We start from the raw sequence: 180706 nt of genomic DNA, 5'->3' as shown, positions 1-180706 counted from the left end.
GTTCGTTTTCTTTTAAGATCTTGATGATCTGACTTTCGGTAAATCTACTTTTTTTCATCTGACAGTTTATTGGTTTAAAATTAATAATTTCGAATTTTAAACTGTCTTATTTTTAGGGAAGGTTACACCCGGAAATTACGTTGATAGACTCTACCCCAAATACCGAAGTAGACTTGGTTTTGTTGTCCTCAGAGCCCTTTCCGTTTTCGGAAAAGCATATAAGCGAGGTGCAAAAGTATTTCCCCAATGCTAACGTACTTTTGGTAGATGGCGAAATGTTTTCGTGGTATGGCTCTAGGCTAAAAGAGGCTTTTGGTTATTTTAAAAAGCTGCATAGAAATCTTTAGAGAAGAATTTAATAACAAGGTTAGCAGGAAGGTGGCGTTTTTTTTGTTAAACGCAGGGCTTTTTGAATATCGTTAGCACGAATGGGTTTAACTAAATATCCCTTTATATCTTCGATCGATTTGGCTTTCTTTCGGTCTTTGGAATCAACCGAAGAGGTAATTATAAATACTGGAGGATGGTAATTGTGGTTTTTATTTAGGTTTTGTAGCAGTTGTAAAAAACTCCAACCATCAACAATGGGCATGTTCAGGTCTAGAAAAATGGTTTCAGGGAGTTGTTCTGAATCATTTATGTTTTCAAAAATGTAGTCATAAGCCTGTTTACCATTTTCGAACATTAAAATATCATTGACATGGTAACCCACATTTTGAAGCAGTTTGTTGGTGACTTTCCTAAATAATAAATTATCGTCAATAATCGCTATTTTACTCATTTTTCAGTTTAATTCTAACTATGGTTCCTTTGTTCACTTTGCTGAATAAATCTACTTGTCCGTTAAGCCTCGAAACGTACAACTTTAAATAATAAAGCCCATATCCGCTGGACGATTTGCTGGCTTTATGGAAGCGTTTTCCTTTTTTAAAAATTTCGTCTTTATGTAAAGAGGCGTCAAACCCAATGCCATTGTCTTTATATAGAATATAAAAATTGTTTCGAGCTCTATAGGTCGAAATATTTATTTTTAGCTCGTCGGTCGTTTTTTTGAATTTGAATGAATTGGTAATAAGGTTGTTGAAAATATTGTTGATATAGCTTTTGGGCAATTCTATATCGGCTTCAATTTTTGAATGGAAAATCGTGTTATCTGGTTTTAAATATTCCAGCTCTTGGTAGATATTCTCCAGACTTTTAGAAAGTGTTATTTTGTTCGGGAATTGGTTGTCAATATCCCGAATAAATTTGTGGTAATTAATCAATGCGTTTAATCCATAATTGAGATTTTCAACATTGGTTACATACATACTCTCCAATTCAGGTACATTTAAGTCGTTGTTTCTCACAGAATCTTTGTAATAAGAATAAAGCTCTTTCAGGGCAATTATGGGCTCTCTTAAATTGTGTGAGGTAATCGAGGCAAAATCTTCCAAATACAGGTTTTTTTCATTCAATTCTTCAACAAGCAATCTCAGCCTTTTATTGGTTTCTTCAATCTTTTTTGATTTTAGGGAAATGTCTTTGTAGTAATCAATAAACTTAAACGAATAAAGAAACATGCTAATGAATATCGAAAAGTTTAAGAATAGGAATATAAAGTATTCGCCAGCAGTGATGTCTATGAAATTTAAAAATGTCAGGACAGATACGGTTGTGGTCACTATTATCGGTCCCAAGAAGAATAACGGAAAGTAATAAAATGGGTGTGATTGGTTAAATGGAAGGTGTTTAAGTTGTAAACGGCTTATTTTTTTAACCAGCAGTAATTCAAAAATAGAAATTGAGTTTATAAAGAATAAGATTGAAGTGTTCCAGCTTAAAGTCCTAAAGCCTAAAATGTTTTTAAAGATATCTCCTTTGTTGAATAAATAGTAAAAAATGGCGAAGGAAGAAATGATGTAGGTTATGGAGTTTAAGGATAAAAAAACACTATTTCTATCTTTAAACTTTACTAAATAAAGTGAAGTATATATCAAAATAAACATAACAATAGTTATGAGAGACGATGGAGCCAAAATTTCAACTTCAGAAATATCAAAAAAGGTGTAGCCAAGCTGGATGGCTTGTAAAGATAGTCCGGATACAAATAAAACTTTAAAGGAGCCTTCTTTGTTAATTAGATATAGCGCAGCCAATATAATGAAGCTTATACTGGTAACCACTTTCATGGTAGCGTCCGGGTTTATGCTGTGACCAGTAAAAAAGTTCTCGGTTTGATGGGTGAACCATGAGTACACGTTGATTGCAGCAGTTATTACCGTAATAAGTACTGTAAACTTATAAGACAGAAGCGTGTTGGGCTCTATATATTTTTTAAGTGTTTTCAACATTTATTATCGTAATTTACTTGAAAAATTACGATAATATAGTAGAGTAAACAAGAAAATTCTTTAATTAAATTGATTTTGAAAGCTTATTCTTTCTTATGTGAGATGTTGACGATAGATTTTGTTAGTGACAGATTGTTGCTTGGTTAACAAATAGGCTAAAGCTAAGAAAGCTGACCAGCTTCATTAAATTCAACCTTGCTAACATCGTCAACAAAATGAGCAATTCTTCGTTCTAAATCTTTTAAACTAACCAACTTGTTGAGATTGGGTTTAATCTTTCCTACTTTGCAAAAATGTGTATTCATAACGTTCCTTTTTATATGTAAAATACGTATAAACGTCTTATTTAGACGTGATTGGAATGTTAAGGAATTGATAAAAGTTAAATTGTAACTTTTTGAGGATCTCGATAGAGGTATTTCAGCTTATTTAATTTATTAAGAAGCTTAATGGCCTTGTACTCAGAAATGTCGCTAAGCGCCGAATCGGTTTGCCTAAAATTATAGGCTTGCTCAACTAAATTCTTGTACTGTTGGTTTAATTTGTCTTGGCGGGTTTTTATTGGGTCTGTATAATCCATGATTATCTGAATAACAATAACTTAAATATACATTTTTTTGTTGAAATCCAAAAAGCCGCCCTTTTCTTTTTTCAATCCATCAGGCGGAATCCTCCTTTAAACTGGGAAAGTTCCTTGAAAAAAAAGTTATTAACATAAAAAAAACCGAACGCAAAAGCCTCCGGTTTTCAGTTTAATTTATCTAGTATTTTTAGTCCTGCAAAGCAAAAACCTTTCGTAATAAATCGGTAGTTCTGGAAGATACTTTGGTTCTAATTTCTTTTTCTTCGATGGCAATCATGGTATAAACGCCCTCAAGCGCTTCTCCGGTTACGTAATCGGTTAAATCTGGATTAACATTGTTGGTAAAAGGAATGTTGTTGTACCTGGTAATAAGATTGTTCCAAATTTTGTCGGCACCTACTTTGCTAAACGAGTTTTTAATAACAGGATTAAACTTGTTGTAAAGGGCGGTTTCCGTTTTATTGGTTAAGTAGAGTGTTGCCGCATTGTCACTACCTAGTAGAATGTTTTTGGCATCGGCGAAGGTAATGTCTTTTACAGCGTCAACAAATATCGGGGCTGCCTCTTTTACGGCATCTTCAGCAGCGCGGTTTAGCACTTTTAGGCCTTCATCGGCTAAGTTGCCCAGCCCAATATCGCGAAGGGTTTTATCTACTTTTTGCAGTTCTTCGGGGAGTAAAATCTTAACCAATTCGTTTTTGTAAAATCCATCGGTTTGCATCAGTTTGGTCACTTGTTTGTCTATGCCAAAATTCAACGCTTGTCGCAGTCCGGAAGCAATTTGGTCGTTGCCAATGGTTCCGCCTTGGGGTAATTGGCTTACCACTTGTTGGAGTTCGGCGCAGGCCGAAAGGTTAAAAATAAGTACAAGGGCAAAAAGTTTACGAATCATGATTGTAGGTTTTAAATTTTTAGGAATAGGTGTTTTTTAACTATGAAAAGATAACCGTTTTGTTGTTATACACCATAACCTTTCTGTTGGAATGCAGTTTAACGGCATTGGCCAAAACGATTTTTTCGAGGTCACGGCCTTTGGTTATTAAATCGGAAATGGAATGGGCATGTGTAACCCGTGTTACATCCTGTTCAATAATGGGGCCTGCATCCAATTCTTCGGTAACATAATGGCTGGTAGCACCAATGATTTTTACACCGCGTTTGTATGCCGAATGGTATGGCTTGGCGCCCACAAAAGCGGGTAGGAACGAGTGGTGGATGTTAATAATCTTATTTGGGTATTTGTCAATAAGCTTGCTGGAAACAATCTGCATGTACCTTGCCAAAACAATAAAATCTATTTGGTGTTTTTCCAATAGTTCCAGTTGTTTATTTTCGGCAGCCTCTTTGGTGTCTTTGGTTACCGGTATGTGGTGAAACGGAATATTGAAACTATCTGCTATGGGTTTCAAAGTATCGTGATTACTGATAATGAAAGGGATTTCAAGGTTAAGCTCACCAGAGTTGTAACGCCCTAAAAGGTCGTATAAACAATGGTCGTACTTAGAAATAAAAAGCGCCATTTTGGGCTTTCTTTCAGAGGAATAGATGCGCCATTTCATTTTAAAGCGCTCGGCGATATTGGCTTTAAATTCAGCCTTAAAAACTTCGGTATTAAATGAATCTGATTCAAATTCACTTTCCAAACGCATAAAAAAGATGTTCTGTTCTCTATCTACATGCTGATCGATATAAACAATATTTCCTTGATTCCCAGCAATAAAGTTAGTGACCGAAGCAATAATGTATGGGCGGTCTTTACAGTGTATTAAAATGGTGATTTTATTCATGAAATTCCTATACTTTATGGGCTAAAAATAAGGCAAAAATAAGTGAGGAATGGTTTTAGAACATGGTTTTAGAAAATTTTTTGAATACCGATGGTTTTTTTGAATATTTCGTAAATTGCAATAGTAATAATTAATGTTTTTTACGAATGAAACAACAAGAGCCCTATAAACCGAAACATCATGTAAGAATAGTAACAGCCGCTTCCCTTTTTGATGGGCACGACGCCTCTATAAATATTATGCGCCGAATTATACAAGCTACTGGGGTGGAAGTTATTCATTTGGGGCACGACCGAAGCGTTGAAGAAGTGGTTAATACGGCTATTCAGGAAGATGTTCAAGCTATTTGTTTAACTTCTTATCAGGGTGGGCACACCGAATATTTTAAATACATGCACGATCTTTTAAAAGAAAAAGGGGCTGGACACATTAAAATTTTTGGTGGCGGTGGTGGTGTTATTTTGCCTTCAGAAATAAAAGAATTGATGGAGTACGGTATAGCTCGCATTTATTCTCCAGATGATGGTCGGGAAATGGGCTTGCAGGGCATGATCAATGATTTGGTTGAAAGAGCTTCCCCCAACCCATCCGAAGGAGGGGAGCATATAGTGCCCCACAATTATGATGCTTCTAATTTTCTGAATCTTGCTCCTGAAAAAATACTGGATAAATTAAAAAATAAAGACAATAATACTATTGCTAGATTAATTTCTTTAGCTGAAAATAATCACAAAGATTTCAAGGCGTTGTTTTCAAGCTTGAGTAAGGGTTCCCCTCCTTTGGAGGGGTTAGGGGAGGCTTCTCCCGTTCTAGGCATAACCGGCACCGGTGGTGCAGGGAAATCCAGTTTGGTTGATGAGTTGGTGCGTCGGTTTTTAAAGGATTTTCCCAAAAAAACAGTGGGAATCATTTCTGTTGATCCTTCAAAACGAAAAACCGGTGGAGCGCTTTTGGGCGACCGCATCCGGATGAATGCCATAAACAACCCGCGGGTTTACATGCGCAGTTTGGCCACGAGGCAATCTAATTTGGCATTGTCTAAACATGTAAGCGAGGCCATTCAGGTTTTAAAGGCTGCGGCATTCGATTTAATTATTCTGGAAACCTCGGGCATTGGGCAATCCGATACCGAAATTACCGAACACTCTAATGTGTCACTTTACGTGATGACCCCCGAATTTGGAGCAGCCACCCAATTGGAAAAAATTGATATGCTGGATTTTGCCGATTTGGTAGCCATTAATAAATTTGATAAAAGAGGGGCGCAAGATGCCCTTCGCGATGTAAAAAAGCAATATATGCGAAATCATAACCTTTGGGACGTTTCGCAAGACGATTTGCCCGTTTTTGGGACTATTGCCTCACAGTTTAACGATCCGGGGATGAACCATCTTTATCAAGCTATTATTTTAAAACTGAATGAAAAAACGAATGCCAATTTAAAATCCTCATTTTCAATTTCACCAGAAAACAGTGAAAAGCTTTATATCATTCCGCCGTCAAGGGTACGTTATCTCTCTGAAATTGCTGAAAATAACCGCACTTACGATCAACAAGCTAATGAGCAAGTTGAAGTTGCCCAAAAGCTGTATGGTATTTATAAAACGATAGAATCTGTATCCAACATTATTTCGAGTGAAACGAAGCCATCTTTCCTTAATAAGCATGGGTTAAATAGTGATGAGATTTTTCGGCAAGCCCAGAATGACAAAAATACTGTTGATTCGAGCACAGTCGAGAACAAGGAGTTTTTAAAGTTGCTTTTCAAAGAATTCGACCGAATAAAACAACAACTGAAACCCAAACATTGGGAAATGATTTTGGAATGGGAAGATAAACTGAATCGCTACAAAAACCCTGTGTACAGCTTTAAAGTTCGCGATAAGGAAATCAACATAGAGACCCACATCAAATCGTTGTCGCACACCCAAATCCCGAAAGTGGCTTTGCCTAAATACCAAGCTTGGGGCGATATTTTGCGCTGGTGTCTGCAAGAAAATGTTCCGGGAGAGTTTCCGTTTACAGCAGGGCTTTATCCTTTTAAAAGAACTGGTGAAGATCCTACCCGAATGTTTGCTGGCGAGGGTGGACCCGAACGTACCAATAGGCGGTTCCATTACGTGAGTGCAGGGTTGCCTGCCAAGCGTTTGTCAACCGCTTTCGATAGTGTGACACTTTATGGTAACGATCCCGATTATCGCCCAGATATTTACGGAAAAATAGGCAATGCCGGAGTGTCCATTTGTTGTCTCGACGATGCCAAAAAACTGTATTCTGGTTTTAATTTAGCCGATGCCATGACTTCGGTGAGTATGACCATTAATGGGCCAGCCCCAATGTTATTGGGCTTTTTTATGAATGCCGCTATCGATCAGCAATGCGAAATTTATATCAAGGAGAATGGATTGGAAGATGAGGTTGAAACACAAATAGCCAAAATCTATAAAGGTAAGGAACGCCCCAAATACAACGGAGCTTTGCCCGAAGGTAACAACGGATTGGGATTGATGTTGTTGGGCGTAACGGGTGACCAAGTATTGCCAGCTGAAGTTTACAACAAAATTAAAAAAGCAACCTTGTCGCAGGTACGCGGTACGGTACAGGCCGATATTTTAAAAGAAGACCAAGCACAAAATACCTGCATTTTTTCAACCGAGTTTGCGCTGCGTTTAATGGGCGATGTGCAGGAATATTTTATTCAAAACCAAGTGCGTAATTTTTACTCGGTGTCCATTTCGGGTTATCATATTGCTGAGGCGGGAGCCAACCCCATTACGCAATTGGCGCTTACTTTATCCAACGGGTTCACTTACGTGGAATACTACCTAAGCCGAGGTATGGACATCAACAAATTTGGTCCCAACCTGTCCTTCTTTTTTTCCAACGGCATCGATCCTGAATATGCCGTTATTGGGCGTGTGGCAAGAAAAATATGGGCCAAAGCCATGAAATATAAGTACGGTGCCAATGCCCGGGCGCAAATGCTGAAGTATCATATTCAGACTTCCGGCAGAAGTTTGCACGCCCAGGAAATCGATTTTAACGACATCCGTACCACATTGCAAGCACTATATGCGATTTATGATAATTGTAACTCGCTGCACACCAATGCGTATGATGAAGCGATTACCACGCCAACTGAAGAGTCGGTGCGCCGCGCTATGGCCATTCAGCTGATCATTAATAAAGAATTAGGCTTGGCCAAAAATGAAAACCCCATTCAAGGCGCGTTTATTATTGAAGAGTTAACCGATTTGGTGGAAGAAGCCGTTTTATTGGAATTCGATAGGATTACTGAAAGGGGAGGTGTTCTCGGTGCAATGGAAACCATGTACCAGCGTAGTAAAATTCAGGAAGAAAGTCTGCATTACGAAACCCTCAAGCACAGTGGTGATTATCCCATTATTGGTGTTAATACCTTTTTAAGCAGTAAAGGTTCGCCAACCGTTTTGCCCATGGAGGTGATAAGGGCGACAGATGAAGAAAAGAAATTTCAAATAGAAACGCTTCAAAATCTTCATAAGCACCAGCAGTCGGAAAACTTGTTAAAATCGCTTCAGAAACAAGCCATAAACAATGAAAATATTTTTGAATCACTAATGGAAGTTTGTAAGGTCTGTTCGCTGGGGCAAATTACCCAAGCGTTGTTCGAAGTCGGTGGGCAGTATCGACGAAATATGTAAGCACGATTTCAATTTAGTGGAGCTAAGTGAAGGCTGAATTGTGAATATCGCTTACCCTGAGCGCAGCCGAAGTATCTCAGAGAACCCATTTTTCTTTTTTAGGAAAAATTGAACATCGACTACTTCGAAATTTTTCATAAAACATGCATCTTTTTTGGAATATCTCCGTCTATTATATGAACCATAAAAGTAAATATTATGAAAAATAAAGAATGTACTTGCAATTGCGACCCATGTAAAGCCGGAAAGTGCAGCCAATGTATTTGTGATAATTGTACCTGCACCAACTGTAATTGTTAAGATTGTTTAAAAACCAAAGATAATAGCATTCGTATTTGTAACTTTAGTATGGATGCTATTTCTATGTAAGCCATGAAAACAAAAGACATTTGGAAAACTTATTCCAACGATATAAAATATTTTATTTTAAGTAGGGTTAAAGACCCCGTAGTAACTGATGATTTGCTGCAAGATACTTTCATTAAAGTGCACACAAACCTTGGATCGTTGAAAGATAAAACCAAATTAAAATCGTGGCTATTTTCAATCGCCCGTTATGCGGTTATGGATTATTTTAGGGGCAATAACATTGAGGCCCCAGTATGGGAAGCCGATACAGAGTTTGAGTCGCAAGATTTGGCCCATTCCAAAGCAGATTGTTTGCACGGTATTCTCAAAAACTTGCCAAAAAAATACAGAGAGCCACTTTTTTTATCCGATATAAAGGGACTTAAACAAACTGAAGTAGCTGATTGGTTGCAACGCCCGTTGCCAACCGTAAAATCTCAAATTCAACGAGGAAGAAAACTCGTTGCCCAAGGTTTTATGGATTGTTGCGATTTTAAGTTAAATGATGATGGTTTTCTAGTGGGCGAACTCAAAGCCAAGGAAGATTGTAAGGTTTGTCATTAAAGCTCAATAAATTTAGTGCCCGTTTCGTAAAACGAAATTTTTTTCAGTATTATCATATTGAGAATTTATATAATGTTTTATTGTCAGAAATTTAATGTAAAAAATAAGGTGTTTTAGTATATTTGTTTAGAAAGCAAGTTGCTAGTTTACATGCAAATATTAAACGATATTTTACGAGCCTACCAAAAATGGTATATCAATTACAGTGGCCTATTTGATGAAGAAAGGGAAGACGACTTGCCTTTTTTTAGAGACAAACTGTTTTTATCCATTTTATCCTTATCCATTGTATTAGGGGCTATAGCGTATATACCCAGCGTTATTTTTGCCCTGCTTAATGGCGATTATTACATATTTATTGTAGATACTCTTGGCATATTGCTACTTTACTTTATAGCCTTCAATAAGTCTGTGGCGCTCCATGTTAAAAAGAATATTTTTGCTGGGATATTTTATTTTATAGCATTCACTTTATTGGTTTTTATAGGGCTTCAGGGTAATGGGGCTATTGTAGTTTTTACCCCCAATATTTTAGTTACACTTTACAGCGGAAGGAGGTCTGGACTATATTCCGTTGGCCTAACGGCATTAATTTACTGTGTCTTTCTGGTTTGTTCTTATTTTCAATTGGTGGATTTGCCCATTTTCAGTCATAACGATTTTAATTTGATGTTTATCGTTTTTGTAAACAACATCATCTTTACCCTGTTTATTGTCTTTTCAATTTCCTATTTAATAGATATGTTGTATGCATCATTACTGAAGCAAAACAAGCTTAGGGAAGAGCTCAATGAAGAACACAAAAATCTATTGGTGGCCAAAGAAAAAGCTGATGAATCCGATAGGCTAAAAACCGCATTTTTGGCCAATATGAGCCATGAAATAAAAACGCCCATGTACGGTATATTGGGCAGTGTTGATATACTAAAAAACTACAATACTGAGGACGCCGAATATCAAGAATACCTAAAGGCGATAGAAACCACAAGTTTGCGGTTGGCCGATGTGATTTCAGATGTAGTAAACGTATCAAAGATTGAAACTGGTTTGATGACCATAAATACGCAAACCTTCAATATACAAGACGCCATAAACGAGGTGTTAAAGCCTTTTGTGTTTGTTTCAGAACGAAAAAATATTGAAATAAAAAAAAATATAACTACGAGCTATAATGCAAGTTTAGCGTATACCGATAGAGACAAATTAGAAACGATACTACGGCATATTTTGCAAAACGCATTTAAGTTTACCAATAAAGGTTTTGTTGAAATAGGTTGTTCTAAACCCGATAAAACGTTTTTTGAGTTTTATGTTAAGGATTCCGGTATTGGCATTGCAATGGAAGATATTCAAACCGTATTCCAACCTTTTTTTCAGGTAGATGCAGAGCATAAAAAAGCGTTGCACGGATCGGGCTTAGGGTTAAGCTTGGCCAAATCGTATGTGGAAATGCTGGGTGGCGAAATTAATATTGAAAGCAAAGAAAACGGAGGGACCACGGTGTGGTTTACGGTTTACTCTGATTTTGAGAGTATTAAATAAAGAGGTGGTAAATGGTTAGGTGAAATATGCCTCAAAAAAAGTCCTACCGAAGCAGGACTAAAGATTTTCATCTACGGCATATAGCCTTATTGTGATAAGATTAAAAGATTAGAAATATTAATCTAATACAAATATAGTAGAAATATCTGGTTAAAAAAATACGTGTTTGTACGTATTTTTTTGTTTTTGTAATCTATGTATATTTATAGTTTTTTAAGAAAATTATGGCAAAAATATTAGGATTGGATTTAGGCACCAATAGTATTGGTTGGGCCATTAGGAATACCGAAAAAGAAGGCAACCAAATTATAGATACCAATGTTTTGGTATTTCCGCAAGGTGTTGGAGAAGAAAAAGGCGTGGAATTTTCATTGGCATCGGAACGCACCAAACATAGAGCTTCCAGAAAACTTTACAGACGACGCAAACAAAGAAAAACAGACTTGCTCAAATTGTTGATAGAAAATGGATATTGCCCATTGTCCATTACAGAGCTTGAAATTTGGTCCAATTATAAAAAAGATAGGGAAATGAAATACCCTACTGAAAATGAAGCGTTTTCAGAGTGGTTAAAAATCAATCCCTATGAGGTTAGGGCTAAAGCAGTACACGCTACTGTTTCCAAACAAGAGTTAGGAAGAGCCTTGTACCATATCTGCCAGCGTAGAGGGTTTAAAAGCGGAAGAAAAGATGCTGATGTAGGGAAAGATTTAGAACAATTTAAAAAGGAACAAGAATTATTAAAGCAAAATGGCTTCAAAACTTTAGGTGAATATTATTTTGATTTGCTAAATCAAGACAGAAAAGTTAGAAAAACAAAATTCAGTGCCGATGACCAAGAAGTAAATTCCTCAAGGATAAGTTATGTGCAGGAATTTAACGAATTGATGAAAAGCCAAGGTGTTGGCAAAGAGTTGGCTGATAAATTCTTTAATGCCATTTTTTATCAAAGACCTTTAAAATCGCAAAAGGGAACTGTTGGTAAATGCACTTTAGAAAAAACCAAACCGCGTTGTGCCGTGAGCCATCCTATGTTTGAAGAGTTTAGGATGTACCAGTATCTAAACTCTATAAAAGTTAGGGAACGCAATAGCGATAATTTTGTGTTTCTTTCAGAATATCCGGAATACTACAAAATAGCTTTAGATAAATTTTATAGGGTTAGTGCCAAAAATTTCAAGTTTTTGGATATTTCCAAGAGCATTAACAAGGAAGCGAAAAAGAACAATTTGTTTTTCATTTTCAATTACAAAGACAAATATCCAATTGTGGGAAGCCCAACTATTAGTAGATTGATTGAAGTTTTTGATGCCGAAGATTGGGACGATTGTAAACAAAAAATAAAAGTGTCCTACAAAAAGAAAGACAACAAAAGTGAAGAAGAATTGGTAGATGAGCTTTGGCACACCTTGTTTTTTGCAGGCGATTTTGTTAACGACATCACTTCAGAAAAAGTAAAAAGTTTTATTAGAGAGTGTTATGCGCTTACCGAAGATAAAATTGAATACTACGAAAAAATCAATCTAAAACCAGGCTATTCCTCGTTGAGCAAAAAGGCAATCGGTAAGATTTTGCCGTTTCTAAAAGAAAAAATCATTTATCCTTATGCCGTGTTTTTTGCCAATATTGATGCAATAATAGGTGCAGTAAAATGGAATGACAACAAAACGTTTATCCAAGACACCATAATAGATATTATTTCAAATTATAAAGATGACACCTTAAAAATTGATATTGTAAACGGTTTGGTAGACGATTTTGTTAAAGAATACGACAATTCCAACTATGATTATGTGCTTGATGACACCGACAAAAAAAACGTTACTGAAAAAATAATAGCTTTTTATGGAAATGAAGCATGGGAAACAAAGACTGATGCCGAAAAAGATGCGCTTCAAACTGAAATAGAAATCACTTTCCAGAAGCAATTACAAAAACGTAGAGTTGGAGGTTATTTCCTCTCAAAACCACGAGTTGATGAAATTATCAAGGACTTTTTGGTTCAAGAATATAAAGTTTCAAAAGAAGAAGCCGATACATTGTATCATCCGTCGGCAATGGATGCCTATCCACAAAGTCAAGATGGCTTTTTGGATTTACCGTTTACCAATTCGGTAAAAAACCCAATGGCAATGCGTACGCTGTTTTATCTTCGGAAATTGGTAAACACCTTGTTGAAAGAAAACAAAATAGCGCCAGATACCGAAATTATTGTTGAATTGGCGAGAGAGCTTAACGACAAGAACAAACGTTTAGCTATTGAAAGGTGGCAGCGCGAACGTGAAAATGAAAACAAAAAGTTTAAAGACAAACTAGAAGAATTTGCCAAGGACACCAATTCGGTAGTAACAGAAACCGATATTGTTAAATATAGATTGTGCCAAGAGCAAAATGGTGTTTGTTTGTACACAAGCAAAACCATTAATTGCGAAAAACTTTTGGGTTCAAATCCCGAATTTGAAATAGAGCATACTTTTCCAAGAAGCAAATCTTTTGATAATTCGCTTGCCAATAAAACACTGGCAGATAAAAGCATTAACCAGATAAAAGGCAACAGGATTCCGCAAGAACTGGAAGATGAATACAAACAGCACTTTTTAATGAACACCAAACATTGGGAAGAAAGAATTGAGGATTTACGGGAAAAAATAGAACAACAAAAATATTTTTCAAAAGTTGCCAGTACTGTTGAACAAAAAAACAGAGCTATACAGCAACGCCATTACCTCAAACTAGAACAAAACTACTGGAAACAAAAACTGTACAGGTTTACGGCAACCGAAATAAAGCCCAATTTTAAAAATAGCCAGTTGGTAGATACAGGCATTATCACAAAATATTCAGTTTTGTTTTTAAAATCACTTTTTCCAAAAGTGTTTCCAGCAAAAGGAACTATGGTTGCCGATGTTAGAAAATCTTGGGGATTAGACGAAAAAGACCGCAATTATCACTACCACCACGCTATAGATGCTATGGTGTTAAGCTGTATGGATAAAAGCATTCGTGATAGTTTGGCTCAAGCTTTTAAAGAATCGGAAGAGAACAGGTATAGTAACAAATTTAAGGTGAAAAAACCTTGGGGTACTTTTACCGAAAACATCAATGACCTTAAAGATTCCATTATTGTGGTACACAAGCACAAGGACAATATAGGAGTACAGACCAAACGAAAATGGCGCAAACGCAACAAAATTCAGTATAACAATTCTGGTCAAGTTATTTTTGAAAAAGGGCAAGGTGTAAGAGGTTCATTGCATAAAGATACTTTTTATGGAGCCATAGAACGCGAAAATGAAAATAATGAAAAAGAAATATGGTTTGTAGTTAGAAAACCAGTTAACAGTTCTTTTTCTGAAAGCGATGTGAAAAGTATAGTTGATGAAGGCATTAAAGCCAGAATAGAAAAACACGGACTCAAAAACATACGAACCGAAGAAGGTTTCATTTTACTGCCAAGTGAAACAGATGAAAAAGGCAATGCAACACAAGAAATGCTCATTAAGCGCGTTCGGGTAAAAACCAGAAATACCGATTTGCCAAAAATTAAAGCACAAAGTCACGTTTCACAAAAACGCAGAAAGCCCTATAAAGAAAGCTATTACGCAACACTTGAAAACATTTTTGCAATGGCAATTTATGAAACGGTAAATAACAAAGGCAAAAAAACATTAGCGTTTAAAACTATTTCAGCTTTTGATTTTGCGCAGCATAACCAAGGTAGTCCCAAAATGGAAATACCTATAGAAGATAATCTGCTTAAAAACAAGGGCAAGAAAAGTGAACTGTTATTGCCGTTTTCCAAACTTTTAAAAGTTAACCAAATGGCTCTTTTTTATGAGAATAATCAGGAAGAGCTGAAAACACTTTCAAATAAAGAGTTGAGTAAACGCTTGTTTAAAATTACCCAATTTGAAAGCGATGGTAGAATTCAGTTTCGCCATCATGCACAAGGAGGAGCAGATAAGGATTTGAAAAAAGAATCTTCATTGGATTTTGAAAAATCAGCCCAAAAATTAAGAATCAGTTTAAGCAATATAAACGCAGTGTATGAAGAAAGGGATTTTAAACTGCACGCATCAGGGAAAATAGATTTTCTATCTTAGTCTTTTTGGTGTATATTTACACCACTAAATCTGTTAATTATGGCAAGACAAAGTATTACTCTGGCAAAACAAAATGACGAATGGTTAAAAGACCAAGTTTCAAAAGCAGAATTCAATAGCAAAAGTGAGGCTGTAAATTATTTGATTCAACAAGCAAGAAAGCAGGAACAATACTACGAATTTGTGAGGATGAAAATTGAATTAGGAGAAAAAAGTGGTTTGGCCAAAAAGCAAACTAAAGAGCAAATGCTTGCGGAGTTTAAGGAGAGATTAAATGTATAATTATGATTTAAGCGAACAAGCTAAAATAGATTTGTTGCGTATTTATGAATATGGTATTAATCGGTTTGGTATAGAACAAGCTGATAGATATTTTGATATGATGCACGATTGTTTTAGTAAAATTGCTAGAAACCCTTATTTATTTCCATCTGTATCAAATATTAAGTCAAATTATCACAAATGTGTTTGTGGCGTAGACGCTATCTATTATAAAATTGTTAAAAATGGAATAGTGATTACCACGATTATAGGTAGACAGGACTTTGAAATACAAAATTTAGTTCATTGACATAAAAGTTTTAGCATTAATGCCCAAAAAAAAACGACGCGAGCGAAGCGAGCGTTGTGGTTTGATTAAAGATTAGAAAACACGATATTTGGCAGTAGTACAAAATACCTTAATCGGTAGTTGTGGTTTGATTAAAGATTAGAAAACACGATATTGCATACAGGCCAAAGCGCTTCACGTAAGTAGTTGTGGTTTGATTAAAGATTAGAAAACACGATATTTCCTTTTTAATCAACCCTTATTAAACATAGGTTGTGGTTTGATTAAAGATTAGAAAACACGATATTTCAGGCGGTTTAATAAACAACCCCTTTTTTGTTGTGGTTTGATTAAAGATTAGAAAACACGATATTTTCGCTACTTATATCGGTGAAACAATAGTTGTTGTGGTTTGATTAAAGATTAGAAAACACGATATTTTTAACTGGAAAAAACCTACCGCCTACCCCGTTGTGGTTTGATTAAAGATTAGAAAACACGATATTTTTGGTATTCCAACGGGTAACCAATTTGGTGTTGTGGTTTGATTAAAGATTAGAAAACACGATATTACCATATTGCAATCCAGAGGAAAGCACAAGTTGTGGTTTGATTAAAGATTAGAAAACACGATATTCTATTGGTTATAATAGTAGCACCAGCAGATGTTGTGGTTTGATTAAAGATTAGAAAACACGATATTACGTGTCTGGAGTCCTCGGCGTCTACTATGTTGTGGTTTGATTAAAGATTAGAAAACACGATATTGCGTTTATGGTTGGTATGCGTTGGGTGAAGGTTGTGGTTTGATTAAAGATTAGAAAACACGATATTGTTATGCGCACTTACCGTAATATACATGGTGTTGTGGTTTGATTAAAGATTAGAAAACACGATATTCAATACGAACGAACTTCATACTATTTTACTGTTGTGGTTTGATTAAAGATTAGAAAACACGATATTATTTGGCTTGTTGTCTTTTGATATTCAGAAAAATACGTGTAAATATCGTTTTCAAAAATGCCCGTTTTTTGCAGTGATAAGGCAAGATTGGGGCATTTTTTGGTTTTAAAACAACTCTAATTGGGTGGGAGGCGGTTCTTTGGGCACTTCGGCGCGTCCCCAAAAATTCATGATGTTGCCGTATTGTTTGTCGGTTATCCGCAGTACGCTAACCTTGCCCAACGGAGGTAAAAGGCGCTTTATGCGCTTTTCATGTACATCGGCACTTTCGCTGCTGGCACAATGCCGCATATAAACCGAGTATTGCATCATGGCAAAACCATCTTTCAAAAGGTTTTTTCTAAATTTGGCCGCATTTTTTCGGTCTTTGGCCGTATCGGTAGGTAAATCAAAAAATACAAATAACCACATAATCCTATATCCGTTTAGTTCCATAAATCGGGATATTTTATGGTTTTCCGTTTCCCCGAAAAACATTGCTGTAGCGAGCTGGCCGTTTTTTGTAAGGCGACCATCAACGGACTTTTTTCATCCTTAAAATAAACGGTTCTGGTGAGCACTTGCAGCAGTATTGATTTTATTTCGGTGTTGAGCTCTTGTTCGTCATAATGTGCTATAATAGTAAATACGGCCTCATCAACCAGTGGCCTAAAGGGTTCCATAATGTCGTCGGCCAAAGCAAAGGCATTGTACTTGTTTTTGTGGTGAATGCCCAAGGTGTTCAATAATCCACTGCCCGAAAGGGCACGTGCGGTGGCCGCCCTAAGAATGGCGTACCCATAGTTTAAAAAATTGTTGGGATATTGGCCAAAACGTTCACGCTTAAAATCTTGTTCAAAAACAGATTTCCAATAAAAATTGGCGGCAACGCCTTCCATATTGCTGGTATCTCCACTTAATACTTTCGAGCTTAAGTATTCGAAGGTATTGGGTTTGCCCGTTACCATTTCCAAAAGTAAGCCTTGGTTGGTTATTTTTTGTTTTACCGTTTGCTGCCATAATTGTTTTTTTAACGGAACACTGGCATTGATTTGGTTTTTAAATAATTCTTGCTGGATGTGGTGGCTGTTCAGGTTAAGAAAGAGCCCGTTGGGCAAATGTGTTTTTCCGCAAATGATAACGGCACTGTTGTTTTCTATCAGCAAGTTTAGGGCGGTTATGCTTATGTAAACTTCGGGATTGTCTATTACAATAAAACCAATGTCTTCAATGGGGATGTTCGAAATACGGGCGTCTGTTTTAATTTGTAACTGAAGGTTTTTGGTAGTGATTTTGCTTTTGTTTTCAATTAGAAGTGTTTTTTTCAACATGACTTATAGATTTACTTTGTAAGTTAAATATTATGTATCGAAATAATAATTTAACACGTTGTAGTTCATATTTTATCTACAAAAAAACTAAAAGCCGTTTTTAAGAACTTTAAAAATGGGAAATTATATAAGAAGCTATATCCAAGTCACGCTAAATGGAAGTAAGTCAGTAAATAAAATGGGGCTTTTTCATTTCCAATGGTTTGGGGTTTAGTTTTATGTAAGTCAGTGTGTTAAAAGCACCTGGCAACCCAAACATTAAAATCTTTACCTATGGAAACAACATTAAAATACACGTTTAAGAGACGTTCGGAAAACCATTTGGATTAGTTAATTAACATTGTAAAATCTGAAAAGCACTATCAATTGGAAGCTAGTATTGTTAACCTAAAAGCAGGAATGTATAATACATAAAAACCTAGTGATTATAAATACTAAGCCCCTAATTTTTTTTAAATTTCTGGGTTTTTGTTTGTTTTTACGCAACCCATTTCAGTTTTTGTCATCTTAATAAAAACTTAACCCAAAGAAATGAACCGTTTTATCTATGTTATTTTGGTGCTAATTTTATGTGGTTGTTCTTCCAACGATAACCATAAACCCAAAGAAAATGAAACTTTGTTGGGCAAATGGAAACTCATTGAGCAATTAATGGATCCAGGCGATGGCAGTGGCACGTTCCAACCTGTAAGCAGCAATCGGGTTTTTGAGTTTTTTAGTGATGGCTCGGTAACGGTTAATGGAGATATGTGCTATATCACCACCGAAATTGGCGATGAAACCACGGGTACTTATATCGAAACTAATGAAAGCGATTGGCATGACGGTAAAATAACCCCACCAGATTGTAGCTTTGAGGGGGCTAAAATATATTACCAAATAGAGGGCGAAAACTTAATTTTGTGGTACCAATGTATTGAAGGCTGCGGACAAAAATTCATTAAAATTTAAGCCCTCGGAATATTTAAAGACTAAGTATCCACGAACGTTGAAGCTTTTTGAATTTTTTCAACTCGCTGCGTAAAATGGGTAAAAAATCTTTTCCGTTGCTGTTGGAGCGTTCCAATCTATAGGAGTTTTTATAAAGCTTATTGGTCAACTTTCTCAACGAAGCCAAATGTTTGTGCTTTTTGTCGGAATAACGCTGCAATTCGGCATTCAAAATCTCGGGAGCCAACGACACCGATTGCTGCACAATATCGCCCGAAAAGTAGATGTTTTGGTCTTCAGAACCATCTGTTTTTAAAAGCGATAGGTCGTTATTTAGGTAGTTTGAAATGTTTTGCGACAGTGCAAAAATCTCTAAGGCTTTTTTATAAACCGGTAAATCCGATAGGTTTGATGGGGTATTGTGTAACATAATCTATTCCAAAAAGCAATTTTATCAAAATTACTCACAAGACAGGAGATTCTTCTTTAGATTTTAAAGTAAAATTGTATTTTTGGTTTAATATTTAAGTTTTTCATATTAATTTTCTTTTAAATGAGTGTCGATTCGATTAACAGCAAGATTTTAAGGTGTTTGCAGCAAAATGCACGGATGAGCAATGCCGAAATTGGGCGTCAAGTGGGCATTAGTTCTCCGGCCGTTTCAGAACGGATAAAACGTATGGAAGACTTGGGCATCATTGAAGGCTATAAAGCGATTGTTTCGCCGTTTGAAATTGGCTATCAGTTAAAAGCGATTATCACTTTACGGGCTTTTATGGGGAAATTAAAACCGTTTTTGGAAAAAGTGAAAACCTACGAAGAGGTGATAAATTGTTACCGCATTACGGGCGACGAAAATATAGTAATGGAGGTGGTTTTAAAGAACAACAAACATTTGGAATCTTTTATTGACCAACTGATTACTTACGGCGAATCGAAAACCCAAATTGTGCTATCGCGCGTGGTGAAGCAAAAGGAAGTGATTCCAATAAAATAGACGGTTTCTAATCAATACGCCATGGCGGATTTTTTCTGTTCTTACCAGCGTAGTACAAAATAATGTGGTTGCCATCGGGATCTTGTAGAAGCGCTTCACGCCACAGCCAAGGCTGGTCGGTTGGCAAAACATCGAATTTGAACCCTTTTTCCTGAAGTTTTTTTACCCATTCGTCCAAATGTTCTTCTTCAAAATAGATAGTGATGCCGTTACCTTTGGGTGATTTATCAACATGGTGGATGGAAAACGTAGCCTCGCCATCGGGGCATTCAAAACGGACATACCGTGGCATGGACTCCACAATAAGCCGCAAACCCAAAGCCGTATAAAAGGCTACCGATTTTTCGAGGTTTTTAGATGGTATGGTTACTTGGTTTAAGTTCATTGGGCCATTTTCGTTTCAATATGTTCCGTAATTTGTTTGGCATGGATTCTGGAGTTTTCAATAAACCATTTATGGGTTTCCTTTCCGCCACAAATTACCCCGGCCAAATACAGGTTTTCCACATTGGTTTCCATGGTATCGCTGTTGTAAGTGGGGATGCGCTTTCCATCATCCGAAACCGTTATACCGCTATCGGCCAACAAATCGAAATTAGGTAGGTAGCCCGTAAGCGCCACCACAAAATCGTTGGGGATGGCCATTGTACCGTTTTGGGTTTTTATAATCACCTTTTCAGGTTTTATTTCAGCAATTTCAGAATTAAAATAGGCCTTTATGCTACCTTCTTCAATGCGGTTGATGATATCGGGGCGCACCCAATATTTTACCCGTTCGCCAATGGTATCACCACGAACCACCATGGTAACGCGCCCACCTTTGCGCCAAATTTCCAACGCGGCATCAACGGCCGAATTACTTGCGCCCACCACAATAACGTCCTGCATACTGTAATTGTGTGCCTCTTTGTAATAGTGGGTGACTTTGGGCAAACTTTCACCGGGAACATTCAGTAGTTTTGGGATGTCGTAAAACCCCGTACAGATGATGACATGTTTGGCTGAATAATGGTTTTTACTCGTTGTAATTTTAAAGGATTCGGAAGTTTTTTCAACTGAAACTACGTTTTCATAAAGATTGATATGCAATTGATTGGAAGTGGTTACCCTACGGTAATATTCCAAAGCTTCGTCGCGGTTGGGTTTGGGGTTGTTGCTTATAAACGGAATGGCGTCAATTTCCAATTTTTCAGAAGTCGAAAAGAACGTCATGTTTTTTGGATAATTGAAAAGGGAGTTGGTTAGCGCTCCCTTTTCAATAATCAAATAATCCCATTCACGTTTTTTGCATTCCAACGCGCAAGCAATGCCTATGGGGCCTCCGCCGATAATGATAATGTCTCTTTTTATAATGTCACTCATGTTCAATTAAAGTATTTTCAATCAAAGGTTCTACTGATTTTTGCCGCTGTGCTTTTTTCATATTCAAATAACGACTCAAGCCAAAAAGCAAAAATACACAAAACGCAGCCAGTAGGGTAACGATGTACCAAGTGTTGTCGTAGCCCAGCTTGTCAACCAAGCGCATGCCAGCGTTGTGCCCAAAAATATGGGCGATGGAAAAGGCAATGGAATACAATGCCATATACTCGCCTTGATTGCCTTTTTTGGCGCGATCTAAAGCAAAAGCATTGGAATAAGGAAAGGTTATCATTTCGCCAACGGTCATCAGCAGCATGCCCAAAACCAAAACGCCACTCCACGGGGTGAAATTCAGAATTAAAAAGCTACTGCCTGTTAAAATGGCACCAAAAAGCATCAATCCCGTTTTGGTGAATCGGGTGTTTTCCAACCACTTTATCAAAGGCATTTCTAATAAAAAAATTAAGAATCCGTTAGTGCCCAATAAAATTCCGATTTCCAATTCGGTTAGTAAATGCGCTTCTTTGTAATACAGTGGCATGGTTGAAAAATACTGTAAAAACACAATGCCGAACAGTACCATAGCTACCAAGAACATCAAAAATGCTTTGTCATCGTAGGCCGATTTGGGGTTGTTGACCACAACTTCGTCCAACACTTTGGCTTTTTTAGGGTTTAAAACCATCACTAAAACCAGTGTGGCGATAATGCAGGTAATCCCGTCAACCCAAAACAATCCGCCATAGCTCAATGTGGTAATTATGAGTCCGCCAATGGCCGGGCCTGCCGAAAACCCTAAATTTATTGCCAATCGTATTAAGGTAACCGAACGCGTTTTGTTTTCGGGTTTACTATATGCGCTCAATGCCACGAACATGGCCGGGCGGAACATATCGGCTACCAGCATCACCAAAAAAATGCCGAAACAAAGACTTTCGAAAGTATGCAAAAACTGAAGGGCAATAAACAGAAATCCTGTGGCCAATAAGCTAAAAGCCATTACTTTGTAGTATCCTACTTTGTCGGTCATTCGGCCGCCCAACCACGACCCGATTACCGACCCCAAACCAAAGGCACTCATAATCCATCCCACATCGCTAAGCGAAAAGTTTAAACTTTCGGTGAGGTAAAGCGACAAAAACGGAATAACCATTGTGCCCGCCCGGTTTATTAGCGTAATGAGTGCCAACCACCATACCTCTTGCGATAAGCCTTTAAATGTGTTTAAGTAATTGTTGAGTAGCCTTTTCATGAGTTATAATTGTTCTGTTTTTATTTCACATATTTTTTTGATTAGATCCTGATATACATCAGGATTAGTTCAACTAAGTCAATTTAATCCGCTAGCTTTTAAATTGCTGGTTTCACTAAAATAAAAAGTCCGACGCTGAGGTCGGACTTTTACATATTGCATTAATTTATAATAACATCATCACAATATATAACAAGTCCAACAGCTTCCCTTATAAGAAGCGGTCCATTGTTTTCTGAGAATTGTGACGTTACTGCGCATGTTTATTTTTATAATTGAACTACAAACTTATATAAAATATTTTGAAATTGTATTTTTGAAATTAAAATGTTTAAAAATGAAGAAAATTGGCATCCTTTTTTTAATGCTCATCTGTCTATCGGGCTGTGCGCAAAAAAAACGCCCGGTATTGGGTGAAACCGAATTTCAAAAAGAATTGAATGCCGATTTTAAGGATGCTTCAAAATCGCCATTAAAGGATAAAGACCGAAAGCATTTTGAAGGATTGGACTTTTTTAAGTTCGATTCTGCCTATGTGGTAAATGCCCGCTTGGAGCGAACACCTAACTCCAAATGGTTTAGTATGAAAACAACTACAGATAGAGTTTCGCAAGAACGGATTTATGGTGTGTTGCATTTTGAACTCAACGGCGAAAAATATAAACTCAATGCATATCAAGGGAAAGATTTAATGAAAGAGGAAGGCTATGAGGGTTACCTCTTTTTACCGTTTTTAGATGAAACCAATGGACTGGAAAGTTATGGTGGCGGCCGCTATATCGATGCCCGAATTCCAGATGGCGACACCATGGTCATTGATTTCAATAAAGCCTACAACCCGTATTGCGCCTACAACGAAAAATATTCCTGCCCCATAGTGCCCCGCGAAAATTATTTAAAAACAAGAGTAGAGGCTGGGGTAAAAGCTTTTAGGAAGAATTGATGGTTTTTGCATAAAAAATTGAGGTTACAAGCCAGAAAGTATGGCATAATGAGTTGTTAAAATTTTTTAACCAATTGATTGTTTTTAAGCCTACTTTAGTACTAAAGTTAACTATAGAGTACTACATTTTGTTTATAATAATTGCATGTTTGATTTTATTGAAATTATTAAAACTTGTATTACATGTTTGACCGTTTTGTACTTTCTATATATTTGTTTTATACTAATTATAACTCTATGCAACGTGTTTTTTGTCTCATAGTTTTTTTGGGTCTGTTTTACTGTGGTGTTGCGCAAAAGAAAGTTTATCAATTTACACACTTGTCTACAGCTGAAGGGTTGTCGCAAAGTTCGGCCATAGCTATAGAACAAGACGATTTAGGTCAGATTTGGATAGGTACCCGAGATGGATTGAATAGATATGACGGCAGTAAATTTAAGATTTACCGTAATGATTTTGATGACGAAAGTTCGCTAAGCAATAACGATATTCTTGCTATCAAGCAGGATTCTAAAGGTTTCATTTGGATAGGAACTTACAATGGTTTGAACAAATATAACCCTAGGTCTGATACATTTACCCGATACTTTCACGAACAAAACAAGGGGTCTTTAAGCAATAATACCGTATGGACTATTGAAGAAATGTCCAATGGAGAAATGTGGATTGGTACCTCAAACGGTCTCTCGGTTTATAACCAAGATTCTAATACCTTTAAAACGTATGTAAAAAGTAGTTCAGAAGAAAGTCTTTTAGGTAACCATATACTGTCAATTTTAGAAACACGAGAAGGAACAATCTATATTGGAACCACGTCGGGGTTAAGTGAAGCTATAAAAGACAATAATGGTAATTACAAGTTTAAAGCGATACCCAAAACAACATCGGTTTATATTCAAGATGTTATAGAATCAGAGAACGGTGAAATATTAATGGCAACACAATCTCGTGGCGTTCTTTCATATAATATTGTTAGCAAAAAAGTAAAAACATTTCCTATTGTTGGAGAGAAAAACGACGCTGGTAAAAACGTAAGGAGGCTATTGTATGACGTTAAAGGCTTATTGTGGATTGGGACCTACAATGGCTTAACAGTGGTTAAGAACAATAAAGTTGTAGCGTCCTTGATGTCTGACTTAAACAATCCTAAAAGTTTGAGTAAGAATTCCATAAAGTGTTTGTTCAAAGACAAAAAAGGATCGATATGGATAGGTACTTATTATGGAGGGGTAAATATTTGGGATGAATCTAATGTGAATTTTATAAACTATGCCCATAAATTAGGGAATAGAGGTTTAAATTACAATGTAGTGAGCTCAATAGCGCATTATGACAATCTTGTATTTTTTGGAACCGAAGGTGGAGGTATAAACATATACGATAAAACGCTACAGTCGTTTAGTTATATTGAACAACGTTCCACAAACCAACTTCCTGACAATAACATAAAGGCTTTGAGTATTATTGACAAGGACAAAATTTGGATAGGTACATTTAATAGAGGACTTGCAATTTATAACTTGTCTACTAAAACCTTTGAAACAAATACTTTACCCAGTCAACTGAAAAGTTTTTTAAGTGATGTTGGTATTTATAGTATTCAAAAAGATAAATATCAAAATGTATGGATAGGCACCTTTGGTAAGGGTATTGTAAAATATAACCAAGCATTACAAACATATAATGTAATTGGTGCTAGTGATGATATTTCAAAATCATTATCCAGTAATTTGATTAGAGCCTTAATGATTGATGACCAACAAAATGTTTGGGCTGGGACAGAAAAGGGATTAAACAAGATTGATAACAACGGGATAGTTACGCCTTATTTTTATGATTTTAATAGGCAATACGGTGATGATATTTTATGTGTATTTCAAGATAGTAATCGTAATATTTGGGTGGGAACAAAAGCAAAAGGCTTGTTTAAACTAGAAAGAACAACCTTTGTGCCAATACCTTTAAAGGAAAACAACATCAAATTATCATCAATAAACAGTATTTTAGAAGACAAACCGCATACACTATGGTTAAGCACAAATCAAGGCTTAGTAAAATACAACATAAATTCAGGGCAACTAGAGCTTTTTAATCAGCGTGATGGGCTTGTGGGGAATGAGTTCAATAATAATGCGGCTTTAAAGGTTGGCAGATCTGATTTTTACTTTGGAGGGCCCACGGGAGTGTCTTTTTTTAATTCAAACCTTTTAAACAAAAACACATATGCGCCACAGGTTATTTTAACAGATTTTACCATTAAAAATGAGCCCGTAGCCTTAAACGATGAAAATGAAGTTTTACATGAAGCACTTCCGTTTACCAAGTCCATACGGTTGTCTCACGACCAAGGTAACTTTAGTATTACGTTTTCCATACCTAATTTTATAAACTCAAATAACAACAGTTACCAATATAGGCTTGCGGGTTTAGAGGAAGAGTGGAATTTTTCATCAAATAATACGGCATCATATACCATTCAAAACCCAGGAAACTATGTGTTTGAAGTTAGAGGTGTTAATAGTGATGGTGTTTTTAATAAGGACGTTACAAGCCTTGATATAGAAGTAAGACCAGCCCCTTGGAGAAGTTGGTGGGCATTTATGCTTTACGGTTTGTTTATAGTTACGGCACTGTATTTCTTAATAGATGTGTTAAAGTCAAAAACCAAACTGCGGCATCAGTTGGAGATGGAGCACCTTGAGGCTGAGCGAACAAAGGAAATCAACAAAACAAAACTAGAATTTTTTACCAATATTTCACATGAATTTAGAACCCCACTAGCACTAATTTTAGGGCCGCTTCATCAGATTATTGAGGACTATAGGGGCAGTAATAAAATATACAAAAAGCTTCTGGTTGTTGAAAATAGCGCCAATCATTTATTGCAGCTTATCAATAGGTTGATGGATTTTAGAAAGCTTGAAAATAATCTTTATAAATTAGAAACGGCAGAAGGTAATATTGTTAAGTTTTTAAAAGAGATCTATTTGTCATTTTCAGAATTTGCCAAAGATGGGAGTTATAACTATAATTTTATAGCCCCTCAAGACCTTATCTTAGTGTATTATGACCGCAATAAATTAGAACGTGTATTTTATAATTTGATTTCAAATGCCTTTAGATATACACCAAAAGGAGGACAAATTAATGTGAAGATTGAAAGACTAAACCATAGCGTGTTGATAAAAATTGAAGACACCGGTGTAGGCATCGCTGAAGAATACCAAGACAAAATATTTGAGCGTTTTTTTGAGGTAGCTGTAAATAACAGGCCAGATAACGACTATAACAAGGGGACTGGCATAGGGTTGTCAATAGCAAAAAATATTGTGGATTTGCATAAGGGCAGTATCAAGTTGGAAGCTAACAATGGCGGCCAAGGCTCTGTGTTTTGTGTGGAATTATTATTAGGTAGTGATCATTTGTCTGATGACGAAATTATTGAAGATTTTAAGTTTAGTGATGATGTGTCTCAATATGTTGATCAATTAGAACCCCAAACACTAGGCCTTGACGATGCTCTTGATACACTGCCAATAGCTGGGAAACAAACAATTCTTTTGGTTGAAGACAATAAACCTTTGCGCAAGTTCATGAAAAGTATCTTAAAGGATGTTTACAATATTCTTGAGGCAGAAAACGGAAAAGTAGCTTTTAACCTTGCCATAAAAGAAACTCCAGATCTTATTATAAGCGATGTTGTAATGCCTGTAATGCCAGGTACCGAACTCTGCGCAGCGGTAAAGAATGATATTAAAACAAGTCATATTCCCTTGATATTATTGACTTCAAGGACTTCTTTGGTCTATAAATTGGAAGGCTTAGAGCGTGGGGCGGATGACTACATAAGTAAGCCATTCAACGTAAAAGAGTTTAAGGTGCGTATCAAAAATATTCTAGATGCTAATGCACGATTAAAACAAAAGTTTACCGAGAGTACCCTTTTACAACCCAATGAAGTAACGGTAACCTCCATCGATGAAAAACTCTATAAAAAAGCCGTTCAGATAGTAGAGAGCAATATTGGTAATGATGGATTTGATGTGCCCTTTTTCTGTTCGGAATTAGGGGTTAGCAGAACCATGCTTTTTACAAAAATCAAAGCTTGGTCTGGGTTTACTCCTAATGAATTTGTACAGCATTTTAGAATGACTAGAGCCGCTCAATTGCTAGAGCAAGGTAAAATCAATATTTCTGAAATAAGTTATAGGGTTGGGTTTAAAAATCCTAAGTATTTTAGCAAGTGCTTCCAAAAGAAATTTGGAAAAACACCAACCCAATACGCAAATAAGTTTAGAGAAGTTTAAATTTTATTTAACTTAAACTATTGAAAAATAGTTGATTGTACTTTTTTACCCCCTTTTTTGTACTTCAAGTTCGGTTCTTTGTTCTAGTTTTAGAATATGAAAAACCAAAGGCGAAATTGGTATTATGTTGAGATAGTCCTTATCACAATCATTGTGCTATTTAGTCTTATTATTATCTATTTAAGCTAAATTAACTAAAATTTAAACTAATGAGAAAAACCAAACGATTAAAGAATGTATTCTTTGTATTACTAGGTTTTTGTTTAGCGCTATCTGCTAGTGCTCAGCAAAAAACAGTGAAAGGTACTGTAACATCTTCTACAGATGGCATGTCTCTGCCAGGAGTAAATGTTATTGTTAAAGGAGGTAATAGCGGAACTTCAACCGACTTTGATGGCAATTATTCCATTGAAGCCCAAAAGGGAGCTGTGCTTGTATTTAGTTATTTGGGATTTGTTTCCCAAGAATTGACCATTGGTAGTTCAACTACAATCAACGTCATTTTAGAAGAAGACGTTAGTGCCCTTGATGAGGTAGTTGTAGTAGGTTATGGAGCAGCCAAACGTAGTGATATAACAGGCTCCGTGTCCTCTGTGAAATCAGAAGAGGTTACGGCATTTCCTGTGCTAGATGCTCAGCAGGCACTGCAAGGTCGTGCCGCAGGTGTGGCCGTTCAGTCTAACAATGGTGGCGAACCAGGAACTCCAATTAATGTAACCATAAGAGGTAACACTTCTATAAATGCAAGTAGTGCTGCTCTTGTAGTCGTTGATGGATTTGTGGGTGCAACCTACCCACAACCAGGAGATATTGAATCTGTAGAAGTTTTAAAAGATGCTTCTGCTACAGCTATTTATGGGTCTCGAGGGGCTAACGGTGTTATTTTGGTAACTACTAAAAAGGGTAGAAAGGGTAAGATGACTGTAGAATTGAACAGTAATTACGCAATTCAAACTACTTCTAATAGGCTTGATTTACTGAATGCTAGTCAATTTGCAGATTATACCAGTGCAATCAATCCTTCTTATACACAAGGGTCTGCTAATACAGATTGGCAAGACCTTATTTACACTACAGGCCATACTACCAATCATCAATTATCATTTTCTGGAGGATCAGACAACATGAATTATTATGTGTCTGGTAACTATTTCGATCAGGATGGTGTAGTAATCAACTCTGGTTTTGAGCGTTTTTCATTTTTAAGTAACATTGATGCTCAAATTAGTGATAAACTAAAGTTAGGCTTTAATACCTTTGGCACTAGAAGTACCAAAGATGGTGTTTCTACCCAGGCTAACAGTGGTGGTAGGGGAAGTGGTGATGTTATTTCAATAGCTTACAGGTTTGCTCCAGATTTAGATGTATTAGACGAAAACGGAAATAACACATTCAATTCTGTTGGAGATGATATTGATAACCCCTTTGCTGTGGCTACCGAGAGAGTTGACGAAACTATAGAAGACATATATCGAGCAAACTTTTATGGTGAATATGAAATAATTGAAGGGTTGACTTTTAAATCTACCTTTGGGTTTAGCTCTAGAAACCAAACCCGTGGACAGTTTACGCCTTCAACCTTAATAACTTCTGCTGGAGATCAAGGTGGTATAGCGGGAATAGCCAATTTAAAGAATACCAATTTATTAAGTGAAAATTATTTTACTTATACCAGAGAAATTGGAAAAGGAAATTTAACATTATTGGCAGGATACTCTTACCAGAAAGATAAAACTGTAACGAATTCAGCTGGGGCTGAGGGTTTTGTAAGTAATAGCGTTTCTTATTTAAGATTGGATAGCGGTGCAACGCAACTGTTTCCAGCATCTTTCTTAAGTGAGTTTGAGATTCAATCACAGTATGGTCGTATCAATTATGATTATGATGATAAGTATTTAATCACTTTTACAGCACGTCGTGATGGGGCTTCAAACTTCGCTAAAAATAATAAATATGCCTTTTTCCCTTCTGGTGCATTAGGATGGAAAGTCTCAAACGAGAATTTCTTAAAGGATAACGAAACGATATCTAACCTAAAGCTCCGAGCCAGTTATGGTGTTACAGGAAATCCGTCTATTGCACCATACCAATCTCTTGCTACCTTACAGTCTATTTACGCTGTAACTGGAGACCAAACAGTAAATGCTGTGGTATCTGGTAGACCCGCAAACCCTAATTTAAAATGGGAATCATCTTATCAAACCAACTTTGGTATAGATTTAGGACTTTGGCAAAATAAAGCCTCATTAAGTGTTGATGTCTATAATATAGACACAAAAGATTTAATAGTAGGTAATAGTAATACACCAGAGTATACAGGCTTTTTAAATCCTAATTTCTTAGATAATATTGGTGAGATAAACAATAAAGGTGTTGAAATAACACTTTCAACACGAAATATTAGAAACGATAATTTCTCATGGTCAACAGATATAAACTGGTCTAAAAACAAAAATACGGTAGAAAAACTATTTGGTAGTGATGTAGATTTCTTTTTACCGTCTGCAGCTCCAGGGCATTTTTTACAAGATGAAACACATATTCTTAGAGAAGGAGAAGCGCTTGGTCAGTTTTTTGGTTATGAATACAGAGGTGTTTATCAAGGTGGAGCTTTACCTGAGGGAACCGCAACATTTAGTGGAGCTGTAGCAGGAGATGAATTATTTACCGATGTTGATGGTAGCGGAGAGATAAGTTCTTCTGATAGAAAAATTATAGGAGACCCCAACCAAGATTGGACCTTTGGATTTAACAATACATTTAAATATAAAAATTTTGATTTAGGTATATTCTTCCAAGGTGCAGTAGGAGGTGATATTTATAGTTTTACCTTGTCTGAGCTTGCATCTGGAGGCTCTAATGCTACAACAGAAGCTTTAAAAGCATGGACGCCTAGTAATACCGATACAGATGTACCCTCTCCTAATACTAGAGAGAAACGTATGAATTCTAGATTTGTTTTTGATGGCACTTATGTTCGCTTAAAGAATTTAGTGTTTGGTTATAATTTACCAGAAAATATTACAGAAAAATTAGGAATGAATAAAGTTAGGTTTTCACTTAGTGGCCAAAATTTATTAACCATTACTGATTATCCAGGTACCGATCCTGAAGTGAGTTATAAAGCTTCTGGCTCTCAAAATGCCAATGTAAATCAAGGTTTCGATTATGGGAATTATCCTAATATAGAATCCATAACTTTTAGTATAAATCTTAAGTTTTAAAATAAAAAATATAAAAAATGAAAAATTTAAAATATATATTCCTTTTAATGGTATTGCCTATTTTAGGATGTTCAGATTTAGAGGAAGAGCCAGTGTCTGTTCTTTCGCCAGATGGGTTTTTTAATTCCATACAAGATGTACAAACAGCAATTAATGGTGCTTACGGAAACTTGTCTGAAGAAGCATTTTGGGGCCGAAAATTTTCTTTACCATTAATGCTAAGAAGCGATATGGTAGGTATTGGAGATCAAGGTACAGCAGGAAGACGTAAAGACCATGATAATTTTACAGTAGCAGATGACAATGGTATGATTACTGCGTTTTGGCCAAGAGCCTATCAAATCATTGCAGGAGCAAATGAGGCTATAGCTGGTGGAAATGGACTAGGTCTAGCCGAAGGAACCTTAAATCCAGTTGTTGCTCAAGCCTATTTTGTGAGAGCCTATACTTACTTTCATTTAGTACGACTTTTTGGAGATATTCCTTACCTAGATGCACCAGTACAGGAAATTGCTGCAGCGTCTCAGATATCGAAAACACCTGCAGCTGAGGTTTATGCTAATATTATTGCAGATTTAGAATTTGCTAAACAGTGGTTGCCAGATAGTTATTTGCCATCTAATTCTGCCTTGCCAACCAAGGCTTCTGCTGCCGGCTATTTAGCATTGGTGCATTTAACGATGAAAAGTTTCCCAGAGGCTTACAATGAAGCAAAATTTGTAATAGATAATGAAGGAAGATTTGGTCTAGAATTAGCAGCAGATTTTCAAGATTTATTTAATCCTGCCAAACAAGGAAGTTTAAAAGAGGCCTTGTTTACTATAGATTATAATGGCTTTAGAGATGGTAATTACGGGCAAGATTATACAGCAGCTTTAACAGGTATAAGAGCTAATGAAGATGGTAACGGCGGTGGTTGGTCTGTTGCCGTGCCAAGTATAGAAGTGTATAACAGATGGGATGGTAGAGATTATAGAAAAGCGGTTAGTTTGGATACTACAGGTGTTTTTAATGGTGTTGTAGATACTTTTATGAATTTTCCAAATTATGACGCCAGAAACATTCCAAGTGCCTACATCGCTAAATATGCTAGATTTACTGGGCAAACTTCAAATGGTAACGGTAGAGGCTCAGAGCATAATTACGCACAATTACGCTATGCTGAAGTATTGTTAATTGCGGCTGAGGCTCTGAATGAAGTGACTCCGGGTACTACGGAAGCAGATGGTTATGTAAATAGAGTTAGGGCTCGAGCAAGAAATGGTAACGGTTCTGGCTTCCCAGCAGATGTTACTCCTGGAATGTCTCAGGCAGATTTTAGAAATATGGTATTAGAGGAGCGTAGATGGGAATTGGCCTTTGAGTTTAAACGCTGGTACGATATTAAGAGACGTGATATAGGAACCACAGCATTTGGTACCGGAGGCTTTGAGGAACGACCAAATTTTAATCCATCAAGGGATTATTTATTGCCACTTCCTAATGATGAATTACAACGTAACCCTAATTTAGAACCTAATAATCCAGGTTACTAATCCACCATTATGCACAAAATTAGTTTGATTATTTTTATTCTTGGGTTTGCGTGTTTATCGGCATGCAAATCCAAGGGTGAAAATAAAAAATCTCATGGTAATGAGATGGAAATAGATTCATTATTGCAAAAAAGGTTCACTCGATTATTAGACTACAATATAGATTCTTTAGCCTTTCCCAGAAGCTATTCTTATAAAACAGGTGAGATAAAAAAAGTATCTTCTAGAGACTGGACAAGCGGTTTTTTTGTAGGTAACCTTTGGCAAATATACGCGATTACTGGAGATGAAGCTTATAAAGAGCGAGCTGAGCAATGGACGCCTTTAATAGAGCGTGAGAAAGATAACGGAAAAACACATGACATGGGTTTTAAGGTATTTTCTAGTTTTGGGAATGGGTTAAAGTTTAATGGCAGTCCTTACTATGAAGAAGTACTCATTCAAAGTGCCAAGACTTTATCTACAAGGTTTAACGATAAAATAGGGAGCATTCGTTCCTGGGATTTTAATAAAGATATTTGGCAGTTTCCAGTCATTATTGACAATATGATGAATTTAGAACTGTTGTTTGAGGCAACAAAACTTTCAGGAGATAGTTTATACCATGAAATAGCAGTAAAACATGCAGAAACTACTATGAAAAACCATTTTAGATCAGATGGAAGTACATGGCATGTTTTAGATTATGATACCATTTCTGGACAAGTACGTATGAAGGTAACACACCAAGGTATACATGATAATTCTGCTTGGGCAAGAGGTCAAGGCTGGGCTATATATGGATACACTATGGCATACCGTTATACTAAAGATCAACGTTTTTTGAACAGGGCAAAAGCTACCGCCGATTTTTTTATTAACCATAAAAAATTACCTGAAGATGGTATTCCCTATTGGGATTTTGACGATCCCAATATACCAAATGTTTCACGCGATGTTTCGGCAGGCGCTATAGTGGCCTCGGCATGTGTTGAACTTTATGGGTATACAAGAAATGAGGCCTATATTAACTATAGCAAAAAAGTAGTACATAGTTTAAAATCAATAAAGTATATTTTACCTCCAGAGAATACTATTCCGTTTATACTTGATCATAGTTTTGGCGATTGGTCTAAAAAATCCGAAATGGATGAACCTATAGTTTATGGAGATTATTATTTTCTGCAAACGCTACTTCGGCTAAGAGTTGAAAAATAAAGTTTGGTAGCAGGGCAAGTTCAAGGGCATGATGCCGCACTACTTTTCTACAATGTTTGCTATACAATCAAGCGCTTTCAAATTATTTAATCATTCTATAAAATGTATATAAAAAGCTTTTTTACAAAGGTGTTAGCTCTTTGTGCACTATCCTGTTTGGCGGTCTCATGGAATGTCGTTCCGCAAAGTCATCTTATAAGGGAGAAAATAAATATAAACACGAATTGGTTTTATCTTGAAAATAATACAGAAATTTTATCTGAAGCCATGAAACAAAATGCTTGGAAAAATATTGAGATACCACATTCATGGAATGCTTTAGATGCTACAGATATTGTTCCGGGCTATCGAAGAAGTGCAAGTTGGTATAAAAAAGAGCTTAACATTCATAATGTGGTTAAAGGTCACAATTATCACCTTTATTTTGAGGGTGCAAATATAACAAGTGAAGTTTATGTAAATGGTAAAAAAGTAGGAGGCCATATTGGAGGGTACATTGGCTTTGAAGTTGATATAACCAAGGTCGTCAAGTCTGGGTCAAATATGGTATTTGTAAGAGTTGATAATGGATTTAATCCAGAAATTATTCCATCTCAAAAAAGCGATTTTTTCATTTTCGGAGGCATTACTAGAGATGTTTGGCTAAAAACTACACCAAGAGAAAACCTAGCACACTTAAAAATTTTGACACCAAAAGTATCAAAACATAATGCAGTCTTAAAGGCTTCTGTTGTAATAAACGGCTATAACAAACAATCCGGTTTAACAACAAGAGCAGTTTTGTATGACGCTGCAGGAAAAAAGAAAGCGTCAGAAAAAGGGAATATTGTAGGAAATAAATCGAAATTTTCATTTAAAAGCATACAAAATCCTGAATTATGGCATGTAGACAGGCCATATTTGTACACGCTGAAAGTAGAACTTCTGTCCAATGGAAAGGTAATTGATATTGTGTCAGATAGAGTAGGTTTTAGGTGGTTTGAGTTTAAAGATTACGGTGCATTTTATCTAAACGGAAAACGATTATTGTTAAGGGGTACGCACAGACACGAAGAACATGCGGGTGTTGGTGCTGCCATGACTAATGCTCAACACAGAGCAGATATGGCTTTAATAAAGGATATGGGTGCTAATTTTGTGCGTTTAGCACATTACCCGCAAGATCCAGAAGTTTACAAAGCTTGTGATGAATTGGGGCTTTTGGTTTGGGATGAATTGCCTTGGTGTAGAGGAGGAGTAGGTAACGATGCTTGGAAAGCAAACACGAAAACCATGTTGAAAGAAATAATCACTCAAAACTATAACCATCCTAGTATTATTTTGTGGTCATTAGGAAACGAAATTTATTGGTTGCCTGATTTTGAAGGTGGTGACGAAACAGCCAAGATAAATGCCTATTTAAGTGAATTGAATGCATTTGCTCATGATTTAGACCCATCAAGAAAAACCGCAATAAGAAAGTATTACGAGGGCGCTGATATTGTTGATGTGTTTTCCCCTTCAATCTGGTCTGGTTGGTATTCAGGAAGTTATAAAAGCTATCAAAAGGCTATAGATACTTATAAGAATGAGTATCCTCACTTTTTGCATGCTGAGTATGGAGGGTCAAGTCATGTAGGTCGCCATACAGAAACACCAATTACCGGTGAAGGTGAAATTGAATCCGACGGATGGGAAGAAGCCATTGTGCAAACCGATGTAGCCAATATTGCCCAAATAGGTGATTGGAGTGAAAATTACATTGTTGATCTGTTTGATTGGCATTTAAGAATTTCTGAAAATGATTCCACATTTGTAGGAAATGTGCAATGGGCGTTTAAAGATTTTGGTACACCATTACGTCCAGAAAATGCTATGCCGTATATAAATCAAAAAGGCTTGGTGGATAGAAATGGAAGACCAAAAGATGCTTTTTACGTATTTAAAAGCTATTGGAGTAAAACGCCTTTTGCCTATATAGAATCGCATACGTGGACTGAGCGTCAAGGGCCAAAAGGTAAGGTCAGGACAATAAGTGTATATAGTAATTGTAGTGAAGTGGAATTGTTTTTAAACGGAAAAAGTTTAGGAGTAAAAAAAAGAGATGTTAAAGTTTTTCCTGCTGCCGGTTTAAATTGGGAACTAGAATTTGTTGAAGGTGCAAATGAACTTGTTGCTATAGGAAAAACAGAAACAAGCAATCCGGTAAAAGATATTTTGAAGGTTAATTATAGGTATGAAAAAAACGGAAAAGCAAAAGCGCTAAAATTAACCTATAACTTATTGGAGAATGGAAACTATCTTGTTACGGCCACTGCCATAGATAATAACGGATTACAATGCCTAGATTATGATGAACGAGTATATTTTCAGTGCTTAAATGGAGGAGAACTTATTAAAAGTTTAGGGACACCGACTGGAAGTGAAATTATTGAAATGGCCAATGGTAAAGCCTCCATAGAGGTAGTAAGGTATTCCAAAGAAAAGGCGCTTGAAGTTATGGTTTTAAATCAAAGTTTCAAAGGTACGTATTTAACAGTTGATTAGTAGTTTTCTAATTTGAGTCATTTAAAATGTCGCCCATCCTAAAAACAGTTTAAGCTAATGAATTTTTGTAGGTGTATTTAAATCTGTTTATAGCGCCTAAAACGAAAAATATTCCTGCCGCCCCATAGTGCGGCCCGCAAAATTATTTAAAAACAATATCTATAACGTGTTTGTGTATGATTAGTAGCGTGTTAAACGCATCTAATTTAGCAAATAAAAACCAAATAGAAAATCCGCGAGGATTTTCCGAGTAGGCAAGAACCAAGCAATTATTTTTACACGGTGTTGGCAATAGTTTTTTTATTTCCATTTCCAGTTAGTTTCGTCAATTACTGGAATGTTCATATTCTCAAATTGGCTTTTAGTTTCCATAGAATTTTTGATTCTCGCTTTTGGTATGATTAAAGAAAGTCCAGTAGAAATTTTTATAAAAAAATGATTTTGAGTTCCTGAAACGTTTTCTATTTCCGAAATATTAATTTTTCCTTCTCCAGTCTTGTCTTTTGCAAAAATAAAGTCAGGATAAATTTCTAAACTTTCTAATTGTCCAAAACGTTTAGCATAGTTTTCCGTAACGAATTTTGTATAATGCTTTTTTAGCTTCCATTTATAGTATTTGCCATAAAATAAAAGAGAAATAATCGACACAACGCCAAAGTATATTGCTAAAGTCGTATTTTCACTATTGTAAAAATTAACCCCTAAAAAAATGAATAGCACGAGCAATATAATCCAACTTTTATTTTTTTTAATTCTTTAGGATTTAGAAGCAGTGAATAGTTGAAAGTCAATAAAGTCTTCCTTTTCTATATTATAATCTATTTTCATTCTGTTTTGTAATAATTATTGCCAACAATTGAATAAACACAATTGCGATTATCCATATTGTATCTACGCGATAAATATAGCTAATTGAAGTTGTTTTTGGTTGAAAAATTTATAAAAAAAAGTTTTTTACTTCACCAAAAATATCCCTAAAAACACAGCTAAAAAGCCTACAACAAAACTAGCAATGGTATAAAACGCAAAACTGGTAAAGTCGCCTGCTTTTAAGAATTCATGATTTTCGTAAGCGAAGGTGCTAAAGGTGGTAAAGCCGCCACAGAATCCGGTGGCCAAAAGCAAGGTTTGGTTTTGCGAAAGGGTATTGTTTTTGGCGGCTAAGCCCAAAATGATGCCAATGAGTAAACTGCCTAAAATATTGGCTGCAAAAGTGCCGTAAGGGATGTCCGTTTGTGGATTGTTAAAATATTTGCCAATCAAAAAACGCAGCACACTACCAAAACCACCACCAACAAAAACCAGTAAAATCTGTTTCATTTATAAAAGAAATTTACGGTTGCTAAGTACACCCGACTTCATTCGGCTATGTTGGATAAAAATGCTAAGAATAACAAAGATCCATTTTTTGCTGTTAGTTTACGGCTATATAGATTTCGGTTTTCCAATCGGCTGGATTGGGTGTGTTCATAGGGTCGGTTAAATAAACCTCAAGCATGGGGCCATCCTCTGTAAACTCCATGTCGCTATCGGTTATGTGTTTCATGGTGGTTTCCCAAGCTTCCTTTAAATTGCTGTAATTACCTTTTAATGTCGTTTTTATCGCCTTAAAAGGTTCTATCTGTCCTGTTAAAATATCACTTTCAGATGATATAACCCTATCGGTGGTAGGCACACAGCATGAAAACATAACGGCGTTGTTTTTTTCGTCCCATTTATGGTAATAAGTAAATGGCGCTCCAGCCATTTGAATATTGTTTTTTATAGCATAATTACTGATCTTGGGCATCATTTCCTGCATTTTGGCTTCTAGATCCGGTATTTTGCAGGAGGTTGTATTATAAATATAATAACCGCCGCCATGTTCGGTAAGGCCATCGACAGTAACGGTATATTTTTCCATATCAGCCACCACAACGCTATCTAATTTAAAGAGTCCGCGTTCAAAATCGGGACCGGTCATATCTTCAATCGAACCGGCAAAAGTGGTGTACATTTTGGTCGTAAAATCCTGTTTTCCGGCCATTTCCCAAGTTACTTTGGTGCCTTCATCTGTGGGTTCGAATGTCCAATTAATATCCGATTCCGATTCAAACGGTTTTATAAATTGAATATGTTGGTCTATGCTTTCATTTTCATTTACACTTAAGGTCGTCATTTGCCCTTCGCCCAAAATCTCACCACTCCAGGCATAGCTGCCATCAACCCCGGCCGTTTTGTCCCCATAGGTTAAATTGGCCGTTGGCTCTTGTTCTATCCACGGTGAAAAGCTGGGCCAATTTTTATAATCATTCACCTTATTGTAAACGACTGAAGCTGGAGCTTTAATAATCGTACTGCGAGAAAAACGGAATTCGTTGGGCTGCACAGCAATAAAAATGGCGAGGCCAATAACAAATATGAGCAATAAAAAAAGGATGTACTTAAGAGCTTTCATTAATTAGTGTTTTGGAAGATTAGTAAATCAAATATAATCATTTTTAGTTTTCGATTAATAAATTACTACATTATTACATTTGTTGCTGTAAAAATTGATATCTTCCACTTTAAATAGTGTTTTTTAGGTTTTTCAATAATGAGCTGTGGAGTGAGTAATAACTTTTTAAGAATAATTAAATAAAAAATAATAGCCGATGAAACTTAAATTAATCATGAGCGCGATGGTGCTCGGCACTGTTTTATGGCCGTGCGGAAATGAAAAATCCAACCAAGCTGCAATGGATGCTGAACAAAGTGAAATTAACGACTTTAAATTTAATATAGATCAATTTGCCGATGTTAAAATTTTGAGATACCAAGTGCTAGGTTGGGAAAAACTTTCATTGAAAGAGCAAAAATGGGTGTGCTATTTAACACAGGCTGGTTTGGCGGGGCGCGATATTATGTGGGGCCAAAATTACCGGCACAATTAAAAAATTAGAGCGGCGCTCGAAAATATTTACACCAAATATTCGGGTGATAAATCGGCTACTGATTGGCAGACTTTTGAAACCTATTTAAATCGGCTTTGGTTCAGTAATGGTATTTGCCATCATTATTCCAATGGCAAATTGAAACCAACATAGCCAGCAGTCAAGTTTTAGCAAAATTAATAGATGTTTTCTAATTAAAATAGCACATGAGAGTAATGCAAAAAAAACTATTCGTATTAATAATTACAACTCTTTATTTAAGTTGTAAAACTTCAGAAAAAACTATTTCAGAAGAAAAACCCCTAAACATCCTTTTCATTTTAACAGACGACCAAGGTGCGCATTTATCTGCTGTAGGAACAAAAGGAATTTCAACACCAAATATAGATGCGCTTGCTAAAAACGGTGTGTTGTTTACAAAATCCTTTGCTGTGGTGCCATCATGTTCGCCAAGCAGAAGTTCTATCATGACAGGAATGTATCCGCATGCCAACGGCCATTGGAGAAACACCATTACCCCGCGTTTAGACGAGCCAGTTAGTGAGTTTGGAAGGCAATCAAAAACAGTGGATAAAGTAGGTATTCACGAGTACTTAAAAACGCTTCCGGAATTACTCCAAGAACATGGCTATTTTACCGGAATTACCCAAAAGTTCCACATGAGTCCGCCTTGGAAATTTCCTTATTCCGATAGAAACCCAGTAAACAATGATCCTGACCAGTTTAAAAATGTAATTTCCCAATACATTGCCAGTGCGGGTGATAAACCTTTTTTTATCCAAGCCAATATAGCCCCTCCACACAGAAATTTTGATCATCACATGGACAAATTTTCAGAATTCCTTCCTAACCCTGAAGATATTGAAGTTCCTGAATATTTAGCAGATACTCCTGAAATGCGCAAAGACTTAGCAAAATATTATGGGTCTGTACAGCTTGCCGACGCATGTGCAGGCAGTATTATTTCGGCTTTAAAAGAAAAGAATCTTTTAGAAAGTACCATTATAATTTATACTAGTGACCAAGGCGAACCTTATCACAGAGCCAAAGCATCGGCATATTATGCGGGTTTACATGTTCCTTTTGTAGCAAGTGGCCCCAGTATTGTAAAAAACAAAATATCTGATGCACTTATTTCCCATATCGACATTATGCCAACCATTTTAGATTATGCAAATATTGATATTCCTTCGAGTGTTCAGGGTAAATCTTTAAAATCCTTGCTTAATGGCAAGCAAGAAAAATTAAGTAATCGCGATTATATATTTGGAGAGCATAACTCCCATGGTCCGATAAGAGCAGAACATTACCCAAGTAGAGCGGTGTTTGACGGGAGATATTATTATATCAAAAACCTTATGCACAGTAAAACCTATGAATTGCCTGCTGATTTAAAGGTTGAAAAAGGTTGGGGTAACCATAGCTACCAAGCAACTTTAAAGGCAAAAGAATCACATCCCGTTCAATATAGCTTATTAAAACAATTAGAATCTGGCCGCCCAAAAGAAGAACTTTATGACATGAAGAATGATTTTGGTCAAATTAATAATCTTGTAAATAACCCAGAGTATAAAGAAAAACTTAAAGAATTAAGGGAAGCTATTAATGCCTGGAGAAAAGAAACCGGCGATTTAGAAAATGACCCATTAAATATAAAAACAAGACAACTAAACAAATAATGTTACGGTATCTTAGCTAGTACACACTAAACTGAAAATCCGCGAGGATTTTTTCAGAAGTAGGCGGGAACCAGTAATTACTTATGGCCATTGTTGTAAAACATACTTTTTTATAGGTAGTATCTCACTAAGTGTGTAAAGTTTAAATATCGAGGGTTAACAGCTCTCGATATTTTTTTTGTTTAATTTTAAATTTTATACACTTATGAAGAAAGAAGATTTTCTAAACGATGATTTTTTAAAACAGTTCAAAACAGGCGACGAACTGACCTCCTTTCTAAAATCCATCCAAAAGCGGGGCATCGAAAAGATGTTGGAAGGAGAACTTGATGCGCACCTGGATTATGATAGGCACCAACAATCCGGTAACAGCAATACCCGTAACGGTTACGCTTCCAAAAAGATAAAAACGGCATTGGGAGAGACCGACATCAAAGTCCCCAGGGACCGGGAAGCCTCTTTTAACCCTATGCTGGTCCCTAAACGCACTAACATGGTCGATGGCATAGAAAACGTCATTATCAGCCTTTATGCCAAGGGCATGAGCAATTCCGATATCGAAGAACAGATCCGTGAAGTCTACGGTTTTGATGTATCCACATCCACCATATCCCGCATCACGGATAAAGTGACCAACGATATTGTGGCTTGGCAGAACAGGCCTCTGGAGCCCGTATATTTAATTACTTGGATGGATGGTATTGTATTTAAGGTTCGGGAGAACTCCAAGGTCATCAACAAAACCATGTACATCGCCGTGGGACTGCGCAGGGACGGCAAAAAGGAAGTGTTGGGACTCTGGCTTGGCAAGAATGAATCGGCAGCCTTCTGGATGAGCGTGCTGACCGATATAAAGGCCAGAGGCGTTCAGGACCTGCTTATAACCGCCACAGACAATCTAAACGGTTTTACCGATACCATTAAAAACGTTTTTCCTGAATCCAAGACCCAAATCTGTGTGGTGCACCAAATCAGGAATGCTTGTCGCTATGTGGTTTGGAAGGACAAAAAGGAGTTTACAAAGGATATGAAAAGCATCTACGATGCACCCACCAAGAGCGCAGCAAAAGCCGCTCTGGAAGACTTTGCTAAGAAATGGGAGCACAAGTACTCTTACGCCATTAAAAGCTGGAGAGATAACTGGGAAGACCTTACCGCTTTTTATGAGTTCCCTGTTGAAATCAGAAAAATCATTTACACCACAAACCTTATTGAGAACCTTAACGGAAAAATCAGGAAATACACCAAGAACAAGCTCTCATTCCCAACAGATGAAGCTGTTATGAAGTCCACTTTTTTAGCTTTACGAGAGGCTACCAAAAAATGGTCGATGCCCATTAGGAACTGGGGCATTATTTTAAACCAGTTTTTGACTATATTTGAAAAAAGGGTCCGGCTTTAAATAAGCCAAACCCTCGATTTTTAACTTACACACTTTTTTTATCAATGAAAAAGTTAAATCATATTACATCTCAACTTTTTCATGTGTAGTATTAGCCCATCTTATTTGTGCTCTACCTCCTTTGACTCTATAAGCACCATATCTAATTTTTGATTGCGTTCCTCTTTCAGGGGAAGGAATATCCCAATTAAATGCTTCGTCACCAATTATCGCATTACAATAGTGTATCTTTTTAGCAGAATCGCTAGGGTCCACTTTAAAACCAACCTCTAACTCAAAAGAAGTTATTTCGTTTTTATTAACCCTTTTTAATAGAACAACCTCTCTACCATTGCCTTCTCCACCACGTTCCAAGATACGTTCTGCATATATATCGAATGCTATTTGCTTGTCTGCATTTTCACCAGTGCCATAAATGGGTTTAGCTAAATATAAGCAAATTGCTGGGTCTGCAGAACCGCCACCACCAGTATGCTGACCTTTGGCTTGTGCAATGTATGTGCCGTCTTGACTAAAAGAGCCTGCATCACCCACTTCAAGAATTCTAAAGTCTCCTGTAAATTTAACAAATGACCCTACGTTAGAGTTAGCAATGGGTAATGAGCGTTCCATTCGAGGTTGTAAAGTGGTATCAAATTTGTTTGAACCGTCAGTTATATTGTATATTCCCCATGTAACACCATCAATAACAGTTTCTTTATAATTCGCATAACAAGTCCTGTCGTCAATAGTTCCTACATTAACAGGGTTTGGTAAATCGTTTGATGTTCTTGTAGCATTTTCACCGTCCGGGTTACATATCGTGAAAGAACCTGTATCTTCATCAATAGCAACAACTGAATCTGAATCTGAATCTGAATCTGTACTGTCATCAAATACTAATATGTCTTCAGAGAGCCCAAGCCCATCTTTTGTACAAGAAAATACGGATACAAAAACAACTAATGCTACAATCGATAATGGTCTGTAAATAAGATATACTTTTTTCATAAAAAAATGTTTTTTCACAAAAATATATTATTAAGTTTAACGTGCTGTCCTGTTTTATCCTGATTGGAAGATTTTCAAATTATTTAGGGCCCTGTGATTGCTATACGGTTACAAAAAGCGAAATTGAACTTTGGTGTTTTTTGGAGACTTCTTATTGTCAATGTACGAATATCTAAAATTATAATGAGTTGACAGTTTCAGTATGATATAGTAGGATGTTTATAATGCATATGTGCTAGTCAGCATGTCAATTATCCCTTAGTTTTCGATCGTTGATTTTTTTTACCTATGGTTGAGTTTTCGAAGAGTGAAAGCAAGATGCGGTAAGAGTCATAATAAAAAGTAAGTATGGCGATATATACTATTTCATCTTAAAAAAATATATTTCAAGTTTAATTACACTAATGACAGTATTTCTTGAAAATTAAGGGTTTAGATTTAATTTATTGCCTCTTGTTTTGTATTGTTTGAGTTTATCATGACAATACAGGACAGGCTATCAATTTTTAGTTTGTACTTTAGAAATTTCAAATTTAAACTAAACAATATGATATTAAGAACTACCTTGAAAATTGTGTGTGGAAGAGCCATGCTCAATATGCAATGACCAAAGCTTAACTGTCCTGAAAATAATTTTGTGGTTAAGTTCTGAAAAATAAAATTTCAAGACTATCTTAATTCCAACAAAATAAAAAGCTAGGATTTTTTGACTAATAATTTTCTTAACAGATGTAAGGGGGCAAACTTTATAATTTTTGATCATCAATGATATTTTACTGCAAGTTACCTGGAAAAAGTCGATAATTTCAGAGTTTTATAGGATATTCACTTAATCTTTAAATGCTTAATAGAGTTATAGAGTATTTAAGTATACTAAATATGTTTGCATTGAAATCCTTTGCTTTAGTATAATCAACAGAAATCGGGACTTTTAAACCACTTTTGCGTACAGATGCACCCCTTAGGTTGCTTAATTTTGAGGAGTAAAAAAGTGCTCAGGGATTGCGTATTGTAAAAAGCCCGTACAACACAGGACAGATTTAAGATATTTTAACAATTACATTTGTAAAACTAATTTATGAACTAAATTTATGAAATTAAAAATGAAACAAAAGCTAACGCCAGACATTAGGCGAATTTTAATTGCAGCTGGTTTGATAATATGCTGTATGGCTATGACAAATGCCCAGACGGTTGAAGGGACTGTGAGTGCTGACGGATTTCCATTGCCAGGGGCTACAGTTATAGTAAAGGGTACTACTAAGGGGGCAGTCACTGATTTTGACGGTAAATACAGCATCGAAGCTGGAGGAGCAAGTGTTTTGCAGTTTTCATATGTTGGTTATCAAGCTAAAGAAGTTCCTGTTAATGGGAGAACAACCATAAATGTTGTTCTAGAGGAAGACATAGCAAGTCTAGATGAAGTAATAGTAGTCGGTTACGGTACTCAGAAAAAAGAGAGTGTAGTTGCGGCAATTGTTCAAGTAAAAGGAGAGGATTTGATGGAAAGAGCGGCTGGTATTTCTAATATTGAAGAGGCATTGCAGGGTAATTTACCTGGGGTTACTGCCATACAGGGTAGTGGTACTCCTGGGGCGTCTAATACGAGAATTACTATCCGAGGAAATAGTTCAATTAATGGTGATGGAGGCCCTCTAATACTTGTAGATGGGGTTAAGAGACAAATGTCAGACATTGATATGAACGACGTTGAAAACCTATCTGTATTAAAGGATGCTTCTGCAACAGCGGTTTTTGGTGTTGAGGGAGCCAATGGTGTAATTTTAATTACAACCAAAAGAGGGCAAACTGGTAAAGCGGAGTTATCGTTAAATGTGAATTCAACAATTAAATTTGTTTCTCAATTACCTACAAAGCTAGATTCCTATGATGCAATACAGCAAGTTAATAGTGCTATTCTAAGAGGGGTAGCTGTGGCTCCAGCTTCATGGAATAATTATACCCCGGGGGCCATTCTAGAAAGATACCGCAATCCATCAAGTTTAGAGGAGAGTTTTGCTTATCCTAATGTAGATTGGGAGGATGAACTCTTAAAAGATTATGCGCAAGATTATAGGATTAATTTATCGGTACGAGGTGGTAATAAAACGGCCAAATATTTTGGTAGTTTAGCATATCAAACTGTCGAAGATATTTTTGACGGAGGCAAATATGACAACGGAAGAGGATATGTAGGTGAATTCAGTTATGAGCGATTTAACTACAGAAGTAATATTGATTTTAATATTACAAAAACCACAGAGTTGTCTGTAAATCTTTCCGGTTACTTAGGGATCAGAGAAGAACCAGCCAGAATAGGTAATGTAACAAATGGAATTTACTTTATTCCACCAAACCTTTTCCAACCTATATATCCAGATGGTTATTATGGTGATGATCAAAATGTTGATATTTTTAGGAACTCACTTCGAAGTTTGTCGGCTACAGGTTATGATACCTATACAAACTTTCAAGTGAATACAGATTTTATATTGAAACAAAATTTAGATTTTATAACAGATGGTTTGTCGTTTAAAGGACGATTTTCTCTTGATAATAATATGAGGAGTGAGCAGTCTTTAAACGATGGAGGTTCTCTTATAAAACGATACACTATTGATGGTGAAGAGGTTTTAGATGGTAATCCAACTGGAGTGAATCAATTTGATTATGTTCAAGGACCATGGACTTTAACGCCTTCACAAGTAGAAGATACCAGTACTAGTACTGGTAGAGCACGACAGTTGGTTTATGATTTTTCTTTAAATTATAATAGAACATTTGCCGACAAGCATAACTTTACAGCACTGTTTCTAGTAAGAAGACAGGAAAGTGCTACAGGTAGCCAGTTCCCGAGAAGACGTGAGGATTGGGTAGGAAGGGTTACGTATGACTACGATTCACGATACTTTTTAGATATAAACGGTGCTTACAATGGGTCCGAAAAATTTGGCCCAGGTTATCGTTTCGATCTTTTTCCTTCAGCGGCCTTAGGATGGACGCCTTCTAATGAAGCTTTTTTGGAAGATGTTGATTGGTTGAATAAATTGAAGTTAAGAGGGTCTTACGGGCTTGTTGGAGATGACAATTCAGGTGGGAGATTCAAGTATTTAAGCCAATGGGCTAGTGGTAATTCTTCATATTTAGTGCCAAACAATTTCACTGGGGGAAAATCTCCTTATACTTGGTATAGAGAGTCGATTGTTGGGAATCCCGATCTTCAATGGGAAACTGCTGTTAAATATAATATAGGTGCAGAATTCTCTATATTTAATGGTTTGTTATCAGGTGAAATGGATTATTTTGCAGAAAACCGCGACGATATTGTTATTCTTGGTAGAAACCGTAATGTGCCTGATTGGTTTGGGCAAACACCTCCCGATTTTAATAGAGGAAAAACAGAGGTAAAAGGTTTCGAGGTCGTTCTTGCATCTACATACACCTTCGATAATGGTTTAAATGTTTTTGGTAATTTCAACTTTACACAGTCAAAAGGTTTAGTTGTATTAGAAGACGACCCATTATTCTTACAAGAACATTTGCGTAAGGCCGGGTATGCAATAAATCAACAAAGAACTCCCATTCCAGCAGGAATATTAACGAGTTGGGATGATGTCTATATGTCAACACCACAAACTTTGAATCAGAGCCTAACTCGAGTAGGGTATTATGATGTAGTTGATTTTGACGGTGATGGTATTTTTAACGGTGATTTTGATAGAGCACCTTTTGGCTATCCAGAGAGTCCTTTAAGAACTTGGGCGGCTACATTAGGGGCGAGTTACAAAGGTTGGACTGTTTCAGCACAATTGTATGGAACGCAAAATGCGAACAGACGTTTTGCAAACAATACGTTTGCACAAGGAACACCTTTAATTTTTACGCAAGATTTAGATTATTGGACTGTAGATACGCCTGGCAACACAGATACTCAACCAGCAGTGGGTGTCGCAGGTGATACCAACCCTAGAGATGCTTGGTTAGACGGCTCATTAACAAGATTGAAAGCCGTAAGCCTATCTTATGACGTGCCAAGTAAAACATGCGAAAAGCTAGGTCTTAAGAAATTGAACCTTTTTGTGAATGGTAATAACTTGTTTTTATGGTCTAACTTACCAGATGATCGAGAGTTTAATAATGATAGTAGTGCTGAATCCAGAGGAGATTATCCTACCTTAAAAAGAATCAACTTTGGTTTTAATATGAATTTTTAAAAAAAAAATAATGAAAAACTATAAAATAATATTAGGAGTATTTTTGGGGCTGATGTTCTTCTTTTCCTGCGAAGACTACTTGGATATAGCTCCAGAATCAGTATTGGATGAAGAAGAAGTTTTTTCAACTTTTAAGAACGCACAAGGTTTTGTCGAAGAAATGTACACCTTGGTGGTAGCTTATGAAAGAGGATCGCACACCTTTCAAGATTTCTTGTATGGAGACGATACGTTTACAAGTAGATCTTTTAAAGCAGGTTGGAAAATTGATGAAGGAAGCTTAAATAACCTAGGGAGCTATAGTTACTTATATAATTGGCAAAATAATAGTTTTGATAGTCCGGCAATTAATATTAATAACCAATTTGCCAGTAGAAGACCAGGTGTGTGGGATGGTAGTTTGCGAGGCATTCGTAAAGCTAATATTGTAATTGATAATGTTGAAAATAAAGGCTTAATGGTAAATGCCACTCAAGACGAAAGAGATGTTATATTAGGGCAAGCTTATTTTTTCAGAGCATTTTTCCATAATGAGATAATGAAATTTTGGGGGCGTTTTCCTCATATAACGGAAGTGTATGCTGGAGAAATATCCATACCACGGCCAGAAACTTATAAAGAATGTGCTTTAGCAGTCAATGAAGATTATAAGAAAGCCATCGAGTTATTGCCAGTAAATTGGGACGACGAGCCTTATGGGCAACGAACATTAGGAGAGAATAAAATGAGGGTTACTAAGGGTGCAGCCTATGCTTTTCAAGGTAAAAACCTGCTTTTGGCAGCAAGCCCGTTAATGCATTTTAACAATCAACCGGGTATAAACACTTATGAGTATGATACCGAATTATGTGATATGGCTGTTGATGCTTTTGCAGGGATTCTTAAATTAGCCGACCAAGGACGCTATCGTTTAGCAACTACATTGGAAGAATTAGAAGAAGTGTTTTGGAAATCACCAGCACCAAGAACTTTGCCGGGGGGTACAGAGTTTATATTTTCAGCTACTGGAAGTAATAATAGAGATATCCTAGCTTTTACTTTGGCAGGAGTCCCCAGATCTGTACATAATGCGCTTTCAGAAACTGTTGACCCTACGCATAATTTTATTCATAATAATTTTGGAATGGCTAATGGTCTTTCAACAGAACACCCAAATAGTGGTTATGATCCATCAAACCCTTTTGACAATCGTGACCCACGTTTTTACAAATGGCATATTATTGATGGACAAGTGTTATCTCCAAGTGCTACTGGATCTAATAAAGCAAGGCACGAATTTGCTCAACTTTGGTATGTTAGTCAGGCCGATAAAGGCTTTCATAGAGACAATACCATTGATACCAGAGAAAGTGCTCTAAACAATAAAACGGGGTATATGCAAGCAAAATTTTATCCGATAATCAATGGAGAGTTTGCTAGTCAATGGAATGGGCCTCTTAATACATATGTTGGTGCGCTATTGCACATGAGACTAACGGATGTTTACTTAATGTACGCAGAGGCACTACATGCTTCTAAAGGAGCTACCTCAGCGCCAGCTTCTTACCCGTCGTTAACGGCTGAGGGTGCCATTAATAAATTTCGTGACAGAGCTGGTGTGCCTCATGTTCTCCCAAGTATTGTATCTAATAGAAATAGTTTTATGGATGAACTTAGAAGAGAAAGAGCTGTAGAATTAAGCTATGAAGCACATAGATGGGTTGATATTCGCCGTTGGGGAGTAGCACATTTAGATAGGTATAAAATAAAATATGGTTTAAATTTTCCTGAAGATCATTCTAGTTTTACTCCAGTAATTCTTAAAGAAAGAGTATGCGAATACCCTAAACATTATTGGGTGCCATTTGAGCCTTCTCAAACACAAATTTACGAGGGCTTCCCTCAGAACCCTGGATGGTAATTTTGTACAAATTCGTTTTAATTAATATAAAGAAAAAAATGAAGATAAATAAATTATATAGGTTGTTTACTCTAGCTTGTTTAATGTTGTTTTGCTTAAGCAATGTAGCAACAGCACAAACTAAAGGTAAAAAGGTATCAGCAACCGTGGTCGATGAACAAGGGAATCCATTAAGTGACGTTAAAGTTTTTGGATCTAAAGGAGTTCGAGCGTCAACAGATATTACTGGAAAATTTCTAATAGCCATAGATAATGATGAGTCTTTGGTAATACAAAAAAAGGGATATGAATCGGAACTCATTAACGAGGTTGATTTCACTAAAAACATTACTTTAGTAAAATCTCCATTCTTGGCGACTGAAGATGACGAAATTAAGATGGGGGTTACTACCAAAGATCGCCGTGATATGGTAGGAGCAGTTTCAACAATAAATACACGAGACCGTTTAACCTATGATAATACCCAATGGGTAAGAAATTACATTAGCGGCCTAACCTTAGGGGTAAGAGGCTCCGATAATGTTAGAGGTTTAGGGAGTGCCGTTTTTGTTATTGATGGTGTGATTGGCCGTGACCCAAATATTTTGAATATGGAAGAGGTTGAGCAGATAACGGTTCTTAAAGACGCTAATGCGGTTGCATTATATGGTAGTCAAGGTAGAAATGGTGTTATTGTGATTAACACCAAGCGCGGAAAAATAAATAAAAAAGAAATTAACGTTAATGTACGTACTGGAATTAGTGTGCCAATAGCCTTACCTAACTATTTGAGTTCAGCGGCATATATGCAACTTTTTAATGAAGCAAGAAATAATGATGGATTAGATAATTTTTATGATCCAGCACTTATTCAAAATTTTAGGTCAGGTTCAAACAAATATAAATATCCTGATGTAGATTTATATTCAAGTGAATATGTGCAACCTTTTATTAATACTACAAGTATTATATCTGAGTTTTCGGGTGGAAATGATAAAAATCAGTACTACGTTAATGTTGGATGGAATCGTAACGAAGACTGGGTAAATATAAATGATGATATCAATGCAGGCACGAACCGTTTTAATTTAAGGGGTAATATAGATTTTAAAATAAACGATTGGATTACAAGTAGTCTTGATGGTATTGCAGTTATTAGCTCAAATAAGGGCTCAAGGGCTAATTTGTTAAGTGCGGGTACAACTTTAAAGCCTAATGCTTATTCACCATTCTTACCTGCAAATTTAGTAGATACAAGTGATGAAACAGTTGCAGGTCAATTACAGGCAGCTAGCTTATTTAATGGAATGCTTTTGGGAACTTCGCAAGAATTGCAACTAGACGCACCTATTGCCTTGGCAATAGCGGGAGGGTATCGAAATACTGTGTTTCGTTCTACACAGTTTAATAACTCACTTAATTTTGATTTAAGCAAAATAACAAAAGGCTTATCTGCTAAAACTTATTTAAGTTTTGATTTTTATGATTCTTATAATTTATCAATAAATAATCAATTTAAAACCTATGCACCAGAATGGAATGGAGATAGAATAGCAAATTTTGGTAGAGTTGATCATGATAATGATCCTTTAACACCTGATATAACAGATGATTCTCGAATTTATGGAGAGGACTTGAAAGATCTAACAGAAAATGTTAGTACTAATGGATTTGTATCCCGATTTGGTTTCTATGGATTGGTAAATTATCAGAAAAACATTGATAAGAACAACTCTATAAACACGACCTTTTTAGGATATTATAATTCGGAAAAGAGTAACAATGTAATCCAAACTAATATAGATTCCCACTTAGGGTTGCAAATGACTTATGATTTCAAGAAAAAAGTGTTTGTTGATTTTACTGCTGCCTATACACATTCTATTAAGTTACCTGAAGGTAATAGAAACGGTTTAGCACCAACATTTGGTTTAGCATATATTTTAAGTGAAGAGCCGTTTTTAAAAGATAGCAAATTTATAAACTACTTGAAGTTAAAAGCTACGGGAGGCATTATAAAATCAGATCAGGGCATTACAGCTCTTAATGATAATGGGACTGTTGATAATGGTGCTAGCAATTACTATTTATATGATGAAAACTATTCCCGAGGAGGTAATTTTGTTTGGGCAGATGGGTCTAGTAACTCTAGACAAGTCCTATCACAAGGTGCAAATCCTAACCTAGGCTTTGAAGAACGAATAGATTTCAATATAGGTTTTGAAACTTATTTAATGAATTCACTTTGGATAGAAGCTAATTATTTTAGAACAGAACTTGACAAACAATTAACATTCTTGCAAGATCAATATCCTTCTTTTTATAACGCGTTTAGGCCATATGATAATTTCAATAACAATTTATATACTGGTTTTGAATTGGGGATAAATTTCAATAAAACCATTAACGATTTTAAAGTTGGTATAGGAGCCAATATTTTGTACAGTCAAACAGAAGCATTAAAACGCTCTGAAACAAACGAGTTTGATTACCAAAATAGAGTAGGAAAAGAGCTTTCTACAATTTTTGGATTGGTTGATGGAGGCTTTTATTCTGAGGCTGATTTTGATGCAAGCGGTAATTTAAATGCTGGTTTGCCGGTACCTCAATTTGGCGAGGTGCAACCTGGTGATATAAAATACCTAGATCAAAACGGTGATGATATTATTGATAATGATGACAATGTAGCTATAGGACAGGCTAGTAGCCCTTTTACTTATGGTGTAAACCTAAACTTAAAGTATAAGGCATTTAATCTGTTTATACTTGGAACGGGACAAACAGGGGGCGAAGCTAACAAATTAAGTAGTAGTTTTAACAATTATTATGAAGCTAACGGAAACAACAAATACTCTGAAGTAGCTATAGGACGTTGGACACCAGCAACGGCCAGTACAGCAACATACCCAAGATTATCTTCACAGAGTAATCAAAACAACTTTAAAACATCCACCTTTTGGTTGTACAACAACAATTTCTTTGAGATTAGCCGTGCTCAGTTAACTTATGAATTTACTGATGATTTATGTAATAAACTAGGTTTGGATGATTTTAGTTTAAATATTCAAGGAACTAATCTTTTTGAAGTCTCTAAGAACAGAGATATTCGTCAATTAACCATTGGCGGTACGCCTCAAGCTAGAGCTTACACCCTTGGTTTAAGAATGTCATTTTAATACAATAAAAATATAGAGAAATAAAATGAAAAATTTAATAAAATATATATTAATTGTGTTGGTATTCACAGGCATGATTGCTTGCGATACCTTTGAGCCTATCGATGAGAATAGACCAGACTTTGATTTTGTAAATTCAAATCCTGCAGCTGCAGAAGGCATTTTGTTAAATGCATATACAGGTTTGGTAGATCAGTATTCCTTTTCTGAAGCTGCCACTGATGATGCTGTTAATAATCAATTGACTAACGGTTATAAAAGAATCGCGAAAGGTGAGTTAACAGCTCAATTTAACCCAGCTGCCCGATGGAATAATTATGAACAGGTACTTTGGGTAAATAAATTCTTGCAAATTGTTGACGCAGGAGACATAGTTTGGAGTATAGAACCGGTGACAAACGAATTGTTTAATGACCGTTTGAAGGGTGAAGCACTAGCACTAAGAGCATTGCATCATTTTTATGTGCTTCAGGCACATGCAGGAAAAAATGCTTCTGGAGAGTTGTTAGGAATTCCGTATTTCACTGAGTTTATTGAAGCTGATGGTAATTTTAATGTACCCCGTTTGTCATTTGAGGCTACTGTTCAAGCCATTATGAAAGACTTTGACGATGCATTAGAGTTGTTGCCAACAGACTATAGTGAGAGTCCAAGTGATGACAAATATGACGGTATAGATATTAATGTTTACAGAAGGGTAAATGGTGCTCAAAATAATTTACGTATATCAGGTAGAATTGTAAGAGCCTTAAAAGCGCGTTTAGCTCTTTTCGCGGCAAGTCCGTCATTTTTAAATGGTCAAGGAAATTACTATGAAACTGCAGCAGAAAACGCAGCTTCTGTTTTAGAAACTATAGGAGGAGTTTCTGGTTTAGATCCAAATGGTATTGAGTTTTATACATCAGATGATAACATAAAGAGTATAGAATCCCTTTGGCGCGGTTCTATTGGTGGTAATAGCTCAACTTATGAAGAAAGAATGTTTCCACCTTCTGTAAATGGTAGAGGGGAAATTAATCCAACACATAATTTTGTAATGGCATTCCCAATGATGGACGGAACTCCTGCCATTCAAGCTAATGGCTTTGATCCACAAAATCCGTATGCTAATAGAGACCCGAGGCTGGATAAATATGTAGTTCTTAATGGATCTTCTTTTGGTGGCGGAACTATCAATACTGGTCTTGGCGGAGGAATAAATAGGTTAGATTCTATTCCTGAACGATCTACAACTACTGGATATTACCTTAAAAAATTATTACAACCAGATGTTAGAATCAATAGTGACGGAACTAAAAGTGGAAAACCACATGCTGATGTGTACTTTAGATACACAGAATTATTTTTAATTTTAGCAGAAGCCGCTAATGAAATTGGAGGGCCTGACCATCAGGTTAAGGGAATGTCTGCGCGTAGTATTATAACAGCAATTCGTGAAAGAGCCGGTATTTCGCCAGATAACTACATAGGGTCTATTACTACTAAAGAAGCTATGAGAGAACTTATTAGAAATGAACGACGTATAGAGCTAAGTTTTGAAGGACACAGGTTCTGGGACCTTAGAAGATGGGGAGTGTCACTAAATGAAACAGCAAAAGGTTATTTTTATGATGGAAGTAATTATGTGGAGTTACCATCCATTGAAAAAAGAGACTTTAAATCTATTTATATGCCAATTCCAAATGCTGAGACTTTAAAGTTTCCTGAACTTGAGCAAAATAATGGCTGGTAGGGTAATTGTGTAAATTAAAAGAATAAAAAAATATTAAACATGAAAATAAAATATTTAATAATATGCGCAATAGCCTTTAGTTTAATGGCTTGCGAAAATCAGGAAAATGAGTTTGACGATTTTGGCTCAACTTCAGTGTATTTCCCATTTCAAACCCCTGTAAGAACATTAATTCAAGGGAAGTATGATTTAGGTTTTAATGAGAATGATAATAAAGGACGATTTGAAATAGGTGTTATCATGTCAGGTGTTTACAATAATGATATAGACCGAAGAGTACATTTTGAGTTGGCTCCCGACCTAATAGATGCGTCTGATTTAGGCTTAGATACTGTAAATGTTAAGATTTTACCTGCATCTTATTATACCATTGAACAAGAAAGCCCCGTAACCATACCTTCTGGTTCTACAAAGGGGCGTATTCCGGTGCAGCTTTCAGATGCCTTTTTTGATGACCCACAATCATTTGCGGATTTTGGTGAAGTACATTATGTAATCCCTTTAAGAATTACAGATTATGAAGAGTTAGATTCGCTTTTATCAGGTGTACCCGCTGAAGGCATTACAAATCCTATAAAGATTAAAGCAGATGATTGGCAAGTACAACCTAAAGACTATACACTTTATGGTATTAAGTTTATTAATAAATATGATGGTATATATTTAAGACGCGGTGAGGATAAGATTGTAGGGCAAAGTATAAATGAGTCGCTTCAAGCTGTCGGAGGAGTATCCACAGGAGTAGTATTAGAATCTGAAATTGTTAATATTGATACAACTTCAGTTTACAGAGCAGATTTTGTTGTGCGAGATGAGACTACTAAATTGAAAACAACTGGGAGGAATAGTGCTTTATATACTAATAAAGTTAGAAGAGCGGGTCTTCCTAGTGAGGATAATATTTCTATTATATTGACTTTTGATGAGAATAATGACATTACGATAACAGATGTCGAAGGTGATAATTTTATTGTAACTGGATCAGGAAAATTTGTTGAAGATGGTGATGAGTGGGGAGGAGAACCTCGAGGCGTTATTTATTTACAATACCAGTATAGTGATGTTAACACAGCAGAACAAGTTGTTGCTTTTGGAACAAAGATAGAGAGATCTGTGCTAGATTTAACACATACTGTTAATGATACATTAGTGGTAAGAGACAGAGATGTTAAGTTCGAGGAGTTTACACTAGAACTTACAAAATAACACTTGGTTAGTAGTGAGTTGAATTTTAAATTATAAAAAGAGGCTGTCTGAAAAGTCAAGACAGCCTTTTTTTTATTTATTTGGTTCTCTAAATTTTCCCGGGGAAAGTCCTGTTTTGGTTTTAAATAGACGGTTAAAATAATAGTCAGATTCAAAACCCAGTTCAAACGCAATCTCTTTTTGCGATTTATCGCTGTTTAAAAGCAGTTCTTTAGATTTTTCAATTTTCAGTAATAAAAAATATTGCAGAGGGGAAATGCCGGTTTGTTTTTTAAAGTCTACTCTGAATTTTGAATAGCTAATTCCTAAGTGGCTTGCTATATCGTGTAATTGAATGGTTTTGTTGATGTTCTTGTACATAATGCTTTTTGCTCTGGAAATCATAGAGTTGAGGTGTTCTATGTTGTTGCCGCCCGATTTGATATTGTAAAGTTCAGCCATAAGTTGCAAGCAAATACCAGAAGCCAATCTTTGGTAACCATAAGGCTCTTCGTCAAATAATTTGAATAAGGCATTGAAATGATTTAATACGGAAGATTTATTGCATTTTGAAATTATAGGTTCGCTAGCACTAAAAAAACCATTGGATAGAAATTGAGAAGCTATTTTTCCAGAGAACCCTACCCAACGTTCGGTCCAGCCTATGCTTTTTTTAGGCTTATATCGGTGCCAAACGCCTGGAAATAATAAAAAAATGTCACCGTCAGAAACATTTATTTTTCCAGTAGTTTCACTTTCAAATACACCTTTTCCTTTTGTAATAAAAACAAGATGAAATTCATTTAAAACACGCCCCTTTTCCCAAGTAAAAACATACTGGTCAGGGTGGTCTCTAGATGGATATTCAGAGTGTTTTTCTATAACATTTCGTCCAATATTGTTTATGTAAACCCCCCATAATTTATCAATATCTGTTGTAATTAGGTATTTCCGAAACTTATTCTTCATATCATTTTGTGCAACTAATATATCAATTTGTCAATTGTTTTTAACAAGAAAATAAAAGAAATTTACATCATCTAGATTAGAATAATCGTAGGCATACAGGTTTCAGCATGATGCATTTGTAAAAGTGTTTTTCTAATTTATCGATCATACTAACTAAACTTTCTAAAAAATGAAAATTACACCTATCACCACTAGGTTTTCATCACTCGTCATAATTATTACATTTTTTTCATTGGTGGCGTGCAAACCTTCTTCAATTACTATTGAAGAATTGAAGTGCGAATACCGAACTAATCCTTTAGGCATTGACAATACAGCCCCAAGATTTAGTTGGATTATGGTGGACGCTGAGAAATCCCGTGGTCAAAAACAAACCGCTTACCAAGTTTTAGTCGCTAGTAGTTTAGAACAATTAAATGCTGATACAGGAGATCTATGGGATTCTGGAAAAATAACATCCAATCAATCAGTTAATGTGAAGTTTGATGGAAATACTTTAGAATCTGGAAAGCACTATTTCTGGAAGGTGAAGATTTGGGATGCGAATGGTTTAGAGTCTAATTGGAGCGAGATAACTCATTTTTCAATGGGATTATTGAACCCAGAAGATTGGAAAGGCAAATGGATTTATAAAAAAAATCAAAATAAAAAAGACCACAATTGGTATAGAAAAAATGTGTCTTTTAATAAAGTACCTCAATCTGCATTCATGCATGTAGCCTCTTTTGGGTATCACGAATTGTACGTGAATGGAAAGAAAGTAGGTGATGAGGTGATGAATCCTGTCAACTCGTTCCTTAAAAAACGCTTGCCTTACCTCACCTATGATATTAAAGATTATTTAAAGGAAGGAGATAATGTTATTGGTATTTGGCATGCCGCAGGTTGGGCAAGATGGGGACGTGTAAAAGATTATTTCGATCCGCCTTTTGTATTTAAAGCTCAGGCTAATATTGATATGGGGGAAGACACTATTACTTTGGTTTCTGATGCTTCATGGAAATGTAAAAAAAGCTACAGTTCTTACAATAGTTCTTGGGATATATTGGATTTTGGTGGAGAGATTATTGATGAACGTTTACGCGAAGACGATTGGAATACCGCTGAATATGATGATAGCAATTGGGATAATGCTGAAGTTTTTAATAACAATGAAGCTGAAGAAGTTGGTATTGCTAATGTAAACCTTGGCCCTAAAGGAGCAGTAAGAGCACCTAGTACAGATGCTAATCCACCAACTAGTAAGATTACGGCGACCTTAAGTGCGCAAATGGTAGAACCTCAAGTAAAGTTTAAGGAGGTAAAACCCATAGGTGTTGAAAAGAAGGAAGATGGTACTTATGTTATTGATATGGGCGAAAACTACACTGGTTATTTCGAAATGAACATGTATAATGGTAAAGTGGGCGATACTGTTACTTTTGAAATTGCCGACCATAAAGAGGTGTCCACATCTTGGGAACAGCGCAGTAAATACATTTATGATGAAACTGGAAAGGGACATTTTAGCAACCGATTCAATTTGGCAGGAGGACGTTTTGTAACGGTTTATGGTATTAATTATAAACCCGAATTAAAAGATATTAAAGGCTATGTTATTACCAATAATCGCAAACAAATAAGTCAGTTTGAAAGCTCAAGCGCATTGTTAAATAAGATTTACCAAGTGAATCTGAATACCTACCTCGCTAATACAATAGATGGTATTTTGGTTGACTGTCCACATCGCGAACGTCGTGGTTGGGGAGAAGTTACCGTGGCCGCTATGTACGGAGATGCACTACCTAATTTTGAAAGTGGCGCCTACATGATGCAATATGCGCAATTTATGCAAGACGCTCAGGCAGATGATGGAAAAATGCGAGCAGTAATTAATGGCGACGATTTTGAGTTTTTAATGTGGATGGCCAACAGCCCAATAACCATTTGGGAAACTTACCGAATGTTGGGTGACAAACAATTGTTAGAAAACCATTATCCAACATTAAAAAAATGGATGCATTGGTTGTATGAACACTCCAACTATGAAACTCAAGATGCTTTAAGAATTGGTGAACGAGGTACTTTAGAATTTCCTGGTTTGGGCGATTGGTGTACACCTAGAGGTAATTTTTGGACCTCGAGCAACTCGCCAGAATCAGAGCATTTTAATAATTGTGTATATGCTTTTATGTTAGAATCGGCTTTAGAAATTGCAAAAACCCTCAATAAAAAGGATGATGTAAAACTATTTTCAGACCGTTTAGATGTACAACGAAAGGCAACACATCAAAAGATATATGATGAGCAAACTGGAAAATACGGAGAAGGGCATCAAGTAAATCAGGCTTTTGCTCTGCTTTCTGGAGTTACTCCAGAGTCAGAACAACAAAAGGTTTACGATAATTTGGTGGACCAAGTTTTATATAAATTTCCCTATTACGATACGGGAAGTTCGGGTCAGGCCCTTTATACCCGCTATTTTATAGAGCATGGGGAGCGCATGGATTTAATTTATGAACTGTTAAAAGACAAACGACACCCTAGTTACGGCTACTTTTTGGAGCAAGGTAAAACCGTGTGGCCAGAACGTTGGTCGGCTATTGGAAACAGTCAAATTCATACTTGTTACACGGGTATTGGTGGTTATTTTATCAAAGGTTTTGCGGGAATCAGACCAGACCCAGAGCAACCAGGAATGCAACAATTTATCGTGAAACCTGCTCCTGTTGGTGATTTAACTTTTGTAAATGCAAGTTACCAATCGCCTTACGGTGCCATTGTTTCAAATTGGAAAATTACTGATGATACCGCAACATTTCATATTGAAATCCCGGTAAATACTTCAGCCAAAATTTATATCCCAGCAAATGAAAAAGATTCTGTTTTTGAAGGAGGGACCAACGCTAAAAAGTTTGAAGGTATTGAATACATCGGTTCTGAGAAAAGCGATGCAGTTGGTAATTATGTGATTTTTGAAGTGGCTTCTGGTGTGTACGATTTTGAAGTATCTGAATTACCAAAAATAACTTACCCTGAGCCTTTAAATAAACCTGAAAATTTAGCACTAATTGGTCGTATGAATGCCTCTTCAATGACTATCGATTCTGAAAAACTACCTCTTTATGAAGCGTTTAGAGCAAATGATGAAAATCTAGAAACACATTGGAAAGCTGGTTCTAAAACCAACGAATGGTTGGAAGTTGAATGGTTTAAACCACAGACCTTTAACAAAATTGTAATTCATGAAATAGGGGGTCATATTTCCAACTATAAAATTCAATATTTTGAAGATGAACAATGGATGAATTTAGCCGAAGATAAAGCTTGTGGTTCTGATAAAAAGCATCAGTTTCAACAGATAACGGCTTCAAAATGTAGAATACTCATACAAGCTTCTAATGCTATTCCTCAAATTTCTGAAATCGAAATATATCATTCAAACTAAAATTTTAAAATTGAAATGACTATTATGAGACTTTTTAAAAAATATATATATTTAATAGCTTGTTTTGGAACACTATACTTTCTGTTTAGCAGTTGTTCGCAATCAAACAAAAAGGAATCAGAGATTGCATTACATGTAAATGTATTCACTTCCATAAACTGGGACAGTGCCAAATGGATTGGCTACACCAAAGACCAACGCCCAGAAAAATGGGCAGCGAGAGATTTGGTGCGTAACCAACCACCCATGAATATTAATACCTGGGAGCCCACGGAAGAGGACCTAAAAGTAACCAGACGTAAAACCCATCCTTCTGTGCTTCTAAGAAAATCATTTTCAATAACTAAAGAAGTAACATCAGCAGAAGTAGCTATTTGTGGGCTAGGGCTTTATGAACTGTATTTAAACGGTAAAAAAGTGGGCGATCGTGTACTCGACCCTGCTCAAACCTCATACGATAAGCGGGCTTTTTATGTACGTCATGATATTACCGAAGCGATTAGTAAAAATAACAGTGTAGGGGTAATGTTGGGAAATGGGTTTTATGGTCAAAATATGGCGTTTTGGCCAGGGCTAGCTTATGGAAACCCCAGAGCAATTTTGGTGTTAAATATTCTGTATAAAGATGGGACTAAAGAACAAATTGTTACTGATGAAAGCTGGAAGGCACATAGTAGCCCTATTCTTTTTGATAATATTTATTTAGGTGAAACTTACGATGCACGAGCGGAGTTGAGCGATTGGAGTACCTTTAAGTTTGATGATACCTCATGGGAAACCCCAGAAATTATGAAAGCACCAACACAAAATTTATTGGAGCAGGATTTAGAACCCATGAGAAAGATTAGAACAGTTACACCTATAGCAACTTGGAAAGCAGAAAAGGGGTGGATTTTAGACATGGGGCAAAACATGACAGGTTGGTTAGCCATTTCTGTAAAAGAAAAAGAAGGTACTGTTGTAAAAATGCGTTTTGCCGAACATCTTATGCCCGATAAGCAAAATATAGACCCAGCATCTACTGGAATTCACGTAACTGGAAATACGCAAACCGATGTGTATATCTGTAAAGGCGATGGCATTGAAACTTGGGAACCCCGCTTTACCTATCATGCCTTTCGGTATGTTCAAATTGAAGGATTAAGTAAAACACCAGATTTAAGTCAATTTACGGGTTGGCTGGTACGCACAGATGCAGAACGTATAGGAACTTTTAAATGTTCAGACCCATTAATAAACAAGTTTTACGACGTGTCCATGTGGACTATCGAAGATAATATTCAAGGGTTGTTGAGTGATTGTCCGCACCGAGAACGTTGTGCTTGGATGGGAGATGCTTATGTGGTGGCTGAGGCAGCAAGTTTTAATTTTGATTTAAAGCACTTGTGGCAAAAAACATCCTCAGATATGGAAACAGTTTTGGGGGTGTCTAAGGCACATTTTAAAGATCCTTTTCCTTATGATTCGCGAGCGCCGTCTAATATTTCCGTTGGAAAACGGCTCTGTTTACAAGCGCGACCAGATTGGGGAGCAGCCACTATTATGGTGCCATGGTTTTCGTATGTGTATTATGGCGATACAGCTATTATTGAAGGCGCTTGGGATATGATGGAAGGCTGGATGGCTTATCTAGATGAAAAGGTACAAGAAGATGGTATTATTAATGGCGGATTTGGCGATTGGTGCCCTCCTGGAGGTAATCCAGAAATGGATACACCACCCGCATTGACATCAACAGCTTTATATTATCAGTCCTTAACGTCCATGGAAAAAATGGCATTGGTTTTAGATAAAAAGGAAGTTGCGAGTAAATATGCCGAAAAAGCGAAATTTGTTAAGACCGCTTTTAATAAAACCTTTTTTAATGTAGAAACTAAATCATATGGTTCCCAAACGGGTAATGCATTTGCATTGTATTCCGGTTTGGTTCCTGAAGGCTTAGAGCAGCTGGTTGCCGATAATTTAGCAAACCTAATCATGAAAGATAAAAATGGGCATTACAGTACAGGTATTTTTGGGCATCGTCCGCTATACACCGTATTAAATGATTACGGACATGATGCAGTGACAAAGCACTTGTGGAGTATTACCGATTATCCGAGTTTAGGTTTTATGACCGAGGAACACGATTTAACCGTATGGCCAGAGGGTGTTAGCAATTGGGATAAAAAGGAGCGGTATTATCGACATTCATTTAACCACCCCATGCAAAGTGGTTTTGCTGCTAGTTTTCACGAAAGTTTAGGAGGGATACGACCAGATGAAGATTTTCCAGGATTTGAGCGATTTATTTTAAGGCCAACTTTTTTATCAGGCTTGCAATGGTGCGAAGCCACTCATAAATCACCCAGAGGTGAAATTGAAAGTTCTTGGAAAAAAGAAGGTTCACAAATTATTTGGTCAATTTCAGTACCTGATAATTCCGAAGCTATTATTCAGCTGCCACATTATCAAAAAGAACAAATCACATTAAACAATACAGTAACAAATGCTAACGTATTTAATGTGCCTTCAGGTGAACATACTATACGGATATCAAATTCAAAATAAAAAAAGTAGTGTTATAGTGAAGCATCTAAGAAATTTTGGAACATATCTAATCATTGCATTGGTTCTTAATACGTTAAGCAGTTGTAATACTAAACCATTAGAAGTAAAGGTTACGGAACTGAAATGTGAATATAAATCGAACCCTTTAGGAATTGATAATACGGCACCAAGGTTAAGTTGGAAATTGCTAGAGGATTTGCAAACAAGAGGGCAAAAACAAACTGCTTATCAAATTTTAGTGTCCAGTACCTTAGAAAATTTAGAAAGCAATAATGGCGATGTTTGGGATTCTGATAAAATTGAAACCAACCAATCTGTAAATATCAATTATCAAGGAAAAGCATTAGAATCGGCAAAACAATATTACTGGAAAGTAAAAATTTGGGATAAAGATGAAGTCGCTTCAAACTGGAGTACACCAGCCAATTTTTCAATGGGCTTATTAAACCAATCTGATTGGAAAGGCGATTGGATTTTAAGACCAGACCAGAAAAAGACAGACCATAATTGGTACAGAAAGAATTTCGAATTAAAAGATAATCCTTCCTCAGCATTTGTATTTGTAGGCTCTTTCGGTTATCACGAATTGTACGTAAATGGTGAAAAAATTACGGATAATGTGTTGAATCCGGTGTCTTCATACATGAAGAAACGGATTCCTTACCTCACTTATGATGTATCGGATAAATTGAAGGAAGGCGATAATGTAATTGCCATTTGGCATGCCGCAGGTTGGTCCCGTTGGGAAAGAATAAGAGAATATCGCAATATCCCTTTTGTCTTTAAAGCACAGGCAGAAATTGTTGTTGGCGATGAGCATACCACTTTAAAAACCGATACCTCTTGGAAAACCAAAAAAAGCCATTCCGAATATTATGGCGATTGGGATATTTTGCGTTTTGGTGGTGAAACCATTGATGACAGAAAAAAGGAAAACGATTGGTGTAATGCCGATTATGACGATAGCGATTGGATAAACGCCACTGTTTATAATCATGAAGTATTAAACACCAAAATACCTGAAGGGAATAATATCAGTATAGCACTAAATAGTAATAAAGACAGAGAACTTCGGGCTTTATACGGTCCTATAAAGGCAGAGCTAAGTGCGCAAATGGTGGAGCCTCAAGTAAAATTTGAAGAATTAAGAGCTAAGGCTATTCGAAACAATAGAAATGGTACATTTCGCATTGATATGGGACGCAATTATACGGGCTTCTTCGAAATGAAATTACAAAATGGAGTGGAAGGCGATTCTATACTTTTTGAAATAAGCGACCAAAAAGAAGTAGTTATGAATTGGAAGCAAAAAAGCAAATATATTTTCGGGAAATCTGGAAAAGGTACATTTACTAACCGTTTTAATGTTGCTGGAGGCCGTTATGTTACAGTTTATGGTTTAAAATATGAACCAAAGGTAAACGATGTAAAAGGTTATGTGGTAACCAATGATAGAAAACAAATTAGCCAATTTAGATCTTCCGATTCATTGTTGAACAGGATTTACGAAGTAAATCTTGATACCTATCTCGCAAATACTATGGATGGTATTTTGGTAGATTGTCCGCATCGCGAACGCCGAGGTTGGGGAGAGGTTACGGTGGCCGCCATGTACGGTGATGCGCTTCCAAATTTCGAAAGTGGCGCTTATATGGACCAATATTTACAATATACCAGAGATGCGCAACTTTCCGATGGACAGATACGTGCCGTAATTAACGAGGAAGACCGTCCATTTTTAATGTGGAAGGCAAATAGTCCTTTAACCGTTTGGGAAACCTACCGCATGTTGGGTGATAAAAAGGTGCTGGAAGATAATTATGAATCTATGCAGAAATGGATGAATTGGTTGTACAACAATTCCAATTTTAGTCAAGGAGGTGCTTTAAAAATTGGTGAGCGTGGTAAACGAGAAATGCCTGGATTAGGGGATTGGTGTACACCACGTGGTAATTTTTGGGATAGCAGTAATTCTCCGGGAGCAGCCCACTTCAATAATTGCTTATATGCTTATATGTTAGGATGTGCCAAGGGGATAGCTAAGGCTTTGGGTAAAACTGAAGATGAAAAGGAATATGCGAAGCGATTGGAAGTGCAACAAAAGGCAACACATGCTTTATCATATGATGCAGATACTGGAAAGTATTCAGATGGCATACAGGTGAATCAAGCTTTTGCATTGTTAACAGGTGTAACTCCAGAAGAGGAAACCGAAAAAGTAACCTCACAATTGGAAAACAATGTGCTATATGATTTCCCATATTACGATACAGGGAGTTCCGGACAAGCGCTTTACACACGTTATTTTATTGAATCTGGAGAGCGTATGGATTTGGTTTACGAGTTGTTAAAAGACAAGCATCACCCTAGTTACGGCTACTTTTTAGAGCAGGGGCATACCACGTGGCCAGAGCGTTGGTCTGCCGTTGGTAATAGTCAAATTCACACCTGTTATACCGGTATTGGTGGCTATTTTATAAAAGGTTTTGGTGGTATTCGTCCCAATCCGGAACAACCGGGTATGCAAGAGATGTTGATTAAACCTGCGGTTGTGGGCGATTTAAAATTCGCCAATACCGAATACAAATCCATGTATGGTAACGTGGTTGTGAATTGGGAAAAACAGGATGGGGGTACTTCGTTTCATATTGAAATCCCAGCAAATACTTCGGCAATGGTATATTTGCCCGCCAATGATAAAAATGATGTTTATGAAAGTGGGCAATTAGCTGAAACATCTGAAGGAGTTGAATATGTGGGTTCAGAACAAAATAAAGCGGTTGGCAATTACATCATATACAATGTAGCGTCGGGTATTTATGATTTTAAAGTGAATGCCTTACCAAAAACAGAGTTTCCAGACCCAATACATGCACCAAGCAACTTAGCATCAATTGGAAGAATGAATGCGTCATCCATGTTTATAGAAACTGAAAAACTACCCGGATTTGAAGCCTTTAAAGCTAACGATGACAATGAAGAAACTAGATGGCTTGCCAATGGTAACACGAATCAGTATTTAGAGGTAGAATGGGTAAAGCCTCAAACATTTAATAAAGTAGTTATTGATGAATACGGACAGAATATTTCAAAATATACCATTGAATATTTTCAAAATGATGAATGGGTTATTTTGGCTAAGGGCTCTAAATGTGGAGCAAATAAAGAACACGTTTTTGATGCGGTAACTTCTAATAAGTGTAGGGTATTTATTGAAGAAGCAGATAAAGCCCCCTCAATTAAGGAAATTAAAATTTTTAAATAAATAGTAGCAGATGAAAGTAGGATTATTTGGTATTGGTTTAGATACGTATTGGCCCCAGTTTGAAGGTTTGTTAGAACGATTAGAAGGCTATCAGCAGCAAATAGCCAATAAAATGGAAAGTTTTGGTGCCGAAGTTGTAAATGTAGGTTTGGTAGATTCGCCTGTGGTAGCCCGTGAGAAAGCACAAGTTTTAAAAACCGAAGATGTGGATATATTATTTTTATACGTGTCTACTTATGCATTATCTTCAACTGTGTTGCCAGTAGTTCAAAAATTAAAATGTCCAACCATTATTTTGAATATTCAACCTGTGGCTGCGATTGATTATAAGAGTTTTAATAAACTTGGAGACCGAGGTGCCATGACTGGCGAATGGCTAGCGCATTGTCAAGCATGTTCGGTTCCAGAGTTGGCCAATGTGTTTAACCGTTCGGGAATAGATTATGAATTTGTAACGGGTTATCTTGACGAGCAAGCTGTTTGGGACGATATTCAAGATTGGATTGATGCCGCCAAAGTTGCTAAAGTTATGGCGAATAATCGCTTGGGTGTTTTAGGTCATTATTACTGCGGAATGTTAGATGTGTATGCAGACCTAACAAAACAATCTGCAGCCTTCGGTACACACATTGAAATTGTAGAAATGTGCGAGGTGAAAAAATACCGAGATGCCGCAACCGAGACAGAGGTAGAAGCAAAAATAGCTGAATTTAGAAGCGCCTTTGACGTGATTGATGCCTGTGAACAATCAGAATTAGTACGGGCCGCAAAAACCTCTATAGCTTTAGATAAATTGGTTGAAAACCATAATTTAGGCTCTATGGCTTATTATTATGAAGGTGAAACTGCCAACGATTATGAAAATATAGTTACTTCTGTAATTGCAGGTAACACGCTTCTAACAGGAAAAAATGTTCCTGTAGCTGGTGAGTATGAAGTGAAGAATGCACAAGCTATGAAAATCATGGATGCTTTTGGTGTTGGCGGTTCATTTTCAGAATTTTATGCTATGGATTTTAATGATGACATCGTCATCTTAGGGCATGATGGTCCAGCGCATTTTGCAATAGCGGAAGGAAAGGTACAACTCGTACCGCTACCTGTTTATCATGGTAAACCCGGAAAAGGTTTATCCATTCAAATGACGGTACAACACGGTCCGGTAACCTTATTGTCTGTTGTAGAAGGGAAAGACGACGTGTTTTTATTAGTAGCAGAAGGCGAATCGGTGCAAGGGCCAGTATTGCATATTGGTAACACTAATAGCCGTTACCGTTTTTCAATCGGGGCACGCGCTTTTATGAACGAATGGTCTAAACAAGGGCCATCCCATCATTGTGCCATAGGTGTGGGGCATATTGCTAATAAGATTGAGAAGTTAGGGAATTTATTGAACCTAAGAGTGGTTAGAATTTGTTGAAAATTTAGTTTAAACCATGATATTACAGGATAATTAAAAGCTAATCTTTGGTTAATTTTCCATTCTAAAAAAAAAAATCAAAAGTTTTTAATCCTAAATTAGTAATGTCAATACTACTTAAAACAATACAATTTCTAAAACACTCAATTGTATTTTTGTTAGTAATACTTTGCACATCAGCTTTTAATAATACTTCAAATTGGGGTAGTGCACAATGGATTTGGCAAGAAGAAGCTGGACCTGCCAATACTTGGGTGGCCTTTAGAAAGGAATTCAACCTTAAGGACATTCCTGAAAACGCATTGGCAAATATTGCTGTAGATACCAAATACTGGCTTTGGGTTAATGGGGAAATGGTTCTGTTTGAAGGCGGTTTAGCACGAGGAGCTGCACCGGATTCCAATTATTATGATGAGGTCAATTTAAAATCATACCTAAAGGAAGGAAAAAACACCATTGCTATTTTAGTGTGGTATTGGGGCAGAACCCGAAAAGTACATGATGATAGTGGTAAAGGTGGTTTATTGTTTTATGCGGATTTAGGACAGCAAGTTTTAGAATCTGATACAACTTGGAAAATCAAAGTTCACCCTGCTTACGACCCCAAAAGTGGCGGGGGAGGAGGTAGTGCCAATCGGGTTAATGCTTACAATGTGAAATTTGATGCCCAAAAAAGTTTAGGTGATTGGACAGATAATGCTTGGTACACGAACAATTATGATGATAGAAACTGGGATAAACCCATTGTAAAAGGTGTTGCCAATGGCCAACCTTGGGGGACTTTAGTAAAACGTGCGATTCCACAATGGAATGATAGAGGTTTAGTAGATTATGACTCATTATCCTTAGGGAAAACTAAGGAAAAAATTATAAAATTACCTTTTACAAACACAACAGATTCTGTCGTTGTGATACATGCTAAATTACCTTTCAATCAGCAAATAACGCCCTATTTAAAAGTGAATAGTAAAGCTGGTAGAACCATTGTAGCAGAAATGGACAATCCCTTTAACATGCTTAAGGGAACTTACATTACTAAAGATGGTGTTCAGGAATTTGAAAGTTATTCCTGGATTAATGGTCATTTTGTGAAATATTCAATTCCTCCAGGGTTAGAAGTGCTAGAACTCAAATACAGATGGACTGGAGTGGGTGAAATGACTGGCCATTTTGAATGTAGTGACCCTTATTTTTCTAGACTCTGGTGGATGGCTAGAAATACATTATATGTATGTGCAAGAGATGGTTATATGGATTGCCCCGACAGAGAACGGGGGTTATGGATTGGTGATGTAGCAGACCAGACAGGAGCAGTTTTTTATACTTTGGATGAACCTGGGCGTTTGTTACTAAAAAAAGGAATCGATAATACCATTGCGTATCGAAGTGGTGATACCATTCAGGGGTTAGCACCTGGATTTGGAGCATATAGAGGAAAAAGTAGTGAGTTAACAGGGCAGAGTTTGCAATATATAGATCAAGGTATTTGGCAATACTACTACAATACAGGAGACAAAGCCACACTTGAAAATGCATATCCAGCTGTTGTAAGTTATTTAAAACTATGGTCTATGCAACCTAATGGATTGCCACAACATAGAAAAGGTTATGCCAATTGGGTAGATTGGGGTATAGATACAGACCCTGTCGCAACAAATGTAGTTCTTTATTATATAGCATTAAAGTCAGCCAAAAAAATGGCAATGGCTTTAGGAGAAACCAAAGATATTGCTTGGTACGATTCACGTATCAACAGTATTAAAAATAATTTCGAAAAGGAATATTGGCAAGGAAATCGTTATGGTTCTAAAAATAAATTAATTGAAGAACGTGTAAGTGCATTGGCTATTCTTAGTGGTTTAGCTAAAGAGGAACACCATACTATTTTAGTTGATAGCGTTTTAGTTCCTGTAAAAAAGTCAAGTCCACACATGGAATGGATAGCAGAAGAAGCGATTATGATTACTGGTCAATATGATAAAGGTTTGCAACGTATGAAAGACCGTTATCAAGAACAAGTAAACATGAAGTGGTTGACAACACTTTATGAAAAATACCAACCAAAATTAAGAGGTACGTATAATCACGCTTGGAATGCGCCTAATTACGTGTTGTCTAGATATATTGCAGGTATAAAGGCAACTGATGTGGCTTGGTCTTCATACGAAGTAAAACCAAATTTAGCTCACATGACTTCTGTAAAACAGATTGTACCTTCGGTACAAGGAGATATTACTGTAGAAGTTAATAAAACAGCAAGCAACTATCAACTAGATTTAATTTCTCCAGAAAAAACTACAGCCACAGTTTACATTCCTAAAGAAGAGAAAGAAATTGCAAAAATTTTGGTAAATGGTAAAAATGTTTGGAGAAAAAATAAGTTGAAAAAGCAAATAGAAGGATTTGATTTTAAAAGTGAAGATGATGAATTTTTAGTTTTTCAGATTAAACCTGGTACATGGCAGTTGACAGCTTCTTATAAATAACTGACAAAAAAACTTTCTTATGAATACAAAAAAACAGCTTATCTTTTTATTTAGCGCAGTGCTACTATCAATTACTGCAATAGCACAAAACAATCAAAATAATAAAAAACAGCTACTAAATACAGATAAAGAACCAAAACTAAAAAGTAAAAAATTCAAGTCACTTTTCGACGGCAAAACATTAAACGGTTGGTCAACCCAACAAGGTACTATGAAGTTTGAGGTCATCAATGGAGAAATTGTTGGGACCTGTAGTGCAGGACCAAGTACTTTTTTATGTACCGATAAAGAGTATAAAGATTTCATTTTTACTTGTGAAATGAAATGGGAAGTTGATGGTAATACAGGTGTTCAAATCCGCTCTAGAATCCGAAAAGACCCGAATAGAAATACTGTAATTGGTCCACAAGCCGAAATGGAAGATTTGGCTAAAAATGGCCGTGGTTGGTCAGGCGGTATCTACGGTCAAAATTGTGGTGGCTGGTTCTATCCTTTAAAAGCACCTGAACATAAACCGTTAAAAGATGCTATTGATAGAAGTGGCTGGAACAGACTTACCATTAAAGTGGAAGGGAATGTTTTTAAAACATGGGTAAACGGTATTCCGGCCGCATATTGGGTTGATGAAAAGAATGAATTTCCTAAAGGGTTTATCGGACTTCAGGTGCACGGCGGAAAACAAGGCATTATTCATTGGAGAAATTTAAAAATTAGAGAACTTTAAAATGAATCTAAGTTGTTCTACAGGAAATAAACAAATGTTTTTAGATGAAAAGACTAAAGCTAGATCAATGAATATATCATTGATTTTGTTGTTTTTAATATTTTTTTCGATTCATTACTCTACATCAGCACAACGGGATTTTTTAGCAGCATCTTGTATTCAAGAAGAGTTGCGGGAAATGTTAGTGATGGATCAAAAATGGGTTAATTATCCAGATTATAGCAATCGAGAAGCGTGGAACAATTTATTGGGAAATCATAAAGTGAGTTTGATTGAAAAGGGAGAAGAATACCTAGATTACAAATGGCAAGTGGTTAGAGCAACCGATTATCTCGATTATTCCAGAACGGGTAATCGCAATACCATGCAAGATCCCTATTTTGATAATCAAGATGCGCTTAGTGCATTACTTCTAGCGGAATTGGCCGAAGGAAAAGGACGGTTTTTAGATCAGATCATTGATGGTGTATTTGTGAGTTGCGAGATGACCTCTTGGGTACTATCCGCACATTTCAAAATTTCGGCAAAAAAAATAAAAAATCACTTTCCTGATGTTAACGAAAACTTGATTGGCTTGTATTCTTCGCAAACCGGAGCTATGTTGTCATGGGCATATTATTTCTTGAATAAGGAGTTTGATAAAGTGAATCCACTTATTGCAGAGCGTATTCAGTTTGAAGTGAAAAAGCGTATTCTAGAACCTTATATGAATATGAATTATTGGTGGACAGCACTTCCGCCTTATGCCAAAAACAAACCAAAAGTAAACAACTGGAATCCGTGGTGTAATGCCAATGTATTGCAATGTTTTATGTTGATGGAAAACGATAAAGAGAAATTGGCTGAAGCTGTGTATCGTTCCATGCAATCTGTAGACATGTTTATTAATGAAGATAAAGATGGTGCCTGCGACGAAGGTCCAGGTTATTGGGGAGTTGCAGCAGGAAAAATGTTCGATTATTTAGACTTGTTGGAAAAATTGACCTCAGGAAAGGTTTCCATTTTTGACAAACCCGAAATAAAAGCGATGGCAGAATATGTTTACCGGGCCAATATAGGCAATGGATGGGTAGTTAATTTTGCCGATGCTTCAGCCAAGAGCAGTGGGAATCCTTATTTTATTTATGCCTTTGGAAAAGCAGTTACAAGTCAAGATATGATGAATTTTGCAGCTTATTTGAAAGAGGAAAACCCAGAAACTACAGTTGCTTATAAAAGAGATATTGATAGAACTTTAAGAAATGCAACCATATCAAAGGAACTCGAGCATACTGAGCCCGTTTTTAAAGTTCCTTCCTTTTCCTGGTATCCTAAGACCGAATATTGCTTTATGAGTAATCCTCAAGGGCTTTTTGTGGCAGCAAAGGGCGGTTATAACCTAGAAAATCATAATCACAATGACGTAGGGTCGTTTATGTTTTATGTTAATGCAACGCCTATATTTATCGATACAGGAGTGGGGTCTTACACGGCCAAAACATTTGGCCCTGATCGTTACAGTCTTTGGACCATGCAAAGCAACTATCACAATGTGCCGCTTATTAATGGCGTTGCACAAAGTCCAGGGGCAAAATTCAAAGCAACTAATTCAAGTTTTAATAAAAATAAAAAAACTTTTACTACAGATATCTCCAAGGCCTATCCAGAGCAAGCTGGGGTAAAATCATGGACGCGTAGCTATCAATTAAAGAAAGATGGATTGAGCATCAAGGAGAAGTTTTCGCTAACAAAAACAATAGAACCCAATCAGCTTAATTTTATGACTTGGGGAGAGGTGAATTTGGGAAAACCAGGTGAAATTCTGGTAACTGCCAGAAACGAAATTGTTAAGCTCCTTTACGACGAAAACCAGTTTGAAGCTACTACAGAACCAATAGCGCTTACAGAAAAGAAATTGTCAAAAGTCTGGGGAAATACCATTTATAGGCTCACGCTAAAAGCTAAATCTATGGATATGGTTGGAAAGTATGAATTTGTAATACTAAAAGTCTAAAAAAGAACAACTTGATTATGAAAAAAAGAATGCGTGTAGTCGTTTTATTGAGTATGAATTTATTGATATGTTTTACAACTCATGCTCAAAAGCACACTGTTAACGTAAAAGGAAGAGGTTTGAATCCAATGCCTGTATTAGATAATTGGGGTGGAAAAAGAGCTGGTGGCGCCCGTGTTTATGCCAATAATTATCATATTATGGAGGGAGGGAAACCTTTGGCAATAACCATGGGAGAATTCCATCCACAGCGTTACCCTCAAGAGGAATGGGAAAACGCACTGCTTGAAATAAAAGCTGGCGGTATTAATACGATCTCTTTTTACGTATTCTGGTCACTTATAGAAGCCTATCCAGGACAATTTAATTTTTCTGGGAATAACAATATTCGATATTTTATTGAATTATGTCAAAAACATGGTTTAAAGGCTATTCCTCGAATTGGACCTTACAATAATTCCGAATTTCTGATAGGAGGACTTCCACCTTGGATTTATGGAATGCCTTATAGAGAAAGAAGCAATGATCCAGGTTATTTGGCAGCTGTAAAAAATTATTATAGTGAATTATCCAAACAAATGAAAGGGTTGTACTGGCAACAAGGTGGACCAATTTATTATGTTCAACTTGAAAATGAATTAGGTCATGCTCCTGTTTCTTGGGAAACGTATTATAAAACTACTGCAAGTGATGAACATAGAGGTCCTAAAGATGGAGAAGAGTGGACCAAGCACTACTACAATTTGAGGGACATTGCTCAAGAAGTGGGTATAAATCCGTTGTATTTTTCAGCTACAGCATGGGGTAAACATCCTGGAGATTTTCCTGAAGGGTTTCTTCCTTTTTTTGGTGGTTATATGTATTTATTTCCTCCAGGTAAAAATAATAGTCGTATCACATCCTTTCGAACTTTTAAGCATGTTGGAAAAGTACCTGTAGGATTTTGTGAATTGGGAGCAGCAGGAACACCAACTCGATTAAATTTTTCCATTTTTCCACCAGCCATAAGTGCAGTTACCACTGCTACAACAGCTCTTGGAAGTATTGAGACACTTACATTAGGATATTACTTGTATCATGGAGGTAGTAATCCTGTAAGCGAGCGTTTTGGCTTTATGGGTAAAACGAACAATATGGCAATGATTTCTTATGATTTTAGAGCACCCATAAGTGAATTTGGACAACCTCGTCCTGCTTATTACATGCTTCGTCCAATTCACCAGTTTTTACTGAATTATTCAGAAGAATTAGCGAATACACAATTGGTACAGCAAGATATAGAAGAGAAAAACCTAGACCATGCTTGGATGAGATTAAGAGCCCGTGCAAATAATAATAGTGGTTTTTTAATTACCTCTTATTATGGAAACGTGAATCCCTTTAACGATACAGAAGTTAAAATGGAAGTAACTACGGATGATGGTAGTATTCATATTCCAAGTTCAGGCAAAATTTCCATTAAAAATGGTTATAACTGTATCTTTCCTTTTAACTTAACTCTTAAGAATGGTGTCAAACTTATTTCGGCAACAGCACAACCAACATCAATTTTAGAAACAAAAGGTGAATATTATCAGTTTTTTATTTCGCCTCACGATCAGTCAGCGGAGTTTGTTATTGCAACAAAAGAAGCTAAGCGTATTTCTTACAATGAGCAAAAGTTTAATGTGAATAAACCAAAGGCAACTATTAAAATAAGTCCTGATAAGAATAAAAAAATAAAAATTGTTTCAAAAAGTGGCAAAATTACCAATCTTGTCTTGCTGTCTAATGATGATGCAGAACATTCTATAGAAACAAATTTCAATGGGCAAAAGTATTTGCTCATTTCCAATCAAGATATCATTAGTACAAACTCTTCTATTTCGTTATCAAAGTGTAAAACAAATGACTTTTCTTTTTTATCATTTCCACAGATAAAAGGTGTTTCTATAAATGGGAAATCGCTTAAACCTAAAAAGAATGGCCTTTTTACGGAGTATAATACTTCGTTACCTAAAAAAGAAGTGGCTCTAGATATTGTTAAAATTAATGATGTGAAAACTTCTCTTTTCTTAAAGCCTGAAGTTTTTGAAGAATTAAATGATGTGTATATAAGTTTTAATTTTAGCGGAGATATCTGCCGACTTTTTGATTTGAAAGATGGTACTATGATTGGAGATGAATTTGGTGGTTTTTGGAGAATAGGTTTAAAACGTTTCAAAAATCAGTTGGCTAATGATGGGCTCATGTTACGAACAACTGCAGGTGCTAAAGTTAAAAATGTTGCAACAGATGATAATATGTTGCTTGATGAAGAAGTTACTGCAAAAAAGGATATAGTAAGTATTGGAGAAATATCTATAGAACCAGAATATAAAGTAACCTTTGAAATTAAAAACTAATTAAGTATTTATAATGAAAAAACGAATCACTCTTTTACTATTTAGTCTGTTGTTTATTGCAGTAAAAGCACAAAATACAAACAACAAGAAAATGAATATCGTGTTTATTCTGGCCGACGATTTGGGCTGGGCAGACGTAACACTTTATGGAAAAACCAAACTATACGAAACACCAAATTTAGAACGATTGGCTGCTCGTGGCGTAACTTTTACTCGGGCTTATGCTGCAAGTCCATTATGCTCGCCAACAAGAGCAAGTATTTTAACCGGGCAAACACCTGCACGTACAGGAATTACCTCACCAGATGCACATCAATCTAAAGTACAATTAAAAGCGTCGGTACCTCCAAAAGCCGCTCCAGATTCTAAAACAGTTGCTTGTAAACCTGCTACAAGATTAGATACTATTATTCCAACTTTAGGAAAATTATTAAAAGCAGATGGTTACAACACAGCACATTTTGGAAAGTGGCATTTAGGCAGAGAACCCTACACACCCATTCAACATGGATTTGATGTAGATATTCCGCATTGGGCTGGACCAGGACCAGCAGGTAGTTTTGTTGCACCTTGGAAATATTCAAATTTTAAAGCCAACTATAAAAACGAACATATTGAAGATAGAATGGCAGAGGAAGCTGTAAATTGGTTACGCTCACAAGATTTAAGTAAGCCTTTTTATATGAATTATTGGCAATTCTCGGTGCATGCTCCTTTTGATGCTAAAGAAAGTTTGATAAAGTATTACCAATCTAAAATCGATTTTACAGATTTACAACATTCGCCAACATACGCTGCTATGGTTCATTCCTTAGACCAAGCAGTTGGACGTTTGCTAGATGAAATAGATAGACTAGGAATTAGTGATAACACTGCCATTATTTTCTTTAGTGATAATGGGGGAAATATGTATAATGGAATTCGTGAAACAACACCATCTGGAGAAGAATTTATTACAGAACCCACAAGCAATCGTCCTTTACGAGGAGGTAAAGCCACCATTTACGAAGGTGGTACAAGAGTACCTTGTATTGTGGCATGGCCAAAAATTACACAAGCAGGAACAACATCAGATGTGATGATTCAATCAACAGATTTTTACCCAACAATATTGAATCAATTAGGAATCAAATTACCTAAAAAACACAAAATTGATGGTGTAGATATTACAAAAGCATTACAGGGCGAAAACCAAGATAGAGGACCAATCATTACCTATTTCCCTCATCAACCAAAAATACCAGATTGGTTGCCACCTTCGGTTTCTGTTCATGAGGGTGATTGGAAACTCATTAGAGTATTTTATAACGGAAAAGATTTTGCACACCAATATTTCTTATACAACTTAAAGCAAGATATTGGAGAAGTACATAATCTTGCAGGAAAATATCCAGAAAAAGTAAAACATTTAGATGCCATAATTGAAGCTCACCTTCAAGATACTAATGCGGTTTTACCAATTGCAAATCCTGCATTCGACCCAGAAAAATATCACCCAGAAGAAATAGGTATTCAAAAGGGAGGTTTGCGTGTGGCAAAAAGAATTGATAGGACTAAAAAATAGAAAATGCGTTCACTATTTTGTTTTCAGATAATTATGTTTTTTGGTTTAGGTATGCCACAGTCGCATGCCCAATCCAATCGCGATACCATTTACCCTATTTTTCAATTTCCAAAACACAAAATGCCGCGAATAGATGGCGACTTTTCCGATTGGAACTTGGTTCCAGAAACGTATGCCATAGGTTTAGACCAAATGAAAGAATCTATTAATGGTATTGGCTTTAATCTTGATGCAAACGATTTGGATATCAGTGTTAAAGTGGGATGGGTAAAAGACCTGAACCGATTATATTTTTACGTTGAGGTTTTTGATGATTTCTGGGAATTTGAACAACTCGATATTAAACAAGATATTTTTGAATTGGTAGTTGATGCCGATGTTTCTGGTGGTAATTTCATAAAAAAATGGAACGCAAACAAAAAACATATTCCTATTGAAGAATTACATTTTAGAGGTCATGGGGCGCATGCACAGAACTATCACGTTTTTATGCCTGCCGTAAATAAGGACTGGGCCATGGTTTGGGGTAATACGCCTTGGATTAAAGACTTCCCTTATGCCAATGCGGCCTATCAATATAATTTAGAACAAGGAAAATCCGGAACACTTAAAATGGAATTTTGGATTACGCCATTCGATTATGCCGCTATTGAAGGTATCGACCGTTCTGCCGTTTCAAAACTAAAAGAAAATGAAATTATTGCTTTATCATGGTGTGTTTTGGATTATGATGACGAAAATAAGGAAAGAAAGGATTTTATAAACCTAGCGCATAATATTAAAATGATTCATGATGGCGATTTTTTGAATGCTTTTAGGTTGATGCCATTGATTAGGGAATTAGCTCAAGAACTTCAAGCCAATTGGTCTTTTGTTGAGGTAGATAGAGATAGACGAGTTTTCGCTTTTAAAGATGAATCGGTGGGCAACGTTGAAAAGTGGACATGGGATTTTGGGGATGGAACTACATCTAGTGAACAAAATCCGGTGCATCAATACAATATAGGAGACCATTGGACGGTGGTGCTTACTGTTGAAAATAAAGATGGCAAATCCATACGCTCTAAAGTTTGGGATGTGGTTACAAAATAGTTGGAATTACTTTTATGACGATTAATTTAAGAGTATACCTTGTGTTTCTATCGCTTGTGGCATTTGTCACATCTAATTTGGCTCAAAACAATACCGCTCGAATAGATGCGCATATTCATTTGTATGATACCAATCGAGATAGTAGTTATGCCTTTTTAAATAAACAAAATAAAGATACCAACCCAGAGTTGTTTCGTCCGCATTTACAGGAGGCATTTTTAAATGTGGCTACTGCATCTGGATTTAATTATGCTTATGTGGTTGAGGCAAGTACGAGAAGAGAAGATAACTTTTGGTTGTCTAAAATAGCAGATACATCAAAGCACATACTTGGTTTTACAGTAAATTTGAATCCTTTAGATGCCAATTTTGAAAAAGACTTGGATGCCTTAAAAAAAAATTCGAAGTTTCGAGGGGTTCGTCCGCGAATAAAAGGATTGAACTTGTCTGAACCTGAAGTTATAAGGAAACTAATAGCCATAGATAAACGCAATCTAGTTCTCGAGGTGAATAGCCTAAAAGATGTAAATACTATAGCCACGGAATACCCAAATATGTATATTGTAGTCAATCATTTTGGTGGCGGTAAATTAAAGGAAGGTGTATTAGTAAATGAAGAGAATTATAAACAATCACTTCAAGAAATTGCTGCTCATCCAAATGTATATATAAAGATTTCAGCACTGCATACGCTTTCAGGAAAAAAAAATTGCACCTAGAACATTAAAGTATTACAAACCATTACTAGATGCCGCAGTTGATGCTTTTGGTTCAGATAGAGTAATTTTTGGTAGTAACTGGCCTTTATCTGGTTTGCGAGGAACCTACAATAATGCAGTTCAAATTCTAGAAGACTATTGTAAAACTCTAAATGATTTGAGCGAAGAGCAACTATTTTTCAAAAATTTTTACAACATAAATCAATAAAAACGGAATAAAAAATAAAATTTATAATAATCATTGAATACAAATAAAATGAAGAAACTAATTATTTTGTTAATGGTTTTAGTAGGATTGAGCTCCTGTAAAAATCAAGATTTTGATATCGATGCAACCTTAGAAAAAGCAGAAAAACAATTTTCGGTGCTATTAGATTCATCCTATGCCGAAAATAAAATACCAAGAAGTTTAGATGAACACGGAAATATAGATTGGGCAAAACGAAAAATGGATTGGACGCAAGGATTTTTTCCTGGTTCTTGTTGGAAATTATACGAGCATACACAAGATGCAAAATGGAAAGAAGGCGCACACCATTTTCAAAACCTCTTCATCGATGCTAAAGATATTAACACAACCCACGATTTGGGCTTTATGTTTTACTGTTCTTTTGGTGAAGGTTATGAGTTAACCAAAAATGAAGACTATAAACAAGTAGTTATTGATGCTTCAGAATCGTTAATTTCTCGCTATGATTCTATAGTGGGTTGTATTAAAAGTTGGGATTTTGGTAAAGATAGATGGACGTTTCCTGTAATTATAGACAACATGTTGAATTTAGAAATGCTGTTTGAAGCTTCTATTCTAACAGGAGATGATAAGTATAAAAACATAGCAATAAACCATGCGAATACAACACTAAAAAATCATTTTAGAGCGGATTACAGTACTTGGCACGTTGTAGATTACAATCCAGAAGACGGGTCTGTATTTAAAAAATTAACACATCAAGGTTTACATAATGAAAGTAGTTGGGCAAGAGGGCAGTCTTGGGCATTGTATGGTTATACCATGTGCTATCGCTACACAAAAGACCCTAAATATTTAGAGCAAGCCAACAATATTGCTGCATTCATTAAAGCAAATTTACCAGAAGATTTTGTGCCAATTTGGGATTTTGATGTAAAAGACAAACCCATTATGCACAAAGACGCCTCTGCTGCAGCGGTTTATGCTTCTGCATATTTAGAACTGTACACCTATACCAAAAACACAGTTTATAAAGAGTTGGCAGAAAATATTTTAAAGTCTTTAAGCTCTGATAAATACTTTTCTGAATTTGGTAAAAATGGCGGATTTATATTAGAGCATAGCGTTGGTAATTTTCCTAGAAATGGTGAGATTGATGTACCTATCAATTATGCAGATTACTATTATTTGGAAGCACTTTTGCGTTTAAAACATATTAATGAAGAATAAAATTGAAGGTATTAAAGTATTAAAGAACTATCAATTTTTAAATATGGTAGTACATCAAATCTATGAGAATTAACATCATATGCATAATACTTTTGCAATGTCTGCTGTTGGGCTGTAATGAAATATCCAAAAATACAGTTCAAGTTCCAGAGCAGTTGCGAGTTTCTGAGGGATTCCAAAATCCTTTAGGTTTTTATGATGCTACACCTTCATTTTCTTGGAAATTATCACAAACTGTTAAAAAACAGACAGCATACACAATTGTTGTAGCTTCAAATCCTGATTTGTTACCAAATCAACTAGATATTTGGAATTCAGGTAAGGTTACCTCAAATCAATCTACTTTTGTAAAATATGAGGGAAAACCATTAAAATCAAGACAAAATGTTTTTTGGCAAGTTCAATATTGGGATGAGAATAATACCCCATCAAATTGGAGTGAAACAGCCCAAATTGAAATGGGGTTACTGTCCAATTCTGAATGGAAAGCCAAATGGATAAAAATTCCAGACCCAAAACAATGGGAAACTACTCAATATGGTACACGATTATTTAGACCACAATATCTAAGAAACGATTTTAAATCAGATACAGATGTAAAAAAAGCACGATTGTATATTACTTCAAAAGGTGTGTTTCAAGCATACATTAATGGGCGAAAAATTGGAAATGATGTGTTAACTCCAGGTTGGACACCTTACCATAAACGCATTGAAACACTAACCTATGATGTTACTGAAAATTTACAGAACGATAAAAACACCATAGGGATTATCCTCGCTGAAGGATGGCATTCAGGGAGATTTGGACCTAGAAGACGATGGGATACTGTAGTTGCACCACCTCAAGTGATTTGCCAGTTAGAAATTGAGGATATCAAAGGCAAGGTAAAGACCATTATTTCTGATGATAATTGGAAAGCCACTAGAAAAGGCCCAATTAGAACATCAGGATTGTATGATGGCGAAGTATATGATGCGAATTTTGAAATGCCAAATTGGAGTCAACCTAATTTTGATGATAGTACCTGGGAAACTGTTGAAACCGAAGACATCAATCCGAAAACCCAACTATTTCCTAAAAAGCACGCTACTTTAAAAAATAAAATGACGTTACAACCTATTGAATTGATTCAAACAGAAGACAATTCAGTTTTATTCGATTTTGGACAAAATATGGTAGGCGTAGTTCGTTTAAATCTTCCAGTTAAAAAAGGAGATACTATCAAACTTCGGCATGGTGAAATGTTGGATTCAAAAGGTGCATTATTTACTAAGAACTTAGGTTCTGCAAAATCTATAGACTATTACATCGCAAAAGAAAATAAAGTAGTTACTTGGCAACCAACATTTACATTTCACGGATTTCGTTATGTAGAGTTAAGTGGATTTAATTCAGCTTTCAAACCAGAAAAATCTTGGGTAAAAGGATTGGTTCAGTATTCAGATTTTGAAATGCAAGGTGAATTCAACTCTTCACACCCTAAACTCAATCAACTGCATAGCAACATCCAGTGGGGATTACGAGGCAATTTTTTTGATGTGCCTTTAGACTGCCCACAACGTAGTGAACGTTTGGGTTGGACAGGTGATGCTCAAGTGTTTATACCAACTTCACTTTATTTATCAGACACACATGCGTTTTGGGCAGCTTGGTTAACAAGTATGCGAGAAGAGCAATTTTCCAATGGAGGTATTCCTGTTGTTGTTCCAAATTTTACAGGGAATTTTGCACAAGCAGGTTGGTCTGATGCCTGTACCATTGTGCCTTGGGAATTGTATTTTAGAACAGGCGATGCTGGTGTTTTGGAAGACAATTATACTATGATGAAACGTTGGTGTGCCTATCATACTTCCGAAGCAACAAATCACATCAGCCATATGTCTACTGTAGGCGACTGGTTGCAACCCTATTCCCAACAAAAAGATGACAGAAGAGGCGATACTCCAAACACACTAATTTCTACGGCATTTTACGCGCAGTCAGTTAAATTGACAATGAAAGCTGCTGAGATTCTTGGTTTCAAAGAAGATAAAAAGTATTATGAGCAACTTTTAGACTCAATTTCAAAAGCTTTTGAAAACGAATATTTCAATGATGAAGGTCAAATAAAACAACCTTATACACCAACACAAACAGGTTACTTACTCGCTCTAGGGTTTGATATTTTATCACAAGAAACAACAGATAAGGCTATTCATTATTTGCTTAAAGAATTTGAAAATACCGATAATCATCTAAGAACAGGATTTATTGGCACTCCATTACTGGCACCAGTTTTAGATAAAACTGGTCATGCCGATAAATTGTTTGAAATTTTATTCAAGGAAACCTATCCTTCGTGGTTTTATAGCATCAATCAGGGAGCCACCACCATGTGGGAACGTTGGGATGGTTACACGCACGATAAAGGTTTTGCAGATAGGGCATTATCGTTTAATCATTACGCTTATGGAGCAATTGGACAATGGATGTACGAGCGCATTGCAGGAATTGCACCTTTAGAAGCAGGCTATCAGAAGATTTTATTTGCGCCTATGCCTCACTTAAAATTGAATGAGGCTTCAGGGAGTTATGAATCTCAATATGGAAGAATTACGGCGTCGTGGAAATTTATGGATAATGATTTTATCTACAATATTAGTATTCCGCCCAACACGTCAGCAAAGGTTGTACTTCCGTTTTTTAGTGATACAGCAAATTTGACTGTAAATGGTCAAGCTCCTGCATTGACTAAAGAAAAAAATACTGTAGTTATCGATGATTTAATCAATGGAGACTATAAAATTATATATAAAAACACGAGATAGATATGAAATATAAACTGAATTTAGTTTTAATAATATGCTGGTTTGTTTTTGGTGTAACACTTTCGTTTGCACAGGAAAATAAACTTAATGATTTAGAACAAAACTTTAAAAATCCACCAGCTTCGGTTAAACCACGTACTTGGATGCATGCCATTGATGGTAATATGAGTAAAGAAGGATTGACCAAAGACTTAGAGGCGATGCAACGTGTGGGTATTGGAGGTGTTTTATTATTCAATATCGACCAAAAAATTCCAGATGGAAAAATAAAATATGGCTCACCTGAACATCACGAAATGTTAAAACATGCAGCAGCAGAATGTGAGCGTTTGGGCCTAAGTTTTGGAGTGCATAATTGCGATGGTTGGTCTTCCAGTGGTGGTCCATGGATTACTCCAGAACAAAGTATGAAAATGCTGGTTTGGAGTGAACTTCAAGTACAAGGAGGTCAGTTAAACGTAAAATTACCACAACCCACAAAAAGGGAAGACTATTACAAAGATGTAGCTGTTTTAGCTTATCCTTCACTACCTTCAGAATTAGATGATGCTTCCAACAAGCCTATCATTACCTCATCAGAATTAAATGTAAAAACAGATGGTTTAGTTGATAAATTACTTGATGGTAGGTTAGTATTTCCTAAAAAGAAGAATGCACTTCCTTGGTTACAGTATGAGTACCCTGAAGAAAAGACGATACAGTCTATCTTAATTGTTTGTAATCAACGCGACCCAATTGCTACACTGCAAGTATCTAATGATGGGATTAACTTTACAGCGGTTCGAGAACTTTATACAGTACGAACGGGAAAAAGGGAGTGGACTATTAATGATAGCTTTGAGGCTGTAACGTCAAAGTACTTTAGAATAACGTTTGACCAAACAATGTCTTTGCAAGAAGCACGTTTATCCAATACGCAAAGCATTCATAATGTCATGGGACGTATTAGTATGGGGCGCACAGAAGACTCGAATTTGACACCCATTGGACAACCAGAAAAGTCTATGGTTATTGATAAAGGCAGTATCATAAACTTAACGTCACACCTAAAACCTGATGGTTCATTGCAAGCAAAATTACCAAAAGGTGACTGGACGATAATGCGTTTTGGTTATACATCTACAGGAGCGTTTAACAATCCTGCCTCAGATGTTGGTAGAGGTTTAGAATGTGATAAATTTAGCAAACCCGCTTTTAAAACTCATTACGATGCTTTTGTTAAAAAAGTAATTGAGAACACCAAAAAAATAGCACCGAATGCGATGCAATATGCAGAGATAGACAGCTATGAAATGGGAGGACAAAATTGGACCGATAATTATGAGAACTTGTTTCAGAAAAAATATGGGTATAATTTAATAGATGTATTGCCACTTTATGCAGGACGTTTTGTGGAAAGTCATGAGGTTTCTGATGCTATACTTTGGGATGTGCGTCAATTTAACTGTCATTTAATGGCAGAGAATTACTTTGGTTATTTTGCGGAGTTGTGTAAACAAGATGGTATTAAAAGTTATATAGAACCTTATGGTTTTGGACCACTCAATGATTTAGATGTTGGTGCCAAAGCCGATATTAATATGGGCGAATTTTGGATGGGTCGTGAAATGACCATGGTTCAATCTGCGGTATCTGCATCGCATATTTATGGTAAAAATGTGACCTCAGCAGAATCCTTTACATCAAATCCCCAAATTAACTGGAAAGGGCATCCTGCACTAGCAAAAACTTCGGGTGATTTAGCCTGGGTATATGGTATCAACGAATTTATGTTTCATCGTTTTACACATCAAGCCAATCCAAATGTTGCTCCTGGAATGACTATGGGTAGATGGGGTTTTCATTTTGACCGAGTTCAGCCTTGGTGGGATAATGCAGGACAAGCTTGGTTTACTTACATGATGCGTGGTCAGTACTTGTTACGTCAAGGAGTTCCTGTATCCGACTTTTTAGTGTTTATTGGCGATGGTTCTCCAAATTCGGTGTATTTACGTAAAGATTTTGAACCAGCAATTCCAGTAGGCACAAACTTTGATTGTACCAATGGAGACGTGCTTTTCAATCGTATAAAGATTAAAAACAAAACCTTAGTACTTCCAGAAGGGACAACCTATAAATCGTTGGTACTCAAAAATTCTAAAAAATTAAGTCTGTCGAGTTTAAAACGGATTTATGAAATCGCAAAAGCAGGAGTTCCTGTAATTGGCGAGTTACCTGAGCAAGTAGCAGGCTACTTGAACACAACTGAAGAAAAAGCTGAGTTTTCAAAAACTGTAGCAGCTTTAAAAGCCTTACCAAATGTATATGAGGGTTTTGCGTGGAAAAAAATGATGAATAAAGAAAAGATTGTCAGTGATTTTACTGTTGAAGGTCGAGATGATATACCATTTATTCATCGAAAAGAAGAGAAGATGGATATGTACTTTTTCTTCAACCCAGATGACTCTAGGCAACTGTTTGAATGTAACTTTAATGTTGATGGAAAAATTCCAGAGCTATGGAATCTGATGAATGGTGAAATTATAAAAACGGCTCAGTTTAAACATCAAGACGGTAAAACCAAAGTTTGGGTTCATTTGGAGGCTGAAGAATCTGTCTTTGTGGTATTTAAAGAGGCATCAGTAGGTGTACCTACAATTACAGATATTGATAAAATTTCTTCGGCATCTTATGTTTTAACTTCCACTAATGCATTGCAAGAAGAAAAATCAGCAGAAACCATCGACCTAACTTTTAAAGATGAATGGAATGTTACTTTTCCTAACTTAAATTCCGAAGTAAAAAGTTTTAAATTCCCAGAATTGATAGATTTATCAAAACATGATGTTGAAGACATAAAATATTACTCTGGAACTGCTGTTTATGAAAATGAATTTATAATTAGTAGAAAACAACGGATAAAAAACACAATGTATATCTTAGATTTAGGTGAAGTAGCTATAGCAGGAAAAGTTACTGTAAATGGTACTGACTTAGGAGTAGTTTGGAAAGCACCTTTTGAAATAGATATTACTTCGGTATTGAAAAAAGGTATCAATACCATAAAAGTAGAAGTGAGCAACCAGTGGACAAATCGTCTTATTGGTGATGAGCAATACCCAAACGAAACTGGATTTGACCGAAAAGCTGAGGTGATGCCAGAGTGGTTTTTAAACAACGAGCCAGCGCCTTTAGAAAAGCGTTCTACGTTTACAATTACAAATTTTTACGGACGTGATAAAACCTTACTATCAGCAGGTTTAATCGGACCAATCGCAATAAAAACAACCAAGAAAACAATCATAAAATAGTTTTAACTAAACCTATTGAAACAGACACTATAAAACTAACTTTACTCATGAAAAAAATGGCAACTTATAAACCAAAATTATTGCTGCTTCTAGTATTTGTTCTACTATGTTCATGTAATGAATCAAAGAGTCAACAAATTTCAGAACAGAAATTCGAAGTCATCAAATCGGATTTTGTTACACCTTCTGAAGACAACACCATTTGGTGTTATTGGTACTGGATTAACGATGATATCTCAAAAGATGGAATTACCAAGGATTTGTTGGCGATGAAAAAAGCAGGAATTGGTGGTGCTTTAATCGGTAATATCAATCCAGCTCGTAAAGATGGAAAAGTGCCAATGTTGAGTGAAGAATGGTGGAGCCATATGGTACACGCTGTTGTAGAGGGCAAACGTATTGGTGTAGATATTGGTATTTTCAATTGTCCTGGTTGGAGTCAAAGTGGTGGGCCTTGGGTAGATTATACCAAGGCGATGCGTTATTTAACCTTTAGCGAAACCAAGGTTGAAGGTGGTAAAACACTAAGCTTACATTTGAAAAAGCCAAAAGAAAAGTTTCAAGATACGCATACTTTCGCTTTCAAATCTTCAGATGTTGAAAAACGAAGCACACAATTTATTCCTACAAAAATTACTGCTAACTGGAATGATGTTGATGTAAGCGTTTTGTCTGATGGCAACAAGGAAGCAAATACCAGCTTTAAACCAAAAAAGGGAAAACCTTTAGAAATTAGTTTTGACCTTGCTGAATCGATTACAGCACATTCTATAACTATCATCCCAAGTAGGGCCTTTAAGTGTAATATGAGTTTGTTTGCAGTGGTAAATGGTCAGGAAGAACTTATCAAAGAATTTCAGTTCGACCGTTTTCGTATTACACCAAATGTAGCATCTATAGAAACAGGGGATTTCGCAACGGTTTTACCAGGAACAAAAACCGATAAATTCATTCTAAAATGCACCAATTTTAGAGATAGGAGAGGTGGATATGGCTTTGCTGAAATCAACATCTCTGAAGCTCCTGTATTGGATAAATACATAGAGAAGCAACTGGGTAAAATGCATTCCACACCAAAACCTGATTGGGATACCTATATTTTTGGAAGACAAGAAGAATTAAAAGACAAGAGTTTTACAGTTAACCCAGATGAGGTTATCGATTTGAGTGACAAATTAGATGAAAATGGCGTTCTTAATTGGGATGCACCAGAGGGTAATTGGACGATTATGCGAATGGGAATGACACCTACAGGCACAAAAAATGCACCAGCTGCTCCTCAGGGTGTAGGTTATGAAATTGATAAAATGAATAGTGGTTTGGCACAATATCATTTCGACAACTTTGTAGGTGAATTTTTAAAACGTATTCCCGAAGAAAGCAAATCTGCATTTAAATATGTTGTAGCAGATAGTTACGAGCAAGGTTCTCAAAACTGGACAGATGGTTATGAAGTGAAGTTCAAAGAAAAATACGGATACGACCCTGTCCCTTTTTTACCAGTGCTTTCTGGTAGAATTGTTGGAAGTGTAGAATTATCCGAACGCTTTCTCTGGGATTTACGACGTTCTATTGCAGATGATGTAGCCTACGAATATGTAGGAGGTTTGAAGAAAGCAAGTAACAAACATAATTTAAAAACTTGGTTAGAAAATTATGGACATTGGGGTTTTCCTAGTGAATTTATGATGTATGGTGGCCAGTCGGATTTAATTGCTGGCGAGTTTTGGAATGAAGGAACATTGGGTAATATCGAATGTAAAGCATCCTCATCTACAGCACATACATATGGTAAACCCATTACTTCTGCGGAAGCATTTACTTCATCAAGAAGAGCCTATTTAAGACATCCTGCAATGCTTAAAAAACGTGGTGATTGGGCATTAACTGAGGGTATCAATCATTTTGTATTGCATTTGTATATTCAACAACCAGATGATAATAGAAAACCGGGAATGAATGCTTGGTTTGGAACAGAATTCAATCGTCACAACACTTGGTTTAGTCAAGCAGATAGCTATTTTGATTATTTACGTCGTTGTCAACATCTCTTGCAACAAGGTAAATACGTGGCTGATGTTTGTTATTTTATTGGGGAAGATGCGCCTATTATGACAGGAGGTAGAATCCCAGAAATTCCAAAAGGGTATTCTTATGATTATATCAACGCAGAAGTAATTGTAGACAGACTTTCTGTTAAAGATGGTCGATTTGTATTGCCAGATGGTATGTCTTATAAAGTAATGGTATTGCCACCTTTTAAAACGATGCGTCCAGAACTATTGACCAAATTGGAACAATTAGTTGCACAAGGAGGAACAATTCTAGGGCCAAAACCAGAGAAATCACCAAGTTTAGAAAATTTTCCAGCTTGCGATACTCAAGTGAAAGATTTGGCAAATAAAATGTGGAATGCAACTTATGTTAACGGCAAAATGAAAGCAATCTATGGAAAAGGGAAGATTTGGGATGGTTACGAATTATCAGAAGTTTTTGATGAAATAAACCTAGCAAAAGACATTAATGTTGATGCAGAAGCACCTATTTTATGGACGCATCGTAAATCAGCAGAAATGGATATTTATTTCATATCAAATCAAAGTGATAAAAAGCTAAACATAGCTCCAGTTTTTAGAACCGATAAAAGTTTAAAACCACAATTGTGGAATGCCTTAACTGGAGAAATTAGAGATTTACCAGAATATGAAATAACTCCAACAGGAATTAAAGTGCCACTGCAATTTGAAGGCGCACAAAGCTGGTTTATTATTTTTAATAAAGAAGCCAAAACTGATAACGCAACTAATTTTCCAGAATACAAGCCGCTAGTAACTTTAGATAAAGATTTTAAAGTCGATTTTCAAAATAAAGAGATTGGACCAAAAGAAACACTTGTGTTTAACAAACTACAAGACTGGTCAACTTCAGAAAATGAACAAATAAAATTCTATTCGGGTACAGCAACATATAGCAAAACCTTTACAATTGACGAACTTCCTGAGCATCAAGAAATGTATATTGACTTAGGAAACGTATCAGTAATGGCGAGAGTAAAATTAAATGGAAAAGACGTTGGAGGTGTTTGGATAGCTCCTTACCGATTAAACATTTCAGAAGCTATCAAAAAAGGGGAAAACATACTAGAAATAGAAGTAGTAGACTTATGGCGTAATCAATTGATAAGAGATAAATCTCGTGCTGAAGATGAAAAATACACTTGGATAGTTATCGATAAAATCACACCAAAATCGCCTTTACAACAATCAGGGTTAATTGGGCCAGTTAAAATAAAAGTTGCAGAGTATTAATTCAAATTAAAAGTAATCAATGAAAATTAAAATTATAAATCAAATTACGCTTTGTCTGGCATTAATGTTTATGATACTAGGCTGTAAGACAAAGCAAGTAGATAAAAATCAAAAACAACAAGCACAAGAAGTAGTTAAAAAACCAAACATCATTTTTATTTTGGCAGACGATTTAGGATATGGCGATGTGGGCTTTAATGGACAGGATAAAATTAAAACTCCTAATATTGATAAGCTAGCTGCAAACGGAATGGTTTTCACCAATCACTACACAGGGTCTTCAGTTTGTGGGCCTTCACGTGCAGTGCTAATGACAGGAAAGCATACAGGACACAGTACAGTAAGAGGTAACCCAAGATGGACAGCTAGTGGTACCCCTGTAGATATCAATGCAGAGGATGTTACTGTGGCAGAAGAATTGAAACGCGCAGGGTATACCACAGGAATTGTGGGAAAATGGGGCTTGGCAGAAAATTTAACCGATGGTGTACCAAATAAACAAGGATTTGATTATTTCTACGGATTCAATCAGCATTCACCAGCTCATCATTATTATCCGAAAACTATCTTTGAAAATGAGACGCGATTACCTTTAAAAGGAAACGATCCTAAAACCAAGAAAGGGCAGCACATTCATTATTTAATCACTGAAAAAGCAACAGACTTTATCGATAAAAATCATAAAGAACCTTTCTTTTTGTATTTGTCTTATACCATTCCTCATTTTGAATTAACCATCCTTGAAAAAGAAAAAGAGCAATACAAGAATTTAGGTTGGCCAAAACGAAAAATGAAACCAGGGCATTATCGTCATGATGAAGATGGACATATTACCTATGCAGCAATGGTTTCTACCATGGATAGAGATATTGGAAATCTTGTAGAACAGTTGGAAAATCTGGGTGTCGCAGACAATACTTTAATCGTTTTTACTAGTGACAATGGACACGAATACGACGATTTAAAAAATGAATTTTTCAACAGTAATGGTGATTTTCAAGGACACAAACGCGATTTATACGAAGGTGGAATTCATACCCCTTTTGTAGCCTATTGGCCTAATAAAATTAAAGCAGGTTCAACAACCAATCATATCTCTGCTTTTTGGGACTTTTTACCTACAGCATGCGAGTTGGCGGGTATACAACCTTCGGATAAAATTGATGGTGTTTCGTATGCACCAACACTTTTAGGAAATGAACATCAGCAAAAAAATCACGAATATTTGTATTGGGAATTTAATGAGAGAAGAGGCCCAATTCAAGCCGTTAGAAAAGACAATTGGAAAGCAGTGAAATTTGACAAAAAACCTGTTGAGCTTTACGATTTAAATAAAGACATAAGCGAGCAAAATAATATTGCAGAACAGCATCCTGAAAAAGCTAAAGAACTATTATATTTAATCAATAATTCTAGAACAGAACATCTAGAGTTTCCTTTGATAAAAAAGACGCTTAAAAAATAATCATTTGCATCACCTAAATATGAGAATACATCTAATACTATTCACTCTTTTGAGTACCTTGATTAGCTCTTGTAATAGCAAATCAAATCGAAAGCAAAATACCAAACCCAATATCGTTATCATTAATGTAGATGATATGGGTTGGCGAGATGTAGGTTTTATGGGAAGTGAGTATTACGAAACACCAAATATTGATGCGCTTTCTGCTCAAGGTATGGTATTTACAAATGGCTATGCGGCATCAGCAAATTGTGCCCCAAGTAGAGCCTGTTTAATGACGGGGTTATGGACGCCACGTCATGGAATTTACACGGTTAATTCTTCTGAGAGAGGACAATCAAAAGACAGAAAACTTATTCCAACACCAAATACAACCATATTAGCACCAACTCATGCAATCATTCCTAAGGTTTTAAAAAAGAATGGTTATAAAACCTGTCATGCAGGGAAATGGCACTTGAGTCACGACCCCTTAGAATATGGGTTTGATGTGAATATTGGAGGAAGTCATGCAGGAGCTCCAAGAAGCTATAATCCTCCCTACAAAAATGTAAAACTGGAGAAAGGAAAAAGTGAATATCTAACCGATTTGGTAATGGAAAACGCTATAAAATTTGTGGATACTATTTCGTCTCCATTCTTTTTGTACTATTCACCTTATGCAGTCCACACCCCCATAATGCCAGTAGATAGTTTATTACCTAAATACAAAAAAAAGACACCTTGGAATGGTCAAGGAAATGTCCCATATGCCACTATGGTCGATAATTTAGATAGAAATATTGGGTTGCTCATTAAAACATTAAAGAACAAAAATCTTTTTGATAATACGTTAATTGTTTTTACCTCAGATAATGGTGGTTTGTATGGTATCACCAAACAAAAACCGTTACGAGCTGGAAAGGGGAGCTACTACGAAGGTGGTATTAGAGAGCCGTTTTTCTTTGTGTTAAACGATAGAATTAAACCAAATGTTAAGAGTGAAGTGCCCATATCTAACATAGATATATTTCCAACAATTTTGAAATATGCTGGAGTGAAAAATTCTAGTTTAGCTTTAGATGGTAATAATCTATCTTCAATTTTAGAAGGAAATGAAGACAAATTAGAACGTTCCTTATTTTGGCATTTTCCCATTTACTTGCAAGCCTATAACAAAAATGAGAATGAGAACAGAGATCCATTGTTTCGAACGCGTCCTGGTTCTGTAATACGAAAAGGCGATTGGAAATTACATTATTATTTTGAAGACGATGGTATAGAATTGTACAACTTAGCTGAAGATATTGGAGAATTAAATAATTTGGCATCTGCAAAACCAACTAAAAAAGAAGAATTATTAAGCGATTTAAAAAGCTGGTGGAAAACAACCAATGCTCCAATACCTATTGAATTAAATCCAGAGTATATCAACGAAAAATAACCCTATTTAAAATTTAACTGAAAAATGAAGTTTTTATCAAACTATAACACACGTATTTTATCAATTATTTTGATGATATTACCATCAATAATTACCGCACAAAAATTAACCTATAAAGACGCTTCTCTACCAATTGAAGAAAGAGTAAGTGATTTATTGAGTAGAATGACCGTTGAAGAAAAAGTTGGTCAAATGTTAATGTTTGGAGCTCATAGGATTACAAAAAAAGGTGCAGATGGAGCCTTGGTTATAACCCAATGGGGTAAACCACATTTATCAAACAGTTTAGGTGGTATAAAATTTCCTTTTCAAGAAGAATCTCCTGAAGAATCTGCAAGACTAAATAATGAACTTCAAAAAAAGATTATAGAATCAAATCGATTTGGAATTCCTACGTTATTTGTTGGAGAAGCCTATAATGGTGTAGATGCTAAAGGATGTACTGTTTTTGGTCGCCCACTTAATTTAGCAACTTCTTGGAATTTAGAACTTACGCATGATGTTTGGAGTGTTATTGGGCGCGAATCTCGTTTAAGAGGTTGGCATATGGTACATTCACCAGTTGGAGATATTGCCAGAGACCCTCGTTTTGGAAGAATGAGTGAAGGTTATGGAGAAGATACTTATTTAACTACAGAAATGTTAGTCGCAGCAGTAAAAGGTGTGCAGGGTAGTTATGATAAAAGCGCTCCTAATACGACACATATTGGCGCCGTTGTGAAGCATTTTGCTGGGTATAGCCAAGTGGTTGGTGGTCGTAATTTTGCTGCTGTAGAGGTTTCTCCTCGTGTTTTACGAGATGAATTATTACCTCCTTTTAAAGCGGCAGTTCAAAGAGGGCATGCTTTAGCCATAATGCCATCTCATGGAGATATTAATGGAGTAGCAAGTCATGGAAATCCATGGTTATTAACAGAATTGTTACGTAATCAGTGGGGTTTTAATGGTTATGTGGTATCTGATGCTTATGATGTTGGACGTTTAAATTTTTTAATGAAAGTAGCAGAAAATAAGGAAGAAGCTGTAAAACTTGGTTTAAAAGCTGGAGTGGATTTAGATTTATATAGTGAAGACGTTTATGTACTTCTTCCAGAAATGGTAAAAAAGGATCCAAGTTTACTGCCTTACATTGATAGAGCAGCAGCAAGCATGTTACGCACAAAATTTATTTTAGGACTTTTTGAAAATCCATATATAGATGCTAATGAAACAAAGAAAGAAGTGCGTTCTAAAGCTAACCTTTCGCTAGCAAAAAAGATGGATGAAGAGTCTTTAATTTTATTAAAAAATGAGAATGATATATTACCTCTAAGTAAAAAAACACCTCGTAAAATAGCTTTAATTGGTCCTCTTTTAGGTGAAGAAACAGTAAATACTTTTAATAAAATAGCCGGTAAAAAAGTTTCTTTTGTTGCAGAAAAAGGATATGAATTAACAAACAGAAATACGAAACATCCTGAGTTAACACCAAGAAATGACAAAGCTCTTGATAAAATGGTAAATCTTGCTAAAGATGCTGATCTTTCCATACTTTTTGTTGGAGGAGATCGTTTTACAGCCCAAGAAGCAACCTTTTTTAAATGGGTTATTGGAGATCGTGCCACAATTGAACCTGTTGGGGAACAAAATGAGTTAATTCAAAGAGTAAAAGCTTTAGGCAAACCTGTTATTGTGGTGTTAAAACACCGAAGAACGTTGGCATTTAACATTATAAATGAAAATGCTGATGCTGTTTTAGATTGTTGGGAAATGACAGAATTTGGCGATGAGTTAATCGCAAAAGCATTGTTTGGAGAGTTTTCTCCTTCAGGGAAATTACCTGTAACGGTGCCACGTACAATTGGTCAAATTCCTTACCATTATAGTATGAAAGAAATTAGTTTCTTTAAAGATTATTTATTTTTAGAATCTGGACCATTATATCCTTTTGGTTTTGGATTGAGTTATACCAAGTTCGCATATTCGGAGCCTAAATTATCAAGCGATGTTTTAGAAAGAGATGGAATCATAAAAGTAAGTGTAAATGTTACCAATACCGGAAAAGTTACGGCTAAAGAAGTGGTGCAAATGTATATTAAAGATATGTTTGGTTCGGTATTGAGACCTGATAAAGAGCTAAAAGGTTTTGAAAAAATTGAATTAAAACCAAATGAAACAAAAACGGTTGAGTTTACAATTAGACCAGAAATGTTAGTTTTTACAGGAATAGAAATGAAACCTGTTTTAGAGGCTGGAGATTATGAAGTTATGATTGGTACGTCTTCTCAAGAATATAAGAAAACATCATTTCGATTAAAATAACAGCATTCAAAATAGAATTAGGATTTAGAATTAAAAAAAGATGCAAGCAATATTAGGAGTATTATTTCATTCGTTAGGAGGTATAGCAGCAGGTAGCTTTTACATGCCTTACAACAAAGTAAAAGGATGGTCTTGGGAAACCTATTGGATGGTAGGAGGCGTAATGTCTTGGCTCATTGTGCCGCCAATAGCTGCTTATTTAACAGTTCCCGGCTTTTTAGAAATTATTAGTGCTAGTTCTAGTACAATTATTGGCTTTACTTTTTTAATGGGACTGCTATGGGGTGTAGGAGGATTGTCTTATGGTTTGGGGGTGCGTTATTTGGGCATGTCTTTAGGGAACTCTGTTGTACTTGGTTTTTGCTCAGTTTTTGGAGCATTAGTGCCTTCAATATATTATAATTTTAATCCTGAAGCAGGTAAAACCACGTTTACAGAGATGTTAGCTTCATCAGGTGGAAGAGTAGTTTTATTAGGTGTTTTGATTTGTTTACTAGGTATTATTCTTTCTGGTAAAGCAGGCATGATGAAAGAAGGAGAACTTTCTGAGGAGGAAAAAAAGAAAAGTGTTCTAGAATTTAATTTAGTAAAAGGGCTGATTGTGGCTACACTTTCAGGAATACTAAGTGCATTTTTTAGCTTTGGGATTGAGGCAGGAAAACCACTAGCAGATGCAGCAGTTGCCGCAGGTTATGACCATTTGTATGCAAACAATGTTACTTTTGTAGTAATTCTTTGGGGCGGTTTGGTGACAAATTTAATCTGGACAACTTATTTAAGTATTAAAAATAAGGCCTATAAAGACTTTGCAAACAAGCAAACACCAATTTCTAAAAATTTACTGTTTTCTGCTTTAGCAGGCACTATCTGGTTTTTGCAATTCTTCTTTTATGGTATGGGAGAGAGTAAACTCGGTAACGGTGCTAGTTCTTGGATTCTTCATATGTCTACCATTATCTTAACGGCGAACCTTTGGGGCATTTATAGAAAAGAATGGAAAGGTGTTGCCAAAAAGACCAAATTAACCATTATAGTTGGTATTGCAGTGATTTTGCTATCTGTAGTTCTTGTTGCTGTTGGTAATGCTATGTAGTGTGTGTTAAACTATTGAACGGTACAGAACAGGACAATAAATTTCTTGATGGTTTATACCTTTCAAAATGGTTAATAACAAAATGTAGAGTCATAATGGTCAGAATAACAAAACACTATCTTTTACTTTTTATAATTTTAATCGCTTTTTCTTGTAAGCAAAAATCTTCAGAGACGAAGGTTGTGGAGGAAAAACCTAATCTTCTCTTCATCTTTGCAGATCAATACAGGCAAGCATCACTAGGATTTTTAAACGAAGACCCTGTGTATACACCCAACATAGACCAATTGGCAAAAGAAGGTGTTTTTTTTAGTGAGGCTGTAGCAAACAACCCGCTGTGTAGCCCATATAGGGCCATGTTAATGACGGGGCGTTATTCACTTTCAACCGGTGTAGTAGAAAATTGTAATTCCCAAAGAACAGAATTTGGTAACTATTTAAAGAAAGATGAGGTTTGTATTTCAGATGTTTTAGTAGCGAATGGATACAGTGCAGGTTACGTAGGGAAATGGCATTTAGATGGCCCGGAACCTACGCCTCCCGATGTAAAACGGGTTTGGGATACTTGGTGCCCTCCAGATAGAAGGCATGGGTTCTCCTTTTGGTATGCGTATGGCACGCATAATAGGCATAATGCACCTTATTATTGGACTACAAATGCTAAAGAAGATGAAAAAACATACATCAAAAAATGGTCTGCAGAGCATGAGGCTGATGTTATTATCGATTATTTAGACAATACTGATAATCAACGAAAAAGTAGAGAACCATTTGCTTTGTTTTGGTCCATCAATCCACCACATACTCCGTTTAAACAAGTGCCAGAACGGTACCAAAAACGTTATGAAGGGCTAGATTATAAGGAGGTTTTAAATCGTCCCAATGTCCAATTTACAGATAATTATGATTTAAAAAGAGGAGACCACGGTGTAGAAAAGCGTTTAGACCAAGCTAAAGATTATTTTGCGTCGGTTAATGGTGTAGACGACCAAATTGGGCGTGTTATTAAAAAATTAAAGGACGAAGGTTTATATGAAAATACCATAATTGTGTTTTCTTCAGATCACGGTGAAATGTTGGGAAGTCAAGGCTTAATGCATAAAAATGTTTGGTTTAAAGAGGCTTTCGATATTCCTTTAATTGTTCATTATCCGAAAAAAATAAAACCAAAAACTGAAGATTTGTTGATTTCTGTTCCAGATTATATGCCAACACTTTTGGGGTTAATGGATTTAAAGACTGAAATCCCTAAAGCGGTTGAAGGTATTGATTATTCTAATCTGTTTTTCGAGAAAGAAGTGATACGCCCAGAAAAACAGTTGTATTTTGCTGGTAAAAGTTTTGCGTCAAAAGGTGATGCCAGAGGCTTCAGGACTAAAGACTATACCTATGCTGTGGTAAAACATGAAAATGGCGATAAGTTTCATTATCTCTATCATGATGCTGAAGACCCCTATCAAATGACCAATATTTGGGGTAAAAACCCTGAGCTAGACCAAAAAATGGAAACAGAATTAGCTGAATTACTAACCTCGATGAATGACCCTTGGTAAACTAAATTAGTACAAATGAAAACAAACCGTCGAAATTTTATAAAAGGTATCTCTAGTGTTGGATTATTCAGTTTATCCTATCCATTATTATCATCTTGTATTAGTGATAAAAACGTATTGACTGAGAAAATCACAAAAATTGAATTTTACCAATACAACATCAATATTCCACGTTATTTTTCTTTTGGTACGTGGCTGAATCGTCAGCATATATTTATGAAAATTAGTGCAGGCGATTACTATGGCTGGTCCGAAATTCCTGCTTCCAGAAATACTCCTGATGTCGATTTGAGTCCTTGGGTACAATATGTAAAACAATTCAAAGGTTTAAGTATTCTGGAAGCGCAAAAATTGTTACAATCTCAACAAGTAAAAGGCTCCAAAATATCTTTTAAATATTTAGAGTTGATGGATATGGGTTTGCTAGATTTGGCGGGTCGTTTGCAAAATAAACCTTCAATTGAATTATTAAGTCTACATCAAAAAGAAGCTGTTCCAGGTTTGTATTGCATTCTGCATAAAGATGAAGATAAAGTACGTGAAGAGGCTGAAAAAAGTCTAAAGCAAAATCTTGGGCACCACATGAAATTTAAAATGTATGGCGATGTTGAGGTTGATTTAAAATTACTTCAGATTATTCGCGAGGTTTTAGGAGAAGATGCAATTGTGATTTCAGATGTCAATAAAGGGTATAAAAAATGGAAATCGCTAGAAGAATTGGCTGAGATTTTGAATACTTTTAAAGAAAAAGGACTTAATGCCATAGAAGACCCTGCTCCATTAACCACAGACCAATGGATTGCGCTTCAAAACATGACTGGAAATTTAGATTTAATTCCAGATGCACCCATGCGCCCCGCTTGGGAGGGTTTAGAAAAACTACAAAAAGGCATGGGGAGAATAATCAATCTTCACCCTTCTACTATGGGGAGTTTTAGCCATACAGCCTTGTTGGCAAAAGAGGTGCAAGCTATTGGTGCAAAAGTGATGATTGGAGATGATAGTTTGGTGGGGCCTGCATGTACCGCGTGGCAACAAATAGCTATTGGAGCTGGAGCCACTTGGGTTGAGGCGATAGAAAAGGAAGAAGACTCCAAACTTTACTTAGAATGCGTTCAATCTTCGGCCACAAAAAAGCGTAATAATGGCTATTATGAGCTTAACCCAAAACCAGGTTTTGGATTGGAATTAGACGAAAAAAGACTAAAAACAGTTTGTAGTTCTTATATAGTGGTATAAAAGGAAAATATGTTCTTCCTTAAACAATGCTGAATCTTTATCAATTTAGATAACCTTTTTTAAGTACTTGGTTTTTTTGTTAGAAATTAACTGAAATGGATTCACAGTAAATGATATTTATTGAAATGAAAATACCTATACTACTAAAATGTACTTTATTAGTCTTTATAAACATTAACATATGTGGAGCTCAGGTTAAGTTGTTTACTGATTTTACTAATGATAAATCAAGGGAATTGCCTGTTCATGATATATGGAGTGTTGCCAATAGAATTAGTCCAACAGCGGGTTCAAATGTTCGTGAAGGATTAAAAATGAACATCGTAAGGATGATTGGTGGTATTAAAAAAGACGTTAACGGAGTTCCTCAAAAAGATTTGGATTTCGACCCATGTTTATATGATTCAATCAATAACGTTTATGTTTACAGGTGGGAGCCTCTTATAGAAAGATTAGATAAGCTCATAAATTCGCATACAGAAATTTTTCAAATTGCTTTAGATCAGCCACCATGGGCTTTTCAGCATGGTTATACATTTATTCCAAATGAAGAAAGAGATAGTATTAACTTTCGCGAACATGAAAAAATGTCAAAATATGGTAACTCGCTTCCTCCAGCTAATAAACAGGCCTACCATGATTTTATAAAGGCATTAATGATTAAATTGGTTGAAACCTATGGAAAAGAGAAGGTTCTGTCATGGCGTTTTAGAGTAGGCTCAGAAATAGAAACTCCAGAACATTGGTACGGTACCAAACAGGATTTTATTGAGCATTTTGCAAATACTGAAAGTGCCGTAAGATCTGTTTTGCCAGAGGCAGTAATAGGTTTACATACCAGAGAGCCTGGGTTTTTAAAAAAAGGGAAAAGGTTAAATTATAAGGGAGAACCTTTTGCTTCTTTTATAGAAGATTTAATAGATTATAATTACGCTAATAACATTAAGTGTGGCTTTTGGGGGCTTTCAAACTATATAACAATTGATGACACTGAAGATAGAGATATGCGAACTAAGTACTCCGAGATTTTCGCACCTCTTGTTAATAATCCGAAATGGAACCCAGAGACTACAATAGACCTCATGGAATATAGTACGGTAACAACAATGAATGGAGCTGATGGTAGGGGTGTGTTGGTTACCTGTGAAACCTCACATAGAGACATTTTAGAGTTGGCTTACTCCAATATGTTTTACAAGAATGGAAACAAAGGTTTAAGGTTTATTTACAGGTGGTCCAATGGAATTGGAAGTGAAGATCCTACGGGCATTAAAGAGTTGAAAAATATGTTAGGTTTGATTCGTTATGAAACTAGTGTAATTGGAAACCCAAATACTTCTACCAACGAATTGGATGCTATTTTTGCAAGAAATGCCACGAAAAATGAGTACGATGTTTTAGTTTACAATTACAATAGAAATTCACTCGACTATAGAAAAAGCGAACCAATAGTTGTTTCCTTTATTACAGATTTACCAGTAGGGACGAAGCTGTATTACAGAAGTAAAGTCTACGGCAAAGCGAACAACAAGCTTCAAAATTTTTTAGTTAGTAACTCAAATTATGTGAAAAGTGATTTTGACAATAAAGGAGCTCCGCATCGTACTTTAACGCGTGAAGGCTATAGAGCCTATAAAAAATATAAAAATCCAAACCCTAGTGTGTTTACAGAATGGGAAAGTGTAATTACTACAGCAAGAAAAGATGGTAAAGCTGGATCTGAAGTTAGCGTGAAAACAGAAATAAGGTCTTTTGCTTTCGAGAAATTGGAGTTTAGGCCCAAAATGTTGTAATGTATTCTACAACGCTGGTATTTGAATGGTATTGGGAATTATATATATCAATATTTGGTGAGTGTCGATTCCTAAAACTCATTTGCTTTCATAGTAACCTCCAATGTTTAGTCTATTTACAGAAAAGAAAGTCAGTGATGAGTCTGAATTGACCATTTACACCTGGCATTGCAGTCATCCTATTGTCTGTGGTTTTAGTGGGAATTGGTAATTTATCTAGCCGATAAAACAGGACAAGCGTTTAAAAACATAGCTGTAACTTTCAAGTATTATTTTACCCTTAACACTAAATTTATCCTAAATGAGATTAATTAAATTTTCGTTTAAACTTTTTGTATGCCTGTTGTTTGTAGCATGTAAGCAAGAACCGCAATTGGCAGAATCGTTTTTAAAATTTGAATCGCTAACATGTAATTCAAAAACGAACCCTTCAACCATTGAAAGTGAGCAGCCTTTATTTTCTTGGGTGGTTAATGCCGAAGGATATAACAAATCACAGTCGGCTTACCATATTTTAGTCGCATCTTCTGAAGATAAGTTAAACAAAAATGAGGCTGATATTTGGGACTCCTCAAAGATTGAAAGTGATAAATCCACCTTTGTTAAATTTCAAGGAAATCCCTTAGAGCCTTTAAAAACCTATTATTGGCAGGTTAAGGTTTGGGACGAAAGAGGAAAGGCTTCCAATTGGTCCGAAGTACAAACTTTTCAAATGGGATTAATGAATGAAACCAATTGGGGCGAATCAAAATGGATTACCTTAAATAACGACACCAGAACATCTCCAAATCGTTTTAGGGATTACAAAACCGGAGGAATGGATAAAGCCCAAGCGGTAGAAGGCTTTGCTGCAAGTTATTTTAGAAAGGAGTTAGAATTCGATAAAACCATAAAAAATGCACAAGCTTACATTTGCGGATTAGGCTATTATGAACTTTACTTAAATGGAAAAAAAGTGGGCGACCACGTGTTGGATCCCGCGCCATCCAATTACGATAAGCAGGCTTATTATGTGCATTACGACATCACAGAAACCCTTCAGGCCGGAAAAAATGCCTTCGGAATAATTTTGGGCAATGGTTTTTACGGTCAAAATATTTCTTGGAAACGCGACCCAGAGTCTGAAAGGGATTTGGCCTATGGCCCCCCTACGGTAAAATTGTTGGTAAAAGTAACCTATGAAGATGGTACCGAAACCGATTTTTGTACTGATGGTTCTTGGAAGGAATCCACTGGCCCCATTGTGTTTAACAATATATACGGAGGCGATACTTACGATGCCCGTTTCGAAATTAATGGTTGGAATACTTTAGGCTATAACGATAGCGAATGGGGCAACGCGAAAGAAGCTTCTCCAAAAATTACGAACATTAGCGCACAGCAAATTCCGCCAATTAAAAAGCTACAAGAATTTGAGCCAAAAAGAGTTTTTAAAGGTGCTGATGGCGAGTGGATTGTAGATTTTGGTCAAAATATAGCGGGTTGGGTTAAGTTAAATGTAAAAGAAAAAGAAGGTCAGTTTATTGAAATTATAACTACCGAAGCCTTGCTCACCAACGGAAAGGATATTTATCAAGGTTCTACTGGAGGCGGTGCCAACGGTATGCCACAAATTTATGAGTACATCTGTAAAGGAGAAGGTTTAGAATCTTGGGAACCCAAGTTTAGTTACCACGGGTTTCGTTATGCCAAAATAAAAGGGGTGTCTAGAAAGCCTGATGCCGATATGATTAAAGCCGTTTTGGTGGCCACCGATATCCAGGAAACAGGTAGTTTTGAATGTTCTGATGAATTGTTCAATAAAATGCACAGTATCAGTAAATGGACAATTGTTGATAATATTCACGGTATTCCAGAAGATTGTCCGCATCGCGAAAAATGCGGTTGGTTGGGCGATGCCCATGCCTTTTGTGAGTATGCCTTGTACAATTACGATATGTACGATTTCTATAAAAAATATATGGAAGATATCCGTACCCAAATGCGACCTACAAAAGGCCACAATAATCCAGAAATAAAATATCAGGTGCCTACTATGATTGCTCCTGGAAAACGCACGTCTACCTATGCGAAAATAGATTGGGGAGTGGCCACAATGTATTTACCATGGTACAATTACAAGTTTTATGGCGATGAGGCTATAGTAAAAGAGTATTACCCAGAAATGAAGGAATTGACCAACTTTTACCTCAATTTTAAAGGTGAAAATGGCATTATGCAAGATGGTATGGGCGATTGGTGTCCGCCACGATGGGATCGAAGAAAAAACCCAAGTGCGATGGAATGCGACCCTATTATTTCTGCCAATGCTTATTTTTACGACGTGTTGGGTATTATGGAGCACTTTGCGAAAATGAACGATGATGCTGATTTTGAAGTAAAAATGAAACAAGAAAAAGAAGCTCTAAAGGAAGCGTTTAACAGAGAATTCTTGGTTGAAGTTTCAGGTACAAAACACAAATGGTATCAAAGTCAAACCGCTACGGTACAAGCCTTGCAATTCGGTATGGTTCCGGATGATGAAATTGAAGCTGTGGTTAATGGTTTAGCTTACGATATTGTTGAGGTTAAAGGCGGGCATCATTCAACGGGTATTCATGGTAACCGATACATTTACACGGTATTGTCTAAATACGGAAAGGCAGATTTAGCATACAATATTTTAACCACTCCAGATTTTCCTAGCCAAACGTATGTGATGAATTCTGGCTTCACTACATGGCCAGAACGTCAGTTCGAATGGGAAAAGATGGAAGGTCCTAGCAATTCATTGAACCACCCTATGCACAGTGGTTTTGCTGCTTACTTTTTTGAGTCTTTAGGCGGAATAAAATCTGCTGAAAAAGAGGTGGGCTATAAGCAGATTATTGTTGACCCTGAGTTTCCTTCTTCAATTACCCACACAAAAGTAAGTGTGCTTTCTCCATATGGAACGATTAAAAACGACTGGTCAATACATGAAGGAACATTAACCATGAACCTTGAAGTGCCCTTTAATACCAAAGCTAGATTGGTTTTAAGTCAGGATGAATTGACATCCCTTAAAGTCAATGGAAAATCTTTTGATGATTTTCAAAAAGAAGGTCGTTCTGAAATTGTAGGGAGTACAAATGTACTTTTGGGCTCAGGAGATTATAATATTGAATATAAAAAGTTATAAAGTGAACGATTTATACCTTTTAACCTGAAACAAGAGTAACTAACTAATTTAGAGATAAACAACATTAAAATTATTTCTGAACAATAAAAAAAACGGATGAAAAGCTTAAAGAAATCATTATATGGTTTTATAGCCTTGGCTTTCTTGGCTTGTAAAAACAAACCCTCGGATGCAACTTCCTCTCAAAAAAAGCCTAATATATTATTCATTTTGGTAGATGATTTAGGCTACCATGATTTGGGAGTAACGGGAAGTAAATTTTACGAAACCCCCAATGTAGATAAGTTGGCCAACGAGGGTGTTATATTTACCAATGGCTATGCAGCAAGCAGGGTTTGCAGTCCTTCAAGAGCGAGTATCATGACCGGTAAATTCACAGCACGGCATGGCATAACAGATTGGATAGGAGCCAAAACAGGAGAAGACTGGCGCAGCCGACAAAGGCATGATAAATTATTGCCAGCTGATTATGTACATGAGCTACCTCACAAAGACATAACCATAGCCGAAGCGTTCAGGTCGAACGGCTATAAAACGTTTTTTGCAGGAAAATGGCATTTGGGCGGCCAAGGCTCTTTACCTGAAGACCATGGGTTCGATATCAATATAGGAGGAATTGAAGCAGGAAGTCCGAGAGGTGGTTTTTTTTCACCATGGAACAATCCTAAGCTAAAAAATAAGCATAAGGGAGAAAACTTAACCATGCGATTGGCAGAGGAAACAGCTCATTTTATTTCCAAACATAAAGATTCTGCATTTTTCGCTTTTCTGTCGTTCTATGCCGTACATGCTCCAATACAAACTACTGAGGATAAATGGCGAAAATACCGTGATAAGGCCGATAGTTTAGGAATAGCCAAAAAGGGTTACGACATGGAGCGTGTATTGCCAATAAGAACAGTTCAGGACAACCCTGTTTATGGTGGTTTGATTGAAACTATGGACGACGCAGTTGGTGTGGTTTTAAGGGCTTTAAAAGACAGCGGCATAGATGATAATACTATTGTCGTTTTTACTTCCGACAATGGAGGGGTGGCTTCTGGTGACAATTACGCAACAAGTAACCTGCCCCTAAGAGGCGGAAAAGGTTACCAATGGGAAGGAGGCATTAAAGAACCGTTTTTTATAAAAGCACCGGGATTAAAGAATAGTATAAAAACAACAGAAGCACCTGTGATAAGTACCGATTTATATCCTACACTATTAGATTTGGCTAATCTTCCTTTGAGAAAAGAACAGCATTTAGATGGGGTGAGTTTAAAACCGTTGCTTGAAGGAAAAAGTATTGATATAGATAGACCATTATATTGGCACTATCCACATTATGGCAATCAAGGCGGGGAGCCTTCTTCCATTATTCAAAAAAATGGTTGGAAACTTATTCATTATTGGGAAGACGGGCGAGAAGAACTATTTAAGCTGCCTTCAGAAGAAAAAGATAGTCAAAACGTAATAGAGCAACACCAAAATATCGCTACAAATTTAAGTGAAGAACTAATGTCGTGGCTTAAAGAGGTTAATGCTTTATATCCAGAAGTTGATAATGAGTTTAATGCTAAAAAACGTAAACAACGCTTACAGAATTTGGTTGACCAAAAGCTACCAAATTTAGAAAAGCAAAGGTTAGAGTTGTTATCGCCAAGTTTTAAACCAAATGAAAACTGGTGGGGGAGTCAAGCCACAATAGATTAAGTTTTATGTATAGTTCAGAAAAAAATCCAAACCTTTTGTTTTTTCTAATGGCATTGGTGGTGTGCTCTTGCGCAGCCAAAAAGCAAGGAGGCACTAACTTTGGTAATGAGGAGTATGTTTCGATTTTTAATGGTAAAGATTTAAAGGGTTGGCGTGGAGACCCAACATATTGGCGGGTTGAAAATGGAATGTTAATAGGCGAAGTAACTCCCGAAACAATCTTGAAGCGTAATTCGTTTATAATTTATGAAAACCAACAACCAGAAAATTTTGAACTAAAACTGGAATATAGAATAACCGAATCAGGAAACAGCGGTATAAACTATAGAAGTGAAATTGTTAATGGTGAACCCTTTGCGTTAAGGGGCTATCAATGTGATGTTGATGGAAAAAACAGATATACCGGGCAGAATTATGAAGAGCGAAAACGAACAACACTAGCGTATAATGGAGAAATAGTAATCATTCCTAAAATGCCTGATAGTATACCCACGGATAACTTGCGGAAAAATGTAAAGAAAAACTGTTGGCAAACAAGGACCATTACAGAAACCAAAGAAAAATCACAATTAATATCTAGAGTTGAGTCCAACGATTGGAACAGTATTCACCTCATAATAAAAGGTAGCAAAATGCAACATTATGTGAATGGCGAGCTATTTAGCGAGGTAAACGATTTAGATACCGTAAACAGGTCGTTAAGGGGGTTTATTGGTGTGCAGGTGCATGTTGGGCCTCCAATGAAAGTAGAATACAGGAATATTAAATTGAAACATCTTTAATTTCCGCATTTCAGGAAAGATAATATTAAAAGGAGCTATAGTTTCACTATGCTTTAAAGTTGAATTGAAAAAAATACGTTGCATGCCCCGATATTCTTGACGTACTATGCTTGGATATTGGGGCAATGTCTACGGTTAATTTTAGTGCATCCCCTATAATACAGGACAGAAAAGCGCAGGGGTGTACCTAATTTAGTGAACAACTAAATTAATAATTATGACATTGAAAAGGGAAAACAGGCTTCTAGTGGCTTTGCTTTTAGTGTTTGTGCTGCAAATATCGTGCTCTAAATCGCCAGACGTTGAAGAAGAAACCATTGAGCAACCCAATCCAGAAGAACCTACCGAACCAGAAGAGCCTACCGAACCGGGAAGTATAGATGAAAGTGATGTGCCGCCTAACCAACTTGTGGCAATCAATACAGGGGCTGTAGTAGCGCCGTTCCATAATTTTTGGTCTACGCGCCCCATGATTAATCAAACGCGTTTTAATAGTTCAGGTTTTAGAAATTCAATAGCTCCTTTAAAAGATTATGTGAAAAGCTATAATCTGGTAAGAACCATGGGAGGTAGAACCGATAACCTTAATATGTTTTATAAAGGTGTTGATGCCTCCGGAAATATTATTACAGATTTTAGCGGTTTACTATCGAGTATGAGGAATTTTATGAGCACCGGCTTTAAGCCAAGAATAGTGTTAAGTAAAGTGCCTTGGGAGATGGTTGAAGACAAGGTAGTGAACACCTATGGTAACACCAGTCCTCCTGATAATTACGACCATTGGCGGCAATATGTTAATGCTTTTATAACCACTTTGGTTAACGAGTTTGGCATGAATGAAGTAAAAACTTGGCGTTTTAGGGTTAGCACAGAACCTAACTATACACCAAACCATTGGAATGCTAGCATGGAAGCATATTTTAAACACTACGATATAACAGTAGATGAGGTGCTAAAGGTTATCCCAGATGCTATTATTGGTCCGGGTAATATGCTCACAGAGTCTAATATTGCAACTTATACAACAGAGTTAATAGATCATTGCGCTAATGGTACAAACTATGCCACTGGAGCCACTGGAACTAAAATGGATTTTTTCTCAATTTCATATTATGAAAAAATCGACCAAAATACAGTGGCTTTGCCCGAAAAAATTCAGCAGTATAGAAATAAATTAAATAGCATTCCTAAGTTTTCAAATACCCCCTTAGATATTCAAGAGTTTGGAATCCTGAGAGATGAAAACCGTACAAGAGGACTGAGTTTATGCGACGCTACTGAACTGGGAGCAAGCTGGTACGCAACCGTGGCCGATATGGTTTACGAGTTTGGTATTCATGAAATTTACGATTGGGGTATGGAAATTGAGTCCAGCAATTTACCGCAAGCCAGAAAAAATGTAATGCGCATGTTGCAAAAAATGGAAAACGGTAACAGGCTAGCTGCGGCTGATAATTTTAGCGGTTATGCTGGAGTTATTCCTGTAACAAAAGGAGACATAATGTATTTATTGGTTTATAATCACAATCCTTCACGAACCAGTAATGTAAGTCGTACTATATACCCGAAGCTGGAAGGTGGTTTAATTACGGCTGGAACCACTTGGAAAATGAATGAGTGGACGGTAGATAAAAATCATGGTGTCATGATGCATGAACTTTATAAAGATATTAGAAATGCTGGTGTTGGCGAAAAGACCAATGGACGCATTTATGGTAACCGCCCTTCTGATAGGTTTGAAGATGGGTGGAAAGATGTGCTAAACGCCAATTTACCTAAGTACACCGATTTGGCAAAATTGCCCAAAACCATAACAGATTCCCTTGTTGGTAAACGGAATGAGAGTTTAATACTTAAAGTAGATTTAGAACCTCATGCAGTGAAGTTGATAGAACTTATTCCCGAATAGTTTTACTATTAATATAAACGATAAACGAGTCCGTTCATTATTTTGGATGGCTTTTTTGTAGCCTTTGTAAGGTTTTATTTTTGGTAATTGTTAAAAACAATGCGAGTTAGACTTTTTTTTCAAAAAGCATGACAAAGCAGGATAGTGAAGTATCTAGGTCGCTATACATTTAGGATTATAAATCAACAAACTAAATATTTATGAATTTAAAAACTAAACTAGAACCACTTTCAGGTTACATGAAAACTTGGATGTGTGCGGTTTTGATTATGTCGTGTATAGCCATGGCCAAAGCACAAACCGTATCGGGCACAGTTGTTGCTGATGGGCAGCCATTGCCGGGAGCAGCTGTAATTATTAAAGGAACTTCTAAGGGTACAACAACTGATTTTGACGGTAACTTTACCATTGAAGCAGGGCCGCAGGCTGTGTTGTCCATTTCCTATGTAGGGTATTCTACTAAAGAGGTTACTGTGGGTAACCAAACACAAATTAATGTCACCTTGTTAGAAGACAATAAACTTGATGAAGTAGTTGTAATTGGATACGGTACGCAACGAAAATCAGATTTAACAGGATCGGTGTCTTCAGTGAGTTCAGAAGATTTAACCGCTGTTCCCGTATCTCGGGTAGACCAAGCCTTGCAAGGCCGTGCCTCTGGGGTACAGGTTACTCAAACTAGTGGTGCGCCAGGAGCCGGAACGGTGATTCGGGTTAGAGGAGGAAATTCCATTACCGGAAGTAACGAACCACTTTGGGTAATTGATGGTATTGTGGTTGGAACCAATTTCAACTTAAACAACATCAACAGTAACGATATTAAGTCTATCGAAATTTTGAAAGATGCGTCTTCTATTGCTATTTACGGGTCTAGAGGTGCAAATGGTGTTGTTTTGGTAACTACTAAAAATGGTTCAGGGGCTGGCGCCGGAAAACCAGAGGTTAGTGTAAACTTATATTCAAGTATGCAGTTAGTGCCAGAATTACCAGATATGCTGTCTCAGGAAGAGCAAATTGCATTTACAAATGAAAGTGCTGAGTTTAGATCGGCAGCAATACCGTTCACTAACGATCCATCAACTTATCCAGACAACGATTGGTTCGATTTGTTATTAGGTACAGCTCCAATTTTTAACACCGATGTGTCTATTTCTGGGGCAACAGATAATGTTAATTATTACACTTCGTTAAATTACTTTAATCAAGAAGGTATTGTAAAGAGTACAGGTATTGAAAAATATATATTTAGAAGTAATTTAGATATTAAATTAAGCGATAAGTTAAAAACAGGTTTTAGAATTAACTATTCTAGAATAGAACAGGATAATGGAAATGCTAGTTTTGGAAACGCTTTTGCTACTTTAAGAACACAGCCTATTTATAATGACGATGGTACTTTTAACGGATATGATGAGGTAGTAAGCGCTCCTTGGTCTAATCCCATAGCAAATATAGCTTTAAATACCAATGAAACGTTTTCAAATAACTTGTTGGGGTCAATGTATTTAGAATACAAGCCATCTTCTAAGTGGGTGGTGCGCTCAACGTTTAGCCCCGAATTTAACAATACAAAGCGAAATCAATTTACATCGAGCCAAAGCCCAGATTTGTTGTATCTTGGAGAGGGCGGTAATGCCAGTGTAAGAACAGTTGCTAGCAGCGGATGGAACAATGAAAATACAATTCAATATCAGTCAGATTTTGGAGAAAACCACACGCTAACTGCTTTGGCTGGTGCTTCTTTCCAAAAGGTTTCTACTGAAATTACAGAAGCCGAAGCGTTTGGAATTACCAGTGATGCTGCTGGGTTTAATAACTTAGGTTTTTCTGATCCTATTAGGTCTAAAGTAAGCAGTGATTACAATAGTTTTCAAATAGTTTCGTTTTTTGGACGCCTTAATTATTCTTATAAAGATAAGTACCTGTTAACTTTAGTGGGTAGAACTGATGGAAGTTCTGTTTTTGCCCCAGGAAACCAATATGAGTTTTATCCGTCTATAGCAGGAGCTTGGAAAGTAACTGAAGAACCCTTTATGCGGGACCAATCAGTTTTTCAAGATTTAAAATTAAGGGCTAGTTACGGTAAATCAGGTAACCAAGCGATAGAGCCTTACAGAACAAAAGGAATTTTGGTAGAAGCTAATACCACTCTTAATGGGGTAGAACAACCAGGTTTAACGTTAGGAAGGCCTTCAAACCCTAACCTGCAATGGGAAACAACTAATTCTTTAGATATAGCTTTAGAAGCATCTCTTTTTGGAGGTAAAGTGTTTACAGAATTAAACTATTATTACAAAAAAACTAACGACTTACTTTTAGATGTTACCATTCCAAGACAAACAGGCTTTGATACGCAATTACAAAACGTAGGTGCATTAGAAAACAAAGGTTGGGAGTTTATGTTGAACACAACTAATGTTAGTAACACAAACTTTAATTGGAACTCGACCTTAACCTTATCATCCAACCAAAATAAAATTTTAGACCTTGGAGGTGTTGATTTTATTGATGTAACCGTTGATGCCATTTTGGGATCCGGTAACACTAGGCTTATTGTAGGCGAATCGGTGCCGGTTTATACCGGAGTACCGTTTTTAGGGACTTGGAAAAGTCAACAAGAAATAGCAGCTTCAGGTTTAACTGAAGAGGAACAAAATAAACAGGTTATTGGTGGCTCTAGGTATGAAGATGTAAATGGAGATGGTATTATTTCTGTTGAAGATGCCGTGGTACTAGGAAGTCCTTTGCCCGATTTAATCTTTGGGTTCGAAAACTCATTTTCATACAAAAACTGGGATTTTTCGTTTTATTTTCAAGGAACAATAGGGAACGAAGTGTATAATTTAAGAACCCGTAATCATTATTTCAATAGGGGAGAGACCACTAAGTTTGCAGATATTGCAAATCGTTGGACTCCAGATAACCCAGACTCTAATATCCCTAGAGCTGGTGCCGATTCTGTAACTGGCACCCCTCCAAATTCAGAGTATGTTGAAGATGGTTCTCATTTACGCCTTAAAACAGCAAGAATAGCTTATAATTTACCAGTTGACAAAATGGGGCTTAACAGTTTAAAAAATGCTACTATCTACTTCTCAGGAAGTAATTTACTCTTAATTTCTGATTTTAGATTAATAGACCCAGAATCAAGTAGATTTGGGCGTAGTGGCATAGGTAATATAGCTCAAGGTTATAATGATGGCTCGTACCCTAACCCAAGAGTGTTGACCCTTGGTCTAAACGTAACTTTTTAAAAATATACACAGATGAAAACAAAATATATAATAATATACCTCTTTGTGGTTTTCTCAACATTTAGTTGTGAGAGTTTCCTAGAAGAAGAACCACGATCGCTTATTGCACCAGAAACCTTTTTTGCTTCTGAAAATGATGCTCGCCAAGCTTTAAACGGTGTTTATGGTATCTTAAAAAATAATTCCATTTATGGTCAAGTTGGTCTTGATGTTTTTTATGATAATGGAGCAGATATTATAGAGCCCAACCGTTCAGCTAATATTTTTGAACCCATAGGAAATTACTCTGTAAACGAAGCTATTGCTGATGTTTCAGTACAAAGAATGAGTGTTTCTGATAGTTGGAAAGACCTATATAGAGTAATAAACAATGCAAACATTATAATTTCCAGAGTAACGGATAATGATGCGATAACAGCGGATGCCCAAACCGATATCATAGCTGAAAGCCGCTTCTTACGAGCGTTGTGTTATTGGCATATAACTAACCTTTGGGGCGATGCGCCATATTACACCGAGGCTCTTGAAATTGATGAGATTAAAGTTTTGGCGAGAACCGATGAGAATTTAATTATTGAGGGGGTCTTAGACGATTTACAATTTGCGCAACAGCATTTAGCACCTGTATACACAGATGATCAGCGCGGAAGAGCCTCAAAATGGGCAGCCGCTGTTATTGAAGCAAAGATTTACATGCAACAACAACAATGGCAACAAGGGCTTGATAAGTGTTTAGAAATTATAAATCAATCACCGCATAGTTTATTGTCAAATTATGCAGACGTTTTTGATCCCGATAATGAGTATAACTCCGAAATTATATGGTCTTTAGATTTTGCTAAAGACATAAGAGGGCAGTTTGAAGAGGGTACGCTAAGGCCAGATGGCAGTTTTCCTAGTATTTTTGGTAACGGGAATTGGAGACCAAGTATGTTTGCACCTCGTTTAAGGGATGAACCAAAAAATTCAGGCGAGAGAGACGCTTTAGCAGATGCACTTGAGGCACGAGGTGAAGCTTTCAACGGTACTGGTTTACAGGTCGCTTCTAAAGATTTTGCTGAAAAATTCCCAACAAATGATCTTAGACGGTCTATAAATATCGTAGATAACTACTTGGGGTACGATTTAAACTTTCCGTACATGGCTAAGTTCTGGAATTTGAGCACTACAGATTCACCGCGTTTCAATCATAAAGATAACCGATTGGTATTCCGTTTGGCCGATGTACATTTAATGGCTGCAGAATGTGAAAACGAACGACCTGGAGGTGATCCCAATACAGCGTTTGAGTATATACGTGAAATTAGGGAGCGAGCCTATGAGACCCAAGCCGAGGCTGAAGCCATTCTTGGTCTATCTCAACAGGAATTTAGAGAAGCTATATACGACGAACGCAAATGGGAGTTGGCAGGAGAATGTATGAGACGTTACGATTTAATTCGTTGGGGCGTCTTGCTGGATGTGGTTCAAAATTTGGAATACCGTTTTTGGAATCCAGCATCAAATATTAGGGCCTATCACGTTAAACTGCCTATTCCATTGCAGGAATTGCAGACCAATCCTAATTTATTGGAATCAGACCCAACAAACAATGGTTATAGGCAGTAGTATTTATTTGAGTTAGTTACTTGCATTAAGGTCGAGATATTTTTTATTTCGGCCTTAATGCTTATTCATATAATAAAGTTTTCACCTGTTAAATGATTCAAAAGAAACAAGTTATAAAGATTGTGATTTTCGCTTTTATGTTGCCGTTGGCCCTAAAAGCCCAAATTAAGCATGGTTTAAGAGATGCGCAAGGTAGGCATGTTATACCTCGAGGCTTTGTGGTTAATACTAACGACCATAAAGGTGAAGTGTTTTTTAATAGCGACGACTATGCCCGTATGGTTAGAATGGGGGCGAACTATCAAGTTATACGTTTAGAACTTGGTAAACTCAGTGAATTTCCAGGAGGAAAGCTAGAGCCCAATTATTTAAAAAAACTAGATACCCTTGTTGCTTTAGGGATAAACCATGATATAAAAACGGTTTTTAAAATGACGGTTTATGGTGTCAAAAAATTTGTATGGGAAGAATTTTGGTTGAATAAAAATAACGAGTATGATACCTATATTGATGCTTGGAAAGTCATTTGGAAGCGCTATGCAAATAATAATGCAGTGGTAGGATATGATGTGGTGAACGAACCGCGAAAACTTACTATGGATATTTCATATAATAAACTTACCGAAAAATATCTGATTCCGTTGTATCAAAAAATTATTGATGAAAGCCAAAAGATTGATGCGAATAAAAAAATACTCATCCAATCTATATTTATGAATAAAGGCGAAGCCATTGATAATAACCAGTATGCCGAAATTACTGCTCCTATAAAACGTGAAAATGTGATTTTTGCTCCCCATATATATCAAGATAACATAGATTTAGTAAAACCTGTAATGTATCGATTCGATAAAGAGTCTGATTTGTTAAATGCTCCAATACTTATAGGCGAATGGGGCTTTCCTACCTTTGCAAAAACAGATACTATAATTAGTGGTAGGTTGGGACAATTAAAATACAGAGAACTCTACATTAAAACCGCAGAGGTTTTCGACCAAATGGGCGTAGGGTCAATAAAGGCATGGTTTTTGGGAAATCGCAGTATGCAAAACTTCCTCCCGGGCGGTCCTTCTACTTGGGCTATTTTTAGTGATAGTACTGATGCTGGAACGGTAGAACGTAAGTATATAACCGATGTTATTGCTAGACCATACCCGCAGGTTATAGCCGGAACCATTCAAGATTTTATGTTCAATCATGCCACTCGAACACTAAATTTGAATGTTGAAACCGATAATAGCAAAGGAGCGTCTACTATTTTCGTGGGAGCCAACAGGCATTATCCGGATGGCTTTTCGGTTATTGTAAACGATGATTTGGTGTTGTACTATAACCCATTGAAAAATGTAGGTTTAGAAACCTATAAATGTCCTGAAAACGGAAGTCCAACAGATTTTATTTGGGATGCTCACTCACAAAAATTAACAGTTTTAAAGTGGCCTCGGGATAAGGCCAACTTACAAGTAAAAATAGTTCCTGGAATTCGAAATTTTGAATAATTAATATATAAAGTCCAATGAAGAAATTATGGTTAGCCGGTTTGATGTTTGCTGCATTGATAAATGTTTATGCACAAACAGATAGCAAACAATTAAAAACAAAAAAAGAGGCAGAGATAGAAAAAAAGGTAGCTGCATTATTAAGCCAAATGACCTTAGAGGAGAAAATTGCCGAAATGACGCAAGATGCTCCTGCCAATGAGCGCTTGGGTATTCCTGAGATGAAATACGGAGAAGCATTACACGGCTTATGGCTTGTCCTCGATTATTACGGTAATACAACAGTTTATCCGCAAGCGGTAGCTTGTGCCTCAACTTGGGAGCCTGAGCTCATAAAAAAGATGGCGTCTCAAACAGCAAAAGAGGCGCGTGCTTTGGGAGTTACACATTGTTACTCTCCTAATTTAGATGTTTACGCTGGCGATGCGCGCTATGGTAGAGTAGAAGAATCGTATGGTGAAGACCCTTACTTGGTGTCGCGAATGGGGGTAGCATTTATTGAAGGTTTGCAAGGTACGGGTGAGGAGCAATTTGATGAAAATCATGTTATTGCAACGGCCAAACATTTTGTGGGATACCCGGAAAACCGTCGTGGTATAAATGGCGGGTTCAGCGATATGTCTGAGCGCCGTTTACGCGAGGTTTATCTCCCGCCATTCGAGGCCGCAGTAAAAGAAGCAGAAGTAGGCTGTGTGATGCCAGGGCATCAAGATTTTAACGGCGCGCCTTGTCATATGAATACCTGGTTGTTGAAGGATATTTTAAGAGACGAGCTAGGTTTTGACGGTTTTATAGTTTCTGATAATAACGATGTTGGCAGACTGGAAACCATGCATTTTATAGCTGAAAACAGAACTGAAGCTGCTATCTTAGGATTAAAAGCAGGCGTTGACATGGACTTAGTAATTGGGAAAAACGTTGATCTAGCAACGTATCATACTAATGTTTTAAAGGATACCGTAATGCAAGCCCCTTCATTGGTAAAATACATAGACAAAGCCGTATCTCGCATTTTAACAGCAAAATATAAATTGGGCTTATTTGATACAAAGCCTAAAGAGATTGACACGGAAACTGTAGAAGCTGGTAACGATGAACATCGTGAGTTTGCATTGGAAATTGCAGAGAAATCTATTATCATGTTGAAGAACGATAATAACCTCTTACCGCTTGATGTATCAAAAATAAAATCTTTGGCCGTTATTGGGCCCAACGCCCACGAAGAAAGACCGAAAAAAGGAACCTATAAACTATTAGGAGGTTATTCTGGGTTGCCACCATATTATGTTTCGGTATTAGATGGATTAAAGAAAAAAGTGGGCGATAACGTAAAGATAAACTACGCCAAAGGCTGTGATATCGATAGTTTTTCAAAAGAAGGATTTCCCGAAGCTATATCTGCAGCAAAAAAATCGGATGCTGTTGTTTTAGTCGTGGGTAGTTCTCATAAAACTTGTGGAGAAGGTGGCGACCGTGCCGATCTTGATTTATACGGTGTCCAAAATGAGTTGGTGGAAGCCATTCATAAAACAGGAAAACCTGTAATTGTGGTTTTAATTAATGGTCGCCCATTGAGTATAAATTATATCGCTGAAAAGATACCATCTGTACTCGAAACGTGGTATGGAGGCATGAGAGCTGGCGATGCGGTTGCCAATGTCCTTTTTGGCGATGTAAATCCAGGTGGTAAACTAACCATGTCTTTTCCTCGCGATGTAGGCCAAGTGCCTGTAACATATTTGGAGCGTCCAGACTTTATTGGGTCTGGAAAAGGGCAATACCGATTTAGCGATAAATCTCCATTATTTCCATTTGGATATGGTTTAAGTTATACCACTTTTGAATATGGAGCACCAAAGCTTGAAAATGAATCGATTTCAGTAGATGGTTCCACAACTATTTCTGTAGAAGTCACCAATACGGGAGATAGAGAGGGCGATGAGGTTGTACAAATGTACGTACGCGACGATTTTGCTTCAGTAGGCCGCTATCTCAAACTGTTAAAAGGCTTTGAACGTATTACATTAAAGCCCGGTGAAACTAAAACAGTTAGGTTTAAATTAGGTTTTGATGAGCTAAATATCTTGAATCAAGATATGAAGAAGGTCGTTGAACCTGGAACTTTTACAATATCGGTTGGGGCGTCTTCTAAAGCAGAGGATTTAAAAACAGTTTCGTTAACTGTAAAATAAAACCTCATGCAACAAAGGAAAGGTATTGCTTTACTATTGTTGTTACCATGGGTAGGTTTAATGTTGAATGCTCAAACATTTAATTTAAACCTACCCATAGTTTCCAAAAGTCTTGTTTTTGAAGAAAAAAATGGACTTGTAGCTGTTGAAGCAGAGTATTTTCACCACCAAACCCATGCCGAAATTAGGCAATGGTACCGAACAACAAAAGACAGTATGGCTGTTGGGGGGCGGGACGAAGATGCGAACCACTATCTAAATGCCAGTAACAGCAGCTATATAGAAATACTGCCAGATACCCGGGTAGCGCATTCCGATAAGTTAGTTCGGGGAGAAAATTTTTCCAATGAACCCGGTCAAATGGCAGTAGTGAGCTATAAGATTAAATTCAACTCTCCGGGCCGTTATTATGTATGGGTACGTGCCATGAGCACGGGGAGTGAAGATAATGGTATTCACGTTGGCCTTAACGGGCTTTGGCCAGAACATGGACAACGCATGCAGTGGTGCAAGGGAAAAAAATACTGGATGTGGGAAAGTAAGCAACGTACCAAAGAGGAGCACTGTGGTGTGCCACATGCCATCTATTTAGATGTTCCTGAGCCTGGTATTCACGATGTGCAATTTAGCATGCGGGAAGATGGATTTGAGTTCGATAAGTTTGTATTAACAACAAATGTTAATTATGTTCCTATTGATAAAGGACCAAATATGGCATTGGCTGAAGGCAGCTTACCTAGTTCGTATAATTCCAAAACGGAACTATCATATTTTAATACCATTGCCCGAAAACTTCCGGAAAACAAATTTATAGCCTCACAGGAGTTTCCTGTGGAGGGCACCAATTTTTATAAAAATGGTAAAAATTGGATGGCCATAAATCCAGAGAAATATAAACAGGCCCGAACATCAAAAATGTTTGATTTTGAAAGCGGCAGATATGATGTCATTTTTGTTGGTGTTGGTGAAAACGATGGGCGTTCAACGTTTCGCATTTTAATTAATAACAAAGAATTAGGAACTTATCAGCCGCCCTTAACCCATATGCTTTGGGAAGAAGGAAAAGCATTCAATGGTTTTTGGAACAATGTGAAGCTTAAAACGGGCGATAAAATTACCGTTGAAGTCCATGTGGCTACAGATGGTAATGAATGGACCCGTGGGCGTTGGGCAGGTTTTGTTTTTGCACCTGTTGGCCATGGGGAAGATTTACAAGAGGCGCCATCAACATACATTTTCGAGAAATAGAAATAAATAATTAAGAAATGAATAAATTAGCCTTACTATTACTTGCTACCTTAACAACTACTTTGGTAACAGCCCAAGCAGTTATTAAACCACCCAAAGGACGTATAGCCATCGTTGCAGATGGCAACTCTCCCGATCCAGATGATTTGGGCGGTACAGCTGTTTCTATAGCACTGCTTCGAGCCGCCGGATTAGAAGATAGACTGGTGCATTATTCGCATAGTTGTGATTTGGTTCGTGTAAATCGAATATCGGAAGCAGCCGAATACGAAAGACATGCCATGATGCAAACGGCCTGTGATGGTACGGCAAGACGTTGGGGCGGTTTCGAAAACCTAACTTTTTTTGATGCCAAATGGCAGCTTGATGAAACGATTAAGGATTTAAGCGAAGCCATAAACGCTTCTTCAGAAAACAATCCGCTTTGGGTCATTGAGGCGGGCGAGCCCGATATTATTGGTTTTGCCCTAGATGCTACGCCAAAAGAAAAACATCAATTTATAAAAGTTGTAACCCACCATCCGGCAAATGATGATGCTGGCGATTTTTATACTTGGCAGGATATTTTGGATTTTGGCGTAGAAGAAGTGCGTATACCCGACCAAAACATTAATTTAAAGGTTGACGAAGCAGAATGGGACTGGGCAAAAATACACCCAGACCATCGTATGCAATTTGTATGGCTAATGGGTAAAATGGCAGAGATTGATGATGTGGTAAAATTTCAAAAAGGAAAATGGGATTGCTCAGATGCAGGAATGGTACTTTACTGGATAACCGGAGCTACAAATGGAGGTTTAAAGCAAGGCTCAGTAGAACAGGTAAAAGCTATTATGGAAAAGTACATAGCTAATAACCCTTAAAGTTTGAAGAGAGGTTTGCTAGCGATTCTAAGCTTAGAATGTAATCGAGATGATGGTTAAACTAAATTTTATATTGAAATAACTGGCGGTAATAGATTCAATGTTTACCCCGACAAAACAGGACAGAAACATTTTTGTAATGAATTAAGTTTATGAAATCTAACTTGATAACAGTTTAGATTAAATAATTATTAACTAATTAAAACTATTTTATTTATGAAAAAAATTACTTTAAAAATTAGTGTATTCTTACTATTTTTTATGTTTGCACTTCAAGTACAAGCTCAACCATGTCCTGAGCTATATCAAGAAGCTGGTGTTTATAAGATTGCTACTTGTGGGTTGACTCCAGAACTTTACATGACCATTAATGGTACAGGTCAGTTAGAATGGGCTGCCGAAATAACATCCTCACCTGCTGATGTAACACAACTTTGGACTATACAAGGACATAGAGAGCCATCTTCAGGTGGGTATGTAGAAATTACAGCAGATTTATCTGCTCTTGGTGTAGGTCCCTATACCATGGTTGTAGATCAAGCAAGTTTTAATGGGGGGACTCCGGCAGATGATCAAATTAGAATTACTGCTAGACCTGGTCTTCCAATAAGTGATACAGGTGATGCAAACTACGGTTATGACCAGTTTCAAAGAAGAAAAGCGACAGGTTGGTCAGGTGCTGGAAATAATGCGTTGTTCGCGAAACCACCAGGACAAGGAGACTTAAGATATGGTTTAGTTCCTACTGCAGCAGGTGATGATGTGATTTTTTGGGATGGTAAAGAACCGCGAAATGCTCCACTTGCAATTAACGCACTTCGATTAATCTTTGTTTCTACATTAAGTACTACAGACTTTGATACAAGTTCAATTTTTGTTTCTAATCCAGTTAACAATGAATTGAGTGTTAAAGGACTTGCAGCGAATATAAACCACCTTTCTGTGTTTTCTTTGCTCGGTAAGGAAGTTTTAAGTAGAGATATCAACTCAGAATCAGTAAATATTGATGTTAGTTCTTTAACTAGTGGAATGTATTTAGTTAAACTGAGTAGCGATAAAGGTTCTTTCACTAAAAAGTTTGTGAAGCAATAAGAGCTGCTTCTGCGCGAAAAATATTTTTTTTAAACATTCTGTCTTGAATAAAGATGGAATGTTTTTTTTTAACTAATAATTAAACTATTATACATGCAAAGATTAGCATTTAAAATGAAATTAAATAAAGGTCAAAAGGAGGTCTATAAAAAAAGGCATGACGAATTATGGCCAGAATTAAAAAAACTACTTAAAGAAAATGGTGTAAGCGAGTATTCCATCTTTTTTGACGAAGAAACCGATACGCTTTTTGCGTTTCAAAAAGTATCTGGTGAAGGAGGCTCCCAAGATTTGGCCAATAATAAAATAGTAAAAAAATGGTGGGGTTTTATGGCAGATATCATGGAGGTAAACCCAGATAATTCACCTGTATCGATACCTCTAGAAGAAGTGTTTTACTTAGAGTGACAGTGCGATATTATACTAAAATGGGGTTTGACTCCTACAAAGTAGTATAGAGATGTTATGGTATTCCTTTACTTTTATAAGTCAACTAAAAAACATTAAACTGCTTAATGATGAAAAAGAATTACATTAGTGGTATTATTGGAGGGTATAAATTACTTCAATTATACCTTTTATTTCTATGTGCGTTTGGTTCACAAGCGCAAGTCGTTCTCGAAAATGAAATAAAGATTACCGACTTTGGTTTGCATTTCGATGGAAGCAAGGTAAATGGAGGTGCATCAAATACAGGAGACAATGCACCCTACGATTACTTTTTTGGTCGCAATATTTCTGCTCATGGCGATGCTGTAAAGTCTTTTGGGAATTACGTGTTTTTGACTTGGTATCGTGGTGGGAAGGCAGACCGCCATTTAATGCTTTCACGCTATAATAAAGTAACAAGTGTTGTTGCAACTATTGAATTTCCACATAGGCACACCGGGTATCAAAACCAGTATTGGATTGGCGAATCACATAATACATGCGCCGTTGGTATAAGTCCTAAAGATGGGACCATCCATATGTTATACGATATGCATGCCTATAGTGCATCTAGGCCATCTAATGGAAGTTTAGCCAATGATTATTTTAGATATTCCTATTCGGTTCCAAATGCTGCAACCGTGCCCGATAATGAGTTTAAATTGGACCTATTTGTTAAGGATAATGGAGTGGATGGAGATTACAAACATTTGCGCACACCAGGAAGCGTGGCGCAATCTGAATTTGTAGCATTGACCTATCCTAGCTTTTTTCTGAACGACCAAGGAGATCTTCTGTTTTTTATGCGAGAAGGCGGAAATAACAATGGCATGTATAAATTTAGTAAGTATGATGCAACGTCTGGAACTTGGGGGGATTTTATCGATTTTAATAGATTAAATACTAAAAGCCAACCAGGTATAACATACAACTGGGGGTTATATGGTGATATTAAATATGTAAATGGAAAAATACGTATAGGTTTTCAACGTAGATCATCCAATAATGATGATAAATATCAATATCAAAACGGTATTTATTATGCCTACTCAGATGATCCAAGTGGTGCAACTGGTTGGAAAAATTATAAAGGAGAGTCTTTTGCACTACCTCTAAATGATGCGGATTTTATAAAAGTTATGGAACCCGGAGATTATGTGGCAACAACGCAAACAAGCAAAGTGCATATAGTTGGTGATTTTGATTGGACGGTAACCACCAATGGAGATGTACATTTTATAAGTAGAGTTAAAGATAATGAAAACAATGTAACGAAGTATTTGCACACGTATCAACCGTCAGGAGAGGGAGATTTTATTACCTCAGAAGATTTTTCTGGAGGTTCAGCGTTGTACACATCTGGTAATGATGTATATATGATAGGCCTGCAGAATGGAAGGGTTTTTGTGGAAAAAACCGAAGGAGGCACTAATAACTTTACAAGAATATACGAAGCAACATCGGGCAAAACATTTGACCATGGCGTGGTACATATTGATGATGGTAAGGTTTACTATTATTTAATGGAAAACAAATCAGGCAATGCCCAACCTCTATACTTGCAAATTATTGATTTAGGTATTGAGCCCACAGACCCAACATTACCTAATAATTTTACCATTGAAGCTATTGGAGAAACCTGCACGGGGATGGACAATGGTAAATTGGTTATAAACGGTGCGGCGTTCCATGAATATGTAGCCACAATTGATGGTGTGGATTATGAATTTACAAAAAGCAAAACCATAGAAAGTTTAGCTCCAGGTATTTATGGTTTTTGTATTGATGTTGTCGGGAAAGATTTTCAGCATTGTTATCAAGTAGAAATCGTTGAAGCCGAGTCACTCAGCGCTAAAATCAGTGTAAAAAGCAAACAATCGGTAGAAATAAATGTAGCTTCCGGAACGGCTCCCTACACAGTTATTAAGAATGGAGAAGCGGTTTTACAAACCAATCAAACTACCTTTTCTGTAGATGTTCGAGATGGTGATCTAATTCAAATAAAGAGTAATGAAGCCTGCCAAGGAGAAATGTCAAAAACGATAAACCTATTTGATAGTGTTCGGGCCTATCCAAACCCGTCCAGTGGTATATTTGAACTAAATATACCTAGTGGCATAGATCAAGTAGATTTAGCGGTATATAATATTCATTCTCAGATGATAAGTGCAAGCACGTTTAAGGTGAACGCTGGAAAAGTGAAATTGGATATAGCGGACAAACCCAACGGCATATACTTTGTAAAAATAAACTCAAAAAAGCCAAAATTTATTAAACTAATTAAAAAATAGCATGAAATGAGCCATAACAATTAAGTTGATACCAACCGAAATGTTTAATGGCAAATTGCATCTGACCAATTAAAAACAAATAAAATAAACAGATGAAAAAGTCATATTTATATTTAACTGCGATTTTGTTTACCAGTATTATTTTATCCTGCAGCAGCGGCGGTAACGATGATGATTCGGGTTCAGGTAACGAGACCGAAAACACAGCGCCCACTGTACCAGTGCAGGTTTACCCATTGAGCAATACGTTGTGCATTGACAACAACGTGGTCTTCGAATGGGATACATCAACAGATAAAGAGGGCGATGCGGTAAGCTATCAGGTAGAGGTATCTGAAAAGAGCGATTTTTCAACACTGGCGCACGATGTTTCCAGTTCATCGACTTCACGGGTGCTCACTCTAGAAAAAGGGAGATCTTATTATTGGAGGCTCAAAGCGAAAGATACTAAAGGGGATGAGAGTGCTTACTCTTCTGTGAGTCAATTTTTAACCGAAGGAGACGGGGTTTCCAACCATTTGCCTTTTGCACCAGAATTAGTGTCTCCTGCATTACATTCAGAAATAGATGGTACGAGTGCCATATTAAGTTGGACGGCTAGTGATGTGGATGGCGATACCCTAAGCTATGATGTGTATTTAGATACTAACAGTGATTTAACAACAAAATTATCAGAAGATCAATCAGGAACAACCTATGAAGCTACAGGACTAACCCCGGCATCTACCTATTATTTCAAGATAGTAGCTAAAGATGGTAACGGAGGCGTTACCCTTGGACAGGTTTGGAGTTTTACTACGAAATAATAAATAGATGTTATTTACACTAAATACTAGTAGTGGTATTAAATTCATACTAATAAAGGTTTCTTTTTTGAAAAAATGCTTAGGCGTTTTTATTTTACTAGGTGTTTTTGTTAATGCTCAAAACACAGAAGCTCCTTCATGGGTTGACTTTGCAGAGAAAAAGTTAAATGGGAATCTATCTGAAGCAACCTTAAATGATTTCTCTTATACAGGATACCATTTTTCAGAAAAAGAATTGCCGGATGTGTCTGGTTGGAATACGATAAGCGTAACCGATTATGGAGCAATTCCAGATGATACCGGTTATGACGATGCAGGAATTCAGGCGGCTATTGATGCCGCTGAGGCTAGTAATCAACCAACCGTTGTTTTTTTTCCGGCAGGCAGGTACATCGTTTCCAGTGAAACCACAAAAACACAACCTATTACAATTAGTGGGAGCAATATTGTTTTAAAAGGAGCAGGAAAGGGAACTGGAGGAACAGAGATATATGCCGACAAGTTCAACGAAAATAAGTTCGGTAGTGGTGCTGCCCATTATCGGTTTATGTTCATACCTTCTAATACGGAGTCCAGCGATATTACTCAAGTTACTTCAGAAATAAAGAAAGGTGATTTTGAAATTCAGGTGGCAAGTACAGCTAATTTAGTGGTTGGGCAATATGTAGATTTGTACCAAAGAACTACGGCTAATTTAGAGGCAAATATGATGGGGTTAACACCGAATGTTAATTGGGGTGCTATTAAAAACAATGGTATTCGGCCTTATGAGAAGCATCTTATCACCAAAATTTCTGGCAATAAAGTAACATTCAAAAATCCGGTGCAATTAAATATGCCCGTGTCCTCAACCACAGTTTTAAGAACATATAACACGATAACTGAAGTGGGTGTGGAGGATATTTTATTTACTAGTGGATGGAAAGACTATCCAGAAAATTTTGTGCACCACGCCAACGAGATTATCGATTATGCATGGCAATCTGTTTATTTCGGAAACGTGGTAAACGGATGGATTAGAGATTGCGATTTTAAGGATTGGAACGAATGTTTATTCATAGAAAGAAGTTTGGGTTTTACGGCAAAGGACATTCATATATACGGAAAAAGAGGGCATACTAGTTACTACTCTAAATACAGTTATGGTGTGCTTTTTGAAAATTGTTTAGATACTTGCAGTGAAGGTCTTACCGACGGTAGAAAGGGTATGTTGCATGGCCCAGGTATGCGCTGGAGTACCACAAGCACTGTATTTCTTAATTGTGAGATGCAAAAAGATCAATCTACGGATTGTCATGGGTATCATCCTTACTCCAATTTATTGGATAACATTCAAGGAGGAAAGCTTTTGGGAAATGGTGGTGCAGAAAATGCGTATCCTAATAGTGGTCCATATTTAACATTTTGGAATTTTAAGCATGATGCTAATTTTACTACTAGGCTTTATGATTTTTGGTTTGTTTCCAATACAACAGAAAGAAGAACCCATACGTTTGCAAACCCTATTTTTGTTGGTTTTCAAACTAAACCAGGTGATAATATAATGTTTAAAAATGAAGGTTTGGATGAGTTGCGTGGCCAGCAAGTTTACCCAAATTCTTTATTCGATGCACAGTTGCAATTACGCTTATATGGAGGTTATATGTCGGCATCCTCATCAAAAGATAATTTTGAAGCGAAATTAGCAAATGACGGTGACGGTAACACCTTTTGGGAGTCGGAAATTGCAGGTTCAGGACAATGGCTCATGTTAGATTTGGGCACAAATAAAACCATAAGCGAAATTAGCATAAAAGAACCAGCCTCAAAAATAAAGGATTGGAGGCTCGAATATTGGGAAGCATCAGGGTGGAAGGAGCTAGTAGCTGGAACAGAAATAGGTGCCGAAAAGAAAATATCGGCGGCTATTAGTGCTCGTAAAATTCGTTTCAATGTATTAAATATGCTTCCTGGTCAAGAGCTTTCGGCGGCTGCCATTTCAGAATTTAAGCTAACCACATCAACACAACTGGCATCTAACAATTTCACAATAGAAGTAACCGGAGAAACCTGCAAAGATAAAGGAAACGGCAAGGTGTTTATAAGTGCAGCAGCTACACATAATTATAAGGCAAGTATAGATGGCCTTGATTACGAGTTTACAGATAGTAAAACCATTGAAAATTTGGCTCCTGGGACTTATGATTTGTGTATTGATTTGGTTGGAGATTCGCACAAGCAATGTTATGAGATTACCATAGATGGCGGAGCGAGCTTGTCGGGAAAAATCAAAATAGAAAAGAAATCTGCACAGATTTCTGTACAGTCTGGAGCAGGCCCTTATACAGTTTTTAAAAACGGCAAACAGTTGTTGGAAACAATTCAATCGGATTTTTCGGTACAAGTAGAACATGGCGATAAGTTGCAGGTTAAAGGAAAAGACGCATGTCAGGGAGAACTGTCGAAAAACATTAATCTATTAGAAGAGGTTAAGGCCTACCCCAACCCTTCCAGTGGCGAATTTGAATTGTATTTACCAACTAGCTTAGAGTTTGTAAACGTTCAGGTTTATAATTTACAATCACAGTTGGTATCTTCAAAGGATTATAAATTAAGCTCAGGTCGCCTCATTTTAAGTCTGCTAGATAAACCCAACGGTATTTACTTTGCAAAAGTGAATGTTCCTGAGTCTGTTTTTGTGAAACTTATTAAGCGCTAGTCTTTTTTTAAAAAAACTTTAAAAATAAAAGGATAAATGGAACGGCGGTCGTTTATTAACGTCTCCATACTGGGAGGTATGGGGTTGTTGCTTCCTGCATATGCTTGTGGGAAAGGTAAAAGTGTCAACAAAACCATAAACTTAGATAACTTAACAGCATTCCAAAAACAATGTTTTAATTTATTAAAAACATGGTGTGATGCTATGATTCGTGAACAGGTAAACAATGAAAATGACCCGGTGATGCACGGCACGCTATATTGTCGTGCCTGTGAGACTGTTCATGGTCGTGCCCATGACGCCGTTTATCCTTTAATGTGCATGGCAGATATAACTGGAGACAAAAAATATTTAGACGCTGCTTTTAAACTTTTAGACTGGTCTGTAAATGTAGATGGCCCTGATGGCAGTTGGACTAACGATGTTGGAAATCCAGATTCTTGGAAAGGGATTACCGTTTTTGGATCAATAGCCTTAGGGGAAGCACTGCACTATCATGGACATCTGTTTTCAAAAGAAGATAAACTAAAGTGGGAGGCTAGGCTTAAAAAAGCTATTCATTATGTGTATGAAACGTTTCATATGGATTATAGTCATGTAAATTACAGATTTACTGCGGCCTACGGTCTTTGTTTTTTGGGAGAATATTTTAGCGAAGACAAATACATAAAACGTGGTGAAGAGTTTGCTGCCACAGTTTATGAATATTTAACCGAACCAAACAAATTGATGTTTGGAGAGGATAAACCGAATAAGAGTAAAAGCAAAAAAGGCCTGTATGGTATAGACTTAGGTTATAATGTAGAAGAAAGCCTGAACGGAATAGTACAATATGCCATTTTGAAGAAAGATGAAAAGATGTTAGATGTGCTAACCGAGTCTATGAACGGCCATTTGGAATTTATGCTACCCGATGGCGCTTGGGACAACAGTTTTGGGACACGCCAAAATAAATGGACTTACTGGGGCAGCAGGACAGCAGATGGTTGCCAGCCTGCATTTACTTTAATGGCAGATAGAAACCCTGCTTTTGGGACAGCAGCTGCGTTAAGTACTGAGTTATTGGAGCGTTGTACGGTAAGCGGACTTTTAGCAGGAGGTTTGCATTATAAGTCGCACGGCGTTGAGCCCTGCATACATCACACTTTTGCCCATGCCAAAAGTTTGGCCTTTGTGTTGGATAATTTAAAGGCCACAAAGGGTGTCAACAAAAAAACGCCCATACCCAGAAGTGTTCGTGATGGGGTTGAGCATTTTCCTGAATTGGATGTTTGGTTGGGGGCTAGAGGCCCTTGGAGAAGTACGGTATCTACATACGATAAAGTTTGGAAGAAAAAGTATTCGGTGGCAGGAATGGGTGGGGCATTAAACGTGCTTTGGCACGAAAAAGTGGGGCCTTTGTTTACGGCTAGTATGGCGGAGTACATTCTTGTTGAACCTAACAACCAGCAAGAGCAGCCAGAAATTGATTTTTGCCTCACACCAAGGGTAGAGCGTTTTATTGATGGAGTATGGTACACTAACATTCACGATTTAAATGCGAAAGTGAGTTACACCGATAATAACAATACCATTGATTTTTTGGCAGAAGTGAAATTGACCAACAGGGAAAAGGAAGTTGTGGGTTCCGATGCTGAATTCAAGCTCAACTATTTGTTTGATAAGAATCAAGCCACTATAAAAGCCCGAAGAACATCAACCAGTTTTAATGGAGATACATTGGTGTTGCCGTTAATATCACCTACGGGAGAACAGTTTGTTCAAGTTTCAAACCATAGTATTGAAATCCATAAAAAAGAAGCTGTGGTCACGATAAACTCCAATGTGCCTATTAATATTAAGGAGCTTCAAGAAGAACGTGTTTTTAATCAAGTTCCCGGTATGGAGGTTTTGCCTATAATGGTTGTTTTTCCGCAATCGGTTACAGAGGTTGTTTGCACCATTACCGTGTCTTAACAAAAACAATTTTAAAGACAGAGCAGGATAGAGATGTAGTAAAAAAATAGCAAATTGATCTTTTAATTTGTTTAATATTTCATTTAGCCCATAAACACGGCTTTAAAGCGTTTTTGTATACTATTTAATTTAAATGAAAAAGTTTAGATTCCTTTTTGCAGCTTATTTTGTTTTAAGTTTTTTTTTGTACTCATGCCATGAACAAACGGTAGGGGCTCCAGTTTCTTTAACACTTTCTGAGGGCTTCAAAAATCCTGTAGGTTTTTACAATGCTAAACCAACCTTTTCGTGGCAACTCCCAATTAGTGATGATGTAAAATCGCAATTGGCTTACCAAATCGTAGTGGCGTCTTCTAAAGAGTTATTACCGAACCATCCAGATTTGTGGGATTCTAAAAAACAAGAAAGTTCACAATCCACTTTTGTTAATTATGAAGGCGCACATTTAAAATCTAGACAAAAAGTTTATTGGCAGGTTAAATTTTGGAATCAAGAGGGGACGGCTTCACAATGGAGTGAGATAAATACTTTTGAATTAGGTTTACTAAATAATACCGATTGGAAAGCAAAATGGACGGGCTTAGATACCGCTAAAGATAGTATTAAAGGCGTACACAACTTTTTAATGCACATACCACAATATTTACGAAAACGATTTAAGCTGAATTCAGAAGTTGAATCTGCTAGATTATACATAACGGCAAAAGGCGTTTTTGATGTACATATAAATGGAAAAGACGTTAGTGAAGATGTTATGCCTCCGGGTTGGACACCCTATAATCATCGTATAGAAACATTAACTTACAATGTTACCGATGTATTACAATCTAACCAGAATGTTCTAGCTGTAGAGTTGGCATCGGGTTGGCATTCGGGAAGAATTAGTCGAGGTACAGCACTTTATGAAAATTTCGCCTCCCCAAAAATATTATGTCAGTTAGAGATTACTTTGGAAGATGGTTCTAAGCAAACTATTATTTCTGATGACACGTGGAAAGGTACTACCAATGGCCCCATTCGGTTAGCCGGAATTTATGATGGTGAAACCTACGATGCCAATTTAGAAATGCCCAATTGGACCAATCCAGAGTTTGATGATAGCTCATGGCAACCCGTTGAAGTTGAAGCTATTGATGACGGTGTGAAATTAGAGCCTAAAAGACATTACACCGTAAAAACTAAAACGGTGTTAGACGATGTAAAATTAGTATCGGTAGAAGGGAATGCCGCTATTTTCAACATTCAGCAAAATATAGTGGGGGTGCCAAAAGTAAAAGTACCCATGAAAAAGGGTGATACTTTAAAAATTAGGTTTTCAGAAATGTTGTTGAAAGATGGGACGTTTTATACTAAAAATTACCGTTCGGCACACTCCACCGATTATTATATTGCTTCAAAAGATGGCCTAATTGAATATATGCCTAAGTTTACATTCCACGGCTTTCAATTTGTAGAATTAAGTGGTTTTGATGAAAATGCCACACCCGAGCCGAATTGGGTACAAGGCTTGGCGCAACATTCTAATTTTGAGCAAAAAGGAAGCTTTACTTCCTCGCATGATAAGCTTAATCAATTACAAAGCAATATTACATGGGGCTTGCGCGATAACTTTTTTGATATACCAACCGATTGCCCACAACGCGACGAACGTTTAGGTTGGACAGGAGATGCCCAAGTTATAGCCCCCACAGCATTGTTTAATTACGGTACTCATGCCTTTTGGACGGCATGGTTGCAAAGTTTAAGAGAAAACCAGTCCGAACATGAGAACGGTGCTGTGCCTTTTATAGTGCCCGACGTACTTCAAAATAAGAACGCAAGTCCCGGTTGGGGAGATGCCTGTACTATTATTCCTTGGGATGTTTATAATATAACAGGAGATACTACTATACTTGAAGAGAGTTATGAATCCGCAAAAAAGTGGGTTGATTTTTATAAATCAAAAGTTAAAAATATTCCATATGTGCCGAGTATGTTTGCTTTTGGAGATTGGTTACAACCGTTTCCCAAAAAAGATGGTAAAATGGGAAATCGAGGCGATACACCTAATGAATTAATTAGTACCGCTTATTTTGCGCATTCGGTAAATTTAGTTTCGAAAATTGCAGGTGTACTTGGGCATAACGAAGATGAAAAAAAATATAAATCTTTATATGAAAATATTGCTCATGCTTTCGATAAGACGTTTTTTGATGAAAACGGTAAATATTCAGGCAAAGTGCAAACCCAAACAAGCTATTTATTGGCCATTTATTTTGATTTACTACCTTCAGAAAAAAAGAAAAAGGCGCAACAATTTTTGCTAAAGGAGATTGAAAAGGCCGATAATCATTTAAGGACAGGATTTTTAGGAACACCTATTTTACCAAAGGTTTTAGATGCTATGGGTGAAATTGATTTAATGTACAATATTTTATTTAAAGAAACTTATCCGTCATGGTTTTATTCCATCAACCAAGGGGCGACAACCATGTGGGAGCGTTGGAACAGTTATAGTATACAAGACGGGTATAACACCCAACCAATGAACAGCCTAAACCATTATGCCTACGGTGCCATTGGGCAATGGATGTACGAGCGTATTGCTGGAATTGCCGCTTTGGAACCTGGTTATAAAAAAATAAGAATTGCACCGGTACCGAATATCAATTTTTTAAATGCTGCGTCAGCAAGTGTTAACACGCCTTACGGTAAAGCATCATCGTCTTGGAAAATAGAACACGATAGTTTTTACTTAGATATTATAATTCCTCCTAATACAACGGCATTGGTAAGTATTCCAACTACAAATAGTAATGACGTGGATATTAATGGTGAGAAAATAAGCAAGAATGAAATAAAGAACCAGAAAGAAGATCTATTAATAATAGAAGTTTCTGCTGGAAAGTACAATATCAACTCTAATTTTAAATCCAAAAAATGAAACTTGTAATTCTAATAACTCTTTGTTCAATTAGTTTAAGAGGATGTTTGCCTACAAAAATAGAAGAAAAACAAAAAAATCCAATTAAGCCCAACTTGTTAATTGTATTATCAGACCAACATTCTTATGATTTGGTAGGTGCTTACGGCAATGAACAAGTTATAACACCAAATCTTGACAAATTTGCACAAGAAGGGATGCTGTTAAAAAACAGTTTTTCAAATCAACCCGTTTGTACGCCTTTTCGAGGCATGCTAATGAGTGGTATGCACCCACTTAAAAATGGAGCGTTTACTAATGATTGTCCGCTACTACCAAATAAAAGTGTTTTAATGGCACAAAAGTTGAAAAAAGAAGGTTATCAAACAGCATATATAGGTAAATGGCATCTTCTTGGAGGCGATAGAGATAGAGGTATACCGGAGGGCGATTTACGTTATGGATTTGATAAGGTAATCACTAATAATTGTCACTCAGATTTTAGAGCTCATAAATCCTATTTTTGGAATGAAAAAGGAGAAAAAGAGTTTTTTGATGAGTGGGAAGTTTATGGACAAACAAAACAAGCGCTAACCTATTTAGATACCATAGATAAAAGCAAACCTTTTGCCCTTATTGTCTCTTGGCATCCACCGCATGATTGGGGGAAAAAGATAGGTAAAGATGGGAAATTACATTACAGGTATGATACGCTAGATGAGTTCATGTCTATGTATAATCCCGATTCTATCAAAGTAAGACCAGGTATAGAGCCAACACCAGATTTAATAGATATGTACCACGGACACATGTCTATGGTGAGTGGTGTGGATAAAGCATTTGGTATGCTCATGGATAAGCTAAAAGAAACTAATTTAGAAAATAATACACTAACTGTTTTTACAGCAGATCATGGCGATATGCTAGAGTCTTACGGTGCTATATTACCCAAGCAATATCCACATGACTACTCAAATCATACACCATTTCTTATTAAGTATCCCAAAAAAATTAAACCAAATAGCCAATCAGATGTACTTTTTGGAACTTTAGATATTATGCCAACCATTTTAGGCTTTATGGATATACCAATTGAACAAAAATACGATGGAAAAGACCTTTCAGGTGCCTTAGTTACAAATGACCTAACGGCAGCCGATTTTATTCCTATTTTTAATTTTGAAAGAGGAACCGTAAAAAATCACAGTTGGAGAGGTGTAATAACCAAAGCATATACATTTACAATGAACGGAGGAGATAATCCACTTGAAATGAATAATGTTTTATTTGATAGGAAAAATGACCCAAATCAACTGAATAATTTGTTTTACAACTCAGATTATAAAAATATAAGGCTTGAATTAGAAAAGTTGACATATGAGTCAATGGCTTCATTTAATGATGGATTCTATGTTGAAAAGGATTTTAAAAGTGTAGAGCCAGAAGAAACTTGGGAGTACAATTATTCTAAAAGTCCTTTAGAGTTATTTCAAAATAAAATAAAATTAAATCAAACTAAACAATGAATTTAAAACTATCGTTTTATACGCTAATATTTGTAGTTGCATTATGCACATCTATTTCTTGCAAAGAAAAGACCACCATAGAAAAAGCAAATGATTTAACGGTTTCCGAAGGGTTTAAAAACCCGTTAGGGTTTTATGATTCCAGTCCATCATTTTCTTGGAAACTGCCAGTTGCAGAAGATGTAAAACATCAGTCAGCTTATCATATTGTAGTCGCATCTAGTGAAGATTTATTGCCCGATAATGCCGATTTATGGGACTCGGGTAAGCAAATGACAGACCAATCTATTTGGGTAAAATATGAAGGTAAACCCTTAGAATCGCGCCAAAAAGTATATTGGCAGGTAAAGTACTGGAATCAAGATGAAGATGCTTCAGTGTGGAGTGCTATAAATCATTTTGAATTAGGATTACTGAATAACAGTGATTGGAAAGCACAATGGGTAGGTTTAGATACGAAGGCCGAGGGTATTTTGGGAAGTCAGGAAAACATTATCCACAGACCACAATATTTAAGAAAAGGGTTTGAACTTTCTGGCGATGTAGCTTCAGCAAGATTATACATTACAGCAAAAGGGGTTTTTGATGTAGCCATTAATGGCCAAGATGTAAGTGATGATGTGATGCCTCCCGGTTATACACCTTATAAAGAACGCATAGAAACCATTACTTATGATGTTACCAGTGTTATAGAATCTGGTCAAAACACCATTGGTGTGGAACTGGCTTCTGGGTGGCATTCCAGTAGATTAGGGTGGAAAAAAGCATTGTGGGTTGATACAGAAACGCCTAAAGTCTTATGTCAGTTAGAATTAACTATGAAAGATGGCACTAAAGAAATAATTGTTTCTGATGATAGTTGGAAGGGCACGACCAATGGCCCCATTCGTCTTTCAGAAATTTATGATGGTGAAACTTATGATGCCAATTTAGAAATGGAAGGATGGACAACCAATAATTTTAGCGATAAAGATTGGAGTTCAGTAAACAGCTTTCCTATTACAAACAATATTCGTTTAGAGCCTAAGCGCCACACTACAGTTAAGTCTAAAATTGAATTAGCCACACAAGAGATTATTCAAAAAGATGGCACTGTAATTTTTGATTTAAAACAGAACATGGTAGGTGTTCCGCTTTTGAAAGTACCCATGAAAAAAGGGGAAACCTTAAAAGTGCGCTTTGCAGAAATGCTATCTCCAGATGGTACGTTTTATACCAAAAATTACCGAAGTGCGCTATCAACAAATTATTATACTGCCTCAAAAGATGGTGTGATAGATTGGATGCCTAAATTCACATTTCATGGCTTTAGATATATAGAGTTGAGTGGGTTTGATACAACTATAGAACCTACAAAGGACTGGGTGACAGGTATGGTGCAATATTCAGATTTTGATGAAAATGGCACCTTTACCTCGTCTCACGAAAAATTAAATCAATTACAAAGCAATATTGTTTGGGGTATGAGAGGCAACTTTTTTGATATCCCCACCGATTGTCCGCAACGCGATGAGCGTATGGGTTGGACAGGAGATGCACAGGTGTTTGGACCAACATCCATGTTTAATGCAGATGTGTATAAATTCTGGGCCAGCTGGCTACAAAGTGTGCGCGAATCTCAGTTTGAAAATGGGGCTATTCCTTGGGTAGTGCCCGATGTTTTGTTTGATGGTAAAGTAAGTGCAGGTTGGGGCGATGTCTGCACCATTATACCTTATAAAATTTACCAAAGAACTGGAGATGTAAAAATTTTAGAAGATAATTTTGAAATGATGAAAGCTTGGGTGGCTTACCATCAAGAAAGTTCTGAGAATTTAATTTCTAAAATGGGCTTTTTTGCAGATTGGCTACAACCTTATCCAGAAAATGGTGATAATAAAGGCGATACTAAGTTAAATGTAATAGGTACCGCATTTTTTGCGCAATCGGCCCATATAACCGCCAAAACCGCAAAAATTTTAGGGAATAATGATGATTATAATACATACTATAAGCTGTATAAAAGTGTTTCGGAGCAGTTTAGTAATCAGTTTTTTAATACCGATGGTACTATAAAAAATGCTACAGAAACGCAAACCTCCTATTTGTTGGCTTTAGCATTCAAATTATTACCAGAGGAAAAACATGAAGGTGCAAAACAAAATTTACTAAAAAAGATTGCAGAAGCCGACAATCATTTAAGAACAGGTTTTTTGGGAACGCCATTATTGTCCCAAGTTTTAGATGAAACCGGTGAAATAGATTTAATGTACAAATTACTGTTTAATGAAACGTATCCATCATGGTTTTACTCTATTAATCAAGGTGCAAGCACCATTTGGGAACGTTGGAACAGTTACAGTAAAGCCGAGGGTTTCAACCCTCAAAACATGAATAGTTTAAATCATTATGCGTATGGTGCCATAGGTGAGTGGATGTACGAGCGCATTGCGGGTATCGCACCATTAGAAGCGGGTTATAAAGTCATTCGTATTGCTCCAGAACCTAAAAGTCCATTAACCTCAGCGTCTGCAGAATTAAATACGCCGTATGGGAAAGTGGCTTCTTCATGGGAAATTAATGAAGGCACTTTTACTTTAAATGTCACCATTCCACCTAATACAACAGCAAAAGTTATATTACCTGAGACTTTAGAATCGATTGAAGATACAAACGATATAAAAACGATAAGCTCAGAAACTGACGATACTGAATTATTGGTACAACCAGGAACCTACACGTTTAAGTCTAAATTATAATGAAACAAGGATTTCGAATATTTGCAGTTGTTTTGATAATTGGTTTATCAATTGTAAGCTGTAAAAATGAAGTAAAACAAAATGCGGGAGCCTCTTCAGAATTAGAAGAAAAAAAGCCAAACATCGTTTATATACTTACCGACCAATGGCGAGGTTCAGCTTTAGGTTATGCCGGTAATCCCGATGTCAAGACGCCTAATTTAGACGCTTTTGCTAAAGAAGCTATTAATTTTACAAATGCCGTTTCGGTTTTGCCGGTATGTACACCGCATAGAGCATCATTACTTACTGGAAAGTTTCCAACTACAACGGGAATGTTTCTAAACGATTTGTATTTACCGAGTGAAGAATTGTGTATGGCAGAAATTTTTAAGAAAGCTGGTTATAATACTGCGTATTGGGGTAAGTGGCATTTAGATGGACATGGCAGGTCAACTTTCATTCCGAAAGAAAGGCGTCAAGGATTTGACTATTGGAAAGCGTTGGAGTGCTCACATAATTACACTAAAATGCCTTACTACGATAACGAGGACACTAATATCAAAACTTGGGATGAGTATTCACCATTTGCCATTGTAAAAGATGCCAATGCTTACATAACTGAACATGCTAACGATGAACAACCATTTTTAGCATTTATATCTATTGCAACACCTCATTATCCGCATAACTCTGCACCTAAGAAATACAAGGACTTGTATCCGTCAGAAAGCTTAACAATTAATGCAAATATACCTGCAAAGCTTGAAGAACGTTGCCGTAAAGAATTACAAGGGTATTACGCACATGCTACTGCTACCGATGAAGCCATTGGAAGAGTTTTAAAAAAACTTAAAGAACTGGACTTAATGGATAATACCATTGTAGTGTTTTCATCAGACCACGGAGAAATGATGGGAGCCCATGGGGTTAAACCCTTTGTAAAACAATTGGCTTGGGACGAAGCTATTCGTGTACCGTTTTTAGTTAGTTATCCATCAATCGGTGATAACAAAGGTGCTGTGGTTAATGCGCCGCTTACAACACCGGATGTTTTACCGTCATTATTAGGTTTAACGGGAATTGAGATTCCAGAAGGGGTTGAAGGTGAAAACTTAATGGAGCTTATTCAAAACCCAGACCCCAATGCAGATAGAGTGGCTTTAGTGATGAATCCAGCACCCTTTGGAGCGAATTTTAAAGATGAACCTTATCGGGCTATTAGAACCAAACAGTATACATACGCCATAACTCCAAACGGACCAAGCATGTTTTATGATAATGTTGCCGATCCGCTTCAACAAAATAATTTGTTGGGAAAACTTGAAATGGAAGCTATGCAGAAAGATTTAGATGCCAAATTACATGAAGCACTTCAAAAAATAGGCGATTCAATTAAACCTAGGGCTTACTATATGGATAAGTGGAATTACACTTTTGATGAAAAGAAACGCGCCATAGATTGGTGGAGTCACGATAAAGGAGAGGGTGTGGTACAATCGCCAAAACAGTTTTAATTATAATGTTTAAAATGAAAAAATTACTATTAGTATTTTGTGTCGCAATTTGTGTTTCGAGTTCTGTATGCTCCCAGAATGAAAAACCGAACATTTTAGTGTTTTACATTGATGATTTGCGAGCAGAATTAGGTTGCTATGGCAGTGAAACAGCTATAACACCCAATATTGACAAACTAGCCTCGGAGGGCGTAATGTTCAATAAGGCCTACACCCAGGAAGCCATTTGCGCGCCCTCCAGAATGAGTACACTAACGGGCTTAAGGCCTGAAACACTGGGCATCTATAGCATTTTTACACCCTTAAGGAAAATTCATAAAGATGTGGTTACGCTTCCACAGCTATTCAAGCAAAATGGGTACAAAACCATTAGTACAGGTAAAGTATATCATCATTTTGTAGATGATAAAGACAACTGGACCGAACTTGTAAAAAGACCATCTAATATATACTTAAAGGAAGAAAGTCTTAATGCGATTCATCAATTGGAAGCGGCTGGAAGAAATAGAGTTAAAGGACCTGCTTATGAGGACGCCGATGTAGCAGATGATGGGTATAAAGATGGAATCGTTGCAAACGATGCTATTAAAATGTTACATCAATATAAAGATGACAAGTTTTTAATGTTTGTAGGTTTCATGAAACCACACCTTCCTTTTAATGCGCCAAAAAAATATTGGGACTTATATGATAAGAGCAAGTTTGAAATCCCATCAAAGGATAAGCCAGTCGATATGTACAACTTGGCACTAAGTAAATGGGGAGAATTAAAAGGATATCACGGTATACCTAAAGAAGACCCTTTAAACGATGACATTACAAGAACTCTAATTCACGGTTATCATGCCTGCGTTAGTTATATGGATGCCCAAGTGGGTAAAGTCATGCAAACGCTTGAAGAATTGGATTTGAAAAAAAATACGATGATAGTTTTTATGAGCGACCACGGTTATAAAATTGGTGAGTACGGTGCGTGGTGCAAACACTCAAACGTAGAGATTGATGTTCGTGTGCCTTTAATTATCAGTAGGGAAACCAATGATAAAAAACGACAATCAGGAGTCGTTTCAAATGCCTTGGTGGAAAATGTCGATATCTTTTCAACACTTACAGATATTTGTGGTTTTGAAGACCCAAAATCCGACGGGAAAAGTTTAGTGCCCGTTATTGATAATCCTGAAGCATCTTGGGATGAGGTGGCTACAAGCGTTTTTCCTAGAGGAAAAAATATTATGGGGTGTACCGCAACCGACGGGGAGTGGCGATATACCGAATGGCGAGATTCGGTCACCCACGAAATACTAGGTTCAGAGTTATACGAGCATAAAAATAGCTTACTGTCTTTTGAAAACTTATCAGGGCATGAAAAATACCAAGCAGTAGAAAAACGCATGAAGGCACTGTTGGAATCGCAATTTCCCAGAGATGGAGTGCCTTTTCCACAAAACGATATACCCAGAAAATAATAAACAATTTTAAAAATGTATAAAATGTCAATAAAACATCAACTACAAACTATTTGCAGTATCTTCTTTATAATGGTTTCGGCAACTTGCTTTTCCCAGCGAACGGTGTCAAACTTTAACAACGATTGGCGATTTATTCTAGATGTAGATAGAGCAGAGTTTTCACAAGAATCGATGGACGATAGTGCATGGCAACAATTAGATGTACCCCACGATTGGTCTTTCGAAAAAGGTGTTAGAAAGGGAGGCGACCAAGGGCAAGGCGGAGGTTATCATGATGGAGGTATAGGCTGGTACCGTAAATACTTTCAAGTTTCAAAAGAAAGCCTTTCAAAAGTAACTTACATCAATTTTGATGGTGTTTACATGAACAGTGAGGTTTGGGTAAATGGTAACCGATTGGGCAAAAGGCCTTATGGGTACATAAGTTTTAGGTATGATATTTCGAAATATTTAAAAGCAGGCAAAAATACCATTGCTGTTCGTGTCGATAACAGTTTAGAGCCTTCTGCACGTTGGTACCATCCTTGTGGTATTTATGCGGCAGTTTCTTTAATAGAAGTGAACCCAACGCACATTGAACTCAATAGCATTTTTATTACGACGCCTAGTATAGCAGAAGACAAAGCTTCTGTAAACGCGAAGCTTAATGTTGTCAATACCTCTGATAATTTAGAAACTAAAATTACAATTCTAGCGTCGGATGGTACGGTTTTAACATCTGCAAAAAGTGGCGTTGAAGCATCAAAATCAGAAATAAATTTAGAGGTTGAAACTCCTAAGTTGTGGAGTCCAGAATCACCAAACTTGTACAAAGCAGTCACTCAAATTCTTGATGGTGAAGAAATCTTAGATGAAAAAACTACTGTTTTCGGTTTTAAAACCGTGGAGTGGAAAACCGAAACGGGCTTTTGGTTAAATGGTGAAAATGTGAAACTAAAAGGGGTTTGTGAACACTGGGAAGGCGGACCTGTTGGTGGCGCTTGGACCAAGCCCATGTTACGTTGGAAGCTGGAACTACTAAAGGGTATGGGCATAAACGCCATTCGACCGTCACACAATCCAGCACCTCCTATGTTTTATGATATTTGCGATGAAATTGGATTGTTGGTCATGGATGAAATTTTTGATGGTTGGCATAAAAAAGCCCCGCAAGATTACGGAAAACAAGCCTTTGATGAATGGTGGCAAGCAGATGTAAAAGAGTGGATTACAAGAGACCGAAACCACCCCAGTATCTTTGTATGGAGCTTAGGTAACGAAACGCATAGTGATGTGGCCCCAGAATTGGTAGCACTCGGAAAAAGCTTAGATCCAACCCGATTATTTACTTCTGGTGCTGGAAACCCGGAAGATATGGATATTCAGGGCGTTAATGGAGGTTCTGAAACCAAATCGTTTATAGACAGACAAAACGAAAATGAACTAGAAAAACCATTCATTTCTACAGAAGCCCCTCACACTTGGCAAACTAGAGGTTATTATAGAACGCATACTTGGTGGAGAGATAACGAATTGCCAGGTACCTATGAATTGCCAAACTTAACAGAAAAAGAAATTTTCTTCTACGAAGGTTTAAACCCAAAAGACTGGAAGAACAGAAAACAACGTTTTAATTCCTCATACGATAATGCCACAGTGCGTGTTTCGGCAAGAAAATATTGGGAAGTGATGCGCGATACACCATGGCATAGTGGGCATTTTCGTTGGACAGGTTTCGATTATTACGGAGAAGCCGGTTTAGTACACGGCGGTTTACCATTTAACTTGTTTATGGGAGGCGCAATAGATGTAGCTGGTTTTGAAAAAGATTTATATTATTTCTATCAGAGTCAATGGACAGAGGACCCCATGATTCACATGTTACCGCATTGGACGCACCCGAGAATGGAAAAAGGTACCGAAATTCCAGTTTGGGTGTATTCTAATACCGATGAGGTTGAGCTGTTTTTAAACGGAAAATCATTAGGTAAAGATAAACCTGGAACCATTTGGAACGAAATGCAATGCGAGTGGTTGGTGCCGTACGAAGAGGGTACCATAGAAGCAGTTGGTTACATTGATGGAAAAGAGGTAAACAGAACGTCGTTTTCAACAGCCAAACAACCTATTACCTTAAAAAACACGATAACAAAATTAGAGGCAGAAGACGATTTTAGGGCTAGTTATATATTAACTTCAGAAGGATTTGATAAAGAGGATAACTTATTTCCGTATGCGGAAAACAGAGTGTATTACAGCATAGTTGGTGATGTTGAAAAAGTTTCTATGGAAAATGGTAATCCCATAGATCCTACAAGCCGAACTAAAGCCGATTACAGAAGCATGTTTTTCGGAAAAACCAGATTGTTTTTAGAAGAAGCTCAAAATGCCGAAAAAGCATCTGTAGTTGTAGGTTCAATTTTGGGTGATAAGGCATTATATATTTCAAACGAAATTACTATTGATGTACAGAACGTTGCATTAATTGGAACCGATGAATCAGCCGATTTTAAAGTGCTATATACTACCAATGGCGATAATCCTGAAACCCACGGAAAACTTTATAATGCTCCTTTTAAAGTGAAAGATGGCACAACTGTAAAAGCTATTGTAAAACAAAATGGTAAAACGCTTTTTTCTATGGAAGAAACTTTCGGTAAAAATGAAGGATTGTTTTGGGGCGATGAACATTCAGCCGATATGTGGATAGGTAGAGGGGTGAATATTTCTGCCGAAGACGGTATTTTAATAGGAACTGCCAAACCAAGTAGAGAAGCGCACCGTTTTAAAGGAAGTGGTTTTGTCGATTTCAAAGGAGGTGAAGGCTCTATCACTTGGTATCAAGAAAACGACGGCGAACCGGGCGACTACAGTATCCGTTTCAGATATATGCATAACAATGAGGGGAAACTACACCCAATGAAACTCTTTGTAAACGACGAATACGTAAGAACCATAGAGTTTCCGGCAACTGGTGGCTGGGAAAAGGAATGGAAGTTTGTGCCTACCATAATTGTACTTCAATCTGGAGCTAATAATATCAAATTAGAAACTACAGGAGAGAGCGGTCCTTTTATAGATGAGTTGTTTATAGATTAATCTTAAATAATAGATATGGGGTTTGTATATGTAATTGCAGTTTTATTGGTATTGAATATTTTGTTATTTAGGTTTAGTTGTAATAGAAATAGTAAATAAATGAAAGTTGATTTCAATTTTAGCATAAAACAGATTGTATTATTATTCTGTTTGATTTCAATTTTAACTTCTTGCCAAAATCAGAAAGTTAATAGTGTTTTAGAAAAAGACGTCAATCTTGAAGCAGGATTTAAAAACCCACCACAAGAAACTAAACCAAGAACCTGGTATCATATCAATAGTGGTAATGCTTCCAAGGCAGGCTTTACCAAAGATTTACAAGCTATAAAAGATGCTGGTATTGGAGGGATTCTGGTATTTAATGTATCTATGGGTTTGCCAGAAGGCGATGTAAAATACAATTCGCAAAAACATCGCGATATATTAACCCATGCCGCTAAAGAATGTGAGAAATTAGGGCTGAGTTTTGGCGTGCATAATTGTGATGGTTGGACATCTAGTGGAGGCCCTTGGGTAACCCCAGAGCACGCGATGAAAGTCGTGGTAAATAGCCAAGTGATTGCAAAAGGAGGAAAAGCAATTAATATAAAATTACCCCAGCCTCCAGCAAGACATAATTATTACAAAGATATTGCTGTTGTGGCATATCCATCATTGGAAAGTGAATTGATAGACGACACTGTAAATCCAATAATAACATCTTCAGATAAAGCATTTAAAGTAGAATTAGCAACTGACAAACAAACCAATACACATGCAGATTTAAAAGCAAACCAATGGGTGCAATACGATTACGGAAAAGCACACACCATTCAATCTATAAACGTTTTTATTAATAAACGTAAAGGGCGATTAACTTTATTAAAATCAGATGATGGTGTTCATTTTACAGTTGCTCACAAACCTAGAGAAGAACGTATTGGGAAAGACGAATGCTATTTCTACGAAAGTTTTAAACCAGTTACAGCACGTTATTTTAGGATAGAAACCCAAATGGATGCAGGATTTTATGAAATGCAACTTTCTGCAAGTCCTGTTTTAGGAAATATTATGGAGTATACGTCTTACAGAAAAAATAGACGTCCAATTAGAAATTCTGCTACAGAAGCATTTATTAAAAAAGAAGACATTCTTATTTTAAGTGATAAAATGGATGCCAATGGTGTTTTAAAAACAACATTACCAGATGGAAATTGGACCATCATGCGTTTTGGATTTACAGCCTCTGGAGCCACTAACGAACCTTCTTCAGAAGAGGGGAAAGGTCTTGAAGTAGATAAGTTTAGCAAAAAAGCATTAAAAGTACATTACGATGCTTTTGTTGGGAAACTAGTAGAGCAAGCAAAAATTGATGCACCAAACGCCTTGCAATATGTAGAAATTGATAGTTACGAAGTGGGACCACAAAACTGGACTAACAATATGGAGCAGTTATTCAAAGAACGTTTTGGTTACGATTTTACTCCGTTTTTATTGATGTACGCAGGTAAAAGCATAGAAAATAATGAAACTGTTGAAGCTGTTTTTTGGGATATGAAACAATTGGTAAGTGATTTAATGGTGACTAATTATTTCGATTATTTCACAGAATTATGTCATCAAGATGGTTTGATATCCTACATAGAACCTTACGGATTTGTGGGGCCTTTTAACAGTTTGGATGCTGGTAGAAGTGCGGATATTCCTATGGGTGAATTTTGGTTAGGAAAACCAAACAAACACAAACGCGCTGCAGTATCTGCTGGTCATATTTATGGTAAAAATGTAATTTCTGCGGAAGCATTTACAAGTACCAAATTAAACTGGGGTTTTCATCCAGCGTTAGCCAAACAAAAAGGCGATTACGAGTGGACAAACGGAATTAACGAATATATGTTTCATCGTTTTGCGCATCAATCCAATACCCACGTAAAACCAGGAATGAGTATGAGTTTTGTGGGTTCTCATATTGATCGCACACAAACGTGGTGGGACAATGCAGGTCCAGAATGGTTCAATTATTTGGCAAGAGGTTCTTATATGTTGCGCCAAGGGAATCCTGTGTTAGATGTATTGGTTTTTGTGGGTGATAGAGCACCAAGTCATGTGATACACGCCAACCAAATGCAACCAAAACTTCCAGCAGCTTACAAATACGATTGTGTAAATTCAGATGTAATTATCAATCGCTTAAAAGTAGAAAATGGCAAGCTAAAATTACCTAATGGCATTACGTATAATGCTTTGGCTTTGCAGCGACATGATATCATCAACCTAGAAACTTTGAGAGGAATTCATAAACTATCACAACAAGGCGCTTTAATTGTTGGTAAGAAACCCAAAAAATTAGGTGGGTATAACATTTCCAAAGAAATGGAAGCTGAATTTGATGCTTTAGTAAAAGATATTTGGTCTAACGAAAGAACTTATAGTAATGTAGATTGGGAGGAAATTTTTAAAGCAAACAACATTCACAAAGATTTAATTGTAGAAGGGCAACCCGATTTTAATTTTTACCACAGACGTACTGATAATGAAGATATTTATTTTGTTTACAATCATAATTTAACAGAAGCTGATACACTAAATTGTAGCTTTTTAGTAGAAGGAAAAGTACCCGAACTTTGGAATGCAGAAACTGGAGAAATTACAAGGTTAGTAGAGTACACCAATAAAAATGGAAGAACTGATATTTTCATTCCATTACACCCTCAAGAATCGGTTTTTGTTGTTTTTAAAGACCCGAAAGAAAAACAACCTAAAGTTACTTATACAGAATCTAATGATTTGCCAAAACCTACGTTCAGTTTAGACAGTGACAATAATTTACAGGCTGAAGTTTATGCCAATGGAAACTACAATGCAAAAGTAAATGATTCAGAAAACTGGAATATTAATGTAAGCGATATTCCTAGTCAAGTTGAAATAAAAGGCAATTGGCAAATCGATTTTAGAAAACAAGATTTTTATGAAGCAACAATAACAACAGATAAATTGTTCGATTGGACTACCCATTCTAAAGAGGAAATAAAACACTATTCAGGAACTGCAATTTATACAACTACATTCAACATAGAAAAGGGCATGTTGCAATCGGGTAGACAATTTCAACTCAATTTAGGCGAGGTAAATGTGATTGCAAAAGTATTGGTAAACGGAAACGATATTGGTGTAAGTTGGATAGCTCCTCATTCCTTAAATGTAACGAATGCTTTAAAAGAGGGCGAGAATTCACTAGAAGTTCAAGTCACTAACCAATGGACGAATCGTTTAATTGGCGATGAAAAATTACCCAACCAAACAGAGTATGATGTAAGAAGAACTAAAAAAGGTTTTGGATCTGAAGATTATAGAGGCAAGTTTAAAAAAATGCCAGATTGGTATAGAAATAATCAACCACTCCCAGAAGGACCTCGTAAAACATTTAGTGCCTATTCATTCCAGAAAGCAACGGACGACTTATTGCCTTCAGGTTTATTAGGACCTGTTACCATATCGACATCTAAAATTATAAACAGAAAATAAAGAATGAAAAAACTAGCTATTTTAGGTATACTAATGTTATGTTTTGGTTGTAATAATCAGTCTTTAGAAAAAGAGCAACAAACCGTAACCTTAGAAGAAGGCTTTAAAAATCCACCCAATCAAGCCAAAGCTAGAACTTGGTGGCATTGGATCAGTGGTAACGTATCTAAATCGGGAATCACAAAAGATTTGGAAGCTATGAAATCTGTTGGTATTCAAGAAGCGCAATTGTTTAATGTGCATTTAGGATTTCCAAAAGGTCCAGTAAAATATTTAAGCGAAGAATGGCTTGATTTATTCAAATTTTCGGCAGAAGAAGCACAACGTTTGGGGTTAGAATTAGCGTTTCATAATAGTGCAGGTTGGTCGTCTTCTGGTGGTCCTTGGGTTACCGAAGAAAATGCCATGCAAACCGTTGTTTTTAGTGAACTTGCAATAGAAGGCGGAAAAACAATAACCCAAAAATTACCACGACCAGAAACCAAATTCGATTACTATAAAGACATTGCAGTATTAGCCTTTCCAAAACCTAAGCAAACGCTAAAAATTGATGGTATAGATTATAAAATGCTTTCCGAACGTATTCGCAATCATTTATTGCCAGACACTAAAAGCATCTCAAAAGAGGCTGTTATCCAAAAAGAAGCTATTATCAATGTTACTTCAAACATGTCTGAAGATGATGTTTTAACTTGGGATGCACCCAAAGGCGATTGGGTTATTTTACGTTTAGGGCATACACCAATAGGAACAACAAATAGACCAGCACCACCAGAAGCCAAAGGTTTAGAAGTTGATAAAATGAGTAAAACTGCAGTTGATGCCTATTGGCAAGGTGGGGTACAGCCTATTATTGATAAGTTAGGAGATTTAATCGGAACTACAGTAAATAACTGCTTGATTGATAGTTATGAGGTAGAAACTACCAATTGGACTACTGGTTTCGACGCACAGTTTAAAAATTTAAGAGGCTACGATTTAACATCGTACTTACCAACTTTGGCAGGTTATTACATAGAAAGCGGTGAAATTTCAGAACGTTTTCTTTGGGATTTTAGAAGAACTATTGGCGATTTAATTGCCAAAAACTACTACGCACATTTTAGAGAATTATGCCATAAAAACAAATTGAAATTTTCTGTAGAACCGTATTGGGGACCTTTTGATAACATGCAAGTGGGTGCCACAGGAGATATTGTGATGTGTGAGTTTTGGAGTGGTGGCTACCCGTTTTTTGATTCTGCAAAATTTGTGTCTTCTATTGCACATTTAAACGGAAGTGCTATTGTTGGTGCAGAAGCATTTACAGGAATTGGTGGTTGGGACAAACACCCAGCAGACATAAAATCAATTGGAGATCAAGCTTGGGCACAAGGCATTACACGTTTTATTTTCCATTCTTATGTACATCAACCTTGGGATGTGGCACCTGGTTTGGCATTAAGTTATCACGGTTTTGATTTTAACCGTTTAAACACGTGGTGGAAACAAAGTAAGGGTTATATGGATTACCTGGCACGATCTCAATTTTTATTACAACAAGGAAAAAACGTAGCTGATGTTTTGGTGTTTACTGGAGAATCATCACCAAATACGGCTTTTCTAAAACCCAAAATTAAAGCAATGGGTTTTGATTACGATTTGATTGGTGCCAATAAATTAAAAGACCTAACCGTTAAAAACGGAACAATATATTCATCCGTAGGCAATACATATAAGCTTTTAGTCTTGCCCGAATCAGACTTTATCAAACCAGAAACTTTACAAAAAGTAAAAGAATTGGTAGATGGTGGCGCAAAAGTAATTGGTAAAAAACCGTTGCAATCTCCGAGTTTAACTAATTATCCTAACTGTGATGTAGAGGTTAAAACTTATGTTGACGAATTATGGACAAAAGGATTGGTAAAAGAGATTTCCATTGAAGAAGCTTTAAGTGCTACAACACCCGATTTTAAAATAGAAAGTAGCGATAAAACAGACCTGAGTTTTATTCATCGCAAAACAGTTGATGCCGATATTTATTTTATTGCCAATGCTAGAAAAGAAGCTAGAGATATTGTAGCGCGTTTTCGAGTTTCAGGTAAACAACCTGAACTGTGGAATTCAGAAAAAGGTACGATAAAAGATGTGATTGTTTTTAATGAAAATGAAGATGGCACAACAACAGTACCGTTATCCTTGGGTATGGAAGAATCTGTGTTCATTGTTTTTAAAAAGCCTGTAAATCCCTATCATTTAGTTGATGTTGCTATACAAGTAGAGCAACCAAAATCAGAACCACTTTCAAACTTAGAAATTGTAAAAGCAGAATACGGTACCTTTTTGCAAGAAGGATTAATTGATATTACAGATAATGTTGCTAATGCCGTTGAGGGCAACAAGCTCGTCTTTACAATGAATAGAGCCTTTTGCGATTGTGATCCTGCCATGGGTTATAAAAAGGAGTTTCGAATGGAATATCAAATTGGAGACACTAAAAAACAATTGTACGCCGAAGAACGGGAACATATAAAAATAGATGCAGGTAATAAAAAGCTTAAAGTACTAAAAGCTGTATTCGGTAAATTTAAAGCTGAAACTATTGGTATTCCTGAGAATTACAAAACCTTTGATGTTACCGATAAAATAAAAAAGAAAATAAGTTCAGGGATTTATGATATTTTGGTGTCTAATCAATTTATTGATAATAAAACTCCAGAAGGCGATAAAATTGTTTTAAAAATTACGTATAAAACTGATGGAGAAGAACGTACTCAATTTATTCCGAAAGGACAACTTTTAAAATTATCTAAAGATAGACCAAAACCAAAATTGGAATTTGAAGATGGTCAAATAAACTGGACAACACCTTATTCAGGAAAAGTTAATTATACTTTCGCGTCAGGAGAAACAAAAACTGTAGAAGTAAAATCTGTGCCAAAGGCTATAGAATTATCAGGTGCTTGGGAGGTTTCTTTTCCGACAGGTTCGGAAACCAAAAAAAAAGAAACGTTCAACGATTTGGTATCTTGGACGGATGCTAAAGATGATGCCATTCAGCATTTTTCAGGAACAGCTTCTTACAAAAAAGATTTTTCATTGTCCGAAGAAAATTTGCAATCGAATAAAAGTTTGACTTTAGATTTAGGAAGTGTATCCGTTATTGCTGAGGTAATCATCAATGGAAAAAATGCAGGGGGGGTATGGAAAGCACCTTTTAGAATACCTATTGATGAATTTGTAAAAACAGGAAAGAATACCTTAAAAGTTAAGGTAACCAATTTATGGCCAAATCGATTAATTGGAGATGAAAAATTAGAATTGGACTATCCAAGACAAGGTAAACGCGCAAAACCACTTCCAGACTGGTTATTAAATAATACAGAACGACCATCTAAAAGAACAACATTTGCCAGTTGGAATCATTACAATAAAAATGATGATTTATCAACTTCTGGATTGTTAGGGCCTGTGAAACTTATATTTTTTGAAACCGTAAAACTAGACTAATGACCAAATATGTTTATATAACCTTTTTTATTTGTTTTTGTTTGTTAGGTTGTGCAAATAAACCCAAAGAGCATAAAACGATTGAAGCAGGTAGCGAAATGGTAGATTACTTTGCCGATAATGGTTTTGGTAATGCAGTAGCTATTGTGCAACATCCATCAGGAGTATATCACAAAGGGGTTACTTATGTAGCTTATCAAGGATCGCTCGAAGACCCTTATGTAGCGTCTTATAATCATACGACTAAAGAATGGAAAGGCCCTTTTAAAGTAGGCGTTAGTGAAATGGGGAAAGACCCAAACCGTAAAAAGAAAATAGACAATCATGGGAAACCAGCTATTCTTATTGATGATGCTGACTATATTCATATTGCTTTTGGAGGTCATGGAGGAACCCGAGAAGATGGAGACAATCCATTAGGAAATCATCACTACGGAAAAAATTTGCACGCCGTTTCTAAAAAGCCATTAGATATTTCTGAGTGGGAAACATTAGATAATATTTCATTGTTTGGAACCTACAGTCAGTTTATAAAAATGGACAATGGAGATATCTACTTGTTTTATCGTCATGGCGCACATAGAAGCAATTGGGTATATCAAAAATCAACCGATAATGGAAAAACATTTGAAGAGCCAGTTTCCTTTTTAAAACATAAACGCCAACCCATTATTGAAGGCGAAGATTCTTGGTATCCATGGGTTAGTAAAGGAAATAATGACGATATTATTGTGGCTTTTGATTACCACGTTTGTAGAGATAACAATAACACTCAAGACGAGCGAGGGCATATACCTGAAAGACATAATTTGTATTATATGGTTTTTGGTACCAAAACTGGTCTCTGGAAAAATGTTAAAAATGAACCTTTAGATATGCCTTTGACCAAAGAAATGGCAGACGAAAAAGCGTTGGTTCAAGAAATACCTGATGATTGGACTTTTCAAGGAGTAGTAGACGTAGATCCAAATGGTAATCCATATGTTGGTGTTATGGTAGGGCCAGATGTTGGTGCAAAAAGAAGTGGACCAAAACGCATACAAATTTTTAGATGGAATGGAAACGAATGGTTACAAGGCAATACTGCTAATTTACCTAAAGGTGATGCTGATATTGAAGTGAAATTTGCTGCTGATGTAAGTTTATATTTAGAAGGTCAAACTCAAAGCGAAGTTGGAGAAATAAGCAGATGGGATAGTTTTGATGGTGGAAAAACTTTTAAAAAGAACAAAGTATTTTTGCAAAGAGAAAATTCAGGATTTGTCATATCTTCAATCATTGATAATCCGCATCCAGATGCTAGAATTATTGTAGGCGAAAAAGAAGAAGGTACAGATTTTAGAAAAATGTATTTGTTGGGAGATAATGGTCCAATTCAACGAAATAAAGAAGAAACCATACTTCAAAAACCTGTTATAAATCAAACCAAAAAATAAAAAATCGAACTTAAAATGAAAATCATTAAAAAATTATCTTTAGTAATATTTGCAATAAGCATTTTAGTTTCCTGCGGAAAAGAAACTAAAAAAGATACAGCATCTGATACAGAAAAAACTCAAAATCAGCCAAACATCGTGTTCATTTTGTCAGACGACCAATCTTGGACAGATTATAGTTTTATGGGTCATGAGCATATTGATACACCTCGTTTAGACCAATTCGCTTCAGAAAGCTTAACCTTTACTAGAGGCTATGTGCCAACACCTCTTTGTTCGCCTTCTTTGGCAACCATTATTACAGGTTTGTACCCAAAAGATCATGGTATTTTAGGAAATGATAAAGTGTATGAGCGTGTAAAAGGAGATCGTAAAACCAGTCAAAAGAATAGAACTGAAGCTTATAAACCTATAATCACTGCTTTTGAAAAACAAACCACACTGCCTGATATGTTGAAAGAAAAAGGTTATTTATCGTTTCAAACCGGTAAATGGTGGCATGGAAACCATAAAGTGGGTGGTTTTGACTATGGAATGACACATGGAGACCCTAAAAGAGGAGGGAGACATGGTGATTTTGGGTTAACGATAGCAAGAAAAGGTTTGGATACTATCAATAGTTATGTGGATTTAGCCTTAAAAGAAAAGAAACCGTTCTTTTTATGGTATGCACCTTACTTACCTCATAGACCACATACACCACCGCAAAATTTATTGGATAAATATCTGAAAAAAACAGAATCGGAGCCATTAGCTAAATATTGGGCAATGTGTGAGTGGTTTGATGAAACTTGCGGGCAATTGTTCGATATGTTTGAAGAAAAAGGCTTGACAGAAAACACGTTATTCGTATATGTTTGTGATAATGGTTGGGCACAAAACCCAGAAAAAGATGGGTATTTAAAACATTCTAAACGTGCGCCTTACGATATGGGTATTCGTACACCAATCATGTACAAATGGAAAGGGAAAATTACACCTAAAATGGATAATTCAACCATTTCGAGTAGTATAGATATGGTGCCAACAGTATTAGATATTTTAGGCATTGAAAAACCAGAAAATTTACCTGGAGTAAGCGTTTTAGATGAAGAAGCATTGGCTGAGCGTAAAGGTATTTTTGGAGAGGTATATGCGCACGATTTTGATACTATAGAAAACAGTATGTATTACAATATGGCCATTTTTCCTCCTTACAAAATTATCATTCCAGACCCTGAGAGAAAGAAGGACGAAGTGGTACAATTATTTAATATTGAAGAAGACCCATTTGAGAAAAACAATATTGCTGAAAGCAATCCTGAAATAGTTGAAAAATTAACGGAAAAAATTAAAGCTTTTAGAGCAGAATAATAAAGAGAATTATGAAAAGAATACAATTGGTATTATTAGTTGCATTAGCCTTCATTTTTTCATGTAACAATAAAAAAAAGAAAGAAGCAAATGTTGAAGAATCTAAACCCAATATTTTATTTATAGCTGTTGATGATTTAAACAATATGATTGGGCCAATCGATAACTTTTCAAATGTAAAAACACCAAATTTTGATAGGTTGGCAAATATGGGGGTTACCTTTACCAATGCTCATGTTCAAGCGCCACTTTGTGGACCATCAAGAGCATCGATTATGACGGGGTTGCGCCCATCAACCACAGGTATTTACGGTATGGCTCCTGATAATGAAGTGCGTCGAGAGGGAAATCCGGCAACCAAGGGTATTACCTTTTTACCAGAGTATTTTGGACAAAACGGTTACCACACCATGGGTATTGGGAAGTTGTTTCACATTCATGCACCCGATAGCGTATTTCATGAATCTGGTGGTCGTGTTGCAGGTTTTGGGCCATTGCCTAAAAAACGATTTGTTTGGGATGGTTTTGGTAAAGGGATTAAAGGTGTACATGGAAAAACAAGTACAGATTGGGGTGCCTTTCCTGAAACTGATAGTTTGATGCCCGACCATGCTTCAGCAAATTGGGCTATTGAGCGTTTACAAAAAGATTATGACCAACCTTTCTTTTTAGGGGTTGGATTTTTACGCGTTCACGTTCCATTATATGTACCTCAAAAGTGGTTCGATTTATATCCTTTAGAAGCTATTGAAACACCGCCTTATAAAGCTGATGATTTGGCAGATATTCCTAATGTTGGTTTACAAATTAACGATTTACCCATGATGCCTACCACAAATTGGGCGATTGAAAGTGGTGAGTGGAAAAAAATTGTACAAGCCTATTTGGCCTGTATCAGTTTTGTAGATAACCAATTAGGGCGTGTTTTAGATGCTTTAGAAAATAGCAAATATGCAGATAACACCGTAATTGTCTTATGGTCAGACCACGGATATCGCTTAGGCGAAAAAGAAACCTTTGCCAAACATGGATTATGGGAAACCGCTACCAAAGCGCCATTAATGTTCGCGGCACCTAATTTGCCTAAAGGAAAAAAAATTGATGCGCCCGTTGAAATGTTATCTATTTATCCAACATTGTTGGAGTTAAGTGGGTTGCCTGCTTATAATAGAAATGAAGCTAAAAGCTTAGTGTCAATGATGACTAAGGATGAAGGTGTTGAAGACGCTCATGCATTAACAACTTATGGAATGAACAACCATGCGGTGAGAACCAATCAGTTTAGATACATTCAATATGAGGATGGTACTCAAGAATTATATGACCACAGTAACGACCCTAACGAGTGGACGAATGTTGCAGGAAACGAGAAGTACAGTGAAAAAATTGAGGAATTAAAGCAATTATTACCTGCTACAAATGTAAAATGGGATGAGAAATCTAAATATACATTTCAACCTTATTTTGTGGAGCAAAAGGCAAGAACTAGTGGTGAGTAATAAGATTGGAGTAGTTTAGTCAGCTCTAAATTTTAAAATTATAAATTGTAAAAAATAAACATGATAACATGTTTAAAATAAGTAGATATACTTTCATTTTACTTTTTGTATTGGTGTCCTGTAAAAATGAAAAGAAGCATACTAGAATTGCTACATTAGACTGGACAAAAAGTTGAGAGACTTTGTTTGCTAGTGGTTAATTTATCAATTATGAAAAAACGAGCCAGACACTACACACTAGAGTTTAAACAAAAAGCAGTGTAATTGAGTTATGCCAAAGATAATGTGGGGCAGGTCTGCAAAGACCTAGACATTTACCCCTCCGTTCTTTACCGCTGGCGCAGCGAGCTAAAGGTTACGATGGTTTGGTTAAACAATCCATGAGCCGCAAAGGCAATTGTTGGGACAATGCCGTGGCGGAATCGTTCTTTAAATCATTAAAGGTGGAATGGGGTTATGGGCACTACTACAAGCCAAGATCCGAAGCAGAAATTTAATGATTATAATTTAGTAAGCAACAAAGAAAGAAGGGCGATTGAATTATTTGGGGTATTTTAGCAGGTAATACCATTTATTATGTACTTTTGTAATTTACGAGTAAGTAAAAAAAGAGAGTATTATCATGATGTTTTTTTGGGAATGATGTAATGGAGTGGTGTTTAGTAGATAGCCATTTTTGGTAGTCGCCTAATATTTAAAATATGAATTAAGTTGTAATCTACATATAGTGATTTATAAAATAAAGTTAAAATTCAATGAGTAAAGTAGTAGTATTAACAGGAGCTGGAGGTGTTTTGTGCAGTACAATGGCCAAAGCTTTTGCCCAACAAGGACATAAAATAGCGGTCTTGGACTTGAAAAAAGAATCTGCTGACAAAGTAGCGAATGACATTGTTTCCGAAGGCGGAACAGCTATAGGTATAGCATCCAATGTTTTAGAGGTAGAGTCCTTAAAATTGGCAAAACAAGAGATTAATGAAAAGTTAGGTCTATGCGATATTTTAATTAACGGTGCAGGAGGGAACCACCCTTTAGGGACTACCACAAATCCACACTTGCTTGAAGAGGATATGGATAATAAAATAGAAGGGTTTAAAACCTTTTTTGATTTGGATCCTGCGGGCATAAAATTTGTTTTCGACTTGAATTTTATTGGTACATTATTGCCAACACAAGTCTTTGCAAAAGATATGGTTGGGCGCACAGGGTGCTCTGTATTAAATATTTCTTCAATGAACGCCTATACGCCTTTAACAAAAATACCAGCTTATAGTGCGGCTAAAGCGGCAGTTTCTAATTTCACCCAATGGTTGGCTGTTCATTTATCTAAAGTAGGAGTGCGGGTTAATGCTTTGGCTCCAGGCTTTTTCTTGACCGAACAAAATAGGGCGCTATTAACTAACCCAGACGGAAGCTTAACGCAAAGAGGACAACAAATTATAGATCAAACCCCAATGGGACGCTATGGAAAACCTGAAGATTTAGTAAGTACAACACTGTTTCTTTGCGACGATAATTCCTCGTTTGTTACCGGTGTGGTAATACCGATTGACGGAGGATTTTCTGCGTATAGTGGAGTGTAATTGAATTAATAGTATTATAAATGGAACAAACATGGAGATGGTACGGGCCAAAAGACCCCGTTTCCTTAAGCGATATAAAACAGGCCGGAGCAACAGGTATTGTTTCTGCTTTACATCATGTGCCAAATGGAGAGATTTGGACAATTGATGAAATTCAGAAAAGAAAAAAAACAATAGAAGCACATGGGCTTAGATGGAGTGTGGTGGAAAGTATACCTGTACATGAAAACATTAAAACACGCACAGGTCAATATGAATTCTTTATAGAGAACTATAAAAAAAGTATCGAAAATTTAGCTAGCTGTGGAATTGGAGTGGTATGTTACAATTTTATGCCGGTATTAGATTGGACACGTACAGATTTAGAATTCGAGGTAGAGGATGGTTCTAAAGCATTACGCTTTGATGTTATTGCATTTGCCGCTTTTGAATTGTATTTGCTAAAACGTCCGGGTGCTCAAGATTCCTATTCAGGAGATCAAAAAGCCCAAGCAAAAGCTTATTTAGAAAAGTGCTCTGAAGAAGAAAAGCGAAAATTAATCAATAACATAATAGCAGGACTTCCTGGAGCAGAAGAGGGGTATACTTTAGAGCAATTTCAAGGTATTTTGGATACCTACAAAGACATCGATGCCCAGAAATTGCGCGAAAATCTAGTAGACTTTTTAAAAGAAATCATTCCGGTCGCTACAAAAAACAATGTGCTGATGTGCATCCACCCAGATGATCCACCATATCCTATTTTAGGCTTGCCTAGGGTTGTAAGCACAGAAGAAGATTATGCTTATTTGTTTTCTCAGGTTCCTGATAGGTCTAATGGTATTACGTACTGTACTGGTTCGTTAGGGGTAAGAGCCGATAACGAATTGGTTAATATTTTTAAAAGGTTTGCTGATAGAGTTCATTTTTTACATCTAAGGAGTACCAAACGAGACGCTAATGGTAATTTTTATGAGGCCAATCATTTGGAAGGGGATGTTGATATGTTTAGCGTTGTAAAAGTAGTACTTCAGGAGGAGGCCAAGCGTACCGCAGCAGGAGCAAAAGACGCTAAAATACCAATGCGACCAGACCATGGTCATCAAATGTTGGATGATTTATCTAAAAAGACAAATCCAGGTTATTCTGGTATTGGAAGGTTAAGAGGATTGGCGGAATTAAGAGGGCTTGAAATGGGAATAGCGAAATTGTTGATCGATAGTAAATAAACATATTTTATTTAAGTCTAAAAGACCATCGTCTTTGATGGTAATTGTGTTTTAAAGGCTCTGACGTTTTTTAGGTTTACCATCTAAAACTTTTTAAGATGAGTAAATATAGAAAATTAATATATGTGTTATAAAGTGTGACTATCATATCGAATTCACGCCCAAATGTGTTTCCGAGTCCAAGAGACCATGGTAAAATCGCTCGGAAAATATAATTTACAAGTAAGCAGCACTTGAAAGGATGTCATTATTCAAGAAATGAACGTAAAAAAAGTCCATGTCCATTTAAATGAAAATCAAAGCCTCCGTTTTGAACGGAGGTTTTTTACTTAGGACAGGACCCTTGCCAGTAGAGGAATCGAGGAGAAAATGGAGTTGATCCTTTCGGTTTGAATTCTTCCATTCAGCTTTATCGTAACCTATTTCGGAAAGAAAAAACAGATTGTGGATTTTGTTTAGCAAAATAAAAGTCGAAATTTAAAAGTTGCATTTTCGGTTATGTTGTCCCGACAAAAGAGATAATAAAGCAAAAAAACTTGATATCTAAAACAAAAAAAACAGTAATTTTTTTGCTGTTTTTTTTGTGTCCATTTTTTGTTGCAAGCACAGATTAAACAGAAATTTGTTACTAAAACTTTATGCTTTAAAGATTTAAATCATTTTTTGTTAAAAATATTTGAATTAGTTACTCAAGTTTGAGCAAAAAAAATATTAGAGGGCTGGAAACAAGCCAGCTCTTTTTATTAAAAGTATCTTAAATAGAATGGTGCAGAATTTTAAATATTTATTTTTATACGTTAAACAATTAGAATCAGTGATGATGATTTAAGCAAAATAAGAACCAACTTTTTAAAGGAGCACGAACAGGCTAAAGATAAAAATGGATTCGATATGCAATTGTTGACGAATTATTTTAGGTTTAACGAAAATATAAACGCCCTTAAGCATTTTGAAGATATAGTAAAAAATGACCCCAAAAAACATTCAAAATATAGCAGAGAAAGTCCTCACCGATGGAACATCTTATGAAATGGAGTTTAAACCTAAACAATAATATATAAACCTACCAAATATGAAGAAGACAGTTGTGTTTTTTATGCTTTTAATGGCCTTAGTGGGCAAAGCCCAAATATTGGAGCCAGTAAAATGGGAAACATCAGTTGAGAAACTATCGGATTCAGAATTCAACTTAATAACAAAAGCACGAATTCCATCTGGTTTTCACCTGTATTCTCAGAATATATCAGATGGAGGGCCCATACCAACCTCGTTTATTTATGATGACAGTCAAGGTAATTTTAAAATTATTGGAAAGACCCAAGAGGAAGAAGGGCAAACGGTAAACGACCCAGTGTTTGAAATGGAAATTAAGTATTTTGAGAATACGGCCATTTTTAAGCAAAAAATAGAAATTATAGGAGAGGTTCCAAAAATTCAAGCGTTTGTAGAGTACATGATTTGTGATGATACCAGGTGCTCACCTCCCACTGAAGACGAGTTAGTTTTTCGTATTAGTGGTAGCTTATCAACAGATACGGGAACTTCTGAAAGTACAGAACCCGTAGATAATTCGGTAGCTAATAAAATGCTTTACGGAATAACCGCTGATGATATAAACAGGGCGGAAGCCAATTGTGCAGGAGAAAATGTAATGGTTCCGGAAGCCGATAGTAAAACAAAGTCATTATTGAGTATTTTTGGTTTAGGTTTTTTAGGGGGGCTGCTGGCTTTGTTAACTCCTTGTGTGTTTCCAATGATACCACTTACAGTTAGTTTTTTCACAAAAAAGAGTGGCAAGGGTAAATCGGCCGGAATTTCAAAAGCATTGCTTTATGGCTTTTTTATTTTTGCGGTGTACATACTTTTAAGTGTGCCTTTTCATTTATTGGATTCTGTAAATCCAGATATTTTAAATGAAGTATCCACCAACGTTTGGCTTAACATTGTTTTCTTTACCATATTCGTTTTTTTTGCTTTTTCGTTTTTCGGATATTACGAATTAACCTTACCGGCCAGTTGGATAAATAAAACTTCTAGAGGAGAGGATGCAGGTGGTTTAATAGGCATATTTTTCATGGCATTAACCTTGGCCATTGTATCGTTTTCGTGTACAGGCCCTATATTAGGGTCGCTACTGGCTGGTTCGTTAACTGCAGATGGAGGGGCTTGGCAGCTCACCGCAGGTATGGCTGGTTTTGGAGTGTCTTTGGGCTTGCCTTTCGCTTTATTTGCTATGTTTCCCAATATGATGAACGCGTTACCAAAATCAGGCGGATGGCTTAATACCACAAAAGTTATTTTAGGTTTTTTAGAGCTTGCATTGGCGTTTAAGTTTTTATCAAATGCCGATTTGGTTCAGCACTGGAGTTTGTTAAAAATAGAACCCTTTTTAATTATATGGATTGTTATTTTTGCCGGGTTGGCATTGTATCTCTTCGGAAAAATAAGGTTTCCGCACGATACGCCCATTAAAAAAATGTCTTTGGTAAGATTGGCAGGAGGGGTATTGGTGGCATCTTTTGTTATTTATCTGGCTTCTGGCTTTAGGTTTAATAAAGAAACGAACACCTTTACCTCGTTAACTTTGTTAAGTGGTTTGGCGCCGCCAGTTACTTATAGTTTTATTTATCCTCAAGATTGCCCCAATAATTTAGAGTGCTTTAAGGATTTAAAAACCGGTATCGCTTATGCACAAAAAGTAAATAAACCCATTATGTTGGATTTTACGGGATATGCTTGCGTTAATTGCAGAAAGATGGAAGAACACGTCTGGTCTGAAAAGCGCATCGATAATTATTTGCGGAATGATTATGTGCTAATTTCATTATATGTTGATGATAAAAAAGAGTTGCCTCAAGAGCAGCAAATATTGGTAAACCGAATTAATGGAGGGAAAAGAAAATTGGAAAACTACGGACATAAATGGGCCAATTTTCAAACCCAATATTTTCAGACCAACTCACAGCCTTACTATGTGCTTTTAAACCCCGATGGCACTAAAATATTAAATGAACCTGTAGGGTATATGCCTAACGAAAACGATTATGCTAAATTCTTGGAATGTGGACTCGAGGTTTTTGAAGCACTTTAGAATCAATAAGACTTTAAAATAGCTAGTTGATTTTCATAATGAAAAATAAACTGTCGTTATTAAAAATCAATTTCCAAGCAGTGCAGCTTATCAATAAAAAAGTACTTATCTGTAATATCGGTAATTTCTGTTGACGATTTGGTGCCGCGTAATAAAATCGATTTAATTGGCGAGTTTTGTAATTGCGCAATTTGCGATGTGGATATGCGTCCCTTAAAAGAAAAATTCCCGCATTCAACACCCCAAGAATGATAAAAGGAAACGGTTTGGTTGTTTTCCAACCTAACCTTTACACTCGAACGGTTGTGCGACATGTAGCTGGCACACCCTAAGCTTTCGGATAGATTAAAAAAGACGTTCAATTTTCTGCCATGCCTGTATAATTCTATATTTAAGTTTTTACTAAGCGAATAAGGCTCGGTTTGTATGTTTTTTATTTTGTAAAAGTCGTCGTATTCGTTAATCAAGTAATTGCACGAAGTACTTCGGGTAGCTTCTTTGGGCGCAGGTTTACTGGTTTCTTTTGGTTCGACAGTAACTGCGGTTTTTTGTTCTTCTTCAATTTTTAACTGCGTTTCGTGCTCTGCCTTGGCTTTGGAGAGGTATTCCTGACTTTTTAATTTCTGAAGTTTTTTTCTTTCCGCTTCAACCTTCGCAACGGAATCCAGTCGTTGTTTTTCCAATAATGCCAAACGTTTTTGTTCTTCGGCCTTGGCGATGGAATCTCTTTTTCTTTGAGCCGCAATAGCCTTGCGAACAATTTCTTCAATTTTAGCAATGGAATCGGCTTTTTTCTGTGCCAAGATTTTCAGCCTCTCGGTTTCATTGATTTTCGCTAATGAATCCTTTTTCCGTTGGGCAATCAATGCTAATCGCTTTTGCTCTTCAACTTTGGCGATGGAGTCCAATCGCTGCTTTTCGAGAAGCACCAATCGCTGTTGTTCTTTGATTTCTTCAATTGAATCGGCACTTTTCTGTGCTAAGATTTTCAGCCTTGCGGTCTCTTTGATTTTCGCTAGTGAATCCTTTTCCCGTTGGGCAATCAATGCTAATCGCTTTTGCTCTTCAACTTTGGCGATGGAGTCTAATCGCTGCTTTTCTAGAAGTGCCAACCGTTGTTGTTCTTTGATTTCTGCAATGGAATCGGCTTTTTTCTGTGCCAAGAGTTCCAATCTTTCAATCTCTTTGATTTTCGCTAAGGAATCCCTTTTCCGTTGGGCAATCAGTGCTAATCGTTTTTGTTCTTCAACTTTTGCAATGGAATCCCGGGTTTTTTCCGAGTCTTGAGCCAAGTCATTTTCTTTCTGCTTTCTTTCTTCAATGGCTCGTTGTTTGGCTTCGTCTTGAAAAGCATAGTAAAGGTCCATCATGCCTTCGTTAACTTCAAGGTCATCAACCGAAACATATCCTGTTTTTCCTTTATACCTAATTTTGTAAATGTCTTTTCCTAAATATTCAAGAACAATACAAATGTCGTTTTGGTTGAATTCGGCAATGGTTTCAGAAAAATCATTTTGATGTTTAGATAAAAAACCATTCTGATAAAATGTTGTGCGTACCGTTTTCTTCTGTGCATTTAAATTCGGAACAAAAAACAGCGAACAAACAAAAAGGACGATAATTTTATGCATAGGTTTTAGATAGGATTTGGGCTAATGCTTACAGCATAATGAAACTTAAACACTCAAAGGTAGCTAATCTAGCGCATTTTTGGTAACATACCAACGCCAACCAATAATTGCCATTTGTAGCTTTGTAGCTTTCGATAGGTCCAATTGTCGTTTTGAATAGCTTGGCAAGATAGCTTTGTTGACTTTTGCCAATAATTTAAAAACTTGTTTCTTCATGTTGCTTTTTTTGTCTTTAATAAAGACGAAGCAGCATTTAAGTTGCCTTATTAAAAATGTGCAGAGACCTAAAATGATGCTTGCTTTTACAAAAATAGTAAAACTTATTCTAGACTAAGTTTTAAATATTTTAAGTTAAATAATTGAAATGATGTAAAGAATTATTCCGATTAATAGTTTGGCAAGTGTCATCATACTTTTTAGGTTTTAAAGGTTAGTTTACAAACGCTTTTTTGTTTGTGTTTTTTGAAGATATGGGTTTGCCAAGCTGTTTGCCAAATGTTTTGATTATAATCGATGAATTTGAATGCTGGTTTGTAAGTGGATAAATAATTTTAGTTTGAAAAAGAAATAGTGTCTCTTTAATTTGGTTTATAAATGAAATAAAGAATGATTCAATCTTTAAATTTTGAAATATATCAAGGCTGTTTTTTCGACTAGTTTAAAAAATCAAGGGGTATTTTATTTTTAGAAAGACGTTTTTGGCCCAATTCATCTTTTTCGGACTTTGCAACAGACAAGTTTTTCTTAATGTGTTTGAAACTGAAAATTAAGCAAAAAACTAAAATTCGTATTCTTAAACAGATTTAGAAATTTAGTTTCAATTATATTCGCAAAAAAATATCTATGAGTCTGTTATTAGTAATCCTCGGGTTTGTTTTATTGGTTGTTGGTGGCGAATTTTTGGTGCGTTCTTCGGTAGCATTGTCATTTAAGTTCAATATTTCAAAAATGGTTATAGGGATGACGGTAGTTTCTTTTGCTACTTCGGCTCCGGAATTGTTGGTGAGTCTTCAGGCAGCTTTATCCGGTTCGCCAGCCATTGCCATAAATAACGTTGTGGGATCCAATATTGCCAATATTGGACTGGTTTTGGGGGTGACAGCCATGGTTGGCGCCATAGCGGTCGACTCATCTTTTTATAAGCTTAACTGGCCAGTGATGATGGTGTTTTCCATAGTGCTTTATTATTTTTTGTTTAATGACAGTTTACTTTCAACGTTTGAAGGTGCTATTTTATTTGTTGGTTTGCTGGTGTTTTTGACGGTTCTCATTAAGAATGCCAAAAAATATGCTGAAGTAGAAGAAGTGGACGAAACCTTGGCTATCGTATCGAATTTTAAAATAATGCTTTGGTTGCTCATTGGTGCTTTTGCTTTATATTTTGGTAGCGAGTGGCTGGTTGATGGCTCGAAGGATATAGCGCGTTCCATTGGTGTAAGTGAAGCTGTTATAGGCGTGTCCTTAATTGCCATTGGTACCAGCGTGCCAGAATTGGCGGCTTCGGTTATTGCGGCGGCCAAGCAGGAAAAGGCCATTTCGTTGGGTAATTTAATTGGCTCAAATATCTTTAATATCGGTTCTGTTTTGGGGTTAACGTCTTTGGTAAAACCCATTCCGGTTACCGAGCCTCAAATATTAACCAACGATTTATTCTGGATGCTCGGTTTCGCCGCACTATTATTGCCTATGGTATTTTTACCACAACGCATGCAAATAACCAGAACCAAAGGTTTTGTACTGGTATTGGGCTACGGTGTGTTCATGTTTTTAGTATTTACTCTCAAGTAACTTTTCAAGTTTGCTTGCCGAAGGGATTTAGTTTTTCTGAATTTGTTTATTTTAGACTGCATTATAGTAGCACTTAAAACGATACAGCAAATTTTAAGGAATGTTTAAAAAAGACCCACTTCAAATTATTGCGTATCAAACTTATGGCACCTCCACTCGTTTGTATTTGCGGGGAAGAGCTTTAGAGGATGAAAATATAGACCTCGAAAAGAAAGGAGCGTTTAAATTGCTCGTTAATGCATGGAAACGGTTTGAGACTGATGAAATAAAACATACCAAAATTAGGGTAAAGCTCGGAGACGATAAATTCTTTTATGCCAAAACCAACCACCGAGGCTATTTTCTTTTGGATGAACGCGTAGAAAACTTAAAAGATTATATAAATGCTGAAGGTTGGGTGAAGTTAGAGTTTTCGTTTGAAGCCCAAAAATTAAAACGAACCATACAGTTAGGCAACCGTTTTCCGGGTGAAATGCTTATACCATCCCAAAATAGTTCCTTTGGAGTTATCAGTGACATTGACGATACCATTTTGCACACTGGGCTAGTGTCCATTTTAAAATGGCGAGTACTTATCAATACGTTTTTAACATCGGCGGGAAGACGATTGGCTTTGGAGGGTACTCCCGAATTTTATCATCTGTTGCATCGCGGAAAAACGAGACAGGAAACCAATCCCATATTTTATGTAAGCCACAGCCCGTGGAATTTGTACAGATATTTGGAATATTTTCTGAAGAAGAATAATTTTCCCAAAGGCCCCATTATTTTAAGAAGTTTTCCGAAACCATTTTCAAAAAAGGTAAAAGGGGAGAAGCCCCAAAAACAAAAGGAAATTCTAAATCTTTTAAAAACCTATCCGAAGCTAAAATTCATCTTAATTGGCGATAGCGGCGAGCACGATCCCGATATTTATATGGAAATTGCCAATGCATATCCAGAAAATGTCATGGCTATTTATTTACGTACTGTAAACCACAAGTCTAAAATGCAGCGCGTAAAATCACTTTATAAAAACTATACTGTTTCTCCCGTCCTCTTGGTGGAAAATAGTGAGGAAGCCATAGCTCATGCTAAAAAGCATGGTTTTATTGCATCTTAAAAGAGGCCGTTAATTTCGGCATCAATAGTGTTGATTACATATCCTAAATCTTCAGGATTATCAACAAAATTCAAATTATCCACATCAATAATTAACAGTTTACCTTTGTCGTAGCCATGAATCCAAGCTTCATACCTTTCGTTCAATCGGCTTAAATAATCAATACTAATAGAGTTTTCGTAATCGCGACCACGCTTTTGTATTTGCGAAACTAAATTAGGAATAGAGCTGCGCAGATAAATCAGAACGTCAGGCCCTTGAACCAAAGATTGCATCAAATCGAAAAGCGACGAGTAGTTTTCAAAATCCCGATTGGTCATTAAACCCATGGCGTGCAGGTTCGGGGCAAAAATATGGGCATCTTCATAAATAGTACGATCTTGAATGATGTCCTTTCCACTTTGTCTAATCTGCAACACTTGCCTAAAACGACTGTTAAGGAAATACACTTGTAAATTAAAACTCCATCGTGCCATTTGGTTGTAAAAATCGTCTAAGTACGGGTTGTCCACAACATCTTCCAATTGGGCTTCCCATTTGTAGTGTTTGGCAAGAAGTTTGGTTAAAGTGGTTTTTCCGGCACCAATATTTCCGGCAACAGCAATATGCATGGTTTAAAGGATTTTTAGTTGCAATTTATACAGCGTTTCGCTGTCGTAAATATACAAGGTTTCATTGGTAAGCGAAAACCCCTTTATCGATAAATGCGGAATTTTTATTTCCTGTGGGGTTATGCTATCGGCTTTTAAAAAGAATAGGGAATTATTTTGTTTAAACACTAGATTTTCTCCCGAAACGTCAATAGAAGTGAAACCCGTATTTTTTGTTTTGTGCACCAGCGAACCAAAATAATTGTATACATAAAGGTAGTTTTGGGTAAGCAGCCAACAATAATTATAATTACTCTTAAGGTCTAAAACAGGGCTTTGAACAGGGGCAGTCTGTGCTCTGGTGCTGTTGTTCTTATAGTCGAAAAGTTCTAATTTTTGCAAATCTTGGTTGAAAATCCAAATGGAATTATCGAACCCGGTTGAAACATGGCTTACATTTTTATAAGGAGAAACGGAGTTGAAATCAATCTTAAAGATTTCTGCCATTCGGTTGTCCAAAATAATAACTGTGTTGAAGTCTTTATAAAATAAATTAATTTTTAACGGGTTGAAGGCATCGGCCGAGTAAAGTGGCCCTAATTGTAGGTTGTTGTAAGATAGCTTGTTTTCTGGTGTTTTTTTGTAAAACACGTTTTGGTGGGCAAAATAGGTGATGCCAAAATTGTCAATAGCGATTAAGTGGTCTAATGTTATCTCGGTAGAATCAATAACTGTGGCATCAATGTGTTCTTGGGAAAAACCAAAAAAAGCAAAAAAGCATATAAAATGAAGAAAATGTTTCATGGGTACCAAATTTACAAAAACCAAGCCACTACAGCCGTTGCACTAAATTTTATAAAAATAGTATCTTTTTTGTTTGCAGAATAAATAAACAATAATATATTTGCGCTCGGTTTTGGGGAGATACTCAAGCGGCCAACGAGGACAGACTGTAAATCTGTTGTTTTTTAACTTCGCAGGTTCGAATCCTGCTCTCCCCACAAAAGCAAGTTCAAAACGGACTTGCTTTTTTATTTTTATTGGTTTTAATGTTTTGAAAAACAGCGTTTTTTGGTGTTTTATGGCGTATCAAATACCGTTATGAAATGTTGTTAACAACTCCTCTTTAAATAACTAAAAAACATTTCGGCATTAACTGTTTTAATTTTGTAAATTTGCCTGCGTTTATAAGCGCATCATGACAAGTACAGCAAAATATATCTTCGTAACCGGCGGGGTTACGTCATCACTAGGAAAAGGTATTATAGCCGCATCGTTGGCAAAACTATTACAGGCCCAAGGTTACCGGGTTACCATTCAAAAATTAGACCCTTATATTAATGTCGATCCGGGTACACTTAACCCTTACGAGCATGGCGAATGTTATGTAACCGAAGATGGGGCCGAAACCGATTTGGATTTAGGCCATTACGAGCGCTTTCTTAACCGACCTACTAGTCAGGCCAATAACGTAACAACAGGACGCATTTACCAGAGCGTTATTCAAAAAGAACGTCGTGGCGAGTTTTTGGGCAAAACTGTTCAAGTTGTTCCTCATATTACCGATGAAATTAAAGAACGTATCCAAATCCTTGGAAAATCTGGGAAATACGATATCGTAATTACTGAAATTGGGGGAACCGTAGGTGATATTGAATCGTTACCGTACGTTGAGGCCGTTCGCCAATTACGTTGGGATTTGGGTGATAATAACGGTATAGTTATCCACCTTACCTTAGTGCCGTATCTTTCGGCTGCGGGCGAATTAAAAACCAAACCAACCCAACACAGTGTTAAAACCTTGATGGAGAGTGGGGTGCAAGCCGATATTTTAGTTTGTAGAACCGAACACAATTTACCTTCAGATTTAAGAAGAAAATTGGCCTTGTTCTGTAACGTTAAGGAAGATGCCGTTATTCAATCTATAGATGCTTCAACCATTTACGATGTTCCTAACTTAATGTTGGAAGAAGGACTTGATAAAGTGGTGCTAAGAAAGCTGGATTTAGAATGTACAAAACCAGATATAGACCAATGGAACCAATTCTTGAAGCGTCATAAAAACCCAAAAAACGAAATTACCATTGGATTAATTGGTAAGTATGTAGAGTTACAAGATTCTTATAAATCGATTTTGGAAGCCTTTATTCACGCTGGTGCTGAAAACGAGGTGAAGGTGAATATAGAATCAGTGCATTCAGAGTATATTAATCAAGATAATGCCGAGTTAAAACTTGGTCATTTAGATGGAGTATTGGTGGCACCAGGATTTGGCGAACGTGGTATTGAAGGAAAAATTGATGCGGTAAGATATGTGCGCGAAAACAATGTGCCATTTTTAGGGATTTGTCTTGGTATGCAAATGGCGGTTATCGAGTTTGCCAGAAACGTATTAAATATAAAAGACGCCGATTCGGTTGAAATAAATGCCGAAACCGAAAACCCAGTAATCGCCCTAATGGAAGACCAAAAAACCGTAGAGGATAAAGGTGGTACCATGCGTTTAGGGGCTTGGGCATGCGATTTAAAAATAGGCAGTAAAGTACGCGATATATACAAATCTGAAAGTATTGCCGAGCGCCACAGACACCGTTATGAATTTAACGGCGATTATAAAGAGCAGTTTGAGGCTGCTGGAATGAAAGCCACAGGATTAAATCCAGATACTGGCTTGGTAGAAATTGTAGAACTGCAAGATCACCCTTGGTTTGTGGGCGTTCAATATCACCCAGAATATAAGAGTACCGTGGCCAATCCGCATCCGCTATTCGTGGCTTTTGTAAAGGCTGCTCTTAGTAGCAAGAAAAAAAAGAATGCCACAGTGTCACAAAACAAATAAATGGTTAGTTTTTTGATTTAACAAAACGATATTAAAAAAGGCCTGGCTGGTTTTCATAACTGGTCAGGTCTAAACATTAAACAATGGAAGAAAAAAAGTTAGATATCAATTCGATTATTGGGTTCATCCTAATTTTTGGAATATTAGCCTATATGCTTTGGCAAAACCAACCTACTCCAGAAGAGTTGGAGGCCCAAGAAAAAGCCAAGCAAGAACAAGTTGAAGCCGAGAAAAAGGCCAAAGAACAGCAACAAAATGTAGCAAATACCAATACTGATTTCGTAGTGGGTTCTGGGTTGGATTCATTGCAGCAAGTGCAATTGAAAAATAAGTTGGGCGCGTTTGCGTATTCGGCCATGCAATCGTCCGAAGGCGAAACTTTGGTTGAAACCGATTTATTGGCTTTAAAATTCAGTCATAAAGGAGGTGTGCTTTCAGAAGTTAAATTGAAGAAGTTTGTAGATTTTAATGCCGATCCTATTTATTTGGTAAAAGATAACAACGCAGCATTCAATATTAATTTCGGAACGACGGACAGCCGCGTATTGAATACACAAGATTTGCCTTTTGTGCCTTCGGTTACCAAAAATGGTGATTTAACCGTGGTTTCCATGAAATTGAAAGTTTCTGAAACTAAGTTTTTGGAATACCGTTATGAGCTGAAAGATAATGATTATATGATGGGCTTTACGGTGCGTTCGCAAGGACTTTCGGATGTTATTAACAGTTCGCAGCAAATTGATTTAGACTGGAAACTAAAGGGTTACCGTCATGCCAAAAGTATTTCGTACGAAAATCGGTATACCGATATTCATTACGAATACGAAGATGGTAAGGATGATTATACCGGTGCTCGCGATGCCGATGAAACTATTGAAGACGTATCGTGGATTGGCTATAAGCAGCATTTCTTCACTTCGGTATTATTAACAGATACACCGTTTAAAAGGGCTCATTTAACAGCGCAGAATTTGGTTGACGATGAAGCTGTCGATACGGTTTACACCAAATTGTTCACCTCTAAAATTCCGTTGGAATTGCAAGGCGGTGAAATTAACCAAAGTATGGATTGGTACTATGGGCCCAGTGATTTTGAAGTGCTTAATGCTTACGACAGAAACCTTGATGAAATTGTACCGTTTGGCTGGGGTATTTTCGGTTGGATAAACCGTTATGTGTTTATGCCGTTGTTTGCCTTTTTAGGTAGTTTTATGCCTTACGGAATCGCCATTGTGGTGATGACTATTTTGGTGAAAATCTGTCTGTCATTCGTACAGTACAAGCAGTTTTTGTCGCAGGCTAAAATGAAGATTTTGAAGCCAGAGTTAGACGAAATTCGCGAAAAGTACAAAAACAACAAAATGAAGGCGCAACAAGAAACTTTGGCCTTGCAAACCAAAGCAGGAGCAAGCCCTATGGCGGGTTGTTTGCCAGCGTTGATTCAGTTGCCGGTGTTTTATGCCTTATTCCAGTTTTTCCCTTCGGCATTCGATTTAAGACAAAAAAGTTTCCTTTGGGCAGACGATTTATCATCTTACGATGTGATAGCCAACCTTCCGTTCAATATTCCGTTTTACGGTAATCACGTGAGTTTGTTCCCTATTTTGGCATCTATCGCTATTTTCTTTTATATGCGATTAACCACCGGGCAAAACGTACAGGCGCAACCACAACAGGAAGGCATGCCCGATATGGCTAAAATGATGAAATACATGATGTACTTCTCGCCAATAATGATGTTGTTTTTCTTTAACAATTACGCATCTGGTTTGAGTTTGTACTATTTCATTTCAAACTTAATTAGTATAGGAATCATCTTGGTGATCAAGAATTTTATTTTGGACGAGGATAAGATTCACGCTCAAATCCAAGAGAAAAAGAAGCAACCTAAAAAACAAAACCGTTTCCAGAAGAAAATGGCCGAAATGATGGAGCAGGCCGAGCAACAAAAACAGATGCAAAATAGACGGAAATAGTTTTTTATTTAAATTTCAACTGAAAAGCTGTCATAACTTCATGTTGGCAGCTTTTTTGTTATAAGAAAGTTTCAAATTACACGTTACTAATCAAAAATGAAATCCACATGAAAGTTATATACGGTTTGTTAATCTTTTTAGTCTTTACGTCCGTTTCCATGGCTCAAAACTTTAATCAATTTGATGCTAACGGCAAACGCCACGGCAAATGGCAAAAAAAATATGAAGGTACCGACGTGTTAAGGTACGAGGGGGAATTTTTTCATGGTAAGGAAATAGGGCTTTTTAAATTCTATAAAAATTATAAGAACAGAGCGGTTTTATCAGCCACAAAACAGTTTAATCCAGAAAACGAATTAGCTGAAGTAAAGTTTTTTACTTCTAGTGGGAAATTGGTGGGTGAAGGAAAAATGGATGGGAAAACTTATGTCGGCACTTGGAAATATTATCAAAAAAATAATGAGAACCTTTTAACGTTGGAGCATTATAATGATAAAGGGCAACTGGATGGAGAACGTTTTGTGTATTATCCAAATGAACAAGTGGCCGAAAAACAAAATTATGTAGCGGGAAAACTTCATGGTGAGTCGGTGTGGTATTCTGAAAACAATGTTATTGTAAAATCGTATCACTACGAAAATGGAGAGTTGCACGGACCTGCAAAATTTTTCAATAAAAAGGGCGAGTTGATTTGTGAAGGCAACTACAAAAATTCTGAAAAACATGGGGTTTGGAAATATTACGAAAATGGTAATTTGGCCAAACAAGAAACGTTTTGAACTAAAAAAACTCCTTAAATAATTAAGGAGTTTTTCATTCATAGCACTTTTTTTAACTAACCAACCAAAAATTTTAAAGTGGAGGCAATATAACCTTGTCTATAACATGTACAACGCCATTTGAGGCTTGAATATCAACTAACGATGTAACGATGTTGCTTGTTCTTCCATTAGCATCGGTTAAAGTAAAGGCACTTGCGTCTGCTTGTATATCGCCTCCTAATGTTGTTACGGTTCCTGTGGCTAACTGTGATGATTGTACGTTAGCATTGACAATATGGTGTAGCAAAACTGAATTGACAGTAGAAGTAGGGATGTCTGTAAGAGCACTAACTTCAAGTTCTGTTAGTAAACTTGCAAAGGCATCGTTGGTTGGTGCAAATACGGTAAACGGTCCAGCTTCAGGATTTGACACCGTTTCAATATAAGGTACGGTTGGGGTGCCTGTGTCGGCATAAGCTAATGCATCTACAAGAATCGATAAAGCAGCATTACTAGTAGCAAACGTTGCAATGGTTGGTAAGTCGATAACTTTATCTACAATATGAACAACACCATTTGAAGTCGATACATCTGCCGTGGTTACCGTGGCGCTGCCGTTAAACATTACTCCAGCACTTCCGTCGAAATATATACTTAATTTAGAATTATTTGGTCCGCCGGCCATGGTGTTGGTGTATCCCATAGCTCCGGCTAAATCAGACGACATAATATTGGCATCTGGAATAACATGGTTTAATAAAATTTGAGTTAAAACATCATTTGGTACATCTGCCAAAGAATTAAATCCTTTTTCATTCAAAAAAGCAGTAAAGGCAGCGTTGGTTGGAGCTAATACGGTTCTGTTTCCTTCGGCAGAAAGTGCACCAACTAAATTAGCTTTAACAACGGCATCCACTAAAATGCTTAAATCGGCAACCGATTGGGCAGTTTCTACAATATTCGGCTCTTCGGCTTCTGGTAAAATAACTTTATCGATAACGTGAACGACACCGTTAGTTCCTTGTATATCTAATAAAGAGGTCACAATATTGCTCATTCTTCCATTAGCATCGGTTAAGGTGAATGCATTGGCATCGGCAGTGATGTCTCCGCCTAAGGTAGAAACGGTACCGGAAGTCAACATACTCGATTGAACGTTCGCATTTACAATATGATTTAGTAGTACAGCATCAACGGTTTCGGTGTCAATATCCGTAAGGGCAGAAACATTAAGCTCGGCCAATAAAGACGCGAAAGCATCGTTGGTGGGAGCGAATACAGTAAAAGGTCCCGCTTCTCCGTCAGAAACGGTGTTAATGTATGGCACTGTTGGGTTACCTGTGTCGGCGTAGGCTAAAGCATCAACTAAAATGGATAAGTTTGAATTTGTGGTGGCGAATGTGGCAATAGTAGGTAAATCTATAACTTTATCTACAACGTGTACCACTCCATTTGAGGTTTCAATATCGGCAATTTGTACAGATGACATACCGTTAAAGGTCACACCTGAAGAGCCATCAAAATACAAACTTAGATTGCTGTTATTAGGACCTTCGGCCATAGTATTGGTATAGCCAGAGGTATTGACCAACGAAGCTGAATAGATGTTAGTGTCGGCGATAACGTGATTTAATAAAATTTGAGTTAAAACGTCGTTAGGTACATCAGATAAAGAGTTAAAGCCTTTATCCTGTAAAAACGCTGTAAAAGCGGCATTGGTCGGAGCCAAAACGGTTTTGTTCCCTGAAGCAGAAAGGGCATCTACCAAACCTGCTTGCACTACAGCATCTACTAAAATGCTTAACTGGCTTGAGGTTTGTGCTGTTTGAACAATGTTCAAACTAGGTTGCATGTTGTTGTTGTCGTCGTCATCATTACACGATGTCATGAAGAACATAATCATCACGAAAGATGCGATTTTTGAGATTGTTTTTAAAGTGTTCATAGCTCTTAAATTTTTTTTGTTTAGCAAATATATAAAAAAATTAAACAAAAATATATATTCTGTTTATGTTTTTTTAAAATAAAATAAACATTTTTCCTTTTTAACCCTCCAATCGCCAGCTTTTAATACGTAATAAATAATAGATTTATATGTATCTTTGCAGCTTAAAATTTTGCATATGAAACGGGTAATTATAGGGCTTTCAGGTGGTGTAGATTCTAGTGTGGCGGCATATTTACTTAAAGAACAAGGTTACGAAGTCATTGGGCTGTTTATGAAGAATTGGCACGACGATTCGGTAACTATTTCGAATGAATGCCCTTGGTTAGACGATAGCAACGATGCGATGCTTGTAGCAGAGAAGTTAGGCATCCCCTTCCAAACGGTCGATTTAAGTGAACAATATAAAGAACGTATTGTTGATTATATGTTCCAAGAATATGAAAAGGGAAGAACGCCCAACCCAGATGTGCTTTGCAACCGTGAGATCAAATTCGACGTGTTTATGGATATTGCTCTGGAATTGGGGGCCGATTACGTGGCTACTGGCCACTATTGCAGAAAGGGAACTATTGAAAAAGATGGCCAGAAAACCTATCAGCTTTTAGCTGGGATTGATGGGAATAAAGATCAATCATACTTTTTGTGCCAACTTTCGCAGGAGCAATTAAGTAAATCGTTGTTCCCGATAGGCGAACTCACCAAAACGGAAGTGCGCGAAATCGCTTCGAAATTAGATTTGGTTACCGCTGAAAAGAAAGATTCTCAAGGTCTTTGTTTTATAGGAAAGGTGAAATTGCCCGATTTTCTTCAGCAGCAATTAAAGCCTAAAGAGGGTGTTATTGTTGAAATTCCGAAGGAGCAGGAATTGTATAATGATGTAGAAAGAACCTTTATTTCTGAAGAAGACAAACTGAATTACCTGTCGCGTAAACTGCAGTATAAAAGAGATTACGGAAAAGTGGTGGGTAAACACCAGGGCGCACATTATTTTACTAAAGGGCAACGAAAGGGATTGGCCGTTGGGGGTACGCCCGAGCCTTTGTTTGTGATTGATACCGATGTTGAGGAAAATATTATTTACACGGGGCAAGGTAAAAACCATCCGGGTTTGCTTAAAAAAGCATTGTTTGTAACTAACGAAGAACTGCACTGGGTTCGTGAAGACTTAGCACTTAAAGTTGGTGAAACCATGCAGGTAAAAGCGCGCATACGTTACCGGCAACCATTGGAAGAGGCGACGTTGCACAAGGTTGAAAGCGGACTGTATGTAGAATTTGAAAATTTTCAATCGGCGATTACCGAAGGCCAGTTTGTAGCATGGTATATTGAAGATGAATTAGTTGGGTCGGGAGTTATTTCGTAAATTGTCATCAAAAATACTATGACAAAGGGCCTGATTGTTTTTAGTCTTCTCTTGTTCCAGCTTGTGGCTATGGCTCAAGAGGATGCTTGGGTGTATTTAATCGATAAGGAAAATATAGCCCAAGCTTTAGCAAATCCAGCTTCCATTCTTTCAGAAAAGGCCATCGACCGTAAAAACAGGCACGGCATTGCTATTGATGAACGCGATGTGCCGGTTAATGAAAATTATATTTCCCAAATAAAAGCGGCGCCGGGTATTGCGGTTTTAGCCAAATCGAAATGGATGAATGCGCTGCACGTTCGGGGCAGCCAATCTGATATTGAAAATTTGCAGGATAATTTTTCCTTTGTTGAATCCATAGAGTTTGCCGATAGAAATAAAAATGCTTCCAAAGGTGAAGAGGTTAAGCAAAAGCGTAAAACAGAAACCGTTTTAACGGCGTTTAATTATGGTAAGGCACTCAATCAAATTGAAATGATTAATGGCGACCAGTTGCATCTTTCAGATTACACTGGTACGGGGGTAACCATTGCTGTTCTCGATGGCGGCTTTCCGAATGTAAATACCATGGCGGCTTTACAACGCTTAAGGGACGCAGGTAATCTTAAAGGAGCTTATGATTTTGTAAACAGAGATGATGATGTATATACCAACACAGCCGGTAATCATGGTACTTTGGTACTCAGCACGATGGCTGCATATCTCGAGGGGCAATATGTGGGAACGGCACCTGACGCATCTTATTATTTGTTTACAACCGAGGATGGTACAAGTGAAAATACCGTTGAAGAAAGTTACTGGGTAGAAGCGGCTGAGCGTGCCGATAGTTTAGGGGTAGATGTGATAAACTCATCACTTGGTTACGGCAAAACCTATGACAATCCGAATTATGCCTACTCACCGTCAGATTTTAACGGAAACACCACTTTTGTTTCACGAGGTGCTAACATCGCTTTTGAAAAAGGTTTGCTGATAGTAAATTCTGCTGGAAATTCAGGAAATAATGGTGTTGGGGCTCCAGCAGATTCTCCTGGCGTATTATCCATTGGGGCGGTAGATGCCAATGGCAATTACGCTTCGTTCAGTTCGGTGGGCAATTCCTTTCAACCTTCTCAAAAACCAGATGTGGTGGCCCAGGGGCAAAACAGTGTTGTTATAAACGAAAACGATGCAATTGGTCCGGCTAACGGCACCTCGTTCAGTTCGCCCATATTGGCTGGTGGTATTGCCTGTTTATGGCAAGCCTTGCCCAACAAAACCAATGTTGAGCTTATGCAATTGATTCGTGAGTCGGCATCACAATTTGAAAATCCGGATAACTTTTTGGGCTACGGTATTCCCAATTTAGAGGTGGCTTTAAGTTCAGCTTTAGAAATAACAGGGCTTTCAAATGAAACGCCCATAAAAATGTTTCCCAACCCGGCTACTAATGAATTGTTTTTCAGCTTCAATAAAAATGCTACTTTTTACGTAGATGTTTTTGATGTGTACGGGAAGCATGTTTTAGCGTTTATATTAACCGATTCAAAATTTAAAGTGAATATTGCGTCATTAACAAATGGTGTTTATTTTGTAAACCTTCAATCATCAAACGAATCAAGAACCTTCAAACTTATAAAAAGGTAAATGCCGAATAAAATAACGGAACTTTTCAATATTAAATATCCCATTGTTCAAGCGGGGATGGTGTGGAACAGTGGTTGGCGGTTGGCTTCGGCGTCGAGCAACTCTGGTATTTTAGGATTAATTGGAGCTGGTTCGATGTATCCGGAAGTGCTGCGCGAACATATTCAAAAATGTAAAAAAGCTACCGATAAACCTTTCGGCGTAAACGTACCCATGCTATATCCAGACATTGAAAAAATTATGGATATCATTGTTGAAGAAGGCGTGAAGATTGTATTTACTTCGGCGGGAAATCCGAAAACTTGGACGGCTTGGCTGCAGGAACGCGGTGTTACAGTGGTGCATGTTGTGAGCAGTGTGAAGTTTGCTCTAAAAGCTCAGCAAGCTGGGGTAGATGCCATTGTAGCTGAAGGTTTTGAAGCTGGCGGGCACAATGGTCGGGACGAAACTACCACATTAACTTTAATTCCCATGGTGAGGGAGCAAGTGGATATTCCATTGATTGCAGCTGGAGGAATTGCGACCGGAAAGGCCATGCTGGCGACCATGGTTTTAGGTGCCGATGGCGTGCAGATAGGAAGTCGGTTTGCTGCTAGCGAAGAGAGTTCGGCGCATATCAATTTCAAACAAGCTGTGGTCAATGCCAAGGAAGGCGACACGCAGCTTACGTTAAAGGAGTTGGCGCCTGTTCGGTTAATAAAAAATAAATTTTATAACGATGTTCAGGAGCTATATAAACTATCGCCAACGGTTGAGCAGTTAAAAGCATTGCTGGGGCGAGGGCGAGCCAAAAAGGGCATGTTTGAAGGCAATCTGGAAGAAGGCGAGTTGGAAATTGGCCAAATTTCAGGTCTTATTCACGATATAAAACCGGTGCATCAAATTGTTAAAGAGATTGTAAAGGAGTTTGAGGCCGCCAAGCAAAACGTTGCTCAATTATAATTTTTAATAGGGTGTTAAAGTATTCGTTTCTTCCATTAACTCTTAATAGATTTGTTGGGACTTAAATAGCCTCCATTGAGCGATCAAATTCTAACATACAATAAAATTACTTCGGTTAGCGATATAAAAATCGAACCTTTTGATGTTGCTAAACGTTATACCAAACCCCATAAACATAACAAGTATTTAGAGTTGGTATTTTTTACAAAAGGAAGCGGGTTTCATTATTTAGATGCTCAACCTTATGAAATAAAACCACCAATTGCTTTTTTAATACATAATGACCAAGTGCATCATTGGAGCATAGATTCGGTTCCCGAGGGGTTTGTAATTATTATTAAAGAATCGTTTTTAGAGCGTATAACCGATAATGCTGTTCGTTTTCAATTAAGTCTTCTGAAAGATTTAGAGCTCATAAATATCGATGAAAAAGACCAAGCTTTACCGTTGCTTTTTGAAGCCTTGTGCTTGGAAATGAAACGGGCTCAGGTAAATCAGGAATTTTTAGAAAGTGCACTAAAGGCCGTATTGTCGAAACTAATAGGTTACTCCAAACACAAAATTTCCATAAATAAAACAAGTGTAGAGCATATGTTTTTAGAGTTATTGTCTCAAAACCTAAAAAATAATGTGACCTTTTATGCCAAACAATTGCATACCACATCACAAAACTTAAATGCCGTTTGCCAAAAATCATTTCAAAAGTCAGCATCCGATGTTATTGCAGAGTTTATTATCAAAGAAGTTAAACGTCAATTGCTCTATACCACAAAAAATATTAGTGATATAGCTTTCGATTTAGGGTTTAAAGACACCTCAAACTTTACCAAATTTTTCAAAAGACATACCGGAATGACACCGTTAAATTTTAAGAAAAACGAATAAATACTAATTACCATTTATTTTTCAAATACACCAAAATAGTTATAAAAGCTATGCTATCTTGCGCTGCAAATAAAAGAAGATAAAAGACAAAAACTATGATTAAAACCAAGTACATTTTATTATTAGCCCTACTATTAAATGTCCTTTATTCCTACGGGCAAATAAAAGGTAAAATTGTTGATGAAACCGGTTCAGCTTTAGAGTATGCTACTGCCGCTATTTATAACCAAAAGAAGAGCGCATTGGTAACTGGGGTGGTAACCGATTTAAATGGAAATTTTAGCTTTGAAAACCTTAAAAAAGGCACCTATTACATTGAAGCCTCTTTTATTGGCTATGAGGCGCAAACAGTTAAGAATATTATCATTACAACTACAAACGAAACTATCGATTTGGGTACCTTGAAACTCACTTTAGGTAACACCCTAAATGAAGTGGTTGTAAATGGAGAGCGTGCTATAGTAGTAAATAAAATTGACCGCCAGGTGTTTGATGCCGAAAAGTTTAAAAGTGCCCAAGGTGGATCGGGCATTGATGTCATAAGAAATTTACCGTCCGTAACCCTTAATGGCCAAGGGGAAATTAGTGTTCGAGGTAGCTCGGGCTTTGTGGTGCTGCTTAATAATAAACCGGTGCAAGGTAATGCCAGCTCTCTAATCGCCCAATTGCCGGCTAATGCGATTGAACGGGTTGAGGTCATTACGGCGCCGTCGGCTAAATACGACCCCGAAGGAAAAGCTGGTATTTTAAACATTATAACTAAAAGAGGAGCCGTAAATGGGGCTTTCGGACAAATAAATGTTAAAGGTGGTTTGCCATCCATAGAAACATATAACAACGATAAAGCCCATCAACGTTACGGTATCGACGCCACTTACAACATGCGAAATGATAAATGGAACGTATCCTTAGGGGCCAGTTACCAGCGCAACGACCTTGGCGGCCGAAGGGAAGGTGATGTTTACACAATTATTGATGATATTAAAACACAATTTCCGTCTACAGGAGAGCGCAGTTTTGACGAAACTAATTATAGCGGACGTTTTACAGTAGATTTTACGCCCGATACCACCAATGTGTTTTCATTAGGTTTTTTCGCCGGAAAGCGAAGCAAAGAACGATTGGCAGATATTGTGTATTATGATAACCATGCTGTGGATTTAAATAATGAAAACGACCGATTGTACACGTTTCAATATTTTAATCACAATTTAAGAGAACGAAAAAGTGACTTTGCATTGGGTAGTTTCGATTACGCACACACTTTTAAAAACTCCTCTAAATTATCAACATCTTTACTTTACGAATACACGCTGTTAGGAGGGCCAACCGTTAACCAAAATTTGGGCCATCCAGACAATAGTATTTTGTATCAAGATGAATATAACACCAACGATAACCCGTTGCACGGGGTAAGGCTTCAGATCGATTACAGTTTTAAGCCATTTAAAGCCGGCGTGCTGGAAGCGGGTTACCAATACAGAAATTTAGACCACACCGGAGATTTTGTATATGAAAGGCGAACCGATTTTGATGATGATTTCACTTTAGTACCCGAGTTTTCTAGTGAAGTGAATTTACAGCGCAGTATTCACTCAGTGTATGGTCAGTTTACAGGAAACGCAGGAAATTGGGATTATGCTGCAGGTGCTAGGGTTGAAGCTATGGACAGAACCTTGGAACTTAAAGACAAGGCGGGTGATATAGATGAAACTTATAATTACGACTTTGTAAAGTTATATCCTTCGGCATCTCTTCAATATGCCATAAACGATAAAACAGCTGTAAAAGCAGCCTATAGTAAGCGAGTAGAACGTACTACCACTTTTAAGATGAATCCATTTCCAGAGCGAGAGCATTCTGAAACCTTAGAGCAAGGTGATCCAAACCTGAGGCCAGAATTTATCGATTTGTTTGAACTTGGTGTTACTAAAAAGATAAAAGGAGGCAATTCCATTTTTGCGACGGGATATTTTAGAAACGTAAAAAACTTGGTAAACCGAGTAAATACGGTTTATAATGATACTATTTTAAACAGAATATACTCCAATGTTGGTTCGGCAAAAGCTATTGGTTTAGAGTTTGGAGCACAATTAAAACCAACAAAGAACTGGAGCAACTTTATTGGAGCGAATGTTTACAACTACGCTATTGACGGCGAGTTCGATAATCAACCAGTAGATTCAGATGCTACCATTTATTCCATTAATTTAAATTCTACTTATAATTTTTGGGAAAATGCTTCAATACAATTTACCTTTAATTATTTGTCTGATAGGGTAACTGCTCAAGGTGAAGATTCAAGGTATTACTCACCAAATCTTACTTTTCAAAAATCATTCTTAAACGATAGGCTTACCGCAACCCTGCAGTGGCAAAACATCGATATGGGGATGTTGAACACTAATGAACAGCGGATAACTACATTTAGGCCGAACGACTTTTACACGACAACCAATTACATTTACGAAGTAGACATAGTAATGCTTAACTTGTCGTATACCTTTAAAAACGGGAAAAACAAATCGAAATTTATTGATAGTGAATTTGGAAAAAGAGAGTTTTAAATAAAAATCTAGAAATTACAGGGAGGAACATATATTCCTCCCTGTAGTTTCTGAAACCTTAAGCTTTACTTTAAATCCCTAAAAATTAAACTTAACTGTCTCGTATATTGCTATTTAATTAGCTAAGGGACAATGTGAATTTACAAAAAAAAGACGGTATAATAGGCGTTCGCGGGTATAAAAATTAACATTTGTTAATTTTTATACCCGCGAACGTGTTAAGTAAAGGAGGTAAAACCGAAGCTAATCTGTTACATTTGCTGCATGAAAATATCTAATTACACCAAAGAGTTCAAATACAATTGGCAATTGGCCGCACCCGTTATGCTGGGGATGTTGGGACATACCTTTGTTAGCTTTGTGGATAATATTATGGTTGGCCAGTTGGGAACAGCCCAATTGGCTGCTGTATCCTTGGGTAATAGTTTTATGTTTATTGCCATGTCTTTGGGTATTGGGTTCTCTACGGCTATAACCCCGCTTATTGCCGAGGCCGATGGGGAACAAAATTTTATAAACGGGAAATCGTCCTTTAAACACGGGCTCTTTTTATGTACAGTTTTGGGAATTTTGCTGTTTCTGTTGGTGTTTTTTGCTAAACCCGTTATGTACTTGATGAAGCAGCCACTGGATGTGGTGGAATTGGCCATTCCATATTTGGATTTGGTGGCCGTGTCGTTAATTCCGTTGATCGTTTTTCAGGCCTTCAAGCAGTTTAGTGATGGGCTGTCTATGACTAAATACCCCATGTACGCTACCATTTTGGCCAATATCATTAATGTGATTTTAAATTATGCTTTCATCTTCGGAAAATTAGGCATGCCAGAAATGGGCATTGTTGGGGCGGCCTACGGTACTTTAATTTCTCGAGTGGTAATGGTGGCACATATTTGGTATTTATTGTCTAACAACGATAAATCTAAAAACTATGTTACCAAAATCAAGTTTTTCATTTTAGATAAACTCATGCTTAAAAAAATAATCGATTTGGGCATGCCCAGTGCCATGCAAATGTTTTTTGAAGTGGCCATTTTTACGGCAGCCATTTGGTTGAGTGGGCTTTTAGGGAAAAACCCGCAAGCGGCCAATCAAATAGCCTTGAACTTAAGCTCTATGACCTTTATGGTGGCTACAGGTTTAAGTGTTGCCGCAATGGTTAGGGTAGGAAACCAAAAAGGATTAAAAAAATATTTGGAACTCCGCCGCATTGCCCATTCTATTTTCTTCCTTGGTATTATTCTGGCCACGGTTTTTGCCATTTTGTTTTTAGTATTTCATACCCAATTGCCCAAACTGTATCTAGATCATAACGATGTTGAAAACGCTATCGATAACCGGGAAGTAATGCAAATTGCATCAAAATTACTGCTTGTGGCTGCTGTGTTTCAAATAAGCGATAGTATTCAAGTATTGGTTTTAGGGGCGCTGCGCGGACTGCAAGATGTAAAAGTGCCTATGGTGCTCGTGTTTATTTCTTATTGGGTTGTGGGGTTTCCTATTTCGTGGTTTTTAGGAAAAAATGAGGCTTTTGCCAGCATGGGCGTTTGGTTTGGACTTCTGGCGGGATTGACCGTGGCAGCAATTTTGTTGTATATTCGGTTTCATTTTCTAACTAAAAAGCTAATTTTGTCCAATAACTAATTTCAAATTATGTCGTTACCCAAGTTCATTTTAGGTGATAATTCCGATTATCCTTCAGCTATTTTTGTTATCCATACCGAATTTCCTAGATTTATCATCAATCTTGAAAATGATGAAGTGGAGTGGTTTGAGGATTTTGATGCTGAAGACCAAAAAGAACTGCAAACCGAAACCGAAAATGCCATTAAGTTGGCTACCGAGTTTTATGATGCAGAAATCGCAAAATACGAAGAGTAATTTATGATAGAACAACTAATAGAACTTGATAAAGAACTATTTATTTACTTGAACGGATTGGGGACTGAAACGTGGGATGGCTTTTGGATGTTCTACACCACTAAATTCAATTGGATTCCGTTTTATGTCGTTTTGGTGTATTTGATGTACAAACGACTTAACACCAAAATGTTCGTGCTGACTTTGGTGGTCGTGGCCTTGATGATTTTGTTTACCGATCAAGTTTCCAATCTTTTTAAAGGCTATTTTTTCCAACGTTTAAGGCCGTGCCATGACGAAACGGTAATGAACTTAATGCGTCTGGTAAAACCGTATTGCGGTGGCCGTTTTGGGTACTTCTCGGGGCATGCTTCAAACTCAATGGCGGTGGCTGTTTTTACCAGTTTTATGCTAAAATCGAAATACAAATACCTACCGTATTTAATGGTCGTTTGGGCTTTAGCCATGGGCTACAGCAGAATTTACATTGGCGTACACTTTCCGTTGGATGTGATTTCTGGAGCTACTTTTGGTTTGTTTTCCGGCTACATATTTTACAGATTGGATAAATACTTGCAAAGCAGATTTCAGTTGAAGGAAGAGTAAATGTTTATTCCAAACCGAGTAAATACTCGGCAGCAGCAAATGCCGTAGTTTTGTTTTCTCTAATCAGCTTTAAATGTTTTTCGAGTTCCGCTTTTATGTCTGGTCTTTGGAAAAAACGGGAGTTCAATTGGTTTTCAATCGTTTGTATAAGCCAATATTCGCTTTGCTTGTTTCGTTTTTCTTCGAAATAGCCATTTTTCGTGGTAACTTTTTCATACTCTAAAATCATTTGCCAAATCGCATCGATGCCTTTATTGTTTATGGCGCTGCAAAGCAAAACCCGTGGTTGCCACTGTGAGTCTTTTTCAGGGTAGAGGTTAAGTGCTCTTTTAGATTCTGTTTGTGCCAGTTTTGCCGATTTTAGGTTGTCGCCATCCGCTTTATTTATGGCTATGGCATCGGCCATTTCAATAATACCGCGTTTTATACCTTGGAGTTCGTCACCAGCACCAGACAATTTCAAGAGCAAAAAGAAATCAACCATGCTATGTACGGCAATTTCACTTTGGCCTACGCCCACGGTTTCAATAAGAATAACATCAAAACCGGCGGCTTCGCATAAAATAATAGTTTCGCGGGTAGTTCTGGCCACACCTCCCAAAGATTCGCCAGAGGCTGAAGGGCGGATAAATGCCCTATCGTTTCTTGCTAATTGCTCCATCCGGGTTTTGTCGCCCAAAATGCTACCTTTTGTAATGCTGCTGCTAGGGTCTATGGCCAAAACCGCCACCCGCTTGCCGAGGTCGGTGAGGTGTTTCCCAAAGGCTTCAATAAAGGTGCTTTTTCCAACACCCGGAACGCCTGTAATCCCGATTCGAATAGATTTATTCGCATGGGGCAAACAAGCCTGTATAATGGTTTTAGCTTGATTGGT

The 180706-nt window shown here is 36.8% G+C and carries 112 protein-coding genes, 1 tRNA gene, 1 pseudogene and 1 CRISPR repeat array (1 of these 115 running past the window's edge); of the genes and pseudogenes, 91 read left to right on the top strand and 23 right to left on the bottom strand.

Translation table 11 applies throughout. The annotated features are described in order from the left end of the window. Positions 1-140 precede the first annotated feature (140 nt). Entirely contained in the window at positions 141-347 is a 207-nt protein-coding gene (locus HC176_RS02550) for a hypothetical protein (RefSeq protein WP_209309641.1), read from the top strand. Between the two features lie 20 nt (positions 348-367). On the opposite strand, the gene HC176_RS02545 is transcribed toward HC176_RS02550, so the two are convergent. The 6 genes from HC176_RS02545 to purU form a co-directional block, all read right to left on the bottom strand. Then, the gene (locus HC176_RS02545; RefSeq protein ID WP_167916608.1) at positions 368-781 is read right to left on the bottom strand and encodes a response regulator; all 414 of its coding nucleotides are present in this window, start codon (positions 779-781) and stop codon (positions 368-370) included. Beyond that, a complete protein-coding gene (locus HC176_RS02540; RefSeq protein WP_167916607.1) occupies positions 774-2333 on the bottom strand; it encodes an ATP-binding protein in 1560 nt (519 codons plus the stop codon). The genes HC176_RS02545 and HC176_RS02540 overlap by 8 nt, the downstream gene beginning before the upstream one ends. A 161-nt stretch (positions 2334-2494) precedes the next feature. Then, a complete protein-coding gene (locus HC176_RS02535; RefSeq protein WP_167916606.1) occupies positions 2495-2638 on the bottom strand; it encodes a hypothetical protein in 144 nt (47 codons plus the stop codon). A gap of 77 nt (positions 2639-2715) precedes the next feature. Beyond that, on the bottom strand, positions 2716-2913 hold the full coding sequence (locus tag HC176_RS02530; RefSeq protein ID WP_167916605.1) for a Lacal_2735 family protein: 198 nt from the start codon (positions 2911-2913) through the stop codon (positions 2716-2718). 190 nt (positions 2914-3103) lie between these two features. Continuing rightward, positions 3104-3808 (bottom strand): DUF4197 domain-containing protein, encoded by a 705-nt coding sequence (locus HC176_RS02525; protein ID WP_167916604.1) that lies wholly within the window; start codon positions 3806-3808, stop codon positions 3104-3106. A gap of 40 nt (positions 3809-3848) precedes the next feature. Further along, positions 3849-4703, bottom strand: coding sequence for a formyltetrahydrofolate deformylase (gene purU, locus HC176_RS02520; RefSeq protein ID WP_167916603.1), 855 nt, complete (start codon positions 4701-4703; stop codon positions 3849-3851). Between the two features lie 146 nt (positions 4704-4849). On the opposite strand from purU, the gene HC176_RS02515 reads away from it, so the two are divergent. The 6 genes from HC176_RS02515 (at position 4850) to HC176_RS02490 (ending at position 15514) form a co-directional block, all read left to right on the top strand. Next, complete coding sequence (locus HC176_RS02515; RefSeq protein ID WP_167916602.1) at positions 4850-8386, top strand: methylmalonyl-CoA mutase family protein; 3537 nt, start codon at positions 4850-4852, stop codon at positions 8384-8386. Between the two features lie 372 nt (positions 8387-8758). After that, on the top strand, positions 8759-9298 hold the full coding sequence (locus HC176_RS02510) for a sigma-70 family RNA polymerase sigma factor (protein WP_167916601.1): 540 nt from the start codon (positions 8759-8761) through the stop codon (positions 9296-9298). 150 nt (positions 9299-9448) lie between these two features. Beyond that, the gene (locus tag HC176_RS02505; protein ID WP_167916600.1) at positions 9449-10840 is read left to right on the top strand and encodes an ATP-binding protein; all 1392 of its coding nucleotides are present in this window, start codon (positions 9449-9451) and stop codon (positions 10838-10840) included. A 224-nt stretch (positions 10841-11064) separates the two neighbouring features. Continuing rightward, positions 11065-14943, top strand: coding sequence for a type II CRISPR RNA-guided endonuclease Cas9 (gene cas9, locus HC176_RS02500; RefSeq protein ID WP_167916599.1), 3879 nt, complete (start codon positions 11065-11067; stop codon positions 14941-14943). A 39-nt stretch (positions 14944-14982) separates the two neighbouring features. Further along, a complete protein-coding gene (locus HC176_RS02495) occupies positions 14983-15225 on the top strand; it encodes a ribbon-helix-helix domain-containing protein (RefSeq protein ID WP_167916598.1) in 243 nt (80 codons plus the stop codon). After that, a complete protein-coding gene (locus HC176_RS02490; RefSeq protein ID WP_167916597.1) occupies positions 15218-15514 on the top strand; it encodes a type II toxin-antitoxin system RelE/ParE family toxin in 297 nt (98 codons plus the stop codon). The genes HC176_RS02495 and HC176_RS02490 overlap by 8 nt, the downstream gene beginning before the upstream one ends. Positions 15515-15567: 53 nt before the next feature. After that, positions 15568-16459: a CRISPR direct-repeat array (repeat unit 36 nt; unit sequence GTTGTGGTTTGATTAAAGATTAGAAAACACGATATT). 105 nt (positions 16460-16564) lie between these two features. Here HC176_RS02490 and cas2 read toward each other — a convergent pair. Together cas2 and cas1 are read right to left on the bottom strand one after the other, a co-directional pair. After that, on the bottom strand, positions 16565-16894 hold the full coding sequence (gene cas2, locus HC176_RS02485; RefSeq protein WP_167916596.1) for a CRISPR-associated endonuclease Cas2: 330 nt from the start codon (positions 16892-16894) through the stop codon (positions 16565-16567). Next, positions 16885-17769 (bottom strand): type II CRISPR-associated endonuclease Cas1, encoded by an 885-nt coding sequence (gene cas1 / locus HC176_RS02480; RefSeq protein ID WP_167916595.1) that lies wholly within the window; start codon positions 17767-17769, stop codon positions 16885-16887. The genes cas2 and cas1 overlap by 10 nt, the downstream gene beginning before the upstream one ends. Before the next feature lie 531 nt (positions 17770-18300). On the opposite strand from cas1, the gene HC176_RS02475 reads away from it, so the two are divergent. After that, positions 18301-18720, top strand: a complete 420-nt coding sequence (locus HC176_RS02475; protein ID WP_167916594.1) for a hypothetical protein — start codon at positions 18301-18303, stop codon at positions 18718-18720. Positions 18721-18733: 13 nt separating this feature from the next. Here the strand turns inward: HC176_RS02475 and HC176_RS02470 are convergent, their stop codons facing one another. Continuing rightward, positions 18734-19129, bottom strand: coding sequence for a hypothetical protein (locus HC176_RS02470; protein WP_167916593.1), 396 nt, complete (start codon positions 19127-19129; stop codon positions 18734-18736). A 123-nt stretch (positions 19130-19252) separates the two neighbouring features. Between HC176_RS02470 and HC176_RS02465 the strand changes: the two genes are divergently transcribed. Then, positions 19253-19696, top strand: a complete 444-nt coding sequence (locus HC176_RS02465; protein ID WP_167916592.1) for an Lrp/AsnC family transcriptional regulator — start codon at positions 19253-19255, stop codon at positions 19694-19696. A 7-nt stretch (positions 19697-19703) separates the two neighbouring features. Here the strand turns inward: HC176_RS02465 and HC176_RS02460 are convergent, their stop codons facing one another. Genes HC176_RS02460 through HC176_RS02450 form a run of 3 tightly spaced genes read right to left on the bottom strand, consistent with a single transcriptional unit; the run spans position 19704 to position 22310 of the window. Next, complete coding sequence (locus HC176_RS02460; protein WP_167916591.1) at positions 19704-20081, bottom strand: VOC family protein; 378 nt, start codon at positions 20079-20081, stop codon at positions 19704-19706. Further along, positions 20078-21058: a YpdA family putative bacillithiol disulfide reductase gene (locus HC176_RS02455; protein WP_167916590.1), complete on the bottom strand. Its 981-nt coding sequence runs from the start codon at positions 21056-21058 to the stop codon at positions 20078-20080. The genes HC176_RS02460 and HC176_RS02455 overlap by 4 nt, the downstream gene beginning before the upstream one ends. Next, on the bottom strand, positions 21051-22310 hold the full coding sequence (locus HC176_RS02450) for an MDR family MFS transporter (protein WP_167916589.1): 1260 nt from the start codon (positions 22308-22310) through the stop codon (positions 21051-21053). Before HC176_RS02450 ends, HC176_RS02455 begins: the two co-directional genes overlap by 8 nt. 337 nt (positions 22311-22647) lie before the next feature. Here HC176_RS02450 and HC176_RS02445 point away from each other — a divergent pair, with 337 nt between their 5' ends. The 6 genes from HC176_RS02445 (at position 22648) to HC176_RS02420 (ending at position 36043) form a co-directional block, all read left to right on the top strand. Then, complete coding sequence (locus HC176_RS02445) at positions 22648-23253, top strand: DUF1684 domain-containing protein (protein WP_167916588.1); 606 nt, start codon at positions 22648-22650, stop codon at positions 23251-23253. Between the two features lie 321 nt (positions 23254-23574). Beyond that, a complete protein-coding gene (locus HC176_RS02440; protein WP_245234818.1) occupies positions 23575-27561 on the top strand; it encodes a hybrid sensor histidine kinase/response regulator transcription factor in 3987 nt (1328 codons plus the stop codon). A gap of 209 nt (positions 27562-27770) precedes the next feature. Continuing rightward, positions 27771-30785: a SusC/RagA family TonB-linked outer membrane protein gene (locus tag HC176_RS02435; RefSeq protein WP_167916586.1), complete on the top strand. Its 3015-nt coding sequence runs from the start codon at positions 27771-27773 to the stop codon at positions 30783-30785. Positions 30786-30832: 47 nt separating this feature from the next. After that, a complete protein-coding gene (locus HC176_RS02430; protein WP_245234817.1) occupies positions 30833-32320 on the top strand; it encodes a RagB/SusD family nutrient uptake outer membrane protein in 1488 nt (495 codons plus the stop codon). A gap of 9 nt (positions 32321-32329) precedes the next feature. After that, entirely contained in the window at positions 32330-33517 is a 1188-nt protein-coding gene (locus HC176_RS02425; RefSeq protein ID WP_167916584.1) for a glycoside hydrolase family 88 protein, read from the top strand. A gap of 267 nt (positions 33518-33784) precedes the next feature. After that, positions 33785-36043 carry a glycoside hydrolase family 2 protein gene (locus HC176_RS02420; protein ID WP_483414746.1) on the top strand — a complete coding sequence of 753 codons (2259 nt, stop codon included), beginning with the start codon at positions 33785-33787 and terminating at the stop codon, positions 36041-36043. Positions 36044-36343: 300 nt separating this feature from the next. Here the strand turns inward: HC176_RS02420 and HC176_RS02415 are convergent, their stop codons facing one another. The 3 genes from HC176_RS02415 to HC176_RS02405 all read right to left on the bottom strand — a co-directional run bounded on the left by HC176_RS02415 (position 36344) and on the right by HC176_RS02405 (position 38480). Continuing rightward, a complete protein-coding gene (locus HC176_RS02415; RefSeq protein ID WP_167916582.1) occupies positions 36344-36691 on the bottom strand; it encodes a YcxB family protein in 348 nt (115 codons plus the stop codon). A gap of 306 nt (positions 36692-36997) precedes the next feature. Further along, a complete protein-coding gene (crcB, locus tag HC176_RS02410) occupies positions 36998-37363 on the bottom strand; it encodes a fluoride efflux transporter CrcB (protein ID WP_167916581.1) in 366 nt (121 codons plus the stop codon). Positions 37364-37457: 94 nt separating this feature from the next. Continuing rightward, a complete protein-coding gene (locus tag HC176_RS02405; protein WP_167916580.1) occupies positions 37458-38480 on the bottom strand; it encodes an SRPBCC family protein in 1023 nt (340 codons plus the stop codon). Between the two features lie 196 nt (positions 38481-38676). Here HC176_RS02405 and HC176_RS02400 point away from each other — a divergent pair, with 196 nt between their 5' ends. From HC176_RS02400 to HC176_RS02390, 3 genes are all read left to right on the top strand, one after another. Next, the gene (locus HC176_RS02400; RefSeq protein ID WP_342448658.1) at positions 38677-38955 is read left to right on the top strand and encodes a hypothetical protein; all 279 of its coding nucleotides are present in this window, start codon (positions 38677-38679) and stop codon (positions 38953-38955) included. Between the two features lie 215 nt (positions 38956-39170). Beyond that, the gene (locus tag HC176_RS02395) at positions 39171-40634 is read left to right on the top strand and encodes a sulfatase family protein (RefSeq protein ID WP_209309640.1); all 1464 of its coding nucleotides are present in this window, start codon (positions 39171-39173) and stop codon (positions 40632-40634) included. A 205-nt stretch (positions 40635-40839) separates the two neighbouring features. After that, positions 40840-42036, top strand: coding sequence for an IS256 family transposase (locus HC176_RS02390; RefSeq protein ID WP_167916578.1), 1197 nt, complete (start codon positions 40840-40842; stop codon positions 42034-42036). 63 nt (positions 42037-42099) lie between these two features. On the opposite strand, the gene HC176_RS02385 is transcribed toward HC176_RS02390, so the two are convergent. Then, positions 42100-43026, bottom strand: a complete 927-nt coding sequence (locus tag HC176_RS02385; protein WP_167916577.1) for a hypothetical protein — start codon at positions 43024-43026, stop codon at positions 42100-42102. 1103 nt (positions 43027-44129) lie between these two features. On the opposite strand from HC176_RS02385, the gene HC176_RS02380 reads away from it, so the two are divergent. From HC176_RS02380 to HC176_RS02360, 5 genes are read left to right on the top strand one after another with little or no spacing between them, the layout of a single operon-like run. Then, complete coding sequence (locus tag HC176_RS02380; RefSeq protein ID WP_209309639.1) at positions 44130-47240, top strand: SusC/RagA family TonB-linked outer membrane protein; 3111 nt, start codon at positions 44130-44132, stop codon at positions 47238-47240. A gap of 10 nt (positions 47241-47250) precedes the next feature. Next, positions 47251-49140, top strand: a complete 1890-nt coding sequence (locus tag HC176_RS02375) for a RagB/SusD family nutrient uptake outer membrane protein (RefSeq protein WP_167916575.1) — start codon at positions 47251-47253, stop codon at positions 49138-49140. A gap of 38 nt (positions 49141-49178) precedes the next feature. Beyond that, complete coding sequence (locus HC176_RS02370; protein WP_209309638.1) at positions 49179-52295, top strand: SusC/RagA family TonB-linked outer membrane protein; 3117 nt, start codon at positions 49179-49181, stop codon at positions 52293-52295. A gap of 25 nt (positions 52296-52320) precedes the next feature. Continuing rightward, positions 52321-54027 (top strand): RagB/SusD family nutrient uptake outer membrane protein, encoded by a 1707-nt coding sequence (locus tag HC176_RS02365; protein ID WP_167916573.1) that lies wholly within the window; start codon positions 52321-52323, stop codon positions 54025-54027. Positions 54028-54066: 39 nt separating this feature from the next. After that, on the top strand, positions 54067-55233 hold the full coding sequence (locus HC176_RS02360; RefSeq protein ID WP_167916572.1) for a DUF5627 domain-containing protein: 1167 nt from the start codon (positions 54067-54069) through the stop codon (positions 55231-55233). Between the two features lie 72 nt (positions 55234-55305). On the opposite strand, the gene HC176_RS02355 is transcribed toward HC176_RS02360, so the two are convergent. Next, positions 55306-56181, bottom strand: a complete 876-nt coding sequence (locus HC176_RS02355; RefSeq protein WP_167916571.1) for an AraC family transcriptional regulator — start codon at positions 56179-56181, stop codon at positions 55306-55308. Positions 56182-56350: 169 nt separating this feature from the next. On the opposite strand from HC176_RS02355, the gene HC176_RS02350 reads away from it, so the two are divergent. From HC176_RS02350 to HC176_RS02085, 54 genes and pseudogenes are all read left to right on the top strand, one after another. Continuing rightward, a complete protein-coding gene (locus HC176_RS02350) occupies positions 56351-59608 on the top strand; it encodes a family 78 glycoside hydrolase catalytic domain (RefSeq protein ID WP_167916570.1) in 3258 nt (1085 codons plus the stop codon). Between the two features lie 24 nt (positions 59609-59632). Further along, complete coding sequence (locus HC176_RS02345; protein ID WP_167916569.1) at positions 59633-62158, top strand: family 78 glycoside hydrolase catalytic domain; 2526 nt, start codon at positions 59633-59635, stop codon at positions 62156-62158. A 16-nt stretch (positions 62159-62174) separates the two neighbouring features. After that, positions 62175-65423, top strand: coding sequence for a family 78 glycoside hydrolase catalytic domain (locus HC176_RS02340; protein ID WP_167916568.1), 3249 nt, complete (start codon positions 62175-62177; stop codon positions 65421-65423). A gap of 10 nt (positions 65424-65433) precedes the next feature. Continuing rightward, a complete protein-coding gene (locus HC176_RS02335) occupies positions 65434-66843 on the top strand; it encodes an L-fucose/L-arabinose isomerase family protein (protein ID WP_167916567.1) in 1410 nt (469 codons plus the stop codon). Positions 66844-66947: 104 nt separating this feature from the next. Continuing rightward, positions 66948-69329 (top strand): alpha-L-rhamnosidase-related protein, encoded by a 2382-nt coding sequence (locus tag HC176_RS02330; protein ID WP_167916566.1) that lies wholly within the window; start codon positions 66948-66950, stop codon positions 69327-69329. 19 nt (positions 69330-69348) lie between these two features. Then, positions 69349-70053, top strand: coding sequence for a 3-keto-disaccharide hydrolase (locus HC176_RS02325; protein WP_167916565.1), 705 nt, complete (start codon positions 69349-69351; stop codon positions 70051-70053). A gap of 67 nt (positions 70054-70120) precedes the next feature. Then, complete coding sequence (locus HC176_RS02320) at positions 70121-72046, top strand: heparinase II/III domain-containing protein (protein WP_167916564.1); 1926 nt, start codon at positions 70121-70123, stop codon at positions 72044-72046. 17 nt (positions 72047-72063) lie between these two features. Then, the gene (locus HC176_RS02315; RefSeq protein WP_167916563.1) at positions 72064-74430 is read left to right on the top strand and encodes a beta-galactosidase; all 2367 of its coding nucleotides are present in this window, start codon (positions 72064-72066) and stop codon (positions 74428-74430) included. Positions 74431-74443: 13 nt separating this feature from the next. Then, positions 74444-75994, top strand: coding sequence for a sulfatase (locus HC176_RS02310; RefSeq protein WP_167916562.1), 1551 nt, complete (start codon positions 74444-74446; stop codon positions 75992-75994). Between the two features lie 3 nt (positions 75995-75997). Continuing rightward, positions 75998-77086: a PKD domain-containing protein gene (locus HC176_RS02305; RefSeq protein WP_209309637.1), complete on the top strand. Its 1089-nt coding sequence runs from the start codon at positions 75998-76000 to the stop codon at positions 77084-77086. Between the two features lie 14 nt (positions 77087-77100). After that, positions 77101-77805 carry an amidohydrolase family protein gene (locus HC176_RS02300; protein WP_167916561.1) on the top strand — a complete coding sequence of 235 codons (705 nt, stop codon included), beginning with the start codon at positions 77101-77103 and terminating at the stop codon, positions 77803-77805. After that, positions 77774-78013: an amidohydrolase family protein gene (locus HC176_RS20355; RefSeq protein ID WP_167916624.1), complete on the top strand. Its 240-nt coding sequence runs from the start codon at positions 77774-77776 to the stop codon at positions 78011-78013. The genes HC176_RS02300 and HC176_RS20355 overlap by 32 nt, the downstream gene beginning before the upstream one ends. Positions 78014-78061: 48 nt before the next feature. After that, entirely contained in the window at positions 78062-79225 is a 1164-nt protein-coding gene (locus HC176_RS02290; RefSeq protein WP_167916560.1) for a glycoside hydrolase family 76 protein, read from the top strand. A gap of 62 nt (positions 79226-79287) precedes the next feature. Beyond that, positions 79288-82035 carry an alpha-L-rhamnosidase gene (locus HC176_RS02285; protein WP_167916559.1) on the top strand — a complete coding sequence of 916 codons (2748 nt, stop codon included), beginning with the start codon at positions 79288-79290 and terminating at the stop codon, positions 82033-82035. Positions 82036-82037: 2 nt separating this feature from the next. After that, complete coding sequence (locus HC176_RS02280) at positions 82038-85325, top strand: glycosyl hydrolase (RefSeq protein WP_167916558.1); 3288 nt, start codon at positions 82038-82040, stop codon at positions 85323-85325. Between the two features lie 47 nt (positions 85326-85372). Further along, a complete protein-coding gene (locus HC176_RS02275) occupies positions 85373-88633 on the top strand; it encodes a glycosyl hydrolase (protein ID WP_245234815.1) in 3261 nt (1086 codons plus the stop codon). 19 nt (positions 88634-88652) lie between these two features. Next, positions 88653-90098, top strand: coding sequence for an arylsulfatase (locus HC176_RS02270; protein WP_209309636.1), 1446 nt, complete (start codon positions 88653-88655; stop codon positions 90096-90098). 19 nt (positions 90099-90117) lie between these two features. Continuing rightward, positions 90118-91521: a sulfatase gene (locus HC176_RS02265; RefSeq protein WP_167916557.1), complete on the top strand. Its 1404-nt coding sequence runs from the start codon at positions 90118-90120 to the stop codon at positions 91519-91521. 24 nt (positions 91522-91545) lie between these two features. Beyond that, positions 91546-93822 carry a glycoside hydrolase family 3 N-terminal domain-containing protein gene (locus tag HC176_RS02260; protein ID WP_245234814.1) on the top strand — a complete coding sequence of 759 codons (2277 nt, stop codon included), beginning with the start codon at positions 91546-91548 and terminating at the stop codon, positions 93820-93822. 40 nt (positions 93823-93862) lie between these two features. After that, positions 93863-94915 carry an L-rhamnose/proton symporter RhaT gene (rhaT, locus tag HC176_RS02255; RefSeq protein WP_167916556.1) on the top strand — a complete coding sequence of 351 codons (1053 nt, stop codon included), beginning with the start codon at positions 93863-93865 and terminating at the stop codon, positions 94913-94915. A gap of 95 nt (positions 94916-95010) precedes the next feature. Continuing rightward, positions 95011-96468 carry a sulfatase family protein gene (locus tag HC176_RS02250; RefSeq protein ID WP_209309635.1) on the top strand — a complete coding sequence of 486 codons (1458 nt, stop codon included), beginning with the start codon at positions 95011-95013 and terminating at the stop codon, positions 96466-96468. A 15-nt stretch (positions 96469-96483) separates the two neighbouring features. Then, positions 96484-97707, top strand: coding sequence for a mandelate racemase/muconate lactonizing enzyme family protein (locus HC176_RS02245; RefSeq protein ID WP_167916554.1), 1224 nt, complete (start codon positions 96484-96486; stop codon positions 97705-97707). 110 nt (positions 97708-97817) lie between these two features. Beyond that, positions 97818-99500, top strand: a complete 1683-nt coding sequence (locus HC176_RS02240) for a GH39 family glycosyl hydrolase (RefSeq protein ID WP_167916553.1) — start codon at positions 97818-97820, stop codon at positions 99498-99500. Between the two features lie 301 nt (positions 99501-99801). Continuing rightward, positions 99802-102660 carry an alpha-L-rhamnosidase gene (locus tag HC176_RS02235; RefSeq protein WP_167916552.1) on the top strand — a complete coding sequence of 953 codons (2859 nt, stop codon included), beginning with the start codon at positions 99802-99804 and terminating at the stop codon, positions 102658-102660. Positions 102661-102756: 96 nt separating this feature from the next. Further along, positions 102757-104352 carry a sulfatase gene (locus HC176_RS02230; RefSeq protein ID WP_167916551.1) on the top strand — a complete coding sequence of 532 codons (1596 nt, stop codon included), beginning with the start codon at positions 102757-102759 and terminating at the stop codon, positions 104350-104352. A gap of 5 nt (positions 104353-104357) precedes the next feature. Continuing rightward, positions 104358-105134 (top strand): 3-keto-disaccharide hydrolase, encoded by a 777-nt coding sequence (locus HC176_RS02225; protein ID WP_245234813.1) that lies wholly within the window; start codon positions 104358-104360, stop codon positions 105132-105134. A 217-nt stretch (positions 105135-105351) separates the two neighbouring features. Then, positions 105352-107043: a GH39 family glycosyl hydrolase gene (locus HC176_RS02220; RefSeq protein ID WP_167916550.1), complete on the top strand. Its 1692-nt coding sequence runs from the start codon at positions 105352-105354 to the stop codon at positions 107041-107043. A 200-nt stretch (positions 107044-107243) separates the two neighbouring features. Beyond that, complete coding sequence (locus tag HC176_RS02215) at positions 107244-110297, top strand: SusC/RagA family TonB-linked outer membrane protein (protein ID WP_245234812.1); 3054 nt, start codon at positions 107244-107246, stop codon at positions 110295-110297. Positions 110298-110309: 12 nt separating this feature from the next. Beyond that, complete coding sequence (locus HC176_RS02210; protein ID WP_167916549.1) at positions 110310-111905, top strand: RagB/SusD family nutrient uptake outer membrane protein; 1596 nt, start codon at positions 110310-110312, stop codon at positions 111903-111905. A gap of 92 nt (positions 111906-111997) precedes the next feature. After that, positions 111998-113404: a cellulase family glycosylhydrolase gene (locus tag HC176_RS02205; RefSeq protein ID WP_167916548.1), complete on the top strand. Its 1407-nt coding sequence runs from the start codon at positions 111998-112000 to the stop codon at positions 113402-113404. Between the two features lie 17 nt (positions 113405-113421). Next, positions 113422-115596, top strand: coding sequence for a beta-xylosidase (locus HC176_RS02200; protein ID WP_167916547.1), 2175 nt, complete (start codon positions 113422-113424; stop codon positions 115594-115596). Positions 115597-115602: 6 nt separating this feature from the next. Next, positions 115603-116844 carry a hypothetical protein gene (locus HC176_RS19610; protein WP_209309634.1) on the top strand — a complete coding sequence of 414 codons (1242 nt, stop codon included), beginning with the start codon at positions 115603-115605 and terminating at the stop codon, positions 116842-116844. A gap of 17 nt (positions 116845-116861) precedes the next feature. Continuing rightward, positions 116862-117707: a hypothetical protein gene (locus tag HC176_RS02190; RefSeq protein ID WP_209309633.1), complete on the top strand. Its 846-nt coding sequence runs from the start codon at positions 116862-116864 to the stop codon at positions 117705-117707. A 216-nt stretch (positions 117708-117923) separates the two neighbouring features. After that, the gene (locus HC176_RS02185; protein ID WP_167916546.1) at positions 117924-118799 is read left to right on the top strand and encodes a T9SS type A sorting domain-containing protein; all 876 of its coding nucleotides are present in this window, start codon (positions 117924-117926) and stop codon (positions 118797-118799) included. A gap of 93 nt (positions 118800-118892) precedes the next feature. Beyond that, a complete protein-coding gene (gene rhaM, locus HC176_RS02180) occupies positions 118893-119207 on the top strand; it encodes an L-rhamnose mutarotase (protein WP_167916545.1) in 315 nt (104 codons plus the stop codon). A 107-nt stretch (positions 119208-119314) separates the two neighbouring features. Next, positions 119315-121519, top strand: coding sequence for a T9SS type A sorting domain-containing protein (locus HC176_RS02175; protein ID WP_167916544.1), 2205 nt, complete (start codon positions 119315-119317; stop codon positions 121517-121519). Positions 121520-121611: 92 nt separating this feature from the next. Further along, the gene (locus HC176_RS02170) at positions 121612-122325 is read left to right on the top strand and encodes a fibronectin type III domain-containing protein (protein ID WP_167916543.1); all 714 of its coding nucleotides are present in this window, start codon (positions 121612-121614) and stop codon (positions 122323-122325) included. A gap of 67 nt (positions 122326-122392) precedes the next feature. Continuing rightward, complete coding sequence (locus HC176_RS02165) at positions 122393-125023, top strand: DUF4955 domain-containing protein (protein ID WP_167916542.1); 2631 nt, start codon at positions 122393-122395, stop codon at positions 125021-125023. 36 nt (positions 125024-125059) lie between these two features. Beyond that, entirely contained in the window at positions 125060-126979 is a 1920-nt protein-coding gene (locus HC176_RS02160; RefSeq protein WP_167916541.1) for an ulvan lysase-like protein, read from the top strand. Positions 126980-127112: 133 nt separating this feature from the next. Beyond that, on the top strand, positions 127113-129902 hold the full coding sequence (locus HC176_RS02155; RefSeq protein ID WP_167916540.1) for an alpha-L-rhamnosidase: 2790 nt from the start codon (positions 127113-127115) through the stop codon (positions 129900-129902). After that, positions 129899-131407, top strand: a complete 1509-nt coding sequence (locus HC176_RS02150) for a sulfatase family protein (protein WP_167916539.1) — start codon at positions 129899-129901, stop codon at positions 131405-131407. The genes HC176_RS02155 and HC176_RS02150 overlap by 4 nt, the downstream gene beginning before the upstream one ends. Next, entirely contained in the window at positions 131404-134145 is a 2742-nt protein-coding gene (locus HC176_RS02145) for a family 78 glycoside hydrolase catalytic domain (RefSeq protein WP_167916538.1), read from the top strand. The genes HC176_RS02150 and HC176_RS02145 overlap by 4 nt, the downstream gene beginning before the upstream one ends. Next, a complete protein-coding gene (locus tag HC176_RS02140) occupies positions 134145-135641 on the top strand; it encodes a sulfatase family protein (RefSeq protein ID WP_167916537.1) in 1497 nt (498 codons plus the stop codon). Before HC176_RS02145 ends, HC176_RS02140 begins: the two co-directional genes overlap by 1 nt. Before the next feature lie 98 nt (positions 135642-135739). Further along, positions 135740-137107 carry a sulfatase gene (locus tag HC176_RS02135; RefSeq protein WP_342448657.1) on the top strand — a complete coding sequence of 456 codons (1368 nt, stop codon included), beginning with the start codon at positions 135740-135742 and terminating at the stop codon, positions 137105-137107. A 24-nt stretch (positions 137108-137131) separates the two neighbouring features. Further along, positions 137132-140188 carry a glycoside hydrolase family 2 TIM barrel-domain containing protein gene (locus HC176_RS02130; RefSeq protein ID WP_209309632.1) on the top strand — a complete coding sequence of 1019 codons (3057 nt, stop codon included), beginning with the start codon at positions 137132-137134 and terminating at the stop codon, positions 140186-140188. Positions 140189-140287: 99 nt separating this feature from the next. Then, positions 140288-143692: a glycosyl hydrolase gene (locus HC176_RS02125; protein WP_167916535.1), complete on the top strand. Its 3405-nt coding sequence runs from the start codon at positions 140288-140290 to the stop codon at positions 143690-143692. 3 nt (positions 143693-143695) lie between these two features. Then, complete coding sequence (locus HC176_RS02120; protein WP_209309631.1) at positions 143696-147181, top strand: glycosyl hydrolase; 3486 nt, start codon at positions 143696-143698, stop codon at positions 147179-147181. Next, entirely contained in the window at positions 147181-148617 is a 1437-nt protein-coding gene (locus HC176_RS02115) for a BNR-4 repeat-containing protein (RefSeq protein WP_167916534.1), read from the top strand. Before HC176_RS02120 ends, HC176_RS02115 begins: the two co-directional genes overlap by 1 nt. Positions 148618-148632: 15 nt before the next feature. Next, on the top strand, positions 148633-149970 hold the full coding sequence (locus HC176_RS02110; RefSeq protein WP_167916533.1) for a sulfatase family protein: 1338 nt from the start codon (positions 148633-148635) through the stop codon (positions 149968-149970). Positions 149971-149981: 11 nt separating this feature from the next. Beyond that, positions 149982-151469, top strand: coding sequence for a sulfatase (locus HC176_RS02105; RefSeq protein WP_167916532.1), 1488 nt, complete (start codon positions 149982-149984; stop codon positions 151467-151469). Between the two features lie 210 nt (positions 151470-151679). After that, positions 151680-151823: pseudogene (locus HC176_RS02100) on the top strand (transposase); the annotation flags it as partial. A 401-nt stretch (positions 151824-152224) separates the two neighbouring features. Continuing rightward, a complete protein-coding gene (locus HC176_RS02095) occupies positions 152225-153052 on the top strand; it encodes an SDR family oxidoreductase (RefSeq protein WP_167916531.1) in 828 nt (275 codons plus the stop codon). Between the two features lie 20 nt (positions 153053-153072). Further along, positions 153073-154260, top strand: coding sequence for a mannonate dehydratase (gene uxuA, locus HC176_RS02090; protein WP_167916530.1), 1188 nt, complete (start codon positions 153073-153075; stop codon positions 154258-154260). A 1072-nt stretch (positions 154261-155332) separates the two neighbouring features. Beyond that, the gene (locus HC176_RS02085) at positions 155333-157351 is read left to right on the top strand and encodes a protein-disulfide reductase DsbD family protein (protein ID WP_167916529.1); all 2019 of its coding nucleotides are present in this window, start codon (positions 155333-155335) and stop codon (positions 157349-157351) included. A gap of 59 nt (positions 157352-157410) precedes the next feature. Here the strand turns inward: HC176_RS02085 and HC176_RS02080 are convergent, their stop codons facing one another. Beyond that, positions 157411-158982 carry a coiled-coil domain-containing protein gene (locus tag HC176_RS02080; protein WP_167916528.1) on the bottom strand — a complete coding sequence of 524 codons (1572 nt, stop codon included), beginning with the start codon at positions 158980-158982 and terminating at the stop codon, positions 157411-157413. A 63-nt stretch (positions 158983-159045) separates the two neighbouring features. After that, on the bottom strand, positions 159046-159198 hold the full coding sequence (locus HC176_RS02075; RefSeq protein ID WP_167916527.1) for an SsrA-binding protein: 153 nt from the start codon (positions 159196-159198) through the stop codon (positions 159046-159048). Between the two features lie 627 nt (positions 159199-159825). Here HC176_RS02075 and HC176_RS02070 point away from each other — a divergent pair. Beyond that, entirely contained in the window at positions 159826-160770 is a 945-nt protein-coding gene (locus HC176_RS02070) for a calcium/sodium antiporter (RefSeq protein WP_167916526.1), read from the top strand. A 100-nt stretch (positions 160771-160870) separates the two neighbouring features. Continuing rightward, positions 160871-161872, top strand: coding sequence for an App1 family protein phosphatidate phosphatase (locus HC176_RS02065; RefSeq protein ID WP_167916525.1), 1002 nt, complete (start codon positions 160871-160873; stop codon positions 161870-161872). On the opposite strand, the gene HC176_RS02060 is transcribed toward HC176_RS02065, so the two are convergent. Continuing rightward, the gene (locus tag HC176_RS02060; protein ID WP_167916524.1) at positions 161869-162483 is read right to left on the bottom strand and encodes a deoxynucleoside kinase; all 615 of its coding nucleotides are present in this window, start codon (positions 162481-162483) and stop codon (positions 161869-161871) included. The genes HC176_RS02065 and HC176_RS02060 overlap by 4 nt on opposite strands. Positions 162484-162486: 3 nt before the next feature. Further along, positions 162487-163266, bottom strand: coding sequence for a hypothetical protein (locus HC176_RS02055; protein ID WP_167916523.1), 780 nt, complete (start codon positions 163264-163266; stop codon positions 162487-162489). A gap of 114 nt (positions 163267-163380) precedes the next feature. Here HC176_RS02055 and HC176_RS02050 point away from each other — a divergent pair. The 4 genes from HC176_RS02050 to HC176_RS02035 all read left to right on the top strand — a co-directional run bounded on the left by HC176_RS02050 (position 163381) and on the right by HC176_RS02035 (position 168056). Continuing rightward, positions 163381-163463 (top strand) — tRNA-Tyr (locus tag HC176_RS02050). A gap of 197 nt (positions 163464-163660) precedes the next feature. Further along, on the top strand, positions 163661-165301 hold the full coding sequence (locus tag HC176_RS02045) for a CTP synthase (protein ID WP_167916522.1): 1641 nt from the start codon (positions 163661-163663) through the stop codon (positions 165299-165301). Between the two features lie 83 nt (positions 165302-165384). Then, the gene (yidC, locus tag HC176_RS02040; protein WP_167916521.1) at positions 165385-167277 is read left to right on the top strand and encodes a membrane protein insertase YidC; all 1893 of its coding nucleotides are present in this window, start codon (positions 165385-165387) and stop codon (positions 167275-167277) included. Between the two features lie 107 nt (positions 167278-167384). Then, a complete protein-coding gene (locus HC176_RS02035) occupies positions 167385-168056 on the top strand; it encodes a toxin-antitoxin system YwqK family antitoxin (protein WP_167916520.1) in 672 nt (223 codons plus the stop codon). Between the two features lie 73 nt (positions 168057-168129). On the opposite strand, the gene HC176_RS19945 is transcribed toward HC176_RS02035, so the two are convergent. After that, entirely contained in the window at positions 168130-169983 is a 1854-nt protein-coding gene (locus HC176_RS19945; protein WP_245234810.1) for a fasciclin domain-containing protein, read from the bottom strand. Between the two features lie 178 nt (positions 169984-170161). Between HC176_RS19945 and mnmA the strand changes: the two genes are divergently transcribed. The 8 genes from mnmA (at position 170162) to HC176_RS01990 (ending at position 179832) form a co-directional block, all read left to right on the top strand. After that, positions 170162-171349, top strand: coding sequence for a tRNA 2-thiouridine(34) synthase MnmA (gene mnmA, locus HC176_RS02025; RefSeq protein WP_245234809.1), 1188 nt, complete (start codon positions 170162-170164; stop codon positions 171347-171349). An 18-nt stretch (positions 171350-171367) separates the two neighbouring features. After that, positions 171368-172975 carry a S8 family serine peptidase gene (locus HC176_RS02020; RefSeq protein WP_167916519.1) on the top strand — a complete coding sequence of 536 codons (1608 nt, stop codon included), beginning with the start codon at positions 171368-171370 and terminating at the stop codon, positions 172973-172975. Continuing rightward, entirely contained in the window at positions 172976-173917 is a 942-nt protein-coding gene (locus HC176_RS02015; protein ID WP_167916518.1) for an NAD(P)H-dependent flavin oxidoreductase, read from the top strand. A gap of 75 nt (positions 173918-173992) precedes the next feature. Next, positions 173993-174802, top strand: a complete 810-nt coding sequence (locus HC176_RS02010; protein ID WP_167916517.1) for a helix-turn-helix domain-containing protein — start codon at positions 173993-173995, stop codon at positions 174800-174802. Between the two features lie 95 nt (positions 174803-174897). Continuing rightward, positions 174898-177369, top strand: a complete 2472-nt coding sequence (locus HC176_RS02005; protein WP_167916516.1) for a TonB-dependent receptor — start codon at positions 174898-174900, stop codon at positions 177367-177369. Positions 177370-177633: 264 nt separating this feature from the next. After that, positions 177634-179010 (top strand): MATE family efflux transporter, encoded by a 1377-nt coding sequence (locus tag HC176_RS02000; RefSeq protein ID WP_167916515.1) that lies wholly within the window; start codon positions 177634-177636, stop codon positions 179008-179010. A gap of 9 nt (positions 179011-179019) precedes the next feature. Next, positions 179020-179247 (top strand): hypothetical protein, encoded by a 228-nt coding sequence (locus HC176_RS01995; protein ID WP_167916514.1) that lies wholly within the window; start codon positions 179020-179022, stop codon positions 179245-179247. A gap of 3 nt (positions 179248-179250) precedes the next feature. Further along, on the top strand, positions 179251-179832 hold the full coding sequence (locus tag HC176_RS01990) for a phosphatase PAP2 family protein (protein WP_167916513.1): 582 nt from the start codon (positions 179251-179253) through the stop codon (positions 179830-179832). Between the two features lie 4 nt (positions 179833-179836). Here HC176_RS01990 and meaB read toward each other — a convergent pair whose 3' ends face one another. Beyond that, on the bottom strand, positions 179837-180706 hold the 3' portion of the coding sequence (gene meaB, locus HC176_RS01985) for a methylmalonyl Co-A mutase-associated GTPase MeaB (protein ID WP_167916512.1). It continues 204 nt past the right edge of the window; only the last 870 of its 1074 coding nucleotides appear in the window; the start codon falls outside the window, past its right edge; the stop codon is at positions 179837-179839.

This window comes from Tamlana crocina (assembly GCF_012037625.1).
This window is presented reverse-complemented; position numbering and strand designations above follow the sequence as displayed.

Bases quoted from the DNA above. Each gene is read 5' to 3' on its own strand.
- HC176_RS02055 (WP_167916523.1), bottom strand. From the start codon at position 163,266: ATGAAACATTTTCTTCATTTTATATGCTTTTTTGCTTTTTTTGGTTTT.
- HC176_RS02210 (WP_167916549.1), top strand. From the start codon at position 110,310: ATGAAAACAAAATATATAATAATATACCTCTTTGTGGTTTTCTCAACA.
- HC176_RS01995 (WP_167916514.1), top strand. From the start codon at position 179,020: ATGTCGTTACCCAAGTTCATTTTAGGTGATAATTCCGATTATCCTTCA.
- HC176_RS02085 (WP_167916529.1), top strand. From the start codon at position 155,333: ATGAAGAAGACAGTTGTGTTTTTTATGCTTTTAATGGCCTTAGTGGGC.
- HC176_RS02360 (WP_167916572.1), top strand. From the start codon at position 54,067: ATGAAAATAAAATATTTAATAATATGCGCAATAGCCTTTAGTTTAATG.
- HC176_RS02245 (WP_167916554.1), top strand. From the start codon at position 96,484: ATGAAAACAAACCGTCGAAATTTTATAAAAGGTATCTCTAGTGTTGGA.
- HC176_RS02325 (WP_167916565.1), top strand. From the start codon at position 69,349: ATGAATACAAAAAAACAGCTTATCTTTTTATTTAGCGCAGTGCTACTA.
- HC176_RS02145 (WP_167916538.1), top strand. From the start codon at position 131,404: ATGAATTTAAAACTATCGTTTTATACGCTAATATTTGTAGTTGCATTA.
- HC176_RS02420 (WP_483414746.1), top strand. From the start codon at position 33,785: ATGAAACAAAATGCTTGGAAAAATATTGAGATACCACATTCATGGAAT.
- HC176_RS02460 (WP_167916591.1), bottom strand. From the start codon at position 20,081: ATGAACTTAAACCAAGTAACCATACCATCTAAAAACCTCGAAAAATCG.
- HC176_RS02250 (WP_209309635.1), top strand. From the start codon at position 95,011: ATGGTCAGAATAACAAAACACTATCTTTTACTTTTTATAATTTTAATC.
- HC176_RS02175 (WP_167916544.1), top strand. From the start codon at position 119,315: ATGATGAAAAAGAATTACATTAGTGGTATTATTGGAGGGTATAAATTA.
- HC176_RS02160 (WP_167916541.1), top strand. From the start codon at position 125,060: ATGGAACGGCGGTCGTTTATTAACGTCTCCATACTGGGAGGTATGGGG.
- HC176_RS02310 (WP_167916562.1), top strand. From the start codon at position 74,444: ATGAAAAAACGAATCACTCTTTTACTATTTAGTCTGTTGTTTATTGCA.
- HC176_RS02510 (WP_167916601.1), top strand. From the start codon at position 8,759: ATGAAAACAAAAGACATTTGGAAAACTTATTCCAACGATATAAAATAT.
- HC176_RS19945 (WP_245234810.1), bottom strand. From the start codon at position 169,983: ATGAACACTTTAAAAACAATCTCAAAAATCGCATCTTTCGTGATGATT.
- mnmA (WP_245234809.1), top strand. From the start codon at position 170,162: ATGAAACGGGTAATTATAGGGCTTTCAGGTGGTGTAGATTCTAGTGTG.
- HC176_RS02505 (WP_167916600.1), top strand. From the start codon at position 9,449: ATGCAAATATTAAACGATATTTTACGAGCCTACCAAAAATGGTATATC.
- HC176_RS02275 (WP_245234815.1), top strand. From the start codon at position 85,373: ATGAAAAAAATGGCAACTTATAAACCAAAATTATTGCTGCTTCTAGTA.
- HC176_RS02495 (WP_167916598.1), top strand. From the start codon at position 14,983: ATGGCAAGACAAAGTATTACTCTGGCAAAACAAAATGACGAATGGTTA.
- cas1 (WP_167916595.1), bottom strand. From the start codon at position 17,769: ATGTTGAAAAAAACACTTCTAATTGAAAACAAAAGCAAAATCACTACC.
- HC176_RS02205 (WP_167916548.1), top strand. From the start codon at position 111,998: ATGATTCAAAAGAAACAAGTTATAAAGATTGTGATTTTCGCTTTTATG.
- yidC (WP_167916521.1), top strand. From the start codon at position 165,385: ATGGAAGAAAAAAAGTTAGATATCAATTCGATTATTGGGTTCATCCTA.
- HC176_RS02280 (WP_167916558.1), top strand. From the start codon at position 82,038: ATGAAATATAAACTGAATTTAGTTTTAATAATATGCTGGTTTGTTTTT.
- HC176_RS02045 (WP_167916522.1), top strand. From the start codon at position 163,661: ATGACAAGTACAGCAAAATATATCTTCGTAACCGGCGGGGTTACGTCA.
- HC176_RS02395 (WP_209309640.1), top strand. From the start codon at position 39,171: ATGCAAAAAAAACTATTCGTATTAATAATTACAACTCTTTATTTAAGT.
- HC176_RS02115 (WP_167916534.1), top strand. From the start codon at position 147,181: ATGACCAAATATGTTTATATAACCTTTTTTATTTGTTTTTGTTTGTTA.
- HC176_RS02070 (WP_167916526.1), top strand. From the start codon at position 159,826: ATGAGTCTGTTATTAGTAATCCTCGGGTTTGTTTTATTGGTTGTTGGT.
- HC176_RS02110 (WP_167916533.1), top strand. From the start codon at position 148,633: ATGAAAATCATTAAAAAATTATCTTTAGTAATATTTGCAATAAGCATT.
- HC176_RS02020 (WP_167916519.1), top strand. From the start codon at position 171,368: ATGACAAAGGGCCTGATTGTTTTTAGTCTTCTCTTGTTCCAGCTTGTG.
- HC176_RS02215 (WP_245234812.1), top strand. From the start codon at position 107,244: ATGAATTTAAAAACTAAACTAGAACCACTTTCAGGTTACATGAAAACT.
- HC176_RS02185 (WP_167916546.1), top strand. From the start codon at position 117,924: ATGAAAAAAATTACTTTAAAAATTAGTGTATTCTTACTATTTTTTATG.
- purU (WP_167916603.1), bottom strand. From the start codon at position 4,703: ATGAATAAAATCACCATTTTAATACACTGTAAAGACCGCCCATACATT.
- HC176_RS02005 (WP_167916516.1), top strand. From the start codon at position 174,898: ATGATTAAAACCAAGTACATTTTATTATTAGCCCTACTATTAAATGTC.
- HC176_RS02490 (WP_167916597.1), top strand. From the start codon at position 15,218: ATGTATAATTATGATTTAAGCGAACAAGCTAAAATAGATTTGTTGCGT.
- HC176_RS02380 (WP_209309639.1), top strand. From the start codon at position 44,130: ATGAAACAAAAGCTAACGCCAGACATTAGGCGAATTTTAATTGCAGCT.
- HC176_RS02035 (WP_167916520.1), top strand. From the start codon at position 167,385: ATGAAAGTTATATACGGTTTGTTAATCTTTTTAGTCTTTACGTCCGTT.
- HC176_RS02540 (WP_167916607.1), bottom strand. From the start codon at position 2,333: ATGTTGAAAACACTTAAAAAATATATAGAGCCCAACACGCTTCTGTCT.
- HC176_RS02375 (WP_167916575.1), top strand. From the start codon at position 47,251: ATGAAAAACTATAAAATAATATTAGGAGTATTTTTGGGGCTGATGTTC.
- HC176_RS02475 (WP_167916594.1), top strand. From the start codon at position 18,301: ATGAACCGTTTTATCTATGTTATTTTGGTGCTAATTTTATGTGGTTGT.
- HC176_RS02370 (WP_209309638.1), top strand. From the start codon at position 49,179: ATGAAGATAAATAAATTATATAGGTTGTTTACTCTAGCTTGTTTAATG.
- HC176_RS01990 (WP_167916513.1), top strand. From the start codon at position 179,251: ATGATAGAACAACTAATAGAACTTGATAAAGAACTATTTATTTACTTG.
- HC176_RS02260 (WP_245234814.1), top strand. From the start codon at position 91,546: ATGAAGTTTTTATCAAACTATAACACACGTATTTTATCAATTATTTTG.
- HC176_RS02230 (WP_167916551.1), top strand. From the start codon at position 102,757: ATGAAAAGCTTAAAGAAATCATTATATGGTTTTATAGCCTTGGCTTTC.
- HC176_RS02000 (WP_167916515.1), top strand. From the start codon at position 177,634: ATGAAAATATCTAATTACACCAAAGAGTTCAAATACAATTGGCAATTG.
- HC176_RS02235 (WP_167916552.1), top strand. From the start codon at position 99,802: ATGAGATTAATTAAATTTTCGTTTAAACTTTTTGTATGCCTGTTGTTT.
- uxuA (WP_167916530.1), top strand. From the start codon at position 153,073: ATGGAACAAACATGGAGATGGTACGGGCCAAAAGACCCCGTTTCCTTA.
- HC176_RS02130 (WP_209309632.1), top strand. From the start codon at position 137,132: ATGTCAATAAAACATCAACTACAAACTATTTGCAGTATCTTCTTTATA.
- HC176_RS02315 (WP_167916563.1), top strand. From the start codon at position 72,064: ATGAAAAAAAGAATGCGTGTAGTCGTTTTATTGAGTATGAATTTATTG.
- HC176_RS02015 (WP_167916518.1), top strand. From the start codon at position 172,976: ATGCCGAATAAAATAACGGAACTTTTCAATATTAAATATCCCATTGTT.
- HC176_RS02430 (WP_245234817.1), top strand. From the start codon at position 30,833: ATGGTATTGCCTATTTTAGGATGTTCAGATTTAGAGGAAGAGCCAGTG.
- HC176_RS02075 (WP_167916527.1), bottom strand. From the start codon at position 159,198: ATGAAGAAACAAGTTTTTAAATTATTGGCAAAAGTCAACAAAGCTATC.
- HC176_RS02545 (WP_167916608.1), bottom strand. From the start codon at position 781: ATGAGTAAAATAGCGATTATTGACGATAATTTATTATTTAGGAAAGTC.
- HC176_RS02365 (WP_167916573.1), top strand. From the start codon at position 52,321: ATGAAAAATTTAATAAAATATATATTAATTGTGTTGGTATTCACAGGC.
- HC176_RS02060 (WP_167916524.1), bottom strand. From the start codon at position 162,483: ATGCATATTGCTGTTGCCGGAAATATTGGTGCCGGAAAAACCACTTTA.
- HC176_RS02350 (WP_167916570.1), top strand. From the start codon at position 56,351: ATGAAAATTACACCTATCACCACTAGGTTTTCATCACTCGTCATAATT.
- HC176_RS02300 (WP_167916561.1), top strand. From the start codon at position 77,101: ATGACGATTAATTTAAGAGTATACCTTGTGTTTCTATCGCTTGTGGCA.
- HC176_RS02445 (WP_167916588.1), top strand. From the start codon at position 22,648: ATGAAGAAAATTGGCATCCTTTTTTTAATGCTCATCTGTCTATCGGGC.
- HC176_RS02225 (WP_245234813.1), top strand. From the start codon at position 104,358: ATGTATAGTTCAGAAAAAAATCCAAACCTTTTGTTTTTTCTAATGGCA.
- cas2 (WP_167916596.1), bottom strand. From the start codon at position 16,894: ATGGAACTAAACGGATATAGGATTATGTGGTTATTTGTATTTTTTGAT.
- HC176_RS02385 (WP_167916577.1), bottom strand. From the start codon at position 43,026: ATGAAAAAAGTATATCTTATTTACAGACCATTATCGATTGTAGCATTA.
- rhaM (WP_167916545.1), top strand. From the start codon at position 118,893: ATGCAAAGATTAGCATTTAAAATGAAATTAAATAAAGGTCAAAAGGAG.
- HC176_RS02345 (WP_167916569.1), top strand. From the start codon at position 59,633: ATGAGACTTTTTAAAAAATATATATATTTAATAGCTTGTTTTGGAACA.
- HC176_RS02450 (WP_167916589.1), bottom strand. From the start codon at position 22,310: ATGAAAAGGCTACTCAACAATTACTTAAACACATTTAAAGGCTTATCG.
- crcB (WP_167916581.1), bottom strand. From the start codon at position 37,363: ATGAAACAGATTTTACTGGTTTTTGTTGGTGGTGGTTTTGGTAGTGTG.
- HC176_RS02200 (WP_167916547.1), top strand. From the start codon at position 113,422: ATGAAGAAATTATGGTTAGCCGGTTTGATGTTTGCTGCATTGATAAAT.
- HC176_RS02400 (WP_342448658.1), top strand. From the start codon at position 38,677: ATGAAACTTAAATTAATCATGAGCGCGATGGTGCTCGGCACTGTTTTA.
- HC176_RS02405 (WP_167916580.1), bottom strand. From the start codon at position 38,480: ATGAAAGCTCTTAAGTACATCCTTTTTTTATTGCTCATATTTGTTATT.
- HC176_RS02155 (WP_167916540.1), top strand. From the start codon at position 127,113: ATGAAAAAGTTTAGATTCCTTTTTGCAGCTTATTTTGTTTTAAGTTTT.
- HC176_RS02285 (WP_167916559.1), top strand. From the start codon at position 79,288: ATGAGAATTAACATCATATGCATAATACTTTTGCAATGTCTGCTGTTG.
- HC176_RS02065 (WP_167916525.1), top strand. From the start codon at position 160,871: ATGTTTAAAAAAGACCCACTTCAAATTATTGCGTATCAAACTTATGGC.
- HC176_RS02470 (WP_167916593.1), bottom strand. From the start codon at position 19,129: ATGTTACACAATACCCCATCAAACCTATCGGATTTACCGGTTTATAAA.
- HC176_RS02150 (WP_167916539.1), top strand. From the start codon at position 129,899: ATGAAACTTGTAATTCTAATAACTCTTTGTTCAATTAGTTTAAGAGGA.
- HC176_RS02220 (WP_167916550.1), top strand. From the start codon at position 105,352: ATGACATTGAAAAGGGAAAACAGGCTTCTAGTGGCTTTGCTTTTAGTG.
- cas9 (WP_167916599.1), top strand. From the start codon at position 11,065: ATGGCAAAAATATTAGGATTGGATTTAGGCACCAATAGTATTGGTTGG.
- HC176_RS02170 (WP_167916543.1), top strand. From the start codon at position 121,612: ATGAAAAAGTCATATTTATATTTAACTGCGATTTTGTTTACCAGTATT.
- HC176_RS02270 (WP_209309636.1), top strand. From the start codon at position 88,653: ATGAAAATTAAAATTATAAATCAAATTACGCTTTGTCTGGCATTAATG.
- HC176_RS02120 (WP_209309631.1), top strand. From the start codon at position 143,696: ATGAAAAAACTAGCTATTTTAGGTATACTAATGTTATGTTTTGGTTGT.
- HC176_RS02455 (WP_167916590.1), bottom strand. From the start codon at position 21,058: ATGAGTGACATTATAAAAAGAGACATTATCATTATCGGCGGAGGCCCC.
- HC176_RS02095 (WP_167916531.1), top strand. From the start codon at position 152,225: ATGAGTAAAGTAGTAGTATTAACAGGAGCTGGAGGTGTTTTGTGCAGT.
- HC176_RS02425 (WP_167916584.1), top strand. From the start codon at position 32,330: ATGCACAAAATTAGTTTGATTATTTTTATTCTTGGGTTTGCGTGTTTA.
- HC176_RS02525 (WP_167916604.1), bottom strand. From the start codon at position 3,808: ATGATTCGTAAACTTTTTGCCCTTGTACTTATTTTTAACCTTTCGGCC.
- HC176_RS19610 (WP_209309634.1), top strand. From the start codon at position 115,603: ATGCAACAAAGGAAAGGTATTGCTTTACTATTGTTGTTACCATGGGTA.
- HC176_RS02465 (WP_167916592.1), top strand. From the start codon at position 19,253: ATGAGTGTCGATTCGATTAACAGCAAGATTTTAAGGTGTTTGCAGCAA.
- HC176_RS02305 (WP_209309637.1), top strand. From the start codon at position 75,998: ATGCGTTCACTATTTTGTTTTCAGATAATTATGTTTTTTGGTTTAGGT.
- HC176_RS02515 (WP_167916602.1), top strand. From the start codon at position 4,850: ATGAAACAACAAGAGCCCTATAAACCGAAACATCATGTAAGAATAGTA.
- HC176_RS02355 (WP_167916571.1), bottom strand. From the start codon at position 56,181: ATGAAGAATAAGTTTCGGAAATACCTAATTACAACAGATATTGATAAA.
- HC176_RS02140 (WP_167916537.1), top strand. From the start codon at position 134,145: ATGAAACAAGGATTTCGAATATTTGCAGTTGTTTTGATAATTGGTTTA.
- HC176_RS02320 (WP_167916564.1), top strand. From the start codon at position 70,121: ATGAATATATCATTGATTTTGTTGTTTTTAATATTTTTTTCGATTCAT.
- rhaT (WP_167916556.1), top strand. From the start codon at position 93,863: ATGCAAGCAATATTAGGAGTATTATTTCATTCGTTAGGAGGTATAGCA.
- HC176_RS02125 (WP_167916535.1), top strand. From the start codon at position 140,288: ATGAAAGTTGATTTCAATTTTAGCATAAAACAGATTGTATTATTATTC.
- HC176_RS02190 (WP_209309633.1), top strand. From the start codon at position 116,862: ATGAATAAATTAGCCTTACTATTACTTGCTACCTTAACAACTACTTTG.
- HC176_RS02435 (WP_167916586.1), top strand. From the start codon at position 27,771: ATGAGAAAAACCAAACGATTAAAGAATGTATTCTTTGTATTACTAGGT.
- HC176_RS02105 (WP_167916532.1), top strand. From the start codon at position 149,982: ATGAAAAGAATACAATTGGTATTATTAGTTGCATTAGCCTTCATTTTT.
- HC176_RS02290 (WP_167916560.1), top strand. From the start codon at position 78,062: ATGAAGAAACTAATTATTTTGTTAATGGTTTTAGTAGGATTGAGCTCC.
- HC176_RS02080 (WP_167916528.1), bottom strand. From the start codon at position 158,982: ATGCATAAAATTATCGTCCTTTTTGTTTGTTCGCTGTTTTTTGTTCCG.
- HC176_RS02535 (WP_167916606.1), bottom strand. From the start codon at position 2,638: ATGAATACACATTTTTGCAAAGTAGGAAAGATTAAACCCAATCTCAAC.
- HC176_RS02390 (WP_167916578.1), top strand. From the start codon at position 40,840: ATGAAGAAAGAAGATTTTCTAAACGATGATTTTTTAAAACAGTTCAAA.
- HC176_RS02265 (WP_167916557.1), top strand. From the start codon at position 90,118: ATGAGAATACATCTAATACTATTCACTCTTTTGAGTACCTTGATTAGC.
- HC176_RS02240 (WP_167916553.1), top strand. From the start codon at position 97,818: ATGATATTTATTGAAATGAAAATACCTATACTACTAAAATGTACTTTA.
- HC176_RS02530 (WP_167916605.1), bottom strand. From the start codon at position 2,913: ATGGATTATACAGACCCAATAAAAACCCGCCAAGACAAATTAAACCAA.
- HC176_RS02330 (WP_167916566.1), top strand. From the start codon at position 66,948: ATGTCAATACTACTTAAAACAATACAATTTCTAAAACACTCAATTGTA.
- HC176_RS02335 (WP_167916567.1), top strand. From the start codon at position 65,434: ATGAAAGTAGGATTATTTGGTATTGGTTTAGATACGTATTGGCCCCAG.